Origin of the sequence: Pseudomonas sp. B35(2017) (assembly GCF_002113645.1) — a bacterium.
Taxonomy (GTDB): domain Bacteria; phylum Pseudomonadota; class Gammaproteobacteria; order Pseudomonadales; family Pseudomonadaceae; genus Aquipseudomonas; species Aquipseudomonas ekonensis.
Genome location: NZ_NEIZ01000002.1, coordinates 57123 through 287808 on the forward strand (window position 1 = coordinate 57123; position 230686 = coordinate 287808).

Here is a 230686-nt window from a genome sequence, read left to right on the forward strand (position 1 = left end):
GTCGGCGATCAGCGCCAGCAGCAGCAGTTTCAGGTCGCCGGGGGCGAACACCCGCGGGCCGCGGCCGCCGCGTTCGCGGCCGGGTCGCCTTTCGAAGCCGTCGTGGCCGTTGCCGTGTTCGCGGTGGGGGGAATGATGGTCTCTCATTGGGCTTTCTCTCGTCGTGTTTAGATACAACTTAAGATATATCTTTTAGGTTCTGCAAGCGCGACCGACCGAAGGCGTGGCTGTCGATCAAGGAGGGATGGCGAAAATGTCGTTTGAAATGGCGCTTTCGTCTCTCTATAAAAAGCCGGATGCGGAGGCAAAAAAACCGAGATTAGTGTTAACTCTCTAAAACATCCGTTTTCGCCTTTATTTATTGAAAGTGTCGTATCCGTCTGACAGAAGTTGCTGAGGCGTTTGCGCAGGTTTTAATTTGTGAAGTGGCTTCGTGTAGTCTGGCTCTTACAGTTGCTCAGTGTTTTTCTGAATTTTCCAGTATTTTTCTTTCTGCTTCCGTGGCACACGGGCTACGCCACTGTGGGAACTTGCCTGCTTACTTCAAAGATGAATTGCTTGAACATTGTTCGGCGTTGGAAGTTCTGCGGAACATAAAACTGCTCGTGACGGTTTTTGTTCTTTTGCAACTTTCAATGAACCGAAAACCTTATAGAGACAGGTACTGAAATGATGTTCAAGAAATTCGCAATCGCCGCTCCACTGGCCGTTTTCGCGCTGGGTTCCTCCATGGCGTTCGCCGCGGGTGAGGCCCGTCATTCGATCAGTCTGGTCGCCCATGTTCCCACCAACGGTTTCTATGTGGTTCCGACCGACTTCGACTTGGTCAACAAGGATCAGGACATGAGCTATCAGCCGAGCACTGGCAAGATGCGCGAAGTCAATGGTTTCTTCGACGTACGCAATAACAACGGTTCGGTTCATGCGAGCCTTGAAAGTGTTCCGCAACTGATCTACGGAAACGAAGTCATCGACCTTAAAGTTGAGTTCAACAATAAAGAGCTCAACCAAACCCCGCAAATGGTGGTCGGTGAGTCCGAATCCGATGTCAACTACCGCGCGCCGCTGAAAATCAGTGCCAAAGGCAACAACTTCCAGCCGGGCGATTACACCGGTGTCGTCGCCATGACGTTTGACGCTGTCCCTCCTGTGATCACGCCTTGATCGGGCGATCTGCGCTGACGGCTCAGTAACGTTTTCGGCGGGACGAACCGACCGGTTTGTCCCGCCGGACTCCAACCCGTTCGAAATCAGAGTAAGCGTTCATGTTCCCGATGACACCCATCGCGGTTGCACTTGCGTTGTTGTTTTGCGGTAGCGCGGCGGCAGCCCCCGTTTCCTTGGGTACGACACCTCGCGGTCTGCTGGCGCAAGCCAAAGGTTTGCCGGCGGATTTCGAGCAGCATTTTTTTGATGTGCCGCTGGCGGTCAGGGTCGAACTCGATCAGCAACCCCTGGGCGAGGCGCTGGTGGTGCTGTCGCGCGACGACCGCATCACGCTCCTTGAATTCACCGACACCAGCGAGAACCGCTACGGCCCCGCCGAGCGGGAGAAGTGGGCGGCCTACCTCAAGGGCGGCGTGTCGCTGGGGGATTGCACCGGGTCTTGTCCGGATCAGGTGCTGGCGGTGCACTACAACCTGCAAAGCTCGCTGGTCTCGATCCTGACCCGCGACGCCGAGCGCGATCTCGAAGCCAAGCGCTACCACGATCAGCCCGAGGAAGGCAGCAGCGGCCTGATGTTGCGCAACCAGCTCAACCTCAACGGCGGCCAGGGCCAGGACACGGGCGGTCGTCTGGGCCTGGAGGCCAGCGGCAGCCTGGGCAACTGGAGCCAGACGTTCAACATGCAGATGGCCCGCATGGGCGGCCCGGACGACAAGCTGTACCACGCCGTGCATGAGCTTTACACCCAGCGCGAACTGCAAGGCAGTTTCTTTCGCCTGGGCTATTTCACCCCAAACTCCGAAGGCCTGACCCGCCAGCCCCGTACGTTCGGCACCAGCCCCGACACGGCGGTCGGTGTGATGTACGGCAGCTCCGACAGTCTGGCCATCAACAGTGCGATGCCCAGCGTCTACCCGATCTACGTCACGGCCAACCGTCAGGGATCGGTGGAGATCTACCGCGACGGCTTGCTGATCAACACCCAATCGGTGCCTGCCGGCCTGCAGACCCTCGACACCCGGCCTTTGCCCGGCGGTATCTATGAAGTGGAAGTGCGCCTGGTCGAAGACGGCCAGATCACCTCCAGCACCGAGGAACTGGTCTACAAGCCGAGCAACTGGCGCAACCTCGACGAGCGCTGGCGCTACAACCTGTTCGCCGGCGAGGAAAGCAAACTGCTGAGCAACTGGGATCGGCAGGCCAGCGGCGACGTCACGGCAGGCGCATCGGTCAACTACCTGGCGCACCCGCGCGTGATTCTCGGGCTGTCGGCACGCCAGATCCGCGAGAAGCTGCAGTACGGCACGTCCATCGACTGGACGCTGGCCGACCGCATCAGCCTGTACGCCAACGCCTACCGGACCCAGGACCACGGCACCGGCCTGGATCTGCAGAGCCTGTTCAACTACGGGGCCGGCAGTGTGATCTTCAGCCACACCCGCAGTTGGCTGGACACCACCGACCTGTACGAAACCTTGCCCGACGGCACGCGGGTGCGCCAACGCAACGTGTTCGTCGGCCAGACCAGCAACTCGTCGCTGGCGGTCAACCACCGGCTCGACCAGCGCAATTCGCTGAACGCACGGGTGTCGCACAGCGAAGGCAACGTCGAGGGCATGGGGCTGGATCTGGGCTGGAGCCGGCGTGCGGTGCTGTTCGGCAACGACGCCAACTGGCGCCTGTCGCTGTTCGACCGGCCGGGCAGCTACAGCAGCGGCCAGGATCGCAACCGGGGCGTGGACCTGAGCCTGAACCTTGCGATCGGCGCACCGGGCCAGCAGTTGACCGGCAGCCTCGGTTCGCGCACCGCCCGTGACGGCGGGCGGGACAACAACGCTTCGTTCGGCTGGCGCAAAGACTTCAAGGATCACGTCCTGCAGAACGTTTCGGTGACGGCGCTGAGCGACACCTATGGCCTGGGCCTGACGAGCCTGGCCAATTTTCGCACCGACACCGTCAACGGCGACGGTTTCATCCAGCGCTCCTCGTACAACGACAACTTCACCGGCGGCCTCAACCTCGACAGCACGCTGGTGGTGGGCGGACAGACACTGATGATGACCAGTGAATACGAAATGCGCGGGGCCGGGATGATCGTCGATGTGGAATCGGACATCGAAGGCATCGTCCTGCGCGCCGATGACCTCAGCGGAGGCGGCGCGGCGCTGAAGCCGGGGCGCAATTTCATCCCGTTGACCGCGTACCGCAACAGTTCCGTGAGCTTCGATTTCGAGGGCAACCACGTGCCGGCCGCCACCATCGCCCCGGCGCGCACCCGTTACCACTTGAACAAGGGGGGTGTGGATTACCGCCAGGTCCGGGTGATGAAGACCCTGACCGTGCTCGGTCGCTTGGTGGACGGGCAAGGCCGGCCGCTCAAGGGCCATCACGTGATCAACCACGCCAGCCGCGGCGTCACGGAAGTCGACGGGTTTTTCTCGATGGAGATGAACGCCGGGTCGCCGACCCTTGAGGTGCGGCGGGAGAACAATTTGCTGTGCCAGTTCCGGCTGAACGAGAAGGATCATCGCAGCGAGAACAACGTGCTGATGATCGGGGATCTGCGCTGCACGCCGGACACCCTGGCCGATCTTTCCTCCACCGAGCAGAAAGCGGGCTGACCCATGAGACGATTGAGGGAGAGGCTGTGCCTGATGGCGGTGCTGTGGACGTCGTCGGCGCAGGCGGCCAACCACGAAATCAGGGCAAGGTTTCAGCCCGACTCGTCGCAGCCGAACAAGAATGAGTTCGTCAACCAGACGCCGAACAGCGGGTACTGCGCCACCTACCCGGACATTTGCAAGCGTGACGGCATATTCAGTATTCAGATGCCGGTTCGTTACGATTCCGCCCGGCCGCTTCCTGTCGGTGAAACCGTGGGGGTGAAGGTGCCCGCCGACTGGCGGCGTTTGACGGTCACCCATCGGGACACGGGGCAAACCGAAACCGTTGAGATACGCATCAGCGGTGTCGGATCGACGTATGTCCTGAGCGAGTCGGCCGAGAGTCTGGTGGGGGAAAGCGGCACGCCGATTCTGGGGCACTGGAAACTGTGGAGCGGCACCTGGGTCAATGCGCCGGCGCCGTGCGTTGTCACTGGCGTGGGCGCCTATACGCCCACCACCTATCGGTTTTTTTGGCGGACTCCGGTTCAGGAGGCGTGCATCAAGCAGCCGGCTTACCCGATCCCGCACATGTATTTCAGTATGCTCGATATCGCCTACGAACTGCGCACGCCGAACCCGCTTGGCATGTCGTCCGGCGAATACACCGGTTCGCTGACCTACAGAATGGGGCCTTCAGCCGCAGGCGACGGTTTCGAAATGGGGGCGCTGGTTCCGGACGACGATACGTTGGCCCTGGACTTCGTGCTGGACGTGCAGCACACCCTCAAGGCCGAATTGCCGCCGGGCGGCAACAAGGTCGTGATGGAGCCGGTGGGAGGATGGCAGCGCTGGCTGGAGTCCGGGCAGCGTCCGACCGAGATCTACCGCGACCAAGCGTTTTTCCTGTCCGCCTCGTCGCGGTTCAAGGTCATGCTGGTCTGCGACATCCAGCCTGTTTTCCAGGGGCCGTGCCTGTTCTCGAACCGCGACGGCGCCTATTCCAGTTTTCAGGTCTCGCTCACGCTGCCGGCAGGCATTGGCGGCCCGGGCGGCGGCGACCGGTGGAGCGGTCCGCTGGCGCACAATCAATGGACAGGCCCCTTCGAGCCTGCCCGCTACATCGACCGGAAGCCTGCAGCCCTGCGTTTTTTCGTCGTTCCCCAGGCCATTCCGGCACTGATCGGTTACGGCGGCACGTTCCAGGGCGGCGTCACCATCATTCTGGATTCGGAAGTGTGAATCCGGGTTCTTCCCTCTCATTCTCAAAGGATCGAAGACGATGAAACGTCTGTGTTTGCTGTGGGTGTTCGGCGGATTCTGCGCAACGGCAAGCGCCGGCCCGCAGATCAATGTCGGCACGGTGTACGACTATCTGGACGGCGCCCAGAGCACCTACCTCAAGCGTGTGTTCAACAGTGGCGACAGCACCGCGTTCGTCAAGGTCAATGTGCTGGAGATCGTCTACGACAGCGACGGCACGCCCAGGGAAATCCCGGTCGAGGCCGCCTCCGGCGGCAGCCTGCGCAACGGGCTGATGGCCAGCCCGGCGCGGCTGATCATCCCGGCGGAGGGCATGCAGGGCACCCGTTTGCTGTACATGGGCGAGCGTGACCGTGAGCGCTATTTCCGGGTGCGCTTCGTGCCGGTGGTGCCGGAGAAGGAAGATGATTTCGTGGTCTCCAGCGAGGAGCGCGAAGACTACAAGAAGAGCCTGTCGGCGGGCGTCAACGTGATGACCGGGTTCGGCACGGTGTTTTTCGTGCGACCGGCCAGCACACGGTATGACACGGTGCTCAACGATACGGACACCCGCTATGAAGTGCGCAACAACGGCAACACGGTAGTGGTGGTCGATGAGTTCAAGAGCTGCTCGCTGAGCGACGAGGCCGATTGCGGCGCCACCGTCAAACACCATGTGATGGCCGGGCGTACTTTCAGCTTCGACAAGGAAAAGGGGCGCGAGTACCGCTTCAAACTGGTCGAGGGCGAGCGCCGGCAAGACATGAAGGTTGTCAGCCGATGACCTCGGCGCATGACGCAACAGGGAGCAACATGAACAAACCCTGCGCTTTCGCCCTCCTGGCGGCTATCGCCGGAGCGTTCGCCACCCACGCTTGGGCGGCTCGGGAAACGCTCCACATCGACGTGTCGGTGACCGTCCCTACCCGTGGGTTCTACATCCTGCCGGCGGAGCCCGACTGGATCCATCGCCAGCAGATCCTGCAATGGAACTACCCGGACTCGACGCTGGGTGGCTTGAGCAAGAACTTTGATGTCCGGCACGACACCAGCGCGATCGAGGCGCGCCTGGAAAGCGTGCCGTACCTGTCGACGGGCAGGGCGGGCGAGGAGATCGGCCTGCGCGTGCGCTTCAACAGCGTCGAGCTGAGCGCCGATCCGGGCTTTCGCCAGGTGCTGACCAAGGACGAAGCGGCGGCGGGCAAGCGGGTGCCGTTGGAGATCGACCCGATCATGCCGGCCGGCGGCTACAAGCCTGGCGAGTACAGCGGCAATGTGCTGCTGCTGTTCAACGCCAATGCACCGGCAGGCTGAGCAGGGCCGACCGGCCGTGGGTGCCGTCGGGGAGACGGCGTGCGTATCGATGCGAGGGAATTGACATGATCAAGCAAGTGACCGTTGCCGTGTCCGTAGGCGTTTCGGCATTGCTGGCCTGCGCGGCATTCGCGGCGCAGGAGAAACGCCTCTTCGAAGTGTCCATCGACATTCCGGCCCTGGAGTTCTACGTGATCCCCAGCGAGTCGGACTGGATCCACCTTGCGCAGCACCTGCCATGGCGTCCGGCCACATCGACGCTGGGCGGCTTGCGCAAACAGTTCGATGTCAAGACCGACAGCAGCGCCATCGAAGCGCGGCTGGAGAGTTTTCCCGTCTTGTCCGGCGGACAGGACGCCCGGGATGACATCAGCCTGCACGTCACCTTCAACGGTACGGAGTTGAGCAACAACCCGGTTCCCCGCCAAGTGGTGTCCCGCGAGGAAGCGGTGGCGGGCAAGCGCGTGCTGCTTGAAATCGTCCCCAGAATGAATGCCGACGGCTACAAGCCGGGCGACTACCACGGCAGCGTCAACATCATTTTCAACATAGCGGCGCCGGCGGGTTGACCACCGGGACGCACGAAACCATTTGCTCACCAGGAGCTGAACCATGACTTCACCCTTGAACAAGGCGAACCGGCAAGCCGGTCCATGCGACGGACCGCCACCGGAGGTGGCTTGCGGGTTGCCCCCCATGATCCATGCGCCGCAGACCCCGGCCGATATGACTGCTACCGAGCAGGAGGCAGGCTGACCCATGAAACGATCGAGTTGCTGGCTGGGACTGCTGGCGGTGTTGTTCCTGTCGCCGGCCCAGGCGCTCAATCTGGAGATCCGGGCGCTGTTTCGGCCTGATCCGTCACAGCCGGGTAAAAACCTGTTCGTCAACCAGACGCCGAACAGTGGCTACTGTGTGATTAACCCGGTCGAATGTGCGAACAACGGTATGTTCAGCATTGAGATACCCACCCGCTTCCATGTCGGGCGCGCGATCGTGCCGGGTGAGGGCGTCGGGATACAGGCACCGGCCAATTGGCGGCGGTTGACGGTGACCAACGCCATCACGGGCGACAGCGAAACTGTGGAGGTGCGCATCATCGGCATTGGCTCGACCTACAGGCTGTACCAGTCGGCCGCCAGCCTGGTGGGTGTGACCGATCCGCTTGAGGGGCACGAGAAACTCTGGTCCAGCAGTTGGGTCTACGCTCCCTCGCCGTGCACCTACAGCGGTGTCGCGTACTATTCGCCCGAGACCTACCGGTTCTTCTGGAAAGTCCCTGTCGAAAGCGCCTGCACGAAGGTGGCCGCCTACCGGATTCCGGCGATGGCGTTCGATAACCTCGATTTCGCTTATGAACTGCGTACGCCCAATCCTCTGGGCATGTCGTCGGGGCAGTACACCGGCTCCCTGACCTACACCCTGGGGCCTGCGGGCGATTTCCAGATGGGTTCGACGATGCATCCGGTCGACACCACGCTGACCCTCGACTTCGTGCTGGACGTGCAGCACACCCTCAAGGTCGAGCTGCCGCCGGGCGGCAACAAGATCGTGATGGAGCCGGCGGGAGGGTGGCAGCGCTGGCTGGAGTCGGGCAAAAAACCGGTGGAGGTTTTCCGCGAGCAGAAGTTTTTCCTGTCTGCCTCGTCACCCTTCAAGGTGATGCTGGTCTGCCACTGGTCCAGCGGTGGCCCCTGCAGCATGGGCAACGGCCAAGGGGGCGCTACCGAGTTTCAGGTGGGCTTGACGGTTCCGGGAGGCATCGTCGGCCCAGGCAACACCGACGGGTGGTCGGGCACATTGATGCATAACACTTGGTTGGGGCCCTTCGAACCTGCCCGCTACATCGACCGGCGACAAGGTGTCCTGCGTTTTTTCATCAAGGATGCCATGGCTATCGACCAATTGCTTTACACCGGCGGAACGCATCAGGGCAGCGTCACCATTATTCTGGATTCGGAGGTGTGAACCTCGGGGGTGACCGCCAATGGGCAGGGAACCGTTTACTCAGCAGGGAGCTGAATCATGACTTCACCATTGAACAAGGCGAGATGGCAGGCCGGCCTGTGCGGCTGGCTGCTGTCGACGGCGGCTTACGGGCTGACTCAGGAAATCCGTGCCGTGTACATTCCCGATCCGGCTGATCCGCAGACCAACAGGTTCGTCAACCAGACACCGCAGAGCGGTTACTGCGCCATCGTTGCCAATGATTGCAAGCCGATGTCAGGGGTGCGGATTCCTGTGCGTTTCAGTTCGGTGCAGGCGATGGAGCCGGGCCACACCTTGCGCGACGGCGCCATGTTTAATTTCCCGGCACAGTGGCGCAGCCTGGAAGTCAGGCATGTGTTCACTGGCGAGACGGCCACCGTGGGCATGCGCATCGGCGGACTCGGCTCTGAATATGTGCTGAGCGACACAGCCGCCAACTTGACCGGCGATCATGGGGGGATTCCCAACCGGGCCCACGATACCTTGTGGGGAGGTCGCAGTTGGGGCTCGGCGCCTCCACCGTGCCTGCCCGCAGCCGCGGCGGTCGCTGGCGACGACAATTACCGTTTCTTCTGGTTCACGCCTGTCATCGGCACTTGCGCCAAACAGACAGCCTTCACGATCCCGTGGATGACCTACAGCTACCTCGACGTGGCTTATGAGTTGCAAATGCCCGACCCGTTGAAAATGTCGGCGGGCCTCTACACAGGTGAACTGACCTACGGCGTGGGGCCCGGCATGGATTTCGACACCGGCGACAACCTGCTGCCCGACAGCTCGCAGGTCACCTTTCGCTTCGTGCTGGATGTGCAGCATGTTCTGAAGGTCGATATTCCACCGGGCGGCAACAAGGTCGCGCTGGTGCCGCAGGGCGGCTGGAGCGCTTGGTTGCACCAGGGTCGCAAGCCGGAGCGGCTGTTCCGCGACCAGGCCTTCACCATCACCTCCTCGTCGCGGTTCAAGATGTTTTTCGAATGCCAGCACGGCGGGCTGCAGTCGTGCGGACTGCGCAGCCAGAACGGCGGCGGTGCGCCCGCCCAAGTGTTCCTGAGCGTCAGCCTGCCCGACAGCATCACGGACAGCGACGGCCGGCCGGTGCGCCGCCAGCCGCTGTCGGCAAACCCCGATGCTCCGGTCTTCCAGCCGGGGCGGTTCCTGGATCGCACCATGGGCACCCTGCATTTCGAAGTGCCGCGCAGCTACGTCGAGGACATGCTGCAACCCGGTCAGGCCAACCGCTACGTCGGCAACGTCACGGTGATCTGGGACTCGGAGGTCTAGCGGTCTCCCGTCACGGCCACGGTCGGTGTTGCGGGCGGCTGACATTGGGTGTGGGTACCCGGTTGCAGGTATGGCGTGAGGATCGGCGCCATGCCCTTGAGTACCTGCACCGGGAGGGCCGAGGTGAAGGTGAAGCTCTCTGCCGAGCGCCCAGGCACGAACGCGGTCAGGGTGCCGAAATGGTTGCTGCCTATATAGAACACGAACGTGGCAGTGCGGTTGAGCGACTTGGAACTGAGGATGCGCCCGCCGGAGCCGATGGCCTCGATACGGTTGTCGCCGGTGCCGGTCTTGCCGCCCATGGTCAGCGGGCTGCCGTCGGCCAGTTTGAAACTGCCGGAGACCCGTTTGGCGGTGCCTGAATCCACCACTTGGGAAAGCGCTTCGCGCATGGCGGTGGCAACCTCGGACGGCATGACCCGTTTGCCCACGTGCGGGTCACTCACCAGCCGTGTTTCGTAAGGCGTGTCGGCGGCGAAGTGCAGGCTGTCGATGCGCAGGGTCGGCATGCGCACGCCGTCGTTGAGGATGGTGCCGATCAGTTCGGCCAGCGCCGCCGGACGGTCGCCGGAGCTGCCGATGGCGGTGGCCAGGGACGGCACCAGATGGTCGAACGGGTAGCCGACCTTCTGCCAGCGCTGGTGAATCTCCAGGAACGCCTCGATCTCCAGCATGGTGCGGATGCGGCTGTCGCGGGCCCCCTTGTGCTTGCTCTTGAACAGCCAGCTGTAGACCTCCTGGCGCTCGAACTGGCTGGCCTTGACGATCTGCTTGAAGTCGGCGTCCGGGTGGTTGAGCAGGTAGCCCATCATCCACAGGTCCAGCGGGTGCACCTTGGCGATGAAGCCCTGGTCCGGCAGGTCGTAGGTGCCGGGGCCGTAGGCCAGGTAGAGCCGTTCCAGGCGTTCGTCGGTGAGTTTCTCGGTGAGCTTGGCGCCCTTGAGGTGCGAGCGCACGAAGGTGTTGAAGTCTTCCTGGCTGGCATTGGGCAGCAGGTAGCGGTGCACGGCGGCCATGCGGATCGGGGTCGGGCGCATGCTGTCGAGGAAGGTGTCGAGGCGCGCCTGGGTGTCCTTGTTGCGGTATTTCTTCCAGAACTTGAGCAGGAACGAGGTGCCTTCGCGGTCGGCAAAGGAGGCCAGGTATTCCTGGCGCCGGGGGTCGCGGTCGTCCTTGAGCAGCTCGGCGCTGTTGTTGGGGCCGGAATAGGTGGTGTAGCGCACCAGGTCGCGCATCAGGCGGATGAACGGCAGGTTGATGGATTCGCGCAGGGCATCGCGCAGGGTCGGCATGCGGCCGTTGTCTTCCTTGCGGAAGTTGTGGAACACGTGCAGGCCGCCGCCGGTGAAGAACGCCTCGCCGGGGCTGGCCGAGTACTTGCGGTCGAGGGCGGCACCGAGCATTTTCGAGAGGTCGCGGTCCTTGTTCTCGATCAGGTAATCGACCGCCCAGCGGCTCAGGCGGTCCTGGTCGGGCACGTCGACCTTCTTCAGCTCCGGCACGCTCAGGCCGGCGTACTTGTCGTGCAGCTCGGCGATGATCTGCAGGTAGGTGGTCAGCACGCGCATCTTGGCCGTGGAGCCCAGTTCCAGTTTGCTGCCTTCGTTGATGTCGAAAGGCTGGTCGGTGCTGTCGGTCTGCACCCGCACGCGCGAGCCGTCCGGGGTCAGCTCGAACAGGGTGAAGCTGTAGCGCACCTGGGTGGTGCTGGTGGGCGTGAGCAGGCGCTCGCCGATCAGGCCGATCTGTTTGGCGAACTCGGGGTCGGCGAGTTTCTTCAGGTACTCGGTGGCCTGGGTCTGCAGATCGCCCTGCAGGGTGCTGGTGGCCGACAGGTCGAGGCGGTCGAGATCGTACAGCGGCCGGTTGAGCATCGTGGCCAGACGGCTGCGGGCGACGCTGATGCCTTTGTTGGTCTCGATCGGCTGGATGGTCGGCTGGGTCTGCCAGTCGCGGTAGCTCACCTTGCTGGCCAGCGCGGCTTCGGCCAGCGGGGCGTCGATCACGCCGTTCTGGCGCAGCAGGCGCAGGTGGCTGTCGGTGAGGTCGGCGAGTTCTTCGCGGCCCTTGGTCAGGTAATGGGACGGACGGCGCTGGGCGATCATCAGCGAGAGCATCTCGCGCAGGGCCAGGCCTTTGGCGGCCATGGTCTTGGCGTCGGCGGCGGGGCTGTTGAGCTGTTCGTTGGCCTCGGCGAAGTCGCTGCCGTACCACACCCGCAACCCCTCGGCCATGCCGTGCACTTCGCCGTGGCCGGGCACCGCCGACAGGGGCACGCTGTTGAGGTAGTCGCGCACGATGTTCTGCCGCGCCGCCAGGGTTTCAGGCCCTGCCTGATAGGCCCGCACGCTGGCGGAGATCATCTGGCGGATCTTCTCGGCGCCCGACACCGTCAGGCCGTCCGGCGAATGGCGGTATTTCTCCAGTTGCGTGGCCAGTGTGCTGCCGCCGGCGGACTGGCCGGGCAGGTGGAGCATCTTGGCCACCTGCGACCACGCGGCCATGCCGAAGCGCGGCCAATCCACCGCCGGGTTGGCCAGCGGTTGTTTGGGGTCGAGCAGGAAGCGGTTCTCGATGAACAGCAGGCTGTTGACCACCACCGGTGGAATCGAGTCGAAGCTGGCGTACAACTGTTGTGGATAGTTGTACTGGTACAGCGGTGCGGCGCGGCAGTCGGTGATCGACAGCCCCGCCTGGATCTTTTCGGAATAGGGCACGAACAGGCCCTTGTCGGTGTAGCCGAGCAGGGCCGGTGAAAAACGGGTCTGCTCGGTGATCACGTAGGAACGCTTGAGCAGGCGCGGCAGAAATTCGTCGAGGGCGCTGTAGCCCAGGCGCAGGTCGAACGGCCCGTTGCCGGGATAGCGGATCGCCTCGCTGGGGCCCTGTTCCAGCGTATAGGTCAAGGATTGCGCGTACTGGCTGACCTCGCGGGACTGAAAGCGCGAGGTGCGGATTTCCTTGGTCGCCGCCAGGCCCACCACCACGGCAATGATCAGCACCAGCAGCCAGAACGCCTTCCAGCCATGCCGGGTACGGCTGCGGGGCGGTTTTTCAGGGACAGGCGCTTGATCCACACGGTCAGTCGGAATCACGTTTTCACTCGAATCGGTCTGCAGCAAAGCGCCCATAGTCGATTGATCCATTCACGCAGATTGATCGGACTTGTCTGAAGCTTAGACGGTGGTTGGAACAGGTGAAAATTTTGTGATGGAACGAGCGGTGGCCGCTGCCGACCGGTCGGGGGTGACCGGAAGCAGCGGCGTCGGGGATCAGCGTGTGGGCGCGCTGTCGTTTCCGAGCAGGTTGTGCTTTTCGAGCAGCGCTTTCGTCTTGTTGCGACGTGATTGCTGTTTCTCGTACCTGATGTCCTTGGATTTTGCCTCGTACTCGTTCTCCGTCAGTTCTTTGCGTTCGTACTGATCATCAAGCTCTGCCAGTTTTCGGGTGTATTGGGCGACGTCTTGATCAAGAGTGTCACCGTATTGTGCCTTGAGAAAATTTTCCCAGAATTCGAGTTCGAGCATCCCGTTGACCAGGCCGTCGCCCGCCTCCAGCGAAAGGACGGTCCTGTAAGCCGCGTCGAGCATGTCGTGGCTGACCCCACCGATCTGCCGGTACAGCATGCGCTCGGATTGCCAGGGCAATCCCAGACGTGCGCTAAGACCGATCTGGTAGGCGAGATAGATTTCAACCTCTTCCGCTCGGCTTGGGCGTTTGCGGACTTCTTCCCGGGCGATGGTGTTCACGCTTTCCAGACGTGCGGCCCCCTTGGCCAAGGCCAGGAGACGGCGTTCCAGTTCCTCATGGGACGTCGAGTAGTCATAGGCCTGTGACGCGAGCACCAGTACCCCTATCTTGTTGAACTCCTCGGTGACGGCGTCGACGCAGGTTTCCGGGTTCTCTATCGTTGCGAATACGTCCTCACGCAACTGCGTATTCAGATCCATTGCCTCGATCACATTCCAGACCCGGCGGGCGAGCTGCTTGCGTAGCTCTTCATCTGCGGCGGTGTAGTCGGCGGATCGGGTCAGCCGGTTGATGACCTTGAAAAAGCCTTTGCTTTTCTCTTCGGCCTTCAGGCTTTGCCAAGCTTCCTTGCGCTGCTCACCCAGCCCCGGATCGGGTTTGAACAGTAGCGAGTCGGTCTCCAGCGGCCACTTTTCAATGTCGTTTTCGGTGGGCTGCTCAACGTTGACTTCTTTAGGTCTGCCTACTTTTTCGCGGTAGTCGAACAGCCGTTTACGTTCATCTTCCGGCAGTTTCCACTGGGAGATCCGTGTGCGGGCCACGATCCACGCTTCGGGTGAGTCACGCGTGACGTTCAGTACCTTCGGTACGGTCTGGATCGGACTGCCGGTCAAATCGACATTAAGGCCACGAGGGCGGGGTCTGCTCAACAACCCGACCGGCCAGTCCGTGAGGTTGGTCCTGCGCAGTGACAGCACCCTGAGATCGGGCATGTCGCAGACATCGGGCGGTAGGGTCAACGGGTTACTGTCCAGTTGCAGGGTCTGCAGTGCGGTCAGCTGTCTGAGGCCCTCCACGGAGGCGTCCGTCAGGACAATCCGGTTATCGTTCAGGCGCAGGGTTTCCAACCCCTTCATCGAGTAGACCGCTTCAGGCACCTCGGTCAGGTCACAGTTGCGGGCGCTGAGCCGGCGCAGTCGGGGGAAGTCCTTCAGCATCCCCGTGGCGCGCGCGGAGAGTCTCATGTTGTCCAGGTTCACCACAGTGATCTGATCCAGGTATGTCTTGATGTCCATCTCAAGCAATTTTTTCCACCAGGATTCCAGCTCAAAGCCAAGCAGTTCCTTCGACAGATCCAGGATGTATCCGTCGTCGAAGCGGATGTTGCGTACACCGAACACGTTGGACTCACGCCTGAAACAGGCTTTCATCCTTTGGATGATGTGGTGGGCGTTGCGGGGCGGGATCGACGGCTCGTCAGGCAGGGGGCTGGACATCCGTACGCCCCAGTTATCCAGCGCCGTATCAATCTCGCGCAACTGGATCTCCAGTTTTTCCACCACTTCGATGGGGTCGGTGCCGACGGGCAGGGACCGTATGAACGTATCGCGCTCTGTCTCTCTCAGTCGCGGATACAGGCGTTGCACGCGTTTCTCCAGCACCGTGAATGTTCGGCCGGGACGGTGGAAGAAGGAGACGATCCAGTTCCAGGTGGCACGCAGCATCCAGTGGGTTTCTTCGGCGGCCACCGGGCGCAAAGGCGCCGTCAGCATCGCCTTTCGGCGCACCTCGGGCGAGAGATTCTTGTCCGTCAGCCACTGGCGAAGGATCGGGCCGTCCCCCGGCTTCAGATTGAATCCCGATTTTTCGGGCAAGGCCTGCAGGATCGCTTCGTATACGGTCTGGGCGTCGAACAGCGGGTTGCGGCCACCATCGAGGACAGCGTAGTCGCCCCGCTGGCGGCGCAGCAGCACACGGCGGTGGGAGGCGTCTTGGGGGCCGACGCTGCTGCGCAAGGTGTTGTCGAGATTGTCGTCACGGATCTCGATACGCACATCCTTGAGCGCCTTGCGATCCATCACCGTCTCCAGGGCCAGGCGCTCGGTGTCGGCGGTCAGCGGACGACTCTTGTAGAACCCTTCATACGCTCGGGCGAGGCGGATCTCGAACGCGCATTCACGGGCCTTGACCTTGAAGTCGTGTGGCAGGCGGCGTCGACTGGCCAGCGCCTCCAGGGCAGCGGGCGGTGCTTCCCCGATCAGCCGCTCGGCGATGGCTGCAGACAGTTCAGGGTGCAGCCCCTGCAGGCGGCGAGCGTGCGGCTCCTGGCTTTGCTCGCGACTGCCGTAGGTGTGGTCCGCAATCGACTCGGCGCGCGAATCCAGCATGTCCGCCAAACGATTGCGCAGCGCCGGCAAACGTTCGCTCACCGGCACGTCCGGTCCGAGCAGGCGTTTCATCTGCGAGTCATCGAGGAACCCGACCACGGCCACCGGCAGATCGCCGTTCAGCACCTGCGTCTGGCTGACGGACAAGGTGGAGTGCGGACTGGCCTTGGGATTGCCGTAGCGGTAGTGGCCACCGTTGAAGTCGGATCCGTGAAACACCTTCAAGGCGCATTCGGGCGGCCATCCCGGTAATTCGGTGACTATCTGGGGGAACCACGTATCTCTCGGGTCAAGCGCCGCGCCTGTGCGAATCCGCCGTTTCGCCAGACCGACATCCTCGAACGCCTTGAAACGCTTGAGGGTATCGTCCAGGAGGAGCGGGGGCGGAGCGTTATCGGCGTGCATGCGTTGCAGCGTCTCGACATCCGTGGCACTGATCCGGCGTACGTGTTCCAGCTGCTCGGCACTGAGCCCGTCGGTGCTGTGGCCGAGCCGGCGCATGAGCGTGGCGCTGTCCCACTCGTAGGGGTTTTCGCTTTCGTACCGCCAGGCGCCACGGCCGTTGTGCTCCAGCCTGGGCTCGTAGGCGTCGGCGCGATTGGGGTGGCGGATGCGGTACTGCCCGCTGGCCGGATCCTTGTGCACTTTCAGGTGACGGTTTACGAGGCGCAGTACATTGTCCCCCTCATGCCGGTACAGGCCTTGGGCGTCGGGCGTCAGGGTGTCGGGCAACGCCAGACTGTGTTCGTAGGGCGCGATGTCCGGGTACCACAGGCGTGTCTCCCCGTTGGGCAAGGTCACCGCATGCATGGATTCGATTGTCGGTGACAGTTTGAGCTTGAACTCCCGGGCGATCGGGATGCCGGCCCCCATCGCGCCCAGCTGAACGATGTCGCTGACCACACCGACAATGTGCTCCGTGCCCTCGCGCCAGACACCTTCGGCCAGGTCGACCACGCCCTCGAGGGTTTCATTGGCCAGTTGATAGGCGGTGTAGGCCAGCATCAACTCGCCCAGGCCCGGCACGAAGGGAGCGACGACCATCACGGCGACGTTGAGGATCTCCAGGGCGATTTTCTCGATTCTGTCCCACCATGCCTGACGTTGCAGACGGTCGACGTCGGCGGTCGGGACGGCGAGCGTGCGCGCATCGTTGAGAACCTTGTTGGCCAAGCGCCGGTAGAGATATCTCCAGAGGGGTTGGGTGACGGGAAACAGCTCGAAACGCAGCGCCCTCAGATCCGGCGGATTTTCGCGCCAGGCCGGACGCGGGTCGCCCGCAGCCCAACCGTGAAAGGTAACGGGCGCCAGGTGCTGCGCCAGCCTGGCAAAGAATTGGCCGCGCTGCCCATGGTCGACGAACTGACTGAAGAACTGAAGGTAGCTCTGGCCGCTGGAGGCAAGCGTCTGGTTCTCCCGCAATTGCCAGAACAGTTCGTCCCTGAAGACGTTTGCGTTGCGGTATTGCTTGAGCGGATGCCGAGGGTCGTGGGGAACGTAGGCAATGACCGTATCCGAGATCAGCGGCTCGCCGGGCGTGGGAGCGATGAGCAGGATGCCGGTGAGCCTTGCCTCCAGCAAGCCCAGTTCGAAGAGCTGCATCGCCTGGCCTTTGAGCGCCAGGTTTGTCTGCCCGGAATGCAGCGCATTGATCAGGGTGAAGGCTTCAGGCGTGATGTCTCCGCTCGCCAGGGCCATTCGTGCGGCGGCCTTCAACGCGGTCCTCATGTTGTTCTGGACGCTGGTTTCCAGATAGGTGCGGGCGACGCGGTTCGTGGTGAGCAGCAGCGCCTCCAGACGCTCCTTGTAGCGTGCGCCGATGTCCAGGTCCCGGCACAACCGCTTGAACTGGTCGATGCTGATCAATTGCTTGATGGGATAAATGTCGTAGAGCCCCTTGTTCGGATCGGTCGAGATCAGGAAATCGGACGCGGCGTCGAATGTTTCATTTTGCGGAAAGTTGTGCAGGGCAGCGTCAAGTAATGAAATGGTCGTGGGTTTGAATCCACCAAGTTCAACTTTTTTATAGAGTCTTATGTGGATGTTTCTCACGTCGACATCAAGCTTGTACTGCTGAAGAAGTTTGTCCTTCAGCAAGGGTTCGGCGAATGTCCTCACATCCCTGAGTGAGGAGAATAATGCGTCGACAGCGTTTTGCGTCTCCCACGCCTGGCGGTTGCTGTAGGCCAGGTTTCGCTTGAGGCTGGCGTCTTCCGGGTTCATCCAGGCGGCACGTTGCGGCCGGATGTTGCGTAGTGCTTCGCTGCGGTGCAATGCCATATTGGCGAAGACCGGAGGGATGCGCGACTTTATCAATTCGTGATGTTTCCCTGAATAACTATTTGTTTCGCTCATGGCGTGTGCCCGTAATTAGGATAGGGGCTTCAGGCTAACGCCAGTGTTCAAGAAAAATAATTCAAAAGTTGGTGGGGTCGACGCGTCGGATAAAGAGGAAACATTTAAATCTGATATTTAAAAAGTAGGTGGCTACTACCTTTGTGCGCATCAGGATGCCTGTGCGCGCGATGGGGCGTTGGCGATTGTTTCTCTGCCGTGCGCATGACCGCCCCGCGCCGGGCGTGCGATACTCCGCGGCGTCCCGTTCACGACATTTTTTGCAAAACAACAGGTGGTCTGTTCTGTCGAAAGACGGTTCTGCAGGTTGTGTGGCTGTTTTCTGTGGTTTTTAAAGCGAAACTCTCTGTGGCGGGCTTTTTATACTGCATGCCCCGCCGATCCCGCAGGCGATGCCTGGGGGACGCCTTTGCCCACGAGGCAGACGCGGCACCGGCAAGCCCCGGCCCATCGGCCAAGGCTTCGCCGCTCGGTGGCCCTATCCAATAACAAGACGAGGATGTCTCCCATGCCAGTCGGCAACCACTCACCCCACGGCGAGACCGCCCAAGGCGGCCCGCTCAAGCGCGAGCTCGGCGAACGGCACATTCGCCTGATGGCGCTCGGCGCCTGCATCGGCGTCGGCCTGTTTCTCGGTTCGGCCAAGGCCATCGAGATGGCCGGTCCCGCCATCATGCTGTCCTACATCATCGGCGGCCTGGCGATCCTGGTGATCATGCGCGCCCTCGGCGAAATGGCCGTGCACAACCCGGTGGCCGGCTCGTTCAGCCGCTACGCCCAGGATTACCTCGGCCCGCTGGCGGGCTTTCTCACCGGCTGGAACTACTGGTTCCTGTGGCTGGTGACTTGCGTCGCGGAAATCACCGCCGTGGCGGTGTACATGGGCATCTGGTTCCCCGACGTGCCGCGCTGGATCTGGGCCCTGGCGGCGCTGGTCAGCATGGGCGGGGTCAACCTGATCGCGGTGAAGGCCTTCGGTGAGTTCGAGTTCTGGTTCGCCCTGATCAAGATCGTCACCATCATCGCCATGGTGCTGGGCGGCATCGGCATCATCGCCTTCGGCTTCGGCAACGACGGCGTGGCCTTGGGCATCTCCAACCTGTGGAGCCACGGCGGGTTCATGCCCAACGGCGTGCAGGGCGTGCTGATGTCCCTGCAGATGGTGATGTTCGCCTACCTGGGCGTGGAGATGATCGGCCTGACCGCAGGCGAAGCGAAGAACCCGCAGAAGACCATTCCCGACGCCATCGGCTCGGTGTTCTGGCGGATCCTGCTGTTCTACGTCGGCGCGCTGTTCGTGATCCTGTCGATCTACCCGTGGAACGAGATCGGCACCCAGGGCAGCCCCTTCGTGATGACCTTCGAGCGGCTGGGCATCAAGACCGCCGCCGGCATCATCAACTTCGTGGTCATCACTGCGGCGCTGTCGTCGTGCAACGGCGGCATCTTCAGCACCGGGCGCATGCTCTACAGCCTGGCGCAGAACGGCCAGGCCCCGGCCGGCTTCGCCAAGACCTCCGGCAACGGCGTGCCGCGCCGCGCCTTGCTGCTGTCGATCTTCGCCTTGCTGCTGGGCGTGCTGCTCAACTACCTGGTGCCGGAGAAAGTCTTCGTCTGGGTGACCTCCATCGCCACCTTCGGCGCGATCTGGACCTGGGTGATGATCCTGCTGGCCCAGCTCCGGTTCCGCAAAGGCCTGAGCGCCGCCGAACGGGGCGCCCTCAAGTACAAGATGTGGCTGTACCCGGTCAGCTCCTGGTTCGCCCTGGCGTTCCTGGTGCTGGTGGTGGGCCTGATGGCGTACTTCCCGGACACCCGGGTGGCGCTGTACGTGGGGCCTGCGTTCCTGGTGCTGCTGACGGCGCTGTTCTATGTGTTCAAGCTGCAGCCGAACCCTGCGGAGCAGGGCGCGGTGCGTTCGGCTTCATAAGCCCTGACGCCTGAAACACCTGAGCCCCGGCCCGCAAGGCCGGGGCTTTTGCGTTTGGGCAACGCGCTGGCGAGGGCAGCAGTGCGACCGTCGGTCTGAAAGGGGAGTGCGCAGCGACTTCCGGTGCCGGGCCATGCTCCAAACTCTATCGCTGTCGATTCCGCCAGCGATGGGAGGCGCAGGTTATGAGGATGACCGATCTTGTCGACCGCGAGCTGAGCCGCCATCAGGTCATGCGGTTCTTTGTGTTCGCGGCCTTTCTCTATGTCCTGCCGCTGATCCTCGCGGACTACCCCTACATCGACGACAACTGGCGGGCGCTGGCCGCCGGCAATGCCTGGGCCGGGCAAGGGCGGCTGTTCGTCGACTGGCTGTACAAGGCCCTGACGTTCAGCGACGCTGCGCCGAACATCTTCCCGCTGCCGTTGCTGCTGGCCACGCTGGCGATGGCGGCGGCCCTGACCCGGCTGACCTTCCACCTTTTCCCGCAACCTTGCCTGGCCGCTTGCCTGGTGCCGTTGCCGCTCTGGTACAACCCGTTCCTGCTGCAGAACCTGTCCTACCAGTACGACGGGCCGGCCACGGCGCTGAGCCTGGCGGCGGTGATCTGGGCGATCACCTACCGCAGCGGTTCCCGGATACGGCGCTGGCTGGCGCCGGCGGCATTGTTGGCGCTGGCGTTCGGGCTGTACCAGATCAGCGTCAACGTGTTTCTCGGCCTGTGCGCCGTGGAGCTGATCCGCGCCGTGCAGGCTCGCTTGCCCTGGCGAGACATCGGATGCTTGATCGGCGGCAAGCTCGCGCAGTTGCTGCTCGCGGTGCTGATCTACGGCGTCACGGTCTTGCCGTTCACGGATGCCTCACGCACTGAAATGCTGAACGGGGGCGCCAGCCCTCTGTCGCAGGTCGGCATCAACCTCGGACGGGTGGCGGAGAAGGTCGCGCTGCTGTTCAACGGCGGATACCTCGGGGTGTCCGTTGCGTTGGCGCTGTGTGCGCTGCTCGGCGCGGTCCGTGTGGGGCAGCGCCTGGCGCAGCGGCAGGAACCTGCCTGGAAGGACTCGCTGTTGGGTGCGGCTTGCCTGCTGACGTTGCCGCTGGCGGTGCTGATGGTGCCGGGCATGACCCTGGTGTTCCGCGACTTCAACGAGGGCGCGCGTACCCTGATGGGGTTCGGCGCGCTGCTGACATTGCTGGCCTATCTGGCGTACCTGGGGCTGGCGCCGCTGCACCGGCGGCTGCCGCTGCTGCTGGCGGTTGCGCTGTCGGCGTCGCTCTCGCTGTCGTTCGCCTACGGCCGGGTGCTGACGATGCAGAAGACCTTCGCCGACAGCGCCCTGCACAGCCTCAGCCAGGACATCGCCTCCCGCCCGGCGCTGCGCGAAGCCAAGCGGATCTACCTGTCGGTGACTTGGTCCGACCGCTGGCTGGCCGCCGCCGGCGGTTCGTTCCGCACGTTGCCGGTGCTGCGTTACCTGCTCAACGTCGACTTCTACATGCTCGCCGAGAACCTGCCCTCGGCGGGCATCACCAACGTGATCGCCGAACGCGAGCGGCGCAATGCCACCCATGTCGGCCAAATGGGCTATCCGCCGCTGGTGGACAGCCTGTACTACCGGATCTACCTGATCGGCGACTACGGTTTCATCGTCATGAAGGAGCCGCCCCACGGCCGTTCGCTGCAATGGTGAGCGGGCGCCGACCTGTAATTTCTGTCAGTAGACCGAGCGTTGCGCATGCCCTAGCGTTGGCCCGACATCGGGAGAGGCGGCGGCATGAACATGTTCTGGAAGGGAATCCTCACTCAGGTGGCGATCGGCGCGGTGGCCACGCTGATTCATTGGCAGGTGTTCTTTGTGTTGCTCACGGCGGTCCAGCTTTCCCAAGCCCAGGGCAACGTGGCGGCCTACGGCGTGGCCGCCTCGTTCTCGTTCTACATGAATGTGCTGTACACCTTCGAGCTCAATACGTCGCTGACGGCCTATCTGCTGTTCATCGCCGTGATGGGCGGGGTCAGTTACGGCGTCGGCCTGGTCGCCGATGAGCGGGATCTGCCGGGGCTGGTGACGGCGGTCGCGTTCACGCTGCTGAACCTGTTGCTGGGCTACGGCTTCTTCCGGTTCGTGCTGTTCCGCCCAAGCGATGGCTGATGCGCCGGCCCGTCGGGCGGACCGGCGCCGGGTTCAGGCGACGGCCGCGTCCTGCGGCTCGAAGCTGTCCGCCCGCGCCATCTGCCACATCCGCGAGTAGAACTCACCGTTCACCTCCCCGGTGAGCAGTTCCCCCGGTTTGAGGAACACATGCAACTGCGAGAACAGCTTGATCTCGGTGGCCGACATGCGCCGCACCAGGTGCTTGGCCGACAGTTGCGAAGGGTGCTCCAGCCCGGCGGCGGCGAGCATTTCGGCCAGGGCCTTGAGCGTGTTGCGGTGGAAGTTGTAGACCCGCTGGGCCTTGTCCGGCACCACCAGGGCGCGTTGGCGCAGGGCGTCCTGGGTGGCGACGCCGGTCGGGCATTTGTTGGTGTGGCAGCTCTGCGACTGGATGCAGCCGATGGCGAACATGAAGCCGCGCGCCGAGTTGGCCCAGTCGGCGCCGATGGCCAGCACGCTGGCGATGTCGAAGGCGCTGACGATCTTGCCGCTGGCGCCGAGCTTGATCTTGTCCCGCAGGTTCAGGCCCACCAGGGTGTTGTGGACGAACAGCAGGCCTTCGCGCATCGGCACGCCGATGTGGTCGGTGAATTCCACGGGGGCCGCGCCGGTGCCGCCTTCCTTGCCGTCCACCACGATGAAGTCCGGCAGGATGCCGGTCTCCAGCATGGCCTTGGCGATGCCCATGAACTCCCACGGATGGCCGAGGCAGAACTTGAAGCCCACTGGTTTGCCGCCGGACAGCTCACGCAACCGCTTGATGAACTGCATCATCTCCAGCGGCGTGGAGAAGGCGCTGTGGCGCGACGGCGAGATGCAGTCCTCGCCCATGGAGATGCCGCGGGTGTCGGCGATTTCCCGGGTCACCTTGTGCTTGGGCAGGATGCCGCCGTGGCCGGGCTTGGCGCCTTGGCTCATCTTGATTTCGATCATCCGCACCTGCGGGTTCTGCGCCTGGGCGGCGAAGCGCTCCGGGTCGAAGCGGCCGTCGGCGGTGCGGCAGCCGAAGTAGCCGCTGCCCAGCTCCCAGGTCAGGTCGCCGCCGTGTTCGCGGTGGTAGGGGCTGATGCTGCCTTCGCCGGTGTCGTGGGCGAAGTTGCCCAGCTTGGCGCCCTGGTTCAGGGCGCGGATGGCGTTGGCGCTGAGGGAGCCGAAGCTCATGGCCGAGATGTTGAACACTGACGCCGAGTACGGCTGGGTGCACTGCGGGCCGCCGACGGTGACGCGGAACGTGTTCGGGTCGCTCAGCGGCGCGGGGCGCATCGAATGGCCGATGAACTCGAAGCCGGACTGGTACACGTCGATCAGGGTGCCGAAGGGCTTGTCGGCGGTCTCGTTCTTGGCCCGGGAATACACCAGCGAGCGCTGGGCCCGGGAGAAGGGCAGGGCATCGCTGTCGGACTCCAGCAGGTACTGGCGGATCTCCGGGCGGATGCCTTCGACCAGGTAGCGGATGTTGCCCAGGATCGGGTAGTTGCGGCGCACCGCGTGGGGGCTCTGCATCAGGTCGAACAGGCCCAGCAGGCTCAGTACGCCGGTGACGGCGGTGAAGGGCCACAGCCAGTCATGGTCGAGGAACGGCAGGCTGGCGAGCGTGAAGATCACGCAGGCGGCAAAGAAGGCGTAGCGGCTCAGGAGGGACAGGCTCATACGGTTTCCTTGGGTTCGGACTCGGTATCGGTCTGCGGCAGGCAGGTTCTTGCGGTGACGGAGCGAGCTCCCTCGCCGCAAAGACATCTCCAGGTCACGGAGCGGTGCTGCATGCCGAGGGTTTTCAGGCGTTGTGCGCCTGAAGAACGGCTTTTTTATGGGCTTGCACGGTTTCGACGGCGATTGGCAGCTTACGGGCGATTTCGTTTGTGGAGCAACCGTCGGGCATCGGGCGGCCATTGAACGGGATTCGGTCGGCCATGGCATTGCGACGAAAGTCGCGCTGGCCATGCCCGTCCGGTCCGGAATGTGTTTTGTGGGAATGCCGGTCTGTCCTCAGGCAGCCGGCCGGTTCTGGCGCAGCGGCAGCTCCACGCGGAAGGTGGTGCCGGCGCCCAGTTCGCTGCGCACCGAGATCTCCCCGCCGTGTTTTTTCACGATGCCATAGGACAGGGACAGCCCCAGCCCGGTGCCCTGGCCCACCGGTTTGGTGGTGAAGAACGGGTCGAAGATCTTTTGCAGGGTGTCGGGCGCGATCCCGGAACCGGTGTCGGCGACCTCGACCCAGGCCGTGTCCGCCCGTTGCCCGGTGCGCAAGGTGATGGTGCCGCGTTCCGGGCCCATGGCCTGCGCCGCGTTGACGATCAGGTTCATGATCACCTGGTTGATCTGCGACGGCAGGCATTCGATGTCCGGCAACGGCTGGTACTCCTTGACCACGTCGGCCTTGTACTTGAGTTCGTTGGCGACGATGTTCAGGGTCGATTCGATGCCCTGCTGAAGGTTGGCCCACTGCCATTCCTGGTTGGTGTCGACCCGGGAAAAGTCCTTCAGGTCCTTGACGATCCGGCCGACCCGGCCGATGCCTTCCTTGGATTCGCCGATCAGCTGGGGAATGTCCTCCAGCAGATAGTCCAGCTCCAGACGTGCGCGCAGTTGCTCAAGCTGTGCCGCAGCGCCGGTGTCCAGCGTCCGGCTGGCGGCGGCGTAGGCGTCGAGCATCTCCAGCAACTGCTTGATGTAGCCGTCCAGAGTGCCGAGGTTGGAGGAAATGAACCCGATCGGGTTGTTGATCTCGTGGGCGACCCCTGCCGCCAGTTGCCCCAGCGAGGCCAGTTTTTCCGACTGCACCAACTGCCCCTCCAGTTGCCGGCGCTCGTCGATCTCCCGCTGCAGGGCCTCGCTGGCCTGGCGGAACTGGGCGGTGCCTTCGTCCACCAGGTGTTCCAGGTGATGCATCTGGATCGATGCCCGTTCGGTCATCTCCCATTTGGTCAGCAGGGTGTTGGCCATCTGTTGCACTTCGATGTTGTCGAACGGCTTTTTCAGGATCAGCAGGCGGTCATGGGCCTGGAGGCGGTCCAGCAGTTCGTCCCACGAGTAGTCGGAGTAGGCGGTGCACACCACCACCTGCAGTTTCGGATCCTCCTGCCACAGGTGCTCGATGGTCTTCGCCCCGTCCCAGCCGTCGGGCATGCGCATGTCGACGAAGGCCACGGCGTAGGGACGATGTTCCTGCAGGGCCTGCATGAGCCTGCCCAGGCCTTCCTGGCCGCCGTAGGCCGAATCCAGCTCGAAGGCCGGCCGGGCAGCCTTGATCTCGCTGCCGAACAGGGCCGCTTCCATTTCATCCAGCTGCGCCGAACCGGCCCGTGCCGGGGTGAGGATCTTGCGAAAGTCGTCATGGATCGACGGAGTGTCGTCGATCAGCAGGATGCGCCGGTTGGACTGTTCGCTCATGCGTCCTCCGTGACCCGCACCAACGGGATCTGTAAGGTGAACAGCGCACCCTGGCCCGGTCCGTCGCTGTGGGCGGTGAGATGGCCGTTCATTTCGATCGCCGCCAAGGCGCAGCTGTGCAGGCCGAAGCCGTGGCCGTCCTTTCGGGTGGTGAAGCCGTGGGCGAAGATCCGGGTCATGTTCTCCGGTGCGATGCCTTCGCCGTCGTCCTTGACGCTGATCTGCACAACGCTGTCGTCGACGATCTCCACCCCCAAGGTGATCTGCCGCGGGCGGTTGCTCAGGTCGGCCATGGCGTACTTGGCGTTGCTGATCAGGTTGATCAGGATCAGCAGCAGGCGGTGTCTGTCGCCCATGATCTGCGGCACGTCGGCATAGGCCTTGACCACCGTGACGTGGTGCCGGTTCAGCGCGCCGGCGTTCATGCGCAGGGCGTCGTCGAGCAACCGGTCGATGTACAGCGGTTCGGTCAGGCTGTTGGCCCCGGCGTAGGATTGCTGGGTGGCGACGATGTCCTTGATGTGATCGACGCTCTTGCTCATCTGCGTCAGTTCGTCGGCCATCTCCTGCTGTTCCCGGGCGATGGCCTCCGCCAACTGGTTGAGGTAGCCGGGCAGCAGCTTGCCCTTTTCGTCCCGGGTCAGGAACTCGCCCAGATCCTCGGGGTGGGCGTTGATCAGTTGCATCGCCTTGCCCAGGCCTTGGGCCTTGCTGCTGCGCAGCCTGCGCGAGATCAGGTCGGAGGAGATGTTCACGCTGTTGAGGACGTTGCCGACGTTGTGCAGCACGTTGGTGGCGATCTCGGCCATGCCCGCATGGCGTGCGGCGTCGACCAGTTCGCTCTGGGCGCCCTTGAGCTCGCGGGTGCGTTCCTCGACCCGGCGCTCCAGTTCTTCGTTGGCGGTCTGCAGGGCCTTGTTGACCCGGTTGATCTCGCTGAAGCTGCGGATCAGGCGGATGGTCAGCCACACCAGGGTCAAGACCAGCAGGCCGGAAAACACCAGCAGGTAGAAGTGGTAGCGCTGATCGATCCGCTCGACCCGTTGCTGATCGCTGTCGAGCAGGCCGGTGATGGTGTCCAGCCGTTCGGCCACCGGCACCGCTTCGATGTCTTGCAGCAGGCTGTTGACGATCGGCTGCTCGCGCAGGATCAGCGCCACATGGTTGCTCAGGATCCGGATCGGATCCTGGAACGCTTGCGGCAGCCGCTGCGCATTCACCGCCAGCTTGTTCAGCCCCAGCTGGATGTCGACGGCCTTGTCGTCGGAGGCGACCTGGGCGAACTCCAGGCTGCTGAGCAGCAGGTCGTAGGTGTCGCTGGCGATGTTGAGCAGGCGCGACGGGTCGGTTTGGGGCACGTTGGCCAGTTGCGCCTGGATGTCGTCGTCGGCGGTGGGCAGAAACGCCAGGGAATTGCGCAACAGGGCATTGTGCGACTTGAACCGCTCCACCAGCCGGGTCTTTTCCTGCATCGCCCCGAGGAAGCCCTCGTGGGCATCGTTCCACAGCCCGGAGTCGTTGCGGCCATGGCCCGACTCCATGCTGTCGAAGCGCTCCCACAGGCGGTTCATCTCGTTCATCGGCGCCACCAGCGGGTCGTAGTTGTGGGCAATCGCCACCCGCGCCTTGAGCACCTCGGTTTCCCATTGGGCGTCCTGCTGCTTGATCTGACGGATCAGGTCCCGGGACTCGGTGTAGGCCGCCGTCTTCTCGGAGCTCGACTTCAGGTACAGAAAGATCAGGATCGACGCCAGCACCAGCGCCATGACGGCCAGCAGCAGCAGGCTGGTGCGGCGCGAAATGTCGGTCATGGCTGGCCCTCCCATTGTCCGCTCAGGGTCTTGAGGAAGCGGATGATCAGATCCTTGTCCTCGCCGCTGGGCTGGCGCCCCAGCTGATAGCGGAACATCACATCGACGGCCTGTTCGAGCGTGGCCGCCGAACCGTCGTGAAAGTACGGTGCGGTCAGCGCGACGTTGCGCAGGCTCGGCACCTTGAACACGGCGCGGTCGCTTTCGTCGCCGGTGACGTTGAAACGCCCCAGGTCCGCCTCGGTCGGGTTGCCGCGGTCGGCCACGTAATCGCCGAACACGCCGAACTTCTGGTACATGTTGCCGCCGATGTTCACCCCCTGATGGCAGGCGATGCAGCCGTAGTCCTTGAAGCGCTGGTAGCCGTACTTCTCTTCCAGGGTCAGGATGTCCGTGTCCCCCGAGAGGTAGCGGTCAAAGCGCGAGCGCGGGCTCAACAGGGTGCGCTCGTAGTCGGCCAGGGCGCCCTGGATGTTGGCCGGGGTCACCGCATCCGGGTAGGCGGCGGCAAAGGCCCGGCGGTAGTCGGGATCCGCGCCGATCTTGCGCACGACGGTGTCCCAGTCGCTGCCCATTTCGACAGGACTGGAGACCACGCCGTGGACCTGTTCCTCCAGCGTCTTGGCCCGGCCGTCCCAGAACTGGCGGAAGTTGAGGCTGGCGTTGAGCACGCTCGGCGTATTGACGCTGACCGGCTTGCCGTCGAACCCGATGGAGAGGGCCCGGACGTCGGCGCCGCCCTTGTCCAGGTGATGGCAACTGGCGCATGACAGCGTGTCGTTGGCCGACAGCCGCGGATCGTTGAACAGCCTGCGGCCCAGTTCCACCCGCGCCGGATCCAGCGGCGGCGCGTCCGGCAGGGGCTTGAGCGGTTCGTCCAGCGGCTCCGCGCCGGCGCCTGCACACAGCCCGCACAGCAGGGCGGCCAGCAGAAGGGGAAGCGTCCGCCGGCGGCTCATGGCTTTGCCCTGCCGCCCAAGGGACCGGCGGCCAGCAGCCGGGCGAAGTCGTCCGCCGGCACGGCTTTGCTGAAGTGATACCCCTGGCCTTCCTCGCAGCCGTGGGCCTTGAGGACGTCCAGTTGCCGCTGCGTCTCGACCCCTTCGGCGATCACGTTCAGGCGCAGGCTCTTGCCCAGGCTGATGATCGCGCCGACCAGGGCGTCATCGCCGCCTTCGCTGTCGAGGGTGCGGGTGAACGACTGATCGATCTTCAGCACGTCGACCGGGAAGCGGTGCAGGTAACTCAGGCTGGAATAGCCGGTGCCGAAGTCGTCGATGGCCAGCCGCACGCCCAACGCCTTGATCCGGTCGAGGGCGGTCATGGTGGCCTCGACGCTCTGCATCATCACCCCTTCGGTGATTTCCAGCTCCAGCAGCGAGGCCGGCAGGGCGCTGGCCTGCAGCACCTGTTCGACGGTCTCGACGAAGTCGCCCTGGCGAAAGTCGATGGCCGACACGTTGACCGACATGCGCACGTCCGGCAGCCCCGCCTGCCGCCAGGCCTGGGCCTGAAGGCAAGCCTGGGTCAGCACCCAGCGGGTCAGCGGCACGATCAGGCCGCTGTCTTCGGCCACGGGAATGAAGTCGGAGGGAAAGACCCAGCCATGCCCCGGCCGGTACCAACGGATCAGTGCTTCGGCGCCGATGACCTTGCCGCTGTCCAGTTCGACCTTGGGCTGGTAGTGCAGCTCGAATTCCTGCCGCGCCAGGGCCTGGCGGATGCCCGACTCGATGCTTTGCCGTTCGCGGGCACTCTGGTTCATGGCCTCGATGAAGAAGCCGATGCTGTCCGGGCCGTTGTCCTTGACGTTGCGCATGGCCGTCTCGGCCTTCTTGATCAGTTCGATCGCTTCGCCGCCGTCGTCCGGGTAGATGCTGATGCCCAGGCAGGCGGTGACGGTCAGGTCGTGTCCGGCCAGGGTGTGCGGGCTGCGGATGGCGGCCAGCAGCTTTTCGGCGATGCCGCGGGTCTGCTGGGGATGGTTGATGTCGCTGAGGATGACCACGAATTCGTCGGAGCCGTAGCGGAACACCGAGTCGGATTCGCGCACGCTGGCCACCAGTTGGCGGCCCGTGCGCTTGAGCATTTCGTCGCCGACCGGATGGCCCAGGGCATTGTTGATCCGCTTGAACCGGTCGAGCCCCAGGAACAGCACGGCCAGTTGCCGGTCGTGGCGGCGCGCGCGGGCCAAGGCCTGGCTCAGGCGATCCCCCAGCAGCGTGCTGTTGGGCAACTGGGTGAGCACATCGTACTGCAGCAGGTGCGAGACCTTGAGCAGTTCATGGACCCGGGCCTCGACGGTCTTCTCCAGGCTCTGCAGCTTCATCGCCGCGTCCTGGGCCAGTTGCCATTTCCAGGTCAGGGCGTTGGCCATCTGGCGGATCTCCAGGGCGTCGAAGGGCTTCTTCAGCACCAGCAGGCGATCGCCGAACTCCAGCCGTTCGGTCATGGCTTCCCAGCTGTAGTCCGAATAGGCGGTGCACAGGGCGATCTGCAGGTTGGGGTCGGCCTGCCAGAGCCGTTCGACGGTCTCCAGGCCGTCCCAGCCCGGCGGCATGCGCATGTCGATGAAGGCAAGCGCATAGGGGCGGCCGTCGACCAGCGCCTGCTGCACCAGTTTCAGCGCTTCCTGGCCCTGGTAGGCGGAATCGAGCTCGAAGGTGACGTGGGGGGGCTGCCGGGTGCCGAACAGCGTGTGCTCCAGTTGGTCCAGGCTGGGCTCGAAGGTGTCGTCCGGGGCGAGGATCTTGCGAAAGTCCTGATGGATGGCCGGTGTGTCATCGACGATGAGAATGCGCCGGTTGGTCTGGGCGACAAGCGTCTTCATCACTCATCCTCCGTGGCGGGCCCCGGCGGCAGCAGGTCGGCCTCTCTGAGCAGGCGCGAGATCTGTTCCAGGCTCGACGGCACCGCCGGCACGCCGGACGAGACCTCCACGGGCAGCGCGGCGAGCCGCTGCGGCCCGGGCTCGCCGAGGCCTTCGGCGATGATGCCGATGCCCAGGTCGCGGGCGAAATTGACGATCGCCCGCAACGCCATGGCGCCGGCCGGATCCCGGGCGGCGTTGTCGATGAATGCCTGGGCGAGCTTGAGGTGGTTGACCTGATAGGTCTTGAGGTACTCGAACGACGAGTATTCGGTGCCGAAATCGTCGATGGCGATCCGCACCCCCAATTCCCGCAGGCGCGGCAGCACGTCGTTGTGGGTCCATTTGGTCTGGGCCAGCGTCGCTTCGGTCACGTCGAAGCGCAGATCCCACGGGCACAGCTCCCAGCGGGCGGTGGTGCGCAGCACCTCGTAGATCAGGTCCGGGCCGCTCTTGAGCTGGGCCAGGGACAGCTTGATCGCCATCACCGGCGGTGCGGTGCCTTCGTCGCGCCAGCGGTGCATCTGCCAGCAGGCGTGGTCCAGCATCCAGCGCCCGAGGGCGATGATCGCGCCGGTCTTTTCCGCCGCCGGCAGAAAGGCCGACGCCGGCAGCAGGCCGCGCTGGGGATGGTGCCAGCGGACCTGGGCCTGCATGCCGAGGACCTTGCCGGTGGAAAGGTCCGTTTCCGGCGTGTAGTGCAGCTCCAGTTCGCCTTTGTGGATGGCGGTCTGCAGCTCGTTGGCGATGGCCAGCCGCTCGGCCACTTCCTGGTTGATCTCCTCGGAATGGAAGTGGAACTGGTTGCGGCCGGTTTCCTTGGCGCGGTACAGCGCCATGTCGGCCTGCCCCAGCAGGTTGTCGGCGTGGGTGCTGGCGGCGCTGTAGAGGCACACGCCGATGCTGACCGAAATGCGCAGGACATTGCCGGCCAGGTCATAGGGCAACAGCAGGACGTCGCGGATCTTGGCGGCGAGGGCGGCGGCCTGGGTGGGGTCGCTGACCTCCAGCTGCAGGATCGCGAACTCGTCCCCGCCCAGGCGGGCGATGACGTCGTTCTCCCGCACCGAAGCCTTGATGCGTTGCGCGACTTCCTGCAGCAGCAGGTCGCCGACCGGATGGCCCAGGGTGTCATTGATCCGCTTGAAGTGATCCAGGTCCAGGTAGAACACGGCGAACGGCATCGCGCCGCGGCGGGCGGCGGCGAAGGCCTGGTGCAGGCGCTCGATCAGCGTGGCCCGGTTGGCCAGGCCGGTGAGCCCGTCCGTGCGGGCCAGCAGGGCCATCTTTTCCTCGGCCTGGCGGCGTTCGGTGATGTCGAGGATGATCCCTTCGACTTCCAGCAGGCGCCCGGCCGCGTCGCGCACCGGGATGTAGCGGTTTTCCACCCAGCGCCAGTCGCCTTGCCCGGTGCGCAGGCGGAACTCGATGGACGCGCCCGAGGCGTCCCGGTCCAGCACCCGCGCCATGGCGGCATCGACCTTGGCCCGGTCGTCAGGGTGGATCAGTTTCTCGATCCACTCGCCGCCCTCCACCAGGTCGGCCGCGGCGTGGCCGTAGCGGGTGATGTTGTGGGAGATGTACATCAACGGGAACGACGGCTCGCCGCGCAGCCGGTAGAGTACGGTCGGGCTGTTCTGCACGATGATGTTGGCGTCGGACAGCTCCCGGGTGCGTGCCTGCACCGCTTGCTCCAGTTGGTTGAGCTTCAGCGCGGCGTCTTCGGTCATTTGCCATTTGACCGTCAGGGCGCTGGCCATCTGGCGGATCTCGATCGCGTCGAAGGGTTTTTTCAGGATCAGCAGACGGTCGCCCAGATCCAGGCGCCGGTCCAGGTCTTCCCAGGAGTAGTCGGAGTAGGCGGTGCACAGCGCCACTTGCAGCCTGGGATCGGCCTGCCAGAGCCGTTCGATGGTTTCCAGGCCGTCCCAGCCCGGCGGCATGCGCATGTCGATGAAGGCCACGGCATAAGGCACGGCGCCGGCCTGCGCGGCCTCGACCCTGTCCAGGGCTTCGCGACCCTGGAAGGCGAAATCCAGCTCGAAACGGGGGGCAGAGCTGGGGGCAGGCGTGCCGAACAGCAGGTTCTCGGCCTGCTCCAAACCTTCGTCATCGGCTGGGGGAACGCCGAGGATCTTCGCGAAATCGTCGTGGATCGACGGCGTATCGTCGACGATGAGCACGCGGCGGTTGACCTGCGCAGGCGGCCGGTTCATGCCGCAAGGCCCGATGAATGCACGGCCGTTGTCGGGATCATCCTTATTCCCTCGTCTCAGAGCGGCGCAGGGGCCGGTCGCGGATCAATGAACCAAGCATAGTTGCCCCGCGCGAATTCGCCCGGACGCCGTCGGGCGATCATTTGCCCCGCCTTGGAGAAAATCATCTAGCCTTTGGGGCAGGCATGGACAAGCGACGCGGTCTGGGCATGCCCCCCACGACAGCCGTTGCGTTCGAGGCCCAGCCATGGAAGAGCAAACCGTCCCCACGCCCGCGAACCGTCCCCAGGTGCTGCTGGTGGATGACGAGGAACCGATCCTCAACAGCCTGCGCCGCCTGCTGCGCGGCCAGCCCTACGATGTGCTGCTGGCCGACAGCGGCGCCCGGGCGCTGGAGATCCTGGCGCAGCAGCCGGTGGACCTGGTGATGAGCGATGCGCGCATGCCCAACATGGACGGCGCCACGCTGCTGGCCCGCATCCACGAGGCCCATCCGTCGACGGTGCGGATCATGCTGACCGGCTACGCCGACCCTTCGGCGATCATCAAGGCCATCAACGAAGGCCGGATCCACCGCTACATCAGCAAGCCCTGGAACGACGAAGAGATGCTCCTGACCCTGCGCCAGGCCCTCGAGCATCAGCACCTGGAGCGCGAGCGCCAGCGCCTGGAGCAGTTGATCCGGCTGCAGAACGAGAAGCTCAAGACGCTCAACGGCAACCTTGAGAAGCGTGTCGCCGCCCGCACCGCCGAACTGCAGCAGACCGCCGACATGCTCGACCTGGCCTACGAGGAGCTCAAGCGCAGCTATGTGACCGGCACGGAAGTGTTTTCGCTGCTGGCCAACCTGCGCCTGCCGCCCGCCAAGCAGACCAACCGGCAGATCATCGAGCTGATGCGCGCCTGCTGCCGGCACTTCGGCCTGGACGAGGCCGCAAGCCGCGACCTGACCATGGCCGCGGCGCTCTACAACGTCGGCAAGCTGAGCTGGACGGACAGCATGATGGTGACCCCCTCGGACCTGCTGCACCATGTCGAGCGCGAACGTTACCGGGCCTACCCCAAGCAGAGCGAATCGGTGCTGATGGCCCTCGACCCGATGAAGGATGCCGCCCGCCTGATCCTGCATCACCAGGAACACTGGGACGGCGGCGGCTTTCCCGACCGGCTCCGGGGCGAGGCGATCCCGTTCGGCTCGCGCCTGCTGAAGCTGGCGGTGGACTTCGTCGAGCTGCAACGGGGCCTGATCCTCGAACGGCAGATGAACAGCGACGAGGCGCTGCTGTACCTGCGTCAGTACGCGGGGCGGCTGTACGACCCGGGGCTGATCGAGGACTTCATCCTGGTCTGCGCGCAGGTGATGAACGACGTCGTGCTGGCGGATCCGGCGGTCAAGGTGCTGAGCACCCGCGAACTGGCGGCGGGCATGGTGCTGGCGCGCAACCTCAATGCCGACAACGGCATGCTGCTGCTCAACGCCGGCAAGGTGCTGAGCGGGCCGCTGGTGGACAAGCTGATCGCTTTCGAGGCCATGGAGGGCGGGCAGTACAAGGTGTTCGTCAAGGTGCCGGAGGAAACCGGGGCCGCGCTGGAGGCCCAGGGTGGATGACGGCGTTCCGCCGGCATGGGATCCTTGCGGTTTTCGCCAAGGCCCCGGCTGACCCATGACTTCTGCTTCTGCTGTTCCGTCCCGCATCATCCGCATCGCCGCCGCCCTGCTGATCGGCCCCGACGGCCGTACCTTGCTGGTGCGCAAGCGCGGCACCATCGCGTTCATGCAGCCCGGCGGCAAGATCGAGCCCCATGAGTTGCCGGTGCAGGCCCTGGCCCGCGAGCTGGAAGAAGAGCTGGGCCTGGTCATCGATCCGGCGCAGGCCGGCTTTCTGGGTCGGTTCGACGCCCCTGCCGCCAATGAGCCGGGGTTCACCGTGCAGGCGGACATCTTCCGGCTGGACATCGCCGCCCAGGTGTCCCCGGCGGCGGAGATCGAAGAGGTGAGCTGGATCGATCCGCAGACTGACGGCGGGCTGGCGCTGGCGCCATTGACACGGGACCTGATCCTGCCGTTCTATCGGGCCTCGCTGACCGTCTGACCGCCCACGCAAGGAGCCCGCCATGATCCCGTTGCACGATCTGCTGATTTTCGCCGCCGCCGCGCTGCTGATGGTGCTGACGCCGGGGCCGAACATGATCTACCTGATTTCCCGTTCGATCTGTCAGGGGCGCCGGGCCGGGGTGACGTCGTTGCTGGGCGTGGTGGCGGGGTTCTTCGTGCACCTGTTCGCGGCGGCGGCCGGCCTCACGGCGGTGTTCCTCGCGGTGCCGATGGCCTATGAGGCGCTGAAGTGGGCCGGTGCGCTGTACCTGCTGTGGCTGGCCTGGCAGGCGGTCAAGCCCGGCGCCCGTTCGCCGTTCGAAGTGCAGGCGCTGCCGGCCGACTCCCCGCGCAGGCTGATCACGATGGGTTTTCTCACCAGCGCCCTGAACCCGAAGATCGCGGTGTTCTACCTCTCGGTGTTTCCGCAGTTCATCACCCCGGAGCACGGCTCGGTGTTCAGCCAGAGCATCGTGCTGGGCCTGACCCAGATCAGCGTCAGTTTCAGCGTCAACCTGATGATCGCGCTGTCGGCGGCGGGCATCGCCTCGTGGTTCGCCCACAACCCGACCTGGCTGGCGGCCCAGCGTTACTTCATGGGGTTCGTGCTCGGCGGGCTGGCGCTGCGCCTGATGCTTGAGCAGCGCAGGACGGCGTGAGCATGTGGATCGAGCGGCTCGATGCCAGTCACGCCCTGGCCTACCGGGAACTGATGCTTGAAGCCTACGACTGCCACCCGCAGGCCTTCACCTCCAGCGTGCGCGAACGGGCGGCGATGCCTCTGAGCTGGTGGGAGTCGCGGCTCAGCGGCAAGTTCGATGTGGTGCTCGGCGCGTTCGAGGCCGGCAGGCTGGCCGGCATCGTCGGGCTGGCGTTCGAGTCCCGGGAAAAGGCCCGGCACAAGGTCACGCTGTTCGGCCTGTACGTGTCGGCGCCGTATTGCCGCCGGGGCACGGGCCACGGGTTGCTGCAGGCCGCCCTGGCCGAAGCGCAGAGCCGCCCGGAACTGAAACTCATCCAACTGACGGTCACCGCCGGCAACGACGCGGCGCTGAACCTCTACCGGCGCTGCGGCTTCATCCAGTTCGGCCAGGAACCCATGGCTGTGCGGGTGGGCGAAGACTACTTCGACAAGCTCCACCTGTGGCGCGAACTCTGAAGCCCCTGGGGCTCAACCCAGCCTCTGCGAACGACCCGGAACCTGTGGGAGCCAGCCTGCTGGCGATGGCGTCAGTGAAGGCGCCGCAGGGCAGGGCCGAGTCCGCCCGCAGCGCCTTCAGCGCACGGCGCTGACGCCGTCCAGGGTCGAGAACGAGGTGTCCTTGGCCGTCAGCAGGAAGTCGCGCATGTACGGCGCATCCAGCATGTCGGCGCGGATCGCCGCGTACAGGGTGGCGAACAGGCCTTTCTCCCCCAGCCGCTTGGCCTTCACGTAACCCCGCGAGCTGTACTCGTGCAGCGCCCAGTGCGGCATGCCGCACACCCCCCGGCCGCTGGCCACCAGTTGCATCATCATCACCGTCAGTTCAGAGGTGCGCACCTGCGCCGGCTCGATGTCGGCCGGTTCCAGGAAGCGGGTGAAGATGTCCAGCCGGTCACGCTCCACCGGATAGGTGATCAGGGTTTCGCTGCGCAGGTCTTCGGGGACGATGTACGGTTTGCCGGCCAGCGGATGCTGGTTGGCCACCGCGAGCATGGCTTCGTAGGTGAACAGCGGCACGTAGGTGAGCCCGGCGATTTCCAGCGGGTCGGAGGTGACCACCAGGTCCAGGTCGCCGCGGGCCAGGGCCGGCAGCGGCGCGAAGGAGAACCCCGAGGCCAGGTCGAGCTCCACTTCCGGCCAGGCGTCGCGGAACTGGTCGATGGTCGGCATCAGCCATTGAAAGCAACTGTGGCATTCGATGGCCATGTGCAGGCGCCCGGCGGTGCCGCCGGCCAGGCGGCCGATGTCGCGCTCGGCGGCGCGCAGCAGCGGCAGGGTGGCGTCGGCCAGTTGCAGCAGGCGCAGGCCGGCGCTGGTGAAGCGCACCGGTTTGGTCTTGCGCACGAACAGCGGCATGCCCATGCGTTCCTCCAGCTCCTTGAACTGGTGGGACAGCGCCGATTGGGTCAGGTGCAGGCGGTCGGCGGCATCGACCAGGCTGTCGGCTTCGCGCAGGGCGTGCAGGGTTTTCAGGTGACGGATCTCAAGCACCGCAGGCTCCATGAGTAAAATTTGTAATCAACACGAAAAGGTTGAGTTTGTCTCATGTTGCCCGGGCTGTCGACAATAGCGCCATCTTTTACCGATGGAGCAACTTCGACATGGCCGTGGCCCACATCCTTGGTTTCCCGCGCATCGGCGCCGACCGCGAACTGAAAAAGGCCCTGGAGGCCTACTGGAAAGGCGATCTCGACCGGGCGAGCCTGGAACGGGTCGGGCGCAGCCTGCGCGCCGCCCACTGGCAATTGCAGAAGGACGCCGGCATCGACCTGCTGCCGGTGGGCGACTTCGCCTGGTACGACCAGGTGCTGACCCACTCGCTGACCTTCGGCGCGATCCCCGAGCGTTTCGCCGGTGCGCTGGACGCCCGCGGCCTGCCGACCCTCGACACCCTGTTCGCCATGGCCCGCGGCGCTTCCGCCAGCTGCTGCGGCGGCGGGCACGGCCAGACGCAGTATGCCCAGGAGCTGACCAAGTGGTTCGACACCAACTACCACTATCTCGTCCCGGAATTCACCGCTGACCAGGCGTTCAGGCTCAGCTGGGAACAGCTGTTCGAAGAAGTCGACGAGGCCCGGGCGCTGGGCCACAACGTCAAGCCTGTGATCATCGGCCCGTTGACCTACCTGTGGCTGGGCAAGGCCAAGGGCGAGGGCTTCGACAAGTTGGACCTGCTGGAGCGCCTGTTGCCGGTGTACGGCGAGATCCTCGGCCGCCTCGCCGCCCAAGGCGTGGAGTGGGTGCAGATCGACGAGCCGATCCTGACCCTCGACCTGCCGCAAGCGTGGAAGAACGCCTTCGAACGCGCCTACAACATTCTTCAGTACTCGCCGCTGAAAAAGCTGCTGGCCACCTACTTCAGCGGGCTTGAGGACAACCTCGGCCTGGCCGTGAGCCTGCCGGTGCAGGGGCTGCACATCGATGCGGTGCGGGCGCCGGAGCAGTTGGGCCAGGTGCTGGACCGTCTGCCCACCTACAAGATCCTGTCCGTGGGCCTGGTCAACGGCCGCAACGTGTGGCGCTGCGAGCTGGAACAGGCGCTGGCGCAGTTGCAGACGGCCCAGGAGCGTTTCGGCGACAACTTGTGGGTCAGCAGTTCCTGCTCGTTGTTGCACAGCCCGGTGGATGTCGGACGGGAAGACGAACTCGACCCTGAGCTCAAGCGCTGGCTGGCGTTCGCCGTGCAGAAGTGCAGCGAGATCGCCGTGCTGCGCGATGCGCTGAACGATCCGCAGGCGGCCGGCGTGCAGGCCGCCCTGGCCGACAGCCGCGCGGTGGCGCAAAGCCGTGCGCAGTCGCCGCGCATCCACAAGCCGCAGGTGCAGGCCCGGATCAAGGCGATCGGCGCCAAGGACAGCCAGCGCCGTTCGCCGTTTGCCCAACGCATCGCTGCGCAACAGGCGCACCTGCAATTGCCGGCGTTTCCCACCACCACCATCGGCTCGTTCCCGCAGACCGGTTCGATCCGCCTGGCCCGGCAGGCCTTCAGGCAAGGCAAGCTGTCGGCCAACGACTACACCGATGCCATGCACAGCGAAATCCGCCACGCGGTGCAGGTCCAGGAGCGCCTGGGGCTGGACGTGCTGGTGCACGGCGAGGCCGAACGCAACGACATGGTCGAGTACTTCGCCGAGCAACTGGACGGCTACCTGTTCACCCGTTTCGGCTGGGTGCAGAGCTACGGTTCGCGCTGCGTGAAGCCGGCGGTGATCTACGGCGACCTGAGCCGCCCCGACGCCATGACCGTGGACTGGATCACCTACGCCCAGAGCCTCACCGACAAGGTCATGAAAGGCATGCTGACCGGTCCGGTGACCATGCTGATGTGGTCGTTCCCCCGCGAAGACGTGCCGCGCAAGGTGCAGGCGCAGCAATTGGCCCTGGCCCTGCGTGACGAAGTGGCGGATCTGGAGAAGGCCGGCATCCGCATCGTGCAGATCGACGAGGCCGCATTCCGTGAAGGCCTGCCGCTGCGCCGGGCCCAGTGGCAGGACTACCTGGACTGGGCGGTGGAGGCGTTCCGCCTGTGCGCCGGCGGTGTGCGCGACGAGACGCAGATCCACACCCACATGTGCTACAGCGAGTTCAACGACGTGATCCAGGCGATCGCCGCCATGGACGCCGACGTGATCACCATCGAGACCTCGCGCTCGGACATGGAACTGCTGGAGGCCTTCGAAGCGTTCGACTACCCCAACGACATCGGCCCGGGCGTCTACGACATCCACTCGCCGCGGGTGCCGGAAACCGCCGAGATGGTCAAGCTGATGCACAAGGCGGTGAAGCGTATTCCGGCCGAACGGCTGTGGGTCAACCCCGACTGCGGCCTCAAGACCCGCGCCTGGCCGGAGACGGAAGCGGCGCTGGTCAACATGGTGGCGGCGGCGCGGCAGTTGCGCCGTCAACTGGCCTGATGCCGGGACTGCACAGCGCGACGGTCACAACGCGGCAAAGTGCTTGAGCACCGTCGCTCGACCGAGATCGCCGCGCCAGATCGGTTCGACCTTGCCGCCGCCTTTGGCCTGGGCCTGCTGCCATTGCAGGCCCAGGTTGCGTTGCTCCGGCAGTTTCAGGTGGGCCTTGCTGAAACCGGTCAACGGCGCTTTCGCCGAAGGAAAGTGGATGTGCACATACCACAGGGTATGCGCTGGCTGGCGGATCAGGTCGCGCACGGCGTACTCCTGCAGGAAGTCCCGGGCGCCGTCCGGGCGTTTCCCCAGGTCGCGCAGACCGCCTTCCTTGACGAGGTCCGCCACGTTTTGCTCCAGCAGGTAATCCAGGTAACCCTCGGTCGGGGTCTTGCTGCCCATCGATTGCCGGATGCGCAGCGAGCGGGCGTCCAGGGTGAGTTGCCGGGCCTGATCGGTGAGGCGCCGGACCATCGGCTCGTGGGGTGAGCGCCGCTCGATGATCTGCGCGCGGATCGTCAGCTCCTGCGCCTCGCGCAGCAGCATGTCCTCAAGATCCGCCGGCAGCATGTCCTGGCGGGCGTAGCCGTGAACCCTGTCTTGATGGGCAGGCAACGCATCGAGCCGCCTTCGGGCTTCGTTCAGCAACGGTTGCAGCGGCGGTTCGTGCGTCGGCTGCGTCGGGGCAAGCGTTTCGTGCAGCCGGTACTTGCCGTTGGCCTGCGGGATCCAGGTTTCGTTGTGCCCATTGATCCCTTCGATGGTGAAGCGGGTGCTGCGGGTATCGGGATCCGTCAGTTCGCTGCCGATGAGCAGCCGGTCGTCCTCGGCCCTGAACAGTCTCTTGCCCGGCGTCCGTTCCGCCGGCACGACGGGCGTCACGTTGCGCAGCGCGTTGCGGGTGCTGTGCTCGATCTGCGTCAGTTGTTCGAGAAACGCCGAGAGGTGCTCCAGATCCAGGTGCTGCGGGTAGCCCAAGCGCCAGGCGTTGAGGCGGCGGCGGAACTCGGTGTACGCCGTCAGGGCCGCTTCAAGGATTTGCCGGCGCTGCGCCTGGCTGGCCTGCACCTGCGGCAGGTTGTGCTGGACGTACAGGGTGCGGCCGACTTCGGTGCGGGCCCGCTTCAACTGTACGTGAAAGTACATCCAGGCGGGGTCGTCGACGGCATCGGCGCGGGTGATCAGCTCCAGCAGGTGGGCGGTCTTGAGGTAGTCATGGTTGGCCCGGCTGAACTTCTTGTTGACGGTGGCCACGTCGGCGGCCGTCCTGGCCCGGTGCTCGCGGCTGGTGATGCGGGCCTGCCAGCGGTTGAGCTCCTCCGTGAGGGCATGGGCCTGTTCGTACTCCTTGAGAAAGGCCATGCGCACGGTCTTGCGCCGATCCATCAGCGCCAGATGCCGGGGAGTGTCGGAGGCGGGCGTGGTTTCGGACTGCCTGAACAACGTGTCGATGCTGTCCAGGTGCTCCACCAGCCTGTCCTGGGCGAACCGGATCCGGTGCACGGTGCGTTCGACCACCACCCAGGCGTTGCGGCTTCGGGTGTCCTCGATGTGCGCGCGTTTTCGCCCATGGCTCAGGGGGTGCAGTTCGGTCAGGGTCTGGTGACTGTCGCGGGCGGTTTCGATGTCGCGGATGAAGGCGTTCTCCAGCGCCGGCCGCAGGGTCTTGCGCTGCTCGGGCGTGCTGTCATAGAAGCGCTGCAGCTGGACGTTGGTGCTGCGGGTCTGGCTGTTGAGCTGCCGGGTGAGCGCGTCGGCGGTGTGGGTCAGGGTCAGTTGGCGGCGCAGGTGCCGGTCGGTCCACCAGCGCGGCAGCCATTGCCGGATCGCTTGCGGCCACAGCGGATCGAGGCCGTCGGCCAGGTGCCCGAGAACCGCGCCGCCGCCCAGGCCGCCGCCGTCCATCAGGGTGCCGTGGACCGCGTAGTGGGTGTCCCAGTGGCCGTTTTCGTTCAGCGCGACGGGCATTCTGTAGCTCCGCGCCTGGGTGCCGGACAGTCGCCAGTGGCGGGCGTCATCGCTCAAAAAGACGCGGTACGGGCGGCCTGCGCGGAGGATGAAGTCCCCGTCGGCGTGCCGGTACACGTTCCGGTAGACGCCGTGGTTGAGCGGCTGCAGGCCTGCCAGGGAGATGTCGTGTTCGTACTCATAGCCCTTGAACGGGTCAGGCAGGCCTCGGCCCCTGGCGCGGTGGGCTGTGCGCGGTGCGCGGGCCTGATGACGCAGGCGCGTGGCCGAGCGGGCGGCGGAGGGGGCGGCCGCAGCGGCCGGCAGGATATCCATGGCCGCATCGATCAATGACAGCAGCACGGATTCGACCCCATCAAGGCCCTCCGGGACATTGCCTTGCAGAAAGGCCGCCGTTGCCCGGTTGGCGTTGCCCCACGCCTCGTGAAGCGCAATGGCCGTCCCCACGAACGGCACCACGCCGAGGGCCATCTTCAGGTAATTGAACACGGAGCCGTCGGCCAGCGCATGGCGCTCCGCGGCGAGGGCATCGTTGGAGCGGGCGCTGCAGCGATGGGCTTCGAGCAGGCGGCCCATGTGCACGTGGATCAGGTGGCCGGCCATTGAGGTGGTGGCCGGCCACTTCGGCCCGACACCGATCAGACCGTCGAAGTTGCGCCGCACCGCCTCTTTGATCCGGCCGGCATGGCGTGCAGGCTCGCCCGCCAAGGCACGCCCGGCCAGGTAGTCGACCATCGTGCCGGGCACGCAGCGGTTGAACAGGTCCAGGCGGGCATCCTCCAGCGAGCCGAACTGGCGCAGGCAGTCGCCGTCAGGGGCGTCAGGCAAGTATTGCAGCGTCAGCCCGCTGACGCGCTCGACGATAAAGGTCACGCCGGTCAGCGTGCTCGGCCCCTGGGCCGGCGTATCCTTGCCGCCCACGGTCAAGTGCGCCGGCCGCAGTTCGATGCGCTTGCCGTCTACGGCGTAGGCCGCAGGATCCGACGCGTCGGTGGCGATCTCCAGCACCTTTCGGCCGATGTGGTCGATCCGGCCTTGCAGCAGGGCACGTTCGCCTTGCAGGCGCAGCATCAGCCTCCAGGGTTCGCCCAGGCATTCGCGGCGCCAGGCGCTGCTGAACGCAGGTTCTTCTGAGGGGCCGAGGAAGGTGGCGACCAACTGGCGTTCATAGTGTCCGGGCAGGTCGAGATCCGGCACCAGCGTGCGCAGGTAGGCAGACGTGATGCCGCGCTCCAGGGTGCTGCGGTCCTGGTCGTCATCGGCGTCGATGATGACGTTCAGGAACGCCAGCCGCTGCTGCATGGCCTGGTCGATGTTGAGGCGGGCGAGTTCGACGAGCGTCAGGCGCGTGCGCTCCCGGCCGGCCACCAGGACCAGTTCATGCGGGGTGCCGGGCCCGGGGGCCGCCATCGTACTTTTTTGGTAGGCCGTGGCGACCGGCAGATCCAGCGTGACCGCAAAGCGCTGCCGGAGCGCAAAGTCCTTGCGCAGGCGGGCGTCGATCCGGGTCTGGAAGAACACGTCCCTGGGCGGCAGTTCGCGGTCGATAAGCGCCTGGCAACGGTGCGCGGCATCGAGCCACTGGTGGATCAGTCCCCTGAACCGTACGCGTTGCGCCTGGGTCAAGTGACCGAGCCAGGGCGGCAGCTTCTCGGCCAGCGCCGCGCTGCGCTCCTGTTCCAGCCGCTGCGAGAGGGCCAGCTCGCGGGCGGCCGGCATCGCCACCGTCAGTTTCGCCAGGCTCTCTTCGCGCAGCTTGGCCAACGCCTGGGCCCGTTCGGCGGCACGGCCGGGCAGTGGACAGTCGCGCAGGATCTTCAAGGCTTGCTGCTCGCAGGCATAGAGCTGCTCCTGCAAGGCCCAGGTGAACGGATCGCGGCTCAGCGGCGTCAGGTGCAGCGTCGCCTCGGGATCGTCGGCCGATTGCCTGAACAGGTTCCGCTCCATCGCCTGGCGCGAGCCGAAGCGCTGCAGGCCGCCGTCGCGGCCGGGCCAGTGAAGCAGCAGGGGCTCTTGCGATCCGGTCTCAAGGGCCGAGGGCGCCGCGATGACCAGCACGCCCTCAAGGTCCGCCGCGTGTCGGACGCCGTCTTGCGGCGCGGCGAGGGTGATGCGCGCGACGGTCACCTGCGCAGGCCAGTCCTCGGGAGCGGTTTCGAGCACGGACGAGAGGCGGTGGACATCGTCGTCATCGAGGTGGCCGAGCAGCCGTTGCAGTTGCGCTTCTGTCCGCAGCCCCTCGAGCCGGGCCAGGTGCAGGGCCCGGTAATGCGTGTTCGAGGGTTGGTTCCATTGTGGAATGTCCAGTCGCTGCGGTGCGCCGAGCAACGCCGAAGCGGCCTGATGGCTGGCTTGCCCTGCGCTCGCCAGGGCATCGGACAGGCGCTTGAGTGCTGTGAGGCGCTCACCGTACTGCGCGCCCTCCGGATCGCTGCCCAGCAGCGCATCGAGGGCGGCCTGTTCCCGGGCCAGCGCCTGACGACACATGTCCCAGGGAATGTCCGGCGTCATCAGGCCGAAAGGGGAGGCTTGCGTGTCGTCCGGGGTCGCCTGCGCCACCGGATCCGGCGTTTCGGCGAACAGTGCCTCAAGCGTGGCCCGATCCGGGTGGTCGGCAGCGGGCGATGCGCCGGTCAGCAGCGGCAGGAGGCTGAGCCGCAGGGGATCGCGTCCGAGCCCGATGAGCTCGACCCCGGTGGTTTGCGCAGGCACCGGATGTTGCCCGACCAGCCAACGCTCCAGCGCCTGCCCGTTTGCGAAGCGTCTCAGCGCCGGCGAGCGGGCGGGCGAGTACAGCAGCGCCGGCGCATCCGCCGCCTGGAGCGCAATCGTCATCACGCCGAACAGGCGCCGGCTTTCGCCTTCTCGGACGGTGAGCAGCGGTTGCGTGATTGATGCCGCGTGATCATCGGTGGCCGTCGGATCCGACCGTTTCAGCAGTTGCTGCCATTGCGCGGTGTCGATCAGTCCCTCGGCACGGGCCAGGTCGCAGGCGCCCTCGAAATGCTGGCGATACAGGCTCAAGGCGTGATCCCGGCGCGACAGCGGCGTACCGAGGGCGCGGGCGGTCCACCAGCCGGGTTCAGGAGCCGCAGGACACTGCGCCATCAGCGCGAGCCACTGCCGGCGGCAATCGTTGCAGCGTGCCGTGGCCTGGAGGCAACGGCGCTGATCGGTGTTCGGCGGCAGCGGATGAAACGGATCGAAACCGGTCAGGTCGGGAACGGGCAGGTCGAGCATGATGAGGGGGCTCCGTGAAGGGTGGGCGGCAGGCAAGCCGTCTTCACGTCATTAGAAAGCCCTGCGGCGAGGCCTTGGCGGTATCGGGTTATCGGGGCGCTTTGTGGAGGGGCTCGTCTGGATAACGCCCGGAAGACCGTTCGGCGCCCTTCATCAAACTGTCACGCAACTGTGGCAGCGCGCTTGAACAAACTTCATCAGACTCGCGCTCTACTGGGGTTCTGCGTTTCGGTGTTTTTCATGCGTGTATTTTTATTGCTGGCCGCGCTGGTGTTCGGCCTGCCTTCATGGGCCGCCTCGCGTTGCGATGTGAACGTTGCGACCGAGCGGGTCGACCTGGCGCAGGTGAGCCTGGCCTACCAGAGCATCGGCCGGGCGTCGGATCCGGCGCTGCTGCTGGTGATGGGCCTGGGCGGGCAGTTGATCCATTGGCCCGACGAGGTGGTGGTCGCCCTGTGTCAGCAGGGCTTTCGGGTGATCCGCTACGACAACCGCGACGTGGGGTTGTCCGCTTGGCGGCAGGCGCCGGCCGAGGCCAACCTGACGTTCGAGGTGCTGCGCTACAAGCTCGGTCTGCCGGTGTCGGCGCCCTACAGCCTGACCGACATGGCCGACGACGCGCTGGGCCTGATGGATGCGCTGCACGTCGAGCGGTTCCATGTGCTGGGGGCGAGCATGGGCGGAATGATCGCCCAGCACCTGGCGGACATGGCGCCGCAGCGGGTCGAGAGCCTGACCCTGATCATGACCAGCTCCGGCGCCGAAGGCTTGCCGGCGCCGAGCGCGGCGCTGGTGCAGTTGCTGTCGCGGCGCGGGGCGCCGAGCCGCGAGGTGGCGCTGGAGCAGCAGGCCGACCTGCTGGCGGCCCTCGGCAGCCCGACGGTGAAAGACGACCGGCAGGTGTTGCTGCAACAGGCGGCGGTGGCCTATGACCGGGCGTTCAACCCCGAAGGCGTCAAGCGCCAGATCATGGCGATCCTCGCGGAGCCGAGCCGGGTGGCGCTGCTCAACCGGTTGCGCGTGCCGACCCTGGTGGTGCACGGCACCGCCGACCCGCTGCTGCCGGTGATGCACGGCGTGCACCTGGCGGCGCATATCCAGGGCAGCCAATTGCGGCTGATTCCGGGCCTGGCCCACCGTTTCCAGGAGGCGTTCAAGGCGCCGTTGCTGGCGGCGGTGCTGCCGTACCTGCAGGCGCACCGCGAGGACACCTCGCACTGGGCGCAGATCGAACCGGCGGCGGGCAGCAACCTGCTTTGACCGGGCGGCAGGGCGTGAATCGGTCGGGCGCGCCAATTTTCGGTCGTCAAAAAAATATCAATGTGCCACTATTGCCGTCTGTCCGCTGCCGCAAGGGCCGCGATGATTTCACGCATAGGGACTTGATTCATGACGTACCGCACTTTCCGCACCTGGGCTGCGTTGACGCTGCTCGCCTGCCTGACGCTCACCGGCTGCGCCCACGTGCAACCGCCCGTGGCGCTGGACAACCAGTTCTGGGACGCCAAGGAGCCAACCATCGGCGTGGCGATCAACGCCGTGCCCGTACCGGTGCTGGCCTTGACCGGCAATCAGGGCCTGCTGGACCTGGCCATCAACAAGGGCGTCAACAGCAAGCTCAGCGACAACGTCGAGACCTGGCAGGTGCGCGACTTCAACACCCTGCCGGAGGCGATCGTCGCCAAGCTGCAGGCCAAGGGCTACAAGGCCAAGCGCATCGAAGAGCCGCTGAACATCGCGTCCTACAAGGAAATGTCGTTCCGCGAGGGCTACATGACCCGCGACCTGACGTCGCTCAAGGCCGCCTACGGTGTCGACCGTCTGGTGCTGGTGAACGTGTACGCCACCGGCGCCGTCCGCAGCTACTACAGCATCGTGCCGACCAGCGCGCCGATGGCCCATGTGAGCGGGGAGGGCATGGTGGTGGACCTTTCGGACAACCGGCTGCTGTGGTTCAAGCCGTTCACTGTGACCCAGGCCGCCCAGGGCGAGTGGGACGAGCCGAACTACGCCAACCTCTCCAACGCCTTCTACCAGGCCATGGACGACAGCCGTCAGCAAATGATCAGCCCGTTCGCGCAATGAGGCACCGCATGGCGGCGGGCCTTGCGCTGGCCCTGTTGACGCTGGCCGGATGCGCGCAGAAGCCGCTGCCGCCGGCAGGCTTCAATGACCCGACCGCGTTGCCCTACGTGCAGGCCCACGGGCTGAAGGTCGAGGTGCAGGTGCCGCCGGAGTTCGTCGGCGCCAGCACGGTGATCGATGCCAAGGCCGCGTTGAAGGCCCAGTCCTCCAGCCACAACCTGGTCGCCAGCTCCGGCAACAGCGCGGGGTTGGCCGGCATCATGGTCGCCAGCCTGATCAATACCCAGATGGGCAGCGGCACCTTGCAGCGCGATGCGCAGAAGGCGGCGTTCAACGAGTCCCGGCCGATGGCCGACCTGCTGGCCGGCATCCCGGTGCAGGAGCGCCTGCAGCGCCGCTTCACGCAGGCTTCGCAGGCGGCGGGGCTCAAGCAGGGCGAGGGCCAGGTCACGGCGCGCCTGTTGATCGAACCCCGGCTGATGCTGACCGCCGACCGCGGCAGCTTTCTGTTGGTCAACCAGGTGCAGATCCAGGACATCGCCGGCTCGGCGCTGTACCGCATGAGCATCGAAGTGGCCAGCCAGCCGTTCCGCCGCTGCGGGCAGCAGTGCATCGACGACGGCAGCCTTGAGCTGGCCAGGGTCACCGCCGCCCTCGACGCGTGCATCGACGAGGCCATGCGCGTGCTGGCCACCGACCTTGCGCTGCCGCCGGCGCCGGCCGCCGCCCAGGAAACCCTGCGCTACGTGCTCGACGGCCAGCGGGTGGTGGAGCGCGGTTACCAGTTGCAGCGCAGCGGCGACTACTGGCGCTACCGCAACCTCTACGGTGCGGTGAAGTCGGTGCCGGTGCCGTTCGAGGATGCGCTGACGCCGGCGCAGCTCGATCAGGCCTACGGCCGCTGAGACCGCGCCGGCCGGCTCCTGGGCCGGGGTCAGCTGTGCAGGCGCACCCAGACGCTGACCAGCACTGTCGCGGCCATCAGCCACGCCACCGCCGCCACGGCCAGGGAGGCCTCCAGGCGCATCCGGTCGACCATCACGTACAGCGTCGCCAGGTAGACGAAGTACGGAATGATCGACCACATGCCGAACACGATGGTGGTCTTCAGGTCGTCGATCGAGCGGCCCTTGCCGACGATGTAGTGGGCGATCAGGGCGAAGGTGGGAAACAGCGGCACCAGCCCAGCGATGTAATAGTTCTTGGTCTTGGACAGCGCGGCGAGGATCACCACCACCGCCGCGCCGATTGCCGCTTTCAGAATCAGGTCCACTGTGATCTCGCTTAATGGCTCAGGCCGTACTTTTTCACTTTGTCGAACAGCGTGGTCTTGGCCATGCCCAGTTCCTGGCTTGCCTGGGTCAGGTTGCCGCCGCTGCGCTGCAGCGCATCGCCCAGCAGGTTGCGCTCGAAGGCTTCCACCGCTTCGGCGAACGCCAGGCCCTGGCCGGCGCTGCCGGCGCCGGACTTCTTGAAGGCCGGCAGGCCCAGGGCGAAGCGTTCGGCGACGTTGCGCAGTTCGCGCACGTTGCCCGGCCAGTCGTGGCTCATCAGGCTCGATAGCGTCTGGTTGTCCAGCTCCGGCGCCGTGCGGTCGAAGCGCAGCGACGACTGCTGCAGGAAGTGCTCGAACAGCTGCAGGATGTCTTCGCGGCGCTCGCGCAAAGGCGGCAGTTCCAGGGTCACCACGTTGAGCCGGTAGTACAGGTCGCTGCGGAATTCCCCGGCCTTGCTCGATTCGTCGAGGTCCGATTTGGTGGCGGCGATCACCCGGCAATCCACCGCCACGCTCTGGTTCGAGCCCAGCCGCTCCAGGGTGCGTTCCTGCAGCACCCGCAGCAGTTTGATCTGCAGCGGCAGCGGCATGCTCTCCACTTCGTCGAGGAACAGCGTGCCGCCGTCGGCGTGCTCGATCTTGCCGATGCGGCGCTTGCCGGCGCCGGTGAAGGCGTTGGCCTCGTGGCCGAAGATTTCGCTTTCGAACAGGTTCTCCGGCAGGCCGCCGCAGTTGAGGGCGACGAAGGCCTTGCCGTGGCGCCGGCTGAAGTCGTGCAGGCAGCGGGCGACCAGTTCCTTGCCGGTGCCGGTCTCGCCTTCGATCAGCACGTTGGCCGAGGTGTCGGCCACGTTGGCGATCAGTTCGCGCAGGTTCTGCATGGCCGGCGAGCGGCCGATGATCCGGCCCTCAAGGGAATCGCGTTCGGCCAGTTGCCGGCGCAGCGACGAGACCTCCCGGGCCAGGCTGCGCTGCTCCAGGGCGCGGCGGGCGACGTCCACCAGGCGTTCCGGGGAGAACGGTTTCTCCATGAAGTCGTAGGCGCCTTTCTGCATCGCGCCCACCGCCATGGAGATGTCGCCGTGGCCGGTGATCAGCACCACCGGCAGGCTGCGGTCGCGGGCCTTGAGCCGGGTCAGCAGCTCCAGGCCGTCGATGCCCGGCAGGCGGATGTCGCTGATGACGATCCCGGCGAAGTCGTCGCCGACCCGCGCCAGCGCCTCTTCGGCGCTGCCCACGCCGATGCAGGGAATGTCCTCCAGGGCCAGGGCCTGCTGGCAGCCGAGCAGCACATGGGGGTCGTCTTCGACGATCAGCACACTAAGGTCGTTGTTCATATCGGCTCGTCAGGTGGAGTGCCTGCCAACGGCAAGCTGAGGACGAAGGCGGTGCCGCCGTCGGCCGGGTGTTCGACGCCCAGGTGCCCGCCGGTGGCGGCGGCCAGGCTGGCGGACAGGGTCAGGCCCAGGCCCAGGCCCTGTTCGCCGGGTTTGGTGGTAAAGAACGGCTCGAACAGGTGCTTGCGCGCCTCGGCGTCGATGCCGTGGCCGTTGTCGCGCACCCGCAGGCGGTACTTGCCGTCGAACGTTTCGCCTTCCAGCCACAGCGCCGGCAGCGGCTGCGCCTGCATGGCGTCCAGCGCGTTGCCGATCAGGTTGACCAGGATCTGCTCCAGGCGGGTCTGGTCGATCTGCACCTGCACGTCGTCGAACCGGCGGTGCAGTTGCAGGGCGGTGTTCTCCAGGCGGGCGCCGAGCACCTGCAGCGCCGCGTCCACGGCCTTGCCCAGGCTGGCGCGGCCCTTGTCGTCGCCGCGGCGGGCGAACGAGCGCAGGCTGGCGGTGATCCGGCCCATGCGGTCGATCAGGTCGTTGATGGTCTTGAGGTTGGTGCTGGCCACGTCGAGCTGGCCGCGCTCAAGGAAACGCACGGTGTTGCCCGACAGCGTGCGCATCGCCGCCAGCGGCTGGTTCAGTTCGTGGGCGATGCTGGTGGACATCTGACCGATGGCCGCCAGTTTGCCGGCCTGCACCAGTTCGTCCTGGGCCCGGCGCAGGGTTTCCTCGGCCTGGCGCCGTTCGCGGATCTGGCCCTTGAGCCGGTCGTTGCTGGCGCGCAGGTCGGCGGTGCGTTCGGCGATCCGTCGCTCCAGCTGATTGTTGGCTTCCTGCAAGGCTTCGCGGGCGGCGAGGCGGGTGGCGATCACCTTGCGCCGTTCGTTCCAGGCGATCAGCAGGAACGCCACCAGCGCAAACGCGACGGCCACCAGGATGCCCTGGTTGATGGCTTCGCGGCGCAGGTCCTGCAACGGCGTGAGCAGGGTGAAGTTCCACGGGGTGTCGCTCAGCGGCCGGGTCTGCGCCAGGTAGCTGATGCTCTCTTCGTCGCTGCCCAGTTCGCTGTTGGCCGGGAAGGTGAGCTTCTCCACGCCTTCGGCCAGGGTCTCGCGGGCCAGCGGTTGCAGTTCGTTGAGCGGGAACCAGTAGTACTGCAGGCTGCGGGCGAGCTTTTCCTTGGTCTCGTCGCTCAGCGGCACCACGGACTTGAGGCGCCGGGCCGGGTCGCTGGAGAGAATGATGATGCCGTTCTCGTCGCTGACGAACGCCTCCAGCCGCGCCCGTTGCCAGCGTTCCTCCATGGCTTCCAGGCGCACTTTGACCACGGCCACGCCGATGATCTTGCCGTGCTCCTCCAGGCCGTGGGCCAGGTAGTAGCCGGGTTCGCCGTTGGTGCTGCCGATGCCGTAGAAACGGCCGGGCTGGCCGCGCACGGCGTTCTGGAAGTAGGCGCGGAAGGACAGGTCTTCGCCCAGGTAACTGTCGACGTCGCGCCAGTTGCTGGTGGCCATGACCCGGCCGGTGGTGTCCATCACGTAGATGGCCCGGCTGCGGCTGCGCCGGTTCAGGCCTTCAAGGTAATCGTTGACCGTCTGCCGGTGTTCCGGGGTCGGGTCGTCGAGCAGCTGCGAGACGCTGGTCTCAAGCTCCAGCAGGCTCGGCAGGTAGGTGTATTTGCTGATCTCGCTTTCGACCGCCCGGGCGTGCAGTTCCAGCTGGCGCTGGCCGTTCTCGCCGAGGCTGCGGATGCCGAAGTGCTCGCTGGTCCAAAAGCCCAGGCAGCCCAGGCCGACCATCAGGGCGATGACCAGCGGCGGCAGGAACAGATGGCGGATCAGACGGGGTTTCACGGCAAGTGACGGCGGCGCTGCGCGATAGAGATTGGGGTCGCATTTCATCACAGATGCCTTGGGTCAACCACAACACAAATCAGCCCCTAGAAGAGCGGACTTGCCGCGAAGGCGGTGGATCGGTCAACGGTGAGGTTGAATGTTCCGGCCTCTTCGCGGGCAAGCCCGCTCCCACAGGGTCAGCGGTGCTCCTTAGTGCTGCAGGATTTTCTCGAGGAAGTGCTGCGCGCGCTCCGAGCGCTGGCTCACGTCGCCGAAGAATTCCTCTTTCGGGCAGTCTTCGATGATCTTGCCGGCGTCCATGAAGATCACGCGGTCGGCCACCTTGCGGGCGAAGCCCATTTCGTGGGTCACGCACATCATGGTCATGCCTTCCTGGGCCAGCTGCACCATCACGTCCAGCACTTCGTTGACCATTTCAGGGTCCAGGGCCGAGGTCGGTTCGTCGAACAGCATGACGATCGGGTCCATCGCCAGCGCACGGGCGATCGCCACGCGCTGCTGCTGGCCGCCGGACAGTTGGCCCGGATGCTTGTGGGCGTGGGCCGAGAGGCCGACGCGATCGAGCAGCGCCAGGCCTTTCTTGGTGGCTTCTTCCTTGCTGCGGCCCAGCACCTTGATCTGCGCGATGGTCAGGTTCTCGGTGATGGTCAGGTGCGGGAACAGCTCGAAGTGCTGGAACACCATGCCCACGCGCGAACGCAGTTTCGGCAGATTGGTCTTCGGGTCGGCGATGGAGGTGCCGTCGACCACGATGTCGCCCTTCTGGAAGGGCTCCAGCGCGTTGACGCACTTGATCAGGGTCGACTTGCCCGAGCCCGAAGGGCCGCAGACCACGATCACCTCACCTTTCTTGACCTCGGTGCTGCAGTCGGTCAGCACCTGGAAGTCCCCATACCACTTGTTGACGTTCTTGATAGAGATCATACGGCGAACCTTTTTTGCAGACGCTTGACCAACCGCGAGGCGGCGAAGCTGATGATGAAGTAGACGAGACCCGCGAAGATCAGGAACTCATTGGAGCGGCCGATGATGTCGCCGCCGGCGCGCGAGGCGTTGAGGAAGTCCACCAGGCCCACGGTGTAGACCAGCGAGGTGTCCTGGAACAGGATGATGCTCTGCTGCAGCAGCAGCGGGGTCATCTTGCGGAACGCCTGGGGCAGGATGATCAGGCGCATCATCTGGCCGTAGGTCATGCCCAGCGCCTGGGCGGCGCCCATCTGCCCCTTGGGGATCGACTGCACGCCGGCCCGCACGATTTCGCAGAAGTACGCCGCCTCGAACATCATGAACGCCACGATGCAGGAGGTGAACGCGCCGATCGGGGTGTCTTCGCCGGTGATCCAGCGCAGCACGAACGGCACCGCCAGGTAGAACCAGGTGATCACCAGCAGCAGCGGGATCGAGCGGAAGTAGTTGACGTAGGCGCCGGCGACGTTCGACAGCACCTTGTTGTGGGACAGGCGCATCAACGCCAGCACGGTGCCCAGCGCGATGCCGCCGACGACGCCCAGGGCCATCAGCTTGAGGGTCATCAGCATGCCGTTCCACAGGCCGGGAATGGCCGGGACGATGCCACTGAAATCGAATTCCATCATTTACCCCCTACGGAGATCAGGCCCGGCACGGCGACTTTCTTCTCGACCAGTCGCATCAGCAGCATCAGGCTCATGTTGAGGGTGAAGTAGATCAGGGTGGCCAGGGTGAAGGCCTCGAACAGGTTGGCCGAGAACTCGGCGGTCTGCTTGGTCTGGGCCAGCAGCTCCATCAGGCCGATCAGGGACGCCACGGAGGAGTTCTTGAACACGTTCAGGAATTCCGAGGTGAGCGGCGGAATGATGATCCGGTAGGCCTGGGGCAGCAGCACGTTCCAGTAGATCTGCGGCAGTTTGAAGCCCATGGCGCGGGCGGCGGACTCCTGGCCGCGCGGCAGCGCCTGGATGCCGGTGCGTACCTGCTCGCACACCCGGGCGGCGGTGAACAGGCCCAGGCACACGACGACGCTCAGGTAGGCCGAGGTGGTCGGGTTCAGGTCCTGCTTGTACCACTCCTGCAGGTCCGGCGGCAGCAGGTCGGGCACCAAGAAGTACCAGATGAACAGCTGAACCAGCAGCGGCACGTTGCGGAACAGTTCGACGTAGCAGGTGGCGATGCCCGAAACGATGCGGTTCGGCACGGTGCGCATGATGCCCAGCAGCGAGCCGAGCAGCAGGGCGATGATCCACGCGACGATGGCGATGGCGATGGTCCAGCCCAGGCCGGAGATGAACCAGTCGAGATAAGTCTCGCTGCCCACGCCGGTGGACTTGAAGAACACGCCCCAGTCCCAGTTGTAATTCATTAGGGTCTCCCCTCGGATTCGATCATGTACAAGTGCCCGCCTGGGGAAACTCCGTTCCCGCCCCGACCGAACGTCGGGCACACACGATCGGCTCGACAGCCACCGGTTCGAGTGTTCCAAAAATGTGCCAGCAGGGAGTGACCATCCCCTGAAAGGGCCGTGGCCCTTTCAGGGGATAAGGTTAGTCAGAAATCAGGACTTCTTGTCGTCAGCCGCTTTGTCGGTCGGGTTGGCGATCAGGGCCTTGAGTTCGTCGCTCATCGGGAAGTTCAGGTTCAGGCCTTTTGGCGGGATCGGCGACCGGAACCATTTGTCGTAGATCTTGTTGATCTCGCCGGACTTGTACAGGGCGATGATGGCGTCATCCACGGCCTTCTTGAACGGCGCGTCGTCCTTGCGGACCATGCAGCCGTAGATCTCGTAGGACTGCGGCGTGCCGGTCACGGCCCAGTCGGAAGCCTTCTTGGCCTTGGCGGCTTCGCCGGCCAGCAGGGCGTCGTCCATCATGAACGCGACGGCGCGGCCCGACTCCAGCATCTGGAAGGATTCGCCGTGGTCCTTGGCAGAGATGACGTTCATCTTCATCTGCTTGTCGGCGTTCATCGCCTTGAGGATGCGCTCGGACGTGGTGCCGGCGGTGGTCACGACGTTCTTGCCGGCCAGGTCCGGAAAGTCCTTGTACTGGGAGCCGGCCTTGGACAGCAGACGGGTGCCGATCTCGAAGATGCCGACGGAGAAGTCGACCTGCTGCTGGCGCTCGACGTTGTTGGTGGTGGAGCCGCACTCGACGTCCACGGTGCCGTTCTGCACCAGCGGGATGCGGGTCTGCGAGGTCACCAGGTTGTACTTGACCTGCAGGTTCGGCGCGTCCAGGTCCTTCTTCAGGGCTTCGACGATGGCCAGTTGGATGTCATGGGAGTAGCCGACCGGTTTGCCGGAGGCGTCGGCGATGTAGGAAAACGGAATGGAGGCGTCGCGGTGACCCAGGGTGACGGTGTTCGACTCTTTGATCTTCTTCAGGGTGCCGGTGAGCTCGGCGGCGAAAACTGGTGTGCTGATCAGAGCGGCAGCAATGGCTGCGCCCAGGATATGGGGAACGATGCGCATCAAATTTTCCTCGACATTGTTTTTTTTATGGAGCCGGTTGAGCGGGCCCTTTTGTGCTTCGAATGCCTGACGGCTCCTGTCGTGTCGGCACGGCAGGCATTCGTCGGAAGAGTGTAGAGCATGAGTCGTGCCAGACCAGTTGCGCTGGTTCAACTCATTGATTTGATTGGGGATTAACTTTTTGTGATGGCGTTTTTTCGCCTTTCTGATCCGGTTAACCGAACCGACCGTCGGGTCGCGTTCGGAAAACCGAATGGCAGAGGATCAGCGCCACACCGGCAACAGATCCAGGGTGTACAGCAGGTGCGACACCGCGCAGGCCACCCCGAACAGCAGCACCAACGCGATCATCGGCGTGCCGCCCCATACCCGGTAGCGCGGGCTGTCGAAGCGGATGCGCGAAGCACGTGCCAGCAGCGCCGGGGTGATGACCGCCCAGACGGTGGCAGCGAGGCCGGCGAAGCCGATGGCGTGGAGAAAGCCCTCCGGCCACAGGAACCCGCACAGCATCGGTGGCAGGAAGGTGACGGCGGCGGTCTTCAGGCGGCCGGCGGGGCGGTCGTCGAACTTCAGCACGTCGGCCAGGTAGTCGAACAGGCCCAAGGTCACGCCGAGGAACGAACAGGCCACGGCGAAGTTGGAGAAGAACGTCAGCAGCAGGTCGACGTTCGCGCTGTCGAGCCGCGAGCCCAGCGCACTGATCAGCACGTCGATGTTGCCGCCTTGCCGGGCGATGTCCTTGAACGCTTCGCGGGGGATGTTGCCCATGCTGCACAGCATCCACACCAGGTACAGGCCCAGCGCGATCAGGGTGCCGCCCACCAGGCAGGCGCGGATGCGCCGCGGGTCCTTGCCGTAGTGCTTCATCAGGCTGGGCACGTTGCCGTGGAAGCCGAACGAGGTCAGGCAGAAGGGCAGCGTCACCAAGAGGTACGGCCAGTAGCGGTGGTCGCCGTCGCCCAGGTTGAGCAGCGTGACGGGCTGCACATGGCCGAGCAGGCCGCCGAAGGTCAGGAAGAAGGCGAGGATCTTGGCGCCGAACACCAAGGTGGTCATGCGGCTCACCGCCGAGGTGCTGAGCCAGACGGTGAAGGCCACCAGCACGGTGAACGCCAGCCCGGCAACCCGTGCGGACAGCTCGACGCCCATCGACTGCGCGGTGTGGTGGATCACCGAACCGCTGGCCGAAATGTAGGCGTAGGTCAGGGTGTAGAGCACGAACACGATGCTCAGGCCGTTGAGTCGGTTCCAGGTGCGGCCGAGCAGGTCCCGGGTGATGGTCGAGAAGCTGGCGCCTTCGTGGTAGTTGAGGTTGGCCTCCAGGATCATCAGGCCCGAGTGCAGGGTGCAGAACCAGGCGAACAGCAGCACCGCGACCGAGCCGTGGAACCACAGCCCGGACATGACCACCGGCAAGGAGAACATGCCGGCGCCGACGATGGTGCCGCCGATGATCATGGCGCCGCCGAGCACCGAGGGCGAACGTCCGAGTGCGGCGGGTGAAGCGGATGAAGCAAGTGATGTGGCACGCATGGCGGGGCCTGCATAGGTATTGTTATGGAGGGTGCGGTGCATCAGTGACATCCCTGATGGCCGATGCACCGCTTTCGCGGGCAAGCCCGCTCCCACAGGGGCTGGGTTCAGCTGGTGCCCAGCCAGGGCGACAGCCGGCGTACGTGCGCCAGCAGCACCTCGTCCTGCCCCGGCAACGCATCGAACGACAGGCCCACCGGCAGCGCCCCTTCGGCCGCCACCGGCACGCTGATGCTCGGCGCCGCCAGGTTGCTGGCCGGGTCGGTGTTGCGCACGAACCGCTCGAAATGGCTTTCGTCCGCGCAATCGCCCAACAGCGGCGCACTGCACGCCACCGTCGGGTAGGCGATCAGATCCAGCCGATTCCCGGCGAACAGCGCACGGTATTCCTGCTCCAGCCGCACTTTGCCCATCAATGCCTGCACGTAGTCGGTGTAGGAGATCGCCGGGCTTTCCAGCTGGGCGGTGAGGGTCCTGCGGATGGCCGGGTCGGCGATCTGCGCGAGGATGTCGAGGAACGCCCCGCCGCGCCCTTCCTTCATCAGGAAACGCGGGAAGTCGATGAAGAACTCATAGATCGGCAACGGAAACTGGATGCACTCGTTGATCTCGCCGAGGGCCGCGTCGTTGACCGGCACGATCTCCGCGCCCCGGTCGGCCAGCGCGTCGATCGCGCGCCGGCAGTCGCGGCGCACGTTGTCATCCAGGTCCGACCAGAAGAAACGTTCCGGAATGCCGATGCGCAGCGGCCGGTTTTCCGGCTGTGGGGCAGGGCCGCGGCCGGTCAGGTGATGGTGGACGAACTGGCAGTCTTCCACGGTGCGGGTCAGCAGGCCCGGGGTGTCCTTGGTCTGGGAGACCGGCACGATGCCGTCCACCGGGTAGGCGCCGGTGGTGGGCCGCAGGCCGACGATCCCGCAGAAGGCCGCCGGGATGCGCACCGAACCGCCGGTGTCGGTGCCCACCGCGCACGGCACCAGCCCGGCGGCCACGGCAGCGGCGCAACCGCCGCTGCTGCCGCCGGCGCTGCGGCGCTCGTCGGCCGGGTTGGCCACCGCGCCATGGGCGTGGTTGGCCGAGGTCACGCCGAACGACAGTTCGTGCATGTTGTTCTTGCCCACGACCTGCGCACCCAACCGGCGCAGATCCGCCACGATGCCCGCGTCCGCCTGCGGCACGTAACCATTCAGGCCCGGCGTGCCGGCGGTGGTCGGCAGGCCACGGACATTGATGTTGTCCTTGAAGGACACCGGCAGCCCGTAGAGCGGTGCGCTGCGGTCCGCCGCAGGCGATGCCGGGTCGAAGGTGATGAAGCTGTTCAGGTGCTGCGCGTCCTGGTGCCGTTCGCGCAGGTCCTGCCGCCAGGCGTCGGGGCAGAGGTCGCCGGCGCGGAAACCGGCGACGAGGTGTTCAATGGATAAGCGACTGTTCATGGAAAGTCTCGGCGAAAGGGAGAGGGGCCCGGTCAGCAATAGCGGTACTGGGGCATCAGGCCGTCCAGGGGATTGCCGTCGATCAGGTCGCCGCCCAGGCTGCTGATCACCGCGCAGGCCGTGTTCAGGGCGGTCTGGATCGAGCCTTCGGCCCAACCGCCGGTGAACGAGGCGCCGCAGCCGGCCAGGTACAGGCCGGTGTCTTGGCTGGCGTCGAGGGCGGTGCGGAACTGGTAGAACAGGCGCTCGGAATAGATGTCGTCGCCGGGGAAGTTCAGCTTGAACGCGCCCAGGGCGTGCTTGTCGGTCAGCCAATCGTATTCGAGCACGTAGCGCCCGTAGTCGCCGTTGAGCGGCACCAGGTGGCGGGCGAACTCCGGCGCGCTCATCGCCAGCTCGTCCACCAGGCGCAGGCAGCGCTGCACCTTGTCGGTCATCGAGACCATCTTGTGCGAGTCGTCCTCCCACGTGTAGCTGATCAGCACCACGCCCCAGGAATCCGGATCCTGCGGGGCGTAGTCCAGGCAGTACACACCCTTGACCAGGGTGTCGGTCTGGATGTTGTGCGCCAGGCCATGCTTGAGCCAGAACTTGTCCTTGGTGAGGATGAACAGTTTCGACGAGCCGACCATGTGGGTTTCGTTGATCGCCCGGGCCACGTCGCGGTTCACGAACGTCTGGTCCTGGGTGAGCTTGAGGTTGACCTGCAGGGCGCGGGTCGTGGCGGTGGTGATCACTCGGTCGCAGGCGTAGGTCTCGCCGTTGCTGCCGGCCAGCAGGATCTGGCCGTCCGCATCCTTGTCGATCGATTCGATGCGGGTGCGGCAGATCATGTCGCGCAGCTGCATGCCGTTGAACGAGGTGTCGGCGATCAGTTCCGCCAGCGTCGAGATGCCGTTGGGCACCAGCCGTTGGTTGACCTCCAGCCCGTTGACCACCAGGCGCAGGATCTCGGTGAAGGACGCCCGGTACACCGACTGGAAGCCGCCGGAACCGATCCCCAGGGAACCGAACAGGTGGAAGTCCTCCGGCTTGCGCCAGGCCTTGCCGCCCGGCGGGTTCTTGCCGGTGAAGATGCGCACCATCGCCGAGTAGAACGAGCTGTCGCCGAAGCAGTCCAGGTAGCGTTGCCATTCCGGCTGCACTTCGCAGTAGTTGTGCTGCTTGAGCAGTTCGGTCAGCAGCAGGGGCGGGGCCAGGCGAGTGCCGTCGTCCAGGGTCGCGCCCTCGCTCAGGAACGCGCTCCAGCCCTGGTGCACGGTGCGGAACAGCGCCGGCGGCGGCTGCATCGCCGGCCAGTGGTGGGTTTCGCCGCGGTAGTGCAGTTCGGTGTCGACCACGCCCGGGTCGGGAAAGGTGTTGGTGGTGTGGATGCCGAAGCGGTTGAGGTAATGGAACAGCCCCACCTCGCTCGGCGGGAAGCGCATAGCGCCCATCTCGGCGATGAACTGCGGTTGCTCTTCGTCGAAGCACTGGGTCAGCAGGCGGCCGCCGATGTGGCTCGGTTCGGCTTCGAACAGGGTCACGCGGCGGGCGCCGGCGCGCAGCAGTTCATAGGCGGCCACCAGCCCGGTCAGGCCGGCGCCGATGATGCCGATGTGCTTGTCGGCGCTTTCAGGCGGCAGATGCCCGATGGCCTTGTCGGCGTTGCGCAGGAACTGGCCGTAGTCGTACAGCAGGTCGACGTAGGGGAAAGACAGGCACGCGGCGCCCTGGCTGGAGTCGTTGTTCATGGGAGTCACAGGGGGAATTCTCGGTCGGTCAGATGATGAGTTGCAGGCTTTCGAGGGCGCGGGCGGGGTTGAGCAGCAGGATCTTTTTGCCCTGGATCTTCCACTGGCCGTCGAGGTGGATCAGCCGGTGCTCGACGGTGACGGGGTAGTGCCATTCCTGATCGCCGCGGGCCTCGCAGTACATCAGGTTGCTGCTGGCGGTCGCGCTGTAGGACGGCTCCTCGACGGTGATCCGCGGCCGCTGGGCGATGTGCAGGCAGCGGCTTTTCGGCTGCTGGGAAAAGTTGCGGGCATTGGCCAGGCGGTTGATGCGCAGGGTGGTCAGGAAGCGGTCTTCGTACACCAGCGAGGACTCGTGCAGCGGGCTCCGCTGCTCACGGGTCATGGGGATCCAGTAGGTGTAGTCGTCGCTCAGCAGCTTTTGCCAGGCGTCGAAGTCCTGTTGGTCGAGCAGGTGCATTTCGGTCTCGAGCAAGCGCTCGACGGCCCGTTCAGTGGGTTCGTGCATGGTCGTCCCGCATCAGGTTTTGCCAGTGGTCGTAGAAGTTGCGCATCGCCCGTTCGCTGGTGCCGGACACCACGCGGGTCTCGTCGTGGGCCTCGCCCGGCGCGAACAGGCGGGCGACGTTGACCCATTCGTTGGCGTCGCTGCGCAGGCCCTCGGTGGCGCGCTCGTACATCTCCACGTCGTCGTGGGCGACCATCGAGCACGGTGAGTTGATCAGGTTGTTGTACTGCACGGTCCGTTCGAGCAACTGCACCGGGGCGCCTTGCAGTTCGAAGATCCACGACTCGACGATGGTCTCCGTCGCGCTGACCGGGCGGATCACCCGCAGGGTCTGGATCGGGCCCTTGACCATCAGGTTGGGGAAATAGACGGTGTTGTGCCGGGTGTCGTCGAGGATCGCCTGGGCCTGTTCTTCGCCGTAGCTCTCGACCATCAGGTCCCAGTAGCCGGGAATGCTGGTGTAGGCCTTGTGGATCGAGTTGCTGACCCCGGTGTGCCCGTGGCCGTTGGGCCAGACGCGGATGCCCATGCCGGCGAAGAATTCATAGGAGCCCATGAACGGCGAGAACAGCTCCACCGCCATCGGCACCGGAAGGTTCTGGTCGCCGGTTTCCTTCCACAGGCGGATGGCTTCGCCGGCCGAGGATTCGTGGGCGATCATCGGGTGGCAGGTGTCGGTCTGGTTGTCGACCACCATCTTCCAGTTGCAGCGGTGGCGGTGCAGCAGCGGCTGGCCGACCACGCGCAGTTCGCCCTTGGGCGAGCGCATGACCATGTTGTCTAGGGTCGACAGCGACTCGCCGAAGAATTCCTCGAAGCCGATGCCGGTCTCGTTCAGGCGCACAAACACGAAACCACGGTAGTTGCGTACCGCCGCCACCTGGCGCATGCCTTTGCCGGCCGAACAACTGCTCAGGTCGCAGTCGTCGTATTCCTTCTTCACCGGGATGCTCATCAGCTCGCCGTCGGTCTTGAACGTCCAGGCGTGGTACGGGCAGCGCATGAAGCGGCCGACGTTGCCGCGGGCTTCGGCCAGCACCTTCACGCCCTTGTGCGGGCAGCGGTTGTGCAGCACCACGATGTCGCCGTTCTTCTGGCGCACCATGGCCAACGGCTGGGCGGCGAGGGTGGCGGTGAAGTAGTCGCCGGCCTCGGGGATCAGGCTGTCGTGGCCCAGGTAGCACCAGCTGGCGGCAAACACCCGCTGCTGTTCCTGTTCGAAAAGTCGCTGATCAAGGAACAGAGACTTGTGCACTTCTCTGCCATTGAAATAGTTGTCCAACGGGGGTGTCCTCTTCAGATCGCCAGCTTCAGGCGGGAGCTCTTCGCCCGGGAGACGCAGGGATACATCCGTGCGCTGCAGGCCGCTTCTTGTTCGCTCATGATGAAATCGCGGTGATCGACGTCGCCTTCGAGCACGTCCAGCGCGCAGACGCCGCACTCGCCCCGGCGGCAGTCGTAGATCGGATCGAGGCCGGCGGCCTCCAGGGCTTCGAGCAGGGTCTGGCCGGGGCCGACCTCAAGGCTCACGCCGGACTCGGCGGCCTCGACCGTGAAGCCTTGCGCACCGTCGTCCTTGGCGAGGTTGAACACTTCCAGGTGGATGCGCTCGCGGGGCAGGCCGGCGCTTTGGGCGTGGCTCAGGATTTCGCTGAGCATCGCGGCCGGGCCGCAGACGTACAGGCGGTCCTCGGGGGTGAGGTCGGCGAGCACTTGGCCGAGCGCCGGACGCTGGCCGGACAGGTGCAGGTTCATCCGATCCTGCAGCAGCGTGCGCAGGTCGTCGGCGTAGGCCGCGTCCTCGGCGCTGCGGGCGAAGTAGTGCAGGTGCGCAGTGCGCTCCAGCGCCGTCAGGTGGCGCAGGATGCCGGTCAGCGGCGTGATGCCGATGCCGCCGGCGATGGCGATGTCCCGGCCGGCCTCGACGCTGAGCGGGTAGTCGAAGGTGTTGAACGGGCCGTCGAGCTCGACGGTGTCGTCGACCTTCAGCGAGCGGATGTAGCGGCTGCTGGGCGAGTCGTCCGAGAGGCGGACGGCAAAGGTGAAACGCCCTTCGGCGGCCTCGTCCAGCTCCACCGTCGAGTAGTGGCGCCAGTCGCCGGATTCAGGCATCCGCCATTTGAAATGGGCACCGGCATGGGCCGAGGCGGCGGGGGCCGCCGGGCCGCTGACGGTGATTTCCTTGATGGACGCCGACAGCATCCGGCAGTGGGTGACGGTGAACTTCATGCCGGGGTTTCCTGGGGCAAAGGCGTTTCGTGCAGGTACAGCCATTGGGTGCTGTGGTGGTGCACGCGCAGGATCGCCACGGAAATGCGCGAGGTCTCGCGCTGGTTCTGGTGATGCGTTTCCTTGTAGCGCAGGGCCACGGTCGCGCCTTCGCGCCAGACGGTGTGCAGGTCGCTGATGACGATCTCCAGGCCCGGACGGGCGCCGACCGCGCCCTTGAACAGTTGTTCGACCTGGGCCCGGCCGACCACGGCGGCGGAGGTGGTGACCATGCTGAAGTCTTCGGTGAAGACATCCATCAGCGGGGCGATGGCGGCTTCGCCGGTGCCGTCGGCATCGGTGAAGACACGGTGGATCAGCTCATGCACGTGATGGACGCTGTGGCGCGCTTGTTCAACCGGGTTGTTGTTCATGGCATTCCTTTGGAGGGTTCAGTTGGCTCATGTGGAACAGTGGGAACAGCCCGGCCAGCGCGGCGATCGCGAAGGTCGCGTGATAGGCCGGGGTGGAGTCGAGCTGTTTGAGCAGCAGGTTGTAGATCATCAGGAACAGGGCCGCGCCGACGCTGAAGGACATCTGCCGGTTGATGTTCCAGATCACGCTGGCCTTGTGCGTGTCGCCGCCCTTGAAGTCCATCAGCGACGTGGTCTGCGCGGTGTTGGCGCCGATGCCGCCGCCGGTGCCCATCAGGCAGTAGGCGATCACGATCACCCAGGTGTCCGTCGGCGCGTCCACCAGCATCAGGGTGGCGATGCCGGCGCTGTGCAGGAGCATGCCGAGGGTGAACAGGCGCTTGGCGCCGACCCGGTTGTAGACCCGGCCGCAGACCGTCATCGCGATGAACGCGCCGGCGGCGTAGAGGATCATGAACATCCCGGTCAGGCGGGCGCTGAAATGCAGGGTGTTCTGCAGGAAGAAGATGCTCATCAGGTTGACCCCGGTGAACACGCCGGGAATCGCGTAATAGATGAAGATCGAGGTGCTGAGCCTTTTGCTGCGCAGCAGGCTCAGGTCGATGATCGCGTCGCGGGTGCGGCGGTAGTGCAGCAGGTACAGCGCGACGAACATCAGGCCCGCCGCCAGGCAAGCGAGGGCGGTGGCGGCCGGGTAGTCGCCGCCGTACAGCGACATGCCCATCAGCAGGCTGCCGAGGGCGGCGCTGACCAGCAGCAGGCCGACGATGTCGGGGCGGGCCAGGCTGGTCGGTTTGGTCTCCCGGATCCAGAACCACGACAGGCCGGCGGCGATCAGCGAGAACGGGATGTTGCTGTAGAACACCCAGCGCCATGAACTGGTGTCGACGATGATGCCGCCGACGGTGGGCGAAATCGCCGGGGCGATCAGGGCCACGGCCATCACCATCGTCGAGATCTTGGCCCGCTGTTCGCCCTGGAACAGGTTGAAGGTCAACGCCTGGCCCACCGGAATCAGCAGGCCGCCGCCGATGCCCTGGACGAAGCGCCAGATCACCAGTTCATGGAAGCTGTCGGCCAGGCCGCACATCCACACGGAACCGGTGAACACCAGCATCGAGAGGGTGAGGATCTCGCGGCTGCCGAAGCGGCCGGCCAGCCAGGTGCTGACGGGAATGATCAGGGTCAGGCCCAGAATGTAGGCGTTCGCCACCCAGGCCACGGAAGAACTGCTGACCTGCAAAGTTGCCGATATGCTCGGCAAGGCCACGGCCGACATGAATATGTTTATGCAGTCAATAAAAAAGCCGATCAGAAAGATCAGCGCGATTTTGTAGCGATAGTTCATGTTGTTTCCTCTTTCCCGTCAAGCATAGGGGCGATGGACTTGGGGTGTCGATACGACTATGCTTAAAACAATGTTTGAAAGGATTGAACAGTGAACTCTACCGCCATGCATTCTCATCTTAATCGGGTTCAGACATTTCTCGCGGTGGTCGATTTCGGCTCCTACACCAAGGCCGCGAATTACCTGAGTATCAGCAAAGCCATGGCCAGCCTGCATGTCAAGGCGCTGGAGGAAGTTCTTTCGGCGACCCTGCTGATCCGCAACACCCGCAGCATATCGCTGACTGAAATAGGCCAAGACTTCTATGAAGAGTTCAAAGGCATTGTCGCGGATATCGACAATGCCTTTGATAATGTATTGAAGGGCAATAACCGGGTGTCCGGAAAGTTACGAATCAGTTCGACCAGCGAATATGGCGAGCGCTATATATTGCCGTTGATTCCCTTGTTTATAGAACGTTATCCGGAAGTGCGCCTGAGCTATAACTTCAACTCTTCGTTGAATGATCTGGTGGCCGAAAAACTTGATCTGGTGATACGCCTCGGCAACCTGGCCGACTCGGCGTTCAAGAGCCGCAAGCTGGCAGACTACGACATCGTGCTGGTCGCCACGCCCGCGTTCCTGGAGCGTCATCCTGTGGCGCAGCCCCAGGACCTGAACGGCGTGCCGTGGATCGCAAACAGCAATCTGCAGGCGCCGACCCAATGGCTGTTGCGCGATGCCCAAGGCATCGGCAGCGAGATTCACGGCACCAGCCATTTCGAATCCAACTCCTCCACGGCGATCCGCTCGATGACCTTGTCGTCGCTCGGCGTGTCGGTGCTGCCGGGCTGGGTGGTCGAGGACGACATCGCCAGCGGTCGCCTGGTCCGTTTGTTGCCGGATCATGCGCTGCCGTCGCAGTCGATCAACGTGGTGTTCCCCAACACCGCGCACCTGCCGCACAAGTCCCGGGCGTTCATCGATTTCCTGCTGCTGCACCTGGCTGACTGACGAGGCACAAAAAAGCCCCTGAATCCTGCGATTCAGGGGCTTTCGTTTGAGCGCTGCCCGGATCAGGCCGCTTCGGTCTTGCTGCGGTTCTGCTCGACCTTGTTCAGGTAGGCCGCCAGCTTCTGCTGCTCGTCGGCAGTGGTGAACAGGCCCAGCTTGCTGCGGCGCCACAGGATGTCCTGTGCGCTGGTGGCCCACTCTTCGCTGCACAGGTAATCGACTTCGCGGGTGTAGAGCCCGCCGCCCAGGTGCTCGCCCATGTCGGTCAGGGTCTCCACGCCTTCGAGCATGCGCCAGGTGCGGCTGCCGTAGGTGGTGGCCCAGCGACGGGCGATCTCGGTCGGCACCCAGTCGTACTTGTCGCGGATCAGCGCGCACAGCGCCTGCGGGGTGGTCATGTCTTCGCCGCCCGGCAGGGTGGCGCCGGCGGTCCAGCTCGGGCGCATCTGGGTGAAGTACGGCATCAGTTGCGCCATCGCCGACTCGGCCAGCTTGCGGTAGGTGGTCAGCTTGCCGCCGAACACCGACAGCAGCGGCGCCTCTTCGCTGCCGCCGGACAGCGCCAGGGTGTAGTCGCGGGTCACGGCCGACGGGTTGTCGGACTCGTCGTTGCACAGCGGACGTACGCCCGAATACGTGTGCAGGATGTCTTCGCGGCCGATCTGCTTCTTGAAGTGGGCGTTGACCACTTTGAGCAGGTAATCGGTTTCGCCGTCGGTGATCGCCACCTGCGCCGGGTCGCCGGTGTATTCGCGGTCGGTGGTGCCGATCAGGGTCAGGCCGTTGAGGTACGGAATGGTGAAGACGATGCGCTGGTCCTCGTTCTGCAGGATGTGCGCGTGATCGCCTTCGTACAGCTTCGGCACGATGATGTGGCTGCCCTGGATCAGACGGATGCCGTAAGGCGATTCCATCTTCAGGTCGTCGCGGATGAACTTGGCGACCCATGGGCCGGCGGCGTTCACCAGGGCCTTGGCGGTGATCGAGAACAGGCTGCCGTCGGCGCGTTCCAGGTGCAGGTGCCACAGGCCCTTGGTGCGGCGGGCGCTGACGCAGCGTGTCCGGGTGTGGATGTGCGCGCCTTTCTCGCGGGCGGCCATGGCGTTGAGCACGACGAGGCGGGCGTCATCGACCCAGCAGTCGGAGTATTCGAAACCCTTGCTGATTTCGCTCTTCAGCGCGCTGTCGGCGCCGAACTTCAGGCTCTTGGAGCCAGCGAGCTTTTCCCGCTTGCCGAGGTGGTCGTACAGGAACAGGCCGGCGCGGATCATCCAGGCCGGACGCAGGTGCGGGCGGTGCGGCAGCACGAAGCGCATCGGCTTGACGATGTGCGGCGCCTTGGCCAGCAGCACTTCGCGTTCGGCCAGGGCTTCGCGCACCAGGCGGAATTCGTAATGTTCGAGGTAGCGCAGGCCGCCGTGGATCAGCTTGCTGCTGGCCGAAGAGGTGTGGCTGGCCAAGTCGTCCTTTTCGCAAAGGAACACCGAGAGGCCGCGACCGGCGGCATCCGCTGCGATCCCCACGCCATTGATCCCGCCGCCGATCACGGCGATGTCGTAGACCTCGGAAAGAGGGGGCGTAGGCAAGGTAGAAGTGGGCATCGGCGGGCCTCGGGATCTTTTAGTTTTCTGTTTGGAAATCGAACATGAATGTTCATTTGCGAAAATGGTAGCCCATAAAGTCGCGCGCAGCCAGTCGCCTTCGATTGAAAAAACTCATCGAAGGGCGGCCAAAAGAAAATATTCGAACATGAAGTGCGCGTTAGAGCGCGGATGGGGGCGCCTGTGAGATCGCCATCGCGGGCAAGCCCGCTCCCACAGGGCTTTTGTCGTTCACAGAGCTGATGACACTGTGGGAGCGGGCTTGCCCGCGTGGCGTCAGTGAAGACGCCGAGCAACGAAGGGGTCAGACGACTTCCAGGCGAACCTTGTGCTGGTTCAGCAGTTGCATCAGCGCCGGCACCGGCTGCTGGTCGGTGACCAGGCAATCGATCAGGCTGATCGGGCCGAGGCGGATCATGGCGTTGCGCCCGAACTTGCTGGAGTCGGCCGCCAGGATCACCTGCCGGGCATTGGCGATGATCGCCTGGGACACCCGCACTTCCTGGTAGTCGAAGTCGAGCAGGCTGCCGTCCTCGTCGATGCCGCTGATGCCGACCAGGGCGAAGTCCACCTTGAACTGGTTGATGAAGTCGACGCTGGCCTGGCCGACCACGCCGCCGTCGCGGCGCACATTGCCGCCGGTCAGCAGCACGTCGAAGTCATCCTTGGCGCTGAGCATCGAGGCGACGTGCAGGTTGTTGGTGATGATCTTCAGGTGGCTGTGGTTGAGCAGGGCACGGGCGATGGATTCGGTGGTGGTGCCGATGTTGATGAACAGCGAGGCGTGATCGGGGATCTGCGCGGCGATGGCTTCGCCGATGCGTTGCTTTTCGTCGCGCATCTGGTCGGCGCGCATCGCATAGGCGGTGTTTTCGACGCTGGAGTCGTAGGCGGCGCCGCCGTGGTAGCGGCGCAGCAGGTTGGCTTCGGCGAGCTGGTTGATGTCGCGGCGGATGGTCTGCGGGGTGACTACGAACAGCGTGGCCATTTCCTCGATGCTGACATAGCCGCGTTCGCGGACCAGTTCGAGGATTTGCTGCTGACGGGGAGGCAGATTCATGGGGCTTCCTTTGGGCTGCCGTGCAAAATTTGCCCATGATGCCGCAGGAATCACCTCCCGGCCAAGTTCGGACCCTATCGGGATCTCAAGCTTGGCTTATTCAGCGTCTTCGCGCTCCCAGTCGCGGGTGCGGCTGACGGCCTTTTTCCAGCCCTTGTAGAGCTTTTCCTTGGCGGCTTCGTCCAGGGTCGGCGCGAACTCGCGTTCGATCACCGCCTTGTCGCGCAGCTCGTCCAGGCTGCCCCAGAAACCGCACGCCAGGCCGGCCAGGTAGGCGGCGCCGAGGGCGGTGGTCTCGCGCATTTTCGGGCGCTCCACCTGGGTGCCGAGGATGTCGGCCTGGAATTGCATCAGGAAGTTGTTGGCCACGGCGCCGCCGTCCACGCGCAGGGCCTTGAGGCGTTCGCCGGAGTCCTGCTGCATGGCGTCGAGCACGTCGCGGGTCTGGTAAGCGATCGACTCCAGCGCGGCGCGGATGATGTGGTCCACGCGCACGCCGCGGGTCAGGCCGAACAGGGCGCCGCGGGCATACGGATCCCAGTACGGCGCGCCCAGGCCGGTGAAGGCCGGCACCAGGTACACGCCGTTGCTGTCCTTGACCTTGTTGGCGAAGTATTCGGTGTCGTGGGCGTCGTTGACGATCTTCAGCTCATCGCGCAGCCACTGCACGGTGGAGCCGCCGTTGAACACCGCGCCTTCCAGGGCGTAGGCCACTTCGCCGCGTGGGCCGCAGGCGATGGTGGTGAGCATGCCGTGCTGCGACTTCACCGCTTTGTCGCCGGTGTTCATCAAAAGGAAGCAGCCGGTGCCGTAGGTGTTCTTCGCCTGGCCTGGCTCCACGCACATCTGGCCGAACAGGGCGGCTTGCTGGTCGCCGGCGATGCCGCCGATGGCGATGCCGCTCTTGGTGCGGCCGTAGATTTCCGACGAGGCCTTGACCGGCGGCAGCATCTCGCGCGGGATGTCCAGCAGTTCCAGCATCTTGGAGTCCCACTCCAGGGTGTGGATGTTGAAGAGCATGGTGCGCGAGGCGTTGGTGTAGTCGGTGACGTGGACCTTGCCGCCGGTGAATTTCCAGATCAGCCAGCTGTCGACGGTGCCGAACAGCAGCTCGCCGTTGCGCGCGCGTTCGCGGCTGCCTTCGACATTGTCCAGGATCCACTTCAGCTTGGTGCCGGAGAAGTACGGGTCGGTGACCAGGCCCGTGGTGTCGCGGATGTACTGCTCGTGGCCGTCGCGCTTGAGCTGCTGGCAGATCTCGGTGCTGCGGCGGCACTGCCAGACGATGGCGTTGTACACCGGGCGGCCGGTGTTCTTGTCCCAGACCACGGTGGTCTCGCGCTGGTTGGTGATGCCGATGGCGGCCACCTGGTCGTGGTGCAGGCCGGCCTGCGCCAGGGCTTCGACCATCACCGCGCTCTGGGTGGCGAAGATCTCCATCGGGTCGTGTTCGACCCAGCCGGCTTGCGGGTAATGCTGGGCGAATTCGCGCTGGGCGGTGCAGACCACGTTCGCGTCGCGGTCGAAGATGATCGCGCGGGAGCTGGTCGTACCCTGATCGAGGGCAATGATGTAGTTCTTGTTCTGTGTGTCGGTCATGTCGATTGCCTTGGACGATAAAAAGGGAGAGTGGGCCGGGGCGCAGGTTCGCAAGGGGCAGGAACCTGCGCCGACGGGATCAAGAGGTTCTCGGTTTGCCGTCAATGGCCGGTTCTGCATCCTTTGTAGCAGGTGTGGCGCCGGTCAGGTGACGGGCGATGAGCCCGCGGTACCCGGCGGCGCCGAGGCAGGCACCGACGATCGGTGCGAAAACAGGAATCAGGAAATACGGAATGTCGCGTCCGCCGGTGAAGGAAATTTCACCCCAGCCGGCAAAGAAAGTCATCAGCTTGGGGCCGAAGTCGCGGGCCGGATTCATCGCGAAGCCGGTCAGCGGGCCCATCGCGCTGCCGATCACGGCGATCAGCAGGCCGATCAGCAGCGGCGCCAGCGGGCCTTTCGGCAGGCCGTTGTTGTCGTCGGTCAGGGACATGATCACGCCCATCAGGATCGCGGTGATGATCACCTCGACCAGGAACGCCTGGGCGGTCGACAGCACCGGGTTCGGGAAGGTCGAGAACACGCCCGCCAGTTCCAGGCTGGCCGGGGTGCCGCGCACCATGTGGTGGGTCTGTTCGAAATCGAAGAACAGGTTGCTGTACAGCGTGTACACCAACAGCGCGCCGCAGAACGCGCCGGCGACCTGGGCAAGGATGTAGAAGGGCAGCTTGCGCTTGTCGAAGTCGGCGAACAGGGTCAGCGCGATGCTCACGGCCGGGTTCAGGTGCGCGCCGGACACGCCGGCGGTGAGGTAGATCGCCATGCTCACGCCGACGCCCCAGATGATGCTGATTTCCCACAGGCCGAAACTGGCGCCCGCGACCTTGAGCGCCGCGACGCAGCCGGTGCCGAAGAAGATCAGGAGTGCAGTACCCAGAAACTCGGCCAGGCACTGGCCCGAGAGTGATGGTTGCCGTAACGCAGTTGTCATTGAAAACCTCGGTTCTTTTTGTTGTCTGGCGCGGTTGCCGACGGGGCAAGGCGCGATTTTCACCGGGGCAGGATCCCCATCCTGTTCCCGGTCTGCTGCTGGGTGCTGCGGTGAAGACATTTGCTGCATTATTCAGATTCGAAAAAATATAGACAAGAAACACTGCTGTCAAAGGTCGAAAGTGAACCGTCGGTCACAAATAAACTATCAGTCGCATGAATGATCGGGCGGGCGATTTTCCGCCTGCGCGTGAAACGTGTCTGCAGGCCACAGGAATCGTGGCTTGTGGTAGAGCCTTTTGCGCTTCGATGGCCTAGAATCCGGCGCATCGCTTTTCCCTGACCGCCGAGCCTGGAGCTGCCATGACCCCTGCGTTGGACTTGTTGAAAAAAGTTCGTGCCGAACATCGCGTGCACAGTTACGAACATGATCCCAAGGCGGCCTCCTACGGGCTGGAGGCCGCGGAAAAGCTGGGGCTGGATCCGGCTCAGGTGTTCAAGACGCTGCTGGCGGCCAGCGAAAAGGGTGAGCTGCTGGTGGCGGTGGTGCCGGTCGTCGGCAGCCTCGACCTCAAGGGGCTGGCCCACGCGGCGGGGGTGAAGAAAGTCGAAATGGCCGATCCTGCGGCGGCGCAACGCTCCACGGGATATTTGCTCGGCGGCATCAGCCCGCTGGGGCAGAAAAAGCGCCTGCGCACGTTCATCGACAGCTCGGCCCAACCTTTTGCGACCATTTATGTCAGCGCTGGCCGCCGTGGGCTGGAGGTCGAACTGGCGCCGACGGTGCTGGCCGAACACACCCAGGCCCGGTTCGCCGACATCGGCCGCGCGTAAGACGCATCGACTCTGTATGACGGAAATCGGCGGACTCTGTCTCTGGCGCGGAACCGGTCGCCACGGCATGCTCGGCCGACAGACAAAGGGAGAAGGTTATGCAGCTAGCGTTTCATCAGGTCGATGCGTTCAGCGATCGGCCGTTCAGCGGCAATCCGGCGATGGTTTACCGGCTCGATGCCTGGCTTGCGGACGATCTGATGCAGAAGATCGCCGCCGAGCACAACCTGGCGGAAACCGCGTTTCTGGTGCGCGAAGGGCAGGCCTGGCACATCCGTTGGTTCACGCCGACCACCGAGGTTCCGCTGTGCGGCCATGCGACCCTGGCCAGCGCCCATGTGCTGTTCGACATCTATAAGGAAACCGTCGAACGTCTGGACTTCACCTGCAAGTCCGGGCCGTTGAGCGTGAGCCGCGAAGGCGACACGCTGTGGCTGGACTTCCCGGCCATCGAAGCAGTGGAGCGGGGCGTCACCGTGGAGATCGAGCGGGCGCTGAACGTTCAGGCGGTGGATGTCCTGAGTTCCAACGAGTTGATGGTGGTGCTGGAGTCGGAGCAGGCCGTGCTCGACTGCAAACCGGACATGGCCGCCCTGGCCAAACTGCCGTGGCTGGGCGCCATCGTCACCGCGCGGGGCAGCCAGCATGACTTCGTCTCGCGCTACTTTGCCCCGGCCATCGGCATCAACGAAGACCCGGTCACCGGTTCCACCCATTGCAGCCTGATTCCCTACTGGTCCAAGCGGCTGGGCAAAACCCGCCTCACCGCCTGCCAGCGTTCGGCGCGGGGCGGGGAACTGTTCTGCCGGCTGGAAGGCGAGCGGGTGAAGATCGGTGGGCATGCGACGCTGGTGGCCAGCGGCACTTTGACGCTGAAGTAGCCTGCAAGCGATGGCGTCGGCACTGCCGATATCTGGGTGACTGACTCCCCGCCATCGCCAGCAGGCTGGCTCCCACAGGGATCACGGTGTTCGCAGAATCCCTGTACACCACAATAACCTGTGGGAGCTGCGGTGCGACGACTCGACTTGCCAGCGATAGGGCCGGCACTGCGGAAAAGGGATTGGCTTGATTCAGTGGGCGGTGCTGTACCGCCGCACGCCGCTCTCCAACGCCGGGATCTGCGCCGCCATGCTGCCCGAGGCCTGGAACAGCACCAGGTGTTCGGCGGCTACGCGGATGCCCACATCGGCGCCGACCTGATGATCCTCGTGGCTGGGGAAGATCGATTCCAGCTGCGCGCCGGTCGGCAGTTGCAGGCGGTACAGCGTCGAAGCGCCGAGGAACGTCTTGCCGACGATCCGCGCCTTGAGCGCGCTGTCCGGGGCATGGACGATGTCGTCCGGCCGCAGCAGCACGTCCACTGCACCGCCCACCGGCCAGGTGTAGGCCCGGTTGCCGCGCAGTTCGCCCAGCTCCGTCTGCACCGACTCCGGACTGCTGAGCTGGCCGCGGATGAAGTAGCCCTGGCCGATGAAGCTGGCGACGAACGGGGTCGCCGGTTCGTGGTACAGGTTGTAGGGCGTGTCCCACTGCTCCAGCCGGCCTTCCTTGAACACCCCGACGTGGTCGCTGACCGCGAAGGCCTCTTCCTGGTCGTGAGTCACCAGGATCGCACTGGTGCCTCGGGCCTTGAGGATGTCCCGCACTTCGCGGCTGAGCTTGCGCCGCAGTTCGCCGTCGAGGTTGGAGAACGGCTCGTCGAGCAGCAGCAACTGCGGCTCCGGCGCCAGAGCGCGGGCGAGGGCGACACGTTGTTGCTGGCCGCCGGACAACTCATGGGGAAAACGCTTGCCCAGGTTCTTCAGGTTGACCAGTTCCAGCAGCTCTTCGGTGACGCGCTCCTTGTGCGGATGCTTGCGGATGCCGAAGGCGATGTTGTCCGCCACGCTCAGGTGCGGGAACAGCGCGTAGTCCTGGAACACCATGCCGATCCGGCGCTTCTCCGGCGCGAGGGTGAAGCCTGCGCTGGAGAGGGTCTCGCCGCCGAGCTGGATTTCCCCTTCGTGCACCGGTTCGAAGCCGGCGATGGCGCGCAGGGTGGTGGTCTTGCCGCAGCCGGAGGAGCCGAGCAGGCAGCCGATGTCACCGGCGTTGAGGTGCAGATTGAGGTTCTGCACCACGCGTTGGTCTTGATAGCCGCAAGCGAGGTTGCGCAGGTTCAGCAGTAATTCATGGCTCATGCGTGGTGATATGCCGGTTCGACGAGGAACTCGAGCAGGGCCTTCTGTGCGTGGAGACGGTTTTCTGCCTGATCCCACGCGACGGAGCGCGGGTCGTCAAGCAGGTCGAGGCTGATTTCTTCGCCGCGGTGTGCGGGCAGGCAGTGCATGAACAGCACGTCCTCGGCGGCCAGGTCCAGCAGGGCCCGGGTGACCTGGAACGGCGCGAACAGCTTGAGGCGCTTGGCGGTCTCCTCTTCCTGGCCCATGGAGGTCCAGACGTCGGTGCTCACCAGGTGCGCGCCGCGCACGGCGTCCTGCGGGTCGCGGACGATGGTCACGCGGTCGCCGGCGCGGGCGACGAATTCAGGGTTGGGTTCGTAGCCTTCCGGGCAGGCCACGCGCAACTGGAAGTCGAACTGGATCGCCGCTTCTATATAGCTGTTGCACATGTTGTTGCCGTCGCCGATCCAGGCCACGGTCTTGCCCTGGATCGAACCGCGGTGCTCGAGGAACGTCTGCATGTCGGCCAGCAGCTGGCACGGGTGCAGGTCGTCCGACAGGCCGTTGATCACCGGCACCCGGGAGTTGGCGGCGAATTCGGTCAGGGTGCTGTGGGCAAAGGTGCGGATCATCACCGCATCGAGCATGCTCGACATGACGATGGCGCAGTCGCTGATGGGCTCGCCGCGACCCAGTTGGGTGTCGCGCGGCGACAGGAAGATCGCCTGGCCGCCGAGCTGGATCATGCCGGCCTCGAAGGAGATCCGGGTGCGGGTCGAGGACTTCTCGAAGATCATCCCCAGGACGCGGTTTTTCAAGGGCTCGAACAGTACGCCGCGGTTACGCAGGTCCTTGAGCTCAACGCCTCGACGGATCACGCTGACCAGCTCTTCGGGCGTGCAATCCATCAGGGAGAGAAAGTGCCTTGCGCTCATCATTGACTACCTTTTTGCTACGGACCGCAGATGCTCAAAGCCTTGTTTTTCTTAACAACGGGCGAGACCTGCGGCGTAAGCCGCACGGGGGCGACGAAATAGGGGAAGGCGCGATATTGACACTAAATGTCGCGTTTTTCCAATAGGCGAAGGTTTTCGCGGAATTCGACGGCGCGATAAGGCCGTCTGGAGTGCGTCGCTTGAACCGGTTCCGGTCGGCAGCGACCCCTTTGTACACTGGCTTCGACGGCCTTGGCAATCAAGCGTGGCGGGGATGGCACGGCCCTGGTCGGTTTGCGGCCGGTGCGTCACCGATCCGTTTGGTCGAATGGATGGGGTGAAACATTTGCTAAAGCAAAGTGCTGGGTTATAAATAAATCACGAGCGACGCAGGAAGCCTCCGCATGGAATCGAAAGAGCAACTGTTAATGGAACTGCTGGGCCACACGGCACGCTCGCTGACCCATCTCACGGCGTCGGTCACCTCGATGTCGTTCGAACTGCTGCGCAGCGACGACGAAGTGATCAGGGCCGCCGGCCGCCACATGATCGATCGCATGGCCACCATCAGCACCGGGCTCGACGAGCACTGGCGGCTGATCGGCGAACTGACCGGCGTGCATGTCGCCCACGAGCAGATCGAAACCATCCAGGAAATCCAGCTGCAGGCCCCGCCGCAGTTGCCGTCCAGTTGACCGTGCGTCGCCATCGGCCCGCCTGATGGGCGTCGATTCACAGGACGAACGTCGCTGGCGGCGGCCCGGATCCCGCGCCATAGTTTTGTTCCCGCGGCCGACAGCGTCCGCCCAGAACAAGACAGAGACTGGCCATGACCAAGACTCTCCACCACCGTGCCTGCCACCTGTGCGAAGCCATCTGCGGCTTGACCATCGAAACCACCGAAACCGACGGCACCGTCGCGATCACCTCGATCAAGGGCGATGCCCAGGACAGCTTCAGCCGTGGCCATATCTGCCCCAAGGCTGTGGCCCTGCAGGACATCCAGAACGATCCCGACCGCCTGCGCCAACCGATGCGCAGGGTCGGCGACGAATGGTTGCCCATCGAGTGGGATGAGGCCTTTGCGCTGGTGGCGCAGCGGCTGGCGGCCATTCAGGAGCGTCATGGCCAGAACGCGGTCGCCGTGTACCAGGGCAACCCCAGCGTGCACAACTACGGGCTGATGACCCACAGCAACTACTTCCTCGGCCTGCTGAAGACCCGCAACCGCTATTCCGCGACGTCGGTCGATCAATTGCCCCATCACCTGTCCAGCCATCTGATGTACGGCCACGGCCTGCTGCTGCCGATCCCGGACATCGACCACACTGCGTTCATGCTGATCCTGGGCGGCAATCCGCTGGCGTCCAACGGCAGCATCATGACCGTGCCCGACGTGGAGAAGCGCCTGAAGGCGATCCAGGCCCGGGGCGGCAAAGTGGTGGTGGTCGATCCCCGGCGCAGCGAGACGGCGGCCATGGCCGACCAGCACCTGTTCGTGCGGCCCGGCGGCGACGCGGCGCTGCTGTTCGGCCTGCTCAACACATTGTTCGATGAAGGCCTGACCCGCGACAGTCATCTGCCGGTCAGCGGCCTGGATGACGTGCGTGCGGCGGTGGCGCCGTTCACCGCCGAAGCCATGAGCCCGCTGTGCGCGGTGCCGGCCCAGCAGATCCGCCGGTTGGCCCGGGATTTCGCGGCTGCGCCCAGCGCCGTCTGCTACGGCCGCATGGGTGTTTCGACCCAGGCGTTCGGCACCGTGTGCCATTGGCTGGTGCAATTGATCAACCTGGTGACCGGCAACCTCGACCGCGTCGGCGGCGCCCTGTGCACGGAACCGGCGGTGGATCTGGTGGCGTCCACGTCCGGCGGGCACTTCAACAAATGGCAAAGCCGCGTGTCGGGGCGCCCCGAGTACGGCGGCGAGCTGCCGGTGTCGGCGCTGGCCGAGGAAATGCTCACCGAAGGCGAAGGCCAGATCCGCGCGCTGATCACCGTGGCCGGCAACCCGGTGCTGTCCACGCCTAACGGCCGTCAGCTGGAGCAGGCGCTGGACGGGCTGGAGTTCATGGTCAGCCTCGACCTGTACATCAACGAGACCACGCGATACGCCGACCTGATCCTGCCTTCGACCTCGGCGCTGGAGAATGATCACTACGACACCACGTTCAACCTGTTCGCGGTGCGCAACGTCACCCGCTTCAACCGGGCGATCCTGCCCAAGCCGCCAGGCGCGCTGCACGACTGGGAGATCTTCGTCGGCCTGGCCAAGGCCTTTGCGCAACGAACCGGCAAGGAACTCAAGCCGACCATGGCGCCGGCGCAGATGATCGACATGGGCCTGCGCATGGGCCGCTACGGCGACGGGGCCGCGCAGAAGCTGTCGCTGGCGACGCTGGCCGACCATCCCCACGGCGTCGACCTGGGGCCGTTGCAGCCTAACCTGGCGGCGCGGCTGAAGACCGCCGACGGTACGATCCAGGCCGCACCGGCGCCGATCCTCGCCGACCTTGCCCGGTTCGCCGCCCAGCGGGCTCCGGCCCCGGATGAGTTGCTGATGATCGGGCGCCGTCATGTGCGCAGCAACAACTCCTGGATGCACAACTTCCATCGGTTGGTGAAGGGCAAGCCGCGTCATCAGTTGCTGATGCACCCGGATGATCTCGCCGCGCGTGGCTTGAGCGACGGGCAACGGGTTCGGGTGAGTTCGCGGGTCGGGCAGATCGAGGTCGAGGTGCTGGGCAGCCTGGACATGATGAAAGGCGTGGTCAGCCTGCCGCACGGCTGGGGGCATGCGCGCCCGGGCGTGCAGATGGCCATCGCCAGCGGCCAGCCGGGCTCCAGCGCCAACGACCTGACCGATGAGTGCCAGCTCGACGAGCTGTCGGGCAATGCGGCGCTCAACGGCGTGCCGGTGACGGTGGCGGCGGCATGAACAAGTCGGCGGGGAGACCGAGCAGGGCGCTCGGGATTCCGTTACAATGCGCCACCGTGCCGACCCATGAGTCGGAAAGTTCAGCCGAGGTGCTCCATGGATATCATCGAAACGATTAAAGAGCAGATTGCCAACAACACCATTCTGCTTTACATGAAAGGCTCGCCGAATGCCCCGCAGTGTGGCTTCTCCGCGAAAGCCGCGCAGGCCGTGATGGGCTGTGGCGAGAAGTTCGCCTACGTCGACATCCTGCAGAACCCGGAAATCCGCGCCAACCTGCCCAAGTACGCCAACTGGCCGACGTTCCCGCAGCTGTGGGTCGCCGGTGAACTGGTCGGCGGCAGCGACATCATGGCTGAGATGTTCGCCAACGGTGAGTTGCAGACCCTGATCAAGGACGCGTCCGCCAAGGCTGCTGCGGCCAAGACCGACGCTTGATCCTTGCCGGCGGGTTTCGGCCAACGCCGAATCCCGCGAGCCAACAAAAAGCCCCGCCCTCTTTCGAGAGGCGGGGCTTTTTGTTGGCTCGCGTTCAGCAGGCGCTCATTTACTCGTCGTCGCCCATCTGCGACTGGAGGTAGTTCTCCAGGCCGATCTTGTCGATCAGGCCCAGTTGGGTTTCCAGCCAGTCGATGTGCTCTTCCTCGGATTCAAGGATGTCTTCCAGCAGTTCGCGGCTGCCGAAGTCGCCGACGGATTCGCAGTGGGCGATCGCCACTTTCAAGTCGGCGTGGCCGGTGCGCTCGATCTTCAGGTCGCATTCCAGCATTTCCGGGGTGTTCTCGCCGATGAACAGCTTGCCCAGGTCCTGCACGTTCGGAATGCCTTCCAGGAACAGGATGCGCTTGATCAGCTTGTCCGCGTGCTTCATCTCGTCGATGGATTCTTTGTACTCGTGCTTGCCGAGTTTGTTCAGGCCCCAATCTTCATACATGCGCGCATGCAGGAAGTACTGATTGATCGCGACCAGTTCATTGCCAAGGATTTTGTTGAGATGCTGGATGACTGTAACGTCGCCTTTCATGATGGGAGTCCTGCCCTGTAATAGCTGTATATGCGGCAGAGTTTGATCCCGACAACTACGGGTGTCAAACCTAAGTTATTGAATAATATATGAAATTTAATCGGAATAAGAATGTTTGTGTTCTGCGTCTACACGCTAAGCAATTGATTTTCAGGCATAAAAAAACCGGACATATGTCCGGTTCTTCGAATGGGGGGCGTTTATGCGGCGGTAAATTCTACCGGATAGGGGATCGCGGCCTGGGCGGTCTGCAGCTTGGTCAGGGTTTCGCGAACCACTTCCTTCGCCAGGCAAGCGCATTTGCCGCATTGGCTGGCCACGCCGGTGGCCTGGCGGACTTCCTTATAGCTGCAGCAACCTTCATAGATCGCTTCGCGGATCTGTCCGTCGGTGACGCCAGTGCAGAGGCAAACATACATAAGGGATAACCGTCGCTGGTGGTGACTCGATTGCGATGGATCTTAATGTTAACGAGAATGATTGTCAAAGTGCTTTCCCGGGCGTTTTTGACACGGCGACGGATGGCTGACGAACGGCGAAGTGTGGCCCGTTGCCTGCACTGCGCCCGGGCCCGTCCGCGAAAAACCTTTGAGGACAGGACAAACGTGCAGTGTATGATGGTCGGCCCTTGCGAAGAGGATCCGTGTCACAGGGCTGTCGCCTGAGGGTGGCAGGCTGGCCCGGACCCTGAACTTCAAGTCTATACACCAGGAGATATCCATGAGCGTACTCGTAGGCAAACAAGCCCCTGACTTCACCGTTCCGGCCGTACTCGGCAATGGCGAGATCGTCGACAGCTTCACCCTGTCCTCGGCCATCAAAGGCAAATACGGCCTGGTGTTCTTCTACCCGCTGGACTTCACCTTCGTCTGCCCGTCCGAGCTGATCGCCCTGGACAACCGCATGGCCGACTTCAAGGCGCGCAACGTGGAAGTGGTCGCCGTGTCGATCGACTCGCACTTCACCCACAACGCCTGGCGCAACACCCCGGTCAACAACGGCGGCATCGGCCAGGTGAAATACACCATGGCTGCCGACATGAAGCACGAAATCGCCAAGGCCTACGACGTTGAGTCCGAAGGCGGCGTGGCGTTCCGTGGCGCGTTCCTGATCGACGACAAGGGCGTCGTCCGCTCGCAGATCGTCAACGACCTGCCGCTGGGCCGCAATATGGAAGAGCTGATCCGTCTGGTCGACGCGCTGCAGTTCCACGAAGAGCATGGCGAAGTCTGCCCGGCCAACTGGAAGAAAGGCGACAAAGGCATGAACGCTTCGCCTGAAGGCGTTGCCGCTTACCTGACCGAGAACGCTGCCGCCCTGTAAGGCGCAACGTCGAGGCACAAAAAAACCGGCCCTTGTGGCCGGTTTTTTTGTGTGCGGGATTTGTCCGACGCCGATCAGTCGTCGAAGTCTTCCCAGCCGCCCATCTGCTTCCAGCGGTTGACGATGCCGCAGAACAGTTCGGCGGTCTTCTCGGTGTCGTAACGTGCCGAATGCGCTTCACGGCCGTCGAAGTCGATGCCCGCTGCCTGACAGGCCTTGGCCAGAACGGTCTGGCCGTAGGCCAGGCCGGCGAGGGTCGCGGTGTCGAAGCTGGAGAATGGGTGGAACGGATTGCGCTTCATGTCCAGGCGCGCGACCGCCGCGTTGAGGAAGCCCAGGTCGAAGCTGCTGTTGTGCCCCACCAGGATCGCCCGCTTGCAGCCGTTGGCCTTCAGCGACTTGCGCACGCCGCGGAAAATGTCGGTCAGCGCCGTCTCTTCGCTGACCGCCATGCGCAGCGGGTGATCGAGCTTGATCCCGGTGAACTCCAGCGCGGCCGGTTCGACGTTGGCGCCTTCGAACGGCTCGACCCGGAAGAAATAGGTGTGATCCGGGTACACGAAACCCTTTTCGTCCATGGCGATGGTAGTCGCGGCGATCTCCAGCAACGCATCGGTGGCCGAGTTGAAGCCGCCGGTCTCTACGTCGACGACGACCGGCAGGTAGCCGCGGAAACGCGCCGCCATCGGATGGCGTGCGCCGCCGCCCTGACCGTCCAGTTCATCGTCGAAATGGTCTTCACTCACGCGTGTTCCTCCAGCAGGCGCCAGCGCAGTTTTTCACCGGCGCGCAGCGGGATGACGTTCAGCTCGCCGAACGGCAGGCTGGCAGGGGCGGTCCATTCTTCGCGGACCAGGGTGATGCGGTCGGTGTTGGCCGGCAGCCCGTAGAAGCGCGGGCCGTTGAGGCTGGCGAACGCTTCGAGCTTGTCCAGCGCGTTGCGCTGTTCGAACGCTTCGGCATACAGCTCGATGGCGGCGTAGGCGGTGTAGCAGCCGGCGCAGCCGCAGGCGGCTTCCTTGGCGTGCTGGGCGTGCGGTGCCGAATCGGTGCCGAGGAAGAACTTCGCGCTGCCGCCGGTGGCGGCGTCCAGCAGGGCTTCCTGGTGCGTGTTGCGCTTGAGGATCGGCAGGCAATAGAAGTGCGGCCGGATCCCGCCCACCAGCATGTGGTTGCGGTTGTAGAGCAGGTGATGGGCCGTGATGGTCGCGCCGACGTTGGCCGAGGCCTCGTTGACGAACTGCACGGCGTCGCCGGTGGTGATGTGCTCGAACACGACCTTGAGGGTAGGGAAACGCTCGACCACGCGGCGCATGTGCTCGTCGATGAAGATCTTTTCGCGGTCGAACACGTCGACGTCGCCACGGGTGACCTCACCGTGGATCAGCAGCGGCATGCCGACTTCGGCCATGGCCTCCAGCGCCGGGAAGATCTTGTCGATGCTGGTGACCCCGGAGTCGGAGTTGGTGGTGGCGCCGGCCGGGTACAGCTTGGCGGCGTGCACGAAGCCGGTGGCCTTGGCCTGACGGATCTCTTCAGGCTGGGTGCGGTCGGTCAGGTACAGCACCATCAACGGTTCGAAGCGGCTGCCGGCCGGGCGGGCAGCGAGGATCCGCTGACGGTAGCCGTCGGCCTCGGCGGCGTTGCGCACCGGAGGTACCAGGTTGGGCATGATGATGGCGCGGCCAAAGGTGCGCGCGACATCCGCAACGGTATTGGTCAACACGGCACCATCGCGAAGGTGGATGTGCCAGTCGTCGGGACGCAGCAGGGTCAGGCGGTCGGACATGAGGGGATTCCAGGCGGGTCAAACTGTAGGGAATGCTACCGGAAAAGACACTTGCAGGCACTCGCTATCAAGTTTTGCGAAAAGCGACCGATAGACATCAGGTATGCCGTAAACATGTGTGTGTCGGTCCTTTTGTAACAGGAACCCATGGAGCCTCCCGTGCGCCAGCGTTATCTAGCCTTGCTCAGTGTGTTCGCCAGCCTTCCGGCGATGGCGCTCACGTACCAGACCCGTCTGGAGAACATTGAGTGGACGGTCGAAGGCGACAAGTTCGAATGCCGCCTGACGCAGCCGGTCACCGACTTCGGCTCGGGGCAGTTCGTGCGCAAGGCCGGCGAGCAGGCGACGTTCCGCCTCAACGCTTACAACGCCATGCTCGGCGGCGGTTCGGCGACGTTGTTGGCGGCCGCCGCGCCGTGGCAGCCGGGCCGCGACGACATCAACCTGGGCACCGTCAGGCTGGGCAGCGGCAACGTGCTGTTCAACAGCTCCCAGGCCCAGGCCGGGCGCCTGATCAGCGGCTTGATGGACGGCCGCAGCCCAGTGGTGCGGCACGCCTCGGGCGATGGCCGGGTCTCGGAAGTGCGCTTGCTGCCGGTGAAGTTCAGCAAGGCGTTCAACGATTACCAGAACTGCGTGGCCAAACTGCTCCCGCAGAATTTCGATCAGGTCAAGCAATCGCAGATCGGCTTCCCCGGCGAAGGCACCGAGCTGGACGCCGCCGCCAAGGCCAAGCTGCAAGTGATGCTCGAGTACATGAAGGCCGATCCGACGGTCAACCACATCGAGCTCGACGGCCATTCCGACAACAGCGGCAACCGCCTGACCAACCGCGAACTGTCGCGCCGGCGGGCGCTGGCGGTGGTGGATTTCTTCAAGGCCAACGGCATCCAGGAATCGCAGATCACCGTGCGGTTCCACGGCGAACGCTACCCGCTGGTACCCAACACCAACGCCGCCAACCGGGCGAAGAACCGCCGGGTCAACGTGCACCTGGCGCGGGTCGCGCCGACGACGACCCCGGCCCCTCAGGCCAGCGCACCCGCCAACGCCGCAGCGACGTCCTGACCTGCGGCCCATCGTCGCGCCCTCGACAGATTCTGTCGCTTTGTCGTCTTAAGCTGTCGCGCCTCTGTAAATTATCGCGTTTGAGCGGTAGACTCCTCGGCTTTCCGTACAACCCCGTGGAGTGATGGCATGGCGGACGTAAACAAGGTCGTTCTGGCGTATTCCGGCGGCCTGGACACTTCGGTGATCCTCAAGTGGCTGCAGGATACTTATAACTGTGAAGTGGTGACCTTCACCGCCGACCTCGGTCAAGGCGAAGAGGTCGAACCGGCCCGCGCCAAGGCCCAGGCCATGGGCGTCAAAGAGATCTACATCGACGACCTGCGCGAAGAGTTCGTGCGCGACTTCGTGTTCCCGATGTTCCGCGCCAACACCGTCTATGAAGGCGAGTACCTGCTGGGCACCTCCATCGCCCGTCCGCTGATCGCCAAGCGCCTGATCGAGATCGCCAACGAAACCGGCGCCGACGCCATTTCCCACGGCGCCACCGGCAAGGGCAACGACCAGGTGCGTTTCGAACTGGGCGCCTATGCGCTCAAGCCAGGCGTGAAAGTGATCGCTCCATGGCGCGAGTGGGATCTGCTGTCCCGCGAGAAGCTGATGGACTACGCCGAGAAGCACGGCATCCCGATCGAGCGTCACGGCAAGAAGAAGTCCCCGTACTCGATGGACGCCAACCTGCTGCACATCTCCTATGAAGGCGGCGTGCTGGAAGACACCTGGACCGAGCACGAAGAAGACATGTGGCGCTGGACCGTCTCCCCGGAGAAGGCTCCCGACACCCCGCAGTACCTGGAACTGACCTACCGTAACGGCGACATCGTCGCGCTGGACGGCGTCGAGATGACCCCGGCCACCGTACTGGCGACCCTGAACAAGATCGGCGGCCAGCACGGCATCGGCCGTCTGGACATCGTCGAGAACCGGTACGTGGGCATGAAGTCCCGCGGCTGCTACGAGACCCCTGGCGGCACCATCATGCTGCGCGCCCACCGCGCCATCGAGTCGATCACCCTGGACCGCGAAGTGGCCCACCTGAAAGACGAACTGATGGCCAAGTACGCCAGCCTGATCTACACCGGCTACTGGTGGAGCCCTGAGCGTCTGATGCTGCAGCAGATGATCGACGCTTCCCAGGTCAACGTGAACGGCGTCGTGCGCCTGAAACTGTACAAGGGCAACGTGATCGTCACCGGCCGCAAGTCCGACGACTCGCTGTTCGACGCCAACATCGCGACCTTCGAAGAAGACGGCGGCGCCTACAACCAGGCCGACGCGGCGGGCTTCATCAAGCTCAACGCGCTGCGCATGCGCATTGCCGCCAACAAGGGCCGCAAGCTGTTCTGAGCCGGCATGAACCGGTAGCCGTGCCTCTGGGGCACGGCTACCGCTCAGCAAGCCGACTGCATGGCTGACCGGTTCCGGTCAGCCTCCTTCTCCGCTGTTCATTCCATCGCTGCAATGGCGATGCCGCCCGTTCGTTTTCACATCCGCCGGACTATGTCCATTTCTTGCGAGCAAACGTTGTAGACGATGCAGACGGTTCGGTCTGACATTTTCTTCGTCTGTTTCAACGGCTTCGGCGCAGGGCTGCTCAGCGAAACGATTGGGTCGGTGCTGACCAGGAACAGGACGATGCGCCCCGATGTTTTGTCGGCATACGGAATGTTCTCCAGAAGTTTCGCCATGTGTTCGGATGCGTCCAGTTCCCGTGCATCGACGATGTGGAGTGTCTTCATCAGTTTGGGTAATTGCACATAGGGCAGTAAGGTCGGATCAGGCGGCGAGCGTGTTCCCGGGGGATCGTGCGTGGTCTGTGCCTTCGACGTCCCGTCCGTTTCATCCGCCGCAGGTTCCGTCGGGTCGAAGGCCTTCAGGAAACTCTTGTCGTTGCCGAAGTCCGAGGGCGCATAAAGGGAACGGTAGTTGAAGTTGAGCGTGATGAAGAACAGGAACAGCAAGTAAAAGGGAAAACTGATGAGGAACCAGACATAGACTTCGCGTTCGTCGTTGTCGAGAAACGGCAGGGAAACAGCGGCCGATGTTTCCGATATGAAAGCGAAGATGGCAATGACGCTGATGGGATTGGTGATTTTGTTGCGAAACTTGGTCATATGTTTGTCCTTCAGGGTTTTTGGCGATGGAAGTGTTTTGATCGGGGCGGTTAAGTTGCCTCGAGTCAGAAGTTGATGTGTTTGACGTTTATATTAATTTCAGGGGTGTGGAAATAACCGGCTTGTTTCCTTTTTTATCGGAGACAATCGCCAGGGCTCGGAAAAGATCGAGCGAAGGTTAAGGATTCTTACGTTGCGGCGAGAGGACAGGAAGAGCGCGTGGGTCGAGTGAGGCGGTATAAGGGTTTCTCCGGAGAAGTTGATTTTTCCTGAGGTGCATCTTTTTGTAGGAAAAGTCTTTGTTAGGCGTAAGGGATGTCTCTCGCTGCTGATGCGCAGGAACTCTTGCCTGCCATGGGTGAATTGACTGCGCTATTGTGCGGGCTCTAAAAATTCGAACAGCGAACTGGACTTGCCCATGAATAAAGTGCTGATCGTGGATGATCATCCTGTCATTCGTCTTGCGGTGCGAATGCTGATGGAGCGGCATGGCTACGAGATCATTGCCGAAACGGACAATGGAGTGGATGCACTGCAACTTGCCCGCGAACAAATGCCCGATATCGTCATTCTCGATATCGGCATTCCGAAACTGGACGGACTTGAAGTCATTGCCCGGCTGACGTCATCGGCCATGCCGTTGAAAGTGCTGGTGCTGACATCCCAGGCGCCGGGTCACTTCTCGATGCGCTGCATGCAGTCCGGCGCCGCCGGTTATGTCTGCAAACAGCAGGACCTGACCGAACTGCTCAGCGCCATAAAGGCTGTGCTGTCGGGCTACAGCTACTTTCCGAACCAGGCCTTGCACACGGTGCGCACGAGCCTGGGCAACGCCAGCGAAGCGGATATGGTGGATCGTCTCTCGGGGCGGGAAATGATGGTGCTGCAGCAGTTGGCCCGCGGCAAGACCAACAAGGAAATCGCTGACGGCATGTTTCTCAGCAACAAGACGGTGAGCACCTACAAGACCCGTCTGCTGCTGAAGCTCAATGCCCGTTCGCTGGTGGATCTGATCGAGCTGGCGCAGCGCAACGGGCTCGTGTGAGCGTCACGCTGGCTGACAGGGCATGGGCCGATCGGTTTCAGCGTGCGCCGTAAAGTAAAAAGCCTCCGTTGCGGGAGGCTTTCAGGGATCAGTCATCAACGTCGTAATCGAACTCGGCCAGTTGCTTTTGCAGGCGGCGTTCCTCAAGCAGATTGTCGATGGTGCGGCGCTTGCTCAGGTTGGTCTTGGCGACTTCGACCTTCGATTCCGCATCGTCGTCTTCGGTGGCGATGAAGTCGTCTTCTACATCCAGTTGTTCTTTGCCGGTACTCATAAGGTCAACTCCAGGCTAAGACTGCCTTTGGCGCTCCTTATATCGATAAACCGGCGGATGGTAAAAAAGATTTTTTCAATCGAAATATCAACAAAACCAATAGCCGATCAATCGTCGGATGTCTTGTGCTTGTACTCGCACAAATCTTCGATCCGACAGCTTCCGCAGCGCGGCTTGCGGGCCAGGCACACATAGCGCCCGTGCAGGATCAGCCAATGGTGCGAGTCGAGCAGGTACTCTTTCGGCACGAATTTCATCAGTTTGTTTTCCACCTCGACCACGTTCTTGCCGGGGGCGATCCCGGTGCGGTTGCTCACCCGGAAAATGTGGGTGTCCACCGCCATGGCCAGTTGGCGGAACGCGGTGTTGAGCACCACGTTGGCGGTCTTGCGCCCGACGCCCGGCAAGGCTTCCAGCTCTTCGCGGGTCTGCGGGACTTCGCCGCCGTGGCGTTCGACCAGCAGGCGGCAGGTCTCGATCACGTTTTTCGCTTTGCTGTTGTAGAGCCCGATGGTCTTGATGTACTCGGACAGGCCTTCGACGCCCAGGGCATGAATGGCCGCCGGCGTGTTGGCCACCGGGTACAGCTTCGCCGTGGCCTTGTTCACCCCGACGTCGGTGGACTGCGCCGAAAGGATCACGGCGATCAGCAGTTCGAACGGCGAGCTGTAGGCCAGTTCGGTTTTCGGCTCGGGATTGTCTTCGTGCAGTCGGCGAAAGATTTCCAGGCGTTTTGCGGCATTCATGGACGGTGCGATTCCTTGGCGGGGGCGGTGGGGCGAATCAGGGTCTGACCCAAGGCCAGCAGCAATCCCAGCAGGATGAAGGCGCCAGCCGTCAGGGTGAACAGGTGCAGGCCTTCGCCGAACAGCACCAGACCTTGCCAGTGTTCCGAAAGTCGGGCGCCGATGCTGCCCCGGCCGATCAGTTCGCGCAACAGGGCCATCACGGCCATCAGGCCGGCGAACAGACCGAACGGTTTCAGGCGCGCGGCGGCGGGCCGCAGAAAGAATCCTTGGTGTTCCAGCACGATGCACTGCAGGCCGATCAGGCCGGCGTAGAGGCCGATCATCTGATGCCATTGCACGGACGCGTACTGCACGAGGGTGTCGGCGCAACCGGCCAACGTGGCGGCCACCAGCAGGCCGGCCGGCAAGACGCTCGCCTGGGTCAGGCGCGGGCGCAACGCTTGCATGGCCAAGCCATAGAGGCCGACGACGACAACGCACATCAGTACCGTCGCCAACGCGCCGGGCAACGATCCGGTGGCGCCGAGCAGCAGCGTCAGCGCCAATGAGTTGGAGAGTGTCGCGGTTCTGTTCATTCAGCGTTCCCCAGCAGAGCCGCCCGGTGCCCGTCGAAGTAGCGCAACGCATCATGGACGGCGTTCACCGCTGCGCGCGAAGTGACGGTGGCGCCGGCGATCTGATCGAATTGCCCCCGATCCTTTTTCAACGCCCAGCCGGCGTCGTCCGGTGCATCGAGAGACTTGCCCGTGAAGGTCTGCAGCCAGGCGTTCGGCCAGTCGCCGATCAGTCCACCCAACGCCGGCGTTTCGGTTTGCCTCAAGGTTTTCACGCCGATCAGCCTGCCCGAAGGGGCGATCGCGATCAGCCATTCGATCTGGCCGGCATAACCCGTGGCCTGGCTGCGCAGCAGGACGGCGACGGTCTGTTCGCCGCGGGTCGCCCGGTAGGCGCCGGTCAGCGTGCTGTGGCTCAGCACCGGGTCGACCAGGGGCAGCGGCTGCTCCAGGGGTCGGTTGTCGTAGCTGTCCGCGGCCAGCACGTCCAGCAGCGTGCGGCTTTCGATCAGCTTCCGTTCGGCGGCGATGCGCGGCGCGCTGAGATCCTGCACCAGCCAGCTCACGCCGGCGCCCGCGCAGGCCAGCAGCGCCAGGGCGATCAGGCTGCCCGTGCGGTTCATGGCGCCACCTGCCGCTGGCGGGCGGTGGCGAAGCGTTCCAGCGCGGGCACGCACAGGTTCATCAGCAGCACGGCAAAGGCCACGCCGTCCGGGTAGCCGCCCCACGTGCGGATCAGGTAGGTCAACAGCCCTGCGCCGAGGCCGAACAGCAGGCGGGCAAGCGCGCTCCTTGCGCCGGACACCGGTTCGGTGACGATGAAGAACGCGCCCAGCATCGTTGCGCCGCTGAGCAGGTGAAACAGCGGCGAGCCGTGGGAGTCGGATCCCGAGCCGTTCCAGCACAGCAGGCTGACGGTGAACAGGCCGGCGAGCATGCCGACCGGCGCCTGCCAGCCGATCACCCGCCGTTGCAGCAGGAACAGCCCGCCGGCCAGGAACGCCAGGTTCACCCACTCGCTCGCGCGTCCGCCGAACCGGCCGAAAGCGGGATCGGCGGCGAACAGTTCGTCCGTGGTCAGGCTCTTGTTGATGCGCAGGCTGTCCAGCACGGTGGCCTGGGCCCAGGCGTCCGGCGCCCTTGCCGGGCTGAACACCTGGGTCAGGGCGCTCGACAGATCCATGCCGTGGCCCGGCCAGTGCGTCATCGACAGGGGAAACATCACCATGGCCAGCGCAAAACCGAGCATGGCCGGGTTGAACGGGTTGCGGCCGACGCCGCCGTACAGGTGCTTGCCGAACAGCAGGCCGGTGGCCATCGCCGTGACCGTCAGCCACCACGGGCAGTACGGGGGCAGGGCGGCGGTCAACAGGGTGGCGCTGACCGCAGCGCTGCCGTCGGCGAGCGTCGGCAGCACCGGTTGCCGACGCAGGCGCAGCACCGCGGATTCGACGGCCCAGGCAGTGGCGACGCACAGGAGCAAGTTGATCGCCACCCCCCAGCCATAGAACCAGAACAGCGCCAGCAGCCCCGGCAGCGTGGCCAGCAGCACAAGCTTCATCGCCTCTTGCAGGCGAGTGTCCGGGGTTTCAAGGCGCGGCATGGGCGTTTACCTGACGTTCGGCTTCCTCCAGGCGGGCGCGGGCCTTGTCGAGGAGGTCGGGGGCGGTGTCGACGCGTCTTTGCAGTTTGTTGAGGTCGGCCCGGGCGTAGGCCAGTTCGGTCTTCAATTGACGGAGCTGGCTGTCGATCGGCCGTTTTTCGGTGCGCACGAGGTCGGGCAGCGGTTGTCCGCTGGCGTCCTCGGCCGCATGCAGGGCCTGTTCGGCGTCGCGCAGGGCCTGTTCCTGGACGGCGATCTCTTGCGGCGGCGCATCCGCCGCCTGGGCCTTCTTCAGTTCGGCGCGGCGCATCGCCAACTGGATTTTCGCCCGTTTCAGCTCCGCGTCTTTCGCCGGAGCCGGAGCCGGGGCAGGAGCCGCAGGCACGGCGGCGCTGGTTTCCAGGGCCGCCAACGCCTGCTCGGCCGCCTCGAACTGCCGTTGCAGCACGATCAGTTGCGACTGTTGTTCGAACGTCGGCGGGTGACCGAAGGCTTTCAGCGATTTGTTTAGTTGGGCGCGGCTCATGGCCAGGTCGATCTTGGCCTTTTTCAGCGCCGCATCGGCAGTGGCGGCCTTCTGGGCGCGCACCCGCTCAAGCGCGGTCTGCACCGGATCCGCTGCGGCGGCCTGCGCTTGCGCCGCACGCTGGGCCCGGGCTTCGCGCTCGGCCTGGCGTTGCTGCTCTTCGTGCAGCAGCCGGGCATTGCGGCGCTGGTAGCGTTGCCGGGCGTGGTCGCGTTTGGCGGTGCGCGCCTGGCGCTCTTCGGGGCTGGCGGCCAGTCCGCCGACCACCGCCAGGGTTCCCGCCGGCAGCGGATGCATGTCGATGCAGTCCACCGGGCAGGGCGCCACGCACAGGTCGCAGCCGGTGCACTCGTCGACGAGCACCGTGTGCATGAATTTCGCGGCGCCGACGATGGCGTCCACCGGGCAGGCCTGGATGCACTTGGTGCAGCCGATGCATTCGGCCTCGCGGATGAAGGCCACTTGCGGCGGCGCGGTGCCGCGGCTGACGTCCAGTTCCAGCACCGGGATGTTCAGGAGTTCAGCCAGGGCCGCGACGGTTTCGTCGCCGCCCGGCGGGCAGCGGTTGATCGGCTCGCCGCCGGCGATGCCTTCGGCGTAGGGCTTGCATCCGGGATGGCCGCACTTGCCGCATTGGGTCTGGGGCAGCAGGGCGTCGATGCGTTGAATCAGACTCATGTTTTGATCAGTCCGCTGAATCCGAGAAAAGCCACCGCCATCAGCCCGGCGCCGATCAACTGGATCGGCAGGCCGCGAAAGGGCAGGGGAACATCATTGCCGGCGGTTCGTTCGCGCAGGTCGCTGAACAGGCTCAGCACCAGCCAGAAGCCCAGGCCGGCGCCCAGGCTCAGCGCCATCGCATGAAACAGGCCTTTGTCCGCCTGGGCGTTGCTCAGCGTCAGGCCCAGCGCGCCGGCATTGCCCAGCATCAATGGCCACAAGCCGTCGAAAGACAGTGTCGGCAACCCGCGGGCCAGCAGCTTCAGCAACGGAGCGATCGACAGCACGCACAGGGGCAGAAACGCGAAAAGACGCAGGCCCTCCAGGTGCAGCGGCACCAGCAGCCATTGCCAGAGCGCCTGGGCGACAGTCCCGGCCACCAGCATCAGCACCAGCGTCGCCAGGCCCAGCGCATGCACCTGGCGTCGCTCGCCCGCCAGCGCCGGATCGACGCCCAGCGGCCAGTTCAACACGAAGTTGTTGAGCAGCGCAGCACTGAAAATCACAAGCACGAGGTCGGTCATGGCGTTGCCGGCAGGTCAGGCGGATGTCCCTTAAGGTTAGGCATTATCCGGCGCCGGTGGAGGGCGGGCCAGACATGAAAAATCCCACAGGCGCACGGGGCACGCCTGTGGGATCGGCCGGTGCGCAACCTTACTTGATGCGCTGGCCCGGCTTGGCGCCGCTGTCCGGGCTCAGCAGGTAGATCTCTTCGCCGCCGGGGCCGGCGGCCATCACCATGCCTTCGGATATGCCGAACTTCATTTTCCGCGGCTTGAGGTTGGCGATCATCATGGTCAGGCGGCCGTCCAGCTTGGACGGATCCGGGTAGGCGCTCTTGATCCCGGAGAACACGTTGCGTTGCTCGTCACCGATGTCCAGGGTCAGGCGCAGCAGCTTGTCGGCGCCCTCCACGTGTTCGGCCTTGACGATCAGGGCCACGCGCAGGTCGACGGCGGCGAAGGCGTCGAACTCGATTTCCGGCGACAGCGGATCCTTGGCCAGTTCGCCGTTGCCGGCAGGTGCGGCGGCGCCGGTGTCGGTCTGGCTGGCGGTCAGGTCTTCCTTGGAGGCGTCGGTCATGGCTTGCACTTTTACCGGGTCGATGCGGGTCATCAACGGTTTGAATTCATTGAGCTGGTGGTTGGCCAGCAGCGTGGCGTGGTCGTTCCAGGTCAGCGGCGCGACGTTGAGGAACGCCTCGGCGTCGGCGGCCAGCAGCGGCAGCACCGGCTTGAGGAAGACCACCAGTTGGCGGAACAGGTTGATGCCGGTGGCGCAGATCGCCTGAACCTCGTCCTGCTTGCCTTCCTGCTTGTTCAGCGACCAAGGCGCCTTGTCGGCGATCCAGGCGTTGGCGCGGTCGGCCAGGGCCATGGTCTCGCGCATGGCGCGGGCGAAGTCGCGGGCCTCGTAGGCGTCGGCGATGCTCGGCGCGGCGGCCAGGAACGCGTCGGTCAGCTCCGGCGCGGCGTTGGCGCCGACCATCACCCCGGCGTTGCCCTTATGGATGAAGCCTGCGCAGCGGCTGGCGATGTTGACCACCTTGCCCACCAGGTCGGAGTTGACCTTCTGCACGAAGTCTTCGAGGTTCAGGTCCAGGTCGTCGACGCCGCGGCCCAGCTTGGAGGCGTAGTAGTAGCGCAGGTATTCCGGCGACAGGTGATCCAGGTAGGTGCGCGCCTTGATGAAGGTGCCGCGGGACTTGGACATCTTCTGGCCGTTGACGGTCAGGTAGCCGTGCACGTTGATCCCGGTCGGCTTGCGGTAGCCGGCGCCTTCGAGCATGGCGGGCCAGAACAGGGCGTGGAAGTTGACGATGTCCTTGCCGATGAAGTGGTACAGCTCGGCGGTGGAGTCCTTGCCCCAGAAGGCGTCGAAGTCCAGCGCAGGCGTGCGGTCGCACAGGTTCTTGAAGCTGGCCATGTAGCCGATCGGCGCATCCAGCCACACGTAGAAATACTTGCCCGGCTCGTCCGGGATCTCGAAGCCGAAGTACGGCGCATCGCGGGAGATGTCCCACTGCTGCAGGCCGGCGTCCAGCCATTCGGCGATCTTGTTGGCCACCGCGTCCTGCAGGGTGCCGCTGCGGGTCCAGGCCTGCAGCATCTGCTGGAAGTCAGGCAGCTTGAAGAAGAAGTGCTGGGAGTCCTTGAGCACCGGGGTGGCGCCGGAGATCGCCGACTTCGGATCCTTCAGGTCGGTGGGGGCGTAGGTCGCGCCGCATTTTTCGCAGTTGTCGCCGTACTGGTCTTCGGTGCCGCACTTGGGGCAGGTGCCCTTGATGAAGCGGTCGGCCAGGAACATTTTCTTGTCCGGGTCGAAGTACTGGGTGATCGAACGCGTGGCGATGTGCCCGGCGTCACGCAGCTTCAGGTAGATCTGGCCCGACAGCTCGCGGTTCTCTTCGGCGTGGGTGGAGTGGAAATTGTCGAAGTCCACCAGGAAGTCGGCGAAGTCGGCGCTGTGTTCGGCCTGGACGTTGGCGATCAGCTGTTCCGGGGTGATGCCTTCCTTTTCCGCGCGCAGCATGATCGCCGAACCGTGGGCGTCGTCGGCGCAGACATAGATGCACTGATTGCCGCGCTGCTTCTGGAAGCGCACCCACATGTCGGTCTGGATGTATTCCAGCATGTGGCCAAGGTGGATCGAACCGTTGGCGTAGGGCAGGGCGCTGGTGACGAGGATCTTGCGTGGCTCGGACATGGGGGCATCGCTACTTGATGAAACGGAGGTCGGCCACTATAAATCGCCGGCGAAGATATTTCACCCCTGCAAATGTTTGCCGGACATGCCGTCCGCACGGCAGAAGGGGTAGGATAGCCGCCATCTTTTCCCAGTCTTGCTACCGGAGTTGCCCATGAGCGCCGTCACCCGCGAAGCGGTGGAAGCCGTCCTTCGCCAATACACCGACCCTTACCTGAACCAGGATCCGGTCAGCGCCGGTTGCGTGCGCGACATCGAGATCCAGGGCGACCGCGTCAGCGTCCGGCTGGAGCTGGGCTACGCCGCCGGCCTGTTCAAGAGCGGCTGGGCGCAGGTGCTGCAGATGGCCATCGAAGGGCTGGACGGCGTGGCGGGTGCCCGTGTCGAGATCGCCAGCGTGATCGCCGCGCACAAGGCCCAGGCGCAGATCCCGGGCCTGGCCAACGTCAAGAACGTGATCGCCGTGGCGTCCGGCAAGGGCGGCGTGGGCAAATCCACCACCGCCGCCAACCTGGCGCTGGCGCTGGCCCGCGAAGGCGCCAAGGTGGGCATTCTCGACGCCGACATCTATGGCCCGAGCCAGGGCATCATGTTCGGCATCCCCGAGCGCACCCGCCCTGAGGTCAAGGACCAGAAGTGGTTCGTGCCGCTCAAGGCCCATGGCGTGGAAGTCATGTCGATGGCGTTCCTGACCGACGACAACACACCGATGGTCTGGCGCGGCCCGATGGTGTCCGGCGCGCTGCTGCAACTGGTCACGCAGACCGCCTGGGGCGACCTGGACTACCTGGTGATCGACATGCCGCCGGGCACCGGCGACATCCAGCTGACCCTGGCGCAGAAAGTCCCGGTGGCCGGCGCCGTGATCGTCACCACGCCCCAGGACCTGGCGCTGCTGGATGCCCGCAAGGGCGTGGAGATGTTCCGCAAGGTCAACATCCCGGTGCTGGGCGTGGTGGAGAACATGGCCGTGCACATCTGCTCGAATTGCGGGCATGCCGAGCATCTGTTCGGCGAAGGCGGCGGCGAGAAGCTTGCGACCCAGTACGGCGTCGAACTGCTGGCCTCGTTGCCGCTGTCGATGGTCATCCGCGAGCAGGCCGACGGCGGCAAGCCGACGGTGATCGCCGAGCCGGAGAGCCAGATCGCCATGGTCTACCAGGACCTGGCCCGCCATGTCGGCGCGCGGATCGTGCTGCAGGAAGCGGCGACCCCGGCGATGCCGAACATCACCGTCAGCGACGACTGACCGAACCGCCACGCCGCAGGGCTGTCCTGCGGCGCTTGGGCTGACGCCATCGCCAGCAGGGCTGGCTCCCACCTTGATTGCGGTCGTTCGCAAACCTGCGTGCACCGCGCAACCTGTGGGAGCCAGCCTGCTGGCGATGGCATCAACCCAGATGCACCGACCGGCCGCCTAGTGCGGTGACGTCAGATCCGCAACCCGCCATCCATCTCCAGGATCCGCCCGGTGTAGTAGTCGTTCTCGAAGATGTAGGCCGCCGAGTGGGCGATCTCTTCCGGCTTGCCCATGCGCTTGAGCGGAATGCCCGAGGTCATCTTCTCCAACGCTTCGGGTTTCATGCCCAGGGTCATTTCGGTCTCGATGAAGCCCGGCGCGATGCCGGCGACGCGGATGCCGTAGCGCGCCAGCTCCTTGGCCCAGGTCACGGTGGCGGCGGCGACACCGGCCTTGGCGGCGGAATAGTTGGTCTGGCCGACGTTGCCGGCGCGGGAGATCGACGAGATGTTGATGATGGCGCCGCCGTTCTTCAGCTCGACCATCTTCGCCGCCACTTCACGGGTGCACAGGAACACGCCGGTCAGGTTGACGTCGATCACCGCCTGCCACTGGGCCAGGGTCATCTTGGTCATTTCGCCGTCCTTGACCTTGAGCAGCAGCCCGTCGCGCAGGATCCCGGCGTTGTTGATCAGGCCGTGGATCGCGCCGAAGTCATCGGCGACCTGGGCGACCATGTGCGTCACTTGCTCTTCGTCCGCGACGTTGCACAGGTAGCTGCGCGCCTCGACGCCCTTGGCCTTGCAGGCGGCGACGGCGGCGTCGAGCTTTTCCTGGTTCAGGTCCACCAGCGCCAGCTTCGCGCCCTTGCCGGCGAAGTACTCGGCCATGGAACGGCCCAGACCCTGGCAACCGCCGGTGATAATGATTACTTTGTCAGTGAGTTGCATGCGCGTGCCCCCGATGGCAGGTCAAAGTGGTGTCCTTTTGGGGCCTCTGGATCTGCACCGGCCGCAGCGAGGTTGCACATCAGAATTGCCCGTCGGCGTGGCCGGGACTTGACCCGGGCGCCCGTCCGTTTTTATGACGGAAATTATTAAAGGAGTCATAAATTGAGCGTTGAAGCGGCTAAGCATGCCCGAGAATTGCTTCTCAAGGAATACCGTGGAGTGCTCTCGACCCACTCCAAGTCGATGCCCGGTTTCCCGTTCGGCTCCGTGGTCCCCTACTGCCTCGACGACCAGGGCCGGCCGCTGATCCTGATCAGCCGCATCGCCCAGCACACCCACAACCTGCTGAAGGATCCCAAGTGCTCGCTGCTGGTGGGCGAGCGCGAGGCCGAAGACGTGCAGGCCGTCGGTCGCCTGACTTACCTGGCGGAAGCGGAAAAGCTTGCGGACGAAGCCGCCATCGAAGCCGCCGCCGAGCGCTACTACCGCTATTTCCCTGACTCGCAGAACTACCACAAGGCCCACGACTTCGACTTCTGGGTGCTCAAGCCGGTGCGCCACCGCTACATCGGCGGCTTCGGCGCGATCCACTGGGTCGAGCACCTGACGCTGGCCAACCCGTTCGCCGGCCAGGCCGAGATCAGCATGGTCGAGCACATGAACAGCGACCACGCCAAGGCCATCGCCCATTACGTCGACCTCGCCGGCCTGCCCAAAGGCGCACCGGCGCAGATGGCCGGGATCGACACCGAGGGCATGCACCTGCGCATCGGCCAGGCGTTGTACTGGCTGCCGTTCCAAGCGCCTTGCAACACGCCGACACAAGTCCGCGAAGCCTTGGTTTTCCTGGCCCGCGCCGAACATTGGCCGAAAAATGCGCCCGCAGGCGCTTGAATTCACGAAAGGGCGACGTCATCTAAGGCTTACTTGCAAGGCATTCTTGCGTTGAGGAACCCTTAGATGCGCCCTTATTTGTTGCTCTTTCTGCTCTTCCCGGTGTTGGAGCTGTTCGTATTCGTGAAGGTGGCGGGAGCCATCGGTTTTTTCCCGGCCCTGCTGCTGATCATCCTCGGCTCGATGTTCGGCGTGTTCGTGCTGCGCGTCGCCGGGCTGGCTACCGCGCTGCGTGCCCGTGAAAGCCTGAGCCGCGGCGAGCTGCCCGCGCAGACCATGCTCGAAGGCCTGATGCTGGCGCTGGCCGGCGGCCTGCTGATCCTGCCGGGCTTCATCAGCGACGTGGTCGGCCTGCTGATGCTGCTGCCGTTGAGCCGTCGCCTGATCGCCGGCAAGATGCGCCAGCGCGCCGAAGAGCAGGCCATGCGCCAGCGCGCTTTCGCCGACGACCTGCAACCCCGTGGCGGCCCCGCGCCGCGCGAGCCCCTGGGCCGCGAACCGACGGTGATCGAAGGCGAGTTCGAGCACCGCGACACCAAGTGACACCTGTCTCGGCACGGCACCTTCGGGTGCCGTGTCCGTTTCCGGGGCCTGCCTGAGAAAATTTTTCTGCCCCGCCCTTGTAATAAGCTTATGCGCCCTTATGTATCGGTCACCGCAAGGTTTCCGGCGCATCCGCCGGACAGACTTCCGCGTCTCGCACGTCGAGCCGCAACCGGCGCAGGCCGGATTCGTTAAACCCGCCGGGACTACACCGGCCGATGAAAACCACAATTAGGAGAGATCGACAATGAAGCTTCGTCCTCTGCATGACCGCGTCGTTATCCGTCGCAGCGAAGAAGAAAAGAAAACCGCTGGCGGTATCGTCCTGCCAGGTTCGGCTGCTGAGAAGGCCAACCACGGTGAAGTCCTCGCTGTAGGCCCGGGCAAAGCTCTGGAAAGCGGTGAAGTGCGTGCACTGTCCGTGAAGGTCGGCGACAAGGTCGTGTTCGGTCCTTACTCCGGCAGCAACACTGTGAAAGTCGACGGCGAAGACCTGCTGGTGATGAGCGAGAACGAAATCCTCGCCGTCATCGAAGGCTGATAGACCCCGTTCATTTTCCCGCTACCTTAAAGCATTCAAGGAATATCGATCATGGCTGCTAAAGAAGTTAAATTCGGCGATTCCGCCCGCAAGAAAATGCTCGTCGGCGTCAACGTCCTGGCTGACGCGGTAAAAGCGACCCTGGGCCCGAAAGGCCGTAACGTGATTCTCGAGAAGAGCTTCGGCGCTCCGACCATCACCAAGGACGGCGTTTCCGTCGCCAAAGAGATCGAGCTGGAAGACCGCTTCGAGAACATGGGCGCGCAGCTGGTCAAAGACGTTGCCTCCCGTGCCAACGACGACGCCGGCGACGGCACCACCACCGCCACCGTCCTGGCTCAGTCGATCGTCAACGAAGGCCTGAAGGCCGTCGCTGCCGGCATGAACCCGATGGACCTCAAGCGCGGCATCGACAAGGCGACCATCGCCATCGTCGCTGAGCTGAAGAAGCTGTCCAAGCCTTGCGCCGACACCAAGGCCATCGCTCAGGTGGGCACCATCTCCGCCAACTCCGACAACTCCATCGGCGACATCATCGCCGAAGCCATGGAAAAGGTCGGCAAAGAAGGCGTGATCACCGTTGAGGAAGGTTCGGGCCTGGAAAACGAACTGTCGGTCGTCGAAGGCATGCAGTTCGACCGCGGCTACCTGTCCCCGTACTTCGTCAACAAGCCGGACACCATGGTGGCCGAGCTCGACGGCCCGCTGATCCTGCTGGTCGACAAGAAGATCTCCAACATCCGCGAAATGCTGCCAGTGCTGGAAGCCGTCGCCAAAGCCGGCCGTCCGCTGCTGATCGTGGCTGAAGACGTCGAGGGCGAAGCCCTGGCGACCCTGGTCGTGAACAACATGCGCGGCATCGTCAAGGTCGCAGCCGTCAAGGCGCCTGGTTTCGGCGACCGCCGCAAGGCCATGCTGCAGGACATCGCCGTCCTGACCGGCGGCACCGTGATCTCCGAAGAGATCGGCCTGAGCCTGGAAAGCACCACCCTGGAGCACCTGGGCAACGCCAAGCGCGTGACCCTGTCCAAGGAAAACACCATCATCGTCGACGGTGCTGGCGTTCAGGGCGACATCGAAGCCCGCATCGCCCAGATCCGCGCCCAAGTGGCCGAGACTTCCTCGGACTATGACCGTGAAAAACTGCAAGAGCGTCTGGCCAAGCTGTCCGGCGGCGTTGCGGTGATCAAGGTCGGCGCCGGTTCCGAAGTCGAAATGAAAGAGAAGAAAGCCCGCGTTGAAGACGCCCTGCACGCCACCCGCGCAGCCGTCGAAGAAGGCGTGGTGCCTGGCGGCGGCGTTGCGCTGATCCGCGCTCTGGAAGCCATCGGCACCCTCAAAGGCGACAACGCCGACCAGGACGTGGGCATCGCTGTCCTGCGCCGCGCCGTTGAAGCGCCGCTGCGTCAGATCTCCGCCAACAGCGGCGACGAGCCAAGCGTTGTGGTTAACGAAGTCAAGAACGGCAAAGGTAACTTCGGTTACAACGCCGCGACCGGCGAGTACGGCGATATGATCGAAATGGGCATCCTGGATCCGACCAAGGTGACCCGTTCCGCACTGCAAGCGGCATCGTCCATCGGCGGTCTGATCCTGACCACCGAAGCTGCAGTGGCCGACGCGCCGAAGAAAGACGCTCCAGCTGGCGGCGGCATGCCAGACATGGGCGGCATGGGCGGCATGGGCGGCATGATGTAAGCCAGCCTCACCCCTGTACGAAAAACCCCGCCTGCGATGAGCAGGCGGGGTTTTTTATTGCCCGGATTTCAGGTTCACCGGTGTCCGTTGTAGGAGCGAGCCTGCTCGCGAATGGGCCGTGCCAGTCAATGTAGCGCTAACTGGCATGCCGCCAATCGCCAGCAGGCGGGCTCCCACAGTGTCTGGCGGTGTCCGCCGATGCGGTTCTCTGTGGGAGCCCGCCTGCCGGCGATGGCGTCGACGGGCGTTGCCTGTCAGGCGTTGGCCGGTTGCGCCGCAGGTGCGGCCTCGGCCCGGACGGCCGGGCGGTACAGCACCCAGTAGTACGACCCCAGGCAAATCAGCCAGCAGAAGATCGCCGTCCACACGTTGTGCGAGAAGAAGTGCGCGCCCTGCATCATCCGGCTGACGGAAAACACCGAACCCAACGCAAACGCGAAGATGAACGCCTGGCGCGCCAGGCGCGGACGCCGGTCGCGCAGTGCGAAAAACAGCGCGAACAGGGTGAACCCGGTGGCGGCGTGTCCGCCCGGCCAGCAGCGGCCGGGCTTGTCGGTGTCCGGACGGTGGCTGAGCAGTTTGCTGTAGGTTTCGTGTCCACCGAACTGCTCCAGGCTCCAGGGGCACTGCACGGCGGTGACGGCCTTCATCGGGGTCACGAACGAAGTGGCCAGGCCCAGCGACAGCACCAGGCAACCCAGCTCACGCTTGAACGGCTTGAGGCGCGTCATGAAGAACGCGCCGACGAAACCGAGGACGGCAAACACCGAGAAGGCGATGACCACCTGCTTGGCGCGGTCGTGGAGGATGTTTTCCAGGAAGTAGCTGTGGCGGCCGATGAAGTCGCCGGCGGCCGGATCATAGAACAGCTGCGCCAGATCCATATCCAGATCGGTCAGTTCCAGCAGCACCAGAATGACGGCGGCGGCGACGGGAATGCCGAGGCACAGCCAGAAGTTGAGCGGACGGGGGGTGGGGCGTACAGCGCTTGATGGCATGATGGATCCTGAAACAAAAAAACGCCCCGGCGCATCGGCCCCGGGGCGCTTCGGTTAACGTTCGCTGACTTGCGGCGCACCCTCCTTGGGCGCTTTCCAGCCAAGCAGCTGTTGCGTGAAGCCATGACTGGCGGTTTGGTAATAGGTGATGGCGCGGCCGATCAGCAGGTCGTCGCTGCCCGCGCGGGACTCGCGGCTTTCGCTCAGGGCGTCGTCATGCCGGCGCAGGCCCTGGCGCGGGCTGAGGATCGCCAGATCCTTGCCGTCGAACAGCCCCAGGTGCTGGTAGTTGCCCACCACGACGCGCGGCGGCAACGGGTTGTCCTGCAACAGGTTGCGGCCGAAGAACGTCGATTGGTAATCCAGGTTGAGCAGCCCCAGCAGCGTCGGCGCCAGGTCGATCTGGCTGGCCAGCTGAGCGTCTTCGCGCGCTTGGATCAGCTTGGGCGCGTAGATGAACAGCGGGATCTGATAGTTGTTGATCGGCAAGTCTTCCTTGCCCGCGCTGCCGGCGGTGTGGTCGGCGACGAAGATGAAGATCGTGTCGTCGAACCAGGGCTTCTGCCGCGCCTGTTCCAGGAACTGGCCGATGGCGTAGTCGGTGTACTTCACCGCACCGTCGCGGCCGTTGCCGGACTTGATGTCGATCCGGTTGTCCGGATACGTGTACGGGCGGTGGTTGGAGGTGGTCATCAACTGCAGCAGGAACGGCTGGCCTTTGGCGAAGTCAGCGTCCGCCAGTTTCAGCGTCTGCTTGTACAGATCCTCGTCGGCCATGCCCCAGGCGTTCTTGAAGTGGATCTCGGCCTCGTCGACGCTGCTCTGGTCGACGACACGGTAGCCGTTGCCGCTGAAGAACGCGTTCATGTTGTCGAAATAGCCGCGCCCGCCGTAGACGAACACGCTGTCGTAACCGACGGCGCTCAGCTGCTGGCCGAGGCTGGCGAAGCCGCTCTCGCGGCCGATGCGCTTGACGATGGAGCGGCCCGGCGTCGGCGGGATGGCCAGGGTGATGGCCTCCAGGCCGCGGTCGGTGCGGGTGCCGGTGGCGTAGAAGTTGTTGAAGTACAGGCTCTGTTTGCGCAAGGCATCCAGGTTCGGCGTCAGGTTGCGCTCATCGCCGTTGCTGCCCAGGTACTTGGCGCTCAGGCTTTCGATGGTCACCAGCACGATGTTCGTTTTGCGCGGCGTGCCGGGGTTGTCGATCATCCGGCGGATGTCCTGGGGATCCTGGTCGATGAAGCGCGCATTGGGCTCGTTCAGTTCGGCGCGGATCTGTCGGCCGACGGCCTCGGGGGCCAGGCTGCTGTAGAACTGGCCGTAGTCCAGTTCATTGTTGCGGAACGCGGCGAAGAACTGATAAGGGCCGTTGCTCGCCAGTTCGTTCCGGTAGGCGTTGCCGCCCTGGGCGCGGGGGAAACCTTGGCCGAGCAGTTGCAGGCTCAGGCCGGCGACGATCAGCAGGGCCAACGCATTGAACAGGCGTGCGCGCAGCGGCGGCAACGGCGCGTCCAGCGCGGCGTTCAACGGCTTGCGCAGCGCCAGGCTCAGGCCAGCGGCCAGCAGCGCGAGCACGCTGAGCAGGGTGCCGATCGGGTAGGACTCCAGCACGTTGTTCAGCACTTCATCGGAGTACACCAGATAGTCGACCGCGATGAAGTTGAAGCGCACGCCGAACTCGTCCCAGAACAGCCACTCGGCCACGGCGGTGAACAGCATCGCGAACAGGCTGACTGTCAACAGCCCTTGCAGGAACCAGCGATGGCCCCGGCGGCGCCACAGGGCCGGCGGGCACAGCAGCAGGTACAGTCCCATCGGCAGCGCCGCATAGGCCAGAAAGCCCAGGTCATAGAGCAGGCCGATGCCGAAGAGGGAAAAGGCGACGCCGCCGGCCTCGTCCAGGTGGGTCAGCAGCAACACTGTCCGGGTCAGGAAGAACACCGCCAGCCAGGCGCCGGTGATCAACAGCAGAAAGCGCATGGGCGCTGTCCTGAAAAAGTCCATTGGCTACCATCCCTACATAAAACGCGGGAGTCTCGCGCTGTCGCTGTCGTCGGCGTGTGAACCGATAGTGAAAATCTCGTTAAAGTCTCGAGTTGCCGCCAAGGCTCTGCCCGGGCGGCGTGCGGCCCTAGCCCTGAGCGGCGCTTGGCCGTAAGCTGCGCGGGCCATGACGGCCGTTTCGGTGTACGGAGGAGGTGCCCATGCGAATTCTTTTGGTTGAGGACAACCGCGATATCCTGGCCAACCTGGCCGATTACCTGGGGCTCAAGGGCTATACCGTCGATTGCGCCCAGGACGGCCTGTCGGGCCTGCACCTGGCGGCCACCGAACACTACGACCTGATCGTGCTCGACATCATGCTGCCGGGCATCGACGGTTACACCCTGTGCAAACGGCTGCGCGAAGACGCGCGCCGTGACACCCCGGTGATCATGCTCACCGCCCGCGACCAGCTCGACGACCGCCTGCAGGGCTTCAAGTCCGGCGCCGACGATTACCTGATCAAACCGTTCGCGTTGTCCGAGCTGGCGGCCCGGGTCGAGGCGGTGATGCGCCGCACCCAGGGCGGCGGCCGCCGTGCCTTGCAGGTCGGCGACCTGAACTACGACCTCGACACACTGGAGGTCACCCGCGAAGGCAAGCTGCTCAAGCTCAACCCGGTCGGCCTCAAGCTGCTCGCGGTGCTGATGCAGAAAAGCCCTCACGTGCTGCGCCGGGAGATCCTCGAAGAGGCGCTGTGGGGCGACGACTGCCCGGACAGCGACAGCCTGCGCAGCCATGTCCACCAACTGCGCCAGGTGATCGACAAGCCGTTCGCCAAGCCGTTGCTGCACACCGTGCACGGCGTGGGATACCGCCTGGCCGAGGGGCGTGATGGAGTTTAAGCAGAGCCTTGCCCAGCGGATCATCATCGCCTTTGCGTTGATGAGCGCACTGGTGGCGGGGGCGTTCGCCATGGGGATCGTCGCGACGGTCCACCTGGTCGAGGAAAAACTGATTTCGGCGGGGCTGGGCGGCGACCTGCAGCGCTTGCTGCTGATGGACAACGTCTCGGACTGGAGCCACCGGCCCGAGCCGGACCAACTGTTCTACTTCAGCGGCGGACCGGGCGACTTCGAGCTGCCCAAGGACCTGCGCCACCTGGACTCGGGCTTTCACGAAGTCTTTCGCGAGCAGCTGTCGTATCACGCCATGGTCGAGATCGTCGACGGCCGGCGCTATGTGCTGCTGCAGGACCAAAGCGATTTCGAAGAGCGCGAGCGCGTGCTGTTCGCCGTGGTGCTGGTGGGCTTCGTGCTCAGCCTGGCGTTGGCGGTGTTCCTGGGCTGGGTGCTGGCGCGCAAGGTGATGGCGCCGGTGGTGCGGCTGGCGCGCCAGGTGCGTCACCGTGATCAGTTGCTCGGCCTGGCGCCGCCGCTGGCGCCGGACTACGCGGCCGACGAAGTGGGCGAACTGGCGGTGGCGTTCGACGCCACCCTCGGGCGGCTGCGCCAGGCGCTGACCCGTGAGCGCCTGTTCACCAGTGACGTGAGCCACGAACTGCGCACGCCGTTGATGGTGCTGGCCAGCTCCTGCGAGCTGCTGCTGGAGAACCCGGGCATCGATCAGCGCGGCCGGGCCCAGGTCGAGCGGATTGCCCGTGCCAGCGAAGAAATGCGCGAACTGGTGCAGACCTTCCTGATGCTGGCCCGGGCCAAGCGCGAAGACGCTGGCGTCTCGCCCCGGCAGAGCCTGGCGCAGGTGGCGGACAGCCTGCTGTGCCTGTGGCGCGAGCCGATCGAGAGCAAGGGGCTCACGTTGATCTTCGAGCCGGGCACCCCGCCGGACACCCTCTACAACGCGACTCTGCTCAACGCGGTGATGGGCAACCTGCTGCGCAATGCGCTGCACTACACCGAACAGGGGTTCATTCGCTTGACCCTCAGCGGCAACGGTTTCGTGGTCGAGGATTCGGGGGTGGGTATCCCCGAAGAGAAACGCGAAGCCATGTTCCAGCCGTTCGTGCGCGGCACCGAAAAGCGCGGCGAAGGCCTGGGGCTTGGGCTCTCGCTGGTGCAGCGGATCTGCGAAAACCAGGGCTGGAGCGTCAATCTGAGCACGATGGAACCCAATGGTTGCCGATTCGAGGTGGACTTGGGACGGACCTGAGCTACAGTGATGGCCCTGAGCTACTGCGGAATGGTTGTAAAACCCTGAAATGTTTTAGGGTTTTACATGACGTTTTTTTCACAAATGGATGACCTGACGCTGACACGGCCCTGCATAAGGTGGCCTCATCAGTAATTCAGGAGTCCTGGTGATGGCCGGCCCGATCAAGCTCGATTTTTCCGAAAAGTACGACGACAACCATGCGCAAAAGTATCTGCGCAAGCATCAGGACGGTCTCGGGCGTCGGTTGTCGCACTGGCGTGACCTGCAACTGGCCCGCAAGGCGCTGACCCTGGTCGGCGAACCGGGGCTGGTGCTGGACCTGCCTTGCGGGGCCGGACGTTTCTGGCCGCTGCTGGCGGAAAAGCCGAACCGGGTGATCATCGGCGCGGACAACTCCGAGTCGATGATCAAGACCGCCATGCAGGCCCAACCGGCCGATGTGGTGAAACGGGTACAACCCTTGCACACATCTGCGTTCGACATCGCCTTGCCTGACAACGCCGTCGACAGCATTTTCTGCATGCGTTTGCTCCATCACATCGGTGAAGCCGAGCATCGACGGGCCATTTTGCGCGAGTTCGAGCGCGTCACCCGTGACAGCGTGGTCGTTTCGTTGTGGGTGGACGGCAATTTCAAGGCCTGGAAACGCAAGCGCGCCGAGCGCAAGCGTGGGCAAGAGGGTTACCAGAACCGCTTTGTGTTACCGGCCGCTACGGTCGAGAAAGAATTTGAAGAGGCGGGTTTCCGCATCCAGGAACAACTGGATTTTATTCCGCTGTATGCCATGTGGCGGGTTTACGTATTACGCAAGAGGTAACGGGATGGCAGTGCATATTGCAGCAGAAACGGAAGTCGCTCCCCAGGATCGCTTCGACTACTACTGGAACCAGCGGGGCGAGTGGGTGGAAGAGCCCAACGTGCGCCGCGGCGGTGAGAGTGGGGTGCAACGGGTCATGGGCCGCGATGGCCAGCTGCTGTATGCCAAACGCCAGACCGGTCACATCTACCGCAGCTTGATGCATCCGTTCGGTCGCCCGACGGTGCTGCGCGAGCGCGATGCGCTGAACGGCGCCAGCGCGCTCGGCGTGCGCGTACCGCAGATCGTGTTCTGCGGCGCCCAGTCTGACCCTGTGCACAAATGGCGTGCGCTGCTGGTGACCAAGTCCCTGGACGGCTTTCTGGAGCTGGAGCAATGGGAAGCCGCCGGCGGCCGCGAGCGCCATGGCGAGGTGGTGTACGAGCGTGTGCTCAAGGACCTGGCCGACAACCTGGCGCGTCTGCACCGGGGCCGTTGGCAGCACAGCTGCATCTACATCAAGCATGTGTTTGTCCGCGTCACCGATGAAGGCGACGGGGCCCAGGTTGAAGTGGCCCTGATCGATCTCGAGAAATGCCGCCGTCGGCTGACCGCCGGTCGCGCGGCAGCCCATGACATGAAGCAATTGCGTCGCCATTCGTCGTTCAGGGATTCGGACTGGAAAAAACTCGTCTACTTTTATGAGACGGCGTTTGGCAGCGCTATCAAAGGTTTATAGCGATGAAACTAGAAATTGCGCGAGGTTTGTTTTTGGTAGGAGCCTTGGCAGTTGCTTCATTGGCGGTGGCGGCCTGGGAACAGCCACGCATGCAGGTGATCGGCAAATCGGCGGGCGAAGTCCATCGCCCGGTGCCTCGGGTGGTGAAGACCGCCGTGTCGTCTGAACCGGATCATGATTTGTTGCTGTTCATGTTCGGTCTCTCGCAACGGATGAGACCCCAGAGCTGAATTCCCCCGCAGCCTTATGAAAAGGCCTCGCCGACGCGAGGCCTTTTTTTGTGCCTTGTCGCTCCTGTGGTGAGGGAGCGAGCTCCCGGTCACTGTGCCTTGTCGGGCTTGGCCAGGAAGGTGTAGACGCACGGCAGGACGAACAGGGTGAACAAGGTCCCGATGGACATGCCCGTCGCGATCACCGTGCCGATGTCGAAACGGCTGACCGCGCCGGCGCCGCTCGCCAGGATCAACGGCACCATGCCGAACACCATCGCCGCCGTGGTCATCAGCACCGGACGCAGGCGGATGGCCGCCGCTTCCTCCACGGCCTCCCGGGCGCTCAGGCCCTTCTCCTTGCGCAGCAGGTTGGCGAACTCGACGATCAGGATGCCGTGCTTGCTGATCAGGCCGATCAACGTCACCAGCCCGACCTGGGTGTAGATGTTCATGCTCGACCAGCCCAGGAACAGCGGGATCAGCGCGCCGCAGATCGACAGCGGCACCGTGACCAGAATCACCAGCGGGTCGCGGAAGCTCTCGAACTGCGCAGCCAGCACCAGGAAGATGATCGCCAGCGCCAGGGCGAAGGTCACCCACAGCGCGCTGCCTTCCTGCACGTACTGCCGGGAGGAGCCGCCGTAGTCGAAGGCGAATCCGGCGGGGGCCTCTTCCCGGGCGATCTGGCGCACGGTGTCGATGGCTTCGCCCATGCTCACCAGCGGAAACCCGGACAGCTTCGCCGCGTTGAGTTGCTGGAACTGGTTGAGCTGCCGCGGCCTTGCGCGGTCGGTCACCGTGATCAGGGTGGACAGCGGCAGCAGTTCGCCACGGGTGTTCTTCACGTAGTAGTTGTTCAGCCAGTCCGGGTTCTCGCGGTAGGGCCGTTCGACCTGGGCGATGACCTTGTAGCTGCGCCCCTCGATGGTAAAGCGGTTGATCTCGGCCTCGCCCAGGAGGGTGGCGAGGGTGCCGCCCAGGTCCTGCATCGACACGCCCATCTGCGCGGCCTTGGCCCGGTCGATGTCGACCACCACTTCCGGCTTGTCGAACGCCAGGTCCAGGTCGACGAAGGCGAACTTGCCGGATTCCGCAGCGCGTTTCTTGATCCGGTCGGCGACCTCCAGCAGCACTTCGTAGTCGTTGGCCGTGTTGATCACGAACTCGAACGGCAGGCCTTCGCCGGTGCCGGGCAGGGAGGGCAGGTTGAAGCCGAAGATCTGCAGGCCGGGAATGCGTTCCAGCTTGCCCTGCACTTCGGGCAGGATCTGCATCTGCGTGCGGTGGCGCTCGTTCCAGGGCTTGAGCAGGAAGCCGCCGATGCCGGTCTGCACGCCGTTGTAGCCGTTGATCTGAAAGGACGAGTAGTACTCGGGGAACTCCTTGAAGATCTTGATGAATTCGTCGGTGTAGGTGTTCAGGTAGTCGAGGTTGGTCGGCTGCGGGGCGTTGGCCATCATGAAGATGATCCCCTGGTCCTCGTCCGGCGCCAGCTCCGACTTGGTGAACTTGAGCAGCACCGGGATCAGGCACAGCACGATCACCGCGAACACCAGCACCACCGGCCGGGTATTCAGCGTGCCGTGCAGCAGGCTCTGGTAGCGGCGCTTGAGGCCTTCGAAGATCAGGTCGAGGCGATGGGCCAGGCCGCTGGCGTTCTCGTCGTGGCGCAACAGCACGGCGCACATCATCGGCGACAGGGTCAGGGCGACGATCCCGGAGATCACCACCGCCCCGGCCAGGGTCAGGGCGAATTCCTTGAACAACGCCCCGGTCAGCCCGGTGAGAAAGCCGATGGGCGCGTACACCGCCGCCAGGGTGATGGTCATCGACACCACCGGCAAGGCGATTTCCCGGGCGCCTTCCAAGGCCGCCTCGAACGGCGTCTTGCCTTCCTCGATGTGGCGGTGGATGTTCTCCACCACGACGATGGCGTCGTCCACCACCAGGCCGATGGCCAGCACCATCGCCAGCAAGGTCAGCAGGTTGATCGAATAGCCCATCATCTGCATGAAGAACATCACGCCGATCATCGACAGCGGGATGGTCACCACCGGGATCACCACCGAACGCAGCGCCCCGAGGAACAGGAACACCACCACGATCACGATCAGCACCGCTTCGAACAGGGTCTTGAGCACTTCGTCGATGGAGGCCTGGATGAACAGCGTGGCGTCGTAGGCGATTTCGCTCTTGAGGTTGGGCGGGAGCTGGGCCTCCAGCTGCGGCATGATCTTGCGCACTTCCTTGATTACGTCCAGCGGGTTGGCCGCCGGGGTCGCCTTGATCCCGATGTACACCGACGGCGTGCCGCCGAAGGAACTGATGGAGTTGTAGTTCTCGGCGCCCATCTCGACCCGGGCCACGTCCCGCAGCAGCACCCGGCTGTCGCCGTCGACCTTGAGCGGGATCGCCGCGAAGGCCTCGGCGGACTTCAGCTCGGTGTTGGCGTTGATGCTGGTGACCACATATTCGCCCTTCACTTCGCCTGCGGCGGACAGGAAGTTGTATTGGCGCACGGCGTTGGTCACGTCGCTGGCGCTCAGGCCGAAGCCGGCGAGCTTCACCGGGTCGAGCCACAGGCGCATGGCGAACACCTGGTTGCCGAGGATCTCCGCCTCGGCCATGCCCGGCAGGGTCGCCAGCTTCGGCTGGATCACCCGCGACAGGTAGTCGGTGATCTGCGGATTGCTCAGGTCCTTGCTGAAGAAGCTGATGTACATCAGCGCCGAGGCGTCGGCGGACTCCTTGCTCAGCACCGGGTCCTCGGCGTCCTGCGGCAGCTTGTTCTTCACCTCGTTGGCCTTGGCCAGCAGTTCGGTGAACAGGCGGTCGCTGTTGGAGCCGATGCGCGCGTAGATCGAGATCACCGAGAAGTTCTGGCGGCTGACCGAGGTCATGTAGTCGATGCCCTCGGCGCTCGCCAGGCTCTGCTGCATCGGCTGGGTGATGTAGCCCTGGATGGTTTCGGCGTTGGCGCCGGGGTAGGCGGTGGTCACCGTGATCAGCGCGTTTTCCATCTGCGGGTACTGGCGCAGCGGCAGCTTGCTCCAGGCCTGGAAGCCCAGCAGCACGATCAGCAGGCTCACCACGGTGGCGAGCACCGGGCGACGGATGAACGGGTCGGTAAAGGCCATGGGGTTTCCTTGATCAGTCGGCGCGGCGCGGACTGTTCTGCTCGCCGAGGGTCTTGTCGTCGCTGATGGCGATGTGGGCACCGTTGTCCAGTTTGATCTGGCCGGCCGTCACCACCTGTTCGCCGCTCTGCACGCCCTTGTTGATCATCACCAGGCCGTCACGGCGTTCGCCGGTCTCGATGAACCGCCGTTCGGCGATCAGCACGGGCTGGCCTTTGTCGTCCTTCTCGACGCTGCCGTCCTCGGCCTTCTTCTGCCCGACCACGTACAGCGAGTTGCCGTAGAGGGTGTAGGTGACCGCGCTCTCCGGCACCACCACGTGCTTCTGCGGATCCGGTAATAGCACCTCGACGCTGGTGAACATGCCCGGCAGCAGCTTGCCGTCGGGGTTGGCCAGGGTGGCGCGCACGAGGATGTTGCGGGTGGTGCTTTCCACGATCGGATTGATCGCGCTGATGGTGCCGGGGAAGGTCTGGCCGGGAAACGCCGCGACCGCGATCTGCACCGGTTGGCCGAGGGCCAGCTTCGGTGCCGACTGCTCCGGGACATAGAAGTCGGCGTAGAGGCTGCTCAGGTCCTGCAGGGTGGCGATCTTGGTGCCGCTGGCGAGGTAGTCGCCGACGTCGACCTGGCGGATGCCGATGGTGCCGCTGAACGGCGCGGCGATGCGTTTCTTCGCCAGCGCCGCGTTGAGCTGGTTGACCGTGGCCTTGTTCTTTTGCAGTTGCGCCGAGAGCCGGTCGTATTCGCCCTTGGAGATGGCGCTGCTGCCGACCAGCTGGCTGCCGCGGCCGAAGTCCAGCTGCGCCAGGCCCAGATCGGCCTTGGCGGTTTCGAGCAGGGCGGACTCCACCGCGCTGTCGAGCTGCAGCAGCGGCTGTCCGGCCTTGACCTTCTGCCCGGACTCGAACTTGAGCTCGGTGACGGTGCCGTTGGTCTCCAGCCTCAGTTCGACGCCCTGCAGCGCCTTGAGCGTGCCGACGGTGGGCAGGCGCATCTGCCACGGGCGCTCGGCGGCGGTGGCGACGGCGACGCTGATCGGCGGTTTCGGCTTGGCGAAACCCTGGATCATCGTGTAGATGGTGAAGGCCTTGTAGCCGGCCAGCGCCAGGACGATCAGCAGTACGACACCCAACATCTTCAGCATGCGGCGACGCAGCATATTCCAGTTCCTTGGAGAAAATCAGGCGAGACAGGCGGGCACATTACTCCGAGTCCGGCAGGGATTCCAACTGCCAGTTTTTACAGGGTATGAGGGGAGAGGAGGCAACGGGGAAGCGCCGCCGGCGGGGCCGGCGGCGGCAGGCTTCATGCCATCAGGTGCAGATGGTTGTCCCAGAGCCCCGCGGGCAGATCCAGCGGTTTGGCCAGGAGTTCGTCCTGGCGGCAATCGTAGTAGCGGCAGCGTCCCTGACCCGAGGTCACGACGAAGCCGTCCTTCACCGCGCCGACCCCGGCGCAGTCCGGCAGCGGCGCGTCGAGGCGCACCTCGCCGCTGTCCAGATCCCAGATGAAGAAGCGGTTGCCGCGCGGGGCGGTCAGCGCCACCAGCCGCAAGTCGCTGTGCACGGCGACGCTGGCGGTGTAATGGCCCATGGACTGCAACTGGTGGTCCGGCACCGGGAACGCCACGAACGGCTGGCCCGGACGCTTGATCGCCAACAGTTCCGAGCGCTCCTGCGAGGGGCCCATGAACTGCTGGCCGGCGACGATGGTGCCGTCGCTGGCGATGCCCAGGTGACGCACGCTGTTCATTTGCTGGGCGAGGGTTTCCTTGCTCAGCAGCGTGCCGTCGCGGCGCATCAGCACCAGGCTCGGCTCCATGGCGTCGAGGTTCATGTCCACCCGGCTTTCGGCCTCGGTGCGGATGCCGCCGTTGGCCACCACCAAGGTTTCGCCGTCGGGCATCCAGGACACCTGATGCGGCCCCAGGCCATGGGTGGAGATCTCGCCGCTGTGCACCAGCCGTTCGCCCTCGAACCGGTACACCCCCAACAGGCCGCGGCCCGGGTCGGTGGTGTCGTTTTCGGTGGCGTAGAGGTAGTCGCCGCTGTGGTGGATCACCGCGTGGCCGTAGAAATGCCGGTTCGGCTGCGAGGTCACGGTCTGCAGCAACGCACCGTCGCGCAGGTCGATCAGATAGCTCTCGGTGCCCGGGCGGCGGGCGACGAACAGCGCGATCGGCAGCGTCGGGTGGTTGATGATGTCGTGGCAGCGCTGGCCGACTTCGGTGGCGAACAGCCGGGTGCCGTCCAGGCGGTAGCCGACGGCGTAGTGGCGGCCGTCGGCGTCGTCCCGGGCCGACAGCAGCAGGGGGCTTTGCTCCTTGCGCTTGAACAGCGTCCAGCCGCCCAGCGTCACTGCTCCCAGCAGCAAACTACCTAAAGTCAGAGCCTGGCGTCGCAGCATGGCACGTGCCCTCATCAGTCACCGTCGTTGGCGTTGAAGCCCAGTTGGATACCCAGCGCCTTGGCCAGTTCGCCTTCGTGCAGGCGATGGACGACGTTGAGGCTGTCGTAGATGTCGTTGAGCTGCTGGCGGCCGGCGTCGTCGCCGAGCATTTCGGTCAGCGAGCGCTGGGTGCTGCCGAACAGCTTGAGCGAGGCGGCGTAGGCGGCGTCGATCTTGTCCGCCAACGGCTTCTGCTCGGCCGGCAACAGGCCGCGCAGGCCTTTGTTGTCGACGCCTTCCCAGACGGTCTTGGCGGCGGCGAGGCTGGCTTCCATCGCCGTCAGCGACGACTGGCTGCGCCACGCATCGGCCTGGAACGGCTGCGGTACGCCCTTGGTCTGGCGGCCCATCGGCGTGCCGAGCTTTTTCTTCAGGGTGTCGAGGGCGGTGACCTGCACCCGCAGCAGATCGGCGATCGCTTCGTGGGAGTCGGCGTAGCGCTGGTTGGGGAACTTGCTCATCTGCGCGAGCATGCCGTCGGTGTTGTTCCAGGTCTGCAGGATCTCTTCGGCCAGTTGCTTCTGGCGCTCGCCGATGGCCACCAGCAGCGGGCAGTACTTGGCTTTCTGGGCGGCGTCGGCCACGTCAGGCTTGCTGTCGAACAGGATGTACTCGTAGGCCGACAGGCCCTGCACCACGACGCTGGACTTGGCCAGGGCGGCGGCGTCGATCTGCGGCTGGGCGGCGACGAGTTGCTCGACCTGGCGGCCGACGAGGTTCTTCTTGTCCGGCCAGAACTGCACCTGCCATGCGCGGTTGCCCTCGGCCAGCGGGCCGATCAGCAGCGGCTGCAGCTCGGCCCAGGCCTTCTGCGCGTGGAGGAAGTCGGCGCGGGCGGTGTCCAGGGTCTCTTTGCCCTGGCAGTAGGCGAGGGCGCTGATGGCGAGTTGCTTGTCGGCCTCGACCCAGCGGGTGTAGGTCGGCAGGATCACCGATTTGGCGATGGCCGCCGAAGTGACCGCTTGCGGATCCTGCGGCGAGCACGCGCCCAGGGCCAGGGCGGCAAGGCTGGTGAACAACAGCTTGGGACGGAACATGTCGGGCTCCCGATTCTTTTAAGTGTTTAAAGTGAGTTCAGAAACGCCAGCAGCGCGGCGCGCTGCTCGGCGTTGAAAGACAAAACCTGTTGCTGCGCCTTCTGCGCTTCGCCGCCGTGCCAGAGCACGGCTTCGAGCAGGTCGCGGGCGCGGCCGTCGTGCAGGAACCGGGTGTGGCCGCTGACCGTCTGCGTCAGGCCGATGCCCCACAGCGGCGGGGTGCGCCATTCGCGGCCGCTGGCTTGGAATTCGGTACGGTGGTCGGCCAGGCCTTCGCCCATGTCATGCAGCAGCAGATCGCTGTAGGGGCGGATCACCTGATTGGCCAGCTCAGGTTCCGCTGCATCGGCAGCGGTGGTGTACTTGGGCGTGTGGCAGGACTGGCAGCCGGCCTGGAAGAACAGGCTCTTGCCGGCCAGCACTTGCGGGTCGTCGACGCCGCGCCGCGCCGGGACGGCCAGGTTGCGGCTGTAGAACAGCACCAGGCGCAGGATGTTGTCGCTGACTTCCGGCTCGCCGTCCGGGCCGTTGCCGTTCGGCGCCTGTTTGCAGGCGGCTTGCGCGTCGGTGCAGTCATCGAAGGGTCTCAGGCTAGTGGTGAGGCCCATGTCACCCGAGAACGCGTGAACGTTTTGTTGATTGAGGCTCGGTTGCCCGGCTTTCCAGCCGAAGCGGCCCAGGACGGTCTTTTGCTGCGCGTCGTCCCAGACCCGGTTCGGCCGGCCGCTGATGCCGTTGCCTTCTTTGGCCTGGGCGGCGGCGTTGGCGAGGATCGCGTCCTCGGGGATCGCTTCGAGCAGGCCGAGACCGATCATCGGCGGGGCGACCCGGGCCGAGAAGCGGGTGTCGGGGTGCATCGGGCCGTAGCCGAGCTGGGTGAGCTGCAGGACGGGCTGCTGCAGTTCGACTTCGGTGCCGTCCGCAAAGCGCACCGGCACCGGGGTGTATTCGACCCGCACCTTGCCTTCCGGCGCGACGCCGGGCACGGCCATGTCCTGGAACTGGCCGCCGTAGACCGGCTCCGGCACCACGCCGGTCTGTTCGATGACCTTGGCGAATTCCGGCGCATCGGGGATCGACAGGCGCACCAGCATCGACACCGCATTGACCGCGTCGGGCGCAGGCGGGTGGCCGCGGCCGTCCTTGATGTGGCAACCCTGGCAGGCATTGGTGTTGAACAGCGGGCCGAGGCCGTCGCGGGCGGTGGTGGTCGACGGCGCGATCACCCAGGGGCTGCGGAAGAAGCTGTTGCCGACGCTGAAGTCCACCCGGCGCGACGGCGGCAGGTTGGCCGACGGCAGGGAAAACGCGTTCCGGTCGCTCTTGTTCACGGTAGCGCTGCCGCCCGAGCGGGCTTCGCCCGGTTCGGCCTTGGTGAAGCGCGGGGCGTCATCGCAGGCACTCAGGCCCAGGGCCAGACACAGTGCGGACAAGCGAAGAGGCAGCGAGGGCATCAGACTTCCTGCGGCAGCGGCAATTTTGAAGGCGCAAAGTCTAACAGGGCGAGGGGGATTGAATAAGAGGAATTATCGTTTGCTTGATGTGGGGCAAACAAAAAAAGGCGACCCGAAGGTCGCCTCTTTCATTCGTGCAACGCGGATCAGAACTCGTGGTCGGCGTTGTCCGGGTTCAGGTCGCTGATGCCCAGTTTGCCGGCGGCGGCCTCGATCGAACCGGTCTGCTTGACCAGGGATGCGATGGCGTCACGCACGATCTGGTTGCCGGCGGTGTTGCCGGCGGCGATCAACTGGTCGTAGTGCTCGCCCTTGTTGGCGTGATCGACCATGACCTGGATCTTGGCTTCGGTGGCGGCCAGATCGTTCTTCAGGGCGGTGTCGGCGGCCGGGTCGGCCTTGGCCACCAGGGACGACAGGCTCGGGCCGGTCATCTTGGTGCCGTCGACGCGGGTGTACTCGCCCAGGTAGACGTTGCGCACGCCCTTGGCGTCGTAGAAGTGCGAGTTGTGGGTGTTGTCGCTGAAGCAGTCCTGTTCGTCTTCAGGAGAGTTGGCCTCCAGGGACACCTTCATGCGCTCGCCCGCCAGTTCGCCGAGGGACAGGCTGCCCATGCCGAACAGCATCTTGCGCAGGCCGGCTTCGGCCGGTTCGGCTTCCAGGGTGGCGCGGTAGTTGTCGGCCACGTTCGGCTTCCAGTTGCCGACCATTTCTTCCAGGTCGCTGACCAGCAGTTGGGTCACGGCCTTCAGGTAGGCGCGGCGACGGTCATTGTGGCCGCCGGTGGCGCCGGCGCCTTCCAGGTAGTCCGAGGCCGGACGGTTGCCGGCGCCCGGGCCGGTGCCGTTCAGATCCTGGCCCCACAGCAGGAATTCGATGGCGTGGTAGCCGGTGGCGACGTTGGCTTCGGAGCCGCCCAGCTCGTTCAGGCTGGCGAGTTTCTCCGGGGTGATGTCCTTGACGTCGACCTTGTCTTCGCCGATCTGGATCTCGGTGTTGGCGATGATGTTGGCGGTGGCGCCCGGGTTGCCCAGCGCGTGCTCGTAGGACTTGTCGACGTAGTCGATCAGGCCTTCGTCCAGGGGCCAGGAGTTCACCTGGCCTTCCCAGTCGTCGATGATGGTGTTGCCGAAGCGGAACACTTCGCTCTGCAGGTAAGGCACGCGGGCGGCGACCCAGGCGGCCTTGGCGGCTTTGAGGGTGTCGGCGTTCGGCTTGGCCAGGAAGGCGTCGATGGCGGTCTGCAGGGTCTTGGCGGTGGATTCGGCATCGCTGTAGACGGCGTAGACGATGTCGGCGTAGTGCGAGACGACCGCTTTGCCTGCGGCTTCGTCGACTTTGCCGGCGGCGGCCGGAGCAGGGGCGGCGGCAGTGCTGGCGGCCGGAACCGGCGCCTGGGCGGCCGCCTTTTCTTTGTCTTTGCCTTCGCCGCAACCGGCGAGGGAAATAGCGATGGCCAGCAGACTGGCGGTAGCCAGAGGCATACGAATCATGGCAAACATCCTGCTTCGGTGATTGAGTGGACTGGCGCGGAGCACGCGCAAAACTGCGACATAATGCAAATCTTTCGCATTATGTGTAAAGGGCCGTGACTGGAAATATTTCTTGTTTGCGTAGGGTTTTCGCGGGTTTGGTCGCTGGGGGCGGCACGGCCGCCTCGGCGCCGGGTTTCAGAGGATGGCCGCGTTGCTGCGCTGGGCTTGCTTGAGGTAGACGCCCAGTTCCCGGGCCGGCAGCGGCTTGCTGTAGTGGTAGCCCTGGCCTTCGTGGCAGCCCTCGGAAATGATGTAGGTCTCCTGCTCGGCGGTCTCCACGCCCTCGGCGATCACCTGCATGCCCAGGCTTTTGCCCAGCTGGATGATGGCGCGCACGATGGTCGCGTCATCGTCGTCGTCCAGCAGGTCCTGCACGAAGCTCTTGTCGATCTTGATCTTGTCCAGCGGCAGGCTCTTGAGATAGCTCAGCGAGGAGTAGCCGGTGCCGAAGTCGTCGATGGCGATCAGCGCCCCGGAGCGGCGCAGGCTCAGCAGGTGCTGGGCGGCGGTGCTGATGTCTTCCATCAGGCCGGTCTCGGTGACTTCCAGCTCCAGGCTGCGCGGCGGCAGGCGGTAGATCTGCAGCAGGTTGTTGACCACCCGCGGCAGCTCGGCGTGGTGCAGTTGCACGGTGGACAGGTTGACCGCCATGCGCAGGTCGGCGAAGCCCTGGTCATGCCATTCGCGCAGCTGCTTGCAGGCCTGGTCCAGCACCCATTCGCCGATGGCGATGATGGTGCCGTTCTGCTCGGCCAGCGGAATGAACAGGTCCGGCGGCACCAGCCCGTGTTCGGGGTGCTGCCAGCGGATCAGCGCTTCGACGCCGACCACCCGGTGGTCGCGGTAGCTGATCTGCGGCTGGTAGACGAGGTGGAACTGGCCGCGCAGCAAGGCGTCGCGCAGGTCCTTTTCCAGTTCGCGGCGCCGGCGCATTTCGCTGTCGACGCTGGCGATGTAGAACTGATAGCGGTTGCGCGAGCGGGTCTTGGCCAGGGTCATGGTCTGCTCGGCTTTCTGCAGCAGCTTCTCGGTGCTGTCGCCGTCCTCGGGGAACAGGGTGATGCCGATGGTCGCCCGCAGGCGGATTTCCTGATGGTCGAGGGCGAACGGCGCTTCGAGGTCGTCGAGGATGCTTTGCGCCAGCTCCGCCGCCTCATAGGGCTGCTCGATGTCGGCCTGCACCAGGGCGAACTGGTCGCCGCCCAGGCGGGCGAGGGCGCCGAGGCGTCCGCTGTGGCCGCGCAGGCGGTCGGCCAGGGCCAGCAGCAACTGGTCGCCGGTCTGGTAGCTGAACTGCTCGTTGATGCCCTTGAAGTCGTCCAGGCCTACGCACAGCACCGCGACCCGGCGCTGCAGCTTGCCGGCGTCTACGAGGATCTTGTCCAGTTGCTGCTGCAGTTGCTGGCGGTTCGGCAGGCCGGTGAGGAAGTCGTACTGGGCCATGCGCAACAGGCTGTTTTCCGCTTCGTGGCGCAGGTGGGTGTTGCGTTCGATGGATTCGAGCAACTGGTTGGCGGTGTTGATCCAGATGCCCAGTTCGTTCTTCTCGTGGCCCTTGAGCTGCGGGATCTTGTGTTCGCTGGGGCGGTCGGGGTTGATTTCGGTCAGGTGCTCGATGATCCGCGACAGCGGCTTGGTCAGCAGCCAGTGATAGACCAGGTACAGCACCAGGCCCATGGCGAGGGCGCGCAGCACGCCGGAAATGAAGATGATCACCGAACTGACGATGAAGCCCTGGCCGTAGGTGGCGGTGTCGAGGGTGATGCTCAGGTCGCCGTAGTACTCGCTGTAGGGCCCGCGTCCCACCAGTTGGGTGGTGAACGTGCGTTCCTGGCCGAGGATCAGGTCGGTCAGCCAGCGGCTGTTGGACTGCTGCAGCTCCCGGGACTTCTGCGCGAGCATGGCTTCGTTGGGATGGCCGATGGACGCCTGACGCACGGCATCGTCCTGGAACAGGCCTTCGATCACCTGCATGCCCATCTCCTTGTCCAGGCTGTAGACCGCCTGGGTGGAAGGATCGCGGAACATGTCGAGGATGCGCTCGGCATCGCCGGCGACGGCCTGGCGTGTCTTATAGGCATCGAAGACGATCTGCGCGCAGCTCAAGACCACGCCGACGATCAATGCCGACAGAAGCACGACCCGGAGCAACTTCACCGACAAGCTGTTCTTGAGTTCCAGCTTCAAAGGGTTATTCCTTGTTCCGTGCGGGTAGCGTCAAGTTGCCATGAGTATTGGCAATCCGTTGTTGGCAGTCAAAGGGACAATCGGGCCGCGGGACATTTGTCCGTGGGCTTGGCCGGAATGCTGCCGGCTGGAGTCTTTGCCCTAGTGACACTGTGTCGGTTGGTACGACCTCCAACTTGAGGAACGGCGGTACAAATTTTCCTCTGTCTGATGTTAGTCCTCCGTGGCTTCGGGGCAAGGGGGCAGGGGCGGGTTTCATGGCGGGAAACGGCACCGGCTGTGACGCAGTGCCCGTTGCAGGCATAAAAAAACCCGGCGTGGCCGGGTTCTTTCTGTCTGGCGTGCAGCTTAAGCGGTGAAGGTCTTGCCTTCGAACTGCTCGGCCACGAACTTCCAGTTGACCAGGTTCCAGAACGCCTCGACGTACTTGGGACGCAGGTTGCGGTAGTCGATGTAGTAGGCGTGTTCCCAGACGTCGCAGGTCAGCAGCGGGGTGTCGCCGTTGGTCAGCGGGTTGCCGGCGCCGATGGTGCTGGCCAGGGCCAGGGAACCGTCAGCCTTCTTCACCAGCCAGCCCCAGCCGGAGCCGAAGGTGCCGATCGAGGTCTTGCTGAACTCTTCCTTGAACTTGTCGAACGAACCGAAAGCGGCGTTGATCGCTTCGGCCAGTGCGCCGGTCGGTTGACCGCCGGCGTTTGGTGCCAGGCAGTTCCAGTAGAAGGTGTGGTTCCAGACCTGGGCTGCGTTGTTGAAGATGCCGCCCGAGGAAGTCTTGACGATCTCTTCCAGGGTCTTGCCTTCGAACTCGGTGCCTGGCACCAGGTTGTTCAGGTTCACGACGTAGGTGTTGTGGTGCTTGTCGTGGTGGAACTCCAGGGTTTCCTTGGAAATGTGCGGCTGCAGGGCATCGTGGGCGTAAGGCAGCGGCGGCAATTCGAAAGCCATGATGATTCTCCTAATCAGGTCTGTTGCGGTGAGCGCAAGGCCGATCACGGGCGGCCGGAAATGCACCGGCGAGTTTTTACTCTTTGCGGCGCAGGGTTCGGATCATAGCACCGGGGGTGCGGCTTAACCACGCAACAACTGTGTGGGATAGAGGTTCCAGAGCCTTTCGCTATAAATCACGAAGCCAGGATCAGTTGTCCCGCCACCGCGAACATCATGACCGCCACCGTCAGGTCGAGGATCCGCCAGGTGCCGGGCCGCGCCAGCCACGGCGCCAGCCATGCCGCACCCAGCGCCAGGGCGAAGAACCACAGCAGCGAAGCGCTGGCGGCGCCGACCACGTAAGCGCCCGGCACCGATTGCTGGGCGCCGAGGGAGCCGATCAGCAGCACCGTGTCCAAGTAGACGTGGGGGTTGAGCAGCGTCACCGCCAGCGCGCTGAGCATCACCGCCCGCAGCGAACGCACGGTCTGGTTCTCGCCCTGTTGCAGGCTCTGTTTCGAACAGGCCCGGCGCAGCGCCTGGCTGCCGTACCAGATCAGGAAGGTCGCGCCGCCCCAGCGGGCGACGGCGAGCAGCGTCGGGTTCTGCGCCAGGATCGTGGCCAGGCCGAACACGCCGGCGGCCACCAGGATGGCATCGCAGGCCACGCACAGCGCCGCCACCGGCAGGTGATGCTCACGCCGCAAGCTCTGGGCGAGCACGAAGGCGTTCTGGGTGCCGATCGCCATGATCAGGCCGAAGGCCACCAGCAGGCCGTTCACATAGCTTTGCCACATATCGGGTCACTCCGCGTTGGCTGCGAGGTCGCGCAGGGTCTGCATGGCGCGCTCGGCGTCGGCCTGGCCGACGAACAAATGGTCGTGGTAATAGCCGGCGATCACGTTGCAGCTGATGCCGGCCTTGCCCAGCGCCGTGGCGAAGGCGGCGGTGAGGCCGACGGCTTCGAGCGCCGAGTGCACGTTGAGGGTGATCCACGCGGCGACGTAGTCGAAGCTCAAACCGGCCCGCACCGCGTGGGAACGTTCCAGGATCACCGTCAGGCCTTCCTGCTCGCGGAAACTGCCGACGATCTCCAGGCCGCTGGGCAAGCGGCCGTCACGCAGGGTGCAGAACACGTATTCGCCGGGGTTGAGCTGCGGGCTCATGCTGCGCAGCAGGGTGGTCAACGAGGTTTCGCCCGCCATGGAAAGGATCCTTGATAAAGAGTGCTTGCTGGCTATTCTCCCGGCTGACGCTGTATAAGAAAAACCAATAGTGCTGATCGCTCATTAGGAAAACTGATGTTCGACTACAAATTGCTTTCTGCGTTGGCGGCGGTGGTGGAACAGGCCGGATTCGAACGGGCGGCCCAGGTGCTGGGCCTGTCCCAGTCGGCGATTTCCCAGCGGATCAAACTGCTGGAGGCCCGGGTCGGGCAGCCGGTGCTGGTGCGCGGCACGCCGCCCTCGCCGACGGAGATCGGCCGGCGCCTGCTCAACCATGTGCAGCAGGTGCGTTTGCTGGAGCGCGACCTGCAGAGCCTGGTGCCGGCGCTGGACGAAGAAGGCCTGCCGGAACGCCTGCGCATCGCTCTGAACGCCGACAGCCTGGCCACCTGGTGGGCCGAGGCGGTCGGCGACTTCTGCGCCGAGCAGCATCTGTTGCTGGACCTGGTGGTGGAGGACCAGACCGTTGGCCTCAAGCGCATGCGCGCCGGGGAAGTGGCGGCCTGCGTGTGCGCCAGCGAACGGCCCGTGGCGGGCGCCCGCAGTGTGCTGCTCGGTGCGATGCGCTACCGTGCGCTGGCCAGCCCGGCGTTCATCGAGCGCCACTTCCCGGACGGCGTGCGCGCCGAGCAATTGCCGCGCACCCCGGCGCTGGTGTTCGGCCCGGACGATTTCCTGCAGCACCGTTACCTCGCGTCCCTCGGCGTGGACGGCGGTTTCGAGCATCATTTGTGTCCCTCGTCCGAAGGCTTCATCCGCCTGACCGAGGCGGGCCTGGGCTGGGGGCTGGTGCCGGAACTGCAAGTACGCGAGCAACTGGAGCGCGGCACATTGCGCGAACTGTTGCCGGATAAACCGATCGATGTGCCGTTGTACTGGCATCATTGGCGCAACGGCGGCCAACTGCTCGGGCTTCTGACCGACCAACTGGTGCGCTCGTCGCCCAAATGGCTGGTGCCGTCGGGCTGACGGGCAGCGTCAAGACACACGAATCAGGCAAAACGAAAGACAGCGGAGCTCTACATGAAAATTCTGGTCACCGGCGCAAGCGGCTTCATCGGCGGGCGCTTTGCGCGGTTCGCCCTGGAGCAGGGCCTGGACGTGCGGGTCAACGGCCGCCGGGCCGAAGGCGTCGAGCATCTGGTGCGCCGGGGCGCCGAATTCGTCCAGGGCGACCTGAACGATCCTGAACTGGTGCGCGAACTGTGCGCCGACGTCGAAGCCGTGGTGCATTGCGCAGGCTCTGTCGGACTGTGGGGGCGCTACCAGGATTTCCACCAGGGCAACGTGCAGGTCACCGAAAACGTGGTCGAGGCCTGTCTCAAGCAGCGGGTGCGGCGCCTGGTGCACCTGTCCTCGCCATCGATCTATTTCGACGGCCGCGACCATCTCGGGCTGACCGAAGAGCAAGTGCCCAAACGCTTGCGGCACCCCTATGCCGCGACCAAGTTCCTGGCCGAGCAGAAAGTGTTCGGCGCCCAGGAATTCGGCCTCGAAACCATCGCCCTGCGCCCGCGCTTCGTGACCGGCGCCGGCGACATGAGCATCTTTCCACGTCTGTTGAACATGCAGCGCAAGGGCCGCCTGGCGATCATCGGCAACGGCCTGAACAAGGTCGACTTCACCAGTGTGCAGAACCTCAACGAAGCCCTGCTCAGCAGCCTGCTGGCCGCCGGCTCCGCGCTGGGCAAGGCCTACAACATCAGCAACGGCACGCCCGTGCCGCTGTGGGACGTGGTCAATTACGTGATGCGCAAGATGGAAGTCCCGCAGGTCACCAAGTACCGTTCCTACGGCCTGGCCTACAGCGTGGCGGCGCTCAACGAGGGCGTCTGCAAGCTGTGGCCGGGGCGCCCGGAGCCCACGCTGTCGCGCCTGGGCATGCAGGTGATGAACAAAAATTTCACCCTCGACATCAGCCGCGCCCGGCATTATCTGGACTACGATCCGAAAGTCAGCCTGTGGACCGCCCTCGATGAGTTCTGCACCTGGTGGAAGGCCCAGGACATCCGCTGACGTCACGGGCGGCACTGAACCGCGCCGCGGGTTGAGGGTCAATCCCTGCGGCTGCGGGGGTTATACTGCGCAGCAATCTGCTATTACCGCGTTTCACAAAGGTTGCCTCAATGTCCATGCGTAACGATGTCCACGACGACGATTTCGACGATGTGCCGAGCCTGCGCGCCGACACCCTCGATGACGACGACTTTCCGGCCACTGCCCGCACCTCCGTGCATTCGCGCTCGCCGCAGGCGGTCAAGGTCAAGGCCGCCAGCACCGGCCCGCTGTGGGCGCTGGTCGGCGCGCTGTTTTTCGCTTTCATCGGCCTGGCCTGGTGGAGCTTCCAGCAGATTTCGCTGATGGAGCAGCAACTGGTGGCCACCCAGGAAAGCTTCGCCCGCATCAGCGAGGAAGCGGCGGGACGCCTGCAGGACATTTCCGGCAAGGTCGTCGCCAGCCAGACTAACGTCACCACCGACAGCGAAGCCCTGAAGCTGCAGATCAAGCAACTTGAAAACCGGCTGCAGGATCAGGGCCGTCAGCAGCAGGGCGTGGCCGGCCAGGCCACAGACCTGGACAAGCGCCTGGCGCAGATCAGCGCCCAGGCAACCGAGCAGCAGAACGCCAATGCCCAATTGCAGGCCCAGGTCAAAGCCTTGGGCAGCGAGTTGGCCGCAGTCAAGAGCGCACCGGCCGACACCGGCAGGGTCGATGCCCAGCTAAAAGGCCTCGATGCCCAGATCAAGGGGTTCGACGCCCAGTTCAAGAGCCTCGGCGCCGACATCACGGCCCTGAAGAAGCAGGGCAACCCGAGCGCGGCCATCGACCGTCTGGAGCAGGATATCGTCGTGCTCAAGAGCCAGCAGGACAACCGTCCGGCCGGCGGGCAGGGTGGCGGCAACACCGCCGAGTTCGACGCCTTCCGCGGGCAGATGACCCGCAACCTCAACACCCTTCAGGCGCAGATCCAGAACCTGCAGCAGCAGATCAACGCCCGGCCCTGACAGGCGCTTCTTTGTGGCGAGGGAGGTCGTTCCCTCGCCACTAGCATCCCGCAACATCCAGAACGATTGTGAATGTCCGTGCATGGGCCCAACCCGTCTACGCTCTTGAAACACCAACAAGAACGGGGGACGCGTCATGGGGATACTGCACAGGCTGGCCTGGTTCGGCGCGGTGCTGCTGTTGGGCGTCGGTCAGGCCGGCGCCGCCGCGCCGAAGGATGACGGCCAGGCTGCGAAGGCCTTGCTGGAAAAGGCCCTGGCCTATTACCACGACCACGGGGACAAGGCGTTTGCGGCCTTCAGCCGTCAAGGCGAGTTCGTCGACAAGGACCGTTACGTGTTCGTGGTCGACACCCAGGGCGTAATGCTCGCCAGCGGCGGTCCGTCGTCGGCGCTGATCGGCCGGGACGTGTCCGAAGTGCTGGGCCCGGATCTGCAGAAGGCCTTCAAGGACGCTTTGAAAGTACCGGAGGCCAATGGCATCCAGCAGGCCGAGTACCGCTGGCAGAACTGGAGCGACGGCAAGGTCGAGCGCAAGCATGTGTTCTATCAGCGCATCGGCCAAAGGATCCTGGCGGTCGGCTATTACCTGCCCAGGGCTTCGGCGCAGCAAGCCCAGGCCCTGCTCGACAAGGCCGCCACGGACCTTGCGCAGAACGAGAAGGGCACGCTGACGGCGATCAATTCGCTCAAGGGCGGCTACCTGCAGGATGACCTGTACGTGTTCGTGGTCAACCTGGACAACCGACGCTATGTCGCCCACGGCACCAACCTGCGGTTGATCAACACCGACTTCGCCAAGGTCAAGGATCCGGAAGGCAAACCGGTGGGCGAACCGATCCTGGCCCTGATCGGCAAGCAGGACGAAGGCGAATACGAATACCGCTGGAAGAACCCGGTGACCGGCAAGGTCGAGGACAAGCACGCTTACCTTAAGAAGGTCGGGCCGTATCTGGTGGCGGTGGGTTACTACAGCCCTTGAGCGGGTGGCCGCGGCGCCCCCACTGACGCTATCGCCAGCAGGCTGGCTCCCTCAGGGATCGGCGGCGCCGAGGAATCTGTGGGAGCCAGCCTGCTGGCGATGACGTCAGTCAAGTCACCGCAGGTCAGGCGGATCTCAGCGGGCGCCATGCTCCCGCCCGCGCAGCAACCGGTTGGGCATGGCCAGCGCCGCCGCCAGCCCCAGCAGCGAAACCCCGGCGCTGACCGTCAGCAAGTGCCGGAACGTCACCAGCAGTTCGGCCCGCAGCGCATCCTGGGCGGCGCCGGGCGCTGCGTTCAGGCCGTCGAGCAGCGCATTGCCGGACTGCCCTTCGCCGATCAGCGAACCGCCGGCCAGGTGAGCGAAGCTGGAGTCCTGCAGCAGCGCCAGCAGCAACGCCGACATTAGCGCCACCCCCACCGCGCCGCCCAGGGAACGGAACAGGTTGGTGGTGCTGGTGGCGACGCCGATGTCCTTTTGCTCCACCGAGTTCTGCGTGCCCACCAGCGAGGTCGGGAACTGCATGCCGCCGGCGATGCCGCTGAGCAGCATGAACAGGCCGCTCAGCAGGGCGTCGGCCGGCGGGGTGAAGGCCATGCCGAGGATGGAGACCGGCATCAGCAGGGCGCCGGCCAGGATCTGCGGTTTGTAGCGCCCGGTCACCGAGGTGCGGCGGCCGGCGAAGTACGCACCGACGGGCAACCCCATCGCCAGCGGCAGCAGGTGCAGCGCCGCGCTGTCGGCGCCGGCGCCAGTGACGCTCTGAAAGCGCAGCGGCATCAGCACGATCAGGGAAATCGCCTGGAAGCTGCAGAAGAAGATCGTGCACCAGCACAGCAGGGCGCTGCGGTTGGCGAACAGGTGCATCGGCAGCAGGGGCTCACGGGCGCGGCGCTCATGCCAAGCGAACACCGCCAGCACCGCCACGGCGCCGGCGAACAGGCCGAGGACTTCGCGGCTGTGCCACAGGTGCCCCTGACCGACCTGGGTGATGGCCAGCAGCAGGGCGGTCAGGCCGACGATCATCAGCAGCGTGCCCAGGTAATCGATGACCGGTTTGCGCTGCGGCACCGGCAGCCCCCGCAGGTTGCGTCGGGCCACCCACCAGGCGCCGAGCCCCAGCGGCAGGTTGATCAGGAACACCCAGCGCCATGACAGGTATTCGGTCATGTAGCCGCCGAGCACGGGGCCGGCCACGCTGGCCACCGCGTACATGCTGCTGAAGTAGCCCTGATAGCGCCCGCGCTCCCGGGGCGGCACGATGTCGCCGATGATCGCTTGGCTTACCGAGATCATCCCGCCGGCGCCGATGCCTTGGAAGATCCGCGCCAGCACCAGTTGCTCCATGCTCTGGGCCATGGCGCAAAACAGCGAGGCCAGGGTGAACAGGCCCATGCCGAACAGCATCAGTTTGCGTCGCCCGTACAGGTCGCCGAGCTTGCCGTAGATCGGCACCGCCACGGTCATCGCCACCATGTAGCCGGAGATCACCCAGGCGAGCAGGCTCACGTCCTTGAACTGCGCAGAGATGGCCGGCATCGACACGGCGACGATGGTCTGATCCAGCGCGCCGAGGAAGATCGCCATCATCAGCGCGACCAGCACGCTGCGGATGGCCGGTTTAGGCGTTTCGGGATGATTGAGGTTGGTCACGGGCGAAACCTGCGGGCAGTGAGGATCCCGCAGGCCGTGAAGCGAGCGGGGATGTTCGCCAGTGTAAGTCGGTAGGAAGCTATTCGATAGCCTCATAAGGAAGTCCGACGTAATTTTCTGCAATGGTTTTTCGGCCCGCTTCCGAGCTGACGAAGTAGTCCAGTTCCGACGCGCTGATGCGCTGGCTGAACGCATCGTGTTCGTCGAAGCGGTGCAGCATCGAGGTCATCCACCAAGAGAAACGCTCAGCCTTCCAGACCCGGCGCAGGCAGATGGCCGAGTACTTCTCCAGCAGGTCGGTGCGCTGCTCGCGGTAGACCTTCAGCAAAATGTCGAACAGGGTGCTGACGTCGCTGGCCGCCAGGTTCAGGCCCTTGGCCCCGGTCGGCGGCACGATGTGCGCGGCGTCGCCGACCAGGAACATCCGGCCGTACTGCATCGGTTCGACCACGAAGCTGCGCAGCGGCGCGATGCTTTTCTCCAGGGACGGGCCGGTCACCAGCTTCTGCGCAAGCGCCTGGGGCAGCCGGGTTTTCAGTTCCTCCCAGAAGCGTCGGTCCGACCAGTCCTCGACGCGTTCTTCGGCCGGCACCTGCAGGTAATAGCGGGTGCGGGTGGCCGAGCGCATGCTGCACAGGGCGAAGCCGCGTTCGTGGCGGGCGTAGATCAGTTCGTCGTGCACCGGCGGGGTATCGGCCAGGATCCCCAGCCAGCCGAATGGGTAGACCCGCTCGAAGACCTTCAGGCATTCGGCGGGAATCGACTGCCGGGCTACGCCATGGTAGCCGTCGCAACCGGCGATGTAATCGCAGTCGACGCGCCAGGTTTCGCCGTCCTTTTCGAAGGTCACGAAAGGCGTGTCGCTTTTCATGCCGCCGGGAGCGACATGGGCGGCCCCGTAGATCGTCTGGCCGCCGGTCTCCCGACGAGCGGCCATGAGGTCGCGGGTGACCTCGGTCTGGCCGTAGACCGTCACGGTCTTGCCGCCGGTCAGGGCCTTCAGGTCGATGTGCACGCGGCGTCCGTCCAGGGCCAGTTCGAAGCCGTCGTGCACCAGGCCTTCGGCGTCCATCCGCTGGCCCACCCCGGCCCGGCGCAACAGCTCTGCCATGCCTTGTTCAAGCACGCCGGCGCGGATTCGGCCGAGCACGTAATCGGGTGTCTGGCGTTCGAGGATCAGGGTGTCGATGCCGGCGTTGTGCAGCAACTGGCCGAGCAGCAGACCGGAGGGGCCGGCGCCGATGATGGCGACCTGGGTTTTGCGCGTCTTCATTGTTTTTGTCGCTCGCAAGCTTCACGCGGCCTGGGCCGGTGAGTGATTTTTATGGTTCGGGCGCTTGCATTTTTCCCTTGCGGGTCTGTCAATTGAAGGTGAAAACTGAGCCGATGCCTGTACATTCTGCCAATCGGTGCGATTATCGCCCGCAACCTTCGAGGCCTGGATTGAAGTGATGAACAAGCCTGACCTGCCTTCGATTCCGGTGTTCAAGCTCTACGGTGAAAGCCTGGACTGGCCGACCCCCGACTTGCTGCACTGCGAAACCATTTCCAAACGCAGCCGCGAACACCAATGGGAAATCAAACCCCACCGCCACGCCGATCTGTGCCAGTTGCTCTTCGTATTCAAAGGTCAGGCAGAGCTTGAAATCGAAGGTCAGCGCACGCAACTCAACGAAGCCGCGATCCAGATCCTGCCGCCCCTGTCGGTGCACGGCTTTCGCTTTTCCGAGGACGTCGAAGGGTTCGTCGTCACGTTGGCCAAACCGCTGATCAACCATTTGCAGGCGCAACTGGGCAACTCGGTGCAGGCCCTGGCCCAGGCCGACAGCTACCCGGCTGGGCAGGACGCGGACTACCTCAACAGCCTGTTCGCCGCGTTGCAGGCCGAATACAACGGCCATGAGCCGGCGCGGGAAATGCTCATGCATTCGCTCGCCAGCGTGATCATGGTCTGGGTCAGCCGTCAGGCGATCCGGCGCCACACCGCCACGCAACGTCCGCAACGCCAGCGTGAATACCTCAACGGGTTCATTCAGTTGGTGGAGGAGACGTACCGCCAGCACGTCAAGGTCGAAGACCTGGCCCATCGCCTGGGCATTTCGGTGTCGCACCTCAACGGCACCTGCCGCGAGCTGGCGGGGCAGCCGGCGCTGCAGATCATGCACGAGCGGCAATTGCTGGAGGCCAAGCGCCTGCTGACCTACACCAGCATGACCATCTATGAGATGTCCGACTTGTTGGGGTTTTCCGACCCGACCAACTTCACGCGCCTGTTCCGGCGTCGGGTGGGGATTTCGCCGAAGGCTTTCCGCGACCGCCTGAAATCCGAACCGTAAACCTGTGCAGGCTGGCTCCTACAAAGGGAGTCGGGCTCAGCGCAGCGCGTTGAGGGTGGCGTTGTGCGGAATGCAGCGCTCGAAGTTGCAGCTGGCGTAGTCCCGGGGCAGTTGCCGCAACTGCTCCACCCGCCAGGCCGCGGTGCCGTACAGCGCCAGCGTGGCCGCACAGGTGATGAAAATCGCGAGGTATCTTCGTGTCCTGGTGTTCATGGCGGTGACCTCTGAACGAATACCCGGGGGGTACTGTTTTCAGCATAGGTCAGCGGTGGTGAGTTGCCACTGCGTTGGAACGCCGCTGTCTGCGGCGCCTGGACGGACGCCATCGCCAGCAGGCTGGCTCCCGCAAGGACGGGCGGGGGTTACAGGCCTTCGTCCCAGGCGGGGTTCTCGGGAAAGCGCTGCACCAGGAAGTCCAGCATGCAGCGCAGCGCCGCCGGCATGTGCTTGCGCGAGGCGTAGACCGCGTAAATGTTCATCCGCCGCGGTTCGGCGTGGGGCAGCAGGCGCACCAGTTCGCCGCTGTGGATGTGCACCCCGGCCTGATAGGTCGGCAGCATCGCCACCCCGGCGCCGGCCAGGGTCGCCCGCAGCAGGGTGCTGGCCTCGTTGGCGCTGATGTTGCCCTGCACCGGCACCGACACCGGTTCGCCGTCCTCCTCGAAATGCCACAGGCTTTTGCCGAAGTAGGAATGGGTCAGGCAGTTGTGCCGGCTCAGTTCTTCCACCCGCTGCGGCCGCGGCCGGTCGTGCAGGTACGACGGCGCGGCGCAGACCACCGAACGGCACACGGTCAGGCGCCGGGCGATCAGGTTCGGGTCGAGGTCGTTGCTGGTGCGGATCGCCAGGTCGATGCGTTCGTCCACCAGGTTCACCGTGCGGTCGAGCATCTGCAGGTCGATGTTCACGCCCGGATAGCGCTTGACGAACGCCGCCATGGCATCGGCCAGCTGCGCCTGGCCGAACGAGGTGCTGACGCTGATGCGCAGCAGCCCGCGCGGGGCGTCGTCGGGCTCGCTGACGGCGGCCTGCATGTCGCTGGACAGTTCGAGCATCTGCCGGCAGCGCGGCAGGATTTCGTTGCCGGCGGCGGTCAGGCTCAACTTGCGTGTGGTGCGGTGCATCAGGCGTGCGCCGACCCAGTCCTCCAGTTCCGCCAGATACCGCGACACCACCGGCCGCGACAGCTCCAGGTGATCGGCCGCCGCCGACTGGCTGCCCAGATCCACCACCGTGACAAACACCCGCATTGCTTGGAGACGATCCATGATTTGCCCGCTTTCAGAAACAAACTATGTTCAAGCATCGCATTTTTTGTACCGACTCTGGCAACTAAGCTCTCTCCCATCGCCAAGCCTGGCATTTGAACAGCGGAGCAACCGATGATCGGCTTCACCACCCTCAAGCGTGTCCTACTCGCCACCGCCACCCTCGGCTTCGCCGCGCACGCCGCCGCAGCCAACCTGAGCCTCGACGTCTACAACCCCGGCACCCACGCCATTTTCCCGGTGACCTCGGTGCTGGTCAGCGGCGAGAAGGACGCGATCCTGGTCGATGCCCAGTTCGGCAAGTCCCAGGCCGAGCAAGTGGTGGAAAAGATCCGCGCCAGCGGCAAGCACCTGACCGCCATCTACATCAGCCACGGTGACCCGGACTACTACTTCGGCCTCGACACCCTGACCAAGGCCTTCCCGGACGCCAAGGTGCTGGCCTCGCAGCCGACCGTCGACCACATCAAGCAGACCGTGGACGGCAAGCTCGCGTTCTGGGGCCCGAAAATGGGCGACGATGTGCCGGCCAAGACCATCGTGCCGGGTGTGCTTGAAGGCGACAGCCTGATCCTCGAAGGGCAGAAGCTGCAAGTGGTCGGCCTGGAAGGCAAGCAGCCGGACCGCAGCTTCGTGTGGATCCCTTCGCTCAAGGCCGTGGTCGGCGGCGTGGTGGTGGCCGAGAACATCCATGTGTGGATGGCCGACACCCAGACCGCGCAATCCCACGCCGACTGGCTGGAGACCCTGCACTCGATCGAGACCCTGAAGCCGAAGACCGTGGTGCCGGGCCATTACCTGGGCGACAGCGGCCGCTCGCTGGCCTCGGTGCGGTTCACCGCCGACTACATCAAGGCTTTCGACGAAGAGACCGCCAAGGCCAAGGACTCCGCCGCCCTGATCGCCGCGATGAAGAAGCGCTACCCGAAACTGGGCGAGGAAAGCTCCCTGGAGCTGAGCGCCAAGGTCGCCAAGGGCGAAATGAAGTGGTGAGCCGTTCCTGAACTTAGCAACACTCTCAAGCCAACTGGAGAATGTCATGAGCAAGATCGCAATCATCGGAGCCACCGGCCGGGCCGGCAGCCAATTGCTGGAAGAGGCCCTGCGCCGCGGCCACAGCGTCACCGCCATCGCCCGGGACACGTCGAAGATCGGCGCCCGTGCCGGCGTGACGGCCAAGTCCCTCGACGTGCTGGACGCCGCTGCGCTGCAAGCGGCGGTGGCCGGCCACGACGCGGTGATCAGCGCCGCGCATTTCGCCACCGTGCCGGCCGCTGCCGTGACCGGTCCGGTCAAGCGGGCCGGAGTCAAGCGTCTGCTGGTGGTGGGCGGCGCCGGTTCGCTGCTGCTGCCGGACGGCACCCGGGTGATCGATAGCGCGGGTTTCCCGGCCGAGTACAAGGCCGAGGCCAGCGCCGGTGCCGCGTTCCTCGAAGCGTTGCGTCAGGAGAAAGAACTGGACTGGACGTTCCTGTCGCCGTCCGCGGAGTTCGTCGAAGGCGAGCGCAGCGGCACGTTTCGGGTGGGCAAGGACGATCTGCTGGTCAGCGCCGAAGGCCGCAGTTGGATCACCTTCGCCGACTACGCCATCGCCCTGATCGACGAGGTACAGACACCGAAGCATTCGCGCCAGCGTTTCACCGTCGGCTACTGATCCACCCCGCGTTGTGGGAGCCACTGTCCGGCTCCCGCTTCTGCGGTGCATTCACTTTCGCCATCGCCAGCAGGCTGGCTCCCACAGGGGCCGGCGGGGAGCCCGCTCGCGAAGGTGTCAGTTCAGAATGCTCATGTTCCTCCGCCATCGCCGGCAACGGGTTCCCACAGGCTTCTCGGCGCCGCCGATCCTTGTGGGAGCCAGCCTGCTGGCGATGACGTCAGTGAAGACGCCGCAAAACCCAGTGGTTCAGCGGGTATGCGCCTGCTCCACCAGCCACACCATCAATTCCCGCAGCTTCGCCGACGGCTCTGGCCTGTCCGGCGCCACCACGTAGTAGCCAAGCCCTGTCTTGACCTTCAGATCGAACGGCGTCACCAGCCGTCCGGCGTTCAGGTCATCGCCGATCAACGACCAGTCACCGATCGCCACACCCGTGCCGTGGGAGGCCATCGACATGGCCTGGTCCAGCGTCTCGAAGTGCTGACCGCTGCCGATGTTGTTCAGCCGCAGGTCGGCGGCCTTCAGCCAGAGCGTCCAGTCCTGGTCGTCATGGGTGGGGTGCAGCAGCAAGTGTTGTTGCAGATCGGCCGGAGAGTTCAGGCCCGGTGCGCCCTTGAGCAGCACCGGCGAGCAGACCGGCGTCAGCTGTTCGTCGAACATGTGCAGCGCGGCCGGCAGATCGTGGGGCGCGGTGCCGTAGATCACCGCCGCGTCGAACTGTTCACGCTGGAAGTCCACCCCGTGCTGGAGCGAGGCGGTCAGCTTCACCGGCGCGTCCGGGCGTTCGCGCTGCCACTGCATCAGGCGCGGCAACAGCCAGCGCATCACGCAGCTCGGTGCCTTGAGTTGCAGGGTCTCGCGCTTGGCGCCGATCTGCTCCACCGAATCGCCGATCAGGTCGAACACCTGCTGCACCTTCGGCAGCCATTCGCGGCCTTCGGCGGTCAGTTCCAGCCCCCGGGCCAGGCGGATGAACAGCTCATAGCCCAAATGATCCTCGAGCCCTGCGATCTGTCGGCTCACCGCGCCCTGGGTGATGTGCAACTGCTCGGCGGCCCGGGTGAAGTTGCAGCACTGCGCGGTGACCAGAAACGTGTGCAGGGCGGGCAGGGGAGGCAGTCGTTTCATGTGGATCCAAGGTATGACGTGAGGACATGGCTAGTATGAGCTTTTATCGATTGTTGCGGCTATGGGGCGCCCGTTTCAATGAGGCCATTCCCGGACTCCCGCAAAAGGAGGCCGGAGTCTCAATCGAACAAGAAGGGCATAACCATGGCGACATGCGGCGAAGTACTGGTCAAGTTACTCGAGGATTACGGAGTCGAGCAGGTGTTCGGCATCCCGGGGGTGCACACCGTGGAGCTGTATCGCGGGCTGGCCCGTTCGAGCATCAACCACGTCACCCCGCGCCATGAGCAGGGCGCCGGCTTCATGGCCGACGGCTATGCCCGCACCAGCGGCAAGCCGGGCGTGTGCTTCATCATCACCGGTCCCGGCATGACCAACATCACCACCGCCATGGGCCAGGCCTACGCCGACTCGATCCCGATGCTGGTGATCTCCAGCGTGCAGTCGCGCAGCCAGTTGGGCGGCGGCCGCGGCAAGCTCCACGAACTGCCGAACCAGAGCGCGCTGGTCGGCGGTGTGGCGGCGTTCTCCCACACCTTGATGTCCGCCGCGGAACTGCCGACGGTGCTGGCCCGGGCGTTCGCGCTGTTCCAAGCCGGGCGTCCGCGTCCGGTGCACATCGAGATCCCGCTGGACGTGCTGGTGGAAGACGCCGATGACCTGCTCGCCAGCGTGCCGGTGCACATCGACCGCGCCGGTGCCGCACCGTCTGCCGTGAACCGCATGGCCGAACTGTTGGCGGGTGCAGAGCGTCCGCTGATCCTCGCCGGCGGCGGCGCCATCGACGCGGCCGCCGAACTCACCGAACTGGCCGAACGGCTGGACGCGCCGGTGGCGCTGACCATCAACGCCAAAGGCATGTTGCCGTCGGGCCATCCGCTGCTGATCGGTTCGACCCAGAGCCTGGTCGCCACCCGTGCGCTGGTGGCCGATGCCGATGTGGTGCTGGCCATCGGCACCGAGCTGGCGGAAACCGACTACGACGTCACCTTCGCCGGCGGCTTCGAGATTCCCGGCCAACTGCTGCGCGTCGACATCGACCCGGACCAGACCGTGCGCAACTACCCGCCGCACGTGGCGCTGGTGGCCGACTCACGCAACGCGGCCCAGGCGCTGCTCAGCGCGATGGCCCATCACCCCCTGGCCGAGCGCCGCAACGATTGGGGCCAGGTGCGCGCCGCCCGCCTGCGCGAGGAACTGGCCGCCGGCTGGGACGCGCCGGCCCTGGCCCAGACCCGCTTCCTGGAAACCGTTCTGCACGAGTTGCCGCAAGCGGTGTTCGTCGGTGACTCCACGCAACCGGTGTACACCGGCAACCTCACCTTCAACCCCGACCATCCGCGCCGCTGGTTCAACGCCTCCACCGGCTACGGCACCCTCGGCTACGCCTTGCCGGCGGCCATCGGCGCCTGGCTGGGCGGCCGCCTGGAGCAAGGCGCGCGCCCGCCGGTGGTGTGCCTGATCGGCGACGGCGGCCTGCAGTTCACCCTGCCGGAACTGGCCAGCGCCGTGGAGGCGCGGGTGCCGGTGATCGTCCTGTTGTGGAACAACCAGGGCTACGAAGAGATCAAGCGCTACATGGTCAACCGCGCCATCGAACCGGTGGGCGTGGACATCTACACCCCGGACTTCATCGGCGTGGCCCAGGCCCTGGGCTGTGCGGCCCACTCGGCCGGCTCCGTCGAGCAACTGCGCGGCGCGCTGCGGGCGGCCACGGACCGTCAGGGCCCGACCCTGATCGAAATCGACCAGACACAATGGATGAAGGCGGTGGCGCAATGAGTTCGGCCCTGAATTTCCCGACGACCCTCGACGGTCTCTACATCAATGGCCAATGGTCGTCCGGCGGCGAACACCTGCGGGTGATCAACCCGGCCACCGAAGCGCTGCTGACCACGGTCAACGGCGGCGACGAGCGCGCGGTCGACCGGGCGGTGGCGGCAGCGGCCGAAGCCTTCAAGGCCTGGTCGAAGACCACCGGCGCCGAGCGTGCGGCGATCCTGCGCAACATCGCCAACGGCGTGCGCAACGGCCGCGAACACCTGATGAAGCTGCAGTCGAGCAACAACGGCAAGCCGCTGTTCGAGGCGGTCATCGACGTCGATGATGTGATCGCGACGTTCGAGTACTACGCCGGGCTGGCCGACAGCCTGGACGCCAAGAACGACGCGGAGGTGCCGCTGCCCAGCGACGACTTCAGCGCCCGCGTGCGCCGCGAGCCCTGCGGTGTGGTCGGGCTGATCGTGCCGTGGAACTTCCCGATGGTCACCACCGCGTGGAAGCTCGCCCCGGCCCTGGCCGCCGGCTGCTGCGTGGTGCTCAAGCCGTCGGAGGTCACGCCGCTGGCGGAGCTGGAGCTGGCGGCGATCATCGCCGAGTCCGGCCTGCCTGACGGCGTGTTCAACCTGGTCTGCGGCACCGGGCTGGCGGTGGGGGCGCCGCTGGCGGCGGATCCGCGCATCGCCAAGGTGTCGTTCACCGGCAGCAACGCGGTGGGGGTGCAGGTGATGCAGCGCGCCGCCGAGACCGTGAAGGGCGTGAGCCTGGAGCTGGGCGGCAAATCCTCGCTGCTGGTGCTGGCCGACGCCGACCTCGACCTGGCGGTGGAACTGGCCTGCGGCGGTGCCTTCTTCAACGCCGGGCAAATGTGCTCGGCCACCAGCCGGGTGCTGGTCGCCGATGAGCTGGCCGACGAATTCCTCACGCGGCTCAAGGCCCGCGCCGAGAGGATCCGCGTGGCCGACCCGTTCGACCCAGACGTGGAGATGGGCGCGCTGGTCAACCAGGCGCAGTACCAGCGGGTGCTCGGCCACATCGACCGCGGCCTGAGCGCCGGGGCGAAGCTGGTGTGCGGCGGCAACCGTCCCGCCGACCTCGCCCGCGGCTACTTCTTGCAGCCGACGGTGTTCACCGAAGTGCCCCTGGACAGTGCGCTGTGGTGCGAGGAGATCTTCGGGCCGGTGGTGTGCGTGCGCAGTTTCGCCACCGAGGCCGAGGCGATCGCCCTGGCCAACGACAGCCGGTTCGGCCTGGTGGCCAGTGTGGTCACCCGTGACGCCGAAGCCGCGGACCGGGTCGCCGACGCCCTGCAGGCGGGGCTTGTGTGGCTGAACGCGCCGCAGGTGATCTTCCCGCAGACGGCGTGGGGCGGCTACAAGCAGAGCAGCCTGGGCCGTGAGCTGGGGCCGTGGGGACTGGCCGCGTTCCAGGAGATCAAGCACGTGGTGCGGGCGCTCTGAACGCCCGAAAAAAGTGAACGCATGCCTCGCAATGAGGCATGCGCCGGCGTCATGGCTCCAATGAGTTTTTATCGATGGTCAGCGCTTGCGCCCGACCTCAGGATGAATCCGCCGACCTCGCCCAAGCCCTTTGAAACCGGGGCTTTGGCGGTTCCGGACGGTCAGCGCAAGGGTTGCGGTCAATCTCATACTTACAAGAACAAAGGGAGTCCTTCATGGGCGAGCACGATCTGAACAGGCGTCAATTCATCAAGACCGTCGGCGTGGCCTCGGTGGCTGCGGCGGCGTTGAGCATGCCCTTCATCCGGGCGAGCGCCAGCGACACCCGTTTCGCCGGCAAGACCCTGCGCCTGCTGACCTGGTCGGATGACACCGGCCTGGCCGCGTTGCGCAACATCGCCGCGACCTTCGAGGCCAAGACCGGCGCCAAGGTGATCGCCGACCGCACCGGCAGCACCTCGGAAATGGTCGCCAAGCTCAAGGCCGGCGGCGACCGTCCGCAGTACGACATCATCACCCTGGCCGGCGTCGGCGCCGAAGGCCTGGCCGCCGCCGGGCTGCTGGAAAAGCCCGACCTGAACCGCATCCCCAACCTGATCGACGTGCCGGAAAAGTACCGCACCGGCGCCAACGGCCACGGCATCGGTTACCTGCTGTGGTGCAACAGCCTGGTCTACAGCACCCGCACCCAAAGCACGGCGCCGGACAGCTACGCCGCACTGTGGGACGCTGACCTGGCGCCGAACATCTTCCTGCCGCCGCCGAACTGGACCGAGGCGATGGACCTGATCATCATCGCCGCCAAACTGGCCGGCGGCGACGAGCACAACATCGAGCCGGGCTTCAAGAAACTGGCCGAGCTCAAGGACCGCGTGGTGACCTTGGGCGAGAACCCCAACCAGATCGCCGAACTGTTCCGCACCGGCTCCCTGGACATGGGCGGGCTCTACGCCCCGGCGTTCTTCCCCAAGCAGATCCGCGACGCGAACTACGGCCTGGGCGCCACGTTCGGCATGAAGGAAGGGTTCTACACCGACCTGATGCTGTCGGTAATGCCCAAGAACCGTCCCGGCGACACCGACCTGGCCTACGCCTTCATCGATCACTCCCTCGACCCGCTGGTGCAGGGCAAGATGGCCGAAGACATCTTCAACGGCCCGGTCAACGCCAAGGCGATCATCTCCGCCGAGGCGCGCAAGAGCCCGTACATCCTGACGCCGGAGCAGATCGCCGAGAAGGCGATCATGCACGACAACGCCTTCCTGGCCACCGTGCATGACCAGTGGATCCGTCGCTACACGGAAATCTTTTCTTCCTGAGCCGAACGCAACCTTCAGAACACCGCAACCCCCTGTGGGAGCTGGCTTGCCAGCGATAGCAATCTGTCAGTGAGTTCATTTCGACAGGTCGGCCGTCATCGCTGGCAAGCCAGCTCCCACAGGGTTCGCGGGGGTTTGGAAATCTGTGTTTGTCAGTTGTTTTTCCATTGACGAGATCATTGCCATGGAACATCAATCCCTGACCCACCCGGTCGGCGCGGCCGACGTGCGCCCGGCGCGCGGCGTTTCGCCCACCGTCCGGGCGTGGTTTTTCCTCACGCCGTCGATGCTGTTCCTCGGCGTGCTGATCGCCGCGAGCCTGCTGGTGCTGCGCATGAGCATCGGCACCAAGGGCGCGGAGTGGACGGGCTTCAGCCTGGCCAGCTACGCGCAGCTGCTCGAACCGTACTACCTCAAGTCGTTGCTGCTGACCCTGCGCCTGGCGCTGATCAGCGCGGTGATCGCCGTGCTGCTGGCGATCCCGGTGGCGTACACCATGTCGCGCCTGACGTCGCCGTTCGTGCGGCGGATCTTCCTGGCGGCGGTGCTGCTGCCGCTGTTGGTCAACCTGCTGCTGCAGAGCTACGGCTGGCTGGTGATCCTCGGCCCCGGCGGCATGCTCAACCAGACCCTGATGGGGCTGGGCCTGATCAAGCGGCCGATCATGCTGCTGTACAACCAGAACGGCGTGCTGATGGGGCTGGTGCAGACCGCGTTCCCGCTGGCCGTGCTGCCGATCGCCAGCGCCATGCGCGGCGTGTCCCGCAGCTTCGAAGAGGCCGCCGCGACCCTGGGCGCCAGCCGCTGGCAGGTGTTCCGCCAGGTGGTGCTGCCGATGAGCCTGCCGGGGATCATCACCGGCGCGACGCTGGTGTTCGCCTACAACGCCAGCAGCTTCGTGGTGCCGCTGCTGCTGGGCGGGCGGCGGGTGCCGATGCTGGCGGTGATGGTGCACGACCAGATCGCCCCGCTGATGAACTGGCCCGCCGCGTCCGCCGCAGGCGTGGTGCTGATCGCCACCACCCTGGCGATCATGACCCTGTCCGAATACGTCACCGGCCGCCGTCGCCGGTTGCTGGAGGCTTCGCAATGACTGCCCTGACCAAGAAGCGCCACGCGCTGCTGCCCGGCGACACGGGCAAGTTCGCCGGGATCCTGTCCGGTGTGATCCTGCTGCTGGCGGTGCTGCCGATCCTGACCATGATCGTGATGTCGTTCAGCGGCGCGTCGAACCTCGACTTCCCGCCGGCCAGCTACAGCCTGCAATGGTACAAGGCCGCGTGGCACACCTTCGTCTCGCCGGACGCCAGCGACGTGCTGAGCCTCGGTCAGGCCATGGCCACCAGCCTGCTGGTGTCGTGCCTGACCATGGTCTTCGCCACCCTGATCGCAGTGCCGGCGGCCTACGCGCTGACCCGCTGCGAGTTCCGCGGCAAGGCCGTGGCGCTGCAACTGATGTCGCTGCCGCTGGTGTTCCCGATGGTGGTGCTGGGCCTGGCGATGCTGTTGGTGTTCGACAGTCTGCCGTTCCACATGACCACCTCGCGGCTGGTGATCGCCCACGTGATCCTGGCGCTGCCGTTCGTGGTCAAGAACTGCACGGCGGCCATGCTCTCCATCGGCAGCGAGGTCGAGGAGGCGGCGCAGATGCTCGGCGCCTCGCCGCTGCGGGCGATCGTCGATGTGGTGGTGCCGCTGATGAAGTCGGGGATCCTGGCGGGCATGCTGCTGGCGTTCATCGTCTCGTTCAACGAATTCACCGTCACCTATTTCCTCTACACCATCGACGTCATGACCGTGCCGATCTGGATGTACAGCCGCACCGTGTCCTCGCTCGACCCCACCGTATTCTCGTTTGCCGTGCTGATCGTGCTGATCGACTTCGTCCTGATCTGGGCGCTGGAGAAGCTGGTGGGCGAGGGCGGCGTTTCCTTCTGATTTGAGGTGCAACATGTCTGGACTGATTCTGGAAAACGTCGAGAAGCATTACGGCTCGGCCTGCGCGGTGAAAGACGTCAACCTGCATTTGCCCCAGGGCAAGCTGGTGTGTTTCCTGGGGCCGTCGGGCTGCGGCAAGACCACCTTGCTGCGCATGATCGCCGGGCTTGAGACCCTCACCGGCGGCGAGATCCGCCTGGACGGCGAGGACATCGGCCACACCCCGGCGCACCTGCGCAACTTCGGCATGGTGTTCCAGTCGCTGGCGCTGTTCCCGCACATGACCGTGGGCGAGAACATCGCCTATCCGTTGAAGCTGCGCGGCGTGGGCAAGGCCGAGCAGCGGGCGCGGGTGGTGGAGCTGCTGGAAATGATCCAGCTGCAGGCGATGATCGACCGCCCGGTGGCCAAGCTCTCCGGCGGCCAGCGCCAACGGGTGGCGATCGCCCGGGCGATTGCCTCGCACCCCAAGATCCTGCTGCTCGACGAGCCGCTGTCGGCGCTGGACGCCAAGCTGCGCGAATCGATGCAGGTGGAGATCCGCCAACTGCAGCAGCGCCTGAACATCACCACCATCATGGTCACCCACGACCAGCGCGAAGCCATGACCATGGCCGACATCGTGGTGGTGCTGGGCGAGCACCGGGTGCAGCAGGTGGGCACGCCCATCGAGATCTACCGGCACCCGGCCAACGAATTCGTCGCGGACTTCATCGGCTCGGGCAACATTTTCCCGGCCACGGCGCTGGGCGACGGCAAGGTCGTGCTGCCGGGCGGCGATGCGCTGCAGGTGCCGATCTGCAGCAGCATCGTGGTGGGCCAGAAGGTGAAGATGCTGATCCGCCCCGAAGACCTGCAACTGTCGGCGCCCCAGGCGACGGCGGGCAACCGGCTGCTGGGCACGGTGACGTTCGTGCGCGACATCGGCGCGACCATCGAGACCACGGTGGAGTGTTCCGGGGTGACGTTCACCGCATTGAGCACGCCGTGCCAGGACATCGGCCTGGGGATCGGGCATCCGGTGTCGGTGACATTGCCGTCCGAGGCGTGCCGGGTGCTGGGAGCTTGATCCGGCCGTGATGCCGGCAGCGCCGGCCCCATCGCCAGCAGGCTGGCGATAGGGCCGGGCGCAGCACCGCAAAAATTGGATCAGACCGTGAGCCGCAACCGCGCCAGATCCCGCAGCGGCGGCGCGCCGAACAGCCGGCTGTACTCGCGGCTGAACTGCGACGGACTTTCATAGCCCACCCGATACCCCGCCGCCGAGGCCTCCAGCCCTTCGGTCAGCATCAGCCGCCGGGCCTCTTGCAGGCGCAGTTGCTTCTGGTACTGCAGCGGGCTCATCGCTGTCATCGCCTTGAAGCGGTGATGCAAGGTGGAGACGCTCAGGTTCACTTCCTTGGCCAGGTCATCGATGCGCAACGGCTGCTCGAAGTTGCCGTTGAGCCATTTGATCGCCTGGCTGATGCGGTGGCTCTGGCTGTTGGCGATGGCGATCTCGTACAGCCGGTGGCCCTGGGGGCTGCGCAGCAGGCGATAGAGGATCTCCCGGCGGATCAGCGGCGCGAGCATGGCGATGTCTTTGGGCGTGTCGAGCAGGCGCGCCAGGCGCAGCACCGCGTCGAGCATGGCGCTGTCGATCCGTTCGACGTACAGGCCGCGCCCGGTCGGCCGGGTCGGCACGCCCATGGGGCCGGCGTCGGCGATCAGCGCGGTGATTTCCGCCGGGTCGATGTCCAGGCGCACGGCCAGGATCGGCTCGTCGGGCGAGACGTTCACCACCCGCCCGCTCAGCGGCATCGAGACCGACACCACCAGGTAGTTCAAAGGATCGTAGTTGAAGTACTCGTCCGCCAGCCGCACCTCCTTGCGTCCCTGGGCCATGATGCACAGCGCCGGTTGCGCCAGCACCGGGGCGAAGTCATGGGACTGGGTGTGGCGGGACATGAACAGCGAACCGATGGCCGTGGCGTAGCTGCCGTCTTCCGAGGTGTTGCGGCGGATGAGCGTCGCCAGTTCCGCGCGCTGCTTTTCCATGTCGGCGTCCAGCGGGGCTGGGAAATGTTCGGGTGACGTCATGCACGACCTCCTCGGCAAGGGCGGTGAAGTGGGGCAGAGCATAAGTTTGTGCAAGCGTGAGCGGTAGACACATCCTGTCAAATGCTTGCCTGATCCTGCACGGGGTTGCCTCGGCCCCCAGACATGACAGGACGCAGGCGGGCAAACTTGCTCGAAACCTGTGTGACAGCACCGTGACAGGCCTTCACACTTTTTTACAGTGCCTTGAGGCAGTTTCGCAGGATCGTGCAAGGCAACGGCAGGAATCGACTAACGGCGCCCGGCAGGCGGCCCGTAACCTTGGATCCTGTCGCAGCCCGTCCCCGGCTGCCACGCGACTCCCTGGGAGGGATTGAACATGTCCAAGCAAATTCCCGTCAGTCATATGGCCTTCATCCGGGCGCGCGCCGGGCGCTCGGAAGAGTTGGGCGTGCGCCTGAGCGCGCTGATCGAGCCGTCCCGCGCCGCCCCCGGTTGCCTGAACTTCGCCTTGCAGCATTCGCAGTGCGATCCGCAGCTGTGGCTGGTGTCCGGCTTCTGGAGCAGCCAGCAGGCGATGACCGCCTATTTCGCCAGTCCGTCGATGGAGGTGTTCGGCGAGCTGGTGCAGGACCTGGTGGTCAACCAAGTGGATTTCCACACGTTCAAGGAGGTGTCGGCCGCCCAGGCGCTCGGCGCCTGCGGTGCACCGGTACACAAACTCGCCGGTTGAGGGTTTAATGGCCGGCCTATTTGACTGAGCCGGAACCTGAGACATGGCACGTAAAGAGTTCGCACACTTCGAAGCGGTTTCCGCTGTGGTCCCCGTCGAGCTGGGCGGCAACAAGGGCTATTACGCCGCCATTGCGGTCAAGGCCCTGGTCGATGGTGGCGCCCCGCGTTTCCACAAACTGCTGGATGAACAGGTGTTCCCCGGCGCCATCACGGCCGACGACGCCGCGACCCGCGAGCTGAAACGCCTTCAGGGCGTCAGCGACGACGCCGAACTCATCTGGTGAGCCTCACTTGACCGCACCCGGTCGCCACATCTTGAACAACGCTTGCGGCCCCAGCTGGAAATAGTCCGCCGGCCCGCCGCCGCGCAGAATCGGTTCTGCGGCGGCGGTGTCGTAGATCCCGTCCTTGAGCAGCCATTTGGCGATGTGCACGGCGACCACTTCGCCGAGGATCAGCCAGCTCGGCACTGTCTCGCCATTCGCCCGTTGCAACTGAATGATCTGAGTGACCTTGCATTCGAAGGACACCGGGCTTTCGGCCACCCGCGGCACCGCAATCACTTTCGACGCCACGGTGGTCAAGCCCGCCAGTTCGAACTCGTCGACCTCAGGCCCAACCGCCGCGCAGCTCTGGTTCATCTGCTCGGCCAGCGGCCGGGTGGCGAGGTTCCAGGCGAATTCGCCGGTCTGCTCGATGTTGTTCAGGCTGTCTTTGCGGCCCACGCTGGAGAACCCGATGATCGGCGGGATGTAGTTGAAGGCGTTGAAGAAGCTGTACGGCGCCAGGTTCAGCCGGCCTTCGGCATCCTGCGACGAGATCCAGCCGATGGGGCGCGGACCGACGATGGCGTTGAACGGATCGTGGGGCAGGCCGTGGCCGTTGGCGGGTTCGTAGAAGTGGATGTCGTCGGGCATGGTGGGGGTGTTCCTGGAAGGCTGTGTTCTGAGGGGGGCCATAGTGCAAGCGCGGGGCGCTGATTGCCAGTCCGGTGCAGGCGCCTGTGGGGCAACTGTCTTGATTCTGTCTCGTGGTGACTGGGCTGGCGCCATCGCCAGCAGGCTGACTCCCACAGGGTTTTGCTTGGGACCTCGCAGCTGTGTCGCTGCAGAAATGAACAAGCCCGGCATTGGCCGGGCTTTGGTGTTTGCATCCGCGGTTCAGCTGATGGCAGCGGCGGTGCCGGTCTTGTCGAAGCCGTCGGCGGCGATGGCGTTGGCGGTGCCGGTCTTGTCGAAGCCGTCGGCAGCGATGGCGTTGGCGGTGCCGGTCTTGTCGAAGCCGTCGGCGGCGATGGCGTTGGCGGTGCCGGTCTTGTCGAAACCGTCGGCGGCGATGGCGTTGGCGGTGCCGGTCTTGTCGAAGCCGTCGGCGGCGATGGCGCCGGAGGTGCTGTGTTCGACCGAGGCGCTGGCGCCGGAGATGAAGTCGGCGGATTTGGTCTTGTCCGAACCGTCGGCGGCGAAGGTGTTGGCGGCCAGGAGGGACAGGGTCAGGGCGAGGATCAGTTTGGTGTTCATGGTCGTTTCTCCGTGTTCGTTGGCGTTGTGTCTTGCTTGAGTTGAATGCTACGCCAATAAAATTGATTAAAAAGCGCAAATTAATGCTGATAACAATCGATTAACTAGATGTTAAGGGCGACGCATCGGATTCGCTTCCGTCCTCGGGCGAACGTCGCGCAGTCAATCGATCAGGTGAGTGCAGGATGGGGCAGCGGCATTAACCGGTGATTAATCGCTGTTTTGGCCCGTGTGACAGATTTTTCATGGAACGCCGACCGGTTTTTCACCCCTCGGACGCCAGTCTGCCGGCGGCCAGAAATCGAACAACCGGCCGTCACACACGGGAGCTCTTGCGTTCATGAATAAACTGCCTCAAATCACCCTGGCGTTCTGGGTGATGAAAATCTGCGCGACGACCCTGGGGGAAACGGCGGGGGATCTGCTGTCGATGACCCTCGACGTCGGTTACGCGATCAGCTCGCTGATCCTTATCAGCGTGTTCGTCCTGACGCTGGTCACGCAACTGAAGGCCAAGACCTACAAGCCGCTGCTGTACTGGATCGTGATCCTGTCCACCAGCACCGCCGGCACCACCCTGTCCGATTTCATGGACCGCACCCTGGGCCTGGGCTATGCCGCGGGCTCGATGATCCTGATCTCGATCCTGCTGGCGATCTTTGCGGCCTGGCGCCTGAGCGGCGACTCGCTCAACGTCAACAAGGTGCAGACCTTTCGCGGCGAGATGTTCTACTGGATGGCGATCCTGTTCTCCAACACCCTGGGCACCGCGCTGGGCGATTACCTGGCCGACGACTCGGGCCTGGGCTTTGCCGGCGGCGCGCTGCTGATCGGCTCGGCGATCGCGTTGGTGGTGCTGCTCAGGTATTTCACCAAGATCTCGTCGGTGGCGCTGTTCTGGGTGGCGTTCGTGCTGACCCGGCCGTTCGGCGCGACACTGGGTGACCTGATGACCAAATCCCATGAGAAGGGCGGCCTGGACTTCGGCACCGTCGGCTCGTCGGCGGTGCTGGCGGGGATCCTGGTGGTGATGATCGCCGGGGCGGCGTTTGCGCAGAAGCGGTACGGCAGCCGGCAGCGGGTGGCCGAGTCCGCTTGATGCCGGGGTGATCCCCATCGCCAGCAGGCTGGCTCCCACAAGGAATGGCGGTGAACACGGGGTTGGTGGACACCGCCGACCCCCTGTGGGGGCCACCCTGCTGGCAATGGGGCCATTGCAGTCACCCTTGCGGTGACTGCACGGACAGCTGTCAGTCAGTCACGATCCGCGAGTGCTTCTGGGTGTCCTTCATGGTGATGTACACCAGCAGCGACACGGCGATGCACGCGGTGACGTACCAGTAGTAGCCGGTCTCCATGCCGATGCTCTTGAACCACAGCGCGATGTACTCGGCGGTGCCGCCGAAGATCGATACGGTCAGCGCGTACGGCAGGCCGACGCCCAGGGCGCGGATTTCGGTCGGGAACAGTTCGGCCTTCACCACCGCGTTGATCGAGGTGTAGCCGCTGACGATGATCAGCGCCGCCATGATCAGGAAGAACGCGCCCCACCAGCTCTGGATGGTGTGCAGGGTCATCAGGATCGGCACGGTGAAGATCGTGCCCAGCACGCCGAAGGCGATCAGGATCGGACGCCGGCCGATCTTGTCCGACAGGCCGCCGATGACCGGTTGCAGGCACATGAACAGGAACAGCGTCGCCGCCGAGATGGTGGTGGAGTCGGAGATGCTCATGCCGACGGTGTTCACCAGGTACTTCTGCATGTAGGTGGTGTAGGTGTAGAAGGCCAGGGTGCCGCCCATGGTCAGGCCGACCACGGTCAGCAGTTCCTTCGGATGGCGGAGCAAGGTGCGCATGGCGCTTTCCTTGGACTTTTCCTTCTTCACGAACGACTCGGTCTCTTCCATGCCGCGGCGCAGGTACAGCGCGACGATCGCGCACAGGGCGCCGATGGCGAACGGGATGCGCCAGCCCCACGCGTACAGCTGTTCGGTGGTGAGGAACTGCTGCAGCACGATCAGCACGCCCAGCGCGATGAGCTGGCCGGAAATCAAAGTCACGTACTGGAAGCTGGAGAAGAAGCCGCGACGCTCCTTGGTGGCCATTTCCGACAGGTAGGTGGCTGAGGTGCCGTACTCGCCGCCGACCGACAGGCCCTGCAGCAGGCGGGCGAACACCAGCAGGATCGGCGCGCCGATGCCGATGGTTTCGTAGTTCGGGCTCAGGGCGATGATCAGCGAGCCGAAGCACATCAGGTACACCGACGCCATCAGCGCGGCCTTGCGGCCCTTGCGGTCGGCGTACAGGCCCATCAGCCAGCCGCCGATGGGGCGCATCAGGAAGCCCACGGCGAAGATCGCGGCGGTGTTCATCAGTTGCGCGGTGGTGGAGCCGGCGGGGAAGAAGGTCTTGGCGAAGTACAGCGAGAAGGCGGCGTAGACGTACCAGTCGTACCACTCGACCATGTTGCCGACGGAACCGCTGAAGATCGACTTGATCCGGCTGGCGGTGGTTCTTTCCTTGGCCGGCGCGGCAGCTGCCCCAAGCGGCAGGATGTTGGAGTTATCCATTGAAGGATCCTTCGGTTAATTGTTTTTGTGGAGCGCGTCGAAACGCAGCCTGCGGGGGCTATAGCAGGAGGTGTGCCAAGGGGCGGAGGGCCGGTTTAGAGGGGGTAGGCGCGGTTGTTGAGCGGAAATCCGCTTGTTGCGCGGAGGGTGATGAGCGGAAATCCGCCTATCTTGGCGCCCGCATGGAGGGCGTGTGCCCCGCTATCTGTGGGAGCCAGCCAGCCTACTGGCGATGACGCCGGCAAGGGCACAATCTTGTTTGAGCCCTGCGGCGCCTCCACGGACGCCATCGCCAGCAGGCTGGCTCCTACAGTTTTGCCTGAGCCACAAATCCTGCAGTCGCCGGGCAATCAGCTGTCCTGCACAAACATCTCCCGGCTCAACCCATGCCGCTGCATCTTTTCGTTGAAGGTGCGCCGCGGCAGTTGCAGTTCTTCGAGCACCGCCTTCACGTCGCCCTTGTGCCGGGTCAGGGCGATGCGCAGGCACTGGGCCTCGAACGCCTCTTGCTGGGCCGCCAGCGATTGCCCCGGGTCGATCCCCGGCACCGGTTCGTCCAGGCCCAGCACCTGACGCTCGGCGACGTTGGCCAGTTCGCGCACGTTGCCCGGCCAGTCGTGGCTGAGCAGGTGGCTCAGCTGGGCGCCGCCCAGCGGCGGGAACGTCCGCCCGAGCCGTTCGGCGGCCTGGCGGGCGAAGGCGTCGAACAGCAGCGGGATGTCTTCGCGGCGCTCGCGCAGGGGCGGCAGGCGCAGCTCGGCCACGTTCAGCCGATAGGCCAGGTCTTCGCGAAAACGCCCGGCCCGGGCCTCGTCGAGCAGGTCGGGCTTGGTGGCGGCGACGATGCGCAGATCCACGCGGATGCTCTGGTTCGAGCCCAGCCGCTCCAGCTTCTGCTCCTGGATCACCCGCAGCAGCTTCACCTGCTGGGCCAGGGGCATGCTTTCGATCTCATCGAGGAACAGCGTGCCGCCGTCGGCGTATTCCAGCTTGCCGATGCGCTTGCCGGACGCCCCGGTGAACGCGCCGCTCTCATGGCCGAACAGTTCGGCCTCGAACAGTTGCTCCGGGATCGCCGCGCAGTTGAGCGCCACGAACGGTTTGTCCGCGCGCGGGCCGAAGTCGTGCAGGCAACGGGCGACCATTTCCTTGCCGCTGCCGGTCTCGCCGCGGATCAGCACGTTGACCGGCAGCGCGGCCAGATCCAGCACCTGCCGGCGCAAGGTCTGCATGCCGCGGGACACGCCGAGCAGCGTGGCGTCGAGCCTGGCGCGGTTGTCGGCCTGCTCGTGCAGGGTACGGTTCTCCAGCACCAGCCGGCGCTTGTCCAGCGCCCGGCGCAGGCTGCCGAGCAGGATCTCGGGGCTGAACGGCTTTTCCAGGAAGTCGTAGGCGCCGTCGCGCATCGCTTCGACGGCCATCGGCACATCGCCGTGGCCGGTCAACAGGATCACCGGCAGGTCGGCGTCCCGGCGCTGCACTTCGGCCAGCAGTTCCAGGCCGCTCTGGCCGGGCATGCGCACGTCGCTGAGGATCACTCCGGCAAAGTGCCGGGGCAACGCGGCCAGGCAGTCCTCGGCGCGGCTGAACAGTTGCACCTCGAAACCCGACAGGCTCAGCCATTGTTCGACGGCGCTGCGGATGCTGCTTTCGTCGTCGACCACCATCACCGAATTGAGCATCAGATGTGCGCCTCCAGATCGATCGGCAAGGTCAAGGTGAACACCGCGCCGCCTTCGCCGTTCTCGGCGCTCAGGCGCCCGCCGGACTCGTGGGCGATGGCGAACGACACCGCCAGCCCCAGGCCCAGGCCGTCACCCACAGGCTTGGTGGTGAAGAACGGGTCGAACACCTGGCCCAGGTGCTCCTCGGCGATGCCGCCGCCGCTGTCGCTGACGCTCAGGTGCCACAGCTGCTGGTCGGCCTCCAGGCGGATCAGCAGGCGCTTGCACGGTTTGCCGTGCATGGCGTCGAGGGCGTTGCGCAGCAGGTTGATCAGCACCTGTTCCAGGCGGATCGCATCGCCGCGCACCCAGGCCGGGCGGGTCAGGTGCAGCACCAGGCTGACCTGCTCGTCGCGCAGGCGGGTGTCGAGCAATTGCAGGGCCTGATCGACCACGGTCGCCAGGTCGAGCCGTTCGCGCAGGCCGCTGGGGCTCTTGCGGGCGAAGGTCTTCAGGTGGCCGGTGAGGGCGGCCATGCGGGTGAGCATGTCGTCCACCGGCTTGAGCGCCTTGTAGGCCTCATCGACGCGGCCATGATCGAGCAGCAGGCGCAAGGTGGCCAGTTGCATGCGCTGGGCGGTCAGCGGCTGGTTGATCTCGTGGGCCAGCGCGGCGGACATCTGCCCCAGCGCCGCCAGTTTGGCCGACTGCACCAGGCCGTCCTGGGCGGTGCGCAGCTCGCGGGTGCGTTCTTCCACCAGCCGCTTGAGCTCGGCGCGGCTGCGCTGGCGCATCTTGCCCAGGCGCCAGCGCTGGTTGAGGAACAGCAGCAGGAACACCAGCGCCAGCCACACCCCGGCGGCGGCGAGCCCGGCGTTGCGCAGATCCTCGAACGCCACCTGCGGGCGGCGCAGCAGGTGCAGCGTCCAGCCTTCGGCGGTCAGCGGCAGGGATTCCCACAGGTAGTCGGCGGTGCCCTGCGGGCCTTCGACCCGGCGCAGGTCGCTGGTGTCGTCGAAGCGGCGCAGCGACAGGTGCGTGAGCGGCACCAGCGCCTGTTTGTCGTATTGGCGCGTGGCCTTGATGTCGGCCAGGTCGGCGGCATCCAGCGGCCGCAGCGCGCGGTAGCGCCAGCCCGGCTGGTTGGCGATGAAGATGATGCCCCGCGCATCGCTGACCAGCAGGGTGTCGCTGCCCTGGCTCCATTCGCGTTCAAGCTCGGGGAATTCGAGCTTGACCACCATCGCCCCGAGGAATTCGTCCTGTTCGCCGAGCACGGCGCTGGAGAGGAAGTAGCCGGGAATCCCGCTGGTCACGCCCACGGCGTAGAAGCGTCCGCTGCCTTGGGTGCGGGTCTGGCTGAAGTATGGGCGGAACCCGTAATTGTGGCCGACGTAGCTGCTGGGCAGGCGCCAGTTGCTGGCGGCCACCGCCAGGCCGGTGTGGTCGAGCAGTTCGAGGGTCGAGGACTGCGCCGCGCCGTTGATCTTCTCCAGCTTCAGGTTGAGCGCCGCCTGCTGCTCGGCGCTCACCGGGCCGCCCAGGGCCGCGCGCAGCTGCGGGTCGAGCGCCAGCACGGCGGGCAGGGCGCGGTAGCGGTCGATCAGGGTGTGCAGGGAATTGGCGTACAGCGCCAGTTGCTGGCTGGCGCGGGCCGCGTCCTCCTCCAGGGCCTGGCGTTCGGCGTGGCGGATCGCCAGGGTCGCGGCCAGGACGGCGCCGGCGATGATCAGCAGGGTGTACAGCGACAGACGCAGGGTACGGGAAGTCGGCAGCATGCTGGGGCGAACGGATGGGGGACGGGCGGGCACGATAGCACGGGGCTGCGTGTCGTTCTCGCTTTGCACGTAACCTGATCCGACACCAAGAGACTCCGATTGAATGCGACGGTGCTCGGTCGCACGAACCGGCCGGCAATGCACAGTGCGGATAGGTGACAGGCCCCCCCGCGGGATCAATGCCTTTTGACGCTTTTCGAGGTTCGGCGCTCTTGTGCCAGCAGGAACTGATTGTCGGTGGTGCCTTGAATTTTGTATGCGCTCATCAGTTTCTGTGCACGGTCGATGATTGCATGGATGTCTTTGGTTCTTCCTTGCAGGTCTGCTTGTCGGATCGGTGCCAAGTCTTCCCGGGAGGTCATGTTGTTGACATTGGGCAGCACATCGCCAGGGTGGACGGTAGTCCTTTGCAGCACTGCATAGGCTTGCTGGACAGAGTCCCAGCGCTCGTCCAGCGCACTCCGCCAGTCGGCTAGCATGGTTTCGATTTTGTTGATCTTCACCGGACTCAGTCGGTTTTTGATGTCTTCGGCTTCCTGACTTCTGGAGCCCATGTTCAAGAACACATTCATGGCGGGAACCACGGTACCGACGACTCTGTTCAGGAAAAGGTTTGCGGTGTCGGTCGGGGACAAGCGGGCCTTGTCCGGCGTGAAACCCAGCCTGCGGTCGATGGCGGCGACCGACATGGCCGATGTCTGCGGAATGAGCGGCCGGATCCAGCGGGGGCTGGGAGTAGAAGCGTTTTGGGTATCTGTAGCGACGTCACCGCCGGCATTGCCGGTGATGATGCCGCCCACAAAGGGGATGGCGTTCACTTCAGGCGCCAGTGCACCGAAAATCTCGCCTGCGCCGAAGCCGCCATAAAATCCGGCCAACCCTGCAACGGATTCGCCGAGGAGGTTTTTCAGCATTTCCTTGCCCGTGCCGGACTGAGTGAACACGTTATAGATCTGATCCAGCGCGGTGGCGGCTTCGGTGCCGAGTTCGGTTATGAACTGCGAATATCTGATGATCTGCCATTCTTCCTTGCTCTGCCCGGCTGCATCGATGAACCGCAACGGATTGTTCTCGACAAACCCGTAGAGGTTCAGCCCGTCCACGCTCCCGGCAGGATCGGCGGCGACCCAGCGCTGCAGCCACGGTGCGTACTGGCGGGCGCCATAGTCGTACAACCCGCTCACGTCCATTTCCTTGCCCGAATAGCGGATCGTTCTGTAACCGACCTCAAGGCTTGAGCGGGCGGCCATCCAGGCGGTGGCGCCGAACGGGTAATAGCCTTCGTGGCTGACCAGCTGCGCTCGGGCGTCCAGTTCCATGACGCAGGAGCCCAGGTGGTCGCTCAAGGTGTAGCGCAATTGGTCGGCGTCGATGCCGGGCGGCTGACCGCTCTCCCAATGCAGGCAGCGCACGTTGCCTATGCCTGTGGCGAGGGTGATGACGTGCAGCGTTTCGCCGTTGTCCTTCGTGCGGATCTCCAGCCCCGGCAGGTAGCGCACCTCATGGAAGTGAAGGTTGGCGGCGTTGTGGAACTCATGGCGCTTGAAGACCCGCACGCCCTGGCTGTAACGGTAGCGTTCCTCGTCGTCGGGCCCGGACGGGCGCTGCACCAAGGTGACCGTGTCCAGGCGGTCGCGGGCGTTCCATCGCAGCGGCTGGCCGGGTTGCAGCGCCAGCAGGTTGCCGTGGCGGTCGAACAGGCTGCCGATGGCCGGCTCAGGGTCGCCTTCGGCCCAGCGCACGCCGCGGTTGCTGGCGGGGTCGATGAACATTCGGCGGGTGTGGTTGGCGCCGTCGCGCACGTGGCGCAGCCGGATCAGGTTGTTGCCGTGATCGTAGTCGTAGGTCTGCACGTAAGGGCGCCGGTCGGCGGGGTCGGTCGGTTGCGGCAGGCCGGGAATGTCCGAGGGCGGTGCGTCGTCGTGACCGCTGGCGGTGTGCAGGCGGTACAGCGAGTCATAGGTGAAGGCGCGGTGGCCGTCGACCCGACGGTTGGCGAAGTGGCTGGGCGTGAAGGCGTGGTCGAGGAGGCGGGTGAGGTTGCCCGCCGGATCGTATTCGTATCCGAAGTCTTGCAGCGGAGCCTGCCCGCCGGCTTGTGCCTGCTGACGGATCAGGCGTCCGTCCGCCGGGTCGTAGGTCCAATGGGCTGCCGTTCCGTTGTCGGCCTGCTGTTCGACGATCTGCCCGGCGGCGTTGTACCGGGCATCGAGCAGCACCGTCTGCCAGGCGGTCTGGCCGTTGAGTCGCAGGCGCATCCGCCGCGGTTGGCCGGCGAGGTCGAAGTCCGTCTGTTGCCGGTGCCCGCCGGCGTCGGTCTGTTCCAGCCGGGCGCCCAGCGGGCCGTGGCGCCAGCGGGTGACGAAGGCGTTGTCGTCGCCGAAGGTGCGCGATTGCTCCAACGTCTCGCCGAGCAGGCCGAAGCTCGGCCATTGCACGGTGCCGGCCTGGTCGGTCTGTTCGACGGTCCTGCCGCGCAGGTTATGGCTGGCGTCGGCCGACGCATCGGCATGGACGAAGGTCTCGGCATCGGCGCCGTGGGTCTCTTCGTCTTTGACCAGACGCAGCAGCGGATCATAGGCGCTGCGCCAGTGAAAGCCGCGCGCATCCCAGCGCTGCAGAACCTGGCCGGCGGTCCCCGGCAGGATCAGGCGCCAGCCGGCGTCGACGCTGTCGGTCTTCACGGGGGCATCGTTCAGTCCGTACACGTGGACGAGGTTGGGCACCGCCAGGCGCGGATCCCTTTGCGCGATCACCCGTCCCGCCGCGTCGTACCCCAGGCGAGTCACCAGGCCAAGCGGCGTGTCTTCGGCCAGCGTGCGCAGGTAAGCCACCTGGCGAACCGCCAGGCCGCGGCTGTCGTTCACCGTGACGGCGGGCGTACGCCGATGCACATTCATGGCTGCGGCCCCGGCTCGTCGGTGTCGTTGAAGTCTTCGCTGATGTGATACCAGGGGTGATAGGTCTCACGGGAGAAATGGCCCTTGGCGTTGACCAGCCGGACCGGACGCCCGAGCACGTCATAGAACAGCTGATCGAAAAAACCGTGCTCGCGCAGCGACGCATCGTTGACGTAGCGGTGGGTGTCGGCGAAGAACGGCCGGAACCGTCTCACGGCCAGTCCTTTGTTGTTGTATTCGACCCGCTCGCTGATGCGCCAGCGCGGGTCGGCCGGCACCTCGACCGGTTGGCCGTCCTCGATGATCAGCGAGCCGTCGGCGTCCACCGCGTACGCGGATCCCGGCTCCACAAGCTGTTGGGTCTGCAAGGGGCGGCCGAAGCCGTCGACGCAGGTCTTGATGATCTGGATCTGCGCCGGCACCGGGTCGTCGGGGTAGCGGTCGGCCCGGAGCAGGACGCTGTGCACCGGCTCTCGGGGGACAAGGGCGATGGCTTCGTCCAACGCGTGCTCCGCCGGCGTCAGTGCGGTGGCTTGCGCCAGACGTCGGCGGGCGCTGGCGCGGATGTGGCCGTCGGGCAGGATCAGGCCGCCGTCGACCCATCGGGCAAAGCGCTCGGCGTCAGCGGTCGCGGTCGGCGGCAACTGGCCCATCCAGCTGAACAGATCCTTGCGCAGGGTGCTGGCGGCTTGCTGCACGGCGCCCTCGGGATCTCCGATGGCGGGGGCCGGTCGGTGATCCTCCGGCCGCACGTAGTCGCTCAACGGGCTGAAGCCTGCCGGCAAGCCGTTCTCCGTGCCGTGGAAACTCAGGGCCAACGGCTGGCCGGAGGGTTCGTAGAGCGCCTCCTGCACGTTGTCGTTGGCGTCGACGATGCGCAGCGGCTGCAGGGCGTGGTAGTCGTATTCGATCCGGGTGGTGCAGCCGTCGGGCAACACCACGCGCTCCACCGCCAGGCGGTAAGGGTCGTAGGTGGCCCGGGTGATGCCGTGGCTCGCGGTTTCGTGGTAGTCGAGCACCCGGTGGAACCCTTCGCCGGCAGCATAGGCCGCGAACCCGTAACGGGCCGACCACAGGTTTTCCTCCGCATCGGCCAAGGGCGCTCCCTCGAACAGCAGCGGCATCGGGGCGTAGCCGATGGCGGCCAGTTCGGCACGGATGTCGAACGGCGGCGGCACGTCCGCATAGGCCTCCAGGGCGGTCTTGTCCATCTGCGCCAGTTCCAGGGGCGCGGCCAGGGCCTCGAAGTCCGCCTGACCGTCGGGCAGGGGCGTCTGGCCATCGGTCTTGAGGTAGCGTTGCACGGTCTGGCGGGTCAGGGTGCGCCGGGTGTTCCACTCGGGCGAGTCCTGATGCTGCAGCAGTCGTTCGAACGACACCTGCTCAGGCGTCAGCCCACCGGGTAACGGGCCCTTGGGCAGCGCCAGCGCATCGCCGCGCTGCTGATAGGGCAGGCCGAGGCGCCAGTGCTGCGGGTCGCCGTCCAGGTCGATGAAGCGCGCGCGGGTTTCGCTGAGGTAGAACGATTGCTGGGCCTGGTCATGGGCGTCGCGCCACCACTGTTGCTCATCGGGGTCGGTGAACGGCGGCGGGTCGGCCTCGGTGCGGCGACGGGCGTAATGCACGGTCAGGGCATGCAGCGGGGCGCCGTAGGCGTTGTGGCGCAGGGTCAGTTCGTGGCGGCTCAGCGGGTCTTCGATCACTTGCTCGTAGGCATGGTCGAGCTGTTCCAGCGTCAGCGGCAGCAGCACCGCGTAGGCATCGTGGGGACCTTTGGCCCGGACCTCGCGCACCCGGTAACGGTGTTCGGTCACGGCAAAGGGCCGCGCCGTGGCCGGGTCGTCCGCCTCGGCATAGGTTTCGCTGCGGGCCGGCAAACCGGCGAGCGCCCGGGCGATGGCGTGTTCGGTGTCGGCGTCGGGCGGTGCGACGGGTTCGTCGAACTCGTCGCCTTGGTGGAAACGGCTGAACACGGTGGGGCCCAGCGGCACGGCTTCGGGGTCGCGGTCGAAATAGCCTTCGCGCGGCCGGTCGATGGTTCGCCCGGTGTGGAACCAGGTGTGCAGTCGCACCGGTGCGGTGAAGCCTGCATCGTCGTCGGCGCCGGCCGACTCGCTGTCGCACTGCTGCAGGTGGCCGAACCCGCGGAACTCACGGTCTTCGCCGTCATAGAAACCCTCGCGGTAAGTGAACGCTTGGGTCAGGCGATTGCCGGTGACTTCGTCCAGCTGCAGCTGGCGGCTGACCGCCTGAACGGGAAAGGGCAGGTGGCAGGCGGGCGGGACGGCGGGGTGCGCGGCGAGCCGGTCGCGCTTTTCGTCCAGCCATTCCTGGGCGCTGCTGCGGTAGGTCACGCGGGTGCTGCAGCCCATGTTGTTGTTGCTGGCCGTCAGCAGGTACGGCTTGGCGGACACGAAGTCATACCGCCAGTGCCGGGGCGCCATGTGCGGCACCGTCAGTAGCAGGCTGGCGCAGCCCAGGCCCTGGAGGTCGGCCAGCGTCACCTGGCACAAGGCGTCGTAGCGCACGCCTTCGGGCCACGGCACTGTGACGGGCGTTTGCTCCAGTCCCCGGCCGCCGCGGTTGAGGTAGATCTCGAAGGCGTCGGACTTCAGGTAGACCAGCGCCGGCGCGCCGGAGCCGTCGAGGTCGGCGATGCGCACGTGCGCCACGTCGAACGCATCATGGGCAAAGGGCAACGCGCTGATGACCCGGCCTGCGCCGAACCGGCCGTGGCCCAGGTTCGGCCAGCATTTGATTTCGTTATGGCGGATGCGGCACAGCTCGGGCATGTCGCTGCCCAGCAGGTTGCCCAATAGCACCAGCTCGTCCGGCGCCGGGCCGAACAACGGCAAGCGGTCGTCGTCCGGCAGGTGAGCGACGTCTTCGCCGGGGGCGAAGCCTGCCTCCCGCCGGTTGGCGTACAGACGCACCGAGCGGGGGCCGATCAGGGCCAGTGAGGCGAGGCCGTCCCCGGACAGGTCGCCCAATTGCGTCAGCGTATGGAAGAACTCCGCCGGGAAGGCGTTGAATGCAATGAAGGGGGCGAACGTGCGGTCGGCGTTCAGCGTACGGAAGCCGTTCATGCCTGGTCGGGCGGTGATCCAGTCCAGCCGTCCGTCGCCGGTCAGGTCGGTGAGCAGTTGACGTGCCGCGCTCCCGCCATCGGCCACGGGCGTGCTGTCCAGCAACGTCCAGGGGCCGTAGGCGATGGCCTGCGGGTCCGACTCGCCGCGCAGCGGTTCGCGGTAGTGCCAGGCCTGATCGTAGCGGCAGAGGAACCCCGGCACGCCTTCGCCGTACAGATCGACGCACTGGTAGGCGCGGCCGTCCTCGATGCCGGGCTGGGGGCCTTGCATCGGCAGCGGCCTGGGCGTCTTGTCGAGGGTGAACGGTGAATGTTCGAACTCTACCGGCGGGGTGTGCTCGACCGCGCCGCTGGCGTCCCAGGCCTGGTAGTGGGCGGCGCTGATCTGGCTGTAGGACCAGGCGGGCGTGTCCGGGGTGTATTCGAGCAGCAGGCGGCGGACCAGCACGGGCGCAGCGCCCGTTTCCTCGGGAAAATGATGGAACATCAGCACTTGGCGGCACAGTCGCCGGGTGCCCAGTTCGAACCCCTGGGCGAAGGTCGAGAACGGATCCGGCCGCAGCGGCCAGGGCTGCAGCGAGGGACCGTCGTAAGGTGGCCTTTGCGTCAGGTCCCGGGTGCGCTCGCCGTAGTCGAACAGCAGGCGGAAATGCCAGTCCAGGGTTGCCGGATCGTCCGTGCGCCAGAGGTACAGGTCCTTGCTGGCGGTGACGTTGCCGTAGAGCACTTGATGCACGTAACGCTGGGCTCGGTAGTCGTGCAAGGGATCCGGATCCTGGTCGTCGGCCTTCCAGGTGACGCAGAGGTGTTCGCCCAGCGGGTTCATGCTTTCGCACAGCAGCCAGGCGCTCACCCGCGCCGGGTCGTCTGCGTCCGCTCGGCGCGACGCCGCGGTTTTGCCGTACATCTGCAGCGAGCCGTCGGCGCCGTGGATCAGCCAGAACGGCGGGCGGCCGTCGTCCGGCTGCCAGCGCTCGCGCAGGGCAAAATCGCTTTCGACCCGGGGCCAGAAACGCACGACGCTGTGCGGGCCGATGTCCAGGCCGTTGTAGCGGCGCTCGCTGCGCGAGCGGATTCGGCCTTGCTCGTCGCGCTCCGGCATCCACACTTCGCCGTCGTGGCCGACGATCTCGTCGTGGTCGGTGTAGCGCGGCGTGCCCTTGTGGGTGCGTCGGGCGATCTGCAGGCCGGCCAGGCTCCAGCCGATGCCGAACGGGCCGTTGCCGGCCTGGCTGCTGTAGCTCAGCGTCAGTTGCGGGTCGAAGCCACGTCCGGCGGACAGCGGCAACGGCAGTTCGAACGAGGCCGCCCCGGTGGGGCCGACGGCTCCCCAGCTCTTGCCGATCGTGGCGATCGAGGCGCTCTGGGCGATGGAGGGGGTAACGATGCTCAGGTCTTGATCGGCCATGATCCAGCGTTTCCTGGCGGGGAATGAACCGACGCTATCAGGAAAACGGATGGCCGTGACCTGTCAGGTCTGACAGTTGTGTGTTCACCCCGAATCCCTGTAGGGGCTTGCCTGCAAGCGATGAGGCCAGTACTGCCGGCATCTCAGTTGCCTGACCCACCGCCATCGCTGGCAAGCCAGCTTCCACAGGGGATCCCGGCTGCCCGCAAGATCCCGACACACCACAAAACCTGTGGGAGCTGGCTTGCCAGCGATGAGGCCTTCACTGCCAACATCCCTGTTGCCTGACCCGCCGCCATCGCCAGCAGGCTGGCTCGCACATTTTTAGCGGCACAAAAAAGGCCGGCCCGTCATGCGACGGGCCGGCCTTCTCATGCAGCGGCGAAGCGCTTACTGCACTTCCACCGCCAGGCTTTCGCTGATCTTCTGCTGCCAGATCGCAGGCCCGGTGATGTGCACCGACTCACCCTTGCTGTCCACCGCGACGGTGACCGGCATGTCCTTGACCTCGAACTCGTAGATCGCTTCCATGCCCAGCTCGGCGAACGCCAGCACCTTGGACTTCTTGATCGCCTGGGCCACCAGGTAGGCGGCGCCGCCGACGGCCATCAGGTACACGGCCTTGCTGTCCTTGATCGCGTCGATGGCGGTCGGGCCGCGCTCGGACTTGCCGATCATGCCCAAAAGACCGGTCTGCTCAAGGATCTGACGGGTGAACTTGTCCATCCGCGTGGCGGTGGTCGGACCTGCTGGGCCCACCACTTCGTCGCCGACCGGATCGACCGGGCCGACGTAGTAGATGAAGCGGCCCTTCAGGTCCACCGGCAGGGTCTCGCCCTTGTTCAGCATCTCGACCATGCGCTTGTGCGCCGCGTCGCGGCCGGTGAGCATCTTGCCGTTGAGCAGGACGGTCTCGCCCGGCTTCCAGCTCTGCACCTCTTCCGGGGTCAGGGTGTCGAGGTTGACGCGACGGGCCGAAGGACCTGCTTCCCAGACGATTTCCGGGTAGGCGTCCAACGGCGGCGCCTCCAGTGCGGCAGGGCCCGAGCCGTCGAGCACGAAGTGCGCGTGGCGGGTGGCGGCGCAGTTCGGGATCATGCACACCGGCAAGGAGGCGGCGTGGGTCGGGTAGTCCATGATCTTCACGTCGAGCACGGTGGTCAGGCCGCCCAGGCCCTGGGCGCCGATGCCCAGCTGGTTGACCTTCTCGAACAGCTCAAGGCGCATTTCCTCGATGCGGTTCTGCGGGCCGCGGGCCTTCAGCTCGTGGATGTCGATGGATTCCATCAACACTTCCTTGGCCATGACCGCAGCCTTCTCGGCGGTGCCGCCGATGCCGATGCCCAGCATGCCCGGCGGGCACCAGCCGGCGCCCATGGTCGGAACGGTCTTGAGCACCCAGTCGACGATCGAGTCGGACGGGTTGAGCATGGCCATCTTCGACTTGTTCTCGGAGCCGCCGCCCTTGGCCGCCACGTCCACTTCCACGGTGTTGCCCGGGACGATGGAGTAGTGGATGACCGCCGGGGTGTTGTCCTTGGTGTTCTTGCGGCTGCCGGCCGGGTCGGCCAGGATCGAGGCGCGCAGGACGTTTTCCGGCAGGTTGTAGGCGCGGCGCACGCCTTCGTTGATCATGTCGTCCAGGCTCATGGTCGCGCCGTCCCAACGCACGTCCATGCCCACGCGCACGAACACGGTCACGATGCCGGTGTCCTGGCAGATCGGCCGGTGGCCGGTGGCGCACATGCGCGAGTTGATCAGGATCTGCGCCATGGAGTCACGGGCCGCCGGCGATTCTTCGCGCAGGTAGGCTTCGTGCATCGCCTGGATGAAATCCACGGGGTGGTAGTAGGAGATGAATTGCAGGGCGTCGGCAACGCTCTGAATCAGGTCGTCTTGCTTGATCACGGTCATGAGTCGCGCTCCTCTAAAAGTCGGGAACATTCAATAAGGTGCCTGCGGCTTGGGTGCATCGGTCGGTCGCAGACACCTTTCAAGGCACGCCGGGGCTGCTGGCGCGACGCTAAAAAGGCGCGGCAGTATACCGCGCCTCCCGGGAGCTGACACGCGCCGGCAGTCATTCGTTGGTCGCATGCCGTGGCGAGGGCGGATGCCGGGCCGGCGTGCCGGTCAGTTAGTGAATGTCAGGTTTCGCGTCTTGCCGCGCAGCCGGGCGGGAGCGAGCTTGCCCGCCGCAGGGCAGGGGGCGGGACACGCTTTTGACGCCAATTATCCGGCCCGAAAATCAATGGTCATTTATCGGCCGCGCCACTAAAGTGGCAGCCGGTCTGTAGAGTAGGACACTCGGTCAGCCTTCCATCGCACGGTGAGTCAACGATTGACCCATAACGCCATTCAACGTCTTTTGCTCAAACGCTTCGCCCTCGCCGCAGCCACCTACGGATTGGCTTTGCTGCTGCTGTGGCTGGCGTATTTCAGCGGTCTCTACGACGACTCCCTGACCGGCGTCGCCGTCGGCAGCGCCCTGGTGGTGATCAGCCAGGCGAGCCTGTTCGCCGTGTTCTTTTCCGGCTGCAACCTGCGCTTTCCCGACCCCAGCCTGACCGAGGCGCAGGTGCTGATCGGCCTCGGCTGGCAGACGTGGCTGATCGCCCACCTGAACCAGGCCCGGGGTTCGTTCCTGGTGTTCTATGTGCTGATCCTGCTGTTCGGCCTGTTCCACCTGTCGCGCCGGGCCTTCATCCGCTGCACGGCGTTCGTCTTCTTCAGCTTCTGCGCCATCACCCTGTGGGACGGCTATCACTTCCGCCTGCCGGATCCGGCGCTGGCGGCCCTGCAGGTGTGCGTGCTGCTGATGGTGCTGGTGTGGCTGGTGATCTATGCGCGGTTCGTCCAGACCTCCCGCCAGCGCATGCGCCAGCGGCGGTTCGCCTTGCAGGCGCACCAGGACACCCTGCGCGGGATGATGCGCCAGCTCGAGGACCTGGTGGCCACCGACGAACTGACCGGGCTGTTCAACCGCCGGCACTTCCTGCGCCTGGCCTCCCGCGAGCTGAACGCGATGGAGGCCGGGGTGGTGCATGGCCTGGCGCTGATCGACCTTGATCACTTCAAGCGCATCAACGACCTGCACGGCCACGCTGCCGGCGACCAGGTGCTGCAGGCGTTCGCCGGGGTGGCCGGGGCCTGCCTGCGCGACGGTGACGTGCTGGCCCGCTACGGTGGTGAAGAATTCGTGGTGCTGTTGCCCGACTGCAACGCCGAACGCCTGACCGCCTGCTGCGAGCGGCTGCGCCTCGCCTTCATGGACGTCGAGCTGGTGGGCCTGAGCGTGAAGAGCCTCAGCCTGTCGGCGGGCATGACCTTGCTGGAACTGGGCGACGACCTGGACGACGCCTTGCAGCGCGCCGACCAGGCGCTGTACCGGGCCAAGCGCGACGGGCGCAACCGCTGCGCGGCGGCATGGGAGAACGTCGATGCCTGAATTGCGGGTGGGAGAGCGGCAGTGGTCGGTGCCGGCGGGCAGCAACCTGCTCGATGCCTTGAACGGCAACGGCGTGGCGGTGCCCTACAGTTGCCGTGCCGGCAGTTGCCATGCGTGCCTGGTGCAATGCGTGCAGGGCCTGCCCGCCGACAGCCGCCCGGACGCGTTGAGCGCTGATCAGCGCCGCGAGGGCTGGCGGCTGGCTTGCCAATGCCAGGTGGTCGAGGACTTGCAGGTGCACGCGTTCGATCCTGTGGTGGACGGTCGCCCGGCGGTCGTCGAAGCGCTGGACTGGCTCAGCGACAGCGTCCTGCGCCTGCGCCTGACCCCGCAACAGCCGCTGCGCTACCGCGCCGGTCAGCATCTGGTGCTGTGGGCAGGGCCGGTGGCGCGGCCGTATTCGCTGGCGAGCCTGCCCCAGGAAGACCGCTTTCTGGAGTTCCACCTCGATTGCCGGCTGCCGGGCGCGTTCAGCGACGCGGCCCGCCGCCTGCGCATCGGCGATCCGCTGCGCCTGGGCGAGCTGCGCGGCGGCGCGCTGCACTACGACCCGGACTGGCAGGCGCGCCCGTTGTGGCTGCTGGCCGCCGGCACCGGGCTGGCGCCGTTGTTCGGCATCCTGCGCGAGGCGCTGCGCCAGGATCACCAGGGCGCCATCCGCGTCATTCACCTGGCCCATGACGCGACCCTGCACTACCTCGCCAAACCGTTGCAGGCCCTGGCCGCGCAGCGGGAAAACCTGTCCGTCGAACTGTGGACGGCGACCGAGGCGCCCGCCGCTTTGGCGCAACTGCGGCTTGTTTCCCGGCAAACCCTGGCCTTAGTCTGCGGTTCGAGCGCCAGCGTCGATGCGTTTTCCAAGCGTCTGTTCCTGGCCGGACTGCCGCGCAACCAAATGCTGGCCGACGTCTTCCTCGGCCACGCTTGAGCGCGAGCCACAAGGATCCTCACCGACCGGGAGTCGCCATGACCGAAGCCGTCCTGCTGCAGCGCGAGCGCGGTTTGCTCACCCTGCGCCTCAACCGCCCCGACAAGAAGAACGCCCTGACCCGGGCCATGTACAGCCGCCTGGCCGAAGCGCTGAAGCAGGCGGACAGCGACCCGGAAATCAACGCCGTGCTGATCGCCGGCAGCGCCGAATGCTTCACGGCCGGCAACGACATCGCCGACTTCATCCAGCAGCCGCCGAACGACCTCGACAGCCCGGTGTTCCACTTCATGCTCAGCCTGCTGGAGTGCCGCAAACCGGTGGTCGCCGCCGTGGCCGGACCGGCGGTGGGCATCGGCACCACACTGCTGCTGCACTGCGATCTGGTGTACGTCAGCCGCGATGCGCGCTTGCGCATGCCGTTCGTCAACCTCGGCCTGTGCCCGGAGTTCGGTTCCAGCCTGATCCTGCCGCGTCTGCTCGGGCACGCCAAGGCGGCCGAACTGTTGCTGCTCGGCGAAGGCTTCACCGGTGAGCAGGCGGCGCAGTGGGGCATCGCCTGCGAGGCGTTGGGCAGCGGCGAAGCGGCGTTGGCCATGGCACGGGAGATGGCCTTGCGGTTTGACGAGTTGCCGGCGGAAGCGGTGCGCATCAGCAAGCGGTTGATGAAGGCACCGGACCGCGAACGGATCCGCCAGGTGATCGAGGAGGAGGGTGCGCTGTTCACCCAACGGCTGCGCTCGCCGGAGGCCTTGGCGGCGTTGACCGGGTTCATCAAACGGCATTGAAATGTTGATCAGGGCATCCGGCCTCATCGCCAGCAGGCTGGCTCCCACAGGGGAACGCATTCCAACTGTAGGAGCCAGTCTGCTGGCGATAGGGTGGGTACAGCCAACACACCTTCCGGACCGGAAAACAAAAAGCCCCGGCACTCAGAGGCCGGGGCTTTTTGTTTTCAGCGAGCGGTCACTCAGACCTGCGGGTCGCCGACATGCAGGATCTTCATGCCGTTGGTGCCGCCGGTGGTGTGGTAGCTGTCGCCCTTGGTCAGGATGACCCAGTCGCCTTTCTCCACCACGCCGCGCTTGGTCAGCTCGTCGATGGCTTTCTGGCTGACTTCGCTCGGCGGCAGGGAGGCCGGGTCGAACGGGATGGTGTACACGCCACGGAACATCGCTGCGCGGGCCTGGGCTTCGCGGTGCGGGGTGAACGCGTAGATCGGCACCGACGAGCGGATGCGAGACATGATCAGCGGGGTGTAGCCGCTCTCGGTCAACGCGATGATCGCCTTCACGCCCGGGAAATGGTTGGCGGTGTACATGGTCGCCAGCGCGATGCTTTCGTCGCAGCGCTCGAACTCCTTGCCGATGCGGTGGCTGGAGGTCTTGCCGGTCGGGTGCTTCTCGGCGCCGACGCAGATGCGCGCCATCGCCTGCACGGCTTCCAGCGGGTACTGGCCGGCGGCGGATTCGGCCGAGAGCATCACGGCGTCGGTGTAGTCGAGCACGGCGTTGGCCACGTCGGACACTTCGGCGCGGGTCGGCATCGGGTTCTGGATCATCGACTCCATCATCTGGGTGGCGACGATCACGGCCTTGTTGTGGCGGCGTGCGTGCAGAATGATCTTCTTCTGGATGCCCACCAGCTCGGCGTCGCCGATCTCCACGCCGAGGTCGCCACGGGCGACCATCACCGCATCGGAGGCCTTGATCAGGCCGTCGAGGGTTTCGTCGTCGGCCACGGCTTCGGCGCGTTCGATCTTGGCCACCAGCCAGGCGGTGCCGCCGGCTTCGTCACGCAGCTGACGGGCGTATTCCATGTCGGCGGCGTCACGCGGGAAGGACACGGCGAGGTAGTCGACTTCCATTTCGGCGGCGAGCTTGATGTCGGCCTTGTCCTTGTCCGTCAGGGCCGGAGCGGTCAGGCCGCCGCCGCGACGGTTGATGCCTTTGTGGTCGGACAGCGGGCCGCCGATGGTCACCACGCAGTGCAGTTCGGTGGCGGTGGCGGTTTCGACGCGCATCACCACGCGGCCGTCGTCGAGCAGCAGCTCGTCGCCCACGCCGCAGTCCTTGACCAGGTCCGGGTAGTCGATGCCGACCACCTGCTGGTTGCCTTCGGTCAGCGGATGGCTGGTGGAGAAGGTGAAGGTGTCACCGATCTTCAGCTCGATGCGCTTGTTGGCGAATTTGGCGATACGGATCTTCGGGCCTTGCAGGTCACCCAGCAACGCCACGAAGCGGCCGTGCTTGGCGGCCAGGTCGCGCACCAGCTTGGCGCGAGCCTTGTGCTCGTCGGGGGTGCCGTGGGAGAAGTTCAGGCGGGCGACGTCCAGGCCAGCCAGAATCAGCTGTTCGAGAACTTCCGGCGAGTGACTGGCCGGGCCAAGGGTAGCGACGATTTTGGTACGACGGACGGACATGCAAAGACTCCTCAGGTTCAAGCGCCAGCGAAGGCTACTATGCTCTTGGGGTGTAGTCATTGTTCGTTTGCACTACTTAACGTTTTCTTTTTTGAACGCGACAATCGGCACAAACGGTTCTGAAGATTTCCCGCCCCGGGTCGATACAGAGCTCAAGACAGGAGAACCCCCATGCGATTGTTGCCCATTGCCGCCCTTGCCCTCAGCGTCCTCGCCGTGACGGGCTGCACCCGTTGGTCGATGAACCACCACCTGAACAACGCCTACAGCGCCTACGACCGGGGCAACTGCGAGCAAGTGATGCTCGAGCTGTCCAAGGTCGAGCGCGCCAGCCGTGCCCGGCCTTACGTATGGCCGGAAGTGTCGATGATGCGCGGCCAGTGCCTGGAACGGCAGAAGATGTTCATCGACGCGGCCCAGACCTACCAGTTCATCATCGCCTCGTACCCCAACAGCGAATACGCCTACCGCGCCCGCGCTCGCCTGGAAACCCTGCAGAGCCTGGGCCATTACCCGACCCGCAGCGCTGCTGCGCCGGTGCGTCCGACCCGCTTCTGATGGCGGTTGTCATACAAAAGCTGTCGGTGTGTACAACCTGAGCTATAGTCGAATCATTCCGGTCCGGTCATGAACCTGACCGGAGCGACACCTGCGACTGGCCGTAGTCAGGTGACGGCGATGCAGCGACCGTCACACCGGAAGCGGGGAGAGCGAGCCTTGGGCAGTGGCCCGTTCCGAAGCACAGTGCGGCCCGGTCACAGGGCCTTGCGTGGCGATACGCTCATGTTTACCGAACGTCGGATCGAACGGCACCAATTGCCGTATTTCTTGCGGGTGTTCAACAGCGTCACCGACCGGCCCATCGGCTTCCTCGGTAACGTCTCCGAAGACGGGCTGATGCTCATCAGCCAGTTGCCGATGATGATCGGGGCGGACTTCAGCCTGCGCCTGAAGATTCCCGCGGGCGACGGTTGCCAGCAGGTGATCGACCTCACGGGGTGTTGCCTGTGGTGCCATGAGGACGCCACCCCCCGGCACTACGACGCCGGCTTCAGCCTGCACCGGCCGCCGCCGGAGTACGGGCAACTGATCGAGGCCTTGAAGCAGTACTTCAGTTTTCAGCCGTTGCCGGCTTCGGTTTGATTCGCATCCCTTACTGAAAAGCTTCGCGGGCAAGCCCGCGAAGTCGTCAGCACACGACGCCTTTTCCATTCAACATCCCATTTCCTTCACTTTCTCATTCGGCATTGGAATTAGATCCATCGTCTTTTATGCGATTTTGATCTCAATTACTGTCACGTTTGACAGTAGTGATCGAGTCGGCTCGACCCTAGGCTTTGGGTAAACCCCAACAGTCCCTGAGTCGAGAACATCTGAAATGAGTGACGACAATGATGGTGCAAGAGGCAAAGGCTGGTTGGACGAGGGCGTTCAGACTATCAGCTATGCGCATGTCACAGAACTCGAAAAGGGTTCATTTCGCGAACATGGCGAAGGCGAGCAGTATTCCGAGATTTTTTGGGCGGATGCGGTCGAGACAACGCTTCATCAAACCCATCCGCGCGTGTCCACGCTAAAGACTCAGTTGGTGTGCCAGTACAAGTTCGAAAACGGCCGTATTTATGTGAAGACATTGCGTTACCACATGACGTCCCGTCCTGCAGATAAGTATTGGTACAGGGCCAATATCGATGTAGGGCTTCAGGCAGGACAATGGGTTCGCAAGAATTCCCAAGACTCAATGTCGCAAGACAACCAATGGCACAATTACGAGATCTATCTGGATTCGCCGTTGGGTGTTCCGGATTTCGGTGTAAGTCTGGCAATACGCGTTGACTACGACGGCACCAACAATGATGTCGAACCTCACGAGGGTTGGGGCATTAACATATATCCTTCACGAAAGCCGATCATTGAATTGCCAGCCTCCAATGCGGTGGTCGAAATGCCTTTTGCCGTCTCCGGAATAAACGGGTTGGTATGGCCCTTCCCCCCCACGGTTTATGGAAAGGTCAATTTGCTGTGCATCTACAACGGTCAAGTGATTCCACTCGGCTCCGGAACTGTGGGGAGAGACGGGCGCTGGGGGGCTTACATCAGTCTCCCTCCTGATGTCACCTCTTTTTATGCAGAACAGCTCATTGGTGACCAAAACTCCGGGCGGTCAGAATCCGTGTCCATTCGCAGGGCTGTCGCAGCACCTGTAATCACAGTCCCAACGCCGAATTCAACGGTATCCGTCCGGCGGCCTTATGTTGAGGGCACAGGTACTGCAAGTGCACTTGTCCGTATTTATCAGGCCGGATCCGATGCGATTCTTTATGGTCAGACAGTAGTCAGGCTAGACGGTGTCTGGTCGTTGATGTTGCAACATGACTTGCCCGACGGGGTCTTTACATTCACCGCCAAACAGTCACTTGGTGGTGTCGATTCTCCTTGGGCACGCTATGTCCCCGTCACCGTAAGGGTGCTGCCCAAGACACCGGCGATCACCAGCCCGACAGCCAACACTTTGCAGAGTTCAACGTTCACGGTTTCAGGTTCGGGTGGCGAGGCCGGTGCGAAGGTTGACGTCCTGCTCGATATCGCCGGCACTAGGGTCGGCCAAAGCGCGACGCTGACAGGGGATGCATGGAGCGCCTCGGTGACCGTCAGCCCTGGGCCCGTTTCGCTGGTGGCCAAGCAGATAAAAGGTCAGTTGGAGTCATTGCTCAGCGCCCCCCGCGCCTTCAAGGTCCGCCCCCCAGCCCTGACCGCCGTCACCGCCACCCCCATCGGCACCCACGTCAAACTCACCGGCAGCGGCCACACCGGCGCTACGGTGCAGATCACTGTGGTCGACGGCGGAGCCGCCGCGCCGCCCGCCGTGCAAGTGACCAACGGCCGATGGGAAACCACCGCCGCCAACTGGCCCTTCGGCACCTACCGACTCAGGGCTATCCAGAAAGTCTCGGACAACGCCGGCGGTTGGATCGAATCCCAGCCCTATACCTTCACCGTCAATCATACGTTCCCGAATCCGTCCGATGTCGCGTTCACGGCGGACTATCAGCCGACCTGCTCGGGCAAGGGGCTGAACGGCGCGACGGTGAGGCTCTTTGACGTGGGCGGCACCGTGCCGCTGGCGCCCGATGCCATTGTCGGCGGTGGCCAATGGTCGGTACGGGTGTCGCAGGTGTGGGGGCCGACCTGGGAGCGCTCCGTGCAGGTCAAGCAGTTCCTCGGCGAACAGGCATCCAACGGGGTCACGGACAACGTCACCATCGCGCCCAAGGTGCCGACGCTCGACGCTCCGGTCGAGGACGGTCTGTCGCCGCAATGGAGCGGCACCTGCTGGCCGGGTGCGACAGTGAACATCGAGTTCAGTGACAGCACCACCGTTCACAAAGTGATCGGCGCCGGGGGCGTCTGGTCTTACCGTCGCGCCACCGACTTCGCGCCGGGCATCACCTATACCGTCAAGGTCACCCAGACCGCCGCCAGTCAGACGTCGGCGATCGTGTCGCGCACGTTCACCGTCGATGCCCCCTTGCCCAAACCTGTCATCACCTTCCCGGCCCAGAACGCCGAGGTGGGGACTGAGGTGACCGTGCGCGGGGAAAGCGGCGTGGCCGGCGCGACGATGCAGTTGCGCGACGCCCAGTTCGGCAGACCGCTGGGGACGCCCAAAACGCTGACAAGCGACGGCGCGTGGTCCATCGACCTGACGGCGCTGGAGTTTCGCCAGTACACCCTCGACGCCAGGCAGGCGCGCAACGGCCGGGAGTCCGAGCGCAGTGACTTGCACATCTTCCGGGTGGTGCTGCTGCCGCCGGTCTTCGAGGCGCCGGAGCAGGGCGGCAAGTTGCCGCGCACCGCGATTCTGTCGGGCACGGCCATGCCCGGCGGGAAGGTTGAGGTGCTGCTGGAGGGCGACAGCGCCCCCCTGCTCAAGGACATCACCGTGGATGCCGAAGGCCGCTGGCAAGGCGAGGTGAGCTTGCCCGTCGGCCCCAAGACCCTGCGGGCCCTGCAAACGTTCGAGTCCCTGACGTCCCGGGACAGCCCGCCGCTGGCGTTCAGCGTCGTGCCCGCCGCGCCGTTCATCGAGACCCCGGTGACGGGCGAGCCCGTCGGGCGGCGGGCGGTGGTCTCCGGCTTCGGGGTGCCGGGCGATACGGTGTCGGTGAGCTTGGCCGGCGCCAACCGCTCGGTGTCGGCGCAGGCCCCGGTGCTGGGGGATCGCACCTGGTCGGTGACCTTGCTCAGTGACCTGCCCGGCGGTGACGGCGAAGTGACGGCGGTGGCGTCGTTCGACGGTTTCGAGTCGGCGGGGGCCCGGCGCCGGGTGGTGCTGGCGACGTTCCTGCCGGGGATCGATCTGCCGGCGCCGGGGCAGTGGGTCGTTCATCCGGTTCTCTTCAAGGGCCAGGGGCGGCCGGGCAGCGGGCAGGTGACGAGCTGGTTCGACCCGGAGCAGGCCTGGACAGCGGTCATGCCGGTGACCGCCGCCGGCTGGCAGGGCAGTGCCGCTCAGGCCGTGCCGCCAGGAGGCCAATGGTGCCGGTTCAGGCAGACCCTCACCGGTGGCGCCGCCGGGCCGACGATGTCCGACTGGCAGGAGAGCGAGCGCTTCGAAGCGCTGCCCCCGCAGGCGACCCGCTCCTGATGCCAGCGAACCGATGAATGGCCTAAAGAACTGTCATTTATGACAGTAGACGGTCGGCGATTCTTGGCGCCAAATCTCATCAAGCCCATGTTCAGCCTGGCGTGTTCGCCAGGCTGCTGCGGACAGTCCCTGCCAGAGGAGCCGGAAGATGCGCGACGCTGCCGAACGCCCCGCCCTGCAACTGTTTCAACAGGTCTTCAAGGAGCAGGGCGCTGCCGGTCTTGAGGGTTACCTCAAAGCCGGCGGCTCGGTCTTCGCGCTGGTGGAAAAGGGTGCCCGGGCCCTGACCGTCGAGTACGGCATGAGCGACGAGTCGGCCCGGGCCTTCATGCGCAGGGCCAACAGCCTGGTCACCTATGTCCGGCGCCGCTACATCGAGGGCCGGTTGACCGGCGAGGGACAAGCGGCGGCGGGCGCCTCCAGCGGCTTGCTGTCGATGGTGACCGGGCCCACCTACGAGCGCCTGTTCAACACGCCGTTCGACGCGCTCTGCCCGGCGGATGCCCTGGAGTCCCTCGCCTCGCCGGTGGCGTACCTGATCGAACTGCTGCGCTGGATACGCGACCGCATCGAACCCCATGGGGTGGACACCTATCCGCTGCACGAGCGCCGGGCCGACCTGAAACGGCTGTCGGTGGATTTCAATGCCGTGCACCGGTCGGTGTCTTCGGTGGACATCATCGTGGCGGTGCTGGAGACCTTCATCGCCGAACACGGTTCGGGTCAGCCGATAGAGCAAGCCCTGATCGAGTCGCGCTACCCCAACGGGCTGCCCTTTTACCAGCACTGGGCTTCGCTGGACGCCGTCGCCCGACGCAACGGCTTGCTGGTGGGCGACTTTGCGCACACGGTCGACCTGTCGTTTCCGTATTTCCTCAGCCCCCAGGCCTGGAGCACCGATGCCGGCCGTGCGCTGGCCCATGCCTCGCGGTTGGGGCCTTATCAGCGGCGGTTGCTGATGGAGCCTGCAGTGAAGTTCGAGGATCGGGAAGACTTCTACGCACGGAATTTCGGTGCCGAAGGCCTTTCCTGGCAGAACCTCAATCAGTTGCTGTTTTTCGGTGAGCGGACAAAACTGGACACGCCGGGCGTCGAGGCCTTGCTCTCGACCCGCGGGTTTGCGCCTGTACGCTCCGCCAATGTGACCTACGCCGATGCGGCACCGGCCGCGGACGAAAGCGAACGCTCAGGGTCCGTCTACCTCAATGCCAACACGGCACCGGCCGTGAGCCTCACCAGGGCCGCAAACGGCTCCTCGTTCCTGCACCGCTTGTCCGCCAACCCGACGGACGCGGCCGGGCTGGCCCGTTACGACCGCATGAACCGCAAAGTGCGCCTGGACGCCTGGCTGGGGCTGCCCTGCGATCAGGTGGACGCCTTGCTGGTGGCCGCGATCAATGCCCAAGTGCGTGGGGGCGGCAAGGACGACCCCTGGTGGATCTCGGAAAACGTGGTGCATGCGCTGGGGCTGTTTCAGTCGTTGCGTGAGCGCTATGGCTGTACGGCGCCGGACTTTGCGGCGTTCATCGATGCGATGGGGATCTATGGCCGGGGAGAGGCCGCCTCTCACTTCGATCAGGTGTTCAATCGCCAGAGCGACTACCGCCGGCCCCTGCAGCTCGATGGCTTGCCCTTTGCGGTGCTGCCCGTCGAGGGGGGCACCGATTTGACGGTCAGCCAACTGTGCAACGGATTGGGCATCGATCCGCTGACCTACGGCTATCTGGCCGTGGCCATTGCCCAGGCCCGCGGGGCGGGCGATACCCTGGCGCGCAGCCCGGCGGTCGTGTCGGCGTTCTACCGTCTGGTGAGGCTGCCCAGGCTGTTGGGCATCACGCCGGTCGAAGGTCTGCTGATGCTGAACGCGCTGGGCGGCGAGGAATGGGTCAACGGCCTGGCGGGCGATCCCTGGATCAGCACGGGGGGGGAGGCGCCGAGCGTGCTGAACCTCATCCACGCCTTGCATGCCTGTGTGCAGTGGTGCCGTGACCGCGACCTGCCGGTGCTGTGGATGCTGCAGCAGGCTGCTGCGCCGCAGCCGTCGAGCGCGGTGTCCGATGCGCAGCGGCAACTGTTCGACAAGGTGGTCAGCCTGCTGCCGGCAGCCCTGTTTTCCAACAACGGGCTCTTGATGGCCGGCGTGCCGCCGCTGCCGGCGGCCGACTGGCTCGGATTGCTGGGGGCGCTGGCGGACGGCGACGGTCTGGTGCTGCCATTCCCGGGAACGGAGGAGGAGTACCTTACAAAGGCCCGCGAGGCGTTGGACCATGCGGTCACCGACGGTCTGGGCGAGATCGGCGCCGACGCCCGGGCGGTCATCGTCGAGCAGATGCTGGGGGTTCTCCTGCAGGCCAGGCAGGCGCAGGTGGCGCTGGTTCAGCATGCGGTGGCGGTGTACGCCACGCTTGAGGAGGCGCAGGTCCTGCCGGTGCTGGAATGGGCGGACGTCTCGGTTCACGGGTTTCTGCGCCAGGTGCGCGACCGGATCGCGGTGATGGAGGATCCGGTGCGCGGACTCAATGAGTCGCCGGATCCCTTGCTCGCCCTGCTGGCCGACATCCAGCGCCGCAGCGAGGTCGTGGCGAAGCTGGGCCTGAGTGTCGCCCTGCTGCGCGATTATCTGGCATACGGCCACAAGGCCTGGCTCAACCAGGACGACCGGCACGTGCTTTCGGTCAGGACGCTCTATTACCTCACATTGCTCAGCCGGGCCTTTGCGATGGGCGAGCAGCCTGAACAGAAGCTGCTCGACTATCTGTGGCAGGTCAATCATTTGCCTGACGTTACGGGCGATGCGTTGTGGCTGGCGCAGCAGGCCGCGTCGATCAGGCTGGCCGAGTTCTTTGGCTGGAGCCTTCAGGACGTTCGCGAGTGCGTCAGTCGAATCGATCCGTCGGGCCTCAAGGTGCTCAAGAATCTGGTTCAGCTGGATGTGCTGATGCGGGTGCGTGCGCTGTCGGCCGACAGCGGTATGGACGCCTTGACCATCTTTATGATCGGACGCCTGCCCGAAGAGTTGGACACCCAGGCCTATGCCGATGCCGCCGAACACGCGTTGCTGAGCCTCACGGAGAGCCGTGCCCCGGCGGGGCGCGTCGCCGGAGGGGTGAAGGAACTCGTGCAGATGAGCTGCGTCGCCGACAAGACTGAGGCCGTCGCCAACAAGCCGGGCGAAAGGATCAGGTTCACGGTGACGCTCAAGAGGGCCGACGGCCGGCCCTTGAGCGGGGTCATGGTGCACTGGCGGGCGGCCTTGGGCAGCGTGGCCGCACAAGCCACCGGAACGGACGGGACGGTCAAGGCGGACTATCTGCCGGGCAAGGTGACGGGCACCGATACGCCGGCCTATTGGCTGGACCTGTTCGACGAACAGCTGGCCCCCACCGTCCAGGTCACGTTCGAGACGGCCTCGCTGCAGTTCCCGGCCCCGCTCAAGTCACCGGTGCCGTTGGACACTGTGGAGCCCGGCGGTGAAGCGCAACTGTATGCCGTGCTCATGGACGCCTACGGCAATCCGGGCGCCAACAGCCTGGTGCAGTGGTTCGCTGAGCCGCAGGAAGAGGGCGGTCAAGCCGTCATCCGGCCCCGGCAGACCTTCACCGATCCGCAGGGGCTTGTGCGGGTGTTCGTCGCCAGCCCGACCGGCGGCACCTTCACCTTCAGCGTGCTCAGCGAGGCCAGCGAAAAGAGAACCTACTTCGACCCCATCACGTTTGCCGCCCCGACGGGCTCTGCATGACTTGGCCGGTCGAGCGAGTGTGTCTGGACGGATCATCGCTGCAGGAGAATGGCTCATGGAACAGGACACGATGGCTGCGTTGCAGGAAAAACGGCGTGCTGCGCTGGTGGAGTACTGCATCGGCCAGGTCAACGGCGCCGACGGGCGGGATTACGGCTTTCTGCGCACGCCGGCCGACCTGTTCGAGCTGCTGCGCATGGATCCGCTGGACAGCTATGCGGTACAGAGTTCCTGGGTGGCCGAAGCGACCAGTTGCGCCCAGCAGTACATCCATGCGGTGTACCGCAAGCTGGAGCCCGGGTTCAGCGAGCATCAGTTCGACAAGGACGATGTGGCGACCTGGGCGCTCTACGGCAACTACCCGGACTGGGCGGCGCTGCAGTTGATCGAGCTTTATCCGGAGAACTTCATCAACCCGTTCGTGCGCCGGCGCAAGACCAGCCTGTTCAAGACCCTGGAAAACGACCTCAACCAGACGCGCCTGGGCACCGACAGCGTGCAGGCGGCGCTGCGCGATTACCTGCAGGCCTTCGAGCAGACCTGCAACCTCGATGTCGTCAGCGGTTACATGGACTACAGGGCCGGCGGTTCCCCCGCGAAAGCGGACTACTACTTCATCGGCCGTCAGAGAACGGCGCCGTTCCAGTATTTCTGGCGCAAGGCGCAGGTCGAGCTGTCGCCGAGCTGCACCGCCATCAATCCGGCCGCGTGGGGGGAATGGCAACCGGTGGACATTCCCGTCGAGGCCAAGGTGCTGGATATGCGCCCGGTGTTCTGGAGCGGGCGCCTGTGCCTGGTCTGGGCCCAGTGGCGCGACAAGGTCGAGGGGCGGACGGCGGACGAGTACCTGCCGCACAGGCTGGACATCCGATTGGCCTTCATGACGCAGAACGGCCAGTGGACGGCGCCGATGGGCCTGGCCGGGCGCGAATTCGATGAGGACCTGTCCGCGGACTGCCGGCTGGTGGTGACCGTGTGGGCCGACCGTCACCACCCCAAGGGCAAGCTGGGGGTGCTGCTGACGAACGGGAAGAGCGACGCGGACTCGTTGCGGGAGGCCGCCGTGCGTGACGTGCTGATGCGGCCCGTGGCGGGCGATGACGCCAGTTGGCTGGAGCATGCGGCCAATCATCGGTTCTCGGATGCCCGGGTGGTGCAGCACCCGTTGCTGAACCAGCCGACCGTGGTGCCCACCGTGGTAACGGCCACCGACCTGACGCCCTTTCTGGACGTGCAGGCGCTGGCGTTCCGCGTCGGCGAAGCGGACTGGCTGGTGATCCAGGGGCTTTGCCGGGCGACGGGGCTGAGCGGGAATCCGGTGACGCTGAAGTTCGATCTGGTCAATGAAGCGGCGGGCGATCCTGCGCCTATCGAAAAGAGCTTTCCGCTCGCCGGAGGCTGGAGCACGGACTGGCAGGTCTTCAAGCGCGCCAAGGGCTCGTTCGCCCAACCGGTGACCTTCACTTGGGGGGCCGGCACGGTCATCCACAAGAAATTTGATCTGACCCTCCTCAACGTTACGGGCTTCATGCCGGCGATCCTGCTGAAAAACACCTTGGATGCCGCGCAGTTCCTCTCCCTGCGGCAACCGGAGCTGGCCCTCAAGTTCGCCCGCCTGAACTCGCTGTTCGGGCCTGAGCTGGTGCAGCGTTCCAATGTGTCCGTCGATGCGGTGCTGGACTGGGACACGCAGTTTCTCGACGAGCCGCCGCCCGAGTCGGGCCCGATCACTGAGCTCAACGGCGCGTTCGACGGCGCCAATGGCCTGTTCTTCTGGGAGCTGTTCTTCCATCTGCCGCACCTGGTGGCGACGCGGCTGCGCGCCGAGGACCGGTTCAGCCAGGCGCAGGACTGGCTGCATTACCTGTTCGATCCGCAGGCAGCGGCCGACCCTGAGGATCCGCCGCCGGCCAATCCCAAGCCGCAGTATTGGCGTTGCCGGCCTTTGGTGAAGCCCGGCAACCCGGGGTGCGAGAGCCTGGATCCGACCGACCCCGACGCCATCGGTTACGCGGCGCCCAGGCACTTTCAGATTCTGGTGTTCACCGAGTACGTCAGCAACCTGATGGCCTGGGGCGACTGGCACTACCGCCAGCTCACCCGTGACAGCCTGGTGGCGGCGAAGCTGTGCTACGTGCAGGCCGAGTTCCTGATGGGCAAGGCGCCTTCGGCGCGTACGACGAACCAATGGCGGACCGACACGGTCGCCAACCTGTTGGGCAGGAGCGCATCGCGCCCGGCGCTCGAGCGGTTCGAGCGGGAACTGGACTTCAGCCTCGCCCAGATCCCTGCCGGCAGCGATGCCGTGCCCCGGCTCGGGCTGCTGGCCAATGAGCCTTTCGAGACGCCGATCAATCAGCCGTTGCTCGACTTGTTCGCCTTGCCGGGCCAGCGGCTGTTCAACCTGCGCAACAACTTGACCCTCGACGGCAAGCCGCTGCAGATCCCGCTGTTCAGCCCGCCCACGGACCCGAACCAGTTGCTGCGCGACCTGGCGAACGGGGGCGCCGGAGCGCCGCGGCCCATGGGCGGACGGCTGGCGGTGGGGGCGTTCCGCTGGCGGGTGACCTTCGAGGCCGCCCTGCGTGCCGTGCAGACCTTGCAGGAGTTCGGCAATCAGGTGCTGCGTTTCCTTGAGCAGCGCGACCGCTGCGAGCAAGAGGACCTGCAGCAAAGCCATCTGATCGAACTGGGCGCCTATGCCCAGACCGTGCAGGAACAGAGCATCAGCCAACAGGAGGCTGGCGTTGCCGCCCTGGTCCGCAGCCGGGCCGTCGCCCAGGAGCGGGCCGACGCCTATGCGCAACGGCACGCCGAGAACGTCACGGCGGTCGAGTACGACGTCATGGAAAGCCTGCATCTCTCGAAAGTCCTGGCGTTGGCCTCGTCGAGCATCAAGCCTGCCGCGGCGGCCGTGGCGGCCGTTCCCAACATCTTCGGCCTGGCCAATGGCGGGCACCGCGCCGATGCGTTGCTCGATGCCGTGAGTTTCGGGCTGGGCGTCGCCGCCCAGGTGAGGCAGATCGACGCCGACAAGCAGGCGGCCACCGAAGGCTACCGCCGCCGCCGTGAGGAGTGGGCGCTGCTGCGGGATCAGGCGTTGGCGGAAGTGCTCGCCATCGATGAGCAGATCACCGCGCAGACCCACGCCGTGCAGGCGGCGAAGGCCGGCCTGCAACAGACGCTGCGGGCCAACGGCCAGGCCCGGACGGTCTATGACTTCCTGAAAAAGCGCGCGGGCAACGCCGAGCTGTACGGCTGGCTGCTCGGCCAGCTCAAGGCCTTGCACTACCAGGCCTACGACGCTGTGGTCAGCCTGTGCCTCAACGCCCAGGCGTCGCTCAGCGCCGAAACCGGCGATTACGACTCGGTCATTCCCTTGCCGCAGGTCTGGCTCGACAACCGTCACGGCCTGACGGCGGGCGAGCACTTGCGCGGTCACCTGTTGCGCATGGAGCGCGAATACCTGCAACGGCACGAGCGCCGGCTGGAGTTGGTCAAGACGGTCTCTCTGCGCAGACTGTTCGACGACCGCGTCGAGCCCCAACAGGGACTCGACGGCTGGCAGGCCGCGCTGCAGCAACTGCTGGACACCGGGACGCTGGAGTTCCGACTCACCCAATTGCTGTTCGACCGCGACCACCCGGGGCATTACTGCCGGCAGATCGGTTCGCTTGAGGTGGATCTGCCGGTGCTGGCCGGGCCCTACGAAGACGTCCGTGCCACGTTGCTGCAGGTCGGCAGCATGACCGCGACCAAGGCCAACGTCCAGTCGGTGAAGTATCTGCACAATCCCCAGCAAGGCGTCGCGCCCGCCGATGTGCAGGTCAACCTGCGCAGCGGCCAGCAGATCGCCCTGTCGCTGGGCATCGCGGCCAACGGCATGCACGGAACCAAGGCGGACGAGGGCTTGCTCAACCCCTTCGAGTGCACGGGTGCGGTGTCCGCCTGGCGCCTGACGTTCCCGTGGCCGAAAAAGGAACCGCAGGTGTCCATGCTCGGTTCGCTGACCGACATCATCGTGCGCATCCGCTACACCGCCAGGGCAGGGGAACCGACGTTCCTGCGTACCGTGCAGGACATGGTGACCCAGCTCGAAGGCGCCACCGGCAACATCACTGCCGAAGAGGCACGCGGCCATGAATGAGTCAGGCGTTCAGGCGAACCAGAGCCTGGTGCTCAACGGGGCGTTCACCGAAGCGTTCACCCATTGGCGCAAAGGGTCGCTCAACCCGGACTGGCTGGCGATTGAAGCGGAGGCGTATCAGGAAGACGTGATCCGTCTCCTGGCGGCCGGCAACCAGTCGTCGGTGAGCCAGGCCCTGTCGGCGCCCAAGACGCCTTCCCCTGGCGCACGCTATGTCTTGAGCTTTCTGTGCGAGACGCGGCACGCCGAAGCCGGGTGGCTGCGGGTCGGCATTCAGGGGCGTCCTGAGCGACTGGAGATTGCGCTGTTGCCGGGTGCGTCGCGCGACATCGAGGCGGATCGGGCGCGCCTGGCCGCCGGACAGCCGCTGGAGTTCCGGCCGCGCGAGTACCGCGAGGAACTGGCGCTGCCGTTCAGCGGCCAGGACACGCTGGTGGTCGAGGTGCAGAGTCCGGCCAACGCGCCCGGCGACTACCTGTCGAAAATCTGCATCACCCGTATCCGGCTTGAGGTGCACCTGGAGCCGGCGACGATGGTTTCGCTGATCCTCGATGAACAACCGCTGGCGCCTCTGCAAACAGTCTATCTGTGCAAGGGCGCCACGGCGGGCCTGGCCCACCGATTGGGCTTCAACGTGGCGCCGGACAGTGCCTGGCACACCACCCGGGCGGCGCTGACCAGCGACGACAATCCGCAGCAAGCGGTCGTGGCCAGGCCCGTCTGGGGTGAGGACCAACCGCTGGACCTGCCCTGGATCCTCGATTGCCCGGTGATCGGCGAAGACGGGGCCGAGTTGTTCACTGTCAACCTGGTCAACCAGTACACCGCCGATCCCTATCCGCTCACGGTGTCGCTGGGGCATCACCGCCTGGTGTTCCTCGGCAAGCTGGAGGCGGCCCATTTCCCGGTGCTGGCGCTCAAGCAGAGCGTCCGGCTGGGTGTGCAGGTGGCGTCGCACTACACCGGCCAGCCATTGGGCGGGCGGACGGTGACCTGGCGGGTGGCGGGGCAGACGCTTGCGGCCGCGGACTCGGATCCGCAGGGCTGGGCCTGGTTCGATTACCTGCCCACCGCCGCGGGGGATTTCACCGTAGCGGCTTCGGTGGACAGCCCCTACTACGCCAGCGGTGCGATCAGCGCCCTGTTTGAGGTGCGGGTGCTGGCGACGGATCCGTGGAGCGATGCATTGGCAGTGGTCGAAGACGCGGCGCTGCCCTGGGCGCAGAGCACCGGCTATCCCAACCGAGGTACGGATTATCCGCTCAGGGTGCGGTTGCCTGCGGGGAGCCCGATGCTCGGGACAGAGGTTTCATTGCATTGGAGCGGAGATTCGCACGAACAGCTGGGTGTGGGCATCAGCCCGGCGCTCGGACAGCCGCAGCCCGTCGAAAGCACACACATCGACTGGACGCTGTCGAGCGAAGACCGGCTGGACGGGCAGTTCAGCCTGACACTGGCCTGCTCGAAGCTGCTGCACCCTTCACCGGCCAAACCCATGTCGCTGGCGCGCAATGTGGTGCGGATCGGCGAGGTGCGCGAAGCCGACCGGTTTCCGGTGGTGGACGAGGGCGAAAGCGTGCTGCTGCGGGTCCAGGTGATTCACGTGGTCGCCAGCGGCGACGGTGACCCGGTGAGCAATGCGCAGGTGGATTGGGTGACGCCCGAAGGCACGGTTTCGACCCGCTCGGGGGCGGGAGGCTGGGCGAGCGTGCTGTACCGTCCGGCGGGGGCCGGCGACCTGGTGGTGACGGCCCGGGTCAGGGCCCACGCCGAAGCCGTTGCCGTGGAGCGGCCGTTTGCCGTGAAGGCACTGGCGACCAGCCCGTGGAAAGACCGGATCAGGATCCTGTTCGATGAGCGCGACGTGGATCTGGTCGGCACGGGGTTGCTGTGCCGGCGCGGCGGTGCGCATGTGCTGAAGATCCTGCCGGTGGCGGGCAGTCCGTTCATCGGGCAATCCGTCACGCTGGACTGGCGCGCGGGCGATCCGGGCATCGGGCTGAGCGTCAGCGGGCTCGGCAGCGGCAGGATCCTGACCGCCGCAGGGCTCGAATGGACGTTCAGTTCCTCGGCGCCGGAAAGCCTCAGCGCATTGTTTGCCCTTCGGCTGTCGACCGGCATCGCCGCCTCGCCCAGGGAACTGGCCGGGCGACTGATCGCGGCGGACCTGGCGGACGAACTGACGGTGATGCTCGATCAGGTGACGCAGCCGCCGGCGGGGCAACCTTTCTATCCGTGCCTGGGGGCCCGGCATGCCGTCAGGTATTTGCCCAATCCCCTGAGCCCGCTGGTGGGCCTGCAGGGCCGGCTGGTGTGGCAGGGAACCCCCGCCGACGACTTGCAGGCCGGGGTCGAGCCGCCCCCGGACCGTGCGCAGCCGATCGAGGACGGCGGTGTGGCCTGGACGCTGGACTTCACGTCGAGCCCGACGGCCGGGGACTTTTCCCTGGCCCTGGCGCTGCCGGCGTTGGGCGTGGCATTGCAGGCGGACGCGATGCATCTGGGGCACAACCGGCTGCGTATCGCAAACCGTCGTGATACGGCCGTCGATCCGGTGGTCGGCCAGGATCGGGCCTGGCTCTGGGTGCAGGTCGAATCGGTGTTCACCGGCCAGCCTGTGGCGCAGGCCCCCGTGGACTGGAGCGCTCAGGGTGAGGTGGCCAGCCGGACCTGCGACGAGACCGGCTGGAGCGGGTTCGGGTTCGCGCCGGTCCTGGCCGGCGAGCACACGGTCGAGGCGCAGGTGCTGAGCCGTTTCGACGGTTTTCAGGAGCGGCGTCCGTTCCCGGTGACGGCATTGGCGGACGATCCTTGGCGCAGCGTGCAGGTTCGCTTCGATGGCCAGCCTGCCAGCCGTTGGGGCGAGCAGACGTTCTTCCCGCGGCGCAAGGGCGAGCACCGGATCGAAGTGCTGGCCGAGGCGGGCAGCCCGTTGCTGGAGCGCAGCCTGACCCTGGGCCTGACGGGCACCGGTCCCGCCGAACTGGGCCTGCAGTTCCAGGCACCGGGGCTCGGGGCGCCGCGCCTGTTCTCCGGCATCGGCCTGCATTACCTGCTCAGGTGCGGCGATCTCAAGGACGGTGGCTTCGCCTTGCGCCTTGGGGCCGAGCGCTTGGCGAGCCTGTCGCCGGCCAATGCGATGTCGTTGGGGGAGGGCGCGCAGGTCATGGAGATCGAGGGGACGGGCCGTACCCGTCAGGTGCTCGACTGGGGAGAGGAACTGGTCGAGCAGGTGAGGGTGATTGCGTCTACCACGGGCAAGCCGATGGTCGGGGCGACGGTTGCCTGGGAACATCCGGACCTGGAGGGCGTGACCAGTCAGACTGATTTCTACGGAGTGGCCAAGGTTCGTTTCAGGCCGCATACGACAGGCACATCCGTGTTGGTGGCAACGGTGGGCTCGGTGTCGGTCGAGTTGGCGTTTACGCTCAATGAGCCCCGTGAAATCAGTGAGCTGTATGAGCCGGACGGCCCGCAACCGCTACCCGACAGATCCGGAGTCCTTGCCCGAGCCGTGGTGCTTTCGGCGTTTACGGGGTTGCCGCTGGCTGGGGTCGAGGTTTGGTGGGACTTCTCGGGGCACTTTGTTTCAACGTCGCTGACCGATGCTGAAGGCATTGCGCAACTGGCCTTTACGTATCCCGAACAAGGTGTATTGGGCGCTACCGTGAAGGGTGGACTGGGAGGCTGGGACTACACGCATATTCTGTTCGACAGAAAGGTGCCGACGATCACGTCGTTGACCAGTCCGGATCAGGATGTCGGGTTGGGCAGGAAGGCGCTGGCGCAAGTGACGGTGGCTTCCGCCCTGGACGGGCTACCCATCGGCGGCGTCAACGTGGAATGGAGCTTCCCGGGAGTGACGCTGCCGTCCACCTTCACGAACCCGGACGGACGATCACTGATCGAGTTCGTCCCTCCAGCGCTCGGCAAGTATTCTTTGCAGGCAACGATTGACGTGACCAAGCCTCATTCGCTGGATTTCAACATTGTCGAATCGGCTACGTTGCCTCAGATCTACACCATCGGAAAACTGCACGGACAGAGCCTGATCGGTGCGCAAGCGCATTGCTATGTCCTCGTCCGAAATCCCGCAGGTCTGCCCGTAGAGGGAGAGGAAGTCTTCTGGAGTTTTCCGAAGGCCAGAGTGGTTTCCACGATTGCCGATTCATCAGGACGTGCTGAGGTGAAGTTCGTTCTGCATAACCGGGGAACGTTAGTCGCACGTGTTCGGGGAGGCTCCGATCTCGCCCTTCCGTTGTAACGTTACTCAGCCCTGTCGTTGAGCCGGGTCAAAACGACCCGGCGCGCTTGTACTTCAAGTAGCGGGTCACCAGATCGGTTCCCAGCTCCTCAGGCCGTAGGTTCAGCATCGCCACCCCATGAGCCCCCAACCGCTCATGACATTCTGCCCGTGCATTGAGAAAGTCCACCGTGCCGCAGTAGGCCAACGCTTCATCGAGGGTCTGCACCGGCGAGCTGCGTATCCGATCAAGCGTTGCCTCGCGCAGGCTGGCCACCAGCACCTGATGTTGTTGGCTCAAATGTTTGACCGCCACGAGCAGATCATCGTCATCCTCATCGCGCAGGTTGGTCACCAGCACCACCAGGGCCCGACGCTTCTGCCGTGTCAGCAGTTTCCGGGCAGCGCTCTGGTAATCCGCCGAGCGCTGACCGCTTTCAAGGTCATAGGCGGCGTTGAGCAACACATTGAGTTGTCCGGGCCCCTTGATCGGCGCGAGGTAGTGTTCCTGATCGCCTGCAAACGTGCACAACCCCACCGCATCCCCCTGGCGCAACGCCACATAGCTGAGCAGCAGGCACGCGTTCAACGCATGGTCGAAATGTGACAGCTCATCATCCTGGCTGCGCATGCGCCGCCCGCAGTCGAGCAGGAGCATGATCTGCTGGTCGCGCTCATCCTGGTACTCGCGGGCGATCGGCGTGCGCTGGCGGGCGGTGGCTTTCCAGTCGATCTGGCGCAGGCTGTCGCCTTCGCGGAATTCGCGCAACTGGTGGAATTCCAGGCCTTGCCCGCGCCGTTGCCGCTGACGCACGCCGAGCTGGCTGAGCCAGTTGTCCACCGCCAGCAGTTGCCCGCCGTAGAGCCGGGCGAAGTCGGGGTAGACCCGGGTGTTGTCCATCACGGGCAACAGGCGTTTGCCTGACCACAGGCCCAAGGGGCTCGGCAGGTTGACCTCGCAATGCTCGAAGCGGAAGTGGCCGCGCTTGAGCGGCCGCACGCGATAACCGACCTGGCTGGCTTGGCCCGGCTGCAGTTCGACCGTCAGCGGCAGGTGCTCGAAGTCAAGGCCGTACGGCACATGGTCGAACAGTCGGATGCGCAACGGTTCGGCAAAGTCGTGACCGACCGTAAGGCTCACCTCGCCCCAGCGGCCGAGCGCCAGGCTGCCCGGTACTTGCCGCTGCACCCGGGGCAAGGGCAGGCGCTGGAGACGGAGGGCATCCAGGATCGCCAAGGCCAGCAACGCCAGGAGCATGCCCCAGTTGACCGCCTGCAGGCTGGGTGGCGTGTCGATGTCCAACGCGCTCAGGCTGCCCAGCAGGACACCCAGGGCCAGCAGGGCCGACAGCCAGACCAGCAGCCGTTTCGACGGTTTCACGGGTGCCTCCCCCGTGTGGTGAGGGGCGGCGTCATTGGCGCGGCGCCGGCACTTGGTCGAGCAGTTGCTGGAGCACCTGATCCACTTGCAGTCCTTCGATGTCCAGCTCCGGGGTGATGCGCACCCGATGGCGCAGCACCGCCAGCGCACAGCCCTTGATGTCATCCGGGATCACGAACTCGGCGCCGCGCAGGACGGCACGGGCCCGGGCGCAGCGCACCAGCGCAATGGAGGCCCGGGGGCCGGCGCCGAGGCTCAGGCCCGGCCAGCTGCGGGTGCTGCGGGCCAGGCGCACGGCATAGTCGAGCACCTGGTCGTCCAGCGGCAGGTCGCTGGCGATGCGTTGCAGGGCCTGGACGTCCTTGGCCTGCAGCACCGTGCGCAGCGGCTGCACGTCGAGCATGTCGGCACGGCTGGAGCGGGTGACCTGTCGCACCATGTCCAGTTCCTGGTCGGCGTCCGGGTAGTCCATGCGCACCTTGAGCATGAACCGGTCGAGTTCGGCTTCGGGCAGCGGGTAGGTGCCTTCCTGCTCGATCGGGTTCTGGGTGGCCAGCACCATGAACGGTTGCGCGATGGGCAGGGCCCGCCCTTCGAGGGTGACCTGGCGCTCCTGCATGGCCTCCAGCAGGGCGGCCTGGGTCTTGGCCGGCGCACGGTTGATCTCGTCGGCCAGCAGCAGGTGAGTGAACAGCGGCCCCTTGCGCAGCTTGAACTGTTCGGTCTGCAGGTCGTACACCGCGTGACCGGTGACGTCGCTGGGCATCAGGTCCGGGGTGAACTGGATGCGCGCGAACTCGCCGCCGAACGTCTTGGCCAGGGCCCGGACCAGCAGGGTCTTGCCGAGCCCCGGCACGCCTTCGAGCAAGACGTGGCCGCCGGCGATCAGGGCGGTAAGCACGTCGTCGATCACGCTGTCCTGGCCGATCAGGGCCTTCTGCAGTTCGTTGCGCACCGCCTGGGCCAACTGGGTGGCCCGCTGGCGTTGCTGGGCGGCATGGCTGGCGGCGCCGGGCTCGGTCTGTTCGTTCATAGGGCGTTCCTCAAGGATTGCAGGTGGGCGACCTGCCGGCTGAATTCGGCGCCGGACAGGCGCTGCTTGCGCACCGGGCTCAGGGCCTGGCTGATGGCGCGGGTCGGCTGCCGGGTCAGGCGCGACAGCGCCAGCCATTGCTCGGCCACGTTCAATTGATCGAAGCCCGGATGGCGCCGCCGGGCCCGGCGCAGCACATCCTGCTGCAGGGCTTGCAGCAATGTCCGCTGCCCGTTGTGGCGCAGGATGAAACCGGCGCTGGCGCGCAGATGCTCCTGCAATTGCCGGCGTCCGCCGGGGGCGGGCGCAACGACCGGCCCGTGACGGACGCCGGCGTGCCACAGCCACAAGAGGATCAGGGCCGTCAGGGCCACGATGGCTTGCGGAAAGTGGCGCCAGAGCAGGGTCGGCAGGCCGTCGCGGGCCGTGTTGAACAGCAGGGTCACCGAGGTGTCGGCGCTCAGGTACCAGAGCAGCCAGGCGTTGTCGTGCCGGGCGATGTCCGGGGTCTTCCAGAGTTCGGCATCGGTGACCACGGTGATCGTGCCGACGCCGTAGGGCAGTTGCATCATGTGGGTGGCCCTGCCGCTGTTGGCCCAGGCCTGGGCCAGGTTCTTCGGGTCTTCAAGGTGAAAGTCGGTGTCGAAGCCGACGTAGGCCGGGGCGTCTTCGTCTTCCAGGTACAGCTTGGTCAAATTGGGGTAGGGATCGTCCGCCGCGTCCGGCGCAGGCTCCTTGAGATCCTTGCTCAGCGACTGGTGAAGCTGCACACGGTCGAGCAACAGGTCGTTGCTTTGGCCGCTGCGTTCGTCCCACAGCGATTCGGCGACGAACACCAGCCGTCCGCCGGCACGGGCCCAGTTGAGCGTTTGCTCGACCTGGCGCGGCGTCATGTTCGAACGGTCGCCGAACAGCAGCAGTGTGTGCCGGCGCGGGTCGATGCCGGGCAACGCATCCAGGCTTTCGGCATGGGTGACGGACAGGCCGCGCCCGCGCAGGAACAGCTCCGCCGCCAGGTAAGGATTGGCCTGCGCGGCGGGAGAGGGGCCGTGGTCGATCACGCTCTGGTAGGGGTCGGCCTTGAGGTACAGCAAGAGGCACAGCGCGCCCAGCAGGGCGACGGCCAAGGCAGCGGCCAGCCTGACCGCGAGCCGGTTCAATGCGCCGCTCCCGGGCCGAACAGGGTGCGCCAGCCGTCGCACAGTTCCTGTTGCAGGTGCGCGGCGGGCAACCGGTGCCCGTAGGCCATGTTCTGCCAGTGCCCGGTCAGGCTGCGGCTGAACGCAAGCAGTTCCGGGCGCTGCAACCGCTCGATCTGCGCCAGCACCTGGTGTTCGGTGTCGGCGGGTTTGAGCGTCAGGCCGAAGTCGTGCAGCAGATGGCTGAGCAGCGCCCGGTAGAGCAGGCCCAACGCCGCCCGGGGTTGGCTGGCCCAGAGCTGTTCGGCGCTGGTGGCGATGTCGTCGGGCAGCGTTTCCCGGTTCAGGTCGAGGCCGAAGGCCTGCTGCGGCGCGGGGCGGTGCGGGCGTGACGGCCTCTTCGGACGACGGCCGGCGAATGCCTGCAGCCAATCGCGGTAGCGCCAGATCAGCCAGCCGAGCGCGGCCGACAAGGCGCCCCACAACAGCACTTCGATCAATTGCGCAAGGCCGTCGAAATGCCGGCTGTCGAGCCAGTCGAACAGCGTTTCCAGCCATTGCGGCACGCCGCCTTCGTGGGTTTTCTCTGACTGTTCGGGATCGTCGCCGAAGCGGTAGCGGGTGACGGTTTCCGGGTTCTTGAACGGCGGTTGCTCCAGCAATGCCTTGATGTCGTCGCGGGAGGCCTGGCTGGTGAGGGGTTGGTGCAGCAGGCGCGGCGCCTGCGGGGCGTCGGCCGGTTCCGCCGCCCAGGCGGTCGGCGGGGCGGACCACAGCAAGGCGAACGCCAGCAGCAGGACCGGCGCGACGCCGCTCAGGCGCTGGCGCAGGCGGCGGAACACCAGTTCGATGTCCCAGGCCTCCAGCACGGTGCGCCGGTTCAGGTAAAGGCTGAAGCCGCAGGCCACGTAGACCGGCTCCCATACCACCAGCACCAAGGCGTAGAAGGCGTTGGTCAGGTGTTCCAGCCAAAGCCAGTCCTGATCGGCGGCCAGGATCAGGCTCTGCCAGTCCCAATCGGTTTCTATTTGTTGCGGCAGCAGCAGGTAGAACAGCACCATCAGACCGATCCACAGCGCCGTTTCGAGATGGACGCCGATGATCGTCAGCCACTGCGCCGCCCCGGCATTGCGTTGCAGCAGCACCCGCAGACGCTGCTGGCGCGCGCTGCCGGACAGGCCTTCGAGCTGCACCACCGGCAGCAGGAAGCTGCGGCTCAGGCTCAGGCGGCGCCAGGTCAGGCTGGCGAGCAACTGCGGCTTGAGCAGGCGCGGCCATTCCCGCAGCGTCTGTCTCAGGGTCGGCGTTTCACCGAACAGGGCCCTGGAGAGGATATACAGCGGCAAGCGTTCGTAGGCCGGCTTCAGCCACCAGAAGATGAACAGGGCCAGCGACGGCGAACGCCACAGCGACAGGCTCAGCAGGGCGAACAAAGGCAAGGTGACGAGGGCCCAACTGGTCATCAGCAGGCGCCGGTGCCGCTGGCTCATCAGCACGCCCAGATCCATGGCTTCCCAGGTCGAGCGCGGACGGATCGCCACGGTGGCGTCACTCAGGCGCATGGCGGGCCTTTCCGGCAAACAGCAGATAGGCGGCCACCAAGGCCCAAAGCCCTGCGCCGACCCCGTACTTGGTCAGCGGCGCCACGGTGGCGCGCGAGGACCAGTAGGCCTCGATGAAGGCCGCGATCAGCAGGAACAGCATGACCCCGCACACCAGCGACACGCTTTGGCGCGCCGCGTGCCTGAGCGCTTCGCCGCGGGTCAGGCGCCCGGGGGCGACCAAGGCCCAGCCCAGCTTCAGCCCCGCCGCCCCGGACAGGGCGATGGCCGTGAGCTCGAAGGCGCCGTGGCCGATCACGAACGACCAGAACGGCTGGCCGAAACCGATGGCGCTCAGGTGCCCGGCCACCGCACCGATGAACAGGCCGTTGTAGACCAGGTAGAAAACGCTGCCCAGCCCGAGCAGCAGCCCGCTGGCGAAGGTCTGGAAGGCGATGCCGATGTTGTGCATGACGTAATAGCCGAACATCACCCAGTCTTCGCTGGCCGCCCGTTCGGTCGGCCGCCCGAGATGACCGGCGGCCGGGTCGTACATGCTTTGCACTTCGCGCACCTGGTCGGCGGGAATCAGGGCGTACGCCAGGTCAGGGAACAGCCGCACCAGCACACCGAAGCCGATCAGGCTGGCGAAGAACAGCAGGGCGGCGGTCAGCACGAACCGCCATTCATCGCGCACCGTGCGGGGAAACCCGGCAAGGACGAACCCCGCCAGACCGGCGCCGGCCCGGCTGCGCTGACGGTACAACTGCTGATGACCACGCAGCGCCTGCTGCTGCAGCGAGTCGATCAGGAAACTGCTGTAGCCCCGCTCCTGCGCCAGGGCCAGGTGCTGGCAGAGCCGGCGGTAGGCCTTGGGGAAACCGGCCACCTGCGACGTGTCCTTGCCTCGCTCCAGGCGTTCGAGCGTCAGCGCGAAACGCTCCCATTCGGCCTTGTGGCGGTTTTCGAAGAGGTTCTGCTTCATGTCGGGCCCAGCAGGCCGCGGGCGATGCCGTTGAGCTCGCCGACCGCCTTCGGTGCGCTGATGTGCAGCGGCTGGGCGAGCAGGGCGGCGAGTTCGTTGACCCGTGCCGGCGACAGCTCGCTTTGGCGTTCGGCGAAACCGAGCAGGGCGCGTTGCTCGCTCAAGGTGAGGGGCACCGGACAACGGCGGGGAACAGCCTCAGGCAATGACGGAGGTCGGGGCGGGGTTTCGCCGTAGACCACCAGCGTGCCGGCGGCGATGTCGCCCAGGCGTTTGAAGGTCGGGTGCTGCAGGCAACTGAGGGCGCCGAGGAAGTAGCCGAACGGCATCAGGTCGACGACGCGCAGCAGGTTGCGCAGCAGCGAGGCCGACCAGCCGACCGGCGTGCCGTCGTCGTGCACCACCCGCAGGCCCATCCACTGCTTGCCCGGCGACCGGCCCTGGCGCAGCACCTCGAACAGCACCATGTACCACCAGCTCACCCCGAACAGCAGGAGCGAGCCCAGGCCCATGCCGAGCCTGCCCAATGCCGCCAGCGCCATGAACAGGACGCCGAGCGCCGCTCCCCGCAGGGCCAGGTCGATGGCGAATGCCACCGCGCGCACCGGCAGCCCTGCCGGGCGCAAAGGCAGGTCGATGCCTTCCGGCGTCTCGACCTGATGCCGGGTGTCCTGCGGCGTAACCAGCGGTGCTTTCCTTGGCGGTGCTGAAGGCTCGAACATGGGCTACCTGAGATGTCGCCGGATGGGGATACGAGTGCGTCCGATGCTAGCAGCCTCTTGGGGGAAAACGACATAACTATGTATTGCACACCGCGCCGCGAAATGTGCCTGAATGATGCCGCGCTGGTCGTGACGGCGGTCGAGCGCCTAGACTTCGCCGATCTTCAGTTCAGGAACACCCCGTGACTTCCATCTTCTGGTACGACTACGAGACCACCGGCATCAACCCGCGCAGCGACCGCCCGCTGCAGGTGGCCGGCATCCGCACCGACCACGCGCTCAACGAGATCGGCGAGCCGGTCAATCTCTATTGCCGGCCCAGCGACGACATCCTGCCGCATCCGGCGGCGTGCGCGATCACCGGCATCACGCCCGGCCGCCTGGCCAGCGACGGCCTGAGCGAAGCCGACTTCATGACCCGGGTGCATGCGCAACTGGCGGCGCCCGGCACCTGCGGCGCGGGCTACAACACTTTGCGCTTCGACGATGAAATGACCCGTTACAGCCTGTACCGCAACTTCTTCGATCCCTATGCCCGGGAATGGCAGGGCGGCAACAGCCGCTGGGACCTGATCGACGTGGTGCGCGCCGCCTATGCCTTGCGTCCTGACGGCCTGGAATGGCCCACCGACGACGAAGGGCGGGTGACGCTCAAGCTCGAACGCCTGACCGCCGCCAATGGCATCGATCACGGTCATGCCCACGAAGCGCTGTCGGACGTGCGCGCCACCATCGCCCTGGCGCGGCTGATCCGCGAGAAGCAGCCGAAACTGTATGACTGGCTGTTTCAACTGCGCAGCAAACAGAAGGTCATGGATCAGATCCGCCTGATGCAGCCGATGGTGCACATTTCCGGTCGCTTCTCGGCGGCGCGGCATTATGTGGGCGTGGTGTTGCCGTTGGCCTGGCATCCGCGCAACCGCAACGCGCTGATCGTCTGCGACCTGCACCTCGATCCGCAGGGGTTGCTGGATCTGGATGCCGACACCCTGCGCCGGCGCCTGTACACCCGGCGCGAAGACCTGGCCGAAGGCGAACTGCCGGTGCCGCTCAAGCAGATCCACATCAACCGCTGTCCGGTGGTGGCGCCGATGTCGGTATTGCGTGCCCAGGATCAACAACGGCTTGGCCTGGACATGGCGTTGTATCAGGCCCGTGCCTTGCGGCTAAGTGACGCACAGCAAGTTTGGAAAGATAAGATCCCGGCCATTTACGCCAGTGAGGAATTCACCCCGAGCGAAGATCCGGAACAACAGTTGTACGACGGATTTATCGGCGACCGGGATCGGCGTCTGTGTGAACAAGTGAGGGCGGCGGATCCTGCGCAATTGGCGCAGGAACAATGGCCTTTCGATGATGAACGTCTGCCGGAGTTGTTGTTTCGATATCGAGCACGCAACTTTGCGCAGACGTTGAATTCCGAAGAACAACAACGCTGGACGGATTTCTGCCGGCAGCGGTTGTCGGACAGCGAGTGGGGGGCTCCCAATACCCTGACATCATTTGCCGAAGCCATGGGGCAATGGGCGCTTAGTGCGACGCCTGAGCAAAGTGCGGTGCTCGCGCAATGGCAGGATTATGTCCAGGTGTTGCGCAAACGTTTGAACCTGTGAAACCGGACAAGTCCCCATAAAATTGAAGGCATAAAAAAACGCCAGCGGATGCTGGCGTTTCTTCGTGTGTCGCGGACGTGTCTGCGACGGGGGTTGCAGCTTAGCCCAGCAGGGTGGACCAGCTCTCGACCACGTCACCGCCCCACTTGGCTTTCCACTCTTTCAGAGTCTTGTGGTTGCCGCCTTTGGTTTCGATGACTTCACCGTTGTGCGGGTTCTTGTATTGTTTAACTTTGCGTGCACGCTTGGTGCCGGTAGTTTTGACTGCGCCGCCGCGTGGGGCCTTGGTTTTGGACTCTGGATCCAGCAGCGCGATGATGTCGCGCAGGGACTTGGAGTACTCGCCCATCAGGGCGCGCAGTTTGCCTTCGAATTCCAGTTCTTTTTGCAGTTTGTCGTCTTGCGACAGGTTCTGCAGACGGGCTTGCAGCTCTTTGATGGCTTCTTCGGTGGCGCGGTATTCGTTGATCAAGGACATGGTTACTACCTTATGTAGGAGTGCTGGGTGGCAGGGACAGTGCCGCAATAATAGTCAGGCTGTTTCATCAAGTAAACATTTAACCGGGTCATTTATTTGAATTAGTTTCGATGAAAAGGCCTGAATTGAATATTCGGTTAAATAATGTGATGCAGTCTTCAGCGATATTCACGGTCGTCCGTTCGCCCATGGCTTTTGCGCCTGCGCCCCTGACGGCAGGCGGTGGCGAGCGTCCCGTCCGCCCCGGAAACGGACCGGGCGGTCATCAATACTGCAGTTTTTGCGCACAGTCGCTAGAATGGCCGCCTTTGCGAAGTTCTGGAGTTTCCCCCTCATGCGCACCTTTCGGTTGGTGATTTCCTGCCCGGACCGCGTTGGCATCGTTGCCAAAGTCAGTAACTTTCTGGCGTCCCACAACGGCTGGATCACCGAAGCGAGCCACCACTCGGACAATCAGGTCGGCTGGTTCTTCATGCGTCACGAAATCCGTGCCGACTCCCTGCCGTTCGGCATCGAAACCCTGCGCGAGAAGTTCGCGCCGATCGCCGAAGAGTTCTCGATGGACTGGCGCATCACCGACACCGAGCAGAAAAAGCGCGTAGTGCTGATGGCCAGCCGCGAGTCCCACTGCCTGGCCGACCTGCTGCACCGCTGGCACAGCGATGAGCTGGACTGCGAGATCGCCTGCGTGATCTCCAACCACGACGACCTGCGCAGCATGGTCGAGTGGCACGGCATCCCTTACTACCACGTGCCAGTGAACCCGCAGGACAAGCAGCCGGCCTTCGCCGAAGTCTCGCGCCTGGTTCGCCAGCACGAAGCCGACGTCGTGGTGCTGGCGCGCTACATGCAGATCCTGCCGCCGGAACTGTGCAGCGAGTACGCGCAGAAGGTCATCAACATCCACCACAGCTTCCTGCCGTCGTTCGTCGGCGCCAAGCCGTACCACCAGGCTTCGCTGCGTGGCGTGAAGCTGATCGGCGCAACCTGCCACTACGTGACCGAAGAGCTGGACGCCGGCCCGATCATCGAGCAGGACGTGGTGCGCGTCAGCCACAGCGACAGCATCGAGGACATGGTGCGTTTCGGCCGTGACGTCGAGAAGATGGTGCTGGCCCGCGGCCTGCGCTATCACCTGGAAGACCGCGTGCTGGTGCACGGCAACAAGACCGTGGTGTTCTGACCGGCCCCAAAGGCGTCGGTTGAAAAAGCAAGGGCTTGGGCGTTCAATCGTCCAGGCCCTTTTTTTATCCGCAGAATCCGTTCGAACCCCGAGGAGATGCCATGAGCGATCCACTGGACAAAGCCACTTCAAAAGCGCCTGCGACGTTGGGGGAGGGGTGTCTGGCGCGCTACGACCCGGATGACATGGGCCCTGAGGACGGGACGGAGTTTCCCGGCGCGGCTGAGCTGTGGGAGCGGCTCAAGGATCAGGAGGAGAACGACGAGCCTGAGGGGGAGTCGGTGGAGCGTTAGCGCCGCAGTGGTTTGCGTTGCACCCTCACCTGACTGGCGGTGTTTGGGCTGACGCCATCGCCAGCAGGCTGGCTCCCACCGTTTTAGTGGGAGCGTTGGATCAGTCGCCAAAGGTGTCGGTTGTTGCGGCCTCATCGCTGGCAAGCCAGCTCCCACAGGTTTTTGCGGCGTTTGCGGATTCTGTGTCCGCCGCAAAAACCGGTGGGAGCCAGCCTGCTGGCGATGACGGCAAACCAGCCCCCATCGGGGCCGGCAATCCCGCCGCGATCGCGAGCAGGCCGGTGAAGGCGCCTCAGATCCGGAAGGTGCCCACCAGATGCTTGAGCCGCGCCGCCTGCTGCTCCAGGTCCGAGCAGGCGCGCAGAGTGGCCTGCAGGTTTTCCACGCCTTCCTGGTTCAACGTGTTGATCTCGGTGATATCGACGTTGATCGATTCCACCACGGCGGTCTGCTCTTCGGTCGCGGTGGCCACCGACTGGTTCATGCCGTCGATCTCGCCGATGCGCTGGGTCACGCTGCTCAGGCGTTCGCCGGCCTGGTTGGCGATCTCCACGCTGTCCTGACTGTGGCGCTGGCTGTCGCTCATGGTGCTGACGGATTCCCGGGCGCCGACCTGCAGCTCCTCGATCATGGTCTGCACCTGTTGCGCCGACTCCTGGGTGCGGTGCGCCAGGTTGCGCACTTCGTCGGCCACCACGGCGAAGCCGCGGCCCGCCTCGCCGGCACGGGCCGCTTCGATGGCGGCGTTGAGCGCCAGCAGGTTGGTCTGCTGGGAAATGCTGGTGATCACTTCCAGGATCTGGCCGATGTTCACGGTCTTGCTGTTGAGCGATTCGATATTGGTGCTCGACGCGCTGAGCATGCTCGACAATTGGTTCATCGCCTTGATGCTGCGGTCCACCACCTGCTGACCGTCTTCGGCCAGGTTGCGCGCGTCGCTGGCCTGGGTCGAGGCTTGCGCGGCGTTGCGGGCGATTTCCTGGGCGGCGGCGCCGAGCTGGTTGATCGCGGCGGCCACGCTGTTGGTGCGCGAGGCCTGCTGGTCGGAGTTGTACATCGACGAGTTGGACGCTGCGACCACCCGCAGGGCGACTTCGTTGACTTGGCCGGTGGCCGAGGACACTTCGCGGATCGAACCGTGGATGCGCTCCACGAAACGGTTGAACGCGGTGCCGAGCACGCCGAACTCGTCCTGGTTCTGGATGGTCAGGCGCTTGGTCAGGTCGCCTTCGCCGTCGGCGATGTCTTCCATGGCGCGGGTCATGACGTGCAGCGGCTGGATCAGGATGCGGATCAGCATGCCGAGCAGGGCGATGATGATTGCCACCGCGATCACGGTCGCGATCACGGCCGAGGTGCGGAACTGGCTGAGCATCGAGAACGCCTTGTCCTTGTCCACCGACAGGCCGATGTACCAGTTCACCGACGGCAGGCCCTTGATCGGGGTGAAGGTGACGATGCGGGTCTTGCCGTCGACGGTGACTTCGCTGAAGTCGCTGCTGATGCGCGGGGTGTCCTGCGGGTAGGCTTCCTTGAGCGATTTCATCACCAGGGCCTTGTCCGGGTGCACCAGGATCTTGCCGTCGGCGCTGACCAGGAACACATAGCCCATGCCGTCGAAGTCACGGGCGGCGAGGGTGTCGATCAGGGTTTGCAGGCTCAGGTCGCCGCCGACCACGCCCACGCTCTGACCGGCCTTTTTCGAGGCCGTGGCGATGGAAATGATCAACTGGCCGGTGGCCGCGTCGATGTAGGGTTCGGTCAGGGTCGAGGTGCTGCTGCCCTCGGCGCCCTTGTACCAGGGGCGGACGCGGGGGTCGAAGCCGTCCGGCATCTTGGCGTCCGGGCGGATGGTGAAGTGGCCGGTGGCATCGCCCAGGTAGGAAGCCATGAACGTCGACGTCAGGGCTTTCTGTTCCAGCAGACCGGCGACCGTCGAAGGTTCCGGGTTGATGGCGATGTTCTGGGCGGCGTTCTCGATCAGCAGGATGCGGCCGTTGAGCCAGGTCTGGATGTTGCCGGCGGTGACCTCGCCCATCTCGTTGAGGTAGTTGTTCAGGTCCTCGCGGATCGCGTTGCGTTGCAGCCAGTCGTTGTACAGCGTGAACGAGGCGAAGGCGGCGATGACGATGAGGGCGGCGGCAAGCAGGATTTTATGGCTGAAGCGCAGGTTTTTGTTCATGGCTTGGGGTTCCGCTAAGGTCTTAATGTCCAGGACGTGCTTTTATGGAAGCGCGCAGAATGGGCAAGGGTGAAAGTAAGCTGATATTTCCGTCTCTCCTTAGGGAAATGTCAGACCAAGCTTGTGGCTGGGTCTCTCGCCTTTATGTATCGGCCATGCAGAATCAAAGATTAACCATTAGGTGACAAAATGCCTGACTCTCTGCAACTCGTAATCGGCGCCGATCTCGCCGGGCAACCGATCGCCCAGGCCATGCGCCTGGCCAACCGCCACGGCCTGGTGGCCGGCGCCACCGGCACCGGCAAGACCGTCACCTTGCAGCGCCTGGCCGAAGCGTTCAGCGACGCCGGGGTCGCGGTGTTCGCCGCCGACGTCAAGGGTGACCTGTGCGGCCTCGGGGCCGCCGGCAATCCTCAGGGCAAGGTCGCCGAGCGCATCGCCGGCATGCCGTGGCTGAACCACACCCCTCAGGCCTATCCGGTGACGCTGTGGGACATCCACGGTCAGTCCGGTCATCCGTTGCGCACCACCTTGAGCGAAATGGGCCCGCTGCTGATCGGCAGCCTGCTGGAACTCACCGACAGCCAGCAGTCGGCGTTGTACGCGGCGTTCAAGGTGGCGGATCGCGAAGGGCTGCTGTTGCTGGACCTGAAAGACCTGAAGGCGCTGCTCAACCACCTCAAGGACAACCCGCAACTGTTGGGCGAGGATGCGGCACTGTTCACCACCGGCTCGAGTCAAGCGCTGCTGCGGCGTCTGGCGACGCTGGAGCAGCAGGGCGCCGAAGCGCTGTTCGGCGAGCCGGCGCTGCAGCTCGAAGACATCCTGCAGCCGGCGGCCGACGGGCGCGGGCGCATTCATCTGCTCGACGCCAGCCGCCTGGTGCACGAGGCGCCGAAGGTGTACGCGACCTTCCTGCTGTGGCTGCTGGCCGAGCTGTTCGAGCAGTTGCCCGAGCGCGGCGACGCCGACAAGCCGCTGCTGGCGCTGTTCTTCGACGAGGCCCATTTGCTGTTCACCGATACGCCCAAGGCCTTGCAGGATCGGCTGGAGCAGGTGGTGCGGCTGATCCGCTCCAAGGGCGTGGGGGTGTATTTCGTCACCCAGTCGCCGGGCGACCTGCCGGACGATGTGCTGGCGCAGTTGGGCCTGCGCATCCAGCACGGCCTGCGGGCCTTCACCGCCAAGGAACAGAAGTCCCTGCGGGCGGTGGCGGACGGCTTCCGGCCCAATCCTGCGTTCGACACCCTGACGGTGCTGACCGAGCTTGGCATCGGCGAAGCGCTGGTCGGCACCTTGCAGGAAAAAGGCACCCCGGAGACGGTGCAGCGCGTGCTGGTGGCGCCGCCGCAATCGCGGATCGGGCCATTGACCGAGACCGAACGCACCGTGCTGATCGGCGGATCGCCGTTCAAGGGGCGTTACGACAAGCCCATCGACCGCGAGTCGGCCTACGAGATCCTGATGGGCCGCAAGGGGCTGGCGCCGGAGGCCGAAGCGGCGCCGGGCAAACCGGCGGCAGAGGAACCGAGCCTGGCCGACCGCGCCGGGGAATTCCTCGGCACGGCGGCGGGTCAGGCGCTGAAATCGGCGATGCGACAGGCGGCGAACCAGTTGGGCAAGCAATTGGTGCGCGGCTTGATGGGCTCTTTGCTGGGGGGCAGCAAGCGGCGCTGACCGGCGCCGCCATCGCCAGCAGGTCGGCGGTCAGCCTTTGGTCTTGGCGTGTGCCGCCAGCCGCTCCAGCGCCGCCCGCAGGTTCGGGTCGCTGATCCCCTCGGCGGTGGACTGAAGGGTCGCCGCCGCATCCGTCGACAGGTCGACGCTGTGTTCGCTCGGCCCGCGCTGGACGGTCGGTGGTTGCACCTTGAACAGAATCCGCGTCAGCCCGGCGAACTCGTCGAACATCTGCAATTGCCGTTGCAGGCGTTTTTGCTGATAGCGCAGGCGGGTCGCCCAGTGGCCGTCGGTGACAATCAGCAACAAATCCCCTTCACGCCACTTGGCCACATGGCAGTGCTCGCGGGCGGCGGGCTGCAACTGGGTTTCGAGCAGGCGCTGCAGGTGCCCCAGGCGTTGGGCGTGGTTGAGGATGGCCTTCAGCGGCCTGGCTTCGCGAAGCAGGACAGCGGGTGCCTTGGCTGTGTGCGGGCGAAATGCCATGATCGAACACCGAAATTGACGGGGGCACTATGTTAACAGGAAGGTTGTCAGGAAGCGGCTCACGCACTCGCCCCATTGCTTTTGCCTCTGCTTTGCCCCTTAAATCACCGACTGACTTAAGTGCCGTACGGCTTGAAGTCGAGCAAAACGCCCCTATTTTAAGTGAGCCCCGTCAAAGCGCAGTGCCAGCATCGTGGAACATCGCCACTTTCCTCACCACCGTTTCCGGGTAGAATGCTCGTTCGCATGCGGCCATGAGGGCTGCACGGGCGACTCACGGGGCCGCCCTCCATCCCTTTAGTGTGGAAGATCCTGCCGATATGTTTGCGCCTTTGTTAAAGAAACTTTTTGGAAGCAAGAACGAGCGTGAAGTCAAACGCATGCTCAAGACGGTGCAACTCGTCAATGCCTTCGAAGAGAAGATGGTCGCCCTTTCGGACGATCAACTGCGCGCCAAGACTGCCGAGTTCAAGGACCGCATCGCCAAAGGGGAAACCCTCGACAAGCTGCTGCCCGAAGCGTTCGCGGTCGCCCGCGAAGCCGGCAAGCGCGTCATGGGCATGCGTCACTTCGACGTTCAGCTGATCGGCGGCATGACCCTGCACGAAGGCCGGATCGCCGAAATGCGCACCGGTGAGGGCAAGACCCTCGTGGGCACCCTGGGCGTTTACCTCAACGCGCTGTCCGGCAAGGGCGTGCATGTGGTGACGGTGAACGACTACCTGGCCCGCCGCGACGCCAACTGGATGCGTCCGCTGTACGAGTTCCTCGGCCTGACCGTCGGTATCGTCACGCCGTTCCAGCCGCCTGAGGAAAAGCGTCTGGCCTACGCCGCCGACATCACCTACGGCACCAACAACGAATTCGGGTTCGACTACCTGCGCGACAACATGGCGTTCAGCATGGAAGAGAAATTCCAGCGCGAACTCAACTTTGCCGTGATCGACGAAGTCGACTCCATCCTCATCGACGAAGCCCGTACCCCGCTGATCATCTCCGGCCAGGCCGAGGACAGTTCCAAGCTGTACATCGAGATCAACAAACTGATCCCGAAACTCAAGCTGCACGTCGAAGAGGTCGAAGGCGAAGTCACCCAGGAAGGCCACTACACCGTTGACGAGAAGACTCGCCAGGTCGAACTCAACGAGGCCGGCCACCAGTTCATCGAAGACCAGCTGACCAGCATCGGCCTGCTGGCCGAAGGCGAGAGCCTGTACTCGGCGCACAACCTGAGCCTGCTGACCCACGTCTACGCCGGCCTGCGTGCGCACAAGCTGTTCCACCGCAACGTCGAGTACATCGTGCAGGACGGCCAGGTCGTGCTGGTCGACGAGCACACCGGCCGCACCATGCCGGGCCGCCGTCTGTCGGAGGGCCTGCACCAGGCCATCGAAGCCAAGGAAAACCTGAACATCCAGGCCGAAAGCCAGACCCTGGCCTCGACCACGTTCCAGAACTACTTCCGTCTGTACACCAAACTGTCCGGCATGACCGGTACGGCCGACACCGAAGCGTTCGAGTTCCACCAGATCTACAACCTGCCGGTGATCGTGATCCCGACCAACAAGCCGTTGGCCCGTAAGGACTACAACGACCTGGTGTTCCTGACCGCCGAAGAGAAATACGCGGCGATCGTCAACGACATCAAGGAAAGCATGGCGGCCGGCCGTCCGGTGCTGGTCGGTACGGCCACCATCGAAACGTCCGAGCACATGTCCAACCTGCTGGTGAAAGAAGGCATCGAGCACAAGGTGCTGAACGCCAAGTTCCACGAGAAGGAAGCGGAAATCATCGCCCAGGCCGGTCGTCCGGGCGCGCTGACCATCGCCACCAACATGGCCGGTCGCGGTACCGACATCCTGTTGGGCGGCAACTGGGAAGTGGAAGTCGCTTCGCTGGAAAACCCGACCCCTGAGCAGATCGCCCAGATCAAGGCCGACTGGCAGAAGCGTCACCAGCAAGTGCTGGAGGCGGGCGGTCTGCAGGTGATCGCCTCCGAACGTCACGAATCCCGCCGTATCGACAACCAGCTGCGTGGCCGTGCCGGCCGTCAGGGCGACGCCGGCTCCAGCCGCTTCTACCTGTCGCTGGAAGACAGCCTGATGCGCATCTTCGCCTCCGACCGGGTGAAGAACTTCATGAAGGCCCTGGGCATGCAGCCGGGCGAGGCGATCGAGCACCGCATGGTGACCAACGCCATCGAAAAGGCGCAGCGCAAGGTCGAAGGCCGCAACTTCGACATCCGCAAGCAACTGCTGGAGTTCGACGACGTCAACAACGAACAGCGTAAAGTGATCTATCACATGCGCAACACGTTGCTGGCCGCCGACAACGTCGGTGAGACCATCGCCGACTTCCGCCAGGACGTGCTCAACGCCACCGTCAGCGCCCACATCCCGCCGCAGTCGCTGCCGGAGCAGTGGGACGTGGCCGGCCTGGAAGCCGCGTTGCAGAGCGACTTCGGCGTATCGCTGCCGATCCAGAAATGGCTCGACGAAGACGATCACCTGTACGAAGAGACCCTGCGCGAGAAGCTGCTGAACGAGCTGGTCGCCGCCTACAACGAGAAGGAAGACCAGGCCGGCGCCGACGCCCTGCGTTCCTTCGAGAAGCAGATCGTGCTGCGGGTGCTGGACGACCTGTGGAAAGACCACCTGTCGACCATGGATCACCTGCGCCACGGCATCCACCTGCGCGGCTATGCCCAGAAGAACCCGAAGCAGGAGTACAAGCGCGAGTCCTTCACGCTGTTCTCCGAACTGCTGGATTCGATCAAGCGCGACTCGATCCGTGTGCTGTCGCACGTTCAGGTGCGCCGCGAAGACCCGGCCGAGGAAGAGGCCCGTCTGCGCCAGGAAGCCGAAGCGCTGGCCGCCCGCATGCAGTTCCAGCACGCCGAGGCCCCCGGCCTGGAAGCGCAGCCGGAAGAAGTGGGTGAAGAGGTCGACGTGGCCCTCGCCACCGCGCCGGTTCGCAACGAGCAGAAACTGGGCCGCAACGAGCTGTGCTATTGCGGTTCGGGCAAGAAATTCAAGCATTGCCACGGGCAGATCCAGTAAAACCCGTTTCAATCGCTGAAATACCCGCGCCGCGACCGGCATCAGCCGTCGCGGCGTTTTGCCATTTATCCCGCCGCTTTTCCGTGTGGCGGTGCTGACATTACTGATTGAGGAGCGCATTCATGGCTGTTGGTCTTGGTCCTTTGCCAACGTTGCACCCGGTTGCCGGTTTTGAACTCGGTATCGCCTCGGCCGGCATCAAGCGCCCGGGGCGCAAGGATGTCGTCGTGATGCGCTGTGCCGAAGGCTCCACCGTGGCCGGCGTGTTCACGTTGAACGCTTTCTGCGCAGCGCCGGTGATCCTGGCCAAGCAGCGCGTGAAGAATCCGGTGCGTTACCTGCTGACCAACACCGGCAACGCCAACGCCGGCACCGGCGAGCCGGGCCTGGCCGCCGCCGAGCGCACCTGCGCCAAGCTGGCCGAACTGACCGGCGTGGACGCCAGCCTGGTGCTGCCGTACTCCACCGGCGTGATCGGCGAGCCGCTGCCGGTCGAGAAGATCGAAGGCGCGCTGCAGGCCGCCCTGGACGACCTGTCGGAAAACAACTGGGAAGCCGCCGCCACCGGCATCATGACCACCGACACCCTGCCCAAGGGCGCCAGCCGCCAGTTCCGGCATGACGGCGTGACCGTCACCGTGACTGGCATCAGCAAGGGCGCCGGCATGATCCGGCCGAACATGGCGACCATGCTCGGCTACATCGCCACCGACGCCAAGGTCTCCCGCGACGTGCTGCAGAACCTGATGCTGGACGGCGCCAACAAGTCGTTCAACCGCATCACCATCGACGGCGACACCTCGACCAACGACTGCTGCATGCTGATCGCCACCGGCAAGGCCGCGCTGCCGGAAATCACCCGGGCCGAGGGCGAGCTGTTCGCCAAGCTCAAGCAGGCGGTGTTCGAGGTGTGCATGGACGTGGCCCAGGCCATCGTGCGCGACGGCGAAGGCGCGACCAAGTTCGTGACCGTCGAAGTCAACGGCGGCGGCAACCACCAGGAATGCCTGGACGTCGGCTACACCGTCGCCCACTCGCCGCTGATCAAGACCGCGCTGTTCGCCTCCGACCCGAACTGGGGCCGCATCCTGGCGGCCGTGGGCCGTGCCGGCGTGCCGGACCTGGACGTGAGCAAGATCGACGTGTTCCTCGGCGAAGTGTGCATCGCCAGCCGCGGCGCCCGTGCCGCGACCTACACCGAAGCCCAAGGCGCGGCGGTGATGCAGCGTGAAGAGATCACCATCCGCATCGAGCTGGGCCGCGGCGATTGCAGCGAAACGATCTGGACCACCGACCTGTCCCACGAGTACGTGAAGATCAACGCCGAATACCGCACCTGATTCGGAACCGGGTCGCGGCCATCGCCAGCAGGCTGGCTCTCGCAACGGACATTCTGCGCATGCAGGTTCTGTGGGAGCCAGCCTGCTGGCGATGACGGCGGCCCGGCACTGAAAGTCCCGACGTTTTCCACTGACGAAAAGGCGCCAAACCATGTCCCTGCACCTGATCATCGGCGACAAACTGCTTTCCTCCTGGTCCCTGCGCGGTGCCCTGGCCCTTGAGCTGGCCGGTGCGGCCTACACCGAAGAACGGGTCAAGCTCGGCAAGCCCGACACCCGCGAGCGTCTGCTCAAGCACTCGCCGACCGCCAAGGTGCCGCTGCTCAAGACCCCCCACGGCACCATCGCCGACTCGCTGGCCATCGCCGAGTACGTGGCTGAGCAGTTCCCGGCTGCGCAGCTCTGGCCCGCCGACGTCGCTGCCCGCGCCCAGGCCCGCTCGGCCTGCGCCCAGATGCACAGCGGTTTCTTCGCCATGCGCAACCACATGCCGTTCGACCTGAGCCACGAAGCGCCGCTGAACCCGGTGCCGCCGGAAGTGAAGGCCGACATCGAGCGCATGCTCGCGCTGTGGGCCGAGTGCCGCGCCGTGGCTACGGAAACCGGTCCCTACCTGTTCGGTCGCGCCAGCCTGGCCGACGCGTTCTTCGCCCCGATCGCCGTGCGCCTGCGCACCTATCAGGTGAGCCTGCCGGCGGCGGACGAAGCCTATGTTGAAACGGTCTACCGATGGCCGGCCTTCCAGGCCTGGCAGAAGGCGGGCCTTGAGGAGTTGCAGTCGTGAAACGTGTACACGTCGCTGCGGCCGTCATCCGTGACGGCAGCGGCAAGATCCTGATCGCCAAACGGGCGGACAGCCAGCATCAGGGCGGGTTGTGGGAATTCCCCGGCGGCAAGGTCGAGGACGGCGAATCGGTCGAGGCCGCGCTGGCCCGTGAGCTGCGCGAAGAGCTGGGGATCGTGGTCGGCCAGGCGCGCCCGCTGATCAAGGTGCGCCACGACTATCCGGACAAGCAGGTGCTGCTGGATGTCTGGGAGGTCGCAGCCTTCACCGGCGAGCCCCACGGCGCCGAAGGCCAGCCGTTGGCCTGGGTGACGGCCCGGGAGCTGGCGAACTACGAGTTCCCGGCGGCCAACCAGCCGATCGTCGCGGCGGCACGGTTGCCCGGCGAATACCTGATCACCCCGGACGGCCTGGAGACGCCGGCCTTGCTGCGGGGCATCCAGAAGGCCATCGCCGGCGGGATCAAACTGATCCAGCTGCGCGCGCCAAACGGCTACGACCCCAAATACCGCGATCTGGCGGTGGATGCGGTGGGGCTTTGCGCCGGCAAGGCTCAGCTGATGCTCAAGGGGCCGTTCGAATGGCTGGGGGATTTTCCCTCCGCCGGTTGGCACATCACTGCGGCGCAGTTGCGCAAACACGCGGCGGCGGGGCGTCCGTTGCCGGCCAACCGCTGGCTGGCGGCGTCCTGCCACAACGCCGAAGAGCTGGCGCTGGCCGAGCAGATGGGCGTGGACTTCGTGACCCTGTCGCCGGTGCAGCCGACCCTGACCCATCCGGACGCGCAGCCGCTGGGCTGGGAACAGGCCCGGGCGTTGATCGAGGGCTTCAGCAAGCCGGTGTTCCTGTTGGGCGGCGTCGGCCCTGCGGAGCGGGAGAAGGCCTGGGGTGTCGGGGCCCAGGGCGTGGCGGGGATTCGGGCGTTCTGGCCGCAGGCTTGAGCTTGCGGTGAGCTTGCCGGCCTCATCGCCAGCAGGCTGGCTCCCACAGTTATCTCGGTTGAATGCAGCCTCTGTGTTCACCGCAGAACCCTGGGGGAGCCAGCCTGCTGGCGATGGCTTTTACTGCCCTGAAGGCTTGGCCGCCGGCTGCCAAAGGATCTCGGCGATCCCTTGGCGACGGGCAATCAGCCGCGCCGCCACAAACAGCAGGTCCGACAGCCGGTTGATGTACGCCAGCCCGACGCCGGCCAGCGGTTCCACGGCATTCAAGTGCTGGCACCGTCGCTCGGCGCTGCGGGCCAGGCTGCGGCAGGCGTGGGCCTGGGCGATCAGCATCGAGCCGCCGGGCAGAATGAAGTTCTCCAGCGGCCCCAGCTCTTCGTTCCAGACATCGATGGCGGCCTCCAGGCGCTCCACCTCGGCCGTGTCCAACGCCTGATACGCCGGCATCGCCAGTTCGCCGCCGAGGTCGAACAGCCGGTGCTGGCAGGGCGCAAGCACCTCGATCAGTTCATTGAGCCCCGGGCATTGCCCGCGCTCGGCGATCAGCCCCGCCAGCAGCACGCCCATTTGGCTGTTCAGCGAATCGACTTCGCCGATGGCCTCGATCCGTGGGTGATCCTTGGGCACGCGGCGGCCGTCGCCCAGGCCCGTCTCGCCCTTGTCGCCGGTGCGGGTGTAGATCTTCGACAGGCGAAAGCCCATGGTTTACCTCGCTATCTGATTCAGTTCGGGTGCATTGGCGGTCGGCTGCACGAGCGGCAGGCGCAGGGTGAAGCAGGTGCCTTGGCCGAGCGTGGACTGCACCTCCATCTGGCCCTTGTGGTTGTTGGTGATGATGAAGTACGACACCGACAGCCCAAGCCCTGTGCCCTGACCGATTTCCTTGGTGGTGAAGAACGGTTCGAAGGTGCGTTTGCGCACGTTCTCGCTCATGCCGATGCCGTTGTCTTCGACCTGGATCTCCGCCCACGGCGGGTTCAGCCGGGTGCGCAGGGTGATCCGTCCCGGCTCGCGGTCGTCTTCGCGCTGGTGGATGGCCTGGGCGGCGTTCTTCAACAGGTTGAGCAGCACTTGCTCCAGTTCGTTGGCGGTGCCCGGCACCGGGCCGAGCGCCGGATCGAACTGGCGGACGATCGCCTGGCCCTTGAAGTCGAAGCCGATGGCCAGATCGAAATCGTTGCCGGCGATCTCCACGGCCTGGTCGATCAGCGCCGGCAGGTCGCACGGGGCCATTTGCCGGGTGCTGCGGCGGCTGAAGCTGAGCATGTGGGTGACGATCTTCGCGGCCCGGGCGCCAGCCTGCTGGATGCCGTCGAGCAGTTGCGGCACTTCGCGGTTCTGCAGGTAGCGGTTGACCGCCTCCAGTTCCAGGCCCAGCAGTTCGGCCTGCTCCAGGTTCTTCGGCAGGTCCGCCGACAGCCGCCGGCGGATGTTCTGCACGTTGTGCAGGATCGCCCCCAGCGGGTTGTTGATTTCGTGGGCCATGCCGGCGGCGAGGCCGCCGACCGAGAGCATCTTCTCCGACTGCACCATCATTTCCTCAAGCGACAGGCGTTGGGTGATGTCGTCGATCCGGATCACCACGCCGCGCCCGGCGCCGCCCATCAGCGGGTAGAAGGTGAGGGCGTAGTGCTTGGGCTCGTCGTCCTTGAGCCAGGTCACCCGCTCGATCTTCGCCACGGTGTGCTGCTCGACGGTCTGCTTGAGCTGCGGCAGGAATGGCTTGAGCGGTTCGAACGCGAGGAAGATCGGCTGGTTCAGCGCTTCGTCCAGCCGCGTGCCGGAAAGGGCGCTGGCCTCCTGGTTCCACTGGGTGACGTAGAGCTGTTCGTCGAGGGCGATCAGGGCCGAGGGCATGGAGTCGATGATGCTGTTGAGGTAGTTCTGAAAACCCGTGAGCTTCTTTTCGATCTTGCTGCGCACCTGGACTTCCAGTTCCAGCTTGCGGTTGGTGTGGCGGGTTTCCTCGGCCAGGCCCTGGGCCTGGTCGTAGGCGGCCTGGGAGTCGTCGCGGGCGCGCTTGAGCTGCTGCTCGCGGGCCTCGATGCGCGACAACATGGTATTGAACGCCTCGGCCAGGCTGCCGATCTCGTCGTGGTTGCCCCGGGAGGCGCGCAGGGCGTAGTTCTCTTCGCGGGTCACCTGGCGGGACAGCTCTTCGAGCTGGTGGATGGGGCGGGTGATCAGGCGTTTGATTTGCCGTGCGATGACCAGCCACAGCAGTACGCTGAAGATCAGGATGCCCAGGCTGGCGGTGAGGGTGCCGGTGTAGAACGCCACCGGCAGTTCGCTGCTGGCCACCAGCAACAGGTGGCCGGGGGCCGCGCCGGGGCGGGGCAGGGTGATCAGTTGGTTGCTGCGGAATTCGGTCAACTGCCAAGCTTCGATGTGCCGGTAGCGCTCGGGCAGGCTGAGCTTGTCGCCGCGCTGCACCTGGGCGATGCGTTCGCCCTTGCCGTCATACAGGGCGGCGGCGCGCAGCGGCGAATAGCTGTCGAGCTCCTTGAGCAGCCGCTCAGCGCTTTGCGGCGATTGCAGGGCATCGGCCACCAGGGCGGGGTTCGACACCAGCCGGCCGATGGTCTGCAACGCCTGGGGCGCCATGCTTTCCTGGGAAATGTAGTAGGCGGCGCTGATGAAGGTCAGGTTGGCGACCAGCAGGACTGTGGTCAACAGCACCAGCAGGGCGGCCAGCAGTTTCTGGCCGACCGGCAGGTTTTCGAGGCGCTGGCGCAATGGCATCGGGTTTATCGCAGCAAAGGAACAAGTGGCCAGCGTAGCCGCTGCTCAATCGCCGGGCAATCCGAGGCGTTGCAGATGGGTGATCAGGCGCTGCTGCAACTGATGCAGGTGAGGCAGGTTCACCCGGTGCCGCTCGGCGGCTTTGCAGGCGTGGCCCAGCAGGTAGCTGATCTCGGTGCGGCGCCGGTTCGCCACGTCCTGGTGCATCGAGGAGAAGTTGGCGGCCGTGGCCTGGATCACCCGTTCGACCTCTTGTTGCAGGTTGTCGGCCGCCGCCGGTTGGCCGCAGCGCTCCAGCAGGTCGGTCAGCTCGGCGCACAGGGTGGCGACTTCGCAGGCATGCTGCTGCAAGCCGCCGTTGCGGCAGTCGTGCAGCACCGTCAGGGGATTGATCGCGCAATTGAGCGCCAATTTGCGCCACAGGCGGGTGAGGATGTCGGTGCTCCACTCGTGGGGGATCTTCGCGGCGCTCAGGTCGTCCAGCCAAATGGGCGCCACCGGATGCGCGGCGTCGCCGAGCCAGGTGTAGCCATGGCCGGCGAACACCACGCGCCAGTCGCCGTCGCGGAAGGCGCCTTCTGTGCTGGAAGCGAAAATGCACCGTGCGTGCGGCACCCGGGCGGCGACCGCTTCCTGGCTGCCGAGGCCGTTCTGCAGCAGGATCAGCTCGGCATCCGGCGCCAGGCGCGGGGCGAGGCGGGCGACGGCGCTTTCGGCGTCATAGGCTTTGCACGCCACCAGCAGCCGCCGGATGGGCTCAGGGTGATCCGGCGTCTGCGCCGGCACGGCCCAGGTGCCCGGCTCGCCGTGTTCCACCAGGGTCAGTCCGCCGGTCGCTTCGTAGTCGCGCAGGCGCGCCGCGTCACGCAGGATCAGCCGCACCGGCTGTCCGGCCCGGGCCAGCCGTGTGGCCCACAAGGTGCCGAGGCTGCCGGCGCCGAGCACATGCCAAGGGGTGGACATCAGTTTTTCGCTCGCTGGGGTAAAGGCATGCAAGGCTCGCCGTGTGGTGGGGAAAAGACCCGTTATAATGAGCCCGATTTTAACCGCAAGCCAAGCGCGCCGCGTCCTGTACGGGCGCGCCTTTTCATTGGAGAGATTACATGCCGTCGTTCGACGTGGTATCCGAGCTGGACAAACACGAAGTCACCAACGCGGTCGAGAACGCCGTGAAGGAGCTCGATCGTCGCTATGACCTCAAAGGCAAGGGCAGCTTCGAGTTCAAGGACAAAGACCTGACCGTCAACCTGACCGCTGAAGCCGAGTTCCAGCTGGAAGCGATGATCGAGATCCTCAAGCTGGCCCTGGTCAAGCGCAAGATCGATGTGCAGTGCCTTGAGGTCAAGGACGCTTTCGCATCGGGCAAGGTGATGAAACAGGAAGCCGTGCTCAAGGAAGGCATCGACAAAGAGCTGGCGAAGAAGATCGTCGCGCACATCAAGGACGCCAAGCTCAAGGTGCAGGCGGCCATCCAGGGCGAGCAAGTGCGCGTCACCGGCAAGAAGCGCGATGACCTGCAGGAAGCCATCGCGGCGCTGCGCGCCAAGGAATTCGGCATGCCGCTGCAGTTCAACAACTTCCGCGACTGAGCCATCATTGTGGAACCTCTCGGCGTTTAAGGCGTCCGAGGCCCAAGCAGCGGCAGAAACGATCCGGCCCCTTCGGCCCGGTCTTTCTGCCGCTGGTTTTTATAGCCCGGGTAGCCGGAAAATTCAGGAGATAGAACATGGATTTGAATGCTGAGGTGGACAACCTCGTCAAGGTGTCTCAGGCGTGGATCCCGATGATCATGGAGTACGGCAGCCGCGTCTTGCTGGCGGTCGTGACCCTGGCCATCGGTTGGTGGCTGATCAACAAGGTGACCCAGAAGCTCGGCGGCCTGCTGGCCCTGCGCAATGCCGACCTGGCGCTGCAAGGTTTCATCAGCAGCCTGGCGAACATCATTCTCAAGGTGCTGCTGATCGTCAGCGTGGCGTCGATGATCGGCGTCGAAACCACATCGTTCGTCGCGGCCATCGGTGCGGCCGGCCTGGCCATCGGCCTGGCGTTGCAGGGCAGCCTGGCGAACTTCGCCGGCGGCGTGCTGATCCTGCTGTTCCGTCCGTTCCGCATCGGTGACTGGATCGAGGCCCAAGGCGTGGCCGGCACCGTCGACAGCATCCAGATTTTCCACACCGTGCTGCGCACCGGCGACAACAAGACCATCATCGTGCCCAACGGTAATCTGTCGAACGGCATCATCACCAACACCAACCGTCAGCCGACCCGCAAGGTCGTGTTCGATGTCGGCGTCGACTACGAAGCCGATCTGCAAAAGGCCCGTCAGGTGCTGTTGGAGTTGGCCAAAGATGAGCGCGTGTTGCAGGATCCTGCGCCGCAAGCGGTTATTTCGACCCTGGGCGACAGTTCGATCACTGTTTCCCTGCGCGTCTGGGTCAAGACCGCAGACTATTGGGATGTGATGTTCATGTTCAATGAACTGTCCCGCGACCGTTTAAAGACCGCCGGCATTGATATTCCGTTTCCGCAACGGGTGATTCGTGTGGTTCAGGAATCGGCAGTGCAGTGATTGAATTGACAGTTCTTCGGTTGACTCTTCAGTCAATGGTCGAACTTGAAGACGATCGAGCAGATGTAATAACGCCGCATATAAAAAGGCCCATCGCAAGATGGGCCTTTTTTTGTGTAGCGAACTAACCCGCTGCGATTACAAGATCGACAGTGGGTAGTCGACGATCAGGCGGAACTCGTCGATATCACCTTCGCCTTGGTCAGTGTTAGCACGGTGCCAAGCTTGACGGATACGGAAGGACAGGTCTTTGGCAGGGCCGGATTGAACGACGTACTTGGCTTCCACGTTGGTTTCGTGGTGTTTGCCGTCTTCGCCGTACAGACCGGTGTAGGCGCTGCCGGCTGGGGTGTTGGTGCCGTCGATGTCCCAACCTTTGACGTAACGGGCCATGAAGCTCAGGCCTGGAACGCCGTACTCGGCCATTTTCAGGTCATAACGAGCCTGAACGGATTTCTCGCCTGGGCCGTTGAAGTCAGAGTACTGGATGGAGTTGGCGAGGAAGATCGAGTCGCCGCCGCGGTTGTTCTTGCCTACGCCGATGTAGTCGAACGGGGTGTCGCCGTTCACTTTCTGGAAGCCGATGGTGAAGGTGTGGGCTTTCAGGAAGGACAGGGCGGTTGCCAGGGACCAGGCGGTGTTGCTGATTTCGCCGGCGTTCGCGCTACCGGTGTCGGTGGTGCGGTAGATGTTGAAGTCGGTGTTCAGCGAGGTGTCACCACCGAACGGCGTGGTGAGGTTCACGTTGGCGTAGTACTGGTTCCAGATGTCTTCCAGCTTGGCGCCGTAGAGCGATGCGCTCAGGTTGTCGGTGATGCCGTACTTGCCGCCGAAGTAGTCGATGCTCTTGGCGCGTACGCCAGCGTAGTTGGCCCACAGGTCGCCGTCACGGGCGTTGCGGTCCTGGCTGGTGGCGGAGTAGAAGTGACCGGCTTCCAGATCCAGGTCTTTGACTTCGCTGCTCTGCAGTTGGATACCGCTGGCGGTTTGGTGAAGGATGCGGGAGCCGCCTACAGCGAACACCGGAGCGGTGCTTGGCTGCATGTCGCCGATCTTCAGCTCGGTCTTGGATACGCGGAACTTGACGGCGGCGCCGGCCTTGCCTTGGCTGTCGTTGTTCTCGCCCTGGGCGTTGGTGCTCAGGTTGCCCGAACCGGAGTACTTGTCGGAGCCGTCCAGTTTGATCGCCAGTTGACCCCAGCCTTCAACGCCCACGCCCACGGTGCCTTGGGTGTAGCCGGAGCTGAAGTGAGCCTGGAAGCCCTGGGTCCAGTCCTTGTCGTCCACCGCACCGTCTTTCTTGTTGCGGTTGTAGTAGTAGTTGCGAAGCAACAGGTCGAACTTGGCGTCTTCAACAAAGCCTTTGGCTTCAGACTGGTCACTTACAAAAGGTGCGGCCGTAGCCAGCTGAGTACTGGCTGCTGCAGCAACTGCCAGTGCGATCATGCTCCACTTCATCACGCGCATCGTGATTTGCTCCTTTGGTTTTAGAAGAGTACTGCCGTCCCACCGGTTTTATTATCTGGGCGGCTCTTTCTTTTTGTGTCGGCGCAAACTTATATCACGCCGACCATGTTGGCGATACTTGCGCATCCAACCTTTCAGCTTCTTTACGACCCTGTCGCAATCGGCTTCGTAGATGTCGCAAATTTACAGTCCGAATGCAATGGGACTGGCAACTTCAGCACTGTTTTACAGGGCTTGAGCATCGGTAAAAAAGAGTCCCTTGGCAAAACGCTTGAATCTCCATCGGGCAACCCTGCCACTGTTTTTTTTGGCCTTGGGGTAACCACTTCCCGTGGCGTGCCCATAGACCATATGAGTACGAATGCAACAAGCGTGCACAAACCGCATTTCTGATGCGGATATTTTTCAAAACGCCCGCCTGCCGCTGTGAAAACCTTGTAAATACGGGCGTTCAAGCGCGTGTTTCACCGGGCTTGACGCCATTCCTCCTATGGTGTTGCCACGGCCGTTTCGGCCCGCGACAACCAAAAACGTTACCGGTTCACCCCGCCAGTGAGTATTCGGCGGATGCCCGAAGCAATGAGCGTAGACCCACTGTGCGGTTTTGGTGCAAAAAATTTTGGGGCCGTACCGGATTCATGCCGTTCAGCCCTGAACGCGGCTGCATTCTCCCGCCGTCCGGTTGCCTTGCGCGTCGCTTGCTGGTGCAAGGAAAGCGCAAATGCCGCATCTCGGGGCAGCGCAGCCGTCCCCCGATGCCGCGTCGTTCGCCGTGAAGGATCGGGCATTCGCAGGTATGCTGCCGTCCGGTCGCTTGGCGCGCCGCCCCCGGGACGGGCCGCTAAGCTGAATAATGTGATCAGCCGGGAGTGCGCGCAGTGTTTGCTTTAGATTCACGACTTCAACAGGACACCCTGACGATCGGCGACTTCCCGCTCTGCCGCTTGCTGCTGTCCAACGACTCCAACTATCCGTGGTTCATCCTGGTGCCACGCCGCGAAGATATCAGCGAGTTGTTTCAGTTGGATGTCGCCGACCAGCAACGGCTGTGGCAGGAAACCACCGCCCTGGCCGAGGTGCTCAAGGATTCGTTCGATGCCGACAAGCTCAATGTCGCGACGCTGGGCAATGTCGTCAGCCAACTGCACATGCACGTGATCGTGCGCAAGCGTGATGACGCCGCCTGGCCGGCGCCGGTCTGGGGCAAGCACCCGGCCAAGCCCTATGAGGCGGCGCAGGTGACGGCCATCCGCGAGCGGCTGCGCCTGGTGCTGGGTGATGAATTCACGTTTCTGGAGGCCTGAGCCATGAGCCTTGAACAACGGGTTACCGATCTGGAAAGCCGTCTGGCGTTTCAGGACGACACCATCCAGGCGCTGAACGATGTGCTGGTGGAGCAGCAGCGGGTGGTGGAGCGCCTGCAGTTGCAGATGGCCGCGCTGCTCAAGCGTCAGGAAGAGCTGGTCGGCCAGATCGGCTCCTTCGAAGAGGACGCGCCGCCGCCTCACTACTGAGTGTCGCCGTACTTTTCGGCGGGCAATAAAAAAACCGCGGGCAGCCTTGGCTGTCCGCGGTTTTTTTTTCAGGCTTCGGATCAGCGGCGGGGGAGAGCTGCGATCACGTCCTCGGCTTGCAGGCCTTTGTCGCGGTTCATCACCGAGAACTCCACGCGCTGGCCTTCGACCAGGACGCGGTGGCCTTCACCGCGGATGGCCCGGAAGTGGACGAAGATATCGTCGCCGGAGTCCCGGGAGATGAAGCCGAAGCCCTTGGAGGTGTTGAACCACTTCACCGTGCCGGTATCGCGGTTGCTCATGTCGTAGCTCGGCGCTGCGGCGGCCGGCGAGGACTTGTGGAAGCCGACGGCCAAGTGCAGCGCCACGGCGGCCAAGGCGATGGCCAGGCTGAACAGCACGGCCGGCTGGCCGGCGATGACCGGCATCGGCGCGATCAGCGTCAGGGTCTGCAAGACCACGGTCAGCAGCAGCAAGGCGCTGGCCAGGTTTTGCAGGTGTTGGCGAGGGCCCTTGTTCCATTGCGGGATCACAGGCGCCAGCACCAGGTTCAGCAGGCCGAAAAGGGCCAGGTACAGGGCATCGGGCTGTTGCAGGTAAGGTACGGCTTCGGACCTCAGGCTGGGTATGAAGGACAGCAGCAAGGCTGCTGCGCCCATTAGCAGGTGGACGATTTTCAACATTTTTATTGACTCACGTTATGACGGCTCACAAGGAAGAGCTGAAGGCGCACGGTTCGCTTCGAAACGATGAAGAGGCGTTGGACACGCGCACGGCATCAGCCTATGCGCAACGCCCGGAAAACGGGGCGTAGCGACACACTGCCTATTTAACAGCAAAGATTGCGGCTTCTCAAACCGGCCCGGCCAGTGGCGGCCGGCCGGACGTTTTGCCGCAGCCTGCGCCGGGACGCAGGGCTGCGGGGCTTCGCCGGGCTTGCTAGAGTGGGTCTGCACCTGCTGGATGAACTCAATCGCCGTTAGGGGGTAAGCATGGCCATCGATATCGGTATCAGTGAAGAAGACCGCAAATCCATCGTCGACGGGTTGTCCCGGCTGCTGTCGGACACCTACGTGCTGTATCTGAAGACCCACAACTTCCACTGGAACGTCACCGGCCCCATGTTCCGCACGCTGCACCTGATGTTCGAGGAGCAGTACAACGAACTGGCCTTGGCCGTCGATCTGATCGCCGAGCGCATCCGCGCCCTGGGCTTCCCGGCGCCGGGGGCCTATTCGACCTACGCCAGGCTGTCCTCGATCAAGGAAGAGGAAGGCGTGCCGAGCGCCGAAGACATGATCCGGCAACTGGTTGCCGGGCAAGAGGCCGTGACCCGCACCGCCCGCGGCATTTTCCCGCTGCTGGACAAGGTCAGCGACGAGCCTACCGCGGACCTGCTGACTCAGCGCATGCAGGTGCATGAGAAGACCGCGTGGATGCTCCGCGCACTGCTCGAGGCCTGACCGGGCGGCGCGGACGCTTGCGCCGGGCGTTCGCGCCGGTCTGCTGTTTCTGACTTTTTCCGTTGGCTTATCCTACGGCGACGGTCAAATAGTCATCTGGATATAACTTTGCGGCTGCGTTTCTATGAGGGGGCAGAGATTGTCCCTGGCAAAACGTAGAGATGGCAAAGGAGTGTCAACGATATGGCAGATGGAGACAGGCGAAGCGACAGGACGGTCGCCGCGCAGGGGAAACTGAAGGTCGACCCGTTTGACGACGGCCTCGACATGGCATTGATCAGGCCGTTGTCCCGGTCCGTGCGTCTGAACGGATTCGCGACGTGCCTGAGGCTGGAGCAGGTCTACTGGAACATTCTCGGCGGCATGGCGCAGGACAACGCATGTTCGGTCAATGCGCTGCTCTCCCATGTGGACCGGGAAGTGCATCTGCGGCACGGCGGCGTGAAGAACTTCAGCGCGCTGGTGCGGGTGGTGTGCGTGATGCGCGGGCTCAAGGCCCCGACGGGCGCGGCATCGCCCCCGTGTTGAGAGGCTGATCCGCCCTGTGCAGTCTACGGCTGCACAGGGCGAATTTAATGGCTATAATCCCGCCCTTTCGCCGCACGGCCCTGCATGCGGCGGCAACCTGTTCGCCGAGACACCCCGCCATGCCGATGTACGATTACCAATGTGCTTCCTGTGGTCATCAGTTGGAAGCCATTCAGAAGATCAGTGACGCACCGCTGGTCGATTGCCCGGCCTGTCAGGCGCCGGCACTCAAGAAGCTGCTGTCCATGCCCGGTTTTCGCCTGAGTGGCAGCGGTTGGTACGAAACCGATTTCAAGACCGGCGCGAAGAAGAATCTGGCCGGTGGCGACAAATCTGACTAGGGTTTAGGGCCTGGGTCGAACGACACGCGCGAGTTTCCGGCGTCGGCACACCGCTTGGGTGCGGCAGGATCTCCACCGAATTTCGAATTACGAGAAGCGAAACCACTACCATGATGCGCAGCCATTATTGCGGCCAACTGAACGAAAGCCTGGAAGGCCAGGAAGTTACCCTTTGCGGATGGGTTCACCGTCGCCGCGACCACGGCGGGGTGATCTTCCTCGATATCCGTGATCGTGAGGGCCTGGCCCAGGTGGTCTTCGACCCGGACCGCGCCGAGACCTTCGCCGCCGCCGACCGCGTGCGCAGCGAATACGTGGTCAAGATCACCGGCAAGGTGCGCCTGCGTCCGGCCGGCGCCGGCAACGCGAACATGGCTTCGGGCATGATCGAAGTGCTGGGCTACGAGCTGGAAGTGCTGAATGAGGCGGAAACCCCGCCGTTCCCGCTCAACGAATACTCCGACGTCGGCGAAGAGACCCGCCTGCGTTACCGCTTCATCGACCTGCGCCGCCCGGAAATGGCCGAGAAGCTGCGTCTGCGTTCGCGCATGACCACCAGCATCCGCCGCTACCTGGACGAGAACGGCTTCCTGGACGTCGAGACGCCGATCCTGACCCGCGCGACGCCGGAAGGCGCCCGTGACTACCTGGTGCCGAGCCGTACCCACGCCGGTTCGTTCTTCGCGCTGCCGCAATCGCCTCAGCTGTTCAAGCAACTGCTGATGGTGGCCGGCTTCGACCGCTACTACCAGATCGCCAAGTGCTTCCGCGACGAAGACCTGCGCGCCGACCGTCAGCCGGAATTCACCCAGATCGACATCGAGACCAGCTTCCTCGATGAAAAGGACATCATGGGCCTGACCGAAGGCATGATCCGCGCCCTGTTCAAGGAAGTGCTGGGTCTGGAGTTCGGCGAGTTCCCGCACATGACCTTCGAAGAGGCCATGCGCCGCTACGGTTCCGACAAGCCTGACCTGCGTATTCCGCTGGAACTGGTGGACGTTGCCGATCAGCTCAAGGACGTGGAATTCAAGGTGTTCAGCGGCCCGGCCAACGATCCGAAATGCCGTATCGCCGCGCTGCGCGTCCCTGGCGGGGCGAGCATGCCGCGCAAGCAGATCGACGACTACACCAAGTTCGTCGGCATCTACGGCGCCAAGGGCCTGGCGTACATCAAGGTCAACGAGCGCGCCGCCGGTGTCGATGGCCTGCAGTCGCCGATCGTCAAGAACATTCCTGAAGCCAATCTGAACGTGATCCTCGATCGCGTCGGCGCGGTCGACGGCGACATCGTGTTCTTCGGTGCCGACAAGGCCAAGATCGTCAGCGAAGCCCTGGGCGCGCTGCGCATCAAGCTGGGCCACGACCTGAACCTGCTGACCTGCGAGTGGGCGCCGATGTGGGTCGTCGACTTCCCGATGTTCGAAGAGAACGACGACGGCAGCTTCACCGCGCTGCACCACCCGTTCACCGCGCCGAAGTGCACGCCGGAGGAGCTGGAGGCCAACCCGGCCACCGCACTGTCCCGCGCCTACGACATGGTCCTGAACGGCACCGAGCTGGGCGGCGGTTCGATCCGTATCCACCGCAAGGAAATGCAACAGGCGGTGTTCCGCCTGCTGGGCATCAACGAAGCGGAACAGGAAGAGAAGTTCGGCTTCCTGCTCGACGCGCTGAAGTACGGCGCGCCGCCGCACGGTGGCCTGGCCTTCGGCCTGGACCGTCTGGTAATGCTGATGACCGGCGCCCAGTCGATCCGTGAAGTGATCGCCTTCCCGAAAACCCAGAGCGCGGCGTGCGTCATGACGCAGGCGCCGGGTCTGGTGGACGCCAAGGCGCTGCGCGAACTGCACATCCGTTTGCGCGAAACGCCAAAGGCTGAGTAAGACGGGCCTGAAGGCGCATCTTCGGATGCGCCTTTTTTCATTCTGCAAGGACTGGAAAACAGGTCGAAATTTTTGTTTGCCGGCCGGCGCGGCTTCGCGGGGCGGGCAATGTGTCAAAGAGAATTCGGAGCGAGATATGGCAGGTCATTCCAAGTGGGCGAACATCAAGCACCGCAAAGAACGCCAGGATGCCAAACGAGGCAAGATCTTCACCAAGTGGATCCGTGAGCTGACCGTGGCGGCCAAGCAGGGCGGCGGCGACCCGGGCTCCAACCCGCGTCTGCGCCTGGCCCTGGACAAGGCCCTGGGCGCGAACATGAGTCGCGACATCATCGATCGCGCTGTCGCCCGCGGCGCAGGCGCCACCGAGGCCGACAATGTCGAAGAGCTGACCTACGAAGGCTACGGCCCGGGCGGCGTGGCGGTGATGGTCGAGTGCATGACCGACAACCGCAACCGCACCGCAGCGGCCGTGCGCCATGCGTTCAGCAAGTGCGGCGGCAACCTCGGCACCGACGGTTCGGTGGCGTACCTGTTCGAGCGCAAGGGCCAGATCAGCTTCGCGCCGGGCGTCGACGAAGATGCCCTGACGGAAGCGGCGCTGGAAGCCGACGCCGATGACGTCGTCGCCCATGAGGACGGTTCCATCGAGGTGTTCACCTCGTTCTCCGGGTTCTATGCCGTGAAGAACGCGCTGGAGGCCGCCGGCTTCAAGGGCGACGACGCGGAAATCGTCATGCAGCCGACCACCAGCGCCGAGCTGGACCTGGAAGGCGCGGAGAAGGTGCTCAAGCTGATCGACATGCTCGAGGACCTGGACGACGTGCAGAACGTCTACTCCAACGCCGACATCCCGGAAGATGTGGCCGCCCAACTCAACTGAAGTCCTGCATTGAGCCCTGTGGGAGCTGGCTTGCCAGCGATGGCGTCGGCGCATCAAGCATTGATGTCGCCTGACACAACGTCATCGCCGGCAAGCCGGCTCCCGCATTCGTAATGCGTTATCTTGAATTTCGTGGATTTTTCGAACCCGCAGGCGTTATGACTTTAATCCTTGGAATCGACCCCGGCTCGCGCATCACCGGTTACGGCGTGGTCCGCGACACCGGACGCGGCTGCGTGTACGTGGCCTCCGGCTGCATCCGCACCGGCGGCGGCGAGCTGCACGAACGGCTGCAGATCGTTTACCGCGGTGTGCGGGAGATCATCCAGACCTACGGCCCCGTGACCATGGGCATCGAAAAGGTGTTCATGGCGCGCAACGCCGACTCGGCGCTGAAGCTGGGCCAGGCCCGGGGCGCGGCGATCGTGGCCGGCGCCGAGGAAAGCCTGGAGATCGCCGAGTACACGGCGACCCAGGTCAAGCAGGCGGTGGTCGGCACCGGTGCGGCGAACAAGGAGCAGGTGCAGATGATGGTCATGCACATGCTCAAGCTCACCAGCAAACCGCAGATCGACGCCTCGGACGCCCTGGCCATCGCCATTTGCCATGCGCACACCCGTGCCAGCCTGCTGCCCCACGGGTTGGGGGCGGCACGCAGTCGTGGCGGGCGCCTGCGTCTCTGATAGCATCAGCAGTCAATTTTCCGGAATGGGGGCCGAGCGCCCGGGCCGTCGGCCCGCCTCCCCGGTTCCGGCCCCCGCCAGCCATGGGCTGGCCAACGCTCAAGGATCTGAAACGTGATTGGACGCTTGCGCGGCACCCTGGCTGAAAAGCAGCCGCCGCACCTGATTCTGGATGTAAACGGCCTCGGGTATGAGCTGGAAGTGCCCATGACCACCCTATATCGCCTGCCGTCGGTCGGTGAACCGCTGACCTTGCACACCCATTTGGTCGTTCGCGAGGACGCGCAGTTACTCTATGGCTTTGCCGGCAAGCGTGAGCGAGACTTTTTCCGCGAGCTGATCCGTCTCAATGGTGTCGGCCCGAAACTGGCCCTGGCCCTGATGTCGAGCCTGGAGGTGGACGAGCTGATCCGCTGCGTGCAGTCCCAGGACACCTCGGCCCTGACCAAGGTGCCGGGCGTGGGCAAGAAGACCGCCGAGCGTCTGCTGGTCGAGCTCAAGGACCGCTTCAAGGCCTGGGAGACCGTGCCGGCGATGTTTGCGCTGGTGCCGAACCAGCCGGACGGCCCGGCGCCGGTCAACCACGCCGAGAACGACGCGGTCAGCGCGCTGATTTCCCTGGGCTACAAGCCGCAGGAGGCGAGCAAGGCGATTTCCGCGATCAAGGAGAAAGGCTTGAGCAGTGAAGACATGATCCGACGCGCCCTGAAGGGAATGATTTAAGTGATTGAAGCTGATCGTCTGATCGCCGCCACGCACAGTCCGCGTGAGCGCGAAGAAGTCCAGGATCGGGCGATTCGCCCCGTCAGTCTGGCCGACTACATCGGCCAGCCGACCGTGCGCGAGCAAATGGAGCTGTTCATCCAGGCCGCGCGCGGGCGCAGCGAGTCCCTGGACCACACGTTGATCTTCGGCCCGCCGGGATTGGGCAAGACCACCCTGGCCAACATCATCGCCCAGGAAATGGGCGTGTCGATCAAGAGCACCTCCGGGCCTGTGCTCGAACGGCCGGGGGACCTGGCGGCCCTGTTGACCAACCTTGAGCCGCACGATGTGTTGTTCATCGACGAAATCCACCGTCTGTCGCCGATCGTCGAGGAAGTGCTGTACCCAGCCATGGAAGATTTCCAGCTCGACATCATGATCGGCGAAGGGCCGGCGGCGCGTTCGATCAAGCTCGACCTGCCGCCGTTCACCCTGGTGGGCGCCACCACGCGGGCGGGCATGCTGACCAACCCGTTGCGCGACCGTTTCGGGATCGTCCAGCGCCTGGAGTTCTACAGCACGGCGGACCTGGCGACCATCGTCAGCCGTTCGGCCGGCATCCTGGGCTTGCCGCTGGATTCGGACGGGGCGTTCGAAGTGGCCCGCCGCGCCCGCGGCACGCCGCGGATCGCCAACCGGCTGCTGCGCCGGGTGCGGGACTTCGCCGAAGTGCGGGCCAAGGGGCACATCACCAAGGCCGTCGCCGATCTGGCGCTGAACCTGCTGGATGTCGACGAGCATGGCTTCGACCACCAGGATCGGCGGCTGCTGCTGACCATGATCGAGAAGTTCGACGGCGGGCCGGTGGGGATCGACAGCCTGGCGGCGGCCATCAGCGAGGAACGTCACACCATCGAGGACGTGCTGGAGCCTTACCTGATCCAGCAGGGCTACATCATGCGCACGCCGCGGGGCAGGGTGGTGACCCGGCATGCGTACCTGCACTTCGGCCTGAATATTCCGTCGCGGATGGGCGAACCCCCCGTGGCAGACGAGTTTCTCGATGCCCTGGACGATTGATACACATCGTGTGGCGATTTATTCCGCATTTGCGCTGTCCGAGGACGGTACTTTTGCGGTGAAGCCACCGTTCAACGAAAAACAGTTGCCTGCCCCGATTGGCAACCCGAGGAGTAAGCACTAGAGTATGCGCGCGCAAAACGGGCTTGAGCCGTTCGCACATCGTTGTCGCGTTTATTACGAGGACACCGATGCCGGCGGCATCGTGTATTACGTTAATTACCTCAAGTTTATGGAACGGGCTCGAACCGAGCGGCTCCGGACGCTGGGCTTCGCCCAGTCGGCGCTGGCCGGGGAGGACCTGTTGTTCGTCGTGCATTCCAGCGAAGCGCGCTACCACGCGCCGGCGCGACTGGACGACGAGCTTCTGGTAAGCGCTGATGTAATCGAATTGAACCGCGCCAGCCTGCGCTTCAGACAGCAAGTCAGGCGGGCGACGGATAATGCGCTGCTCTGCGAGGGGCAGTTTCTGGTGGCCTGTGTGCGCACTAACAGTTTGAAACCCCGGGCCCTTCCCGATGACCTGCGTGCGGCCTTCGCCGACGCGGTCGGCACGGGTACACACTCAAAGCAGGAGATAAAGCGTGGAAGCTAACGTCGTCGACCATTCCTCCATGTGGAGCCTGGTCAGCAATGCCAGCATCGTGGTGCAGTTGGTAATGTTGACCCTGGTGGCCGCATCGGTGACCTCATGGATCATGATCTTTCAGCGCAGCAACCTGCTGCGCGCCGGTCGACGCGCCCTGGAGACCTTCGAGGAGCGCTTCTGGTCGGGCATCGACCTTTCCAAGCTGTACCGCCAGGCCGGCAGCAACCCGGATCCGGACTCGGGCGTGGAGCAGATCTTCCGTGCCGGCTTCAAGGAATTCTCCCGCCTGCGCCAGCAGCCGGGCGTCGACCCTGAGGCGGTGATGGAAGGCGTGGCCCGTGCCATGCGTGTGGCGATCTCCCGCGAAGAAGAGAAACTGGAACAGAGCCTGCCGTTCCTCGCCACAGTCGGTTCCGTCAGCCCGTACATCGGCCTGTTCGGCACCGTCTGGGGGATCATGAACTCCTTCCGCGGCCTGGCCAGCGCCCAGCAGGCGACCCTCGCCACCGTGGCACCCGGCATCGCCGAGGCCCTGGTCGCCACCGCGATCGGCCTGTTCGCCGCGATCCCGGCGGTCATCGCCTACAACCGCTTCTCCGCCCGCAGCGAAACCTTGCTGGGCCGCTACTACACCTTCGCCGATGAGTTCCAGGCGATCCTGCACCGCAAAGTGCACACCAGCGAAGACTGAGCAGGTAAATCCCAATGGCTTTAATCACTCGAGCCCGACACAAGCGCAAGCCGGTCGCCGAGATGAACGTGGTGCCTTACATCGACGTGATGCTGGTGCTGCTGGTCATCTTCATGGTGACTGCGCCGATGCTCAATCAGGGCGTGAAGGTGGATCTGCCGAAGGTATCCAGCGATGCCTTGCCGCAGGACAACAACACCCAGGTGCTGACCATTTCCATCAAGGCCGACAAGACCTACTACTGGAACCTGGGCAGCGAAGTGGACACCGAGAAGCAGCAGGACCGCGCCATGACCCTGCCGCAGATGACGGATGCGGTGACCAAGATCATCCGTGCCGGCAACGAAGGCGGCAAGCACACCCAGGTCTTCATCCGCGGCGACAAGTCCGTGGACTACGGCGCCGTCATGGGCGCCATGGGCGGGCTGCAGAAAGCCGGGGTCGGTAACGTTGGCTTGATCACCGAGGCCCCCTGATGCAGGCACAGCGAGAGCCGTCAGCCTCGGAAAGCTACTTCTGGCCCAGCGTCTGGGCAATCGGCTTGCACGTGCTGGTGTTCGGCATGCTGTTCGTCAGTTTTGCCCTGACGCCTGAGCTGCCGCCGGCCAAGCCGATCGTCCAGGCGACCTTGTACCAGCTGAAATCGAAAAGTCAGGCGACCACCCAGACCAATCAGAAGATTGCGGGTGAGGCGAAGAAATCCGCCGCACGCCAGACCGAAGTCGAGCAGATGGAGCAGAAAAAGGTCGAGCAGGAAGCGGTGAAGGCCGCGGAACAAAAGAAAGAAGAAGCGGCTCAAAAGGCCGAGGAAGCCAAGAAGGCCGACGAGGCGAAGAAAGCGGAAGAGGCGAAGAAGGCTGACGAAGCCAAGAAGGCCGACGACGCGAAGAAAGCCGCCGAAGCCAAGAAGGCAGAAGAGAAACAATTGGCTGATATAGCCAAGAAGAAAGCTGAAGAAGAAGCCAAGAAGGCTGCTGAAGAAGAGGCCAAGAAAGCGGCCGCTGAAGAAGCCAAGAAGAAGATCGTCGAAGACGCGAAGAAGAAAGCCGCCGAAGACGCCAAGAAGAAAGCTGAAGCTGAAGAGGCGAAGAAGAAAGTCGCCGAAGAAGCGAAGAAGAAAGCTGCCGCCGACGCTGCGAAGAAGAAAGCGCAGGACGCCGCGCGCAAGTCTGCCGAAGACAAGAAGGCCCAGGCCTTGGCAGATCTGCTTTCCGACACGCCGCAGCGCCAGCAGGCCTTGGCCGATGAGCAGGGCGACGAAGTCGCGGGCAGTTTCGATGACCTGATTCGTGCGCGGGCAGCGGAAGGCTGGGCCCGTCCGCCTTCGGCACGCAAAGGCATGACGGTTGTGCTGCAGATCGGCATGTTGCCGGACGGCACCGTGACCACGGTCAGCGTGGCCAAGTCCAGCGGCGACGGTCCGTTCGACGCTTCGGCGGTGGCGGCGGTCAAGAACATTGGACGATTGACGGAAATGCAGGGAATGAAGGCGAGCGATTTCGCTCCGTATCGTTCCTTCAAGATGACATTCACACCTGAGGATCTAGCCTTGTGAGAAACCTTCTTCGAGGATTGCTGATCGCGGTCTGCTGCATGGCAGGGATCGCGATGGCGGATGAAAAGAACATTCTGGTCACCAGCGGCAGCGATCGGGCGACCCCGATCGCCGTCGTGCCGTTCGGTTTCCAGGGCGGTGCCGTCCTGCCGGACGACATGGCTGAAATCATTGGTAACGATTTGCGCAACTCGGGCTACTACTCGCCGATTCCGAAGCAAAACATGATCAGCCAGCCGAGCCAGCCGAGCGAAATCATCTTCCGTGACTGGAAGGCGGTGGGCGCCCAGTACATGATGGTCGGCAGCATCGTTCCGGCGGGCGGTCGCCTGCAGGTGCAATGGGCGCTGTTCAACGTCGCCACCGAGCAGAAAGTGGCCGACGGCAGCGTTTCCGGCACCACCGAGCAGCTGCGCGACATGGCGCACTACATCTCCGACCAGTCGTTCGAGAAGCTCACCGGCATCAAGGGCGCGTTCTCGACCCGTCTGCTGTACGTGACGGCCGAACGCTTCTCCGAGAAGAACACCCGCTACACCCTGCAGCGTTCGGACTACGACGGTGCCCGTGCCGTGACCCTGCTGCAATCGCGTGAGCCGATCCTGTCGCCGCGTTTCGCCCCGGACGGCAAGCGCATCGCCTACGTGTCGTTCGAGCAGAAGCGTCCGCGGATCTTCGTGCAGAACATCGACACCGGCCGCCGCGAGCAGATCACCAACTTCGAAGGCCTGAACGGCGCGCCGGCCTGGTCGCCTGACGGCAATCGCCTGGCGTTCGTGCTGTCCAAGGACGGCAACCCGGACATCTACGTGATGAACCTCGGTTCGCGCCAGATCACCCGCGTCACCGCAGGTCCCGGCATCAACACCGAGCCGTACTGGGGCAAGGATGGCTCGACCATCTACTTCACCTCCGACCGTGGCGGCAAGCCGCAGATCTACAAGACCAGCGCCGGTGGCGGCGGTGCCGAGCGCGTGACGTTCGTGGGCAACTACAACGCCAACCCGAAACTGTCGGCCGACGAAAAGACCCTGGTGATGATCCATCGTCAGGACGGTTTCACCAATTTCAAAGTGGCGGCCCAGGATCTTCAGCGCGGAAGCGTAAAAATCCTCACTGATAGCACTCTGGACGAGTCGCCTACTGTTGCGCCCAACGGCACCATGGTAATCTACGCCACCCGCCAGCAGGGCCGGGGAGTCTTGATGCTCGTGTCCATTAACGGACGCGTGAGGCTCCCGCTTCCTACCGCTCAAGGCGAAGTCAGAGAACCGTCCTGGTCCCCTTACCTGAACTGACGCGGCGCTTTACGTTTTACTTAACACACTGGGGTTCATTAGGAGTTTCACGATGGAAATGCTGAAGTTTGGTAAATTTGCTGCGCTGGCTCTGGCCATGGCCGTAGCTGTAGGTTGCTCGTCCAAGGGCGGCGACAACGCCGGTGAAGGCGCTGTCGATCCAAACGCTGGCTACGGTGCAAACACCGGCGCCGTTGACGGTTCCCTGAGCGAAGAAGCTGCTCTGCGCGCAATCACCACCTTCTACTTCGAATACGACAGCTCGGACCTGAAGCCAGAAGCCATGCGCGCTCTGGACGTTCACGCCAAAGACCTGAAAGCAAACGGCGCTCGCGTTGTTCTGGAAGGCAACACCGACGAACGTGGTACTCGTGAGTACAACATGGCACTGGGCGAGCGTCGTGCGAAAGCCGTTCAGCGCTACCTGGTACTGCAAGGTGTTTCCCCAGCTCAGCTGGAACTGGTTTCCTACGGCGAAGAGCGTCCAGTTGCCACCGGCAACGACGAGCAGTCCTGGGCTCAAAACCGTCGCGTCGAACTGCGTAAGTAATTCGATATGCGAACGTGCCGTCGTGCTGTAACTGTCCTGGCTCTCAGCCTCGCGCCGCTTGCGGCGTGGGCTGCGGTTCCTGTGGTCGATGACAACTCCGGTTACAACAGTAGCGGGAGCAGTTATCCGCCTGCGGGTTACGGTACGAACGGCGCCTATGCCGGGGGAGCGGCTACGGCCCCTGCCTCGGCACAAGGCATGCTGTTCAACCAACTGCAACAGATGCAGGATCAGATTTCGCGCCAGCAAGGCGTGATCGAAGAACTGCAGAATCAGGTTGCGCGCATGAAGCAGGAATCCCTGGAGCGATACCAGGATCTTGATCGGCGCATAGGATCCGGCGTTGCACCTGCCGCGACTCCTGAGAATTCTTCCGCCGGCGGCGATGCAAGTGCTGCCGCCGGTGCTGCTGCGGGTGCCGGGGCTGCTGCCCAGGCGCCTGCGGCCAGCAGCGAACCCGGTGATCCGGCCAAGGAAAAGCTGTATTACGATGCCGCTTTCGACCTGATCAAGGCCAAGGACTTCGACAAGGCCAGCCAGGCCTTCGCCGCGTTCCTGCGCAAGTACCCGAACAGCCAATACGCGGGCAACGCCCAGTACTGGCTGGGTGAAGTGAACCTGGCGAAGGGCGACCTGCAAGGCGCAGGTCAGGCGTTCGCCAAGGTTTCGCAGCTATACCCCAAGCACGCCAAGGTGCCGGACTCGCTGTACAAGCTGGCTGACGTGGAACGCCGACTGGGTCACACCGACAAGGTCAAAGGCATTCTGCAGCAGGTGGTTGCCCAATACCCGGGCACGTCCGCCGCTCAGCTGGCCCAACGCGATCTGCAGCGCATGTAAGGCTGCTGCCTGAGAAAGCGTTACCCGTTCAGAAGAAACCCGCGCCTGTCGCGGGTTTTTTCGTTAGAATTCACGCCCTTTTTTCATGAAACACGCTTTTGGCGATCTGCGCGTTGGCGGGGTGGCCTGAGGTGCCTGACGGAGGCGGACAGCCTGTTTAGCTGTTACGCCCGTGGCGACTATGCAAGACACATTGAGAATCACCGAAGTTTTCTACTCGTTGCAGGGGGAAACGCGGACTGCCGGGCTGCCCACGGTTTTCGTGCGCCTGACCGGATGCCCTCTGCGTTGCCAGTACTGCGACAGCGCCTACGCCTTCAGCGGCGGCACCCTGCGCACCCTCGACGACATCGCCGAGCAGGTGGCCGGCTTCCGTCCACGCTATGTCTGCGTGACGGGCGGCGAGCCCCTGGCGCAGCCCAATGCCATTCCTTTGCTCAAGCGATTGTGTGACGCCGGTTACGAGGTCTCGCTGGAAACCAGCGGCGCCCTCGACATTTCGGCCGTCGATCCGCGGGTCAGCCGTGTGCTGGACCTGAAGACGCCGGGCTCGAAAGAGGCCCACCGCAACCGCTACGAAAACATCGAACTGCTGACGTCCAACGACCAGGTGAAATTCGTCATCTGTTCGCGGGAGGACTACGACTGGGCGGTCTCCAAGCTGATCCAGTACGGCCTCGACCGCCGTGCCGGCGAAGTGCTGTTTTCCCCCAGCCACCATGACCTGAATGCACGGGACCTAGCGGACTGGATCGTGGCGGACAACCTGCCGGTACGCCTGCAGTTGCAGTTGCACAAATATCTTTGGAACGACGAGCCGGGGCGCTGAGATGACTGAACAACTGAACACCACTGAAAAACGCGCGGTCATTCTGCTGTCCGGTGGCCTGGACTCCGCGACCGTCGTGGCGATGGCCCGTGCAGAGGGCTACAGCTGCTACACCATGAGCTTCGACTACGGTCAGCGCTCCCACGCCGAATTGCATGCTGCCGCTCGGGTGGCTCGTGACCTGGGCGTGATCGAGCATAAGGTGATCGGCCTGAACCTGAACGGCATGGGCGGTTCGGCGCTGACCGACAGCAGCATCGACATTCCGGAGGAGCTGGGCGAGGGCATTCCGGTGACTTACGTGCCGGCGCGCAACACCGTGTTCCTGTCGTTGGCATTGGGTTGGGCGGAAGTGCTCGGGGCTCGCGATATCTTCATCGGCGTCAACGCGGTGGACTATTCCGGTTACCCGGACTGCCGTCCCGAGTTCATCGAATCGTTCGAGCGCATGGCCAATCTCGCGACCAAGGCTGGCGTGGAAGGCAACGGTTTCCGCATCCAGGCACCGCTGCAGAACCTGAGCAAGGCACAGATCGTTCAGGCCGGTGTGAAGCTGGGCGTGAATTACGGGCTGACCGTTTCCTGCTATCAGGCTGACGATGAGGGCCGTGCGTGCGGCAAGTGCGACAGCTGCCGCCTGCGCGCAGACGGCTTCGCAGCGGCCGGAATCAGCGATCCAACCCCTTATTTTTGATTTTTTTCAAATTAGGTGTTGAATAGTCCTTAAAAATCAGTATTATACGCGCCACAACGAAGCGGGTCGTTAGCTCAGTTGGTAGAGCAGTTGGCTTTTAACCAATTGGTCGTAGGTTCGAATCCTACACGACCCACCATTTTCGAAGTTTCAAAAAGTCTGGAAGGCCCACGCAAGTGAGGATTTCCGGATTTTTTTTTGCCTGCGATTCGGGCATGCCCGACCCGGTGCCGACCTGCCGTGACGCAGGTCAGAATCATCTTTTGCATCAACGGGATATTCTGTAGCCTTGCGCAGCTTCAATGCTGTCCGTGCCTGATGACACTCACTCTCCCGGCGGTGCCCTCAAGTGGTCCGGAGCCGGGTGTATACTCGACTTTCGCGCGAATGCGCCTGCAGGTCTTGCGAACATGACGCAGATTTCCGAACGCCTTCTGGTTCAAGCCCACCTCGATGCCAAGCAGCCCAAGCCGCTGACGGCCGAGGAAGAGGCTCACTACCGTTCCGCCATCGCCGCCGAGCTCAAGGCTCAGGACGCCGTGCTGGTTGCCCACTTCTATTGCGATCCGGTCATCCAGGCCCTGGCCGAAGAGACCGGCGGCTGCGTGTCCGATTCCCTGGAGATGGCCCGCTTCGGCAATGCCCACCCGGCCAAGACCGTGGTGGTGGCCGGCGTGAAGTTCATGGGCGAGACCGCCAAGATCCTCAACCCGGAAAAGCGCGTGCTGATGCCGACGCTGGACGCCACCTGTTCCCTGGACCTGGGGTGCCCGGTGGATGAGTTCTCGGCGTTCTGCGACCAGCACCCGGAGCGCACGGTGGTGGTGTACGCCAACACGTCGGCGGCGGTGAAGGCGCGGGCCGACTGGGTGGTGACGTCCAGCTGCGCGCTGGAGATCGTCGAGAGCCTGATGGACAACGGCGAGACCATCATCTGGGGCCCGGACAAGCACCTGGGCACCTACATCCAGCGCCAGACCGGCGCCGACATGCTGCTGTGGGACGGTGCCTGCATCGTTCACGAAGAGTTCAAGGCCAAGCAGCTCGAAGACATGAAGGCGCTGTACCCGGACGCGGCCATTCTGGTGCACCCGGAATCGCCGACGTCGGTCATCGAACTGGCGGACGCCGTCGGTTCCACCAGCCAGTTGATCGCCGCGGCCAAGACGCTGCCGCACAAGACCCTGATCGTCGCCACCGACCGCGGCATCTTCTACAAGATGCAGCAGGTGTGCCCGGACAAGGTCTTCATCGAGGCGCCTACCGCCGGCAACGGCGCCGCCTGCCGCAGTTGCGCGCATTGCCCGTGGATGGCCATGAACACGCTTGAGCGCACGCTCAAGTGCCTTAAAGAGGGCACCGGCGAGATCTTTGTCGACCCGGCGCTGATTCCGCAGGCGATCCGCCCGCTCAAGCGCATGCTGGACTTCACCCAGGCGGCGCGCATGAAGCTGGCCGGCAACGCCTGAAACCTGAGTTCCGGCCGCCCGTGATGCAGGAGCGAGCCTGCTCGCGATTACGGTATGTCAGTCAAATAATCCATCGACTGACGCACCGCCATCGCGAGCAGGCTCGCTCCTGCAGTCGTTTCTGCGCCAAGGATCACTTGGCCTTTTTCGGGATCCGCACCACGCGGGTATCGGAATAGATGTCGTGCCAGGTGCGCTTTTGCTTGTCGAACAGCGACCAGAAGAACCCCAGCCCCAGGCACAGCCACGACGCCATCGACACCATGAAGCGCAGCAGCGCCTGCCACAGGCTGATGGCGGTGCCGTCGGCGTTCTGCACGCGGATGCCCCACACCTGCATGCCCAGGGTCTGGCCGGCGTGGGTCCAGAACTTGGCGAAGAAGCCGAACAGCACCAGCAACAGCACGGTGGAATAGAGGGGGTCGCCGTCCAGCTGGCCGGCATCGGTCATCACCCGCAGGCGTTCCTCGCCGATGAGGGCGGCCTGGATCATCTTGTAGATGCCGCCGGTGACGATCAGCAGGGCGGTGCAGAGCAGGAAGTCATAGAACATCGCTGCCAGGCGACGGCCCAGGCCGACGGCGGGAAAGTCGCCCTGGGGGGAGAGCAGGTGTTTCGACATGGCAGCCTCTGGACGGAAAATGAAGCGCCATTTTACGGATTCGCGCGCACAAAAAAGCCCCTGATATCAATATCAGGGGCTTTTTCGTTACAGAAGATCAGCCTTCTGCGATGACTTCATCAGCCTGCATGCCTTTCTGGCCTTGCACGGCAACGAAGGTCACTTTCTGGCCTTCTTTCAGGCTCTTGAAGCCGCTGCCCTGGATGGCGCGGAAATGCACGAACAGATCCGGACCGCTTTCTGGAGTGATAAAACCAAAACCTTTCTCGTCGTTAAACCACTTGACGGTGCCGCTCTGACGTGTGGACATTTCTTATTTCCTTTGACGCAAAAATTGATGACAGTCTCTTTCTCATGAAAGAGTACTGGGGCTGGTTGCAGGAGAGTAAGAAGACGTCGAACGGGATGTAGCTAACTTGTAGGCTACTGCCCAGGTCACGATTCCAAGCTGACCCATGCAAACACAGTGGGCAAACTCTACGCCAACTACGGGAGGAAAAACAAGCCCTGTGAAGCCCCCGGTTTTCCTGAGCTTGCCGCCACTTACCGGTACGCGGGCGCAGGCTTAGACGATTGCGTTGTTCAATTGTTTTCGATCGTTATAAGCCAAGTTCATATTCGAATCGGCTGTTAAATCAATGCACTGTTTTATGGCGATTGCGTTACACATTAGTGCACGCATAACGCAATCGCGTTACTTATAGAAACAATCAATCAGCCGCGATAGTAGCGTTGTGGAACAAATGGCATTTTGCTTACAAGCATTGGCACCTTTTTCCCACGCACGATGGCCCAGACCGGCGTGTCGAGGGTGACATAGGCGCTGTCGAGGTAACCCATCGCCACCGGCCCGCCCAGGGTCGGGCCGAAACCGCCGCTGCACACGCTGCCGATGATTTCGCCCGCTTCATTGACGATTTCCGCGCCTTCGCGCACCGGCGTGCGCTCCTGGGGCAGCAGGCCGACGCGTTTGCGTGCCACGCCGTTCTGCTGCTGGGTGAACACGTTGTCCGCGCCCGGGAAGCCGCCGGCCCGTGCGCCGTCGGCACGGCGGGGCTTGGAGATGGCCCACAGCAGGCTGGCTTCGATGGGGGTAGTGTCGGTGTTCATGTCGTGGCCGTACAGGCACAGACCGGCTTCCAGGCGCAGCGAATCGCGGGCGCCGAGGCCGATGGCCTGGACTTCCGGTTCGGCCAGCAAGGCGCGGGCGAGCTTTTCCGCGTCGGCGGCCGGCACCGAGATTTCATAGCCGTCCTCACCGGTGTAGCCCGAACGGCTGACGAAGCAGTCCACGCCCAGCAGGTTCACGCGGGTGAACTGCATGAAGGTCATTTTCGCCACCTCCGGCGCCAGGCGCGCCAGCACGGTCACCGCCGCCGGGCCTTGCAAGGCGAGGAGCGCACGCTCCTCGAACAGCGCCTCAATGGTGCATTGGCCGCCGATGTGTTTTTGCAGGTGGGCCAGGTCCTGATCCTTGCAGGCGGCGTTGACCACCAGGAACAGTTCGTCGTTGCCCAGGTTGGCCACCATCAGGTCGTCCAGGATGCCGCCGGTTTCGTTGGTGAACATCGCATAGCGCTGCATGCCCACCGGCAGGTCGATGATGTCCACCGGCACCAGGCTCTCCAGGGCCTTGGCGGCGCCGGCGCCGGTCAGGCGGATCTGGCCCATGTGCGAGACATCGAACAGGCCGGCCTGTTCACGGGTGTGCTGGTGTTCCTTCATCACGCCCAGCGGGTACTGCACCGGCATGTCGTAGCCGGCGAACGGCACCATGCGGGCGCCGAGTTCCAGGTGCAGGGCGTGGAGCGGGGTTTTCGACAATTGTTCGGTGGACATCTTCAACTCCTTGGAAGGTGGGCTGCTGCCGATGCGCGCAGGCATCAGCATTCGATAATGTTGACTGCCAGACCGCCGCGGGCGGTCTCTTTGTATTTGCTTTTCATGTCGGCGCCGGTCTGGCGCATGGTGCGGATGACCTTGTCGAGGGAGACGAAGTGCTGGCCGTCTCCGCGCATGGCCATCCGCACGGCGTTGATCGCCTTCACCGAGCCCATGGCGTTGCGTTCGATGCAGGGCACCTGCACCAGGCCGCCGATGGGGTCGCAGGTCAGGCCGAGGTTGTGCTCCATGCCGATCTCCGCGGCGTTCTCCACTTGCTGCACGCTGCCGCCGAGGACTTCGCACAAGGCGCCGGCGGCCATCGAGCAGGCCACGCCGACTTCGCCCTGGCAGCCGACTTCGGCGCCGGAGATCGAGGCGTTTTCCTTGTACAGGATGCCGATGGCCGCCGCCGTCAGCAGGAAGCGCACCACGCCGTCGTCGTTGGCGCCGGGGATGAAGCGCATGTAGTAATGCAGCACCGCCGGGATGATCCCGGCTGCGCCGTTGGTCGGTGCGGTGACGACCCGTCCGCCGTAGGCGTTTTCCTCGTTGACGGCCAGGGCGTAGAGGTTGACCCAGTCCAGCACCGACAGCGGATCGCGCAGCGACGATTCCGGGTTCTTGCACAGTTGCCGGTGCAGCGCCGCCGCCCGGCGCTTGACCTTCAGGCCCCCCGGCAGGATGCCTTCATTGCGGCAGCCGGCGGCCACGCAGTCCTGCATCACTTGCCAGATCTTCAGCAGGCCGGCGCGGGTTTCCGCTTCAGGGCGCCAGGCGCTTTCGTTGGTCAGCATCACCTGGCTGATCGACAGCCCGTAGGTGGCGCAGTGGCCGAGCAGTTCCTTGGCGGTCTTGAACGGGAAGGTCAACGGGGTGGCGTCCTCGACGATGCGGTCGGCTCCGGCGGCGTCCTCGTCGACCACGAAACCGCCGCCCACCGAGTAGTACTCGCGGCTGCGGATCTGCAGGCCGGCGGCGTCGAACGCGCGGAAGATCATGCCGTTGGGGTGGTAGGGCAGGGGCTTGCGGATCATCGCCAGGTGTTCTTTCTCGTTGAACGCGAGGCTGTGTTCGCCGAGCAGGTTGAGGCGGCCGCTGGCGCGGATGTCGGCCAAGCGGGCGCTGACGGTGTCGGTGTCGACGGTGTCCGGGTGTTCGCCTTCAAGGCCCAGCAGCACGGCCTTGTCGCTGCCGTGCCCCTTGCCGGTGGCGCCGAGGGATCCGTAGAGCTCGACCTTCACGCAGGCGGTGGCGGCCAGCAGGTTGTCCCGGCGCAGGCCCTCGACGAAGCGCGCGGCGGCGCGCATCGGGCCGACGGTGTGGGAGCTGGAGGGGCCGATGCCGATCTTGAACAGGTCGAACACGCTTAACGACATGGTTGTTCTCCGGTTTCTTGTTATGGGGTATCAGCGGAATCTGGGTTGCCGCATTCCCTTGCAGGAGCGAGCCTGCTCGCGATAGCGGTGCTTCAGTCGATGCATTGTTTGACTGACATACCGCTATCGCGAGCAGGCTCGCTCCCACAGGGGGCTGCGGTGCAGGCGGAACCGGCGAACCGGTCCCGCCCTGTCTCAAGCGTAGCTTTCGATCGACGGGCAGGCGCAGACCAGGTTGCGGTCGCCGAACACGTTGTCGACGCGGCCGACCGGCGGCCAGTACTTGGCCTCGACCAGCGACGCCACCGGGTACACCGCCTGCTCGCGGCTGTACGGGTGAGTCCACTCGCCGACCAGCTCCGCCGCGGTGTGCGGGGCGTTCTTGAGCGGGTTGTCGTCCTTGTCCAGGGTGCCGTTCTCCACCGCGCGGATCTCTTCGCGGATGCGGATCATGGCGTCGCAGAAGCGATCCAGCTCTTCCTTGGATTCGCTTTCGGTCGGCTCGATCATCAGCGTGCCGGCCACCGGGAACGACATGGTCGGGGCGTGGAAGCCGAAGTCGATCAGGCGCTTGGCGACGTCATCGACGCTGATGCCGCTGCTGTCCTTGAGCGGACGCAGGTCCAGGATGCACTCGTGGGCCACCAGGCCGTTGCTGCCGGTGTAGAGCACCGGGTAGTGCTCTTCGAGGCGGCGCGAGATGTAGTTGGCGTTGAGGATCGCCAGCTGCGAGGCGCGCTTGAGGCCGGCGCCGCCCATCATGCGGATGTACATCCAGGTGATCGGCAGGATGCTGGCGCTGCCGAACGGCGCCGCGCAGACCGCGCCTTCCTTGCGCGCCATCTCGGCGTGGCCGGGCAGGAACGGGGCCAGGTGCGACTTGACGCCGATCGGGCCCACGCCCGGGCCGCCGCCGCCGTGGGGGATGCAGAAGGTCTTGTGCAGGTTCAGGTGGGACACGTCGCCGCCGAACTTGCCCGGGGCGCAGAGGCCGACCATGGCGTTCATGTTGGCGCCGTCGATGTACACCTGGCCGCCGTTGTCGTGGATGATCGCGCAGATTTCGCGGATGCCTTCCTCGAACACGCCGTGGGTGGACGGGTAGGTGATCATCAGCGCGGCGAGGTGCTCGCGGTGCTCGATGGCCTTGGCGCGCAGGTCTTCGATGTCGACGTTGCCGCGGGCGTCGCACGCGGTCACCACCACGCGCATGCCGGCCATGTGGGCGGTGGCCGGGTTGGTGCCGTGGGCCGACGACGGGATCAGGCAGATGTCGCGGCGCTCGTCGCCACGGCTCTGGTGGTAGGCGCGGATCGCCAGCAGGCCGGCGTATTCACCCTGGGAGCCGGCGTTCGGCTGCAGCGACACCGCGTCGTAGCCGGTGGCGGCGCAGAGCATCGCTTCCAGCTCAGCAGTCAGCTGCTGGTAGCCGGCGCTCTGCTCGGCCGGGGCGAACGGGTGCAGGGCGCCGAATTCGGCCCAGGTCACCGGGATCATTTCGCTGGCGGCGTTGAGCTTCATGGTGCACGAGCCCAGCGGGATCATGGTGCGGTCGAGCGCCAGGTCCTTGTCCGCCAGCTTGCGCAGGTAGCGCATCAGCTCGGTTTCGGAGTGGTAGCGGTTGAACACCGGGTGGCTGAGGATCGGCGATTGGCGCACCAGCGCCGCCGGCAGGGTGCCTTGCGCCGAGGCGGCGAGGGCGGCGAAGTCCGGCAGGGCCTTGCCGTCGGCGAACAGCGCCCACAGGGTCTCGATGTCGGCCTGGGTGGTGGTCTCGTCCACCGACAGGCCCAGGCGCTGGGCATCGACCACGCGCAGGTTGATCCGCTGGGCACGGGCCTTGTCGTGCAGCGCGGCGGTCTGCGCGCCGGTGGCCAAGGTCAGGGTGTCGAAGAAGTGCGCCTGCTCGACGTTCAGGCCCAGGGCGCTCAGGCCTTGGGCGAGGATAGCGGTCAGGTGGTGCACGCGGTTGGCGATCTGGGTCAGGCCTTTGGGGCCGTGGTAAACGGCGTACATGCTGGCGATGTTGGCCAGCAGCACTTGCGCGGTGCAGATGTTCGAGGTGGCCTTCTCGCGGCGGATGTGCTGCTCGCGGGTCTGCATGGCCAGGCGCAGGGCCGGCTTGCCGAAGCGGTCGACCGACACGCCGACCAGGCGGCCCGGCATGTCGCGCTTGAACGCGTCCTTGGTGGAGAAGTACGCCGCGTGCGGGCCGCCGAAGCCCAGCGGCACGCCGAAGCGCTGGGCGCTGCCGATGGCCACGTCGGCGCCGAACTCGCCCGGAGGGGTCAGCAGGGTCAGGGCCAGCAGGTCGGCGGCCACGGCCACCAGGGCGTTGGCGGCGTGGAAGCGCTCGGTCAGCTCACGGTAGTCGAACACGTCGCCGTTGCTCGCCGGGTATTGCAGCAGGGCGCCGAAGAACGGGGTCACGTCGGTCAGTTCACGCTCGTCGCCCACGACCACGTCGATGCCCAGCGGCTCGGCACGGGTGCGCAGCACGTCGAGGGTCTGCGGATGGCTGTGGATCGAGGCGAAGAACTGGTGGCTGCCCTTGTTCTTGCTCAGGCGCTTGCAGAAGGTCATGGCTTCGGCGGCGGCGGTGGCTTCGTCGAGCAGGGAGGCGTTGGCGATCGGCAGGCCGGTGAGGTCGCTGATCAGGGTCTGGAAGTTCAGCAGCGCTTCGAGGCGGCCCTGGGAGATCTCCGGCTGGTACGGGGTGTAGGCGGTGTACCAGGCCGGGTTCTCCAGCAGGTTGCGCAGGATCGGCGACGGGGTGTGGCAGTTGTAGTAGCCCTGGCCGATGTAGGTCTTGAACAGTTGGTTCTGGCCGGCGATGGCCTTGATCGCGGCCAGGGCCTGGGCTTCGCTCAGGCCATCGTCCAGGCCCAGCACGCTGGTGCCCTTGATGCTTTCCGGGATGACGCTGGCGCTCAGGGCTTCGAGGGAGTCGAAGCCGAGGCTGTTGAGCATGGCCTGCTCGTCGCCGGCGCGCGGGCCGATGTGACGGGCGATGAATTCGTTGGCGGTGGTCAGGTTCACTTGAGTCATGTCCGGTCTCCTCAGGCGTCGGCGTTGGCTTTGAGCAGACGGTCGTAGGCGTCCTGGTCCAGCAGTTTGCCGACGGCGCTGGCGTCGCTCGGCTTGAAGCGGAAGAACCAGCCGTCGCCCAGCGGGTCTTCGTTGACTTGTTCCGGGCTGTCGTTGAGCAGTTCGTTGACGGCGACGACGTCACCGTCCAG

187 protein-coding genes, 1 tRNA gene and 2 pseudogenes (2 of these 190 only partly in view) are annotated in these 230686 nt (G+C 64.7%); 95 read left to right on the forward strand and 95 right to left on the reverse strand.

From position 1 onward, the window contains the following. Window positions 1-147 carry the 5' portion of a PadR family transcriptional regulator gene (locus CAG41_RS03910; protein ID WP_085580124.1) on the reverse strand. The gene continues 429 nt to the left of window position 1, outside the view, so 147 of the gene's 576 nt are visible here — the first part of the coding sequence; it begins with the start codon at window positions 145-147; its stop codon lies beyond the left edge, outside the window. Window positions 148-672: 525 nt separating this feature from the next. Here CAG41_RS03910 and CAG41_RS03915 point away from each other — a divergent pair. The 8 genes from CAG41_RS03915 (at window position 673) to CAG41_RS03950 (ending at window position 9596) form a co-directional block, all read left to right on the forward strand. Beyond that, entirely contained in the window at window positions 673-1164 is a 492-nt protein-coding gene (locus CAG41_RS03915; protein WP_085706797.1) for a CS1 type fimbrial major subunit, read from the forward strand. Between the two features lie 101 nt (window positions 1165-1265). Then, window positions 1266-3788 (forward strand): CS1-pili formation C-terminal domain-containing protein, encoded by a 2523-nt coding sequence (locus tag CAG41_RS03920; RefSeq protein ID WP_085706717.1) that lies wholly within the window; start codon window positions 1266-1268, stop codon window positions 3786-3788. Between the two features lie 33 nt (window positions 3789-3821). Further along, a complete protein-coding gene (locus CAG41_RS03925; RefSeq protein ID WP_256582512.1) occupies window positions 3822-5012 on the forward strand; it encodes a hypothetical protein in 1191 nt (396 codons plus the stop codon). A 40-nt stretch (window positions 5013-5052) separates the two neighbouring features. After that, a complete protein-coding gene (locus tag CAG41_RS03930; RefSeq protein WP_085580130.1) occupies window positions 5053-5796 on the forward strand; it encodes a pilus assembly protein in 744 nt (247 codons plus the stop codon). A gap of 29 nt (window positions 5797-5825) precedes the next feature. Then, window positions 5826-6326, forward strand: a complete 501-nt coding sequence (locus CAG41_RS03935) for a CS1 type fimbrial major subunit (protein ID WP_085629427.1) — start codon at window positions 5826-5828, stop codon at window positions 6324-6326. Window positions 6327-6391: 65 nt separating this feature from the next. Beyond that, on the forward strand, window positions 6392-6895 hold the full coding sequence (locus CAG41_RS03940; RefSeq protein ID WP_085580135.1) for a CS1 type fimbrial major subunit: 504 nt from the start codon (window positions 6392-6394) through the stop codon (window positions 6893-6895). Window positions 6896-7085: 190 nt separating this feature from the next. Beyond that, window positions 7086-8294 (forward strand): hypothetical protein, encoded by a 1209-nt coding sequence (locus tag CAG41_RS03945; protein WP_085580137.1) that lies wholly within the window; start codon window positions 7086-7088, stop codon window positions 8292-8294. 57 nt (window positions 8295-8351) lie between these two features. Next, the gene (locus tag CAG41_RS03950) at window positions 8352-9596 is read left to right on the forward strand and encodes a hypothetical protein (RefSeq protein WP_085580139.1); all 1245 of its coding nucleotides are present in this window, start codon (window positions 8352-8354) and stop codon (window positions 9594-9596) included. Here CAG41_RS03950 and CAG41_RS03955 read toward each other — a convergent pair. Together CAG41_RS03955 and CAG41_RS03960 are read right to left on the reverse strand one after the other, a co-directional pair. Next, on the reverse strand, window positions 9593-12727 hold the full coding sequence (locus CAG41_RS03955) for a transglycosylase domain-containing protein (RefSeq protein WP_085580141.1): 3135 nt from the start codon (window positions 12725-12727) through the stop codon (window positions 9593-9595). The genes CAG41_RS03950 and CAG41_RS03955 overlap by 4 nt on opposite strands. A gap of 141 nt (window positions 12728-12868) precedes the next feature. Beyond that, complete coding sequence (locus CAG41_RS03960) at window positions 12869-17809, reverse strand: NEL-type E3 ubiquitin ligase domain-containing protein (protein WP_085706719.1); 4941 nt, start codon at window positions 17807-17809, stop codon at window positions 12869-12871. A 508-nt stretch (window positions 17810-18317) separates the two neighbouring features. Here CAG41_RS03960 and CAG41_RS03965 point away from each other — a divergent pair. The 3 genes from CAG41_RS03965 to CAG41_RS03975 all read left to right on the forward strand — a co-directional run bounded on the left by CAG41_RS03965 (window position 18318) and on the right by CAG41_RS03975 (window position 21889). Beyond that, window positions 18318-19739, forward strand: a complete 1422-nt coding sequence (locus tag CAG41_RS03965; RefSeq protein ID WP_085629431.1) for an amino acid permease — start codon at window positions 18318-18320, stop codon at window positions 19737-19739. A 185-nt stretch (window positions 19740-19924) separates the two neighbouring features. Beyond that, entirely contained in the window at window positions 19925-21430 is a 1506-nt protein-coding gene (locus CAG41_RS03970; RefSeq protein WP_085629433.1) for a glucosyltransferase domain-containing protein, read from the forward strand. 84 nt (window positions 21431-21514) lie between these two features. Beyond that, entirely contained in the window at window positions 21515-21889 is a 375-nt protein-coding gene (locus CAG41_RS03975; protein ID WP_085629435.1) for a GtrA family protein, read from the forward strand. A gap of 33 nt (window positions 21890-21922) precedes the next feature. Here the strand turns inward: CAG41_RS03975 and CAG41_RS03980 are convergent, their stop codons facing one another. The 7 genes and pseudogenes from CAG41_RS03980 to CAG41_RS04005 form a co-directional block, all read right to left on the reverse strand. Further along, complete coding sequence (locus tag CAG41_RS03980; RefSeq protein WP_085580152.1) at window positions 21923-23542, reverse strand: FMN-binding glutamate synthase family protein; 1620 nt, start codon at window positions 23540-23542, stop codon at window positions 21923-21925. Between the two features lie 151 nt (window positions 23543-23693). After that, window positions 23694-23780, reverse strand: a pseudogene (locus CAG41_RS28775) (helix-turn-helix transcriptional regulator); the annotation flags it as partial. 98 nt (window positions 23781-23878) lie between these two features. Further along, entirely contained in the window at window positions 23879-25282 is a 1404-nt protein-coding gene (locus CAG41_RS03985; RefSeq protein ID WP_085629437.1) for an ATP-binding protein, read from the reverse strand. Further along, window positions 25279-27093 (reverse strand): DAHL domain-containing protein, encoded by a 1815-nt coding sequence (locus CAG41_RS03990; RefSeq protein ID WP_085580155.1) that lies wholly within the window; start codon window positions 27091-27093, stop codon window positions 25279-25281. Before CAG41_RS03990 ends, CAG41_RS03985 begins: the two co-directional genes overlap by 4 nt. Further along, window positions 27090-28052 (reverse strand): cytochrome-c peroxidase, encoded by a 963-nt coding sequence (locus CAG41_RS03995; protein WP_085580157.1) that lies wholly within the window; start codon window positions 28050-28052, stop codon window positions 27090-27092. Before CAG41_RS03995 ends, CAG41_RS03990 begins: the two co-directional genes overlap by 4 nt. Then, the gene (locus tag CAG41_RS04000; RefSeq protein WP_085580159.1) at window positions 28049-29923 is read right to left on the reverse strand and encodes a bifunctional diguanylate cyclase/phosphodiesterase; all 1875 of its coding nucleotides are present in this window, start codon (window positions 29921-29923) and stop codon (window positions 28049-28051) included. The genes CAG41_RS03995 and CAG41_RS04000 overlap by 4 nt, the downstream gene beginning before the upstream one ends. After that, on the reverse strand, window positions 29923-32178 hold the full coding sequence (locus tag CAG41_RS04005; protein ID WP_085580161.1) for an EAL domain-containing protein: 2256 nt from the start codon (window positions 32176-32178) through the stop codon (window positions 29923-29925). The genes CAG41_RS04000 and CAG41_RS04005 overlap by 1 nt, the downstream gene beginning before the upstream one ends. 247 nt (window positions 32179-32425) lie before the next feature. On the opposite strand from CAG41_RS04005, the gene CAG41_RS04010 reads away from it, so the two are divergent. Genes CAG41_RS04010 through CAG41_RS04025 form a run of 4 tightly spaced genes read left to right on the forward strand, consistent with a single transcriptional unit; the run spans window position 32426 to window position 35432 of the window. After that, window positions 32426-33787 carry an HD domain-containing phosphohydrolase gene (locus tag CAG41_RS04010; protein ID WP_085580163.1) on the forward strand — a complete coding sequence of 454 codons (1362 nt, stop codon included), beginning with the start codon at window positions 32426-32428 and terminating at the stop codon, window positions 33785-33787. A gap of 55 nt (window positions 33788-33842) precedes the next feature. After that, the gene (locus CAG41_RS04015) at window positions 33843-34271 is read left to right on the forward strand and encodes an NUDIX domain-containing protein (protein WP_085580165.1); all 429 of its coding nucleotides are present in this window, start codon (window positions 33843-33845) and stop codon (window positions 34269-34271) included. A 22-nt stretch (window positions 34272-34293) separates the two neighbouring features. Next, window positions 34294-34932 carry a LysE family translocator gene (locus tag CAG41_RS04020; RefSeq protein WP_085580167.1) on the forward strand — a complete coding sequence of 213 codons (639 nt, stop codon included), beginning with the start codon at window positions 34294-34296 and terminating at the stop codon, window positions 34930-34932. A 2-nt stretch (window positions 34933-34934) separates the two neighbouring features. After that, window positions 34935-35432, forward strand: a complete 498-nt coding sequence (locus tag CAG41_RS04025) for a GNAT family N-acetyltransferase (RefSeq protein ID WP_085580169.1) — start codon at window positions 34935-34937, stop codon at window positions 35430-35432. A gap of 117 nt (window positions 35433-35549) precedes the next feature. On the opposite strand, the gene metR is transcribed toward CAG41_RS04025, so the two are convergent. After that, the gene (gene metR, locus CAG41_RS04030) at window positions 35550-36467 is read right to left on the reverse strand and encodes a transcriptional regulator MetR (protein ID WP_085580171.1); all 918 of its coding nucleotides are present in this window, start codon (window positions 36465-36467) and stop codon (window positions 35550-35552) included. Window positions 36468-36577: 110 nt separating this feature from the next. On the opposite strand from metR, the gene metE reads away from it, so the two are divergent. Then, on the forward strand, window positions 36578-38890 hold the full coding sequence (metE, locus tag CAG41_RS04035; protein WP_085580173.1) for a 5-methyltetrahydropteroyltriglutamate--homocysteine S-methyltransferase: 2313 nt from the start codon (window positions 36578-36580) through the stop codon (window positions 38888-38890). A 24-nt stretch (window positions 38891-38914) separates the two neighbouring features. Here metE and CAG41_RS04040 read toward each other — a convergent pair whose 3' ends face one another. Further along, window positions 38915-44092 carry a dermonecrotic toxin domain-containing protein gene (locus CAG41_RS04040; protein ID WP_085706720.1) on the reverse strand — a complete coding sequence of 1726 codons (5178 nt, stop codon included), beginning with the start codon at window positions 44090-44092 and terminating at the stop codon, window positions 38915-38917. Window positions 44093-44332: 240 nt separating this feature from the next. On the opposite strand from CAG41_RS04040, the gene CAG41_RS04045 reads away from it, so the two are divergent. The 3 genes from CAG41_RS04045 to CAG41_RS04055 all read left to right on the forward strand — a co-directional run bounded on the left by CAG41_RS04045 (window position 44333) and on the right by CAG41_RS04055 (window position 47082). Beyond that, complete coding sequence (locus CAG41_RS04045) at window positions 44333-45352, forward strand: alpha/beta fold hydrolase (RefSeq protein WP_085706721.1); 1020 nt, start codon at window positions 44333-44335, stop codon at window positions 45350-45352. A 129-nt stretch (window positions 45353-45481) separates the two neighbouring features. Continuing rightward, the gene (locus CAG41_RS04050; RefSeq protein ID WP_085580179.1) at window positions 45482-46177 is read left to right on the forward strand and encodes a hypothetical protein; all 696 of its coding nucleotides are present in this window, start codon (window positions 45482-45484) and stop codon (window positions 46175-46177) included. 8 nt (window positions 46178-46185) lie between these two features. After that, a complete protein-coding gene (locus CAG41_RS04055) occupies window positions 46186-47082 on the forward strand; it encodes a hypothetical protein (protein ID WP_256575640.1) in 897 nt (298 codons plus the stop codon). A 29-nt stretch (window positions 47083-47111) separates the two neighbouring features. On the opposite strand, the gene CAG41_RS04060 is transcribed toward CAG41_RS04055, so the two are convergent. The 15 genes from CAG41_RS04060 to CAG41_RS04130 all read right to left on the reverse strand — a co-directional run bounded on the left by CAG41_RS04060 (window position 47112) and on the right by CAG41_RS04130 (window position 63285). After that, window positions 47112-47441: a GlpM family protein gene (locus CAG41_RS04060; protein ID WP_170929942.1), complete on the reverse strand. Its 330-nt coding sequence runs from the start codon at window positions 47439-47441 to the stop codon at window positions 47112-47114. 20 nt (window positions 47442-47461) lie between these two features. Next, entirely contained in the window at window positions 47462-48790 is a 1329-nt protein-coding gene (locus tag CAG41_RS04065) for a sigma-54 dependent transcriptional regulator (RefSeq protein WP_085580185.1), read from the reverse strand. Further along, window positions 48787-50688, reverse strand: coding sequence for a sensor histidine kinase (locus CAG41_RS04070; RefSeq protein WP_085580187.1), 1902 nt, complete (start codon window positions 50686-50688; stop codon window positions 48787-48789). Before CAG41_RS04070 ends, CAG41_RS04065 begins: the two co-directional genes overlap by 4 nt. Window positions 50689-50832: 144 nt before the next feature. After that, window positions 50833-51567 (reverse strand): amino acid ABC transporter ATP-binding protein, encoded by a 735-nt coding sequence (locus CAG41_RS04075; protein ID WP_085580189.1) that lies wholly within the window; start codon window positions 51565-51567, stop codon window positions 50833-50835. Then, complete coding sequence (locus tag CAG41_RS04080) at window positions 51564-52235, reverse strand: amino acid ABC transporter permease (RefSeq protein WP_085580191.1); 672 nt, start codon at window positions 52233-52235, stop codon at window positions 51564-51566. Before CAG41_RS04080 ends, CAG41_RS04075 begins: the two co-directional genes overlap by 4 nt. Continuing rightward, a complete protein-coding gene (locus CAG41_RS04085; protein ID WP_016773392.1) occupies window positions 52235-52981 on the reverse strand; it encodes an amino acid ABC transporter permease in 747 nt (248 codons plus the stop codon). Before CAG41_RS04085 ends, CAG41_RS04080 begins: the two co-directional genes overlap by 1 nt. Before the next feature lie 192 nt (window positions 52982-53173). Beyond that, the gene (locus tag CAG41_RS04090; RefSeq protein ID WP_085655973.1) at window positions 53174-54088 is read right to left on the reverse strand and encodes a glutamate/aspartate ABC transporter substrate-binding protein; all 915 of its coding nucleotides are present in this window, start codon (window positions 54086-54088) and stop codon (window positions 53174-53176) included. 264 nt (window positions 54089-54352) lie between these two features. Next, window positions 54353-55621, reverse strand: a complete 1269-nt coding sequence (gene mtr, locus CAG41_RS04095; protein WP_085706798.1) for a tryptophan permease — start codon at window positions 55619-55621, stop codon at window positions 54353-54355. Window positions 55622-55728: 107 nt separating this feature from the next. After that, complete coding sequence (locus CAG41_RS04100) at window positions 55729-57054, reverse strand: amidase family protein (protein WP_085629447.1); 1326 nt, start codon at window positions 57052-57054, stop codon at window positions 55729-55731. A 32-nt stretch (window positions 57055-57086) separates the two neighbouring features. Next, on the reverse strand, window positions 57087-58787 hold the full coding sequence (locus CAG41_RS04105; protein ID WP_085580196.1) for an NAD(P)/FAD-dependent oxidoreductase: 1701 nt from the start codon (window positions 58785-58787) through the stop codon (window positions 57087-57089). A 28-nt stretch (window positions 58788-58815) separates the two neighbouring features. After that, window positions 58816-59295, reverse strand: coding sequence for an aromatic-ring-hydroxylating dioxygenase subunit beta (locus CAG41_RS04110; RefSeq protein ID WP_085636534.1), 480 nt, complete (start codon window positions 59293-59295; stop codon window positions 58816-58818). After that, complete coding sequence (locus CAG41_RS04115) at window positions 59279-60550, reverse strand: aromatic ring-hydroxylating dioxygenase subunit alpha (protein ID WP_256575519.1); 1272 nt, start codon at window positions 60548-60550, stop codon at window positions 59279-59281. Before CAG41_RS04115 ends, CAG41_RS04110 begins: the two co-directional genes overlap by 17 nt. A gap of 41 nt (window positions 60551-60591) precedes the next feature. Further along, window positions 60592-61524 (reverse strand): PDR/VanB family oxidoreductase, encoded by a 933-nt coding sequence (locus tag CAG41_RS04120; RefSeq protein ID WP_085580202.1) that lies wholly within the window; start codon window positions 61522-61524, stop codon window positions 60592-60594. After that, window positions 61521-61937: a DUF4440 domain-containing protein gene (locus CAG41_RS04125; RefSeq protein ID WP_085580204.1), complete on the reverse strand. Its 417-nt coding sequence runs from the start codon at window positions 61935-61937 to the stop codon at window positions 61521-61523. Before CAG41_RS04125 ends, CAG41_RS04120 begins: the two co-directional genes overlap by 4 nt. After that, window positions 61918-63285 carry an MFS transporter gene (locus CAG41_RS04130; protein ID WP_085580206.1) on the reverse strand — a complete coding sequence of 456 codons (1368 nt, stop codon included), beginning with the start codon at window positions 63283-63285 and terminating at the stop codon, window positions 61918-61920. The genes CAG41_RS04125 and CAG41_RS04130 overlap by 20 nt, the downstream gene beginning before the upstream one ends. A gap of 105 nt (window positions 63286-63390) precedes the next feature. On the opposite strand from CAG41_RS04130, the gene CAG41_RS04135 reads away from it, so the two are divergent. Continuing rightward, the gene (locus CAG41_RS04135) at window positions 63391-64278 is read left to right on the forward strand and encodes a LysR family transcriptional regulator (protein ID WP_085580208.1); all 888 of its coding nucleotides are present in this window, start codon (window positions 63391-63393) and stop codon (window positions 64276-64278) included. Between the two features lie 62 nt (window positions 64279-64340). On the opposite strand, the gene glpD is transcribed toward CAG41_RS04135, so the two are convergent. From glpD to CAG41_RS04155, 4 genes are all read right to left on the reverse strand, one after another. Beyond that, entirely contained in the window at window positions 64341-65879 is a 1539-nt protein-coding gene (gene glpD / locus CAG41_RS04140; RefSeq protein ID WP_085706722.1) for a glycerol-3-phosphate dehydrogenase, read from the reverse strand. A gap of 304 nt (window positions 65880-66183) precedes the next feature. Then, the gene (locus tag CAG41_RS04145; RefSeq protein WP_085580212.1) at window positions 66184-66939 is read right to left on the reverse strand and encodes a DeoR/GlpR family transcriptional regulator; all 756 of its coding nucleotides are present in this window, start codon (window positions 66937-66939) and stop codon (window positions 66184-66186) included. 96 nt (window positions 66940-67035) lie between these two features. Beyond that, a complete protein-coding gene (gene glpK / locus CAG41_RS04150) occupies window positions 67036-68538 on the reverse strand; it encodes a glycerol kinase GlpK (RefSeq protein ID WP_085580214.1) in 1503 nt (500 codons plus the stop codon). A 79-nt stretch (window positions 68539-68617) separates the two neighbouring features. Further along, window positions 68618-69469 carry an MIP/aquaporin family protein gene (locus tag CAG41_RS04155; protein WP_085580216.1) on the reverse strand — a complete coding sequence of 284 codons (852 nt, stop codon included), beginning with the start codon at window positions 69467-69469 and terminating at the stop codon, window positions 68618-68620. A gap of 362 nt (window positions 69470-69831) precedes the next feature. On the opposite strand from CAG41_RS04155, the gene ybaK reads away from it, so the two are divergent. Continuing rightward, window positions 69832-70302 (forward strand): Cys-tRNA(Pro) deacylase, encoded by a 471-nt coding sequence (ybaK, locus tag CAG41_RS04160; RefSeq protein ID WP_085580218.1) that lies wholly within the window; start codon window positions 69832-69834, stop codon window positions 70300-70302. A 98-nt stretch (window positions 70303-70400) separates the two neighbouring features. Beyond that, window positions 70401-71183, forward strand: a complete 783-nt coding sequence (locus CAG41_RS04165; protein ID WP_085580220.1) for a PhzF family phenazine biosynthesis protein — start codon at window positions 70401-70403, stop codon at window positions 71181-71183. A gap of 192 nt (window positions 71184-71375) precedes the next feature. On the opposite strand, the gene CAG41_RS04170 is transcribed toward CAG41_RS04165, so the two are convergent. Continuing rightward, entirely contained in the window at window positions 71376-72485 is a 1110-nt protein-coding gene (locus CAG41_RS04170) for an ABC transporter ATP-binding protein (RefSeq protein ID WP_085629460.1), read from the reverse strand. Then, on the reverse strand, window positions 72482-73402 hold the full coding sequence (gene argF, locus CAG41_RS04175; RefSeq protein WP_085580224.1) for an ornithine carbamoyltransferase: 921 nt from the start codon (window positions 73400-73402) through the stop codon (window positions 72482-72484). Before argF ends, CAG41_RS04170 begins: the two co-directional genes overlap by 4 nt. Before the next feature lie 404 nt (window positions 73403-73806). Between argF and CAG41_RS04180 the strand changes: the two genes are divergently transcribed. The 3 genes from CAG41_RS04180 to grxD all read left to right on the forward strand — a co-directional run bounded on the left by CAG41_RS04180 (window position 73807) and on the right by grxD (window position 76775). Next, window positions 73807-74097 carry a hypothetical protein gene (locus tag CAG41_RS04180; protein WP_085580226.1) on the forward strand — a complete coding sequence of 97 codons (291 nt, stop codon included), beginning with the start codon at window positions 73807-73809 and terminating at the stop codon, window positions 74095-74097. 134 nt (window positions 74098-74231) lie between these two features. Next, window positions 74232-76337: a molybdopterin oxidoreductase family protein gene (locus CAG41_RS04185; RefSeq protein WP_085580228.1), complete on the forward strand. Its 2106-nt coding sequence runs from the start codon at window positions 74232-74234 to the stop codon at window positions 76335-76337. Between the two features lie 96 nt (window positions 76338-76433). Next, a complete protein-coding gene (gene grxD, locus CAG41_RS04190; RefSeq protein WP_085580230.1) occupies window positions 76434-76775 on the forward strand; it encodes a Grx4 family monothiol glutaredoxin in 342 nt (113 codons plus the stop codon). Window positions 76776-76884: 109 nt separating this feature from the next. Here grxD and bfr read toward each other — a convergent pair whose 3' ends face one another. Continuing rightward, window positions 76885-77361, reverse strand: a complete 477-nt coding sequence (gene bfr / locus CAG41_RS04195; RefSeq protein WP_085580232.1) for a bacterioferritin — start codon at window positions 77359-77361, stop codon at window positions 76885-76887. A 200-nt stretch (window positions 77362-77561) separates the two neighbouring features. Continuing rightward, window positions 77562-77780, reverse strand: a complete 219-nt coding sequence (locus CAG41_RS04200) for a bacterioferritin-associated ferredoxin (RefSeq protein WP_003227725.1) — start codon at window positions 77778-77780, stop codon at window positions 77562-77564. Window positions 77781-78081: 301 nt separating this feature from the next. On the opposite strand from CAG41_RS04200, the gene CAG41_RS04205 reads away from it, so the two are divergent. Then, window positions 78082-78684, forward strand: coding sequence for a peroxiredoxin (locus CAG41_RS04205; RefSeq protein ID WP_085580234.1), 603 nt, complete (start codon window positions 78082-78084; stop codon window positions 78682-78684). 74 nt (window positions 78685-78758) lie between these two features. Here the strand turns inward: CAG41_RS04205 and rnt are convergent, their stop codons facing one another. Both rnt and pyrC read right to left on the reverse strand, forming a co-directional pair. Then, the gene (gene rnt / locus CAG41_RS04210; protein WP_085580236.1) at window positions 78759-79430 is read right to left on the reverse strand and encodes a ribonuclease T; all 672 of its coding nucleotides are present in this window, start codon (window positions 79428-79430) and stop codon (window positions 78759-78761) included. After that, on the reverse strand, window positions 79427-80473 hold the full coding sequence (gene pyrC, locus CAG41_RS04215; RefSeq protein ID WP_085580238.1) for a dihydroorotase: 1047 nt from the start codon (window positions 80471-80473) through the stop codon (window positions 79427-79429). The genes rnt and pyrC overlap by 4 nt, the downstream gene beginning before the upstream one ends. A gap of 159 nt (window positions 80474-80632) precedes the next feature. On the opposite strand from pyrC, the gene CAG41_RS04220 reads away from it, so the two are divergent. Then, window positions 80633-81541 (forward strand): OmpA family protein, encoded by a 909-nt coding sequence (locus CAG41_RS04220; RefSeq protein ID WP_085706799.1) that lies wholly within the window; start codon window positions 80633-80635, stop codon window positions 81539-81541. 129 nt (window positions 81542-81670) lie between these two features. Beyond that, window positions 81671-82888, forward strand: a complete 1218-nt coding sequence (locus tag CAG41_RS04225; protein WP_085580242.1) for an argininosuccinate synthase — start codon at window positions 81671-81673, stop codon at window positions 82886-82888. A 137-nt stretch (window positions 82889-83025) separates the two neighbouring features. On the opposite strand, the gene CAG41_RS04230 is transcribed toward CAG41_RS04225, so the two are convergent. Beyond that, the gene (locus CAG41_RS04230) at window positions 83026-83655 is read right to left on the reverse strand and encodes a hypothetical protein (protein WP_085629463.1); all 630 of its coding nucleotides are present in this window, start codon (window positions 83653-83655) and stop codon (window positions 83026-83028) included. 418 nt (window positions 83656-84073) lie between these two features. On the opposite strand from CAG41_RS04230, the gene CAG41_RS04235 reads away from it, so the two are divergent. Further along, window positions 84074-84700 carry a response regulator transcription factor gene (locus CAG41_RS04235; RefSeq protein WP_085580246.1) on the forward strand — a complete coding sequence of 209 codons (627 nt, stop codon included), beginning with the start codon at window positions 84074-84076 and terminating at the stop codon, window positions 84698-84700. A gap of 88 nt (window positions 84701-84788) precedes the next feature. Here CAG41_RS04235 and CAG41_RS04240 read toward each other — a convergent pair whose 3' ends face one another. The 8 genes from CAG41_RS04240 to metG all read right to left on the reverse strand — a co-directional run bounded on the left by CAG41_RS04240 (window position 84789) and on the right by metG (window position 91832). Continuing rightward, complete coding sequence (locus CAG41_RS04240) at window positions 84789-84974, reverse strand: PA3496 family putative envelope integrity protein (protein WP_085580249.1); 186 nt, start codon at window positions 84972-84974, stop codon at window positions 84789-84791. A gap of 107 nt (window positions 84975-85081) precedes the next feature. Then, window positions 85082-85720, reverse strand: a complete 639-nt coding sequence (gene nth, locus CAG41_RS04245) for an endonuclease III (protein WP_085580251.1) — start codon at window positions 85718-85720, stop codon at window positions 85082-85084. Next, complete coding sequence (locus tag CAG41_RS04250; RefSeq protein WP_085706723.1) at window positions 85717-86298, reverse strand: Rnf-Nqr domain containing protein; 582 nt, start codon at window positions 86296-86298, stop codon at window positions 85717-85719. Before CAG41_RS04250 ends, nth begins: the two co-directional genes overlap by 4 nt. Continuing rightward, on the reverse strand, window positions 86295-86900 hold the full coding sequence (locus CAG41_RS04255) for an RnfABCDGE type electron transport complex subunit G (RefSeq protein WP_085706724.1): 606 nt from the start codon (window positions 86898-86900) through the stop codon (window positions 86295-86297). Before CAG41_RS04255 ends, CAG41_RS04250 begins: the two co-directional genes overlap by 4 nt. Next, window positions 86897-87880, reverse strand: a complete 984-nt coding sequence (locus CAG41_RS04260; RefSeq protein WP_085706725.1) for an RnfABCDGE type electron transport complex subunit D — start codon at window positions 87878-87880, stop codon at window positions 86897-86899. The genes CAG41_RS04255 and CAG41_RS04260 overlap by 4 nt, the downstream gene beginning before the upstream one ends. Beyond that, window positions 87867-89084 (reverse strand): electron transport complex subunit RsxB, encoded by a 1218-nt coding sequence (rsxB, locus tag CAG41_RS04265; RefSeq protein WP_085706726.1) that lies wholly within the window; start codon window positions 89082-89084, stop codon window positions 87867-87869. Before rsxB ends, CAG41_RS04260 begins: the two co-directional genes overlap by 14 nt. Continuing rightward, a complete protein-coding gene (locus CAG41_RS04270) occupies window positions 89081-89650 on the reverse strand; it encodes an electron transport complex protein RnfA (protein WP_085629472.1) in 570 nt (189 codons plus the stop codon). The genes rsxB and CAG41_RS04270 overlap by 4 nt, the downstream gene beginning before the upstream one ends. 130 nt (window positions 89651-89780) lie before the next feature. Beyond that, window positions 89781-91832 carry a methionine--tRNA ligase gene (gene metG / locus CAG41_RS04275; protein ID WP_085580263.1) on the reverse strand — a complete coding sequence of 684 codons (2052 nt, stop codon included), beginning with the start codon at window positions 91830-91832 and terminating at the stop codon, window positions 89781-89783. Window positions 91833-91986: 154 nt separating this feature from the next. Between metG and apbC the strand changes: the two genes are divergently transcribed. Further along, complete coding sequence (gene apbC, locus CAG41_RS04280) at window positions 91987-93081, forward strand: iron-sulfur cluster carrier protein ApbC (protein WP_085580265.1); 1095 nt, start codon at window positions 91987-91989, stop codon at window positions 93079-93081. 182 nt (window positions 93082-93263) lie between these two features. Here apbC and CAG41_RS04285 read toward each other — a convergent pair whose 3' ends face one another. Beyond that, window positions 93264-94022 (reverse strand): SDR family oxidoreductase, encoded by a 759-nt coding sequence (locus CAG41_RS04285; protein WP_085580267.1) that lies wholly within the window; start codon window positions 94020-94022, stop codon window positions 93264-93266. Window positions 94023-94184: 162 nt separating this feature from the next. On the opposite strand from CAG41_RS04285, the gene CAG41_RS04290 reads away from it, so the two are divergent. The 4 genes from CAG41_RS04290 to groL all read left to right on the forward strand — a co-directional run bounded on the left by CAG41_RS04290 (window position 94185) and on the right by groL (window position 97698). Then, on the forward strand, window positions 94185-94916 hold the full coding sequence (locus CAG41_RS04290; RefSeq protein ID WP_085629474.1) for a HugZ family protein: 732 nt from the start codon (window positions 94185-94187) through the stop codon (window positions 94914-94916). 66 nt (window positions 94917-94982) lie between these two features. Next, a complete protein-coding gene (locus CAG41_RS04295) occupies window positions 94983-95459 on the forward strand; it encodes an FxsA family protein (RefSeq protein WP_085580272.1) in 477 nt (158 codons plus the stop codon). A gap of 247 nt (window positions 95460-95706) precedes the next feature. Continuing rightward, window positions 95707-96000 (forward strand): co-chaperone GroES, encoded by a 294-nt coding sequence (locus CAG41_RS04300; RefSeq protein ID WP_085580273.1) that lies wholly within the window; start codon window positions 95707-95709, stop codon window positions 95998-96000. Window positions 96001-96051: 51 nt separating this feature from the next. Next, complete coding sequence (groL, locus tag CAG41_RS04305) at window positions 96052-97698, forward strand: chaperonin GroEL (RefSeq protein ID WP_085580275.1); 1647 nt, start codon at window positions 96052-96054, stop codon at window positions 97696-97698. A 254-nt stretch (window positions 97699-97952) separates the two neighbouring features. On the opposite strand, the gene CAG41_RS04310 is transcribed toward groL, so the two are convergent. Further along, on the reverse strand, window positions 97953-98696 hold the full coding sequence (locus CAG41_RS04310) for a phosphatase PAP2 family protein (RefSeq protein WP_085629476.1): 744 nt from the start codon (window positions 98694-98696) through the stop codon (window positions 97953-97955). A gap of 54 nt (window positions 98697-98750) precedes the next feature. Then, a complete protein-coding gene (locus tag CAG41_RS04315; RefSeq protein WP_085706727.1) occupies window positions 98751-100700 on the reverse strand; it encodes an LTA synthase family protein in 1950 nt (649 codons plus the stop codon). Window positions 100701-100900: 200 nt separating this feature from the next. Here CAG41_RS04315 and colR point away from each other — a divergent pair, with 200 nt between their 5' ends. The 5 genes from colR (at window position 100901) to CAG41_RS04340 (ending at window position 104616) form a co-directional block, all read left to right on the forward strand. Then, the gene (gene colR, locus CAG41_RS04320; RefSeq protein ID WP_085580282.1) at window positions 100901-101584 is read left to right on the forward strand and encodes a two-component system response regulator ColR; all 684 of its coding nucleotides are present in this window, start codon (window positions 100901-100903) and stop codon (window positions 101582-101584) included. Then, the gene (locus CAG41_RS04325) at window positions 101574-102848 is read left to right on the forward strand and encodes a HAMP domain-containing sensor histidine kinase (RefSeq protein WP_085580284.1); all 1275 of its coding nucleotides are present in this window, start codon (window positions 101574-101576) and stop codon (window positions 102846-102848) included. The genes colR and CAG41_RS04325 overlap by 11 nt, the downstream gene beginning before the upstream one ends. 151 nt (window positions 102849-102999) lie before the next feature. Then, window positions 103000-103668 (forward strand): class I SAM-dependent methyltransferase, encoded by a 669-nt coding sequence (locus CAG41_RS04330; protein WP_085580286.1) that lies wholly within the window; start codon window positions 103000-103002, stop codon window positions 103666-103668. A 4-nt stretch (window positions 103669-103672) separates the two neighbouring features. After that, complete coding sequence (locus tag CAG41_RS04335; protein WP_085706728.1) at window positions 103673-104386, forward strand: lipopolysaccharide kinase InaA family protein; 714 nt, start codon at window positions 103673-103675, stop codon at window positions 104384-104386. Window positions 104387-104388: 2 nt separating this feature from the next. After that, complete coding sequence (locus CAG41_RS04340; RefSeq protein ID WP_085580290.1) at window positions 104389-104616, forward strand: hypothetical protein; 228 nt, start codon at window positions 104389-104391, stop codon at window positions 104614-104616. An 89-nt stretch (window positions 104617-104705) separates the two neighbouring features. Here CAG41_RS04340 and CAG41_RS04345 read toward each other — a convergent pair whose 3' ends face one another. The 10 genes from CAG41_RS04345 to CAG41_RS04390 all read right to left on the reverse strand — a co-directional run bounded on the left by CAG41_RS04345 (window position 104706) and on the right by CAG41_RS04390 (window position 118531). Beyond that, window positions 104706-107735, reverse strand: coding sequence for a multidrug efflux RND transporter permease subunit (locus CAG41_RS04345; protein WP_085580292.1), 3030 nt, complete (start codon window positions 107733-107735; stop codon window positions 104706-104708). Between the two features lie 13 nt (window positions 107736-107748). Then, the gene (locus CAG41_RS04350; protein ID WP_085580294.1) at window positions 107749-108897 is read right to left on the reverse strand and encodes an efflux RND transporter periplasmic adaptor subunit; all 1149 of its coding nucleotides are present in this window, start codon (window positions 108895-108897) and stop codon (window positions 107749-107751) included. A gap of 146 nt (window positions 108898-109043) precedes the next feature. Beyond that, window positions 109044-110144 (reverse strand): DUF1513 domain-containing protein, encoded by a 1101-nt coding sequence (locus CAG41_RS04355; RefSeq protein WP_085580297.1) that lies wholly within the window; start codon window positions 110142-110144, stop codon window positions 109044-109046. Window positions 110145-110158: 14 nt separating this feature from the next. Continuing rightward, the gene (locus CAG41_RS04360) at window positions 110159-111223 is read right to left on the reverse strand and encodes an imelysin family protein (protein ID WP_085580299.1); all 1065 of its coding nucleotides are present in this window, start codon (window positions 111221-111223) and stop codon (window positions 110159-110161) included. 26 nt (window positions 111224-111249) lie between these two features. Further along, window positions 111250-112677, reverse strand: coding sequence for a di-heme oxidoredictase family protein (locus CAG41_RS04365; RefSeq protein WP_085693900.1), 1428 nt, complete (start codon window positions 112675-112677; stop codon window positions 111250-111252). A 146-nt stretch (window positions 112678-112823) separates the two neighbouring features. Then, entirely contained in the window at window positions 112824-114170 is a 1347-nt protein-coding gene (locus tag CAG41_RS04370; protein ID WP_085629485.1) for an imelysin family protein, read from the reverse strand. A 177-nt stretch (window positions 114171-114347) separates the two neighbouring features. After that, window positions 114348-116399 carry a bifunctional diguanylate cyclase/phosphodiesterase gene (locus CAG41_RS04375; protein ID WP_085580305.1) on the reverse strand — a complete coding sequence of 684 codons (2052 nt, stop codon included), beginning with the start codon at window positions 116397-116399 and terminating at the stop codon, window positions 114348-114350. A gap of 348 nt (window positions 116400-116747) precedes the next feature. Then, window positions 116748-117344 carry a superoxide dismutase gene (locus CAG41_RS04380; protein WP_008022038.1) on the reverse strand — a complete coding sequence of 199 codons (597 nt, stop codon included), beginning with the start codon at window positions 117342-117344 and terminating at the stop codon, window positions 116748-116750. Between the two features lie 176 nt (window positions 117345-117520). Beyond that, window positions 117521-118123: a LysE/ArgO family amino acid transporter gene (locus CAG41_RS04385; protein ID WP_085580307.1), complete on the reverse strand. Its 603-nt coding sequence runs from the start codon at window positions 118121-118123 to the stop codon at window positions 117521-117523. A gap of 6 nt (window positions 118124-118129) precedes the next feature. Continuing rightward, window positions 118130-118531 carry an ACT domain-containing protein gene (locus CAG41_RS04390; RefSeq protein ID WP_085580309.1) on the reverse strand — a complete coding sequence of 134 codons (402 nt, stop codon included), beginning with the start codon at window positions 118529-118531 and terminating at the stop codon, window positions 118130-118132. 96 nt (window positions 118532-118627) lie between these two features. Here CAG41_RS04390 and CAG41_RS04395 point away from each other — a divergent pair, with 96 nt between their 5' ends. The 4 genes from CAG41_RS04395 (at window position 118628) to CAG41_RS04410 (ending at window position 122539) form a co-directional block, all read left to right on the forward strand. Further along, window positions 118628-119521 (forward strand): LysR family transcriptional regulator ArgP, encoded by an 894-nt coding sequence (locus tag CAG41_RS04395; protein ID WP_085580311.1) that lies wholly within the window; start codon window positions 118628-118630, stop codon window positions 119519-119521. A gap of 54 nt (window positions 119522-119575) precedes the next feature. Further along, window positions 119576-120568, forward strand: coding sequence for an NAD(P)-dependent oxidoreductase (locus tag CAG41_RS04400; RefSeq protein ID WP_085580313.1), 993 nt, complete (start codon window positions 119576-119578; stop codon window positions 120566-120568). Between the two features lie 110 nt (window positions 120569-120678). Beyond that, window positions 120679-121557 carry an ATPase gene (locus tag CAG41_RS04405; protein WP_170930263.1) on the forward strand — a complete coding sequence of 293 codons (879 nt, stop codon included), beginning with the start codon at window positions 120679-120681 and terminating at the stop codon, window positions 121555-121557. 136 nt (window positions 121558-121693) lie between these two features. Further along, on the forward strand, window positions 121694-122539 hold the full coding sequence (locus CAG41_RS04410; protein WP_085580315.1) for a cache domain-containing protein: 846 nt from the start codon (window positions 121694-121696) through the stop codon (window positions 122537-122539). Between the two features lie 135 nt (window positions 122540-122674). On the opposite strand, the gene CAG41_RS04415 is transcribed toward CAG41_RS04410, so the two are convergent. Both CAG41_RS04415 and pobA read right to left on the reverse strand, forming a co-directional pair. Beyond that, window positions 122675-124192, reverse strand: coding sequence for an MDR family MFS transporter (locus CAG41_RS04415; protein WP_085580317.1), 1518 nt, complete (start codon window positions 124190-124192; stop codon window positions 122675-122677). Between the two features lie 79 nt (window positions 124193-124271). Next, on the reverse strand, window positions 124272-125465 hold the full coding sequence (gene pobA / locus CAG41_RS04420) for a 4-hydroxybenzoate 3-monooxygenase (protein ID WP_085580319.1): 1194 nt from the start codon (window positions 125463-125465) through the stop codon (window positions 124272-124274). A 178-nt stretch (window positions 125466-125643) separates the two neighbouring features. Between pobA and CAG41_RS04425 the strand changes: the two genes are divergently transcribed. After that, window positions 125644-126528 carry a helix-turn-helix domain-containing protein gene (locus CAG41_RS04425; RefSeq protein WP_085580321.1) on the forward strand — a complete coding sequence of 295 codons (885 nt, stop codon included), beginning with the start codon at window positions 125644-125646 and terminating at the stop codon, window positions 126526-126528. Between the two features lie 36 nt (window positions 126529-126564). Here the strand turns inward: CAG41_RS04425 and CAG41_RS28545 are convergent, their stop codons facing one another. Next, the gene (locus CAG41_RS28545) at window positions 126565-126741 is read right to left on the reverse strand and encodes a hypothetical protein (protein WP_167360513.1); all 177 of its coding nucleotides are present in this window, start codon (window positions 126739-126741) and stop codon (window positions 126565-126567) included. Window positions 126742-126890: 149 nt separating this feature from the next. Further along, window positions 126891-127796: a LysR family transcriptional regulator gene (locus tag CAG41_RS04430; protein WP_085629491.1), complete on the reverse strand. Its 906-nt coding sequence runs from the start codon at window positions 127794-127796 to the stop codon at window positions 126891-126893. Window positions 127797-127910: 114 nt separating this feature from the next. Between CAG41_RS04430 and CAG41_RS04435 the strand changes: the two genes are divergently transcribed. Together CAG41_RS04435 and CAG41_RS04440 are read left to right on the forward strand one after the other, a co-directional pair. After that, window positions 127911-128789, forward strand: a complete 879-nt coding sequence (locus CAG41_RS04435; protein WP_085693902.1) for an MBL fold metallo-hydrolase — start codon at window positions 127911-127913, stop codon at window positions 128787-128789. A 46-nt stretch (window positions 128790-128835) separates the two neighbouring features. Then, the gene (locus CAG41_RS04440) at window positions 128836-129450 is read left to right on the forward strand and encodes an NAD(P)-dependent oxidoreductase (protein ID WP_085636566.1); all 615 of its coding nucleotides are present in this window, start codon (window positions 128836-128838) and stop codon (window positions 129448-129450) included. Window positions 129451-129699: 249 nt separating this feature from the next. Here CAG41_RS04440 and CAG41_RS04445 read toward each other — a convergent pair whose 3' ends face one another. Then, on the reverse strand, window positions 129700-130581 hold the full coding sequence (locus CAG41_RS04445; RefSeq protein ID WP_085580330.1) for a LysR substrate-binding domain-containing protein: 882 nt from the start codon (window positions 130579-130581) through the stop codon (window positions 129700-129702). Between the two features lie 144 nt (window positions 130582-130725). Between CAG41_RS04445 and CAG41_RS04450 the strand changes: the two genes are divergently transcribed. From CAG41_RS04450 to CAG41_RS04475, 6 genes are all read left to right on the forward strand, one after another. After that, a complete protein-coding gene (locus tag CAG41_RS04450) occupies window positions 130726-132363 on the forward strand; it encodes a 5-guanidino-2-oxopentanoate decarboxylase (RefSeq protein ID WP_085706729.1) in 1638 nt (545 codons plus the stop codon). 8 nt (window positions 132364-132371) lie between these two features. Then, window positions 132372-133820, forward strand: a complete 1449-nt coding sequence (locus tag CAG41_RS04455) for an aldehyde dehydrogenase family protein (protein ID WP_170930266.1) — start codon at window positions 132372-132374, stop codon at window positions 133818-133820. A gap of 215 nt (window positions 133821-134035) precedes the next feature. Further along, window positions 134036-135139, forward strand: a complete 1104-nt coding sequence (locus tag CAG41_RS04460) for an ABC transporter substrate-binding protein (protein WP_085580338.1) — start codon at window positions 134036-134038, stop codon at window positions 135137-135139. Between the two features lie 184 nt (window positions 135140-135323). Beyond that, complete coding sequence (locus tag CAG41_RS04465; RefSeq protein WP_085580340.1) at window positions 135324-136232, forward strand: ABC transporter permease; 909 nt, start codon at window positions 135324-135326, stop codon at window positions 136230-136232. Then, a complete protein-coding gene (locus CAG41_RS04470) occupies window positions 136229-137077 on the forward strand; it encodes an ABC transporter permease (protein WP_085580343.1) in 849 nt (282 codons plus the stop codon). The genes CAG41_RS04465 and CAG41_RS04470 overlap by 4 nt, the downstream gene beginning before the upstream one ends. Window positions 137078-137090: 13 nt before the next feature. Then, complete coding sequence (locus CAG41_RS04475) at window positions 137091-138146, forward strand: ABC transporter ATP-binding protein (RefSeq protein ID WP_085580345.1); 1056 nt, start codon at window positions 137091-137093, stop codon at window positions 138144-138146. Between the two features lie 80 nt (window positions 138147-138226). Here the strand turns inward: CAG41_RS04475 and CAG41_RS04480 are convergent, their stop codons facing one another. After that, window positions 138227-139156 (reverse strand): AraC family transcriptional regulator, encoded by a 930-nt coding sequence (locus tag CAG41_RS04480; RefSeq protein WP_085580347.1) that lies wholly within the window; start codon window positions 139154-139156, stop codon window positions 138227-138229. A 337-nt stretch (window positions 139157-139493) separates the two neighbouring features. On the opposite strand from CAG41_RS04480, the gene CAG41_RS04485 reads away from it, so the two are divergent. Together CAG41_RS04485 and CAG41_RS04490 are read left to right on the forward strand one after the other, a co-directional pair. Continuing rightward, entirely contained in the window at window positions 139494-139847 is a 354-nt protein-coding gene (locus tag CAG41_RS04485; RefSeq protein ID WP_085580349.1) for a putative quinol monooxygenase, read from the forward strand. A gap of 43 nt (window positions 139848-139890) precedes the next feature. After that, entirely contained in the window at window positions 139891-140133 is a 243-nt protein-coding gene (locus CAG41_RS04490; RefSeq protein ID WP_085629497.1) for a hypothetical protein, read from the forward strand. Between the two features lie 3 nt (window positions 140134-140136). Here the strand turns inward: CAG41_RS04490 and CAG41_RS04495 are convergent, their stop codons facing one another. Continuing rightward, entirely contained in the window at window positions 140137-140766 is a 630-nt protein-coding gene (locus tag CAG41_RS04495; RefSeq protein WP_085580353.1) for a flavin reductase family protein, read from the reverse strand. Window positions 140767-141009: 243 nt separating this feature from the next. After that, window positions 141010-141369 carry a hypothetical protein gene (locus tag CAG41_RS04500; protein ID WP_085706730.1) on the reverse strand — a complete coding sequence of 120 codons (360 nt, stop codon included), beginning with the start codon at window positions 141367-141369 and terminating at the stop codon, window positions 141010-141012. A 340-nt stretch (window positions 141370-141709) separates the two neighbouring features. Here CAG41_RS04500 and CAG41_RS04505 point away from each other — a divergent pair, with 340 nt between their 5' ends. Continuing rightward, on the forward strand, window positions 141710-142468 hold the full coding sequence (locus CAG41_RS04505; RefSeq protein ID WP_085706731.1) for a hypothetical protein: 759 nt from the start codon (window positions 141710-141712) through the stop codon (window positions 142466-142468). Between the two features lie 151 nt (window positions 142469-142619). Here the strand turns inward: CAG41_RS04505 and CAG41_RS04510 are convergent, their stop codons facing one another. From CAG41_RS04510 to CAG41_RS04535, 6 genes are all read right to left on the reverse strand, one after another. Next, window positions 142620-143939: an MFS transporter gene (locus CAG41_RS04510; RefSeq protein WP_085629501.1), complete on the reverse strand. Its 1320-nt coding sequence runs from the start codon at window positions 143937-143939 to the stop codon at window positions 142620-142622. Window positions 143940-144289: 350 nt separating this feature from the next. Continuing rightward, a complete protein-coding gene (locus CAG41_RS04515; RefSeq protein ID WP_085580362.1) occupies window positions 144290-145621 on the reverse strand; it encodes a sigma-54 dependent transcriptional regulator in 1332 nt (443 codons plus the stop codon). After that, on the reverse strand, window positions 145621-147381 hold the full coding sequence (locus CAG41_RS04520) for an ATP-binding protein (RefSeq protein ID WP_085580364.1): 1761 nt from the start codon (window positions 147379-147381) through the stop codon (window positions 145621-145623). The genes CAG41_RS04515 and CAG41_RS04520 overlap by 1 nt, the downstream gene beginning before the upstream one ends. 176 nt (window positions 147382-147557) lie before the next feature. Further along, the gene (locus tag CAG41_RS04525) at window positions 147558-150281 is read right to left on the reverse strand and encodes an RHS repeat domain-containing protein (RefSeq protein WP_085706732.1); all 2724 of its coding nucleotides are present in this window, start codon (window positions 150279-150281) and stop codon (window positions 147558-147560) included. Then, complete coding sequence (locus CAG41_RS04530; protein ID WP_085706733.1) at window positions 150278-154777, reverse strand: SpvB/TcaC N-terminal domain-containing protein; 4500 nt, start codon at window positions 154775-154777, stop codon at window positions 150278-150280. The genes CAG41_RS04525 and CAG41_RS04530 overlap by 4 nt, the downstream gene beginning before the upstream one ends. A gap of 390 nt (window positions 154778-155167) precedes the next feature. Beyond that, window positions 155168-156691, reverse strand: coding sequence for a fumarate hydratase (locus CAG41_RS04535; RefSeq protein WP_085580370.1), 1524 nt, complete (start codon window positions 156689-156691; stop codon window positions 155168-155170). A gap of 424 nt (window positions 156692-157115) precedes the next feature. Here CAG41_RS04535 and CAG41_RS04540 point away from each other — a divergent pair, with 424 nt between their 5' ends. Genes CAG41_RS04540 through CAG41_RS04550 form a run of 3 tightly spaced genes read left to right on the forward strand, consistent with a single transcriptional unit; the run spans window position 157116 to window position 159938 of the window. Continuing rightward, the gene (locus tag CAG41_RS04540; protein WP_085580372.1) at window positions 157116-158222 is read left to right on the forward strand and encodes a diguanylate cyclase; all 1107 of its coding nucleotides are present in this window, start codon (window positions 157116-157118) and stop codon (window positions 158220-158222) included. Continuing rightward, window positions 158215-159150 (forward strand): iron-sulfur-binding ferredoxin reductase, encoded by a 936-nt coding sequence (locus CAG41_RS04545; RefSeq protein ID WP_085706734.1) that lies wholly within the window; start codon window positions 158215-158217, stop codon window positions 159148-159150. The genes CAG41_RS04540 and CAG41_RS04545 overlap by 8 nt, the downstream gene beginning before the upstream one ends. Window positions 159151-159188: 38 nt before the next feature. Further along, window positions 159189-159938 (forward strand): enoyl-CoA hydratase-related protein, encoded by a 750-nt coding sequence (locus CAG41_RS04550; RefSeq protein ID WP_085706735.1) that lies wholly within the window; start codon window positions 159189-159191, stop codon window positions 159936-159938. Between the two features lie 182 nt (window positions 159939-160120). Here CAG41_RS04550 and pyk read toward each other — a convergent pair whose 3' ends face one another. After that, window positions 160121-161572 carry a pyruvate kinase gene (pyk, locus tag CAG41_RS04555; protein ID WP_085580379.1) on the reverse strand — a complete coding sequence of 484 codons (1452 nt, stop codon included), beginning with the start codon at window positions 161570-161572 and terminating at the stop codon, window positions 160121-160123. A 171-nt stretch (window positions 161573-161743) separates the two neighbouring features. Here pyk and CAG41_RS04560 point away from each other — a divergent pair, with 171 nt between their 5' ends. The 6 genes from CAG41_RS04560 (at window position 161744) to CAG41_RS04585 (ending at window position 178370) form a co-directional block, all read left to right on the forward strand. Further along, window positions 161744-162130, forward strand: coding sequence for a tol-pal system YbgF family protein (locus CAG41_RS04560; RefSeq protein WP_085580382.1), 387 nt, complete (start codon window positions 161744-161746; stop codon window positions 162128-162130). Between the two features lie 225 nt (window positions 162131-162355). After that, window positions 162356-162715 carry a PilZ domain-containing protein gene (locus CAG41_RS04565; protein WP_085706736.1) on the forward strand — a complete coding sequence of 120 codons (360 nt, stop codon included), beginning with the start codon at window positions 162356-162358 and terminating at the stop codon, window positions 162713-162715. A 1501-nt stretch (window positions 162716-164216) separates the two neighbouring features. Next, window positions 164217-166220: a hypothetical protein gene (locus CAG41_RS04570; RefSeq protein ID WP_085706737.1), complete on the forward strand. Its 2004-nt coding sequence runs from the start codon at window positions 164217-164219 to the stop codon at window positions 166218-166220. 148 nt (window positions 166221-166368) lie between these two features. Beyond that, the gene (locus CAG41_RS04575; protein ID WP_085706738.1) at window positions 166369-169959 is read left to right on the forward strand and encodes a Tc toxin subunit A; all 3591 of its coding nucleotides are present in this window, start codon (window positions 166369-166371) and stop codon (window positions 169957-169959) included. A 55-nt stretch (window positions 169960-170014) separates the two neighbouring features. After that, entirely contained in the window at window positions 170015-174106 is a 4092-nt protein-coding gene (locus CAG41_RS04580) for a neuraminidase-like domain-containing protein (RefSeq protein ID WP_085706739.1), read from the forward strand. Further along, window positions 174099-178370, forward strand: coding sequence for a hypothetical protein (locus CAG41_RS04585; protein ID WP_085706740.1), 4272 nt, complete (start codon window positions 174099-174101; stop codon window positions 178368-178370). The genes CAG41_RS04580 and CAG41_RS04585 overlap by 8 nt, the downstream gene beginning before the upstream one ends. Before the next feature lie 28 nt (window positions 178371-178398). On the opposite strand, the gene CAG41_RS04590 is transcribed toward CAG41_RS04585, so the two are convergent. Genes CAG41_RS04590 through CAG41_RS04615 form a run of 6 tightly spaced genes read right to left on the reverse strand, consistent with a single transcriptional unit; the run spans window position 178399 to window position 185150 of the window. Then, window positions 178399-179730, reverse strand: a complete 1332-nt coding sequence (locus tag CAG41_RS04590; RefSeq protein ID WP_085706741.1) for a DUF58 domain-containing protein — start codon at window positions 179728-179730, stop codon at window positions 178399-178401. Window positions 179731-179761: 31 nt separating this feature from the next. Then, entirely contained in the window at window positions 179762-180763 is a 1002-nt protein-coding gene (locus CAG41_RS04595) for a MoxR family ATPase (RefSeq protein ID WP_085580396.1), read from the reverse strand. Next, the gene (locus CAG41_RS04600; protein ID WP_085706742.1) at window positions 180760-181923 is read right to left on the reverse strand and encodes a DUF4350 domain-containing protein; all 1164 of its coding nucleotides are present in this window, start codon (window positions 181921-181923) and stop codon (window positions 180760-180762) included. Before CAG41_RS04600 ends, CAG41_RS04595 begins: the two co-directional genes overlap by 4 nt. Then, on the reverse strand, window positions 181920-183464 hold the full coding sequence (locus CAG41_RS04605) for a DUF4129 domain-containing protein (protein ID WP_085706743.1): 1545 nt from the start codon (window positions 183462-183464) through the stop codon (window positions 181920-181922). Before CAG41_RS04605 ends, CAG41_RS04600 begins: the two co-directional genes overlap by 4 nt. After that, window positions 183451-184428, reverse strand: a complete 978-nt coding sequence (locus tag CAG41_RS04610; protein ID WP_085636598.1) for a stage II sporulation protein M — start codon at window positions 184426-184428, stop codon at window positions 183451-183453. Before CAG41_RS04610 ends, CAG41_RS04605 begins: the two co-directional genes overlap by 14 nt. Then, window positions 184425-185150 carry an RDD family protein gene (locus CAG41_RS04615; protein ID WP_085629525.1) on the reverse strand — a complete coding sequence of 242 codons (726 nt, stop codon included), beginning with the start codon at window positions 185148-185150 and terminating at the stop codon, window positions 184425-184427. Before CAG41_RS04615 ends, CAG41_RS04610 begins: the two co-directional genes overlap by 4 nt. A 182-nt stretch (window positions 185151-185332) precedes the next feature. Here CAG41_RS04615 and sbcB point away from each other — a divergent pair, with 182 nt between their 5' ends. After that, window positions 185333-186763 carry an exodeoxyribonuclease I gene (gene sbcB, locus CAG41_RS04620; protein ID WP_085636602.1) on the forward strand — a complete coding sequence of 477 codons (1431 nt, stop codon included), beginning with the start codon at window positions 185333-185335 and terminating at the stop codon, window positions 186761-186763. Between the two features lie 100 nt (window positions 186764-186863). On the opposite strand, the gene mvaT is transcribed toward sbcB, so the two are convergent. Next, window positions 186864-187241 (reverse strand): histone-like nucleoid-structuring protein MvaT, encoded by a 378-nt coding sequence (gene mvaT / locus CAG41_RS04625; protein ID WP_085580410.1) that lies wholly within the window; start codon window positions 187239-187241, stop codon window positions 186864-186866. A 334-nt stretch (window positions 187242-187575) separates the two neighbouring features. On the opposite strand from mvaT, the gene purU reads away from it, so the two are divergent. Both purU and CAG41_RS04635 read left to right on the forward strand, forming a co-directional pair. Beyond that, entirely contained in the window at window positions 187576-188424 is an 849-nt protein-coding gene (gene purU, locus CAG41_RS04630) for a formyltetrahydrofolate deformylase (RefSeq protein WP_085580412.1), read from the forward strand. 101 nt (window positions 188425-188525) lie between these two features. Next, window positions 188526-188717 (forward strand): hypothetical protein, encoded by a 192-nt coding sequence (locus CAG41_RS04635; protein WP_085580414.1) that lies wholly within the window; start codon window positions 188526-188528, stop codon window positions 188715-188717. Between the two features lie 292 nt (window positions 188718-189009). Here the strand turns inward: CAG41_RS04635 and CAG41_RS29085 are convergent, their stop codons facing one another. Further along, complete coding sequence (locus CAG41_RS29085; protein ID WP_371856095.1) at window positions 189010-189774, reverse strand: methyl-accepting chemotaxis protein; 765 nt, start codon at window positions 189772-189774, stop codon at window positions 189010-189012. Window positions 189775-189867: 93 nt separating this feature from the next. Next, a pseudogene (locus tag CAG41_RS29090) lies at window positions 189868-190899 on the reverse strand (cache domain-containing protein); the annotation flags it as partial. Between the two features lie 189 nt (window positions 190900-191088). On the opposite strand from CAG41_RS29090, the gene CAG41_RS04645 reads away from it, so the two are divergent. Further along, entirely contained in the window at window positions 191089-192576 is a 1488-nt protein-coding gene (locus CAG41_RS04645) for a helicase HerA-like domain-containing protein (RefSeq protein WP_085580418.1), read from the forward strand. Window positions 192577-192606: 30 nt separating this feature from the next. Here the strand turns inward: CAG41_RS04645 and CAG41_RS04650 are convergent, their stop codons facing one another. Continuing rightward, window positions 192607-193062: a DUF721 domain-containing protein gene (locus CAG41_RS04650; RefSeq protein ID WP_085580420.1), complete on the reverse strand. Its 456-nt coding sequence runs from the start codon at window positions 193060-193062 to the stop codon at window positions 192607-192609. 320 nt (window positions 193063-193382) lie between these two features. On the opposite strand from CAG41_RS04650, the gene secA reads away from it, so the two are divergent. The 4 genes from secA to CAG41_RS04670 all read left to right on the forward strand — a co-directional run bounded on the left by secA (window position 193383) and on the right by CAG41_RS04670 (window position 199186). Next, complete coding sequence (gene secA, locus CAG41_RS04655; protein WP_085706744.1) at window positions 193383-196121, forward strand: preprotein translocase subunit SecA; 2739 nt, start codon at window positions 193383-193385, stop codon at window positions 196119-196121. 122 nt (window positions 196122-196243) lie between these two features. Then, window positions 196244-197461 carry a bifunctional glutamate N-acetyltransferase/amino-acid acetyltransferase ArgJ gene (gene argJ, locus CAG41_RS04660; protein ID WP_085580424.1) on the forward strand — a complete coding sequence of 406 codons (1218 nt, stop codon included), beginning with the start codon at window positions 196244-196246 and terminating at the stop codon, window positions 197459-197461. Between the two features lie 151 nt (window positions 197462-197612). After that, entirely contained in the window at window positions 197613-198245 is a 633-nt protein-coding gene (locus tag CAG41_RS04665; protein WP_085580426.1) for a glutathione S-transferase, read from the forward strand. Then, window positions 198242-199186, forward strand: a complete 945-nt coding sequence (locus CAG41_RS04670; protein ID WP_085693919.1) for a Nudix family hydrolase — start codon at window positions 198242-198244, stop codon at window positions 199184-199186. Before CAG41_RS04665 ends, CAG41_RS04670 begins: the two co-directional genes overlap by 4 nt. 120 nt (window positions 199187-199306) lie before the next feature. Here the strand turns inward: CAG41_RS04670 and CAG41_RS04675 are convergent, their stop codons facing one another. Genes CAG41_RS04675 through CAG41_RS04685 form a run of 3 tightly spaced genes read right to left on the reverse strand, consistent with a single transcriptional unit; the run spans window position 199307 to window position 202894 of the window. Next, window positions 199307-199891, reverse strand: a complete 585-nt coding sequence (locus tag CAG41_RS04675) for a cob(I)yrinic acid a,c-diamide adenosyltransferase (protein WP_085580430.1) — start codon at window positions 199889-199891, stop codon at window positions 199307-199309. Between the two features lie 3 nt (window positions 199892-199894). After that, a complete protein-coding gene (locus CAG41_RS04680; protein WP_085580432.1) occupies window positions 199895-201931 on the reverse strand; it encodes a HAMP domain-containing sensor histidine kinase in 2037 nt (678 codons plus the stop codon). A 45-nt stretch (window positions 201932-201976) separates the two neighbouring features. Continuing rightward, window positions 201977-202894, reverse strand: a complete 918-nt coding sequence (locus CAG41_RS04685) for a putative 2-dehydropantoate 2-reductase (RefSeq protein WP_085706745.1) — start codon at window positions 202892-202894, stop codon at window positions 201977-201979. 140 nt (window positions 202895-203034) lie between these two features. On the opposite strand from CAG41_RS04685, the gene CAG41_RS04690 reads away from it, so the two are divergent. Together CAG41_RS04690 and CAG41_RS04695 are read left to right on the forward strand one after the other, a co-directional pair. Further along, window positions 203035-203520 (forward strand): YajQ family cyclic di-GMP-binding protein, encoded by a 486-nt coding sequence (locus tag CAG41_RS04690; RefSeq protein WP_085580436.1) that lies wholly within the window; start codon window positions 203035-203037, stop codon window positions 203518-203520. Window positions 203521-203657: 137 nt separating this feature from the next. Then, window positions 203658-204500, forward strand: a complete 843-nt coding sequence (locus CAG41_RS04695) for a mechanosensitive ion channel family protein (protein WP_085580438.1) — start codon at window positions 203658-203660, stop codon at window positions 204498-204500. A gap of 138 nt (window positions 204501-204638) precedes the next feature. Here CAG41_RS04695 and CAG41_RS04700 read toward each other — a convergent pair whose 3' ends face one another. Continuing rightward, window positions 204639-205967, reverse strand: a complete 1329-nt coding sequence (locus CAG41_RS04700) for an OprD family porin (RefSeq protein WP_085629531.1) — start codon at window positions 205965-205967, stop codon at window positions 204639-204641. An 878-nt stretch (window positions 205968-206845) separates the two neighbouring features. Between CAG41_RS04700 and CAG41_RS04705 the strand changes: the two genes are divergently transcribed. Together CAG41_RS04705 and CAG41_RS04710 are read left to right on the forward strand one after the other, a co-directional pair. Continuing rightward, window positions 206846-207271: an HIT domain-containing protein gene (locus tag CAG41_RS04705; RefSeq protein ID WP_085580442.1), complete on the forward strand. Its 426-nt coding sequence runs from the start codon at window positions 206846-206848 to the stop codon at window positions 207269-207271. A gap of 3 nt (window positions 207272-207274) precedes the next feature. Beyond that, on the forward strand, window positions 207275-207481 hold the full coding sequence (locus CAG41_RS04710) for a SlyX family protein (RefSeq protein ID WP_085580444.1): 207 nt from the start codon (window positions 207275-207277) through the stop codon (window positions 207479-207481). 80 nt (window positions 207482-207561) lie between these two features. Here the strand turns inward: CAG41_RS04710 and CAG41_RS29005 are convergent, their stop codons facing one another. After that, window positions 207562-208164 carry a cold-shock protein gene (locus CAG41_RS29005; RefSeq protein WP_085580446.1) on the reverse strand — a complete coding sequence of 201 codons (603 nt, stop codon included), beginning with the start codon at window positions 208162-208164 and terminating at the stop codon, window positions 207562-207564. A gap of 309 nt (window positions 208165-208473) precedes the next feature. Here CAG41_RS29005 and CAG41_RS04720 point away from each other — a divergent pair, with 309 nt between their 5' ends. The 19 genes from CAG41_RS04720 to nadA all read left to right on the forward strand — a co-directional run bounded on the left by CAG41_RS04720 (window position 208474) and on the right by nadA (window position 223565). Next, on the forward strand, window positions 208474-208944 hold the full coding sequence (locus CAG41_RS04720; protein ID WP_085706746.1) for a Dps family protein: 471 nt from the start codon (window positions 208474-208476) through the stop codon (window positions 208942-208944). A gap of 183 nt (window positions 208945-209127) precedes the next feature. After that, a complete protein-coding gene (locus CAG41_RS04725) occupies window positions 209128-209472 on the forward strand; it encodes a ribbon-helix-helix domain-containing protein (RefSeq protein ID WP_085580451.1) in 345 nt (114 codons plus the stop codon). A 119-nt stretch (window positions 209473-209591) separates the two neighbouring features. Beyond that, complete coding sequence (locus CAG41_RS04730; RefSeq protein WP_085580453.1) at window positions 209592-209813, forward strand: FmdB family zinc ribbon protein; 222 nt, start codon at window positions 209592-209594, stop codon at window positions 209811-209813. Between the two features lie 110 nt (window positions 209814-209923). Beyond that, window positions 209924-211699 carry an aspartate--tRNA ligase gene (gene aspS, locus CAG41_RS04735; RefSeq protein WP_085580455.1) on the forward strand — a complete coding sequence of 592 codons (1776 nt, stop codon included), beginning with the start codon at window positions 209924-209926 and terminating at the stop codon, window positions 211697-211699. 136 nt (window positions 211700-211835) lie between these two features. Beyond that, complete coding sequence (locus CAG41_RS04740) at window positions 211836-212582, forward strand: YebC/PmpR family DNA-binding transcriptional regulator (protein ID WP_085580457.1); 747 nt, start codon at window positions 211836-211838, stop codon at window positions 212580-212582. A gap of 158 nt (window positions 212583-212740) precedes the next feature. Then, window positions 212741-213265, forward strand: coding sequence for a crossover junction endodeoxyribonuclease RuvC (gene ruvC, locus CAG41_RS04745; RefSeq protein WP_085580459.1), 525 nt, complete (start codon window positions 212741-212743; stop codon window positions 213263-213265). Between the two features lie 114 nt (window positions 213266-213379). Then, window positions 213380-213988, forward strand: coding sequence for a Holliday junction branch migration protein RuvA (ruvA, locus tag CAG41_RS04750; RefSeq protein WP_085580461.1), 609 nt, complete (start codon window positions 213380-213382; stop codon window positions 213986-213988). Further along, entirely contained in the window at window positions 213989-215050 is a 1062-nt protein-coding gene (ruvB, locus tag CAG41_RS04755) for a Holliday junction branch migration DNA helicase RuvB (RefSeq protein WP_085629536.1), read from the forward strand. A 127-nt stretch (window positions 215051-215177) separates the two neighbouring features. Then, window positions 215178-215645 (forward strand): tol-pal system-associated acyl-CoA thioesterase, encoded by a 468-nt coding sequence (gene ybgC / locus CAG41_RS04760; RefSeq protein ID WP_085580465.1) that lies wholly within the window; start codon window positions 215178-215180, stop codon window positions 215643-215645. Next, the gene (gene tolQ, locus CAG41_RS04765) at window positions 215635-216330 is read left to right on the forward strand and encodes a protein TolQ (protein ID WP_085580467.1); all 696 of its coding nucleotides are present in this window, start codon (window positions 215635-215637) and stop codon (window positions 216328-216330) included. Before ybgC ends, tolQ begins: the two co-directional genes overlap by 11 nt. A gap of 23 nt (window positions 216331-216353) precedes the next feature. Further along, complete coding sequence (tolR, locus tag CAG41_RS04770) at window positions 216354-216806, forward strand: protein TolR (protein WP_170929939.1); 453 nt, start codon at window positions 216354-216356, stop codon at window positions 216804-216806. Further along, a complete protein-coding gene (gene tolA, locus CAG41_RS04775) occupies window positions 216806-217885 on the forward strand; it encodes a cell envelope integrity protein TolA (protein WP_085580472.1) in 1080 nt (359 codons plus the stop codon). The genes tolR and tolA overlap by 1 nt, the downstream gene beginning before the upstream one ends. A gap of 38 nt (window positions 217886-217923) precedes the next feature. Further along, on the forward strand, window positions 217924-219183 hold the full coding sequence (tolB, locus tag CAG41_RS04780; protein WP_225927298.1) for a Tol-Pal system beta propeller repeat protein TolB: 1260 nt from the start codon (window positions 217924-217926) through the stop codon (window positions 219181-219183). Window positions 219184-219235: 52 nt separating this feature from the next. Beyond that, window positions 219236-219733: a peptidoglycan-associated lipoprotein Pal gene (gene pal / locus CAG41_RS04785; RefSeq protein ID WP_003178634.1), complete on the forward strand. Its 498-nt coding sequence runs from the start codon at window positions 219236-219238 to the stop codon at window positions 219731-219733. A 6-nt stretch (window positions 219734-219739) separates the two neighbouring features. Beyond that, window positions 219740-220573, forward strand: a complete 834-nt coding sequence (ybgF, locus tag CAG41_RS04790; protein ID WP_085580476.1) for a tol-pal system protein YbgF — start codon at window positions 219740-219742, stop codon at window positions 220571-220573. 181 nt (window positions 220574-220754) lie between these two features. After that, on the forward strand, window positions 220755-221402 hold the full coding sequence (queE, locus tag CAG41_RS04795; protein ID WP_085580478.1) for a 7-carboxy-7-deazaguanine synthase QueE: 648 nt from the start codon (window positions 220755-220757) through the stop codon (window positions 221400-221402). 1 nt (window position 221403) lies between these two features. Beyond that, the gene (gene queC / locus CAG41_RS04800) at window positions 221404-222096 is read left to right on the forward strand and encodes a 7-cyano-7-deazaguanine synthase QueC (protein ID WP_085629538.1); all 693 of its coding nucleotides are present in this window, start codon (window positions 221404-221406) and stop codon (window positions 222094-222096) included. Window positions 222097-222159: 63 nt separating this feature from the next. Then, a tRNA-Lys gene (locus tag CAG41_RS04805) sits at window positions 222160-222235 on the forward strand. Between the two features lie 271 nt (window positions 222236-222506). Further along, window positions 222507-223565 carry a quinolinate synthase NadA gene (nadA, locus tag CAG41_RS04810; RefSeq protein ID WP_085636610.1) on the forward strand — a complete coding sequence of 353 codons (1059 nt, stop codon included), beginning with the start codon at window positions 222507-222509 and terminating at the stop codon, window positions 223563-223565. A 133-nt stretch (window positions 223566-223698) separates the two neighbouring features. On the opposite strand, the gene CAG41_RS04815 is transcribed toward nadA, so the two are convergent. The 6 genes from CAG41_RS04815 to gcvH form a co-directional block, all read right to left on the reverse strand. After that, window positions 223699-224187: an RDD family protein gene (locus tag CAG41_RS04815; RefSeq protein ID WP_085580485.1), complete on the reverse strand. Its 489-nt coding sequence runs from the start codon at window positions 224185-224187 to the stop codon at window positions 223699-223701. 97 nt (window positions 224188-224284) lie between these two features. Further along, window positions 224285-224497, reverse strand: a complete 213-nt coding sequence (locus tag CAG41_RS04820) for a cold-shock protein (protein ID WP_085580487.1) — start codon at window positions 224495-224497, stop codon at window positions 224285-224287. Window positions 224498-224901: 404 nt separating this feature from the next. Beyond that, window positions 224902-226026, reverse strand: coding sequence for a glycine cleavage system aminomethyltransferase GcvT (gcvT, locus tag CAG41_RS04825; protein WP_085580489.1), 1125 nt, complete (start codon window positions 226024-226026; stop codon window positions 224902-224904). A 44-nt stretch (window positions 226027-226070) separates the two neighbouring features. Next, window positions 226071-227447, reverse strand: a complete 1377-nt coding sequence (locus CAG41_RS04830) for an L-serine ammonia-lyase (RefSeq protein WP_085580491.1) — start codon at window positions 227445-227447, stop codon at window positions 226071-226073. 195 nt (window positions 227448-227642) lie between these two features. Next, on the reverse strand, window positions 227643-230495 hold the full coding sequence (gcvP, locus tag CAG41_RS04835; RefSeq protein ID WP_085706747.1) for an aminomethyl-transferring glycine dehydrogenase: 2853 nt from the start codon (window positions 230493-230495) through the stop codon (window positions 227643-227645). An 11-nt stretch (window positions 230496-230506) separates the two neighbouring features. Beyond that, a protein-coding gene (gene gcvH, locus CAG41_RS04840; RefSeq protein WP_085580495.1) for a glycine cleavage system protein GcvH crosses the window boundary here: on the reverse strand, window positions 230507-230686 show its 3' end. 204 nt of this gene lie beyond the right edge of the window; 180 of the gene's 384 nt are visible here — the last part of the coding sequence; its start codon lies off the right edge, out of view — the gene reads right to left on this strand; its stop codon occupies window positions 230507-230509.

Bases quoted from the DNA above. Each gene is read 5' to 3' on its own strand.
- CAG41_RS04385 (WP_085580307.1), bottom strand. From the start codon at position 118,123: ATGTGGCAAAGCTATGTGAACGGCCTGCTGGTGGCCTTCGGCCTGATC.
- pyrC (WP_085580238.1), bottom strand. From the start codon at position 80,473: ATGTCCGACCGCCTGACCCTGCTGCGTCCCGACGACTGGCACATCCAC.
- CAG41_RS04410 (WP_085580315.1), top strand. From the start codon at position 121,694: ATGGGGATACTGCACAGGCTGGCCTGGTTCGGCGCGGTGCTGCTGTTG.
- CAG41_RS04830 (WP_085580491.1), bottom strand. From the start codon at position 227,447: ATGTCGTTAAGCGTGTTCGACCTGTTCAAGATCGGCATCGGCCCCTCC.
- CAG41_RS04530 (WP_085706733.1), bottom strand. From the start codon at position 154,777: ATGGCCGATCAAGACCTGAGCATCGTTACCCCCTCCATCGCCCAGAGC.
- CAG41_RS04700 (WP_085629531.1), bottom strand. From the start codon at position 205,967: ATGCGCGTGATGAAGTGGAGCATGATCGCACTGGCAGTTGCTGCAGCA.
- CAG41_RS04465 (WP_085580340.1), top strand. From the start codon at position 135,324: ATGGAACATCAATCCCTGACCCACCCGGTCGGCGCGGCCGACGTGCGC.
- CAG41_RS04085 (WP_016773392.1), bottom strand. From the start codon at position 52,981: ATGAATTACAACTGGGACTGGGGCGTGTTCTTCAAGTCCACCGGCGTG.
- CAG41_RS04720 (WP_085706746.1), top strand. From the start codon at position 208,474: ATGGCCATCGATATCGGTATCAGTGAAGAAGACCGCAAATCCATCGTC.
- CAG41_RS04665 (WP_085580426.1), top strand. From the start codon at position 197,613: ATGTCCCTGCACCTGATCATCGGCGACAAACTGCTTTCCTCCTGGTCC.
- pyk (WP_085580379.1), bottom strand. From the start codon at position 161,572: ATGTCCGTCCGTCGTACCAAAATCGTCGCTACCCTTGGCCCGGCCAGT.
- CAG41_RS03950 (WP_085580139.1), top strand. From the start codon at position 8,352: ATGACTTCACCATTGAACAAGGCGAGATGGCAGGCCGGCCTGTGCGGC.
- CAG41_RS04680 (WP_085580432.1), bottom strand. From the start codon at position 201,931: ATGCCATTGCGCCAGCGCCTCGAAAACCTGCCGGTCGGCCAGAAACTG.
- CAG41_RS03955 (WP_085580141.1), bottom strand. From the start codon at position 12,727: ATGGGCGCTTTGCTGCAGACCGATTCGAGTGAAAACGTGATTCCGACT.
- metG (WP_085580263.1), bottom strand. From the start codon at position 91,832: ATGTCCGAGCCACGCAAGATCCTCGTCACCAGCGCCCTGCCCTACGCC.
- CAG41_RS04100 (WP_085629447.1), bottom strand. From the start codon at position 57,054: ATGAACAGTCGCTTATCCATTGAACACCTCGTCGCCGGTTTCCGCGCC.
- CAG41_RS04545 (WP_085706734.1), top strand. From the start codon at position 158,215: ATGCCTGAATTGCGGGTGGGAGAGCGGCAGTGGTCGGTGCCGGCGGGC.
- CAG41_RS04480 (WP_085580347.1), bottom strand. From the start codon at position 139,156: ATGACGTCACCCGAACATTTCCCAGCCCCGCTGGACGCCGACATGGAA.
- CAG41_RS04565 (WP_085706736.1), top strand. From the start codon at position 162,356: ATGTTTACCGAACGTCGGATCGAACGGCACCAATTGCCGTATTTCTTG.
- argF (WP_085580224.1), bottom strand. From the start codon at position 73,402: ATGAGCGCAAGGCACTTTCTCTCCCTGATGGATTGCACGCCCGAAGAG.
- CAG41_RS03930 (WP_085580130.1), top strand. From the start codon at position 5,053: ATGAAACGTCTGTGTTTGCTGTGGGTGTTCGGCGGATTCTGCGCAACG.
- CAG41_RS04575 (WP_085706738.1), top strand. From the start codon at position 166,369: ATGCGCGACGCTGCCGAACGCCCCGCCCTGCAACTGTTTCAACAGGTC.
- colR (WP_085580282.1), top strand. From the start codon at position 100,901: ATGCGAATTCTTTTGGTTGAGGACAACCGCGATATCCTGGCCAACCTG.
- CAG41_RS04635 (WP_085580414.1), top strand. From the start codon at position 188,526: ATGAGCGATCCACTGGACAAAGCCACTTCAAAAGCGCCTGCGACGTTG.
- CAG41_RS04515 (WP_085580362.1), bottom strand. From the start codon at position 145,621: ATGCTCAATTCGGTGATGGTGGTCGACGACGAAAGCAGCATCCGCAGC.
- tolA (WP_085580472.1), top strand. From the start codon at position 216,806: ATGCAGGCACAGCGAGAGCCGTCAGCCTCGGAAAGCTACTTCTGGCCC.
- CAG41_RS03920 (WP_085706717.1), top strand. From the start codon at position 1,266: ATGTTCCCGATGACACCCATCGCGGTTGCACTTGCGTTGTTGTTTTGC.
- nth (WP_085580251.1), bottom strand. From the start codon at position 85,720: ATGAATGCCGCAAAACGCCTGGAAATCTTTCGCCGACTGCACGAAGAC.
- gcvT (WP_085580489.1), bottom strand. From the start codon at position 226,026: ATGTCCACCGAACAATTGTCGAAAACCCCGCTCCACGCCCTGCACCTG.
- CAG41_RS04225 (WP_085580242.1), top strand. From the start codon at position 81,671: ATGGCGGACGTAAACAAGGTCGTTCTGGCGTATTCCGGCGGCCTGGAC.
- CAG41_RS04730 (WP_085580453.1), top strand. From the start codon at position 209,592: ATGCCGATGTACGATTACCAATGTGCTTCCTGTGGTCATCAGTTGGAA.
- argJ (WP_085580424.1), top strand. From the start codon at position 196,244: ATGGCTGTTGGTCTTGGTCCTTTGCCAACGTTGCACCCGGTTGCCGGT.
- CAG41_RS04040 (WP_085706720.1), bottom strand. From the start codon at position 44,092: ATGCTCGACCTGCCCGTTCCCGACCTGACCGGTTTCGATCCGTTTCAT.
- CAG41_RS03960 (WP_085706719.1), bottom strand. From the start codon at position 17,809: ATGAGCGAAACAAATAGTTATTCAGGGAAACATCACGAATTGATAAAG.
- CAG41_RS04535 (WP_085580370.1), bottom strand. From the start codon at position 156,691: ATGACCGTGATCAAGCAAGACGACCTGATTCAGAGCGTTGCCGACGCC.
- CAG41_RS04495 (WP_085580353.1), bottom strand. From the start codon at position 140,766: ATGCCCGACGACATCCACTTCTACGAACCCGCCAACGGCCACGGCCTG.
- CAG41_RS04055 (WP_256575640.1), top strand. From the start codon at position 46,186: ATGGCGGCGGGCCTTGCGCTGGCCCTGTTGACGCTGGCCGGATGCGCG.
- CAG41_RS04315 (WP_085706727.1), bottom strand. From the start codon at position 100,700: ATGGACTTTTTCAGGACAGCGCCCATGCGCTTTCTGCTGTTGATCACC.
- gcvP (WP_085706747.1), bottom strand. From the start codon at position 230,495: ATGACTCAAGTGAACCTGACCACCGCCAACGAATTCATCGCCCGTCAC.
- CAG41_RS04285 (WP_085580267.1), bottom strand. From the start codon at position 94,022: ATGCAACTCACTGACAAAGTAATCATTATCACCGGCGGTTGCCAGGGT.
- CAG41_RS04580 (WP_085706739.1), top strand. From the start codon at position 170,015: ATGGAACAGGACACGATGGCTGCGTTGCAGGAAAAACGGCGTGCTGCG.
- CAG41_RS04325 (WP_085580284.1), top strand. From the start codon at position 101,574: ATGGAGTTTAAGCAGAGCCTTGCCCAGCGGATCATCATCGCCTTTGCG.
- CAG41_RS04090 (WP_085655973.1), bottom strand. From the start codon at position 54,088: ATGCGCATCGTTCCCCATATCCTGGGCGCAGCCATTGCTGCCGCTCTG.
- glpD (WP_085706722.1), bottom strand. From the start codon at position 65,879: ATGCCCACTTCTACCTTGCCTACGCCCCCTCTTTCCGAGGTCTACGAC.
- CAG41_RS04510 (WP_085629501.1), bottom strand. From the start codon at position 143,939: ATGGATAACTCCAACATCCTGCCGCTTGGGGCAGCTGCCGCGCCGGCC.
- CAG41_RS03980 (WP_085580152.1), bottom strand. From the start codon at position 23,542: ATGAGCCTGTCCCTCCTGAGCCGCTACGCCTTCTTTGCCGCCTGCGTG.
- CAG41_RS04020 (WP_085580167.1), top strand. From the start codon at position 34,294: ATGATCCCGTTGCACGATCTGCTGATTTTCGCCGCCGCCGCGCTGCTG.
- CAG41_RS29005 (WP_085580446.1), bottom strand. From the start codon at position 208,164: ATGTTGAAAATCGTCCACCTGCTAATGGGCGCAGCAGCCTTGCTGCTG.
- CAG41_RS04235 (WP_085580246.1), top strand. From the start codon at position 84,074: ATGAATAAAGTGCTGATCGTGGATGATCATCCTGTCATTCGTCTTGCG.
- CAG41_RS03925 (WP_256582512.1), top strand. From the start codon at position 3,822: ATGGCGGTGCTGTGGACGTCGTCGGCGCAGGCGGCCAACCACGAAATC.
- CAG41_RS03940 (WP_085580135.1), top strand. From the start codon at position 6,392: ATGATCAAGCAAGTGACCGTTGCCGTGTCCGTAGGCGTTTCGGCATTG.
- CAG41_RS04155 (WP_085580216.1), bottom strand. From the start codon at position 69,469: ATGACAACTGCGTTACGGCAACCATCACTCTCGGGCCAGTGCCTGGCC.
- CAG41_RS04695 (WP_085580438.1), top strand. From the start codon at position 203,658: ATGGATTTGAATGCTGAGGTGGACAACCTCGTCAAGGTGTCTCAGGCG.
- CAG41_RS04070 (WP_085580187.1), bottom strand. From the start codon at position 50,688: ATGAAATGCGACCCCAATCTCTATCGCGCAGCGCCGCCGTCACTTGCC.
- CAG41_RS04065 (WP_085580185.1), bottom strand. From the start codon at position 48,790: ATGAACAACGACCTTAGTGTGCTGATCGTCGAAGACGACCCCCATGTG.
- CAG41_RS04725 (WP_085580451.1), top strand. From the start codon at position 209,128: ATGGCAGATGGAGACAGGCGAAGCGACAGGACGGTCGCCGCGCAGGGG.
- tolB (WP_225927298.1), top strand. From the start codon at position 217,924: ATGGCAGGGATCGCGATGGCGGATGAAAAGAACATTCTGGTCACCAGC.
- CAG41_RS04125 (WP_085580204.1), bottom strand. From the start codon at position 61,937: ATGAACAACAACCCGGTTGAACAAGCGCGCCACAGCGTCCATCACGTG.
- CAG41_RS04560 (WP_085580382.1), top strand. From the start codon at position 161,744: ATGCGATTGTTGCCCATTGCCGCCCTTGCCCTCAGCGTCCTCGCCGTG.
- CAG41_RS04365 (WP_085693900.1), bottom strand. From the start codon at position 112,677: ATGCCCTCGCTGCCTCTTCGCTTGTCCGCACTGTGTCTGGCCCTGGGC.
- CAG41_RS04205 (WP_085580234.1), top strand. From the start codon at position 78,082: ATGAGCGTACTCGTAGGCAAACAAGCCCCTGACTTCACCGTTCCGGCC.
- grxD (WP_085580230.1), top strand. From the start codon at position 76,434: ATGGATATCATCGAAACGATTAAAGAGCAGATTGCCAACAACACCATT.
- CAG41_RS03935 (WP_085629427.1), top strand. From the start codon at position 5,826: ATGAACAAACCCTGCGCTTTCGCCCTCCTGGCGGCTATCGCCGGAGCG.
- groL (WP_085580275.1), top strand. From the start codon at position 96,052: ATGGCTGCTAAAGAAGTTAAATTCGGCGATTCCGCCCGCAAGAAAATG.
- CAG41_RS04080 (WP_085580191.1), bottom strand. From the start codon at position 52,235: ATGGAATTCGATTTCAGTGGCATCGTCCCGGCCATTCCCGGCCTGTGG.
- CAG41_RS04405 (WP_170930263.1), top strand. From the start codon at position 120,679: ATGTCCATGCGTAACGATGTCCACGACGACGATTTCGACGATGTGCCG.
- CAG41_RS04345 (WP_085580292.1), bottom strand. From the start codon at position 107,735: ATGGCCTTTACCGACCCGTTCATCCGTCGCCCGGTGCTCGCCACCGTG.
- CAG41_RS04170 (WP_085629460.1), bottom strand. From the start codon at position 72,485: ATGAGCCATGAATTACTGCTGAACCTGCGCAACCTCGCTTGCGGCTAT.
- CAG41_RS29085 (WP_371856095.1), bottom strand. From the start codon at position 189,774: ATGTACAACTCCGACCAGCAGGCCTCGCGCACCAACAGCGTGGCCGCC.
- CAG41_RS04390 (WP_085580309.1), bottom strand. From the start codon at position 118,531: ATGGCGGGCGAAACCTCGTTGACCACCCTGCTGCGCAGCATGAGCCCG.
- CAG41_RS04440 (WP_085636566.1), top strand. From the start codon at position 128,836: ATGAGCAAGATCGCAATCATCGGAGCCACCGGCCGGGCCGGCAGCCAA.
- CAG41_RS04000 (WP_085580159.1), bottom strand. From the start codon at position 29,923: ATGAAGACGCTTGTCGCCCAGACCAACCGGCGCATTCTCATCGTCGAT.
- CAG41_RS04340 (WP_085580290.1), top strand. From the start codon at position 104,389: ATGAAACTAGAAATTGCGCGAGGTTTGTTTTTGGTAGGAGCCTTGGCA.
- CAG41_RS04330 (WP_085580286.1), top strand. From the start codon at position 103,000: ATGGCCGGCCCGATCAAGCTCGATTTTTCCGAAAAGTACGACGACAAC.
- CAG41_RS04460 (WP_085580338.1), top strand. From the start codon at position 134,036: ATGGGCGAGCACGATCTGAACAGGCGTCAATTCATCAAGACCGTCGGC.
- aspS (WP_085580455.1), top strand. From the start codon at position 209,924: ATGATGCGCAGCCATTATTGCGGCCAACTGAACGAAAGCCTGGAAGGC.
- CAG41_RS04370 (WP_085629485.1), bottom strand. From the start codon at position 114,170: ATGATTCGTATGCCTCTGGCTACCGCCAGTCTGCTGGCCATCGCTATT.
- CAG41_RS04005 (WP_085580161.1), bottom strand. From the start codon at position 32,178: ATGAACCGGCCGCCTGCGCAGGTCAACCGCCGCGTGCTCATCGTCGAC.
- CAG41_RS04820 (WP_085580487.1), bottom strand. From the start codon at position 224,497: ATGTCCACACGTCAGAGCGGCACCGTCAAGTGGTTTAACGACGAGAAA.
- CAG41_RS04615 (WP_085629525.1), bottom strand. From the start codon at position 185,150: ATGTTCGAGCCTTCAGCACCGCCAAGGAAAGCACCGCTGGTTACGCCG.
- CAG41_RS03990 (WP_085580155.1), bottom strand. From the start codon at position 27,093: ATGACCGACATTTCGCGCCGCACCAGCCTGCTGCTGCTGGCCGTCATG.
- CAG41_RS04025 (WP_085580169.1), top strand. From the start codon at position 34,935: ATGTGGATCGAGCGGCTCGATGCCAGTCACGCCCTGGCCTACCGGGAA.
- purU (WP_085580412.1), top strand. From the start codon at position 187,576: ATGCGCACCTTTCGGTTGGTGATTTCCTGCCCGGACCGCGTTGGCATC.
- queC (WP_085629538.1), top strand. From the start codon at position 221,404: ATGACTGAACAACTGAACACCACTGAAAAACGCGCGGTCATTCTGCTG.
- CAG41_RS04395 (WP_085580311.1), top strand. From the start codon at position 118,628: ATGTTCGACTACAAATTGCTTTCTGCGTTGGCGGCGGTGGTGGAACAG.
- CAG41_RS04490 (WP_085629497.1), top strand. From the start codon at position 139,891: ATGGCACGTAAAGAGTTCGCACACTTCGAAGCGGTTTCCGCTGTGGTC.
- CAG41_RS04295 (WP_085580272.1), top strand. From the start codon at position 94,983: ATGCGCCCTTATTTGTTGCTCTTTCTGCTCTTCCCGGTGTTGGAGCTG.
- CAG41_RS04200 (WP_003227725.1), bottom strand. From the start codon at position 77,780: ATGTATGTTTGCCTCTGCACTGGCGTCACCGACGGACAGATCCGCGAA.
- CAG41_RS04350 (WP_085580294.1), bottom strand. From the start codon at position 108,897: ATGCTGCGTCGCCGCATGCTGAAGATGTTGGGTGTCGTACTGCTGATC.
- CAG41_RS04675 (WP_085580430.1), bottom strand. From the start codon at position 199,891: ATGGGCTTTCGCCTGTCGAAGATCTACACCCGCACCGGCGACAAGGGC.
- CAG41_RS04500 (WP_085706730.1), bottom strand. From the start codon at position 141,369: ATGAACACCAAACTGATCCTCGCCCTGACCCTGTCCCTCCTGGCCGCC.
- apbC (WP_085580265.1), top strand. From the start codon at position 91,987: ATGAGCGCCGTCACCCGCGAAGCGGTGGAAGCCGTCCTTCGCCAATAC.
- CAG41_RS03995 (WP_085580157.1), bottom strand. From the start codon at position 28,052: ATGAGCCGCCGGCGGACGCTTCCCCTTCTGCTGGCCGCCCTGCTGTGC.
- CAG41_RS04685 (WP_085706745.1), bottom strand. From the start codon at position 202,894: ATGTCCACCCCTTGGCATGTGCTCGGCGCCGGCAGCCTCGGCACCTTG.
- CAG41_RS04270 (WP_085629472.1), bottom strand. From the start codon at position 89,650: ATGACCGACCTCGTGCTTGTGATTTTCAGTGCTGCGCTGCTCAACAAC.
- CAG41_RS04050 (WP_085580179.1), top strand. From the start codon at position 45,482: ATGACGTACCGCACTTTCCGCACCTGGGCTGCGTTGACGCTGCTCGCC.
- CAG41_RS04185 (WP_085580228.1), top strand. From the start codon at position 74,232: ATGACCAAGACTCTCCACCACCGTGCCTGCCACCTGTGCGAAGCCATC.
- CAG41_RS04435 (WP_085693902.1), top strand. From the start codon at position 127,911: ATGATCGGCTTCACCACCCTCAAGCGTGTCCTACTCGCCACCGCCACC.
- CAG41_RS04740 (WP_085580457.1), top strand. From the start codon at position 211,836: ATGGCAGGTCATTCCAAGTGGGCGAACATCAAGCACCGCAAAGAACGC.
- ybaK (WP_085580218.1), top strand. From the start codon at position 69,832: ATGACCCCTGCGTTGGACTTGTTGAAAAAAGTTCGTGCCGAACATCGC.
- nadA (WP_085636610.1), top strand. From the start codon at position 222,507: ATGACGCAGATTTCCGAACGCCTTCTGGTTCAAGCCCACCTCGATGCC.
- CAG41_RS04310 (WP_085629476.1), bottom strand. From the start codon at position 98,696: ATGCCATCAAGCGCTGTACGCCCCACCCCCCGTCCGCTCAACTTCTGG.
- ruvC (WP_085580459.1), top strand. From the start codon at position 212,741: ATGACTTTAATCCTTGGAATCGACCCCGGCTCGCGCATCACCGGTTAC.
- CAG41_RS04430 (WP_085629491.1), bottom strand. From the start codon at position 127,796: ATGGATCGTCTCCAAGCAATGCGGGTGTTTGTCACGGTGGTGGATCTG.
- CAG41_RS04550 (WP_085706735.1), top strand. From the start codon at position 159,189: ATGACCGAAGCCGTCCTGCTGCAGCGCGAGCGCGGTTTGCTCACCCTG.
- CAG41_RS04445 (WP_085580330.1), bottom strand. From the start codon at position 130,581: ATGAAACGACTGCCTCCCCTGCCCGCCCTGCACACGTTTCTGGTCACC.
- CAG41_RS04165 (WP_085580220.1), top strand. From the start codon at position 70,401: ATGCAGCTAGCGTTTCATCAGGTCGATGCGTTCAGCGATCGGCCGTTC.
- CAG41_RS04505 (WP_085706731.1), top strand. From the start codon at position 141,710: ATGAATAAACTGCCTCAAATCACCCTGGCGTTCTGGGTGATGAAAATC.
- CAG41_RS04425 (WP_085580321.1), top strand. From the start codon at position 125,644: ATGAACAAGCCTGACCTGCCTTCGATTCCGGTGTTCAAGCTCTACGGT.
- CAG41_RS04145 (WP_085580212.1), bottom strand. From the start codon at position 66,939: ATGAATCTGCCTCCCCGTCAGCAGCAAATCCTCGAACTGGTCCGCGAA.
- CAG41_RS04045 (WP_085706721.1), top strand. From the start codon at position 44,333: ATGCGTGTATTTTTATTGCTGGCCGCGCTGGTGTTCGGCCTGCCTTCA.
- CAG41_RS28545 (WP_167360513.1), bottom strand. From the start codon at position 126,741: ATGAACACCAGGACACGAAGATACCTCGCGATTTTCATCACCTGTGCG.
- CAG41_RS04255 (WP_085706724.1), bottom strand. From the start codon at position 86,900: ATGAACCGCACGGGCAGCCTGATCGCCCTGGCGCTGCTGGCCTGCGCG.
- ybgF (WP_085580476.1), top strand. From the start codon at position 219,740: ATGCGAACGTGCCGTCGTGCTGTAACTGTCCTGGCTCTCAGCCTCGCG.
- CAG41_RS04470 (WP_085580343.1), top strand. From the start codon at position 136,229: ATGACTGCCCTGACCAAGAAGCGCCACGCGCTGCTGCCCGGCGACACG.
- CAG41_RS04645 (WP_085580418.1), top strand. From the start codon at position 191,089: ATGCCTGACTCTCTGCAACTCGTAATCGGCGCCGATCTCGCCGGGCAA.
- CAG41_RS03965 (WP_085629431.1), top strand. From the start codon at position 18,318: ATGCCAGTCGGCAACCACTCACCCCACGGCGAGACCGCCCAAGGCGGC.
- mvaT (WP_085580410.1), bottom strand. From the start codon at position 187,241: ATGTCCTTGATCAACGAATACCGCGCCACCGAAGAAGCCATCAAAGAG.
- CAG41_RS04260 (WP_085706725.1), bottom strand. From the start codon at position 87,880: ATGCCGCGCCTTGAAACCCCGGACACTCGCCTGCAAGAGGCGATGAAG.
- CAG41_RS03975 (WP_085629435.1), top strand. From the start codon at position 21,515: ATGAACATGTTCTGGAAGGGAATCCTCACTCAGGTGGCGATCGGCGCG.
- CAG41_RS04355 (WP_085580297.1), bottom strand. From the start codon at position 110,144: ATGCTGCGACGCCAGGCTCTGACTTTAGGTAGTTTGCTGCTGGGAGCA.
- pal (WP_003178634.1), top strand. From the start codon at position 219,236: ATGGAAATGCTGAAGTTTGGTAAATTTGCTGCGCTGGCTCTGGCCATG.
- CAG41_RS04110 (WP_085636534.1), bottom strand. From the start codon at position 59,295: ATGCACGAACCCACTGAACGGGCCGTCGAGCGCTTGCTCGAGACCGAA.
- CAG41_RS04610 (WP_085636598.1), bottom strand. From the start codon at position 184,428: ATGAAGCAGAACCTCTTCGAAAACCGCCACAAGGCCGAATGGGAGCGT.
- CAG41_RS04475 (WP_085580345.1), top strand. From the start codon at position 137,091: ATGTCTGGACTGATTCTGGAAAACGTCGAGAAGCATTACGGCTCGGCC.
- CAG41_RS04300 (WP_085580273.1), top strand. From the start codon at position 95,707: ATGAAGCTTCGTCCTCTGCATGACCGCGTCGTTATCCGTCGCAGCGAA.
- CAG41_RS04250 (WP_085706723.1), bottom strand. From the start codon at position 86,298: ATGAACAGAACCGCGACACTCTCCAACTCATTGGCGCTGACGCTGCTG.
- CAG41_RS04450 (WP_085706729.1), top strand. From the start codon at position 130,726: ATGGCGACATGCGGCGAAGTACTGGTCAAGTTACTCGAGGATTACGGA.
- CAG41_RS04605 (WP_085706743.1), bottom strand. From the start codon at position 183,464: ATGCGCCTGAGTGACGCCACCGTGGCGATCCGTCCGCGCTCGACCTGG.
- CAG41_RS03985 (WP_085629437.1), bottom strand. From the start codon at position 25,282: ATGAGCGAACAGTCCAACCGGCGCATCCTGCTGATCGACGACACTCCG.
- CAG41_RS04595 (WP_085580396.1), bottom strand. From the start codon at position 180,763: ATGAACGAACAGACCGAGCCCGGCGCCGCCAGCCATGCCGCCCAGCAA.
- CAG41_RS04815 (WP_085580485.1), bottom strand. From the start codon at position 224,187: ATGTCGAAACACCTGCTCTCCCCCCAGGGCGACTTTCCCGCCGTCGGC.
- CAG41_RS04380 (WP_008022038.1), bottom strand. From the start codon at position 117,344: ATGGCTTTCGAATTGCCGCCGCTGCCTTACGCCCACGATGCCCTGCAG.
- CAG41_RS04650 (WP_085580420.1), bottom strand. From the start codon at position 193,062: ATGGCATTTCGCCCGCACACAGCCAAGGCACCCGCTGTCCTGCTTCGC.
- CAG41_RS04520 (WP_085580364.1), bottom strand. From the start codon at position 147,381: ATGCTGCCGACTTCCCGTACCCTGCGTCTGTCGCTGTACACCCTGCTG.
- bfr (WP_085580232.1), bottom strand. From the start codon at position 77,361: ATGAAAGGCGACGTTACAGTCATCCAGCATCTCAACAAAATCCTTGGC.
- CAG41_RS04130 (WP_085580206.1), bottom strand. From the start codon at position 63,285: ATGAACTATCGCTACAAAATCGCGCTGATCTTTCTGATCGGCTTTTTT.
- CAG41_RS04105 (WP_085580196.1), bottom strand. From the start codon at position 58,787: ATGAACAACGACTCCAGCCAGGGCGCCGCGTGCCTGTCTTTCCCCTAC.
- ybgC (WP_085580465.1), top strand. From the start codon at position 215,178: ATGCGCGCGCAAAACGGGCTTGAGCCGTTCGCACATCGTTGTCGCGTT.
- CAG41_RS04240 (WP_085580249.1), bottom strand. From the start codon at position 84,974: ATGAGTACCGGCAAAGAACAACTGGATGTAGAAGACGACTTCATCGCC.
- CAG41_RS04400 (WP_085580313.1), top strand. From the start codon at position 119,576: ATGAAAATTCTGGTCACCGGCGCAAGCGGCTTCATCGGCGGGCGCTTT.
- queE (WP_085580478.1), top strand. From the start codon at position 220,755: ATGCAAGACACATTGAGAATCACCGAAGTTTTCTACTCGTTGCAGGGG.
- CAG41_RS04585 (WP_085706740.1), top strand. From the start codon at position 174,099: ATGAATGAGTCAGGCGTTCAGGCGAACCAGAGCCTGGTGCTCAACGGG.
- CAG41_RS04710 (WP_085580444.1), top strand. From the start codon at position 207,275: ATGAGCCTTGAACAACGGGTTACCGATCTGGAAAGCCGTCTGGCGTTT.
- CAG41_RS04360 (WP_085580299.1), bottom strand. From the start codon at position 111,223: ATGTTCCGTCCCAAGCTGTTGTTCACCAGCCTTGCCGCCCTGGCCCTG.
- CAG41_RS04015 (WP_085580165.1), top strand. From the start codon at position 33,843: ATGACTTCTGCTTCTGCTGTTCCGTCCCGCATCATCCGCATCGCCGCC.
- CAG41_RS04120 (WP_085580202.1), bottom strand. From the start codon at position 61,524: ATGAAGTTCACCGTCACCCACTGCCGGATGCTGTCGGCGTCCATCAAG.
- secA (WP_085706744.1), top strand. From the start codon at position 193,383: ATGTTTGCGCCTTTGTTAAAGAAACTTTTTGGAAGCAAGAACGAGCGT.
- CAG41_RS04075 (WP_085580189.1), bottom strand. From the start codon at position 51,567: ATGATCTCTATCAAGAACGTCAACAAGTGGTATGGGGACTTCCAGGTG.
- CAG41_RS03945 (WP_085580137.1), top strand. From the start codon at position 7,086: ATGAAACGATCGAGTTGCTGGCTGGGACTGCTGGCGGTGTTGTTCCTG.
- CAG41_RS04485 (WP_085580349.1), top strand. From the start codon at position 139,494: ATGTCCAAGCAAATTCCCGTCAGTCATATGGCCTTCATCCGGGCGCGC.
- metE (WP_085580173.1), top strand. From the start codon at position 36,578: ATGGCCGTGGCCCACATCCTTGGTTTCCCGCGCATCGGCGCCGACCGC.
- rsxB (WP_085706726.1), bottom strand. From the start codon at position 89,084: ATGAGTCTGATTCAACGCATCGACGCCCTGCTGCCCCAGACCCAATGC.
- CAG41_RS04135 (WP_085580208.1), top strand. From the start codon at position 63,391: ATGCATTCTCATCTTAATCGGGTTCAGACATTTCTCGCGGTGGTCGAT.
- CAG41_RS04690 (WP_085580436.1), top strand. From the start codon at position 203,035: ATGCCGTCGTTCGACGTGGTATCCGAGCTGGACAAACACGAAGTCACC.
- CAG41_RS03970 (WP_085629433.1), top strand. From the start codon at position 19,925: ATGAGGATGACCGATCTTGTCGACCGCGAGCTGAGCCGCCATCAGGTC.
- CAG41_RS04010 (WP_085580163.1), top strand. From the start codon at position 32,426: ATGGAAGAGCAAACCGTCCCCACGCCCGCGAACCGTCCCCAGGTGCTG.
- CAG41_RS04335 (WP_085706728.1), top strand. From the start codon at position 103,673: ATGGCAGTGCATATTGCAGCAGAAACGGAAGTCGCTCCCCAGGATCGC.
- CAG41_RS04230 (WP_085629463.1), bottom strand. From the start codon at position 83,655: ATGACCAAGTTTCGCAACAAAATCACCAATCCCATCAGCGTCATTGCC.
- CAG41_RS04525 (WP_085706732.1), bottom strand. From the start codon at position 150,281: ATGAATGTGCATCGGCGTACGCCCGCCGTCACGGTGAACGACAGCCGC.
- CAG41_RS03915 (WP_085706797.1), top strand. From the start codon at position 673: ATGTTCAAGAAATTCGCAATCGCCGCTCCACTGGCCGTTTTCGCGCTG.
- mtr (WP_085706798.1), bottom strand. From the start codon at position 55,621: ATGCGTGCCACATCACTTGCTTCATCCGCTTCACCCGCCGCACTCGGA.
- pobA (WP_085580319.1), bottom strand. From the start codon at position 125,465: ATGAAGACGCGCAAAACCCAGGTCGCCATCATCGGCGCCGGCCCCTCC.
- glpK (WP_085580214.1), bottom strand. From the start codon at position 68,538: ATGACCGACACACAGAACAAGAACTACATCATTGCCCTCGATCAGGGT.
- CAG41_RS04180 (WP_085580226.1), top strand. From the start codon at position 73,807: ATGGAATCGAAAGAGCAACTGTTAATGGAACTGCTGGGCCACACGGCA.